General features: G+C 66.0%; 178 protein-coding genes, 14 tRNA genes, 1 pseudogene and 2 riboswitches (1 of these 195 running past the window's edge). Of the genes and pseudogenes, 119 read left to right on the top strand and 74 right to left on the bottom strand.

Going from position 1 to position 230,686, the window contains the following annotated elements:
- The 3 genes from QM470_RS10400 to QM470_RS10410 all read left to right on the top strand — a co-directional run.
- Window positions 1–2,776 carry the 3' portion of a DUF748 domain-containing protein gene (locus QM470_RS10400; protein WP_283339209.1) on the top strand. It extends 1,037 nt beyond the left edge of the window, so 2,776 of the gene's 3,813 nt are visible here — the last part of the coding sequence; its start codon lies off the left edge, out of view; the stop codon is at window positions 2,774–2,776.
- Window positions 2,777–2,916: 140 nt separating this feature from the next.
- Window positions 2,917–5,451: a DUF349 domain-containing protein gene (locus QM470_RS10405; protein WP_283339210.1), complete on the top strand. Its 2,535-nt coding sequence runs from the start codon at window positions 2,917–2,919 to the stop codon at window positions 5,449–5,451.
- A 172-nt stretch (window positions 5,452–5,623) separates the two neighbouring features.
- Complete coding sequence (locus tag QM470_RS10410; RefSeq protein ID WP_283339211.1) at window positions 5,624–5,884, top strand: hypothetical protein; 261 nt, start codon at window positions 5,624–5,626, stop codon at window positions 5,882–5,884.
- Window positions 5,885–6,052: 168 nt separating this feature from the next.
- Here the strand turns inward: QM470_RS10410 and fnr are convergent, their stop codons facing one another.
- Complete coding sequence (gene fnr, locus QM470_RS10415) at window positions 6,053–6,775, bottom strand: fumarate/nitrate reduction transcriptional regulator Fnr (protein ID WP_280014112.1); 723 nt, start codon at window positions 6,773–6,775, stop codon at window positions 6,053–6,055.
- A 207-nt stretch (window positions 6,776–6,982) separates the two neighbouring features.
- Between fnr and hemN the strand changes: the two genes are divergently transcribed.
- From hemN to QM470_RS10435, 4 genes are read left to right on the top strand one after another with little or no spacing between them, the layout of a single operon-like run.
- Window positions 6,983–8,365 (top strand): oxygen-independent coproporphyrinogen III oxidase, encoded by a 1,383-nt coding sequence (gene hemN / locus QM470_RS10420; RefSeq protein ID WP_192335002.1) that lies wholly within the window; start codon window positions 6,983–6,985, stop codon window positions 8,363–8,365.
- Between the two features lie 3 nt (window positions 8,366–8,368).
- On the top strand, window positions 8,369–9,097 hold the full coding sequence (locus QM470_RS10425; RefSeq protein ID WP_283339214.1) for a sulfite exporter TauE/SafE family protein: 729 nt from the start codon (window positions 8,369–8,371) through the stop codon (window positions 9,095–9,097).
- Window positions 9,098–9,143: 46 nt separating this feature from the next.
- A complete protein-coding gene (locus QM470_RS10430; protein ID WP_283339215.1) occupies window positions 9,144–10,586 on the top strand; it encodes a cyclic di-GMP phosphodiesterase in 1,443 nt (480 codons plus the stop codon).
- Window positions 10,583–13,036 (top strand): sensor domain-containing protein, encoded by a 2,454-nt coding sequence (locus QM470_RS10435; protein ID WP_283339217.1) that lies wholly within the window; start codon window positions 10,583–10,585, stop codon window positions 13,034–13,036. Before QM470_RS10430 ends, QM470_RS10435 begins: the two co-directional genes overlap by 4 nt.
- Before the next feature lie 300 nt (window positions 13,037–13,336).
- Here the strand turns inward: QM470_RS10435 and QM470_RS10440 are convergent, their stop codons facing one another.
- Window positions 13,337–13,813 (bottom strand): cell division protein ZapA, encoded by a 477-nt coding sequence (locus tag QM470_RS10440; RefSeq protein ID WP_283339218.1) that lies wholly within the window; start codon window positions 13,811–13,813, stop codon window positions 13,337–13,339.
- Complete coding sequence (locus tag QM470_RS10445) at window positions 13,810–14,025, bottom strand: hypothetical protein (RefSeq protein ID WP_066533865.1); 216 nt, start codon at window positions 14,023–14,025, stop codon at window positions 13,810–13,812. The genes QM470_RS10440 and QM470_RS10445 overlap by 4 nt, the downstream gene beginning before the upstream one ends.
- A 126-nt stretch (window positions 14,026–14,151) precedes the next feature.
- Window positions 14,152–14,392, top strand: a riboswitch (cobalamin riboswitch).
- A gap of 68 nt (window positions 14,393–14,460) precedes the next feature.
- On the opposite strand from QM470_RS10445, the gene QM470_RS10450 reads away from it, so the two are divergent.
- The 14 genes from QM470_RS10450 to cobT all read left to right on the top strand — a co-directional run bounded on the left by QM470_RS10450 (window position 14,461) and on the right by cobT (window position 29,027).
- A complete protein-coding gene (locus QM470_RS10450; RefSeq protein WP_283339219.1) occupies window positions 14,461–16,335 on the top strand; it encodes a TonB-dependent receptor domain-containing protein in 1,875 nt (624 codons plus the stop codon).
- A 25-nt stretch (window positions 16,336–16,360) separates the two neighbouring features.
- A complete protein-coding gene (locus tag QM470_RS10455; protein ID WP_283339220.1) occupies window positions 16,361–17,770 on the top strand; it encodes a cobyrinic acid a,c-diamide synthase CobB in 1,410 nt (469 codons plus the stop codon).
- Window positions 17,771–17,781: 11 nt separating this feature from the next.
- Window positions 17,782–18,384: a bifunctional adenosylcobinamide kinase/adenosylcobinamide-phosphate guanylyltransferase gene (cobU, locus tag QM470_RS10460; protein ID WP_283339221.1), complete on the top strand. Its 603-nt coding sequence runs from the start codon at window positions 17,782–17,784 to the stop codon at window positions 18,382–18,384.
- Between the two features lie 17 nt (window positions 18,385–18,401).
- On the top strand, window positions 18,402–19,382 hold the full coding sequence (locus tag QM470_RS10465) for an ABC transporter substrate-binding protein (protein WP_283339222.1): 981 nt from the start codon (window positions 18,402–18,404) through the stop codon (window positions 19,380–19,382).
- Window positions 19,382–20,431, top strand: coding sequence for a FecCD family ABC transporter permease (locus tag QM470_RS10470; RefSeq protein WP_083520285.1), 1,050 nt, complete (start codon window positions 19,382–19,384; stop codon window positions 20,429–20,431). Before QM470_RS10465 ends, QM470_RS10470 begins: the two co-directional genes overlap by 1 nt.
- Complete coding sequence (locus QM470_RS10475; protein WP_283339223.1) at window positions 20,431–21,216, top strand: ABC transporter ATP-binding protein; 786 nt, start codon at window positions 20,431–20,433, stop codon at window positions 21,214–21,216. Before QM470_RS10470 ends, QM470_RS10475 begins: the two co-directional genes overlap by 1 nt.
- A 59-nt stretch (window positions 21,217–21,275) precedes the next feature.
- Window positions 21,276–21,953: an energy-coupling factor ABC transporter permease gene (locus tag QM470_RS10480; RefSeq protein WP_283339224.1), complete on the top strand. Its 678-nt coding sequence runs from the start codon at window positions 21,276–21,278 to the stop codon at window positions 21,951–21,953.
- A 102-nt stretch (window positions 21,954–22,055) separates the two neighbouring features.
- On the top strand, window positions 22,056–22,625 hold the full coding sequence (cobO, locus tag QM470_RS10485) for a cob(I)yrinic acid a,c-diamide adenosyltransferase (RefSeq protein ID WP_066533857.1): 570 nt from the start codon (window positions 22,056–22,058) through the stop codon (window positions 22,623–22,625).
- Between the two features lie 108 nt (window positions 22,626–22,733).
- On the top strand, window positions 22,734–23,507 hold the full coding sequence (bluB, locus tag QM470_RS10490; RefSeq protein ID WP_283339225.1) for a 5,6-dimethylbenzimidazole synthase: 774 nt from the start codon (window positions 22,734–22,736) through the stop codon (window positions 23,505–23,507).
- Window positions 23,508–23,573: 66 nt separating this feature from the next.
- Window positions 23,574–24,656, top strand: coding sequence for an adenosylcobinamide-phosphate synthase CbiB (gene cbiB / locus QM470_RS10495; protein WP_283339226.1), 1,083 nt, complete (start codon window positions 23,574–23,576; stop codon window positions 24,654–24,656).
- On the top strand, window positions 24,649–25,653 hold the full coding sequence (locus QM470_RS10500; RefSeq protein WP_283339227.1) for an aminotransferase class I/II-fold pyridoxal phosphate-dependent enzyme: 1,005 nt from the start codon (window positions 24,649–24,651) through the stop codon (window positions 25,651–25,653). The genes cbiB and QM470_RS10500 overlap by 8 nt, the downstream gene beginning before the upstream one ends.
- 3 nt (window positions 25,654–25,656) lie before the next feature.
- A complete protein-coding gene (locus QM470_RS10505; protein WP_283339228.1) occupies window positions 25,657–27,147 on the top strand; it encodes a cobyric acid synthase in 1,491 nt (496 codons plus the stop codon).
- A gap of 125 nt (window positions 27,148–27,272) precedes the next feature.
- Complete coding sequence (locus QM470_RS10510; RefSeq protein ID WP_280014086.1) at window positions 27,273–27,716, top strand: hypothetical protein; 444 nt, start codon at window positions 27,273–27,275, stop codon at window positions 27,714–27,716.
- A 231-nt stretch (window positions 27,717–27,947) separates the two neighbouring features.
- On the top strand, window positions 27,948–29,027 hold the full coding sequence (cobT, locus tag QM470_RS10515) for a nicotinate-nucleotide--dimethylbenzimidazole phosphoribosyltransferase (protein ID WP_283339229.1): 1,080 nt from the start codon (window positions 27,948–27,950) through the stop codon (window positions 29,025–29,027).
- 106 nt (window positions 29,028–29,133) lie between these two features.
- Here cobT and QM470_RS10520 read toward each other — a convergent pair whose 3' ends face one another.
- The 4 genes from QM470_RS10520 to QM470_RS10535 all read right to left on the bottom strand — a co-directional run bounded on the left by QM470_RS10520 (window position 29,134) and on the right by QM470_RS10535 (window position 32,758).
- Window positions 29,134–29,925 (bottom strand): DNA/RNA non-specific endonuclease, encoded by a 792-nt coding sequence (locus QM470_RS10520; RefSeq protein ID WP_502846830.1) that lies wholly within the window; start codon window positions 29,923–29,925, stop codon window positions 29,134–29,136.
- A 188-nt stretch (window positions 29,926–30,113) separates the two neighbouring features.
- Window positions 30,114–30,554 (bottom strand): RNA-binding S4 domain-containing protein, encoded by a 441-nt coding sequence (locus QM470_RS10525; RefSeq protein ID WP_280014084.1) that lies wholly within the window; start codon window positions 30,552–30,554, stop codon window positions 30,114–30,116.
- A gap of 46 nt (window positions 30,555–30,600) precedes the next feature.
- The gene (locus tag QM470_RS10530) at window positions 30,601–32,058 is read right to left on the bottom strand and encodes a sensor histidine kinase (protein WP_283339230.1); all 1,458 of its coding nucleotides are present in this window, start codon (window positions 32,056–32,058) and stop codon (window positions 30,601–30,603) included.
- Window positions 32,059–32,062: 4 nt separating this feature from the next.
- A complete protein-coding gene (locus QM470_RS10535; RefSeq protein ID WP_280014082.1) occupies window positions 32,063–32,758 on the bottom strand; it encodes a response regulator transcription factor in 696 nt (231 codons plus the stop codon).
- Window positions 32,759–32,928: 170 nt separating this feature from the next.
- Here QM470_RS10535 and QM470_RS10540 point away from each other — a divergent pair, with 170 nt between their 5' ends.
- The 3 genes from QM470_RS10540 (at window position 32,929) to QM470_RS10550 (ending at window position 36,120) form a co-directional block, all read left to right on the top strand.
- On the top strand, window positions 32,929–33,888 hold the full coding sequence (locus QM470_RS10540) for a Bug family tripartite tricarboxylate transporter substrate binding protein (RefSeq protein WP_066534037.1): 960 nt from the start codon (window positions 32,929–32,931) through the stop codon (window positions 33,886–33,888).
- 139 nt (window positions 33,889–34,027) lie between these two features.
- On the top strand, window positions 34,028–34,597 hold the full coding sequence (locus tag QM470_RS10545) for a tripartite tricarboxylate transporter TctB family protein (RefSeq protein WP_283339231.1): 570 nt from the start codon (window positions 34,028–34,030) through the stop codon (window positions 34,595–34,597).
- Entirely contained in the window at window positions 34,597–36,120 is a 1,524-nt protein-coding gene (locus QM470_RS10550) for a tripartite tricarboxylate transporter permease (RefSeq protein WP_280014080.1), read from the top strand. Before QM470_RS10545 ends, QM470_RS10550 begins: the two co-directional genes overlap by 1 nt.
- A gap of 330 nt (window positions 36,121–36,450) precedes the next feature.
- Here the strand turns inward: QM470_RS10550 and QM470_RS10555 are convergent, their stop codons facing one another.
- The 6 genes from QM470_RS10555 to hemH form a co-directional block, all read right to left on the bottom strand.
- A complete protein-coding gene (locus QM470_RS10555) occupies window positions 36,451–38,118 on the bottom strand; it encodes a methyl-accepting chemotaxis protein (protein ID WP_283339232.1) in 1,668 nt (555 codons plus the stop codon).
- A 495-nt stretch (window positions 38,119–38,613) separates the two neighbouring features.
- The gene (locus tag QM470_RS10560; protein ID WP_172591780.1) at window positions 38,614–38,781 is read right to left on the bottom strand and encodes a hypothetical protein; all 168 of its coding nucleotides are present in this window, start codon (window positions 38,779–38,781) and stop codon (window positions 38,614–38,616) included.
- A 15-nt stretch (window positions 38,782–38,796) separates the two neighbouring features.
- Complete coding sequence (locus tag QM470_RS10565) at window positions 38,797–39,894, bottom strand: YeeE/YedE thiosulfate transporter family protein (protein WP_280014077.1); 1,098 nt, start codon at window positions 39,892–39,894, stop codon at window positions 38,797–38,799.
- A gap of 69 nt (window positions 39,895–39,963) precedes the next feature.
- A complete protein-coding gene (locus tag QM470_RS10570) occupies window positions 39,964–40,908 on the bottom strand; it encodes a sulfurtransferase (RefSeq protein ID WP_283339233.1) in 945 nt (314 codons plus the stop codon).
- 263 nt (window positions 40,909–41,171) lie between these two features.
- Window positions 41,172–42,410 (bottom strand): MFS transporter, encoded by a 1,239-nt coding sequence (locus QM470_RS10575; RefSeq protein ID WP_066533835.1) that lies wholly within the window; start codon window positions 42,408–42,410, stop codon window positions 41,172–41,174.
- Window positions 42,411–42,997: 587 nt separating this feature from the next.
- Complete coding sequence (gene hemH, locus QM470_RS10580; protein WP_283339234.1) at window positions 42,998–44,188, bottom strand: ferrochelatase; 1,191 nt, start codon at window positions 44,186–44,188, stop codon at window positions 42,998–43,000.
- Window positions 44,189–44,392: 204 nt separating this feature from the next.
- Between hemH and QM470_RS10585 the strand changes: the two genes are divergently transcribed.
- The 3 genes from QM470_RS10585 (at window position 44,393) to QM470_RS10595 (ending at window position 46,251) form a co-directional block, all read left to right on the top strand.
- On the top strand, window positions 44,393–45,097 hold the full coding sequence (locus QM470_RS10585; RefSeq protein ID WP_283339235.1) for an HAD family hydrolase: 705 nt from the start codon (window positions 44,393–44,395) through the stop codon (window positions 45,095–45,097).
- Between the two features lie 68 nt (window positions 45,098–45,165).
- On the top strand, window positions 45,166–46,026 hold the full coding sequence (locus tag QM470_RS10590; RefSeq protein ID WP_283339236.1) for a DUF2189 domain-containing protein: 861 nt from the start codon (window positions 45,166–45,168) through the stop codon (window positions 46,024–46,026).
- A 12-nt stretch (window positions 46,027–46,038) separates the two neighbouring features.
- Window positions 46,039–46,251, top strand: coding sequence for a DUF2788 domain-containing protein (locus QM470_RS10595; protein WP_066533829.1), 213 nt, complete (start codon window positions 46,039–46,041; stop codon window positions 46,249–46,251).
- 146 nt (window positions 46,252–46,397) lie between these two features.
- Here the strand turns inward: QM470_RS10595 and QM470_RS10600 are convergent, their stop codons facing one another.
- From QM470_RS10600 to hpnD, 3 genes are all read right to left on the bottom strand, one after another.
- Window positions 46,398–47,408 carry a Bug family tripartite tricarboxylate transporter substrate binding protein gene (locus QM470_RS10600; RefSeq protein WP_283339237.1) on the bottom strand — a complete coding sequence of 337 codons (1,011 nt, stop codon included), beginning with the start codon at window positions 47,406–47,408 and terminating at the stop codon, window positions 46,398–46,400.
- Window positions 47,409–47,547: 139 nt separating this feature from the next.
- Window positions 47,548–48,897 (bottom strand): hydroxysqualene dehydroxylase HpnE, encoded by a 1,350-nt coding sequence (gene hpnE / locus QM470_RS10605; protein WP_283339238.1) that lies wholly within the window; start codon window positions 48,895–48,897, stop codon window positions 47,548–47,550.
- 16 nt (window positions 48,898–48,913) lie between these two features.
- Window positions 48,914–49,753 (bottom strand): presqualene diphosphate synthase HpnD, encoded by an 840-nt coding sequence (gene hpnD, locus QM470_RS10610; protein ID WP_283339239.1) that lies wholly within the window; start codon window positions 49,751–49,753, stop codon window positions 48,914–48,916.
- A 170-nt stretch (window positions 49,754–49,923) separates the two neighbouring features.
- Here hpnD and QM470_RS10615 point away from each other — a divergent pair, with 170 nt between their 5' ends.
- Together QM470_RS10615 and QM470_RS10620 are read left to right on the top strand one after the other, a co-directional pair.
- Window positions 49,924–51,660: a methyl-accepting chemotaxis protein gene (locus QM470_RS10615; RefSeq protein WP_283339240.1), complete on the top strand. Its 1,737-nt coding sequence runs from the start codon at window positions 49,924–49,926 to the stop codon at window positions 51,658–51,660.
- 180 nt (window positions 51,661–51,840) lie between these two features.
- Window positions 51,841–52,071 (top strand): hypothetical protein, encoded by a 231-nt coding sequence (locus tag QM470_RS10620; RefSeq protein WP_066533824.1) that lies wholly within the window; start codon window positions 51,841–51,843, stop codon window positions 52,069–52,071.
- 37 nt (window positions 52,072–52,108) lie between these two features.
- Here the strand turns inward: QM470_RS10620 and QM470_RS10625 are convergent, their stop codons facing one another.
- Both QM470_RS10625 and hpnC read right to left on the bottom strand, forming a co-directional pair.
- Window positions 52,109–53,500, bottom strand: coding sequence for an L-serine ammonia-lyase (locus QM470_RS10625; RefSeq protein WP_283339241.1), 1,392 nt, complete (start codon window positions 53,498–53,500; stop codon window positions 52,109–52,111).
- A 119-nt stretch (window positions 53,501–53,619) separates the two neighbouring features.
- Window positions 53,620–54,483, bottom strand: a complete 864-nt coding sequence (hpnC, locus tag QM470_RS10630; RefSeq protein ID WP_283339242.1) for a squalene synthase HpnC — start codon at window positions 54,481–54,483, stop codon at window positions 53,620–53,622.
- Window positions 54,484–54,565: 82 nt separating this feature from the next.
- Here hpnC and QM470_RS10635 point away from each other — a divergent pair, with 82 nt between their 5' ends.
- From QM470_RS10635 to QM470_RS10705, 15 genes are all read left to right on the top strand, one after another.
- Window positions 54,566–55,765: an efflux RND transporter periplasmic adaptor subunit gene (locus QM470_RS10635; protein WP_283339243.1), complete on the top strand. Its 1,200-nt coding sequence runs from the start codon at window positions 54,566–54,568 to the stop codon at window positions 55,763–55,765.
- A gap of 15 nt (window positions 55,766–55,780) precedes the next feature.
- Entirely contained in the window at window positions 55,781–58,945 is a 3,165-nt protein-coding gene (locus tag QM470_RS10640; protein WP_283339244.1) for an efflux RND transporter permease subunit, read from the top strand.
- A 117-nt stretch (window positions 58,946–59,062) separates the two neighbouring features.
- Window positions 59,063–59,149, top strand: a tRNA-Leu gene (locus QM470_RS10645).
- 533 nt (window positions 59,150–59,682) lie between these two features.
- Window positions 59,683–60,993 carry a trigger factor gene (gene tig, locus QM470_RS10650; protein WP_066533741.1) on the top strand — a complete coding sequence of 437 codons (1,311 nt, stop codon included), beginning with the start codon at window positions 59,683–59,685 and terminating at the stop codon, window positions 60,991–60,993.
- 138 nt (window positions 60,994–61,131) lie between these two features.
- The gene (gene clpP / locus QM470_RS10655) at window positions 61,132–61,740 is read left to right on the top strand and encodes an ATP-dependent Clp endopeptidase proteolytic subunit ClpP (protein ID WP_066533739.1); all 609 of its coding nucleotides are present in this window, start codon (window positions 61,132–61,134) and stop codon (window positions 61,738–61,740) included.
- Window positions 61,741–61,840: 100 nt separating this feature from the next.
- The gene (clpX, locus tag QM470_RS10660) at window positions 61,841–63,103 is read left to right on the top strand and encodes an ATP-dependent Clp protease ATP-binding subunit ClpX (RefSeq protein ID WP_066533738.1); all 1,263 of its coding nucleotides are present in this window, start codon (window positions 61,841–61,843) and stop codon (window positions 63,101–63,103) included.
- A 154-nt stretch (window positions 63,104–63,257) separates the two neighbouring features.
- Window positions 63,258–65,699: an endopeptidase La gene (gene lon, locus QM470_RS10665; protein ID WP_280014031.1), complete on the top strand. Its 2,442-nt coding sequence runs from the start codon at window positions 63,258–63,260 to the stop codon at window positions 65,697–65,699.
- 100 nt (window positions 65,700–65,799) lie between these two features.
- A tRNA-Gly gene (locus QM470_RS10670) sits at window positions 65,800–65,875 on the top strand.
- 58 nt (window positions 65,876–65,933) lie between these two features.
- Window positions 65,934–66,009 (top strand) — tRNA-Gly (locus QM470_RS10675).
- A 56-nt stretch (window positions 66,010–66,065) separates the two neighbouring features.
- Window positions 66,066–66,141: transfer RNA gene (locus QM470_RS10680), tRNA-Gly, on the top strand.
- A gap of 57 nt (window positions 66,142–66,198) precedes the next feature.
- Window positions 66,199–66,274 (top strand) — tRNA-Gly (locus QM470_RS10685).
- Between the two features lie 32 nt (window positions 66,275–66,306).
- A tRNA-Cys gene (locus QM470_RS10690) sits at window positions 66,307–66,380 on the top strand.
- Between the two features lie 8 nt (window positions 66,381–66,388).
- Window positions 66,389–66,464, top strand: a tRNA-Gly gene (locus tag QM470_RS10695).
- A 135-nt stretch (window positions 66,465–66,599) separates the two neighbouring features.
- Window positions 66,600–66,688 (top strand) — tRNA-Leu (locus tag QM470_RS10700).
- 259 nt (window positions 66,689–66,947) lie between these two features.
- The gene (locus tag QM470_RS10705) at window positions 66,948–67,946 is read left to right on the top strand and encodes an aldo/keto reductase (RefSeq protein WP_066533732.1); all 999 of its coding nucleotides are present in this window, start codon (window positions 66,948–66,950) and stop codon (window positions 67,944–67,946) included.
- A 116-nt stretch (window positions 67,947–68,062) separates the two neighbouring features.
- Here the strand turns inward: QM470_RS10705 and QM470_RS10710 are convergent, their stop codons facing one another.
- On the bottom strand, window positions 68,063–68,203 hold the full coding sequence (locus QM470_RS10710; protein ID WP_172591783.1) for a DUF3149 domain-containing protein: 141 nt from the start codon (window positions 68,201–68,203) through the stop codon (window positions 68,063–68,065).
- A 268-nt stretch (window positions 68,204–68,471) separates the two neighbouring features.
- Here QM470_RS10710 and QM470_RS10715 point away from each other — a divergent pair, with 268 nt between their 5' ends.
- Window positions 68,472–68,960 carry a DUF2721 domain-containing protein gene (locus QM470_RS10715; RefSeq protein ID WP_280014029.1) on the top strand — a complete coding sequence of 163 codons (489 nt, stop codon included), beginning with the start codon at window positions 68,472–68,474 and terminating at the stop codon, window positions 68,958–68,960.
- Window positions 68,961–69,086: 126 nt separating this feature from the next.
- Here QM470_RS10715 and QM470_RS10720 read toward each other — a convergent pair whose 3' ends face one another.
- Entirely contained in the window at window positions 69,087–70,004 is a 918-nt protein-coding gene (locus tag QM470_RS10720; RefSeq protein WP_280014028.1) for an HTH-type transcriptional regulator ArgP, read from the bottom strand.
- A 70-nt stretch (window positions 70,005–70,074) separates the two neighbouring features.
- On the opposite strand from QM470_RS10720, the gene QM470_RS10725 reads away from it, so the two are divergent.
- Complete coding sequence (locus tag QM470_RS10725) at window positions 70,075–70,728, top strand: LysE/ArgO family amino acid transporter (RefSeq protein WP_283339245.1); 654 nt, start codon at window positions 70,075–70,077, stop codon at window positions 70,726–70,728.
- Window positions 70,729–70,834: 106 nt separating this feature from the next.
- Here QM470_RS10725 and QM470_RS10730 read toward each other — a convergent pair whose 3' ends face one another.
- Together QM470_RS10730 and QM470_RS10735 are read right to left on the bottom strand one after the other, a co-directional pair.
- Window positions 70,835–71,152, bottom strand: a complete 318-nt coding sequence (locus tag QM470_RS10730; RefSeq protein WP_283339246.1) for a hypothetical protein — start codon at window positions 71,150–71,152, stop codon at window positions 70,835–70,837.
- Window positions 71,153–71,477: 325 nt separating this feature from the next.
- Window positions 71,478–72,263 (bottom strand): MetQ/NlpA family ABC transporter substrate-binding protein, encoded by a 786-nt coding sequence (locus QM470_RS10735; protein ID WP_066533720.1) that lies wholly within the window; start codon window positions 72,261–72,263, stop codon window positions 71,478–71,480.
- A gap of 6 nt (window positions 72,264–72,269) precedes the next feature.
- On the opposite strand from QM470_RS10735, the gene QM470_RS10740 reads away from it, so the two are divergent.
- Window positions 72,270–72,452 (top strand): hypothetical protein, encoded by a 183-nt coding sequence (locus tag QM470_RS10740; protein ID WP_283339247.1) that lies wholly within the window; start codon window positions 72,270–72,272, stop codon window positions 72,450–72,452.
- Window positions 72,442–72,678: a DUF3820 family protein gene (locus QM470_RS10745; protein ID WP_283339248.1), complete on the top strand. Its 237-nt coding sequence runs from the start codon at window positions 72,442–72,444 to the stop codon at window positions 72,676–72,678. The genes QM470_RS10740 and QM470_RS10745 overlap by 11 nt, the downstream gene beginning before the upstream one ends.
- Window positions 72,679–72,827: 149 nt before the next feature.
- On the opposite strand, the gene QM470_RS10750 is transcribed toward QM470_RS10745, so the two are convergent.
- Window positions 72,828–73,316 (bottom strand): ABC transporter substrate-binding protein, encoded by a 489-nt coding sequence (locus QM470_RS10750; protein ID WP_283339249.1) that lies wholly within the window; start codon window positions 73,314–73,316, stop codon window positions 72,828–72,830.
- Between the two features lie 516 nt (window positions 73,317–73,832).
- Between QM470_RS10750 and QM470_RS10755 the strand changes: the two genes are divergently transcribed.
- Both QM470_RS10755 and QM470_RS10760 read left to right on the top strand, forming a co-directional pair.
- Window positions 73,833–74,909 (top strand): BMP family ABC transporter substrate-binding protein, encoded by a 1,077-nt coding sequence (locus QM470_RS10755; protein WP_283339250.1) that lies wholly within the window; start codon window positions 73,833–73,835, stop codon window positions 74,907–74,909.
- A gap of 83 nt (window positions 74,910–74,992) precedes the next feature.
- A complete protein-coding gene (locus tag QM470_RS10760) occupies window positions 74,993–75,706 on the top strand; it encodes a phosphoribosyltransferase (protein WP_283339251.1) in 714 nt (237 codons plus the stop codon).
- 79 nt (window positions 75,707–75,785) lie between these two features.
- Here QM470_RS10760 and serB read toward each other — a convergent pair whose 3' ends face one another.
- The 4 genes from serB to mfd form a co-directional block, all read right to left on the bottom strand.
- On the bottom strand, window positions 75,786–76,499 hold the full coding sequence (gene serB, locus QM470_RS10765) for a phosphoserine phosphatase SerB (RefSeq protein WP_218331560.1): 714 nt from the start codon (window positions 76,497–76,499) through the stop codon (window positions 75,786–75,788).
- Between the two features lie 131 nt (window positions 76,500–76,630).
- Window positions 76,631–77,665, bottom strand: coding sequence for a Bug family tripartite tricarboxylate transporter substrate binding protein (locus QM470_RS10770; RefSeq protein ID WP_283339252.1), 1,035 nt, complete (start codon window positions 77,663–77,665; stop codon window positions 76,631–76,633).
- Between the two features lie 268 nt (window positions 77,666–77,933).
- Window positions 77,934–78,641, bottom strand: coding sequence for a hypothetical protein (locus tag QM470_RS10775; protein WP_283339253.1), 708 nt, complete (start codon window positions 78,639–78,641; stop codon window positions 77,934–77,936).
- A 34-nt stretch (window positions 78,642–78,675) separates the two neighbouring features.
- Window positions 78,676–82,167, bottom strand: a complete 3,492-nt coding sequence (mfd, locus tag QM470_RS10780; RefSeq protein ID WP_283339254.1) for a transcription-repair coupling factor — start codon at window positions 82,165–82,167, stop codon at window positions 78,676–78,678.
- 94 nt (window positions 82,168–82,261) lie between these two features.
- On the opposite strand from mfd, the gene QM470_RS10785 reads away from it, so the two are divergent.
- The gene (locus tag QM470_RS10785) at window positions 82,262–83,080 is read left to right on the top strand and encodes an IspD/TarI family cytidylyltransferase (RefSeq protein WP_066534019.1); all 819 of its coding nucleotides are present in this window, start codon (window positions 82,262–82,264) and stop codon (window positions 83,078–83,080) included.
- A 48-nt stretch (window positions 83,081–83,128) separates the two neighbouring features.
- Entirely contained in the window at window positions 83,129–83,611 is a 483-nt protein-coding gene (gene ispF / locus QM470_RS10790; protein ID WP_066533708.1) for a 2-C-methyl-D-erythritol 2,4-cyclodiphosphate synthase, read from the top strand.
- 93 nt (window positions 83,612–83,704) lie between these two features.
- On the opposite strand, the gene QM470_RS10795 is transcribed toward ispF, so the two are convergent.
- A complete protein-coding gene (locus QM470_RS10795; protein WP_283339255.1) occupies window positions 83,705–85,240 on the bottom strand; it encodes an ATP-binding protein in 1,536 nt (511 codons plus the stop codon).
- 96 nt (window positions 85,241–85,336) lie between these two features.
- Window positions 85,337–86,068 carry an osmolarity response regulator transcription factor OmpR gene (ompR, locus tag QM470_RS10800; RefSeq protein ID WP_066533704.1) on the bottom strand — a complete coding sequence of 244 codons (732 nt, stop codon included), beginning with the start codon at window positions 86,066–86,068 and terminating at the stop codon, window positions 85,337–85,339.
- A gap of 215 nt (window positions 86,069–86,283) precedes the next feature.
- On the opposite strand from ompR, the gene QM470_RS10805 reads away from it, so the two are divergent.
- The gene (locus QM470_RS10805) at window positions 86,284–87,021 is read left to right on the top strand and encodes an SIMPL domain-containing protein (RefSeq protein WP_283339256.1); all 738 of its coding nucleotides are present in this window, start codon (window positions 86,284–86,286) and stop codon (window positions 87,019–87,021) included.
- A 149-nt stretch (window positions 87,022–87,170) separates the two neighbouring features.
- On the opposite strand, the gene QM470_RS10810 is transcribed toward QM470_RS10805, so the two are convergent.
- Window positions 87,171–87,953 carry a 3-hydroxybutyrate dehydrogenase gene (locus QM470_RS10810; RefSeq protein WP_283339257.1) on the bottom strand — a complete coding sequence of 261 codons (783 nt, stop codon included), beginning with the start codon at window positions 87,951–87,953 and terminating at the stop codon, window positions 87,171–87,173.
- Window positions 87,954–88,020: 67 nt separating this feature from the next.
- On the opposite strand from QM470_RS10810, the gene QM470_RS10815 reads away from it, so the two are divergent.
- The 3 genes from QM470_RS10815 to QM470_RS10825 all read left to right on the top strand — a co-directional run bounded on the left by QM470_RS10815 (window position 88,021) and on the right by QM470_RS10825 (window position 91,357).
- Window positions 88,021–88,953: an alpha/beta fold hydrolase gene (locus QM470_RS10815; RefSeq protein WP_283339258.1), complete on the top strand. Its 933-nt coding sequence runs from the start codon at window positions 88,021–88,023 to the stop codon at window positions 88,951–88,953.
- Window positions 88,954–89,068: 115 nt separating this feature from the next.
- Window positions 89,069–91,246 (top strand): RelA/SpoT family protein, encoded by a 2,178-nt coding sequence (locus QM470_RS10820; RefSeq protein ID WP_283339380.1) that lies wholly within the window; start codon window positions 89,069–89,071, stop codon window positions 91,244–91,246.
- A gap of 34 nt (window positions 91,247–91,280) precedes the next feature.
- Window positions 91,281–91,357: transfer RNA gene (locus tag QM470_RS10825), tRNA-Val, on the top strand.
- A 162-nt stretch (window positions 91,358–91,519) separates the two neighbouring features.
- Here the strand turns inward: QM470_RS10825 and QM470_RS10830 are convergent.
- Together QM470_RS10830 and QM470_RS10835 are read right to left on the bottom strand one after the other, a co-directional pair.
- Complete coding sequence (locus QM470_RS10830; protein WP_283339259.1) at window positions 91,520–92,014, bottom strand: GNAT family N-acetyltransferase; 495 nt, start codon at window positions 92,012–92,014, stop codon at window positions 91,520–91,522.
- A 153-nt stretch (window positions 92,015–92,167) separates the two neighbouring features.
- Window positions 92,168–92,896 carry a TetR family transcriptional regulator C-terminal domain-containing protein gene (locus QM470_RS10835; RefSeq protein ID WP_283339260.1) on the bottom strand — a complete coding sequence of 243 codons (729 nt, stop codon included), beginning with the start codon at window positions 92,894–92,896 and terminating at the stop codon, window positions 92,168–92,170.
- Window positions 92,897–93,219: 323 nt separating this feature from the next.
- On the opposite strand from QM470_RS10835, the gene QM470_RS10840 reads away from it, so the two are divergent.
- From QM470_RS10840 to QM470_RS10860, 5 genes are all read left to right on the top strand, one after another.
- Window positions 93,220–94,587, top strand: a complete 1,368-nt coding sequence (locus QM470_RS10840) for an NAD(P)-dependent oxidoreductase (RefSeq protein ID WP_283339261.1) — start codon at window positions 93,220–93,222, stop codon at window positions 94,585–94,587.
- Window positions 94,588–94,621: 34 nt separating this feature from the next.
- Window positions 94,622–95,941 (top strand): NAD-dependent dihydropyrimidine dehydrogenase subunit PreA, encoded by a 1,320-nt coding sequence (gene preA / locus QM470_RS10845; protein WP_283339262.1) that lies wholly within the window; start codon window positions 94,622–94,624, stop codon window positions 95,939–95,941.
- Between the two features lie 138 nt (window positions 95,942–96,079).
- On the top strand, window positions 96,080–97,573 hold the full coding sequence (locus QM470_RS10850) for an NCS1 family nucleobase:cation symporter-1 (protein WP_283339263.1): 1,494 nt from the start codon (window positions 96,080–96,082) through the stop codon (window positions 97,571–97,573).
- A gap of 40 nt (window positions 97,574–97,613) precedes the next feature.
- Complete coding sequence (gene hydA / locus QM470_RS10855) at window positions 97,614–99,074, top strand: dihydropyrimidinase (RefSeq protein WP_283339264.1); 1,461 nt, start codon at window positions 97,614–97,616, stop codon at window positions 99,072–99,074.
- A gap of 26 nt (window positions 99,075–99,100) precedes the next feature.
- Entirely contained in the window at window positions 99,101–100,366 is a 1,266-nt protein-coding gene (locus tag QM470_RS10860) for a Zn-dependent hydrolase (RefSeq protein WP_283339265.1), read from the top strand.
- 170 nt (window positions 100,367–100,536) lie between these two features.
- Here the strand turns inward: QM470_RS10860 and QM470_RS10865 are convergent, their stop codons facing one another.
- The gene (locus tag QM470_RS10865; RefSeq protein ID WP_283339266.1) at window positions 100,537–101,454 is read right to left on the bottom strand and encodes a Dyp-type peroxidase; all 918 of its coding nucleotides are present in this window, start codon (window positions 101,452–101,454) and stop codon (window positions 100,537–100,539) included.
- Window positions 101,455–101,603: 149 nt separating this feature from the next.
- Here QM470_RS10865 and QM470_RS10870 point away from each other — a divergent pair.
- The 4 genes from QM470_RS10870 (at window position 101,604) to rimO (ending at window position 105,948) form a co-directional block, all read left to right on the top strand.
- Window positions 101,604–101,680, top strand: a tRNA-Val gene (locus tag QM470_RS10870).
- A gap of 326 nt (window positions 101,681–102,006) precedes the next feature.
- Window positions 102,007–102,525, top strand: a complete 519-nt coding sequence (gene phaR / locus QM470_RS10875; protein ID WP_218331579.1) for a polyhydroxyalkanoate synthesis repressor PhaR — start codon at window positions 102,007–102,009, stop codon at window positions 102,523–102,525.
- Between the two features lie 343 nt (window positions 102,526–102,868).
- A complete protein-coding gene (locus QM470_RS10880) occupies window positions 102,869–104,350 on the top strand; it encodes a methyl-accepting chemotaxis protein (RefSeq protein ID WP_283339267.1) in 1,482 nt (493 codons plus the stop codon).
- A gap of 197 nt (window positions 104,351–104,547) precedes the next feature.
- A complete protein-coding gene (rimO, locus tag QM470_RS10885) occupies window positions 104,548–105,948 on the top strand; it encodes a 30S ribosomal protein S12 methylthiotransferase RimO (protein WP_283339268.1) in 1,401 nt (466 codons plus the stop codon).
- A 175-nt stretch (window positions 105,949–106,123) separates the two neighbouring features.
- Here the strand turns inward: rimO and efp are convergent, their stop codons facing one another.
- The 3 genes from efp to QM470_RS10900 form a co-directional block, all read right to left on the bottom strand.
- Complete coding sequence (efp, locus tag QM470_RS10890; protein WP_066533580.1) at window positions 106,124–106,678, bottom strand: elongation factor P; 555 nt, start codon at window positions 106,676–106,678, stop codon at window positions 106,124–106,126.
- 161 nt (window positions 106,679–106,839) lie between these two features.
- Complete coding sequence (gene earP, locus QM470_RS10895; RefSeq protein WP_283339269.1) at window positions 106,840–107,991, bottom strand: elongation factor P maturation arginine rhamnosyltransferase EarP; 1,152 nt, start codon at window positions 107,989–107,991, stop codon at window positions 106,840–106,842.
- Window positions 107,992–108,000: 9 nt separating this feature from the next.
- Window positions 108,001–108,906, bottom strand: a complete 906-nt coding sequence (locus tag QM470_RS10900; RefSeq protein WP_283339270.1) for a LysR family transcriptional regulator — start codon at window positions 108,904–108,906, stop codon at window positions 108,001–108,003.
- A gap of 164 nt (window positions 108,907–109,070) precedes the next feature.
- Between QM470_RS10900 and QM470_RS10905 the strand changes: the two genes are divergently transcribed.
- From QM470_RS10905 to QM470_RS10980, 16 genes are all read left to right on the top strand, one after another.
- Entirely contained in the window at window positions 109,071–110,306 is a 1,236-nt protein-coding gene (locus tag QM470_RS10905; RefSeq protein ID WP_280011552.1) for a CaiB/BaiF CoA transferase family protein, read from the top strand.
- The gene (locus tag QM470_RS10910) at window positions 110,303–111,283 is read left to right on the top strand and encodes a hydroxymethylglutaryl-CoA lyase (protein ID WP_283339271.1); all 981 of its coding nucleotides are present in this window, start codon (window positions 110,303–110,305) and stop codon (window positions 111,281–111,283) included. The genes QM470_RS10905 and QM470_RS10910 overlap by 4 nt, the downstream gene beginning before the upstream one ends.
- A 275-nt stretch (window positions 111,284–111,558) precedes the next feature.
- Entirely contained in the window at window positions 111,559–112,494 is a 936-nt protein-coding gene (locus QM470_RS10915; protein ID WP_283339381.1) for a Bug family tripartite tricarboxylate transporter substrate binding protein, read from the top strand.
- A 161-nt stretch (window positions 112,495–112,655) separates the two neighbouring features.
- Window positions 112,656–114,602 carry an excinuclease ABC subunit UvrC gene (gene uvrC / locus QM470_RS10920; RefSeq protein ID WP_283339272.1) on the top strand — a complete coding sequence of 649 codons (1,947 nt, stop codon included), beginning with the start codon at window positions 112,656–112,658 and terminating at the stop codon, window positions 114,600–114,602.
- 176 nt (window positions 114,603–114,778) lie between these two features.
- A complete protein-coding gene (gene pgsA / locus QM470_RS10925) occupies window positions 114,779–115,345 on the top strand; it encodes a CDP-diacylglycerol--glycerol-3-phosphate 3-phosphatidyltransferase (RefSeq protein WP_280011549.1) in 567 nt (188 codons plus the stop codon).
- Window positions 115,346–115,966: 621 nt separating this feature from the next.
- Window positions 115,967–116,239, top strand: coding sequence for an HU family DNA-binding protein (locus tag QM470_RS10930; protein WP_043387285.1), 273 nt, complete (start codon window positions 115,967–115,969; stop codon window positions 116,237–116,239).
- A 16-nt stretch (window positions 116,240–116,255) separates the two neighbouring features.
- A tRNA-Val gene (locus QM470_RS10935) sits at window positions 116,256–116,331 on the top strand.
- A gap of 405 nt (window positions 116,332–116,736) precedes the next feature.
- Entirely contained in the window at window positions 116,737–118,641 is a 1,905-nt protein-coding gene (locus QM470_RS10940) for a peptidylprolyl isomerase (protein WP_283339273.1), read from the top strand.
- A gap of 68 nt (window positions 118,642–118,709) precedes the next feature.
- Window positions 118,710–118,785, top strand: a tRNA-His gene (locus tag QM470_RS10945).
- An 88-nt stretch (window positions 118,786–118,873) separates the two neighbouring features.
- Window positions 118,874–118,949: transfer RNA gene (locus tag QM470_RS10950), tRNA-His, on the top strand.
- 392 nt (window positions 118,950–119,341) lie between these two features.
- A complete protein-coding gene (locus tag QM470_RS10955) occupies window positions 119,342–121,450 on the top strand; it encodes a tetratricopeptide repeat protein (protein WP_283339275.1) in 2,109 nt (702 codons plus the stop codon).
- 8 nt (window positions 121,451–121,458) lie between these two features.
- Window positions 121,459–121,833: a hypothetical protein gene (locus QM470_RS10960; RefSeq protein WP_283339276.1), complete on the top strand. Its 375-nt coding sequence runs from the start codon at window positions 121,459–121,461 to the stop codon at window positions 121,831–121,833.
- Complete coding sequence (locus QM470_RS10965) at window positions 121,830–124,328, top strand: Hsp70 family protein (protein WP_283339277.1); 2,499 nt, start codon at window positions 121,830–121,832, stop codon at window positions 124,326–124,328. The genes QM470_RS10960 and QM470_RS10965 overlap by 4 nt, the downstream gene beginning before the upstream one ends.
- 495 nt (window positions 124,329–124,823) lie before the next feature.
- Window positions 124,824–125,630 carry an MlaE family ABC transporter permease gene (locus tag QM470_RS10970; RefSeq protein ID WP_083520267.1) on the top strand — a complete coding sequence of 269 codons (807 nt, stop codon included), beginning with the start codon at window positions 124,824–124,826 and terminating at the stop codon, window positions 125,628–125,630.
- Entirely contained in the window at window positions 125,630–126,634 is a 1,005-nt protein-coding gene (locus QM470_RS10975) for an MlaD family protein (protein WP_502846831.1), read from the top strand. The genes QM470_RS10970 and QM470_RS10975 overlap by 1 nt, the downstream gene beginning before the upstream one ends.
- Window positions 126,631–127,344: a hypothetical protein gene (locus QM470_RS10980; protein WP_283339278.1), complete on the top strand. Its 714-nt coding sequence runs from the start codon at window positions 126,631–126,633 to the stop codon at window positions 127,342–127,344. Before QM470_RS10975 ends, QM470_RS10980 begins: the two co-directional genes overlap by 4 nt.
- 413 nt (window positions 127,345–127,757) lie before the next feature.
- Here the strand turns inward: QM470_RS10980 and QM470_RS10985 are convergent, their stop codons facing one another.
- Together QM470_RS10985 and QM470_RS10990 are read right to left on the bottom strand one after the other, a co-directional pair.
- Window positions 127,758–127,949 (bottom strand): hypothetical protein, encoded by a 192-nt coding sequence (locus tag QM470_RS10985; protein ID WP_283339279.1) that lies wholly within the window; start codon window positions 127,947–127,949, stop codon window positions 127,758–127,760.
- Window positions 127,950–128,127: 178 nt separating this feature from the next.
- Window positions 128,128–129,207 carry a porin gene (locus QM470_RS10990; protein ID WP_279999967.1) on the bottom strand — a complete coding sequence of 360 codons (1,080 nt, stop codon included), beginning with the start codon at window positions 129,205–129,207 and terminating at the stop codon, window positions 128,128–128,130.
- 374 nt (window positions 129,208–129,581) lie between these two features.
- Between QM470_RS10990 and QM470_RS10995 the strand changes: the two genes are divergently transcribed.
- Window positions 129,582–130,082: a flavodoxin family protein gene (locus tag QM470_RS10995; RefSeq protein WP_283339280.1), complete on the top strand. Its 501-nt coding sequence runs from the start codon at window positions 129,582–129,584 to the stop codon at window positions 130,080–130,082.
- Window positions 130,083–130,234: 152 nt separating this feature from the next.
- A complete protein-coding gene (locus QM470_RS11000; RefSeq protein WP_283339281.1) occupies window positions 130,235–130,855 on the top strand; it encodes a TetR/AcrR family transcriptional regulator in 621 nt (206 codons plus the stop codon).
- A gap of 154 nt (window positions 130,856–131,009) precedes the next feature.
- On the opposite strand, the gene QM470_RS11005 is transcribed toward QM470_RS11000, so the two are convergent.
- Window positions 131,010–132,257, bottom strand: coding sequence for an MFS transporter (locus QM470_RS11005; RefSeq protein ID WP_283339282.1), 1,248 nt, complete (start codon window positions 132,255–132,257; stop codon window positions 131,010–131,012).
- 416 nt (window positions 132,258–132,673) lie between these two features.
- Here QM470_RS11005 and QM470_RS11010 point away from each other — a divergent pair, with 416 nt between their 5' ends.
- The gene (locus tag QM470_RS11010) at window positions 132,674–133,687 is read left to right on the top strand and encodes a flagellin N-terminal helical domain-containing protein (RefSeq protein WP_283339283.1); all 1,014 of its coding nucleotides are present in this window, start codon (window positions 132,674–132,676) and stop codon (window positions 133,685–133,687) included.
- 58 nt (window positions 133,688–133,745) lie between these two features.
- Here QM470_RS11010 and QM470_RS11015 read toward each other — a convergent pair whose 3' ends face one another.
- Window positions 133,746–134,771, bottom strand: a complete 1,026-nt coding sequence (locus QM470_RS11015) for a DMT family transporter (protein WP_283339284.1) — start codon at window positions 134,769–134,771, stop codon at window positions 133,746–133,748.
- Between the two features lie 245 nt (window positions 134,772–135,016).
- Between QM470_RS11015 and QM470_RS11020 the strand changes: the two genes are divergently transcribed.
- Window positions 135,017–135,508, top strand: coding sequence for an Lrp/AsnC family transcriptional regulator (locus QM470_RS11020; protein ID WP_283339285.1), 492 nt, complete (start codon window positions 135,017–135,019; stop codon window positions 135,506–135,508).
- Window positions 135,509–135,652: 144 nt separating this feature from the next.
- Here QM470_RS11020 and QM470_RS11025 read toward each other — a convergent pair whose 3' ends face one another.
- Complete coding sequence (locus QM470_RS11025; protein WP_283339286.1) at window positions 135,653–136,570, bottom strand: MBL fold metallo-hydrolase; 918 nt, start codon at window positions 136,568–136,570, stop codon at window positions 135,653–135,655.
- A gap of 163 nt (window positions 136,571–136,733) precedes the next feature.
- Between QM470_RS11025 and QM470_RS11030 the strand changes: the two genes are divergently transcribed.
- Both QM470_RS11030 and QM470_RS11035 read left to right on the top strand, forming a co-directional pair.
- Complete coding sequence (locus tag QM470_RS11030) at window positions 136,734–137,678, top strand: LysR family transcriptional regulator (protein WP_283339287.1); 945 nt, start codon at window positions 136,734–136,736, stop codon at window positions 137,676–137,678.
- Window positions 137,679–137,971: 293 nt separating this feature from the next.
- Entirely contained in the window at window positions 137,972–138,892 is a 921-nt protein-coding gene (locus QM470_RS11035; RefSeq protein WP_283339288.1) for a DMT family transporter, read from the top strand.
- 445 nt (window positions 138,893–139,337) lie between these two features.
- On the opposite strand, the gene QM470_RS11040 is transcribed toward QM470_RS11035, so the two are convergent.
- The 3 genes from QM470_RS11040 to QM470_RS11050 all read right to left on the bottom strand — a co-directional run bounded on the left by QM470_RS11040 (window position 139,338) and on the right by QM470_RS11050 (window position 142,861).
- Window positions 139,338–140,912, bottom strand: a complete 1,575-nt coding sequence (locus QM470_RS11040; RefSeq protein WP_283339289.1) for a hypothetical protein — start codon at window positions 140,910–140,912, stop codon at window positions 139,338–139,340.
- A gap of 506 nt (window positions 140,913–141,418) precedes the next feature.
- Window positions 141,419–141,808: a DUF1090 domain-containing protein gene (locus QM470_RS11045; RefSeq protein WP_283339290.1), complete on the bottom strand. Its 390-nt coding sequence runs from the start codon at window positions 141,806–141,808 to the stop codon at window positions 141,419–141,421.
- Between the two features lie 93 nt (window positions 141,809–141,901).
- Window positions 141,902–142,861, bottom strand: coding sequence for a LysR family transcriptional regulator (locus QM470_RS11050; RefSeq protein WP_283339291.1), 960 nt, complete (start codon window positions 142,859–142,861; stop codon window positions 141,902–141,904).
- Window positions 142,862–142,986: 125 nt separating this feature from the next.
- Between QM470_RS11050 and QM470_RS11055 the strand changes: the two genes are divergently transcribed.
- The 6 genes from QM470_RS11055 (at window position 142,987) to QM470_RS11080 (ending at window position 149,403) form a co-directional block, all read left to right on the top strand.
- Window positions 142,987–143,838 (top strand): aldo/keto reductase, encoded by an 852-nt coding sequence (locus QM470_RS11055; RefSeq protein WP_283339292.1) that lies wholly within the window; start codon window positions 142,987–142,989, stop codon window positions 143,836–143,838.
- A 9-nt stretch (window positions 143,839–143,847) separates the two neighbouring features.
- On the top strand, window positions 143,848–145,278 hold the full coding sequence (locus QM470_RS11060; protein ID WP_502846832.1) for an MFS transporter: 1,431 nt from the start codon (window positions 143,848–143,850) through the stop codon (window positions 145,276–145,278).
- Window positions 145,275–146,468 (top strand): (R)-mandelonitrile lyase, encoded by a 1,194-nt coding sequence (locus QM470_RS11065; protein ID WP_502846833.1) that lies wholly within the window; start codon window positions 145,275–145,277, stop codon window positions 146,466–146,468. The genes QM470_RS11060 and QM470_RS11065 overlap by 4 nt, the downstream gene beginning before the upstream one ends.
- Window positions 146,469–146,470: 2 nt before the next feature.
- A complete protein-coding gene (locus QM470_RS11070; RefSeq protein ID WP_283339295.1) occupies window positions 146,471–147,547 on the top strand; it encodes an alpha/beta hydrolase in 1,077 nt (358 codons plus the stop codon).
- A gap of 52 nt (window positions 147,548–147,599) precedes the next feature.
- A complete protein-coding gene (locus tag QM470_RS11075; RefSeq protein ID WP_502846834.1) occupies window positions 147,600–148,700 on the top strand; it encodes an alpha/beta hydrolase in 1,101 nt (366 codons plus the stop codon).
- A 76-nt stretch (window positions 148,701–148,776) separates the two neighbouring features.
- Window positions 148,777–149,403, top strand: a complete 627-nt coding sequence (locus QM470_RS11080) for a flavodoxin (protein WP_283339296.1) — start codon at window positions 148,777–148,779, stop codon at window positions 149,401–149,403.
- A 351-nt stretch (window positions 149,404–149,754) separates the two neighbouring features.
- On the opposite strand, the gene QM470_RS11085 is transcribed toward QM470_RS11080, so the two are convergent.
- Window positions 149,755–150,156, bottom strand: a complete 402-nt coding sequence (locus QM470_RS11085) for a DUF1090 domain-containing protein (RefSeq protein WP_283339297.1) — start codon at window positions 150,154–150,156, stop codon at window positions 149,755–149,757.
- A 452-nt stretch (window positions 150,157–150,608) separates the two neighbouring features.
- Here QM470_RS11085 and QM470_RS11090 point away from each other — a divergent pair, with 452 nt between their 5' ends.
- From QM470_RS11090 to QM470_RS11115, 6 genes are all read left to right on the top strand, one after another.
- Window positions 150,609–152,576, top strand: coding sequence for a TonB-dependent receptor plug domain-containing protein (locus QM470_RS11090; RefSeq protein ID WP_283339384.1), 1,968 nt, complete (start codon window positions 150,609–150,611; stop codon window positions 152,574–152,576).
- Window positions 152,577–152,725: 149 nt separating this feature from the next.
- Window positions 152,726–153,496, top strand: a complete 771-nt coding sequence (locus QM470_RS11095; RefSeq protein ID WP_283339298.1) for an ABC transporter substrate-binding protein — start codon at window positions 152,726–152,728, stop codon at window positions 153,494–153,496.
- A 12-nt stretch (window positions 153,497–153,508) separates the two neighbouring features.
- Entirely contained in the window at window positions 153,509–154,219 is a 711-nt protein-coding gene (locus QM470_RS11100; protein WP_283339299.1) for a DUF2478 domain-containing protein, read from the top strand.
- Complete coding sequence (locus tag QM470_RS11105) at window positions 154,216–155,322, top strand: iron ABC transporter substrate-binding protein (protein WP_283339300.1); 1,107 nt, start codon at window positions 154,216–154,218, stop codon at window positions 155,320–155,322. Before QM470_RS11100 ends, QM470_RS11105 begins: the two co-directional genes overlap by 4 nt.
- A 155-nt stretch (window positions 155,323–155,477) precedes the next feature.
- Window positions 155,478–156,512, top strand: a complete 1,035-nt coding sequence (locus QM470_RS11110; protein WP_283339301.1) for a FecCD family ABC transporter permease — start codon at window positions 155,478–155,480, stop codon at window positions 156,510–156,512.
- Window positions 156,513–156,514: 2 nt separating this feature from the next.
- Window positions 156,515–157,348, top strand: coding sequence for an ABC transporter ATP-binding protein (locus QM470_RS11115; RefSeq protein ID WP_283339302.1), 834 nt, complete (start codon window positions 156,515–156,517; stop codon window positions 157,346–157,348).
- A 248-nt stretch (window positions 157,349–157,596) separates the two neighbouring features.
- Here the strand turns inward: QM470_RS11115 and QM470_RS11120 are convergent, their stop codons facing one another.
- The 3 genes from QM470_RS11120 to QM470_RS11130 all read right to left on the bottom strand — a co-directional run bounded on the left by QM470_RS11120 (window position 157,597) and on the right by QM470_RS11130 (window position 159,788).
- The gene (locus QM470_RS11120; protein WP_283339303.1) at window positions 157,597–158,106 is read right to left on the bottom strand and encodes a YbjN domain-containing protein; all 510 of its coding nucleotides are present in this window, start codon (window positions 158,104–158,106) and stop codon (window positions 157,597–157,599) included.
- 46 nt (window positions 158,107–158,152) lie between these two features.
- The gene (locus QM470_RS11125) at window positions 158,153–159,094 is read right to left on the bottom strand and encodes a peptidylprolyl isomerase (RefSeq protein WP_283339304.1); all 942 of its coding nucleotides are present in this window, start codon (window positions 159,092–159,094) and stop codon (window positions 158,153–158,155) included.
- Window positions 159,095–159,533: 439 nt separating this feature from the next.
- Complete coding sequence (locus QM470_RS11130; protein WP_283339305.1) at window positions 159,534–159,788, bottom strand: hypothetical protein; 255 nt, start codon at window positions 159,786–159,788, stop codon at window positions 159,534–159,536.
- Between the two features lie 359 nt (window positions 159,789–160,147).
- On the opposite strand from QM470_RS11130, the pseudogene QM470_RS21480 reads away from it, so the two are divergent.
- A pseudogene (locus QM470_RS21480) lies at window positions 160,148–160,279 on the top strand (ESPR domain-containing protein); the annotation flags it as partial.
- Between the two features lie 156 nt (window positions 160,280–160,435).
- Complete coding sequence (locus tag QM470_RS11135; protein WP_283339306.1) at window positions 160,436–178,255, top strand: autotransporter-associated beta strand repeat-containing protein; 17,820 nt, start codon at window positions 160,436–160,438, stop codon at window positions 178,253–178,255.
- A gap of 96 nt (window positions 178,256–178,351) precedes the next feature.
- Here QM470_RS11135 and QM470_RS11140 read toward each other — a convergent pair whose 3' ends face one another.
- Window positions 178,352–179,839 carry a sensor histidine kinase gene (locus QM470_RS11140; RefSeq protein WP_283339307.1) on the bottom strand — a complete coding sequence of 496 codons (1,488 nt, stop codon included), beginning with the start codon at window positions 179,837–179,839 and terminating at the stop codon, window positions 178,352–178,354.
- The gene (locus QM470_RS11145; RefSeq protein WP_218331620.1) at window positions 179,836–180,552 is read right to left on the bottom strand and encodes a response regulator transcription factor; all 717 of its coding nucleotides are present in this window, start codon (window positions 180,550–180,552) and stop codon (window positions 179,836–179,838) included. Before QM470_RS11145 ends, QM470_RS11140 begins: the two co-directional genes overlap by 4 nt.
- A gap of 209 nt (window positions 180,553–180,761) precedes the next feature.
- Between QM470_RS11145 and msrB the strand changes: the two genes are divergently transcribed.
- The 3 genes from msrB to msrA are packed head-to-tail and all read left to right on the top strand — an operon-like array spanning window position 180,762 to window position 183,880.
- On the top strand, window positions 180,762–181,277 hold the full coding sequence (gene msrB / locus QM470_RS11150) for a peptide-methionine (R)-S-oxide reductase MsrB (RefSeq protein ID WP_192333601.1): 516 nt from the start codon (window positions 180,762–180,764) through the stop codon (window positions 181,275–181,277).
- A gap of 27 nt (window positions 181,278–181,304) precedes the next feature.
- On the top strand, window positions 181,305–183,137 hold the full coding sequence (locus QM470_RS11155; RefSeq protein ID WP_283339308.1) for a cytochrome c biogenesis protein DipZ: 1,833 nt from the start codon (window positions 181,305–181,307) through the stop codon (window positions 183,135–183,137).
- 5 nt (window positions 183,138–183,142) lie between these two features.
- Entirely contained in the window at window positions 183,143–183,880 is a 738-nt protein-coding gene (gene msrA, locus QM470_RS11160) for a peptide-methionine (S)-S-oxide reductase MsrA (protein WP_283339309.1), read from the top strand.
- Between the two features lie 93 nt (window positions 183,881–183,973).
- Here the strand turns inward: msrA and QM470_RS11165 are convergent, their stop codons facing one another.
- The 3 genes from QM470_RS11165 to QM470_RS11175 form a co-directional block, all read right to left on the bottom strand.
- The gene (locus tag QM470_RS11165) at window positions 183,974–184,537 is read right to left on the bottom strand and encodes a fasciclin domain-containing protein (RefSeq protein WP_283339310.1); all 564 of its coding nucleotides are present in this window, start codon (window positions 184,535–184,537) and stop codon (window positions 183,974–183,976) included.
- A 389-nt stretch (window positions 184,538–184,926) separates the two neighbouring features.
- Window positions 184,927–185,424 carry a hypothetical protein gene (locus tag QM470_RS11170; protein WP_283339311.1) on the bottom strand — a complete coding sequence of 166 codons (498 nt, stop codon included), beginning with the start codon at window positions 185,422–185,424 and terminating at the stop codon, window positions 184,927–184,929.
- Window positions 185,425–185,830: 406 nt separating this feature from the next.
- Complete coding sequence (locus QM470_RS11175) at window positions 185,831–186,532, bottom strand: aspartate/glutamate racemase family protein (protein ID WP_283339312.1); 702 nt, start codon at window positions 186,530–186,532, stop codon at window positions 185,831–185,833.
- 290 nt (window positions 186,533–186,822) lie between these two features.
- On the opposite strand from QM470_RS11175, the gene QM470_RS11180 reads away from it, so the two are divergent.
- Window positions 186,823–187,701 (top strand): AraC family transcriptional regulator, encoded by an 879-nt coding sequence (locus QM470_RS11180; protein WP_283339313.1) that lies wholly within the window; start codon window positions 186,823–186,825, stop codon window positions 187,699–187,701.
- 48 nt (window positions 187,702–187,749) lie between these two features.
- A complete protein-coding gene (locus QM470_RS11185; RefSeq protein ID WP_283339314.1) occupies window positions 187,750–188,151 on the top strand; it encodes a cupin domain-containing protein in 402 nt (133 codons plus the stop codon).
- 224 nt (window positions 188,152–188,375) lie between these two features.
- Here the strand turns inward: QM470_RS11185 and QM470_RS11190 are convergent, their stop codons facing one another.
- The 6 genes from QM470_RS11190 to QM470_RS11215 form a co-directional block, all read right to left on the bottom strand.
- Window positions 188,376–190,934 carry a TonB-dependent siderophore receptor gene (locus QM470_RS11190; RefSeq protein ID WP_283339315.1) on the bottom strand — a complete coding sequence of 853 codons (2,559 nt, stop codon included), beginning with the start codon at window positions 190,932–190,934 and terminating at the stop codon, window positions 188,376–188,378.
- A 456-nt stretch (window positions 190,935–191,390) separates the two neighbouring features.
- Window positions 191,391–192,491: a FecR family protein gene (locus QM470_RS11195; RefSeq protein ID WP_283339316.1), complete on the bottom strand. Its 1,101-nt coding sequence runs from the start codon at window positions 192,489–192,491 to the stop codon at window positions 191,391–191,393.
- Window positions 192,488–193,138 (bottom strand): RNA polymerase sigma factor, encoded by a 651-nt coding sequence (locus tag QM470_RS11200; RefSeq protein WP_283339317.1) that lies wholly within the window; start codon window positions 193,136–193,138, stop codon window positions 192,488–192,490. Before QM470_RS11200 ends, QM470_RS11195 begins: the two co-directional genes overlap by 4 nt.
- A 449-nt stretch (window positions 193,139–193,587) precedes the next feature.
- On the bottom strand, window positions 193,588–194,568 hold the full coding sequence (locus QM470_RS11205) for a tripartite tricarboxylate transporter substrate binding protein (protein ID WP_283339318.1): 981 nt from the start codon (window positions 194,566–194,568) through the stop codon (window positions 193,588–193,590).
- Window positions 194,569–194,619: 51 nt separating this feature from the next.
- On the bottom strand, window positions 194,620–196,281 hold the full coding sequence (locus QM470_RS11210) for a hydantoinase B/oxoprolinase family protein (protein ID WP_283339319.1): 1,662 nt from the start codon (window positions 196,279–196,281) through the stop codon (window positions 194,620–194,622).
- Window positions 196,278–198,386 carry a hydantoinase/oxoprolinase family protein gene (locus QM470_RS11215; protein ID WP_283339320.1) on the bottom strand — a complete coding sequence of 703 codons (2,109 nt, stop codon included), beginning with the start codon at window positions 198,384–198,386 and terminating at the stop codon, window positions 196,278–196,280. The genes QM470_RS11210 and QM470_RS11215 overlap by 4 nt, the downstream gene beginning before the upstream one ends.
- Window positions 198,387–199,042: 656 nt before the next feature.
- Between QM470_RS11215 and QM470_RS11220 the strand changes: the two genes are divergently transcribed.
- Window positions 199,043–199,411, top strand: a complete 369-nt coding sequence (locus QM470_RS11220) for a DUF1428 domain-containing protein (protein WP_283339321.1) — start codon at window positions 199,043–199,045, stop codon at window positions 199,409–199,411.
- A 135-nt stretch (window positions 199,412–199,546) separates the two neighbouring features.
- Here QM470_RS11220 and QM470_RS11225 read toward each other — a convergent pair whose 3' ends face one another.
- The 4 genes from QM470_RS11225 to QM470_RS11240 form a co-directional block, all read right to left on the bottom strand.
- Complete coding sequence (locus QM470_RS11225; protein ID WP_283339323.1) at window positions 199,547–202,084, bottom strand: TonB-dependent siderophore receptor; 2,538 nt, start codon at window positions 202,082–202,084, stop codon at window positions 199,547–199,549.
- 147 nt (window positions 202,085–202,231) lie between these two features.
- Window positions 202,232–203,233, bottom strand: coding sequence for a FecR domain-containing protein (locus tag QM470_RS11230; RefSeq protein WP_283339324.1), 1,002 nt, complete (start codon window positions 203,231–203,233; stop codon window positions 202,232–202,234).
- Entirely contained in the window at window positions 203,230–203,754 is a 525-nt protein-coding gene (locus QM470_RS11235) for a sigma-70 family RNA polymerase sigma factor (RefSeq protein WP_283339325.1), read from the bottom strand. The genes QM470_RS11230 and QM470_RS11235 overlap by 4 nt, the downstream gene beginning before the upstream one ends.
- Before the next feature lie 216 nt (window positions 203,755–203,970).
- Complete coding sequence (locus tag QM470_RS11240) at window positions 203,971–204,972, bottom strand: LysR family transcriptional regulator (protein WP_283339326.1); 1,002 nt, start codon at window positions 204,970–204,972, stop codon at window positions 203,971–203,973.
- Between the two features lie 169 nt (window positions 204,973–205,141).
- On the opposite strand from QM470_RS11240, the gene QM470_RS11245 reads away from it, so the two are divergent.
- The gene (locus tag QM470_RS11245; protein WP_283339327.1) at window positions 205,142–205,777 is read left to right on the top strand and encodes a LysE family translocator; all 636 of its coding nucleotides are present in this window, start codon (window positions 205,142–205,144) and stop codon (window positions 205,775–205,777) included.
- A gap of 127 nt (window positions 205,778–205,904) precedes the next feature.
- On the opposite strand, the gene QM470_RS11250 is transcribed toward QM470_RS11245, so the two are convergent.
- The gene (locus QM470_RS11250; protein WP_283339328.1) at window positions 205,905–206,774 is read right to left on the bottom strand and encodes a LysR substrate-binding domain-containing protein; all 870 of its coding nucleotides are present in this window, start codon (window positions 206,772–206,774) and stop codon (window positions 205,905–205,907) included.
- Window positions 206,775–206,865: 91 nt separating this feature from the next.
- Here QM470_RS11250 and QM470_RS11255 point away from each other — a divergent pair, with 91 nt between their 5' ends.
- Complete coding sequence (locus tag QM470_RS11255) at window positions 206,866–207,246, top strand: tautomerase family protein (RefSeq protein WP_283339329.1); 381 nt, start codon at window positions 206,866–206,868, stop codon at window positions 207,244–207,246.
- Window positions 207,247–207,279: 33 nt separating this feature from the next.
- On the opposite strand, the gene QM470_RS11260 is transcribed toward QM470_RS11255, so the two are convergent.
- The gene (locus QM470_RS11260; protein ID WP_283339330.1) at window positions 207,280–208,218 is read right to left on the bottom strand and encodes a LysR substrate-binding domain-containing protein; all 939 of its coding nucleotides are present in this window, start codon (window positions 208,216–208,218) and stop codon (window positions 207,280–207,282) included.
- Between the two features lie 228 nt (window positions 208,219–208,446).
- On the opposite strand from QM470_RS11260, the gene QM470_RS11265 reads away from it, so the two are divergent.
- The gene (locus QM470_RS11265; RefSeq protein WP_283339331.1) at window positions 208,447–209,700 is read left to right on the top strand and encodes an MFS transporter; all 1,254 of its coding nucleotides are present in this window, start codon (window positions 208,447–208,449) and stop codon (window positions 209,698–209,700) included.
- 100 nt (window positions 209,701–209,800) lie between these two features.
- On the opposite strand, the gene arsH is transcribed toward QM470_RS11265, so the two are convergent.
- The 5 genes from arsH to QM470_RS11290 all read right to left on the bottom strand — a co-directional run bounded on the left by arsH (window position 209,801) and on the right by QM470_RS11290 (window position 213,712).
- Window positions 209,801–210,571, bottom strand: a complete 771-nt coding sequence (arsH, locus tag QM470_RS11270) for an arsenical resistance protein ArsH (RefSeq protein ID WP_283339332.1) — start codon at window positions 210,569–210,571, stop codon at window positions 209,801–209,803.
- Between the two features lie 84 nt (window positions 210,572–210,655).
- On the bottom strand, window positions 210,656–211,756 hold the full coding sequence (arsB, locus tag QM470_RS11275; protein ID WP_283339333.1) for an ACR3 family arsenite efflux transporter: 1,101 nt from the start codon (window positions 211,754–211,756) through the stop codon (window positions 210,656–210,658).
- 1 nt (window position 211,757) lies between these two features.
- Complete coding sequence (locus QM470_RS11280; RefSeq protein WP_283339334.1) at window positions 211,758–212,246, bottom strand: arsenate reductase ArsC; 489 nt, start codon at window positions 212,244–212,246, stop codon at window positions 211,758–211,760.
- Between the two features lie 4 nt (window positions 212,247–212,250).
- Complete coding sequence (locus QM470_RS11285) at window positions 212,251–212,604, bottom strand: ArsR/SmtB family transcription factor (RefSeq protein ID WP_283339335.1); 354 nt, start codon at window positions 212,602–212,604, stop codon at window positions 212,251–212,253.
- Between the two features lie 202 nt (window positions 212,605–212,806).
- On the bottom strand, window positions 212,807–213,712 hold the full coding sequence (locus QM470_RS11290) for a DMT family transporter (protein ID WP_283339336.1): 906 nt from the start codon (window positions 213,710–213,712) through the stop codon (window positions 212,807–212,809).
- Between the two features lie 49 nt (window positions 213,713–213,761).
- Here QM470_RS11290 and QM470_RS11295 point away from each other — a divergent pair, with 49 nt between their 5' ends.
- From QM470_RS11295 to QM470_RS11305, 3 genes are all read left to right on the top strand, one after another.
- Window positions 213,762–214,331, top strand: a complete 570-nt coding sequence (locus tag QM470_RS11295) for a helix-turn-helix domain-containing protein (protein ID WP_283339338.1) — start codon at window positions 213,762–213,764, stop codon at window positions 214,329–214,331.
- 41 nt (window positions 214,332–214,372) lie between these two features.
- Entirely contained in the window at window positions 214,373–214,843 is a 471-nt protein-coding gene (locus tag QM470_RS11300) for a GNAT family N-acetyltransferase (RefSeq protein WP_283339339.1), read from the top strand.
- 185 nt (window positions 214,844–215,028) lie between these two features.
- Window positions 215,029–215,304, top strand: coding sequence for a hypothetical protein (locus QM470_RS11305; protein ID WP_283339340.1), 276 nt, complete (start codon window positions 215,029–215,031; stop codon window positions 215,302–215,304).
- A 130-nt stretch (window positions 215,305–215,434) separates the two neighbouring features.
- On the opposite strand, the gene QM470_RS11310 is transcribed toward QM470_RS11305, so the two are convergent.
- Window positions 215,435–215,511, bottom strand: a tRNA-Arg gene (locus tag QM470_RS11310).
- 329 nt (window positions 215,512–215,840) lie between these two features.
- On the opposite strand from QM470_RS11310, the gene QM470_RS11315 reads away from it, so the two are divergent.
- Window positions 215,841–216,200, top strand: coding sequence for a hypothetical protein (locus tag QM470_RS11315; RefSeq protein ID WP_283339341.1), 360 nt, complete (start codon window positions 215,841–215,843; stop codon window positions 216,198–216,200).
- Window positions 216,201–216,215: 15 nt separating this feature from the next.
- Complete coding sequence (locus tag QM470_RS11320; protein ID WP_283339342.1) at window positions 216,216–216,728, top strand: ClbS/DfsB family four-helix bundle protein; 513 nt, start codon at window positions 216,216–216,218, stop codon at window positions 216,726–216,728.
- Window positions 216,729–216,916: 188 nt separating this feature from the next.
- Here the strand turns inward: QM470_RS11320 and QM470_RS11325 are convergent, their stop codons facing one another.
- The 3 genes from QM470_RS11325 to QM470_RS11335 form a co-directional block, all read right to left on the bottom strand.
- Window positions 216,917–218,455, bottom strand: a complete 1,539-nt coding sequence (locus QM470_RS11325) for a GAF domain-containing protein (RefSeq protein WP_283339343.1) — start codon at window positions 218,453–218,455, stop codon at window positions 216,917–216,919.
- Between the two features lie 9 nt (window positions 218,456–218,464).
- Entirely contained in the window at window positions 218,465–222,571 is a 4,107-nt protein-coding gene (locus QM470_RS11330) for a response regulator (protein ID WP_283339344.1), read from the bottom strand.
- A gap of 97 nt (window positions 222,572–222,668) precedes the next feature.
- Window positions 222,669–223,841 carry a response regulator gene (locus QM470_RS11335; protein WP_283339385.1) on the bottom strand — a complete coding sequence of 391 codons (1,173 nt, stop codon included), beginning with the start codon at window positions 223,839–223,841 and terminating at the stop codon, window positions 222,669–222,671.
- Between the two features lie 516 nt (window positions 223,842–224,357).
- On the opposite strand from QM470_RS11335, the gene QM470_RS11340 reads away from it, so the two are divergent.
- From QM470_RS11340 to QM470_RS11355, 4 genes are all read left to right on the top strand, one after another.
- The gene (locus tag QM470_RS11340; RefSeq protein ID WP_283339345.1) at window positions 224,358–224,894 is read left to right on the top strand and encodes a cysteine hydrolase family protein; all 537 of its coding nucleotides are present in this window, start codon (window positions 224,358–224,360) and stop codon (window positions 224,892–224,894) included.
- Window positions 224,895–225,874: 980 nt separating this feature from the next.
- Window positions 225,875–226,037, top strand: a riboswitch (yybP-ykoY riboswitch).
- Window positions 226,038–226,056: 19 nt separating this feature from the next.
- Window positions 226,057–226,626 (top strand): manganese efflux pump MntP, encoded by a 570-nt coding sequence (gene mntP / locus QM470_RS11345; RefSeq protein ID WP_283339346.1) that lies wholly within the window; start codon window positions 226,057–226,059, stop codon window positions 226,624–226,626.
- 650 nt (window positions 226,627–227,276) lie between these two features.
- The gene (gene aspT, locus QM470_RS11350) at window positions 227,277–228,962 is read left to right on the top strand and encodes an aspartate-alanine antiporter (RefSeq protein WP_283339347.1); all 1,686 of its coding nucleotides are present in this window, start codon (window positions 227,277–227,279) and stop codon (window positions 228,960–228,962) included.
- Window positions 228,963–228,990: 28 nt separating this feature from the next.
- Entirely contained in the window at window positions 228,991–230,577 is a 1,587-nt protein-coding gene (locus QM470_RS11355; protein WP_283339348.1) for a bifunctional aspartate transaminase/aspartate 4-decarboxylase, read from the top strand.
- Window positions 230,578–230,686: the final 109 nt, after the last annotated feature.

Below are 230,686 nucleotides of genomic sequence, written 5' to 3' on the forward strand. Positions count from 1 at the left end.
CAGTGCCGCGCCAGCCCCGGCGCAAGCCTCGGCGGCGGTGCCTGCTGCCGACCCTGCCGTGCCGGACGCCTCCACGGCGGCTGCGGCCGCCGCCAGCCAGGGCGCACAGCCGGGCGCCGCCCAGGCGGCTGCCCCCGCAGCGGCTGCCGGCCCCACACCCTGGAAGATTGAAGTGGCGCAGTGGGATGTGCAACAGGGGCAGGTCAGCTGGACCGATGAAACCCTGAAGCCCGCTGCCGAGGTCAAGGTGCGCGATCTGGCCCTGTCCGGCCGCCAGGTCACCTGGCCCATGCAGGGCGACAGCCAGTTTGAAGGCCGTCTGGCGCTGGCTGGATTCGAAGGTGCCTCGCATGCGCGCCTGTCCGGCCACGGCACGCTGGAAGTGGGCCAGGTGGGCGTGGTGCTTGACGGCGTGCCCTTCGAGGTGGGCCGCGCCTATGTGTCGCAGTTCCTGCAGCCCCTGCTGCGCGCCCGCGCCGAAGGTACGGCCGGACTGGCCTGGAACAAGGGTCGCCTGTTCGCCGTGGTGCCGGAGCTGGCGGTGCAGAACCTGAGCCTGGGCGAGGACAAGACACCGCTGGCGGCCTGGAAGCGCCTGGCGGTGGAGAATGCCCGCGTCGACATGACGCAGCGCACGGTGCACACCGAGCTGCTGCAGCTCGATGCTCCCCAGGTCAAGGTCTCGCGTGATCGCAAAGGCCAGTGGATGTATGAATCCTGGCTGCGCAAGGCCCCGGTCAAGGACGCGGCGGTGGCGCCCAAGCCCAAGGCCGGCGGCAGCGCTGCTGCGGCCGAACCGGCGTGGACGGTGCTGGCCGAACAGACCCGCATCCGCGACGGCGTGGTGCTGCTGGAAGATGGCCAGGCGCCGCGTCCCGTGCGCGTAGGCCTGTCCAGCCTGAACCTGGATGTGAAGGGCCTGGACAGCCGCATGGGCAAGGCCCCCATCGACATCAAGCTGAGCACCCAGCTGCTGCCGGTCAACACCCGGGGCCTGCTGCGCCCCAGCAAGACCGACGGCAAGCTGGACTTCACCGGCCAGCTGCACCTGGCGCCGCAGATGGCCGCCGAAGGGCGCGTCCAGGCCCAGCGCCTGCCGCTGCACCTGTTCGAAAGCTATATGGACGGCGTGGTGAACATGCGCATGCTGTCCGCGCTGGCCAGCTTTGACGGCAAGGTGCGCTATGCCGACGCCGGCGGCAGCCCGTCGGTGCAGGTGCAGGGCAATGCCGGTCTGCACGATGTCTATGTGCAGACCGTGCACCGCACAGGCACGGCCGAGAAGACCACCATGGAAGCCGGCGAAGACCTGCTGCGCTGGAAACAGCTACAGCTGACCGGTCTGGCGCTGGACATGCAGCCGCGCAAGCCGCTGTCGGTGCAGGTGCAGAAAACCCTGCTGCGCGACTTCTTCGCCCGCGTGGTGGTGCAGCCCAACGGCCGCCTGAACCTGCAGGATCTGGCCGGCACCCCGGACACCGAGGCCGCCGATGCGTCCGCCGCTGGCGATGCAGACACCAAGACGACGGAGTCCCGGGCGGCGGGCACCACCACGGCCAGCGTGCAGGTGGCACCCGCTGCGGTCGCGCCCGATCCGATGGCGCCGCGCATCGTCGTGGGCCCGGTGGAGCTCAAGGGCGGGACGGTGAAGTTCTCCGACTTCTTCATCAAGCCCAACTACACGGCCGACCTGACCGAGCTGTCCGGCTCGCTCAGCGCCTTCTCCTCGATCGCTCCCGCAGCCGGTCAGCCGCCTTCCATGGCCGATCTGTCGATCCAGGGCGTGGCCCAGTCCACCGCCAGCCTGGACATCTCCGGCAAGCTCAACCCGCTGGTCAAGCCGCTGGCGCTGGACATCACCGGCAAGGTGCGCGATCTGGAGCTGCCGCCGCTGAGCCCCTACTCGGTCAAATATGCCGGCCACGGCATCGAGCGCGGCAAGCTGAGCGTGGACGTGCGCTACGAGGTGCAGCCCAACGGCATGCTGACCGCCAGCAACAAGCTGGTGCTGCACCAGCTGACCTTCGGGGATGCCGTGCAGGGGGCCCCGGCCTCGCTGCCGGTCAAGCTGGCGGTGGCCCTGCTGGCCGACAGCCATGGCGTGATCGACCTGGACCTGCCCATCAGCGGCTCGCTCAACGACCCGCAGTTCCGCCTGGCACCGGTGATCTTCAAGATCATCGGCAACATCATCCGCAAGGCCATCACGGCGCCGTTTGCCTTGCTGGCCGGTGCCTTCGGAGGCGACGAAAAGGGCGGCGGCGATGTGAAGTTCCCGGCCGGCGTGGCCACGCTGGATGCCGAAGCCAAGAGCCAGCTGGAAAAGATTGCCAAGTCGCTCAAGGACCGCCCGGGCCTCAAGCTCACGGTGGCGGGCAGTGCCTCCACCGCGCAGGAAGCCCAGGGCTGGAAAGCCGCCAACCTGGAGGCGCAGATCGCCAAGCAGGGCAAGGGTGATGAGGACGACGCCGCGCTGAGCGACAAGGAGCGCGACAGCCGCCTGAAGTCGATCTATCGCAAGGCGGACATCGAAAAGCCCCGCAACATGGTCGGTCTGTCCAAATCCCTGCCACCCGAGGAGATGCGCAAACTGCTGGTCGATCAGCTGCCGCTGCCGCCCACGGCCATGCAGGAACTGGCCGCGGCCCGTGCCATGGCAGTGCGCAGCTACCTGGGACAGCAGGGTATCGACATGGCCCGTCTGTTCCTGGGAGACTCCAAGGCCGATGGCAAGGAAGCCGGTGCAAAAGCCCAGCTGAGTCTGGCAGTTCAGTAATTCGCTGCAGGCATGGAGCAATAAAGGGGAAAATACGCCCCATGCTCCGCGCATGCCTGTGCACGAGGAGCCATGCCCGCCCTACGGCGGGCATGCCCGTTATCCATAACTCATGTACCAACTTTTTTTGAAGCAGAAAAATGTCTGAAGCCCCAGAAGTGAACCCGACCCCGGCCAAAACCCCCGAGGCCCACCCGCTGGATGCAGTGACTGGCGGTGCTTTTTCTGCAGAAACCTCGGGCGACCGTGCAGCCCGCCTGCGTGACTGGCTGGCCACATCGCCCGCCCACGATGTGCTGCAGGAAGTGTTCAAGGAAATGAATGCCCGCGACAAGGGCGCTGCCCGCGTTGTGCGCGAGCGCCTGGACGAGCTGCGCCGCGCCAAGGACCAGGACGCCATCGCCGTGGAATGGGTGGCCAAGGCCCAGGCCCTGCTGGCCCAGCCGGCGCTGAATCTGGCCGACGCCGCCGCCTGGCAGCGTGACGCCGCCAAGGCCGGCGCACCGTTGTCGCGCGAACCGCTGGCCGGTTTCAAGGCCCAGCTGGCCGAGCGCATCAAGGCCGCCGAAGACCTGCAGCACCGTGTGCAGGTGCAAAAGGAAGCGGCCGTGCTGCTGTCCCAGCGCATCGAAGTGCTGTCCACCAAGTCCTGGAAAGACGCCGCTGCCGTGCAGGAAGCGCTGAGCGCCGACGTGGCCCGCTGGCAGGAACAGGCCCAGGCGCTGACCGAAGACGCTGCCTGGCCCAGCCTGGACGCCCGCCTGGCCCAGCAGCTTACCAGCTCGCGCGACCAGCTGCGTGTGGTGTGGGATGCCTTTGTCTCGGCCCTGGCCGTGACCCAGGCGGCTGCCGACAACGCCGAAGCCGCGCTGCCTCCCGTGCCCGTGTGGGCCGATGAAATCCGCGTGGGCCGTGGTCTGCCGGCCGAGCTGGCCGCCGATGCACCGGCCGCCAAGCCGGCCAAGGGCGATGCCCCGGTCAAGGCTGCTGCCGTCGTGCTGCAGGCTGCCCAGGTGCTGCAGCACCTGGTGGGCACCGAAGAAGACAAGACCGCCGCCATCGCCGGTCTGCGCGCTGCACTGCGCCAGCATGGCCGCGCACTGGATGCCGAAGTGATCCAGCAGATGGATGCGCTGCTGGTGCAGGCCGGCGACGCCCGTGGCTGGAAGCCCCAGGCCGTGGATGCCGAACGGGAAGCCCTGATCGCCAAGGCCAAGGGCCTGGTGGATCGCCCCGAAGGCCAGACCCTGGGTGGCCGCAAGGTCCAGGAAACGCTGCGCCAGCTGCGCGAACAATGGAAGCTGCTGGACCAGGGCGCGGTGCCCAACCACGGTCTGTGGAAGCAGTTCGATGAGGCCTGCAACACCGCCTACAAGCTGGTCGAAGGCTGGCTGGACAAGCTGCGCACCGAATCGGCCCAGCACAAGGCGTCGCGCACCACGCTGATCGAGGAACTCCGTGCCTGGGGACAGTCCGTCAAGGACTCCAAGGACTGGAAGGGCATGGCCCGCAGCCTGCGCCAGTTTTCCGAACGCTGGCGCGAAGGCGGCCATGTGGGCGAGAAGCTGTATGCCGAGCTGCAACAGCAATGGCGCCAGGCCATCAACGAAGCCGAAGCTCCGCTGCAGCAGGCCCAGAAGGACAGCCTGCAGCGCCGCCAGGCCATGATCGAGGAAGCCCAGGCACTGGGCGCAGCCCCGGCGCTGCAGATCGCCGCCATCAAGGCGCTGCAGCAACGCTGGCAGGCCGAAGCCCAGGAAGTGCCGGTGGACCGCCGCCAGGAACAGAAGCTGTGGGATGCGTTCCGCAAGCCGCTGGACGAGGCCTTCAGCCGCAAGCCGGCCGAGCGTGGTGAGCGCGGCAGCCGTGCCGTCAATCTGGAATCGCTCAGCGCCCATGACCGTGCGGTGCTGGAAGCCTCGCAGCAGCTGGAAGCCGCCAACGCCGAAGGCGATGCGCAGAAGATCCGCGCCGCGCTGACCGCGCTGGAAGAAGCCCTGCGTGCCGCCCCTGCGGCCGAAGCCGCCCAGCCAGCTGCCGCGGCGGCACCGGCTGCGCCCGTGGCGACCGACCGCCCGGTGAAGGCCGTGCGTGGCGACGACCGCCCCGGCATGCGCAAGGAAGCCCCGGCTGCGGCGGCTGGTGGCCGCAAGCCCGGCCCCCGCCAGGATCGCGGTGACCGCGGTGACCGTTTCGAGCGCCCGGCCCGTGGCCCGCGCCTGGGCGATGCGGCTTTCCGCGCCCAGCGTGAAGCCCAGGAACACGCCCAGTCTGCGCTGCGCAAGCTGACGGCCCAGGCCCATGGCGAAGCCCTGACCCAGCTGATGGACGCCTGGTCCAAGCGCGATGCGGCCCTGGTGCCGCCCGCGCAGGAACTGGGCAAGCTGAGCAATGCTTCCCGCAACAGCTGGCATGCCGCCGTGGGCGCAGCCGCCAAGGGCGAAGCCGCCGAGTCGCTGCTGCGCCTGGAAATGGCTGCCGACGTGCCCACCCCGGCCGACCAGCTGTCCGCACGCCGTGCACTGCAGCTGCAGCTGCTGACCAACCGCAAGGCCACCGATCCCCGCACCACCTGGGAGCAGGATGTGGCGGCGGTGCTGGCTGCGGAGCGCAGCGACAGCGCGGCCCAGCGCCTGCAAAGCGCACTCAAGGCCTTGCTGCGCGGCAGCAAGTAAGCCGGGCGCCAGCGCAGGGCCTGCGGTACCTGCGCTGCAGCCACAGCAAGCCAGCCTACCGGCTGGCTTTTTTTATGCCTTTTTCAGGGTTTGTGGGGACGCTGCAGGCGGTGACGCGGCAGGCAGAGGCTCGCACAATGGGGCATCTGCCTGCCACAACAAGGAGAGACCCATGCTGTTGCGTCGCTGGATGTGGATTGCCTGGCCTGCCTTTCTGGCCGCCGGGGTGATGGAGATGCTGGTGTTTGCCGTGGTCGACCCGCTGGAAATGCAGTGGCTGTCGGCCTACGGCGAGGTGTCGCGCCTGGGCGTGTGCACGGTGGCCTTCTTCCTGTTCTGGGCCATCATCATGATGGCATCGGCCATGACCAGCCTGCTGGCCCTGTCCCCGCAGGAGCTCAATGCCCAGGAGCGCCGCGTTCCGTCGCTGTGAGCGGCCTCTGTGAAGTGGGGGAGGGAGCGGCCCCCCGCAGGGCTGTGCGGGCAGGCCCGCGCACTGCCGACGTGCAGGAATGCCGTGGTGCGGCAAGGCCGGGCACCATGAAAAAAGCCTCCGGAAGGAGGCGGGGGTGCTGGAGCCGCGCCGCGGTGGCGGCTGCTCTCACTCGCAGGCGTGCTGGCTGTTGACGATGCGCTTGAGGCCTTCGGTGTCCAGGATGCGCACATGGCGCTGCTTCACTTCGACCAGGCCTTCCTCGACAAACTTCGAGAAGGTGCGGCTGACCGTTTCCAGCTTCAGGCCCAGGTAGCTGCCGATCTCTTCACGCGTCATGCGCAGCACCAGCTCGGAAGACGAGAAGCCCCGGGTGTGCAGGCGCTGCACCAGGTTCAGCACAAAGGCGGCCAGGCGCTCTTCGGCACGCATGCTGCCCAGCAGCAGCATCACGCCGTGTTCGCGCACGATCTCGCGGCTCATCACCTTGTGCACATGCGACTGCAGGGCCGTCACTTCGCGCGACAGCTCTTCCAGGCGGTCGAACGGCATGACGCAGACTTCGGCGTCTTCCAGGGCTACGGCATCACAGGTGTGGTGGTCGTGCACGATGCCGTCCAAGCCGATGATCTCGCCCGCCATCTGGAAGCCCGTCACCTGGTCACGGCCGTCTTCCGTGGCCACGCAGGTTTTGAAGAAACCGGTGCGGATGGCATAGAGCGCAGTAAATGCCTCGCCATTGCGGAACAAGGTGCTGCCCCGTTTGATTTTGCGGCGTGTGGCCACAATATCGTCAATACGGTGCAACTGCTGCTCATTCAAGCCTGTGGGCATGCACAGTTCACGCAGATTGCAGTTGGAGCAGGTGACTTTGATAGGGGGTGGTGTCATGGCACTGACGCCTTGGGCTCCCGCTGAACGGGCCATTGGACGTAACGCTGAAAGGTTATCGGGCTGGGAGGCGAGAGAGGGGGTGCTCAGTTGTGCGAATGATGTGAGTCAATTGTCTCAGGTATGGTATTTGAATGTCTTGATATGCATCAAGGCTAATTTCCCCGGGCTGCGGCACAGTGCCGTACAGCACCTAAGGAATATTCAATGACAGCAGTAACGCCGGAGCTTTTGCGTCGGTACGACGTGCCTGGGCCCCGTTATACCTCTTATCCCACCGCTGATCGCTTTATTGAAGCATTTGGTCAGGATGATTATGTGTTGGCGCTGGAACAGCGCAAGCACCATTCTGCGGCCAAGGCGCTTCCCATGTCACTGTATGTGCATGTGCCTTTCTGTGAGGCCCTGTGCTACTACTGCGCGTGCAACAAGATCATCACCAAGCACCATGAACGCGCGCAGACCTATCTGCAGTACCTGGAAAAAGAGGTGGCTCTGCAGGTGGCGCATTGTGGCAAGGGACAGGCGGTCAGCCAGCTGCACCTGGGCGGCGGCTCTCCCACCTTCCTGTCCGATGCCGAGCTGACCCAGCTGATGGATATGCTGCGCGCCAACTTCAGTTTTGAAGCGGTGGGCGAATATTCCATCGAGGTCGATCCCCGCACCGTCACCCGCGAACGCCTGGCCCATCTGGCGCAGCTGGGCTTCAACCGCCTGAGCTTCGGGGTGCAGGATTTCGACCCCGATGTGCAAAAGGCGGTGCACCGCGAGCAGCCGGCCGAGCAGGTCTTCGATCTGGTGCAGGCGGCGCGCGAGCTGGGCTTTCACTCGGTCAATGTGGACCTGATCTATGGCCTGCCCAAGCAGACCGCTGCATCGTTCCAGCGTACCCTGGAGCAGGTGTGCCAGCTGCGGCCGGACCGGATCGCGCTGTATGCCTATGCGCATCTGCCGGAACGCTTCAAGCCCCAGCGCCGCATTGCGCAGGAAGACCTGCCGGAGGCTTCGGACAAGCTGTCCATGCTCTCGGGCTCCATCGATGCCTTCATGCAGGCTGGCTATGTCTATGTGGGCATGGACCACTTCGCACTGCCGGAAGATGCGCTGGCCATTGCCAAGCGGCAAGGACGGCTGCACCGCAACTTCCAGGGCTACAGCACGCAGCCGGACTGCGACCTGATTGCCCTGGGGGTGTCCGCCATCGGCCGCGTGGGTGCCACCTACAGCCAGAACGCCAAGACCCTGGAAGAGTATTACGACTTCCTCGACCAGGGTCGGCTGCCCGTGGTGCGGGGCCTGGCGCTGGGGCGCGACGACCTGGTGCGGCGCGCCGTCATCATGTCGCTGATGTGCCAGGGCGAAGTGCTGTTCGAGCCCATGAGCCAGTCCTGGCTGCTGGACTTCCAGCGCTACTTCGCGGCCGAGCTGGAGATGCTGGCCCAGCAGCAGGAGCAGGGCCTGGTGGTGATCGACGACGACGGCATCAAGGTCACGCCCATGGGCTGGTTCTTTGTGCGCGGCGTGGCCATGACGTTTGACCGGCATTTGCAGGCCGGCAAGAACCGGGCGCGCTTTTCCAGGATCATCTAGCCCATGTGGCTGTCGTTGCTTGGAACCGCTTTCTTCATGGGGCTCGTGGGTGGGCCCCATTGTCTTGCGATGTGCGCCGCACCCTGTGCGGCCATCGTCTCGCCGCTGCGCAGCGGGGGGCGGGTGGTGTCCATCCAGCCTGAAGGGGCTTCGGCGCAGCCGCCAGAGGCGGCCAATGCTGGGCGCTGGCTGGGCTTTCACGCTGGTCGCCTGATGGGCTATGCCGCGCTGGGCGGCGTGGCGGCCTATGCCATGGAGACGGTGGCCTGGTTCTCCGACCGCACCTCCGCCCTGCATCCGCTGTGGGTGCTGCTGCACCTGGCGGCATTGGCGTGGGGCCTGATGCTGCTGCTTCAGGCCCGCCAGCCCCAATGGGTGGAGTCCGGCGGGCGCAAGCTGTGGAGCAAGGTGCAGCACGGTGTGCGCGGGCCGGGGGGAACCTGGGTGGCCGGCAGCCTGTGGGCTTTTCTGCCGTGTGGCCTGCTGTACTCCGCCGTCATGGTGGCGGCCCTGGCTGGCGGCGTGTGGCAGGGCGCTGCATCCATGGTGGCGTTCGGTGTGGGCGGGGGCCTGTGGCTGGCCCTGGGCCCGTGGCTGTGGCAGCGCATCAGCCGCCTGCAGCAGTGGCGCGAAGCCTGGGGGCTGCGCACCGCCGGCGCGCTGCTGGCCGGTGTCTCGCTGTGGGCCCTGTGGATGGACATGGTGCATGTGCCATCACAGTGGTGCCGCTAGGGCTGACATGGAGCGGTAACGCGGCACAATACGCTGTAGCTTTTTAATGCACAGCGGCGCCGCTTGCGCAACCCCTTTATGTAAGTACTTATTTGTCGCATGCAGTCGTCATAATGGGCGGTTTGGATCGACTGGCTTGCTGGCGTGCTGCAGCCCAAACAACGTGACGCACTCCCTTTTAATTGACGTTCGGGACATCTGCATAGGTATGTATGTCCAATTGGACATTGGCTGGTTGCGCCATCCATTTCCAGTGAGCAGCTTTCGAGTGAACAGCCAGGAACAGATTGACGTGCTGCAATCGCTGGGTTTGGACGAGATTCGTTGCATTCCTGCAAAATCTGATCCCAGTGTTTTGACTTTTTTACCTCCACTTACAAATGAAGAGGGGGAGGCGCCCGCAGCTGATGGCACGCCGCCACAGCCGGCACGGCCTGCCACCATCGGCTCGTCGGGGCTGCACATCCCGACGCTGGCGGCACGCGATGTGCCGGCTATGGCGTCGAGCGAAGTGGCCGCACTCAAGACCTGCGACCAGCGCTTTTCTGCCGCCACCCACAGCTACCGCGAAGTCGTGTCACGGCTGGTCAACGACCCGCAGGACGCCATGCGCGCCAGCTCCAGCCTGGTGGCCGGGTATATCGCGGAGCTGCTGGATGCCTCGCAGACGGCCATCCGGCTGCTGTCCGAGAGCGTGGGCGAACAGCAGGGCGCCCACCCCATCAATGTCACCGTGCTTTCGCTGCTACTGGGCAAGTCCCATGGGCTCAATTCGGCGCGGCTGATGGACCTGGGCCTGGCCGCCTTGCTGCACGATGTGGGCAAAAGAGACATCGACCCCCGCTGCACCGAATTGCTGCCCAGCTTCACGCCGGAGCAAAAAGCCGCGTACGAAGACCATGTGGGGGCTTCTGTGGCCTACGGCCAGCGCATGGGCCTGTCGCCCACGGCTCTGACGGCGATTGCGCAGCACCACGAGGCGACGGACGGCACGGGCTTTCCGCTGCACCTGGTGGAGGAAGACCTGTCCATCGAAGGCCAGATCCTGGCGCTGACCAACTGCTACGACAAGCTGTGCAATCCGCTGGCGCATGCGGTGGCCCTGACCCCGCACGAAGCGCTGTCGGACCTGTTCGGCCGCCGCCGCGGCGGCTTCACGCGCGAGCTGGTCGAACTCTTTGTGCGCGTGATGGGGGTCTACCCTCCGGGCTCGGTGGTGCAGCTGAGCGATGAACGGTATGGCCTGGTGGCCTCCGTGCGCAGCGACCAGCCGCTGAAACCTGCGGTGCTGCTCTACAACCCGGACGTGGACCGGGCCAAGGCCGAGCCTGTGGAGCTGTCGGAGCTGCGCGGCGTGGTCATCAAGCGCAGCCTGCGCCCTGCGCAGCTGCCGCGCGAGGTGTTGGACTATCTGTCGCCGCGCCAGCGCGTGTGCTACTTCTTCGAGCGCGCCGTGCCGCTGATGTCTGCCGTGGGAGGGGAAGCATGAACCAGTCCACCCATTTGCAGGCATGGTGCCAGGCGTTTGAGTGGATGACGGAGGCGGTGTGGTTGGTGGACCCCCACAGCCTGACCGTGGCGTATTCCAATTCGGCGGCGCAGCGTCTGGTGGGCCTGACGGGCTCGCGCCTGCAAGGCTGCCACGTGCGCGATCTGGCGGCGGCGCCGCAGGACATGTACCGCTGGAACGATGCCGCGGAAGTCAGCTGGGGGCAGGTCACCCACACCCAGGTACTGCATGCCAGCGGCCGGGCCATCCCGGTAGAGCAGCGCATCCGTGAAGTCGAAGACCCCGAGGGCGGGAACTGGCTGCTGTGGACCTTGCTGGACCGCAGCGAGCAGGAACACAACGAGCGCGAGCTGGAGAGCCTGCTGGCCGAGCTGCGCGCCACCCTGGACTCGGCCGCCGATGGCGTGCTGGTGTGCTCGGCCGATGGTGCGATCCGCGCCTTCAACCAGAAGCTGGCCGATATCTGGGTCATGCCGGCTGCGCTGCTGCTGCAGCGCAATGATGCGGCCATCATGGCCTGGATGCGGGACCAGGTGCTGTCGCCTGCACAGTACGACCAGCAACTGCAGGCGCTGGGCCAGGACCCCCTGGTGCACACCGCCGATATCCTGAATCTGGCGGACCGGCGCGTGGTGGAACGCCGCTCGGTTCCGCTGCTGCGCCACGGCATGGCTGTGGGGCGCATTTTTTCGTTCCGCGACATCTCCAGGGAGATGGAAGTCCAAAGCGGCCTGCGGGTGGCCGCGCAGGTGTTCGAGAGCAGCCTGGACGCCATCTTCATTGCCGATGCGCAGGGTGCCGTCCTCCAGACCAACCCGGCCTGCGACGGCATGCTGGGTGCCCCCCTGTCCCCCGGTGCGCAGGCCAGTGCGCTGTTTGCGCAGACCGAGCCGGAATGGCTGGACGCGGTGGCGCAGGCGTGGAAAGAGGTCGGCCACTGGGAAGGTAACCGCCAGCTGCAGCGCGTGGACGGCAGCCTGTGTGCCGTGCGCCTGTCCTGGGTGGTCTCGCGCGACGAGCGCGGGCAGGTGCAGCAAAGTGTGGGCTTCATCCGGGACCTGACCCAGCAGCAGGCGGCGCAGCAGAAGATCGAACAACTGGCCTTCAGCGATGCGCTGACCGGCCTGCCCAACCGCCTGATGCTCGGCCAGCATGTGGAGCAGGCCATCACCCAGGATACGCAGGCCGAGTTCGCCATCCTGTTCCTGGACCTGGACCGCTTCAAGATCATCAACGACTCCCTGGGTCACCAGTTCGGCGACCGGGTGCTGCAGCTGGTGGCGCAGCGCCTGCAGTCCTGTCTGCGGCCGCTGGATGTGCTGTGCCGCCTGGGTGGAGACGAATTCGTCCTTTACCTGCATGCGTGCCAGAAGCAGCATTCCGAGCGGATTGCCCGGCGCATCCAGGATGCAATGCGCGAGCCGTTCGTGCTGGACGGTCTGGGCTTTTCGGTGCAATGCAGCATTGGCATGGCCCAGTACCCTGAGCACGGGCGCACGCTCAACGAACTGATCAAGCAGGCCGACACCGCCATGTACCGGGTCAAGGCCAGTGGCAAGGGTAGCTTCGGCTTCTACGAGCCGGCCATGTCCAACGGGCTGCTGGGCCGGGTGCAGATGGAGCACGCGCTGCGGCAGGCGCTGGACCGTGATGCCCTGCGCGTGGTCTACCAGCCCCAGGTCGAAATGCACACCGGTAGCATCGTCGGTTGCGAGGCGCTGCTGCGCTGGACGGATGCACGCCTGGGCGTGGTCTCGCCCGGGGTGTTCATTCCGCTGGCCGAGGAGTCCGGCTACATCGTCAAGCTCGGCGCCTGGGTGCTGGAGCAGGCGGTCAAGGAAGCAGTGCGCTGGGTCAAGCAGGGCCTGGGCGTGAAGGTGTCGGTCAACGTCTCTTCGCTGGAGCTGCACCAGCCCGACTATGCGGCGCGCGTGGCCTCGCTGCTCAGTGCCTATGGCCTGCCGGCATGCTGGCTGGAGCTGGAACTCACCGAGTCTGCCCTGCTGCAGAAGGAGCCGGTCATCGTGCACTGCATCGAACAGCTCGCGGACCTGGGTGTGCAGCTGGTGATCGACGACTTCGGTACCGGTTATTCCAACCTGGCCTACCTCAAGCGCATGCCAATTTCCAAGCTCAAGGTCGACCAGTCCTTTGTGCGTGGTCTGCCGCAGGACATGAGCGACAAGGCCATTGTGGAGGCGGTCATCGGCCTGGGCCGCGCGCTCGATGTGGAGATCGTCGCCGAGGGCGTGGAAACCGCCGCGCAGCGTGAAACGCTGATGCGCATGGGCTGCGGCTTCTACCAGGGATTTCTGTGTGCCCCGGGGGTCGAGGCGGCTACCTTCCAGGCCATGCTGCGCGCCCAGGCGGCAGGCCTGGAAGCAGGAAGTCTGGGGGGCGGAGTGCCGGGAGAAGACCGGCCGGTGTAGCGGCCTTGGCCGCCGGGATGAGGGTGGGGGGTGTCTGCAAAAACCACCGCGCCGTCATCCTGAACCGGGGGTTCAGGTGGGCGAGGGCAACCAGACGTTGGGTTCGTCTAACGCGAGACGATCACGCTTGCCTGGCAATGTACCAAGCCCGTGCTCAGGGAGCATTGGTTCAAGGCAATATAAAGCACGGCAGATTTGCAGACGCCTTTATTTTAGCGCGTGCCCGGCGGCTTGTGGTGGACCGGATGGAGAAAAGGGGGATTTGCGCGGCAGCAGCTTTTCGGCGCTGCCGCAAGGCCTCTACAGCAGCTTGCTGTCGACTTCCAGCGCCGCTTCCAGGCGTTCGATCAGCGCCTGAGCCTGCTGCAGCTCGTGCTCGCGCAGCACCAGCAGCTCATGCAGCTGCGCGGCCAGTACCTGGGCTTCTTCCTGTGCCTGCTGCGCTTGCTGCAGGGTGTCGTCCCGCGGTGTGTCTTCCAGCGGAGCAGCGGGCAGTGCGTCGGCTGCAGGGGCCGCGGGTGCCAAGCCGTTTTCCAGCGTCAGCTCCAGCTCTTGCTCCAGTTCCTGCACGCGGGTGTACAGCGATGCACTCTCGAACGCCAGATTGACGGCGGCCAGCACCCCCACGCGTTCGCGGGCGCGCACCTTGCCGGTGTTGCGGATGCGTTCCATGTCCGCATCCACCCGCTGCACGGCGGCCAGCAGCATGTCTTCCTGGCCCTCGGGGCAGGTCAACACATAGTCTTGCTGGAGGATGCGCGCTTCGATCTGGCTCATGGTGCCTCTTGGTTGGCGGGCAGGCGCTCAATCAGTGCGTCCACCCGTGCACGTGCCGCCTGCAGGCGCGAGCGCAGGGAATCGCGCTCCTGTGTGAGCGCGGCCACCTGCTCGGCCAGCAGGGCATTGGTGCGCTGAAGCTCGGCGTGGCGCAGCAGCAGGCGATCAACACGCTCTGCCAGCGGCTCGATCATGGAAGGCTGCGAGGTCATGGACATAGAGGGTAGCAATTGTAGGCGTGCCTAAATGTAAGCAGGTGAAATAAGGCCGAATCAGCCTGCATATGACGCTGGAAAACACCGGTGCACAGCAGTTTTTCTACGAACGGCACGACTGAAACTAAAATCGCGGCTGTTGGTGCTCGCAGCGCGGTTCACGCGCAGCAGTTCAACGGGAAGCAGGACGGCCTCGTTTTTTTCAGAACCCGCCCAGCCTGCGCTGCCCCCGCAACGGTGAGTCCCTGGTGCATGCCATGCACCCCCGCCATCTGATACCGCCACTGGATGCCTTGAACAAGCGTCTGGGAAGGCGATGGTGTGGAGGACCAGCCCGGATACCGGCCAACACTGGTGTGCCCGCTCGAGCGGGCATGGTTTTGCCCATCACTGGCGGGGAGGCTGGTACGGGCGACTAGGTGTTTTTTTCTCATGTTTTCGAATGTTTTGAAGGCCGGTGCCGTGGCGCCCGCCTTGCCGTGGTCTGCCGTGTCGGCAGCCATGTTGTGCGCGGTGGCGGCCGCTGCCCAGGCCCAGGAGAGCCCCTCTGCACGCGCCACGCTGGAGGAGACCGTGGTGTCCGCCACGCGCAGCGAGCAGCGCCTGTCGGACGTGATTGCGGACATGACGGTCATCGACCGCGACCAGCTGGACCAGCAGGCCGGCCGGTCGCTGGAAGACGTGATGGCCAAGCTGCCCGGCGTGCAGATCACCCGCAACGGCGGCCCCGGCACCGAAACCGGTCTCTACCTGCGCGGCGCCAGCAAGCAGCACACGGCGGTCTATATCGACGGCATCCGTGTCGATGTGCAGAACGGCTCCGGCGGTGCGCAGTGGGAATCCCTGCCGGTGGACCTGATCGAGCGCATCGAAGTGCTGCGCGGCCCGGCAGGTGCGGTCTATGGCTCGGACGCGCTGGCGGGCGTGGTGCAGGTGTTCACCAAGCGCGGAACCGCCGGCGTGCAGCCCTTTGTGGGCCTGGGGGCCGGCGAGTACGGCAGCCGCAAGGCCGAGGCTGGCATCAGCGGCGCCCAGGGCATGGTGGATTACGCGCTGGGCCTGTCCTATGCCGAAAGCCATGGCTTCGACTCCAAGAACCGCGGTGTGCACAACGAAGACCGCGATGGCTACACACGCAAATCGGCCAACGCCCGCGTGGGGCTGCAACTGAACGCCGACCAGCGCCTGGAGCTGACGGCCCTGACCAGCCGCACCAATGCCGGGTATGACGCCAGCAAATCGGTCAAGGACGACCGCGGCCTGCGCGCGCTGGATGCCTATGGCCTGAGCTGGACCGCCCAGTGGACGGAGCGCTTTCGCACGCGCCTGTCCGTCAGCGAATCCACCAACCGCTACGAGACCTCGGGCACCAGCACCTACGAAGCCGAAACCCGGCTGCGCACCATGCTGCTGCAGAACGAGTGGCTGCTGGGCCCGGGCACCTTGAGCCTGGCGCTGGAGCGGCGCGAAGACACGCTGGAAAACACCGGCCTGAAAAATACCAGCCACAGGGACCGCGACCAGACCGGCGTGGCCATCGGCTACGGCGCCAAGTTCGGTACCCACAGCGTGCAGCTGAATGCCCGCAGCGACGAGGACAGCGACTTCGGCCGCAAGAACACCGGCGGCATCGGCTACGCCTGGGCATTTGCGCCCCAGTTGCGCGCCACCGCCTCCACCTCGACCGGCTTTCGCGTGCCCAGCCTGTACCAGCGCTTTTCGGACTATGGCGATCCGGCCCTGGCACCCGAAGAAAGCCTGAACAAGGAAATCGGTCTGCGCTGGGCCGACCAGGGCAACCACCTGGGGGTGACGCTGTACCGCAACAAGCTGCAGAACCTGGTGTCCTATGAAAAAGGCCTGGGCAGCTGCGGCAAGACGTCCTGCTATGTGAACGTGGAGCGTGCGCAGCTGCAGGGCATCACCCTGACCGGTGCCTACCGCACCGGCCGGCTCAAGTGGTATGGCTCCGTGGATTTCCAGAACCCCACGAACGAGGCCACCGGCAAGCTGCTGGAGCGCCGCTCGCGCCGCTTTGCCACCCTGGGGGTGGATGCCGCCGTGCACGGGTGGACACTGGGCGGGGAAATGCAGGCGGCCAGCCGCCGCTACAACGCCAAGGACGAGCAGGTCATGAGCCTGGGTGGCTACACCCTGTTCAACCTGTCGGCCTCCACGCAGGTGGCCAGGGACCTGACCCTGACCGCACGCATCGACAACCTGATGGACCGGGCCTATACCTTGGCCCAGGATTACGCCACGCCGGGCCGCACCTTCTGGGTGGGCCTGAAATGGCTGCCCCGTTGACCGCCGGGGCCGCCGGAAAGCATGCATGTTGACTGATACTTCCGCCCAAGCTGCGCGCCGCTGCGTGGCCGTGTTGGTGGCGGCCCCGGCATCGGGCCAGGGCAAGACCACCGTGACCGCCGCGCTGGCGCGCTGGCACACCCGCCAGGGGCGCACGGTGCGCGTGTTCAAGTGCGGCCCGGATTTTCTGGACCCCTACTGGCACCAACTGGCCAGCGGTGCACCGGTGCACAACCTGGACGGCTGGATGGTGGGCATGGACGAGGTCCGGGCCCGCCTGCATGCCGCCGCCGGTGAGGCCGATGTCATCCTGATCGAAGGGGTGATGGGCCTGTTTGACGGCAGCCCGACTGCCGCCGATCTGGCCCAGCAACTGGGCGTGCCCGTGCTGCTGGTGGTGGATGCGGGCGCGATGGCCGGCTCGTTTGGCGCCCTGGTGCTGGGCATGCGGCAGTACCAGCCGGAGGTGCCGTGGGCCGGGGTGCTGGCCAACCGCGTGGCCACCGGCATGCATGCGCAGATGCTGCAGACCAGCCTGCGTGAACCCGATCTGTGGCTGGGCGCGCTGGCGCGCATCGGCCAGGGCAGGGATGCACAGCTGCTGCCGGAGCGCCACCTGGGCCTGGTGGCCGCGCACGAGCTGCCCGATGCCATGGCACGGCTGAACGCCGCCGCCGACCAGCTGGCCGACACCCCGCTGGGCCAGATGGACTGGGCCGCCTGGCAGCGCTGGAGCGTGGAATTCCCCGCAGCAGCAGCGGCCCAACCGCCGGCCGGACAGCAGGCGCTGCAGCCCTGGCTGCAGGGGCGCACGGTGGCCGTGGCCAGCGATGCGGCCTTCAGCTTCATCTACCCGGCCAACCTGGACTGCCTGCAGGCCATAGGGGCCAATCTGGCATTTTTCTCGCCCCTGGCTGGCGAAGGCCTGCCGCCCTGCGATGCCCTGTGGCTGCCCGGCGGCTATCCGGAACTGCATGCCGGCAAGCTGGCGGCCAACACCGGGCTACAGGCCGATTTGCGTGCCCACGTGGCGGCGGGCAAGGCGGTGTGGGCCGAGTGCGGCGGCATGCTGGCCCTGGGCCAGCAGATCACCGATGCGCAAGGCCAGTCCCAGCCGCTGTGGGACATCCTGCCGGGCACGGCGCAGATGCAGACCCGGCTCGCCGGTCTGGGCATGCAGCAATGCCAGCTGCAAGGCAGCGTGCTGCGCGGCCACACCTTCCACTACTCGCGCTTTGACTGCAGTGCGCCGGAGGTCGGGCGTACCAGCCGTGCACGCCAGCCGGTGGAGCCCGGCAAGGGCGAGGCGGTCTACCGCCAGGGCAGCGTGCACGCCAGCTACTTCCACGCCTGGTTCCCTTCGCACCCGCGTGCGGTGGCCGCCTTGCTGGGGGCCGAGCCGGTGTGCTGGGGCGGGCCGGCAGAGCTTTCATAATCCACGCCACCATGAGCGATTCCCTTTCTTCCCCCGTGGCCTGGCAGGAACTCATCCTGGGCGGCCAGAAAAGCGGCAAGACCCGCCGTGCAGAACAGGCTGCGCGTGACTGGCTGGATGCCGCCCCCGGGCGCAGCGCCACCTACCTGGCCACCGGCCAGGCCTGGGACGACGAGATGCGCGCCCGCATTGCCCGCCACCAGGTGGACCGGGCTGCGCGCGTGCCGGGCATGCAGACGGTGGAAGCGCCGCTGCAGCTGGCCCAGGCCCTGCAGGCCCACAGCAACCCCCAAACGCTGGTGGTGGTGGACTGCCTGACCATGTGGCTGACCAACTGGATGATGCCGATGGAGGCCGCCGCTTCCTCCACGTTCTCCACGTCCGCGGAGCCATCGCCGGACTGGGGCGCACAGCGCAGCCGGTTGCTGCAGGTGCTGGTGCACTGCCCCGGCCCGGTGGTGCTGGTGGGCAACGAAATCGGTCTGGGCGTGATCCCCATGGGGCGCGAGGTGCGCGCCTTTGTCGATGCGCTCGGGGTGTTGAACCAGGACGTGGCCGCCGCATGCAGCCGTGTGACCTTGATGGCAGCGGGTTTGCCGCTGCAGCTGAAATGACCGGGATGGCTTCTTCCATGGCACTGCCGCGTACTGTGGCCCAGGGGCTGCGTCACCGTGCTGCGGCCATCGCCTGCCTGGTCCTGTGGGCGGCGCTGCCGTCCATGCCCGTGCAGGCCGCCGCCGTGCCGCCGCCGCTGGCGGAAAGTGCGCGCCTGGCGCCACAGCCCATCACCGACGACCGGGGCAAGACCGTGCAGCTGGCCAAGCCGCCGCAGCGCATCGTCAGCCTGCTGCCCTCGCTGACCGAAAGCACCTGCGCGCTGGGCCTGTGCGACCGGCTGGTGGGCGTGGACCGCTACTCGGACTGGCCGGCCGCGGTGCAGAAGCTGCCCGTGGTGGGCGGCGGGCTGGACCCCAGCGTGGAATCCATTGTCGCCCTCAAGCCCGACCTGGTGCTGCTGTCCAATGCTTCCAAGGTGGCAGAGCGTCTGGAGTCGCTGGGCATCAAGGTCGCCGCGCTGGAAGTGAAATCGCAGGCCGGCGTGCACAAGGTGCTGGACAAGCTCGGCCGGCTGCTGGGCGTGCCCCAGGCCCAGGGGGCCGACCGGGTCTGGCGCGAACTGCAGACCGGCGTGGCCGATATCGCCCGGCAGATGCCGGACAGCGCCAAGCAGGTGCGTGTGTACTTTGAGGTGAGCCGCGGCCCGTATGCGGCAGGACCCCAGTCCTTCATCGGTGAAACGCTGACCCAGCTGGGCGTGCGCAATGTCGTGCCGGCCGATCTGGGGCCGTTCCCGCGCCTGAGCCCCGAATTCCTGCTGCGCGCCCAGCCCGATGTGATCATGCTGGGCAACCGCAGCATGCAGGTGGCCACCAGCTACCCCGGCTGGAACAGCCTCAAGGCCGTGCGCGGCAACCAGGTGTGCACGTTCAGCGAACAGGAATCCAATGTCATCGTGCGCCCCGGCCCGCGCATGGCCGAAGCGGCGCAGCTGATTGTGCGCTGCCTGATCGACAAGGCGCCCAAAGCGCCGCCCTCGGGGGTGAACCGCTGATGGTGCAGCCTCTGCCGTCTTCTTCCGCGCACCGGCACGCCCATGCCCCGGGCCAGCGCCGCAGCACCGTGCTGGCCCTGGTGCTGCTGGCGCTGACCGTCGTCCTGCTGATGGGGGGCGCCAGCGTGGGCAGCACCGGCTGGGAAAGCGTGCTGCGCATGCGGGACGACCCCGTGTCGTGGCAGATCGTGGTGGACATCCGCCTGCCGCGCTCCCTGGGGGCGTGGCTGGCCGGCGCATTGCTGGGCCTGGCCGGCGCGGTGGCGCAAGGGCTGTTCCGCAATCCGCTGGCCGACCCCTACCTGTTGGGCAGCGCCTCCGGTGCTTCGCTGGGCAGCGCCGTGGGTCTGGTGCTGATGGGCTCGTCGGTGACCAGCCTGAACCTGCTGTACCGCCTGGGCATGACCGGCATGGCCTTTGTCGGCGCCGCCTGCGCCGTGGCGCTGACCGTGGTGCTGGCGCGCAATGTGCAGAACACGCTGCGCCTGCTGCTGGCCGGCGTGATCGTGGGCGTGGTGCTGGGCGCCGTGCGCGATCTGCTGGAGCTGCGCCACCCCGACATCCTGCAGGCCATGCAGGCCTTCACCCTGGGGACCTCCGCCTTTGTGGGCTGGGAGGGCTGTGTGCTGATGGCCGCGGTGCTGCTGGTGTGCGGCCTGGCCACCTGGGCCTGCGCCCGCGTGCTGGATGGGTTGACCCTGGGCGAGGCCACGGCCGCCAGCCTGGGCCTGCCGCTGGCGCAGCTGCGCTATGGCCTGGTCGCCGTGCTGGCCCTGGCCACCGGGACCTCGGTGGCCCAGACCGGTCTGATTGCCTTTGTGGGCCTGGCGGCCCCGCACCTGGTGCGCAGCCTGGTGCGCGTGGGCCATGGCCGCAGCACCTTGCTGGCCGCCGCCATGGGGGGCGTGCTGCTGCTGGCGGCCGACATCCTGGCGCGCTGGCTGGTGGCGCCGCAGGAGCTGCCCGTGGGCGTGCTCACCGCGGCCCTGGGCGGCAGCTATCTGCTGTGGCGCATGCACCGCAGCACGCGGGCAGGGGGGGCAATGTGATGCCGTTCCAGTCGCCGAACCTGGCCCTCAGTGCGCACCGGATCCACGCCAGCGTGCACGCCCAACCCATTCTGCGGGACCTGTCCGTGGACTTCACCCAGGGGCGCTGGACCAGCATCGTCGGCCCCAACGGCGCCGGCAAGTCCAGCCTGCTGAAGGTGCTCAGCGGCCTGTGGCCCGCGCACAGCCTGCAGGGCCAGGTGGCGCTGCAGGGCCGGCCGCTGCACAGCTGGCCGCGCCGGCAGCGCGCCCAGACCCTGGCCTGGCTGGGCCAGGGCGAGGTGGTCACCGAAGACCTGACCGTGCTGGACGTGGCCCTGCTGGGCCGCCTGCCGCACCAGTCCTGGCTGGCCGCGCCCAACAGCGCGGACCACGCGATCGTGGAGCGCTGCCTGCGCCAGACCCAGGCCTGGGAATGGCGCCACCGTCCGGTGGCCGAACTCTCGGGCGGCGAGCGCCAGCGGGTGCTGCTGGCCCGGGCCATGGCCGTGCAGGCCAGCGTGCTGCTGATGGATGAGCCGCTGGCCAATCTGGACCCGCCGCACCAGACCGACTGGATGCACGCCGTGCGCGCCCTGGTGGCGCAGGGCACCACGGTGGTCAGCGTGCTGCACGAGCTGTCGTTTGCCTTGCTGGCCGATGAAATGGTGGTGATGGAGGCAGGGCAGGTGGTGCACCACGGCGCCTGCCAGGCCCCCGAGACCCACGCGGCACTGGAAGCCGTGTTCGACCACCGCATCCGCATCTGCCAGGTGGAAGACCTGTGGATGGCGCTGCCGCGCTGATGGACGCACCGATTTTTTAACCTGCATTGCCCGCAATGCCCCTTGGAAGGAGACCTGCCATGCATATCGAACCGGGACTGGTGGATGGAAGCAAGATACTGCTGAGTTACGTCACGGGCACGGCCGCGCTGGCCTACACCGCCAAACTGGCATGGGACATGCTGCGGCACAACGGCCCGTCGGCGCTGCTGCTGCGCTCGGCCGTGGCCGCTGCGCTGGTGTTCGCCTTCTTCGAGGTGTTTCCGCACCACCCCGTGGGCGTGTCGGAGGTGCACCTGATTCTGGGCACCACCTTGCTGCTGATCTTCGGCGTCGCACCGGCGGCGATCGGGCTGGCCGCCGGCCTGCTGGTGCAGAGCCTGTTCTTTGCGCCCCAGGATCTGCCGCAGTACGGCATGAACGTGACCACCTTGCTGGTGCCGCTGTTCGCCACGGCCGCGCTGGCGCGCCGGGTGATCCCCGCCGACATGGCCTATGTGGATCTGAGTTACGCCCAGACCTTCAAGCTGTCGGTGGCCTACCAGGGCGGCATCGTGCTGTGGGTGGGCTTCTGGGCCATCTATGGCCAGGGCGCCGGCGCCGCCAATCTGGCGGACATCGGCCGCTTTGGCGGCGCCTATATGACGGTGGTGCTGCTGGAGCCCCTGATCGACCTGGGCGTGCTGGCCATCGCCAAGGCCTGGCAGCGCTTGCAGGGCAGCGCCCTGGTGGAGCGCCGCATGTACCAGGCTGCCTGACTCGGCTGACCGGCCCGCTGGTGCCGGCTGCCTGCTCGTGGGCCACCGCGGTGGCCCCCTTTTTTTGGAATCTCCCGGACCTTGAAGGTCCACTCTCGCCTTATGCAAATCGAAACACCTCCTTCCGAAAAGCCTTACGAAAAGCCCGAGGGCGAACGCCGCGGCCTGGTCATCGTCAACACCGGTGACGGCAAGGGCAAAAGCACGGCCGCCTTCGGCCTGGCCTTCCGCGCCACCGGCCGCGGCAAGGCCGTCAAGGTCTACCAGTTCATGAAGGTGCCGACCGCCCGCTTTGGCGAACACCGCCTGGCCGACCGCGTGGACCTGCCCGTGGTGGGCCTGGGAGACGGCTTCAGCTGGAAGAGCAAGGACCTGGAGCAATCGGGCCAGCTGGCGCGCGATGGCTGGGAAAAGGCCAAGGCCGACATCCTCTCGGGCGAGTTCTTCCTCGTGGTGCTGGACGAAATCACCTACCCGCTGATCTACGGCTGGTTGCCGCTGGAAGATGTGCTGGAGACCCTGCGCAACCGCCCCAAGGACGTGCATGTCTGCCTGACCGGCCGCCGCTGCCCCCAGGAAATCATCGACCTCGCCGACACCGTGACCGAGATGAAGCTGATCAAGCACGCCTTCCAGGCGGGCGTGCCGGCACAGCGCGGCATCGAGGACTGAACGCCGCCAGCGGCGCAGCGCACGGCCGCAGTGCAGCATTTTTCGTGCTGCCCGGGTCATGCACCGCTGCCGCTGGAAGTCCCTGCGCCAAAGGCCCACAATCCCCCTATGTCTGACGCACCCACCACCCCCACCATTGCGGCCACTCCGTTCACCGAGGCCGAGCGTGCCGCCGTCTACCGCGCCATCTATGAGCGCCGGGACATGCGCCACTTTGCCGGCGGCACGGTGGCCGAAGACGTGCTGCTGCGCCTGCTGCGTGCCGCGCACCATGCGCCCAGCGTGGGCTTCATGCAGCCGTGGCGCTTTCTGCGCGTGCGCAGCCCGGCGCTGCGCCAGGGCATCCATGCGCTGGTGGAACAGGAACGTCTGCGCACCGCCCAGGCCCTGGGCGTGCGCGAAGAAGACTTCATGAAACTGAAGGTGCAGGGCGTGCTGGATGCGGCCGAGGTGCTGGTCGTGGCCATGCCGCCGGGCCGCGAGGCGCACATCTTCGGCCGCCGCACCTTGCCGGAGATGGACATTGCCAGCACCGCCTGCGCCATCCAGAACATGTGGCTGGCCGCGCGGGCCGAAGGCCTGGGCCTGGGCTGGGTGTCGATCTTCGACCCCCAGGAACTGGCCCGGCTGCTGCAGATGCCCGAAGGCGCCCACCCGCTGGGCGTGCTGTGCCTGGGGCCGGTGGATGCCTATTACGCCGAGCCCATGCTGCAGCAGGAAAAGTGGGCCTGCCGCGCACCGCTGGAAGACATGCTGATGGACGACCTGTGGGATGCCTCGCGCCCACCGCCGGTGGCGGCCACGCCGCCAGCGCCTGCACCGTCGGGCGCCGCACCATCGGGTGCCACCTCCAAGGCCGCGCCCGACGGCGCCCAGCCCTGAGCTGGGATGTCTGTTTTTTTGTTGTGCCCCGGCCCTGGCGGGCGGGGGCGGGTGATCTGTGACTGAATGACTGCGATACCGCTGATCGAGCTGCTGGCCACGGCCGTGAGCCCACTGGCCTGGCTGTGGAAGCTGTGCACCGCCAGCGGCGGTGCGCCCCAGCTGTGGGCCCAGGACCTGATGGGCGCCGCCCTGGCCGTGCTGGTGGCCCTGGCGCTGGACCGGCTGTGGGGCGAGCCGCCCGTGTGGCTGCACCCCGTGGTCTGGATGGGCCGCCTGCTGGGCGCCACCGGCCGGCGGATCGCGCCCCGCGCGCCGGTGTCCCGGGGCGGGGTGCGGTTTGCCGCCGGCATGCTGGCCTGGTGTGCGCAGGCCGCCCTGGTGGGCTCGGTCTATGCCGTGCTGCAGCTGTTGCTGCCGCCCCAGCCCTGGTGGCTGGCGGGCGCGCTGGCCGGCGTGCTGCTCAAGCCGCTGCTGTCCTGGCGCATGCTCAAGGACGAGGTGCTGGCGGTGGAAGCCGCCCTGCAGCAGTCCCTGCCGGCAGGGCGCGAACGCCTGACCTGGCTGGTGAGCCGCGATACCGCGCAGCTGGACGCCGCCACCGTGCGCGAAAGCGTCATCGAAACCTTGGCCGAAAACCTGAACGATTCGGTGATCGCCCCGTTGTTCTGGTTTCTGGTGGCGGGCCTGCCGGGGGCGGCCATCTACCGCTTTGCCAACACGGCCGACGCCATGTGGGGCTACCCCGGCTGGCGTGGCACGGGCGACCAGCGCCGCCACTGGCAATGGGCGGGCAAGTGGGCGGCGCGCGTGGACGATGTGCTGAACTGGATTCCGGCACGCATCACCGCCGCCTGGCTGGCGCTGCTGGCTGGTGGCGTGTCATGGACCGCCCTGCGCCGCGATGCGGCGGTGACGCCGTCGCCCAACGGTGGCTGGCCCATGGGGTGCATGGCACAGGCCCTGGGCGTGCACCTGTCCAAGCCAGGGGTCTACCAGCTCAACCCGGCGGGCAGGGCGCCGCAGGCCCAGGATGTGCAGCGTGCCGTGGCTCTGGCCTCCCGGGTGGTGACCCTGCAGGTGGGAATGGCGCTGGCAGCGCTGGCCTGCCTGGGCTTCTGGCTGTGGAGGGCAGCTTTCCATGGCTAATTTTTCCCACGGCGGCACCGATGCGCTGGGCGTGCCCGCCCATGATTTTTCCACCAACCGCAACGCCTGCGGGCCTTGCCCCGCGGCAGTGGCGGCACTGCAGTCCGCGCATGTGGCGCAGTACCCCGATCCGCTCTACACCGATCTGCGCGCGCAGCTGGCCGCCTTCCATGGCGTGGCGCTGGCGCGCGTGCTGGTGGGCGGCAGCAGCAGCGAACTGATCCACCGCTTCACTCAGCACGCCGTGCGCAGCGGAGCACGCCGTGCAACGCTGCCCCCGCACCACTACGGCGACTACCTGCAGGCCGCACAGGTCTGGGGGCTGGCGGCGCAATCCCGCTCCGTCCCCGGGCCGCAGGGTCTGCACTGGGCCTGCGAGCCCTCCAGCCCGCTGGGGGTGCTGGACGAGGTCTGGCCCGACTGGGCGCAGCCGCCGGCCAGCGGCTCCACATGGCGCATGCTGGACTGTGCCTACCGCCCGCTGTGGCTGGAAGGCACCGCGCCGCAGCGCGATCTGGACACCGTCTGGCAGCTGTGGACGCCGAACAAGGCGCTGGGCATGACCGGCGTGCGCGCGGCCTATGCGATAGCGCCGCTGCATGCGGCGGCGCAGGAGCTGGAAGCCCTGCGCCTGCTGGCCCCGTCGTGGGTCGTAGGCGCGCACGGGGTGGCCATGCTGCAGGCCTGGGTGACCCCGCCGGTACAGCAATGGCTGGCGCGGAGCCTGGAGACGCTGCGTGCCTGGAAAGCGCAGCAGCTGGCGCTGTGCGAACAGCTGGGCTGGCAGGTGATCCCGGGCCACCAGGCCAATTACCTGGTCGCGCGCCTGCCGCTGCCGCCGCAGGACCTGGCGCGCAGCCTCGCGGCCTTGCGGACCCACGGCGTCAAGCTGCGCGACTGTGCCAGCTTCGGGCTGCCCGGCCATGTGCGCCTGGGCGTGCTGCCGCCGGCATCACAGGCTGCGCTGGCGCAGGCCTGGAACCTTCTGGAGAGCTAGAACATGACCGCCTCGATTCAACTGCCGCGCCCCGTGCCCGGCCAGCGCCCGGCGCTGTGCGTGATGGTGCTGGGCACCAGCAGCGGCGCCGGCAAGAGCTGGGTGGCCACGGCGCTGTGCGCCTGGTACCGCGCACAGGGCTACCGGGTGGCGCCCTTCAAGGCGCAGAACATGAGCAACAACGCGCGCGTGGTGGCCACGCCCGACGGCAAGTGGGGCGAGATCGGCACGGCGCAGTACCTGCAGGCCCTGGCGGCCGGCGTGGTGCCCGATGTGCGCATGAACCCGCTGCTGCTCAAGCCCGAGGCCGATACCCGCAGCCAGGTGGTGCTGCTGGGGCAGGTGGACGAGGCCCTTTCCCAGCTGCCCTGGCGCGGCCGCAGCCTGCGGGTCTGGCCACAGATTGCGCAGGCGCTGGATGCGCTGCGCGCCGAAAACGATGTGGTGGTGATCGAAGGCGCGGGCTCGCCCGCCGAGATCAATCTGCACAGCAGCGATGTGGTGAACATGCGCGTGGCCCGGCACTGCGGTGCGCACTGCCTGCTGGTGTCGGACATCGACCGGGGCGGCGCGTTTGCCCACCTCTACGGCACCTGGGCGCTGTTGCCTGCAGACGAGCAGGCCCTGATCCAGGGCTTTGTGCTCAACAAATTCCGCGGCGATGCCGCCTTGCTGGCGCCGGCGCCGCAGATGCTGCAGGAGAGGACGGGCGTGCCCACCGTGGCCTGCATTCCCATGCAGTTCCAGCACGGTCTGCCGGAAGAGGATGGCGTGTTCGACGACCGCGGCAGCGCGGGTGCCGGCCAGGCCGTCCACACCACCATCGCCATCGTCGCTTATCCGCGCATCAGCAACCTGGACGAATTCCAACCCCTGCTGCAGGTGCCCGGCGTGCGCGTGGTCTGGGCACGCACACCGGCGCAGCTGGCCGGGGCCGACTGGGTCATCCTGCCTGGCAGCAAGGCCACGGCAGCAGACCTGGCCTGGATGCGCAGCCAGGGGCTGGATGCCGCCGTGGTGGCGCATGCCGCTGCGGGCAAGCGGGTGCTGGGCATCTGCGGCGGCCTGCAGATGCTGGGCGAGGCCCTGATCGATCTGCACGGCGTGGACGGCAATGCGGCCGGCCTGGGCCTGTTGCCGGTGACCACCTTGTTCGCACAGGAGAAAACGGTGCAGCGCACCGAGGTGCGACTGCCGGCATTGCCCGCTCCCTGGCAGGCCCTGGAAGGCATGGCGGCATCGGTCTATGAGATCCACCATGGACGGACGGCACCGCACACCGCCATGCAGGCGGCCGGACAGACGGTGGTCGAAGCCGTGCCCGGCCTGCTGTGGCACAGCCCGGACGGCGTCGTCCTGGGCTGCTACTGGCACGGCCTGTTCGAGAACCAGTCCGTGCTGCAGGCGCTGTGGGGCACGGCCGCACCGTCGCTGGAAACCGTGTTTGCGCGCATGGCCGACGGGGTGGGGCGCTGGTTCCAGACGGTGGAATGAGCGGCAGCGGCCTGCCGCACTGTAGGCGGTGGCCTGCATGCGTTGACGGGCTGGGCCGATAAGCCGTCCGGGAAAACACCAGCAAGCTTTGACTCTTGTGTTCCCACCCTGGAAAGGAGTTGCTGATGACACGCACCTGGATTCGTCCCGTCCAACTGGGCCTGAGCGCGCTGGCGCTGAGCATGGCTGGCTGGGCCGGCGCACAAACCGCCGCCCCGGCCGATGCCCCGCCACCGCCGGCGATGATGAAAAAGGCCCCTGACAAACCGCCCATGGGCAAGCACCACCGTCCGCACCACCGCGGCGACAAGGCGCAGCACCCCGGTGACCGCGACCCTGCCACCCGCGAAGCGGGCGCAGCACGCGAAGAGGCCCGCCGCGGCAAGCTGGACACCAGGACACCGGAAGACCAGCTCCAGCGCAATGCCCTGGCGCGTTGCGAAGTGTTCAAGACCGATCTGGACCGCCAGGCCTGCGTGGGCCGTGTGCGCAGCGGTCAGGTCAGCGGCTCGGTGCAAGATGGTGGCACCATCACCGAGTACACCCAGCAGGTCCCTGTGCCTCAGTAAGCCACGGCAGCCCCATGGGGCTGAAACGGGCGCTGGCGTGAGCCCGCCGCCCGGTCCGGCCCCTGCGCCTGCAGCCTGTATAGGCCCCCGATCTCTTCCGCCCGCGCGGAAGAGATTTTTTTATGGTCTTGTGCCATGGCAAAGCCGCCGGTGCGGGCGCAGGAGGATACTTGGGCGCTTCTTTTGTGAGCGTGGCACGCAGCCCGTGCCCCGCGTAGGAACCGCTTCGCCATGTACGACTTTCTGCCCGCCATCCCCTCCATCCAGGACGACACCTTCACCCAGCATGTGCAGCAGTTGCTGGACCACAAGACCAAGCCCGTGGGCTCGCTGGGCGTGCTGGAGCGCCTGGCGCTGCGCGTGGCGACCATCCTGGGCCAGGACCAGCCGGTGCTGCAGGACCCGCAGATGGTGATCTTCGCGGCCGACCACGGTCTGGCCGCGCGGGGCGTCTCGGCCTATCCCACTGATGTCACCTGGCAGATGGTGGAGAACTTTCTGGCCGGAGGGGCGGCGGTGAGCGTGCTCTCGCGCACCAACGGCATCCATCTGAACATCGTGGACTGCGGCGTGGCGCGCGACATTGCCCGCCGCGAACAGGATCCGGAAGACAAGCTGCCCAAGCCCGGCGAGCCCCGCCTGTGGCGCCGCAAGGTGGCCTATGGCACGCAGGACAGCTCGGTCGGTCCGGCCATGACCGATGCCGAATGCCGCCTGGCCATCCAGAACGGCATGGCGCTGGTCAAAAAGCTCCCGGGCAATGCGCTGCTGCTGGGCGAAATGGGCATCGGCAACACCTCCTGCGCATCGCTGCTGCTGGCGCGGCTGGCCAATATCGATGTGGCCAGCGTCAGCGGCATGGGCACCGGCCTGGACGCCGAAGGCGTGCGCCGCAAGGTGGAAGTACTGCGCGCCGTGCTGGACCTGCACGCCGGGGTGACCGAGCCGCTGGCCGTGCTGGCGGCCATGGGCGGGCTGGAAGTGGCCACCATGGTCGGGGCGGTGCTGCAGGCCGCGGCCGAACGCCGCGTGATCCTGGTGGACGGTTTCATTACGTCAGCCGCCGTGCTGGTGGCCAGTCGGCTGTGCCCGGCGGTGCTGGAGCGCTGCGTGTATGCCCACCGCTCGGGCGAGCGCGGCCACACGCTGATGCTGCTGGAGCTGGGGGCCGAGCCCCTGCTGGACTGGCATATGCGCCTGGGCGAAGGCTCGGGTGCGGCCACGGCCTGGCCGCTGCTGGTGGCCGCCTGTGCCGTGCTGCGCGAGATGGCCAGTTTCAGCACGGCCGGGGTGTCCGTCAAAAGTGCCTGAGAAGCGCCTGAAAAGCGCCAGGCCGAAGCCCGCAGCGTAAGGCGCGCTGTGGTGCTGCGCGCCATCCCTCACCCTCCGCTCGGCCCTGGGCGGAGGAAGGGGCGGTTCAGCGGACCTGGATGCCGGGCAGGAATTCAATGCCGGTGCGGCGCACCAGTTCCTGGTAGCTGATGGGGCGGGTCACCGTGGCGTGGTCGGCATTGGCCTGCCAGTGGGCCCAGGCGCGGTGGGTCTGGGCGTCATACACCAGCTTGAACAGGTGGGACGGCACGCGCACATGGTTGGCGCCCACCGAGTGTTCCTCACCCTGGTAGACCGGTCCAGTGATGATGAACACATCGCCCTGGGCGCGGCGGGCATAGCGGCGCGTGTCCTGCTCGATGCGTGCCCAGGGACCGCCGTTCTGCTCGATGGACTGGGGCACCATATTGGCCAGCGAAAAGCTCTGCGCCATAGCCTGGGGCGTGGGCATGTCGCCGGCCGGCGCCATGTGGCCGCGGGAGTAGCCGGAGCGCTTGTAGTCCTCCAGCTCGGCGCGTTCGGCGCGGGGCAGGCGGGCATCGGCATAGAAGCGGTTGCTGCGCTTTTCGTCAGCGTCTTCCACCAGGGCACGGTTCAGGCGCTGGGCCACGAACATCGGCGTCTTGGTGCTGCCGTTGTGCAGCACCGCAAAGGCGTCATAGCACAGGGCACGCAGGCGCGGCAGGGGCTGCACGGCCGGCGGCGTGCCGTTGGCAAAGAAGCTGGGACATTCGGCAAAGTCACCGCTGATGGCTGCTGCCGTGGCGGGCAGCAGCGGGGTCTTGGCCTGCAGCAGGGAAGAAGGGAGGGCCGCGGCCAGCAGGGCGGCGGCGGCGATGGCGCGCACCCGGCGCGCCCACAGCATAGCGAATTTCACGGAATACCTGGGGCACCAGGCCCCTTGTCACAAGCGAAGAGAGAGCGCCGATTGGAACACCAATCGCTTTCTCCTTCCGGGGCACAGGAATTGCCGCCAGAGCCTGCCGGTTCGGTGCAGACAGCTATGCAAAGCTGAGCAGATCAGGCCCTGCCGAGACCTCGTCCGGAGCGGGGCAGGTCAGCGCATCAGCGCTTCAGATCGTCCACGGAGGCGCTCCAGCGCTCGCCCCAGCTGCTGCGCACCTGGTCGATGCTGCGGCGGTCGCGCTTGGTGGGCCTGCCGTCGTGCCGCCCGGCAATGGCGTCGGCCGGCTCCGGGGCCAGGCGGCGCTGTTCGGCCAGCTGCTGGCGCTGGACCAGGCTGTCGGCGGTTTCCTCATACAGCTGCTGGGCGACGGGGGCTGGGCCGCGCATGCCGCTCAGGCCCCGTACCACCACGGTGCGTGGCACCTGGCCCTGGCGCAGGGCAATGGTGTCCCCCACCCGCACTTCGCGCGCCGGCTTGGCATGGGCGCCGTTCAGGCTCACCCGGCCCTTGCCGATTTCTTCCACGGCCAGGCTGCGGGTCTTGTAAAACCGTGCACACCACAGCCATTTGTCCAATCGCATCGAAAGCAGTTCGCTCATAGCCCTTATTTTGCCTGGGTGGAGGGCGCGTTGGTGCTGCAGTGCATCAGCGTCCGGCCGACGGGTGCAGCGGCAGCTGCGCCATGGCATCCATGCCGACCACGTCCCCCCGCATGGGGTGCAGGCGGTTGACCAGGCGCAGCTCGCCGTGCAGCGCCAGCACGATTTCGCGGCAGATGGCCAGGCCCAGGCCGGAGCCGCTGTGCCGGTCGCCCGCGGCAAAGGGCTGGAACAGCCGGCGTTCCAGCTCGGGGCTGATGCCGGGGCCGCTGTCGGCAATGCACAGCAGCGCATCGGTGGCGCTGTGGGTGAGCCGCACCTGCAGCGGCGTGCCCGGCGGCGCGTGGCGGATGGCGTTGTGCAGCAGGTTGCGGGTGAGCTCGCGCAGCATCCACTCCGGGGCGGCCACCTGCACCGGCTGGTCGGCCTGCAGCTCGAAGTCCAGGCCCTTGTCGGCCACCAGCGGGGCCAGGTCCAGCGCCACATCGCGCACGATCTGCTCCCAGGGCTGGGGCGTGGGCGCTTCGGCCTGCTGGCGCAGCTGTTCCACCTTGGCCAGGGCCAGCATCTGGTTGGCCAGACGGGTGGCGCGGTCCACCGTGGCTTCGATTTCGGCCAGCGCCTGCTCCGGCGGCATGTCGCCGCGCCGGGCGGACTGCACCTGGGTCTTGAGCACGGCCAGCGGTGTGCGCAGCTGGTGGGAGGCATCGCGCACAAAACGCTTCTGGTGGGCCAGCAGTGGGCGCAGCCGGTCCATGACCTGGTTGGTGGCGTTCAGCAGCGGCTGCAGCTCGCGCGGCACGGCGGACGGCTGCAAGGGGCTGAGGTCGCCCTGCGGGCGCTGCTCGATGGCGTCGCTGATGCGGCGCACCGGCCGGGTGACGCGCTGCACCACCACCAGCACGGTCAGCACCACCAGCGCCACCAGCAGGGCCTGGCGCCACAGCGTGTCGCGCAGCAGGTGCAGCGCCAGTGTCTGGCGCAGCTGCAGGGTTTCGGCCACCTGGATCACCGCCATGCTGCGCCCGGTGGCGCTGGCCACGGGCTGCAGCAGCACGGCCACGCGCACCGGCTCGCCGCGAAAGGAGGCATCGTAGAAATCCACCAGCGCGCTGTAGGGCGGGCGCGCCGGGATGCGGCCCCGCCACATGGGCAGATCGGGGAAGCCGGAGACCAGGGCGCCGTCCAGGCTGGAGACGCGGTAGTACATGCGGCTCTGGTTGTCGGCCTCGAAAATCTCCAGCGCCGAATAGGGCACGGTGGCGCGCAACTGGGCCTGCTGGTCGTAGCCATGCACGTCCAGCTGTTCGCTGATGCTCTTGGCCGAGGCCAGCAGCGTGCGGTCGTAGGCCGTGTGCAGGGTTTGCAGCGATTCGCGGTACAGGCTGTAGGTGTTGAAACCGATGAAGGCCAGCACCGGCACCAGAATGCCCACCAGCAACTGGCGGCGCAGCGACCAGGTGGTGCTGGTGCGGGCGATGGAGGAGGAAGCGGGCAGGGGCATGGGATCAGGCTGCAGGCGCAGCCGCCACTTTCAGCAGATAGCCCAGGCCGCGCAGCGTGACCAGGTCCACACCGGTGCCAGCCAGCTTCTTGCGCAGGCGGTAGACCACCACCTCGATGGCCTCGTACTGCACCTCGGCAGCGCCGGGAAACACCAGGTCATACAGGCGCTCCTTGGCCACGGCCTGGCCGGGTCTGGCCAGCAGCGCGTGCATCAGCGCGCGTTCGCGCCGCGTGAACTCCAGCGGCTCGCCCAGGTGGTAGATGGCCCCGCTGTCGCGCTCATAGCGCATCAGCCCCAGCTGCACCACCTGGCTGTCGCCTCCATCGGCCGCCGCCGGGGCGCTGCGGCGCAGCAGTGCGCGCAGCCGGGCTTCCAGTTCGTCCAGATCGAAGGGCTTGGCCAGGTAGTCGTCGGCGCCGGCGTTCAGTCCCAGCACCCGGTCGCCCACGGTGCCCCGGGCGGTGAGCACCAGCACGGGCGTGCGCAGTCCCTGCCGGCGCGCCTGGGCCAGCACATCCAGGCCGTCCATGCCGGGCAGGCTCAGGTCCAGCACCACGGCGTCGGGTGGCTGGGCCGTCCACTGCGCCAGGGCCTGCAGGCCGTCGCCCACCCAGTGCACCTGCATGCCGCGCCGCGCCAGGGCGCGCTGCAAGGTGGTGTGCATGGCGGGATCGTCTTCGACCAGGAGAATGTGCATGGCGCAGGAACATAGCACCGCGCAGACGGGCTGGCAGGGTGGCGGTGCTGGGGTTTTCACTGAGGCGGGCGGACAGCGGTTTGACAGGCTGGCGGCGCATGATGCAATGCAGCGCCCCCTGCGTGCATGCGGTCAGCGGGGCGATTCACACCAACAAAGGAGACACAGACATGCGACGCGACACCTTCCTCAAGTCCATGATGGCACTGGCCGCCGCAGGCGCCCTGCCACTGTCGGCCCAGGCCGCCACCGCCATGAAGATGATGCTGCCGGCCAACCCCGGCGGCGGCTGGGACACCACCGGCCGTGCCGTGGGCAAGGCCCTGATCGATGCCGGCGTGGCCTCCACCGTCACCTACGACAACAAGGGCGGTGCCGCCGGCGCCATCGGTCTGGCCCAGTTCGTCAACGGCAGCAAGGGCGATGCCAACGCGCTGATGGTGATGGGTGCGGTGATGCTGGGCGGCATCATCACCGGCAAGCCGCCGGTGAACCTGTCCCAGGCCACGCCGCTGGCCCGCCTGACCAGCGAATACAACGTGTTCGTGCTGCCCGCCAATTCGCCGTTCAAGAGCATGGCCGAAGTGGTGGCGCAGCTCAAGAAGGACCCCGGCTCCATCAAGTGGGGCGGCGGTTCGCGCGGCTCCACCGAGCACATTGCCGCCGCCATGATCGCCCGTGCCGTGGGCGTGGACCCGGCCAAGATCAACTACGTGGCCTTCCGTGGGGGCGGCGAGGCGATTTCGGCCATCCTGGGCGGCAATGTGACCATCGGCGGCAGCGGCTACAGCGAGTTTGCCGAGTACATCACCACCGGCAAGATGAAGCCGGTGGGCGTCACCTCCGACGAACGCCTCAAGGGCATCGACGTGCCCACGCTCAAGGAGCAGGGCATTGACGTGTCCATCGGCAACTGGCGCGGCATCTACGGCGCGCCCGGCATCAGCAAGGCGCAGCGTGACGAGCTGATCGCCAAGCTGGACAAGGCCCTGAAGAGCAAGAGCTGGGCCGAGTCCATGGAAAAGAACGGCTGGACCCCGGCCTGGCTGGCGGGCGACGCCTTTGCCGCCTTTGTGGACAAGGAATTCGCCAGCCTGCGCGACACCATGACCCGCTCCGGCATGGTCTGACCGGTGAAACCGTCCGGCAGACCCTGCCGGACCTTTGGCCGGGCGCGGTGACACGCAGCGTGTCCCGCGCAGGCCTGCCTGGCGCGGCCGCCCGTTGCGGTCCGCCATGGCGCACTCCTGTGCAAGGAGGGAATCTCTCATGAACCAAACCAATCCTGCGGACGGCGCGATCCCGTCCGCCGAACCGCCGAGCGAAGGCGGAGCCATCCCTTCCGCAGCCTGGCAGGCGCGGGTCGGCGGCGCCGTGGTGCTGCTGGCCATCGGCATGGGCTGGGGCGCCAGCCATGTGCCCGGTGATGCCGGCTATGGCGGTGTCGGCCCGGGCTTCATTCCCTGGGTCTGCGCCGTGGTGCTGGCCATATGCGGCCTGTGGCTGATCTGGGAAGCCAGGACCGGCGGCTACCGCAATGCGGCCGACCCGGGCGGGCAGGCCAAGGCCGACCTCGGTGCCTTTGTCTGGGTGTCCGCCGGCATGCTGTTGAATGCCGGGCTGATCGAGCACCTGGGCTTCATCCTCAGTTGCACGCTGTGCTATGTGCTGGCCGTGCAAGGTCTGCGCCGTGCGGCCAAGCAGGCCCACACCCTGTCGGGCCAGGGTCTGCTCAAGGACCTGCTGGTGGGCCTGGCGATTGCTGCGCCGGTGTTCTGGGCCTTTACGCAATTCCTGGCCATCAACCTGCCAGGACTGACGGAAACAGGGTGGCTGTGATGGAACTTTTCAATGCACTGATGTCGGGCTTTGCCACGGCTGTCACTCCCATCAATCTGCTGTGGGCCCTGCTGGGCTGCGCCCTGGGCACGGCCGTGGGCGTGCTGCCCGGTATCGGCCCGGCGGTGGCTGTGGCCATGCTGCTGCCCATCACCGGCAAGGTGGAGATCACGGCTTCGATGATCTTCTTCTCCGGCATCTACTACGGCGCCATGTACGGCGGCTCCACCACCTCCATTTTGCTGAACACGCCGGGCGAGACCGCCAGCATGGTCACGGCCATGGAAGGCAACAAGATGGCCAAGAGCGGTCGCGCCGGCGCGGCGCTCGCCACGGCGGCCATCGGCTCCTTTGTGGCCGGCACGATCGCCACTGTGGTGGTGACCCTGTTCGCCCCGGCCGTGGCCGACTTTGCGGTCAAGCTGGGCCCGCCCGAGTACTTCATGCTGATGGTGCTGGCCTTCACCACTGTGAGCGCCGTGCTGGGCCAGAGCAGTCTGCGCGGCATGACCGCCCTGTTCCTGGGGCTGGCGCTGGGCTGCGTGGGCATGGACCAGATCTCGGGCGCCGCACGCTACACGGCCGGCCGCATGGAGCTGCTGGACGGCATCGACATCGTGCTGGTGGCCGTGGGCCTGTTTGCCGTGGCCGAAGTGCTGTACGCCGCCCTGTATGAAGGCAAGGTGGAGGACTCGCAGAACAAGCTGACGCGGGTGCACATGTCGGCGCGCGACTGGAAGCGTTCCTGGCCCGCCTGGATCCGCGGCACCATCATCGGCACGCCCTTCGGCTGCGTGCCGGCCGGTGGCACCGAGATCCCCACGTTCCTGAGCTATGCGATGGAAAAGAAGCTGGCCAAGGGCGAGAACAAGGACGAGTTCGGCAAGCAGGGCGCCATCGAAGGCGTGGCCGGTCCCGAAGCCGCCAACAACGCCACGGTGACCGCCGCGCTGATCCCGCTGCTGACCCTGGGCATTCCCACCAGCAACACCACGGCGGTGCTGCTGGGCGCGTTCCAGAACTACGGCATCAACCCCGGCCCGCAGCTGTTCACCAGTTCGGCCGCGCTGGTGTGGGCACTGATTGCCTCGCTGTACATCGGCAACATCATGCTGCTGGTGCTGAACCTGCCCATGGTGGGGATCTGGGTCAAGCTGTTGCGCGTGCCGCGTCCGCAGCTGTACGCCGGCATTCTGATCTTTGCCACCGTGGGTGCCTACGGCATGCGCCAGAGCACGTTCGACCTGTTCCTGCTCTACGGCATCGGCATGCTGGGTGTGCTGATGCGCCGCTTCGACTTCCCCACCGCCCCGGTGGTGGTCGGCATGATCCTGGGCCCGCTGGCCGAAGCGCAGATGCGCAACGCCGTGGCCATTGGCGAAGGCAGTTTCAGCATCTTCCTGCAGCGCCCCATGTCGCTGACGCTGATCGTCATCGTGCTGATGGTGCTGATCCTGCCGCGTGCGCTCAAGCACTGGGCCGAACGGCGCATGGCCCACCATGCCGCCACCCCCACGGTCTAGAGGCACGGCAGTCCACCAAAAGGGAGCGCATGGCGCTCCCTTTTTTCATGTCTGGATAGGTGGGGCATAAGCCACCGCGCCAGGTACCCTGGCTGAGAACCTGGTCCTGACCGTGTGTGCTGTGTCGTGGCACAGCGCACCTGATGGGAAGGGTGCCAATGCCAGTGCCAGTGCCAGTGCCAGTGCCAGTGCAGAGAGTAGGACTGCTGGACTGAAACCGGGCACCCGCGCCACCACGGCGTCATTCATTGCACACGGCCCAATAAAAAAGGGAGCGCATGGCGCTCCCTTTTTTGGGGGTCTGCGCTGGCCATTGCCAGCGCGCGGGGTTCAGGCTTCGGCCGTGGCTGCTTCCTGGCGCGGCAAGGCGCGTGGGGCGGCGGGTGCCAGGGCGGCCGGAGCCAGTGCCGGGGCCTGCAGGGCCGAGCCCGGCAACTCCACGGCCGGGGCAGAACTCTGGCTCTGGTCCAGCGTGAACGTGGCCACCACATCGGTCAGTTGGTGGGCCTGCTGGTTCAGGCTGGAGGCAGCAGCGGCGCTTTCTTCCACCAGTGCGGCATTCTGCTGCGTCACCTGGTCCAGCTGGTTCACGGCATCGCTGACCTGGCTGATGCCACGCGCCTGTTCCTGGCTGGCGCTGTTGATCTCGTTGATCAGCGCCGAGACCTGCTGCACCTGTTCCACGATGTCCTGGATGGTGCCGCCGGCGCTGTCCACCAGACGGGCTCCGCTGCCGACCTGGTCCACGCTTTGCTGGATCAGGGCCTTGATCTCCTTGGCGGCTTCGGCGCTGCGGCCGGCCAGGGAGCGCACTTCGCCGGCCACCACCGCAAAGCCGCGGCCTTGCTCACCGGCGCGGGCCGCTTCCACGGCCGCGTTCAATGCCAGGATGTTGGTCTGGAAGGCGATGCCATCGATCACGCCGATGATGTCGGCAATCTTGCTGGAGCTGGCCGAGATGCTCTGCATGGTGCGGGTGACCTGCTGCATGGCATCGCCGCCCTGGCGGGCCGTGTCGGCGGCGCGCACCGCCAGGTGGGAAGCCTGGGCGGCGGCATCGGTGTTGTGGCGCACGGTGGCGGTGAGCTGCTCCATGGACGCTGCCGTCTGCTGCAGGTTGCTGGCCTGGGTCTCGGTGCGTTGCGACAGATCGTTGTTGCCCATGGTGATCTGCGAGGCGCCAGTGGCAATCGATTCGCTGCCCGCACGGATGCGGCCCACCACCTGGGAGAGGTTGCTGTTCATGGTGCGCAGCGCAGACAGCAGGCGGCCCACTTCGTCGTTGCCCTGGTGGCTGATGCGGGCCGTCAGATCGCCCCGGGCCACGGTTTCCGCCACCTGCACCGCCTCGTTCAGCGGCTCGATGATGGCGCGGATCAGGCGGCGTCCGGTCCACAGAGCCAGTGCGATCGCAGCCAGCAGCACGGCGGCGCTGACGGCCAGCAGACGCTGGTAGTCGGTGTTGGCGTGTTCGTAGGCGGCCTGGGCTTCGGTGGTCTGGATGTCGATCAGCTCGTCAAACGCCTTGGCAAGCGGGGTGACGGTGGGGAACAGCCGGTATTCGATGAAGGCACTCATGCGCTCCATATCGTAGTTGGTCAGGATGGAGTCCAGCTCCTTGAGGCGCGGCTGGGCGGCTTCCTTCAGGCCCTCGATGCGCTGGATCAGCTCTTTCTCGCTGTCCAGCAAGTCCGTGGCCAGGTAGGCGGCCCACATGGCTTCCGTGCGCTGGCGCTGCTCGGCCAGCATCTGCTGGCCATGTTCGGGCAGGATCTGCTGCACATAGACCTTGGTGGCTACTTCGATCAGTTTGACCGAGTAGCTGTCTGCCGACACCTTGAGCTGCTGCATGGGCAGCACGCGGTCGTTGTAGATGGTGGACAGGCGCTGGTTGGCCACCTGCAACTGCCACATCAACGCCAGGGCAGAGGTCGCAACCAGAACCAGAAGCGAGATCACCAGACGCCACAGGCGGGCGCGGATGCTGACTTGTTTCATTCGGAATTCCTGAGGGGGGAGAGGGCGGGAACGGCTGGCCGGTGCGTGGCGGCGGGTGCTGGCTGGCAAATCTGTCCAGTCCGTTCGTCAATAGAGCCGGCAAATTCTGTCAGTCAATTCACGAAATGAAACATTTGATCTGTCCCTTGAAAAACACCCCGTGATAGGGAATTCATATGGGATGGCTTGGAATTCCTCGTGGTGTCGTGAATCAATGCTCCTATTTTTGTAGTTTGCGGGCGCTATGTATTTGTCAGGATGTTGTCAGTATTGGGGCGAGTTTGCGCGAATCGGCGCTGTTGGGTGCTGATCGGTGCGAATCCTTGCGCCTCGCTGCGCCTCGCTGCGCCTCGCTGCGCCTCGCTGCGCCTCGCTGCGCCTCGCTGCGCTTGCATCCTCTCGGCGCATAGGGTGTGCGGCACCGGCATAAAAAAACCGCCCACCTCGCAGCCGAGGGGGCGGTGTGTGCCGGCACGCCCGCAGCGGGGCGCGTCTTCAGTCCGGCATGGAGCAGTGGCCGCCTTGCACGGCCTGGCCGGAACCGGCTGCGATCAGCGGCGCTTCGAAGCGCAGGTCCACGGGCTTGGAATGCTGGTAGTCCCAGGCGATGAAGCCCAGCAGGACCACCCAGAAAGCGGTGCGCAGAATGGTTTTTTGCGTCATGGAGCAGTCCCTTGCTTAGAAGCCGAAGCGGCGGCGGATGCGCAGCCCGAAGATGGTGCCGGCAAACGCCAGCGGCACCCAGATCCAGCCGTGGATGGAGCCGGTGGAAATGCCGGAGAACATGGCGCCCACATTGCAGCCAAAGGCCAGGCGCGAGCTATAGCCCAGCACCAGGCCGGCGGTCAGGGCCACGGCCCACTGCGTGCCGGTCAGCGGCTTGGCAGATGCCGGCTTGCCCGCGCTGACCCACAGTGCGCCGGCCAGAATGCCGATGTTGGTGATGCTGGTCACATCCAGCAGCACCGTTTCCTGCAGGCGCGCGGCATTGCCGGGCTGGCTCCAGAACCAGTTGTGCGCCAGGTCCACCGCGCCCGTGGCGTTGGCCACCTTGGCCGCCCACAGGCCGAAGCCGTAGACCACACCCCAGGGCTGGCCGGCGATCAGCAGGTTGGCCGTGGCCAGCAGGGCCAGCAGCACGGCGCCCACCACCCACTTGCGCACAAACAGCGGCTTGGGCGCAATGCCTGCTTGCAAGTTGCTGCGCTTGCAGTACAGGCTCACACCGGCTGCCACCAGGGCCAGACCGGCCAGTGTGGCGGCCAGGGCCGAACCCCAGCCCCAGACCGTGACCAGGCCCACGGGCGCGGCGCGGCCCAGGTCCAGCCACCAGCCCAGGTGCAGGCTGCCCAGAAAGCTGCCAATGGCAAACAGCGGCAGGATGGCCGTGTTCATGGGAATGCCCATGCCGGCCTTGTACAGCGTGCCGCTGCCGCAGCCGTCGGCAATCTGCATGCACAGGCCGAACACAAAAGCGCCCACCAGCAGGCTGATGCTGGGCGGGCCCAGGGCGGCGGTCAGCTCCGGAAAATGGCCCAGCAGCGGCATGGCCATGGCGGCGGCCAGGGCCAGCAGCAGCAGCTGGCCGAAGACCCCGGAAGGGTCCTTGTCTTCGATCAGCATGCGCCAGCCGGTGGTGAAACCGAAGCGCTTGCCGGCCAGCACGGCGCCCAGGCCGATGCCCACGGCAAACAGTGCGGCCTGGCGCAGGGACACGGTCCACAGCAGCCAGCCAAGGAAGAGGGCCATCAGAACGGCCAGGGGGAGTCGTTTCATAGAGTGTGGTTCTGGGAATCGGCAGTGCAGGGGCTGAAGCCACGTCGGGCTTCAGCGGGAAGTACGGGCTCAGTTCAGCTTTTTCTGCCACCACTGCTGGGTGGCGCGCAGCAGCTGCTCGCCACGGCCGGGCATGTTCTGCATCGGAGGCATGTCGGGCGACTGCGTCCAGTCCACCATCGATCCGGCGTACAGCTTCACATTCGGCAGGCCGGCCACTTCGCTCAGGCCGAACCAGTCGGTGGCTGCCCAGTGGCCGGTGTTGCAGAAGGCCACGGCGTCCTGGCCTTCAGTATGCTGGATGTGGGCAGCCACTTGCTTGGCCTTAGCCGTCTCCACAAAGGTGGAGGAACCGGGCACGAACCACTGGTTGAAGTCCAGCTGCACGGCGCCGGGGAGGGTGCCGGCCAGCTTGGCAGCGGGCGCCTGGGTCTTGCCCTGGTAGAAGGCATCGGGGCGCGAATCCACCAGCACGGCGTTGCTCAGCTTCACATGCTGCTGCACATCATCGCGCGTGGCCAGCCAGCGCGCATCGAAAGTGGGTGCATACGTGCTGGGGGCGACCTGCACGGCCGTGGTCGACGTGGGCAGCTTGGCTGCATCCCAGGCCTGCATGCCGCCGTTGACGATGGACAGCTCGGTCAGACCCAGCGACTTCAGCGTCCAGTACACCCGAGCCATGGCGCCGAAGTCGGTGGCGTCCTTGCCGGTGGACACCACCACGGCATGGGTCTGGGGCGTCAGGCCCAGCGACTGCACCAGCGCCACCAGCTTGGCCTGTTCGGGCAGCTCGCCCGGGTTGCTGGCCGGGCCGCGCCATTTGCCGTAGGGGGCGTTCACTGCGCCCGGAATGTGTGCGGCGTCAAAGCCCTTGGGCTCGCGGATGTCGATCACGCGCACTTGCGGGTCTTTCAGCAGGGGCTGCAGCGCAGCCGGTGTCAGCAGGGGCTGGGCGGCCAGACTCCAGCCGGTGCTGCCCAGGGACAGGGCCAGGGCGATCAGTTTGTGGTTCATGGCATCCGCCGCAGCGCGCGCAGGCAGCTGCGGATGGGAGTGGAAAGAGGCAGATATTGTCCGATCCCTGGGCCCAGGCTTCAACGCACCCTGTGTTTGATGCAGATGCAGCCAGGGCCATTGCGCAGGATCAGGCGGGCGGCGGGAGTGGGCACTTGCGGTGCAGGCGCCCCGGGCCGCGTGGTGCAACGGTGCGGCAACCTTCCCCTGTGGCATGGCCGGGCAGGGGGAGGGGCGCTGCAGCGTCCCAGTGCCTCAGCGGGTCATTGCAGGGCCTGGCCCTTGAGCTCGGGGATCAGCCACACCGTGGCCACCATGTCGATCACATACAGCGCCGCCAGCAGCGCAATCGCCACCTGGAAGCCGTAGCCCATGGCCAACGCGCCCACCACCACGGGACCGAAACCGCCCACGGCACGGCCGATGTTGAACAGCACATTCTGCGCGGTGGCGCGGGCTTCCGTGGGATAGGCCTCGCTCATCACCGCGCCATAGCCGCCCATCATGCCGTTGACGAACAGGCCCAGCACGGCGCCGGCCCACAGCATGGCCGTGGGGTCGGACAGCTGGGCGTACAGCACCACCATGACGACGGAGCCCAGCTGGAAGAGCAGGAAGCTGGGTTTGCGGCCGATGCGGTCGGCCAGCTGCCCGAAGACCCAGATGCCGACCATCATCCCGACGATGGTGACGGCCGTCCACATGGCGGACTTGGTCAGGCTGAAGCCCAGCTGCTTGGACAGAAAGCTGGGCATCCAGATCATGATGCCGTAGTAGCCGAAGTTCTGGACCGAAGTGAGCACGATCACACCCAGGCTGGTCTTGGTGGTGGCCCTGTCCTTGACCAGGAGCTTGAAGGCGGCAAACCGCTGGCCCTTGGCGGGAGCGGGCTTGCGCACAAAGGCCTCGGGCTCGTGCAGCTTGTTGCGGATCACCCAGGCCACGATGGCCGGAATCACCCCCACCAGGAACATGCCGCGCCAGCCGATCACCGGCAGCAGCAGCGGGGTCAGCAGGGCCGCGGCCAGCACGCCCACCTGCCAGCCCAGGGCCACATACGACGAGACGCGCGCACGGTGGCGTGCCGGCCAGGCTTCGGCGGCCAATGCCATGCCGATGCCGAATTCGCCGCCCAGGCCGATGCCGGCGATGGTGCGGTAGATCAGCAGGTCCCAGTAGCCCTGGGCCAGGGCGCACAGGCCGGTGAACACGGCGAACAGCATGATGGTCCAGGTCAGCACGCGGATGCGGCCGTAGCGGTCGGACAGCGCGCCAAAGAAGATGCCGCCGGCCACGGCGCCGATCAGCGTCCAGGTGACCAGCGAGCCGGCCTGACCGGGCGTCAGCTGCAGATCGGCCGAGATGGCGCTGAGCATGAAGCCCAGGATCAGCAGATCGAAGCCGTCCATGGCATAGCCGACGGCGGAGCCGGCCAGGGCCTTCCAGCTGTAGCCGTTGATTTCGGTGGGCTGGCCGGTGCCAGCAGGGGAGACTGCGTTCATGGGGTGTCGTTGTCCTTGTGTTGTGGCATGAATGCGTTTCCACCGCCCGCCGCAGCTGCCCGCGCGCAGCAAAGCCGCGGCAGGCGCCAATGGACAGGTGGGGAAAGGGCGTGGTGCAGGGGGCGGCGCATGCGCGGCCCTCACAAAAAGCAGCTGCTCCCGGGCACGGCCGGGCAGGTTCACAGGGGCGGGTTGGTGGGGAACAGGCCACGCAGCGGCGGCGGCCTGCGCGCTGCGGCGCAGAACAGTGCTCGCACAGGTACCGCCCTGGTCCTGTGCCGGCAGCCCATGGCCGGCTTGCGTGCACAGGGGGCACGGACCAGGCGATGGCTGCGGGCGCGATTCTGGCAGGCCCGTCGCAGCCCTGCAGGCGGCGCAGGCGGCACCGCTACGCCGCAGGAGGACATGCCACCCCGGTGCTGCGCGCGGCGCCATTCCGTGGCAGTGCGCATTCGCAAGGCGGGAAAGCGGTGGTGGGCGGCCTTGCGGGCACCCAACAAAACAGCCCTTGTCCGGTGGGCAAGGGCTGTGGCTGGGGGCGCGGCAGGGCGGTCGGGTGGTACGGGGCGGGCTGCCCCGGGATCGCATCAGCCCTCGGTGGAAGGCTGGGCCGACGACGGTGCCGCCGGCGCGGTGGGCGCAGTGGGCGTCGCCTGTGCGGTCTCGGTGGCAGCGCTGTGCTCGGCCGCAGGGGCAGCGGCCGGTGCAGGCGCCGCCGCGGGCTCCTGCACGGGGGCCGTGTAGGGCTGCACCGGCCAGCCGGCGGTGTGGCGCAGCGTGAGCGTGCGCAGCGCGTCGATCCAGTGCGGCGTGTCGTTCAGGCAGGGAATGAAGTGGAACTGCTTGCCGCCGGCCTGCAGGTAGGCATGGCGCGCTTCCTGGCCGATTTCTTCCAGCGTCTCGAGGCAGTCGCTGGTGAAGCCGGGGCAGATCACGTCCACGCCCTGGATGCCGGCCTGGGCCAGCGCCACCAGCGATGGCTCGGTATAGGGCTCCAGCCACTTGGCCTTGCCGAAGCGGGACTGGAAGGTCACGGTGAAGCGTTCCTGCGGCAGCCCCAGGCACTCGGCCAGCAGGCGGGCGGTTTCCAGGCACTCGGACTGGTAGGGGTCACCCAGGTCACGGGTGCGCTCGGGCACGCCGTGGAAGCTCATCACCAGGTGGCGGCCCATGCCGTGGGCCTGCCAGTGCTGCACCACGCGCTGGGCCAGGGCCTGGATATAGCCCGGGTCGTTGTGGTAGCGGTGCACAAAGCGCAGCTCGGGAATATGGCGCTGGGTCTTGGCCCAGTCGTACACCGCGTCGCAGACGCTGGCCGTCGTGGTGCCGGAGTACTGCGGGTACAGCGGCAGAATCAGGATGCGCGTGGCGCCCTGGGCCTTGAGGGCATCGAGCTGCTTGGCAATGGACGGCTTGCCATAGCGCATGGCAAAGCCCACCAGCACGTCGTAGCCGGCGCCCTGCATCCACTCCTGCAGGATCTCGGCCTGGCGGCGCGTCCAGTGCAGCAGGGGCGAGCCCAGCTCCGCATCCCAGACGGTGGCGTACTTGGCGGCCGATTCCTTGGGGCGCTTGCGCAGAATGACCCCGTGCAGGATCAGCTTCCAGACCGGCTTGGGAATTTCCACCACGCGGTCGTCGGACAGAAATTCAGCCAGATAGCGTTGCACCGCCGAGGGGGTCGGGGCGTCGGGGGTGCCGAGGTTGCACAGCAGCACGGCCAGACGTTCGGGCTGTCCTGCGGGCAAGGTGGGTTCAGGTGCAAAGCGTGAGGGCATGGCCCCGATTGTGGCAAATCCTGAGGGCCTGTCGGACAAGCTTGTCCATGCAGCCGGGCAGGAGGCCGGGTCTTGTGACATATGCTGACACATCAGCACGCCTGGAAGCCTCCTGGAACCCTTCTGAACACCGCTCCGGCGCCCCGCAGGGGCGGCCGTTGGCACCCGCACACCGGCCGCGTGGCTGCAGTATGCTCAGTAGCTATGCTGGACTCTCGACACATTCGCGCCGTCACCCTGGATCTGGACGACACCCTGTGGCCCGTGTGGCCGGCCATTGCCCGCGCCGAAGCCGTGCTGCTGGAATGGTTGGCCACGCATGCGCCGCGCACGGCCGCCATGCTGGGCACCACCGAGGCGGTGCGTGCCATCCGCCTGCAGGTGGAGCGCGAACGCCCCGACCTGCGCCACGACCTCAGCGGTCTGCGCCGCGAATCCATCCGCCAGGCGCTGGGCCAGGCCGGCGAAGACACTGCGCTGGCGGAGCCGGCCTTCGATCTGTTCTTTGCCCACCGCCAGAAGGTGGACCTGTACGACGACGCGCTGCCGGCACTGGAATTCCTGTCCGCACGCTGGCCGGTGATTGCCGTGTCCAACGGCAACGCCAATGTGCACACCATCGGCCTGGGCCGGTATTTCCAGGCCAGCCTGAATGTGGGCAGCACCGGCTTTGCCAAGCCGGACGTGCGCATGTTCCATGCGGCGGCGCAGGCGGCGGGCGTGGCGCCCGAGCAGGTGCTGCACGTGGGCGACGACGCCCACCTGGACGCCGTGGGCGCCCTGGGTGCGGGTATGCACGCGGTCTGGCTCAATCGCAAGGGCGTAGACTGGCCTGCACAGGGGCCGGCCCCCCACGCCACGGTGGACAGCCTGCACAGCTTGTGCCGCTTGCTGGAACAGGGCAGCTAACACCCGTTCCTCGCCGTGCGTGGGTCCGGGCGGCCTCTGTGGTGTGCCACTCCACAGGAACAATGCCTATGCCCGGTATCCTGACACCCACTGCCACCGTGGACCTGCCCACGGTGCGCTCCATCAGCATGCTCACCCCGCTGGAATGGCTGGCGCTGGGCTGGAAAGACATCTGTCGCGCGCCCTGGCTCAGCCTGGCACATGGCGTTTTCTTGACTTTGGTCGGGTTGGCCATTTTGGCGCTGGGGCACAATCGCTTCTGGTTGATGGCCGGGGCGCTGTCCGGTTTCCTGATCGTGGGGCCGGTGGTCGCCACCAGCCTGTATGCCATCAGCCGTGCGCTGGAGCGCGGGGAAACCGTGTCCTGGCAGACGGTGCGCAGCACCTGGTCGCGCTGGCAAAGCGGGCGGGGCAGCCAGGCCGGAGGCTACTGGTGCCTGGTGCGTTTCGGCCTGCTGCTGGCGCTGGCGGCCACGGGCTGGGTGGTGGTGTCGGCTTCGCTGATCACGGTGCTCTCGCCGGTGCGCATTGCCACGCCGATGGACTTTCTGCAGCAGGTGGTGCTGGCGCCCGACGGTCGCTTGTTCACCCTGTGGCTGGGCCTGGGCAGCGTGCTGGCGGCGCCGATCTTCGCGTCCAGCGTGGTGGCCATGCCGCTGCTGCTGGACCGGCGCATCGGCGTGTTCCAGGCGGTGCTGACCAGCTGGCTGGTGGTGGTGGAAAACCCGGTCGCCATGGCGTGGTGGGCGGGTCTGATTTTGTTGTTTACCCTGTTGGGGCTGGGATCGCTGCTGATCGGACTGGTGCTGGTCATGCCGATGCTGGGACATGCCAGCTGGCATGCCTACCGCGCTCTGGTGGACGCCTCCGCGTTTGAAGCACGCGGGCCGTCAGCCGCCGAGGAGGAGGGCCGCAGCAGGGGTTTGTAGAAGAAGAACGTTGTGATCTTTGGCTATACGGAAGAGCAGCTGGCGCATTTTTTCCTCACCTACGGGGTGGGGGCCTTCATCGCCTTCATGGTGTTCATCATCTGGAAACTGGCGCGCGACTCCAAGGCGGGCAAGTTCGGCACGTTTGTGATCTTTCTGGGCCTGGGCGTGGGCTTTGTCGGCTACCTGGCCAAGATCGTCATCCAGTGGTGGATGGAACGCTGACGCTGAAACGGCCGCCTCCGCAGCTGGCCGTACTTCCCGTGCATGCCCCGCCCGGTGCCGGGCGCCTCTGATTCATCGGTCTCCCTGCATGGCGCCCTCACCCCCTGCTTCTGCCGGGATGGGAGAGCGCCAGCACTGTCTCCGTGTCAGTCCGGCTTGACCTGGGCGCGCAGCAGCACCTGTTTCCAGCGGGCCTGCTCGGTGGCGATGAAGCGGGCAAACTCGGCGGGGGAGCCGCCAATCGGATCGGCGGCATCGCCCTGCAGGCGTTTCAGCGCATCGGGCGCCTGCACGGCCTTTTTGCATTCGGCGGCCAGCCGTTCCACATGGCCGGCCTGCAGGTTGGCCGGTGCCAGCATGCCGTACCACTGCGTCATCTCGAAACCGGGAAAGCCTTGTTCGGCCACGGTGGGCACATCGGGCAGCTGGGCCAGGCGCTTGGTCGAGCCGGTGGCAATGCAGCGCACCTTGCCGCTCTTGATGAAGGGCAGCAGGGCCGACGCACCCACCGACGCCGCATCCAGCCGGCCGGACAGCAGGTCGGTCATCATCGGGCCGGTGCCCTTGTAGGGCACATGCAGCATGAACAGATTGGCGGTCATCTTCAGGTATTCGAACGCCAGATGGCCGGCGCTGCCGTTGCCGGCCGAGCCATAGCTGAACTTGCCCGGGTTGGCGCGCACATAGGCCACGAACTCCTTCAGGTTCTTGGCCGGCACATCCGGGTGCACCACATACAGGCTGGGCACCTTGGCCAGCAGGCTGACGGGCTGGAAATCCTTGTTCGGGTCGTAGGGCAGCTTGGGGAAGATGTAGGGGTTCACCGCCAGCGTGCCGATGTGGCCCAGCACCACGGTGTGCTGGTCATCGGCGCGGGCCACTTCCTGCATGGCAATGTTGCCGGCGGCGCCGGGCTTGTTTTCCACATACACGCTCTGGCCCAGGCTCTTGCTCAGCTCGGCCGCGGTGGAGCGGGCCACGATTTCCGAGCTGCCGCCCGGCGCAAACGGCACCACGAAGCGGATGGACTTGGTCGGCCAGTTGGCCTGGGCATGCAGGCCGGGCAAGGTGGCGGCCAGACCCAGGGCGCTGCCGCTTTGCAGCAGCTGGCGGCGGGTGAGGGACGGGGTGGCGGGCAAGGTGGGCAGCAAGGCCATGGGGGCAGTCTCCAGCAAAGCGCCGCATCCGGGCGCACACCAGCGATCTTGGCGCGGAAAGCTGTCAATCCGCTGTGCCGGCAGATCGGGAGATACCCGGTGCTGCAGTGCACCGGCCGCCGCCGAGCCGCTCCGCCGTTCAGAAAGCCTGCGCCACTTCCAATCCGCTGCGCACCGCACCTTCCAGCGTGGCGGGGTAGGGGCCTTCCACGTAGTCGCCGCAGGCCCACAGGCGCGGCGCGACATGGGCCGCAGGGCGCTGCACATCGGGCGTGCAGGCAAAGGTGGCGCGTTTTTCCACCACGGTGCGCAGCGCTTCCAGGTCCGGCAGACCCAGCTGCTGGCGTGCTTGCGCCAGGGTCTGGGCCTGTAGCGTGGTGCGGTCCAGCGGCAGTGCATCGCTGGCACTGATGACCAGGGCCATCAGCCCGGCCGGCCCGCCCAGTTGCCCCCGGTCGAAGGCGAACTGTGCCGGAGCATCGGGCCCGCTGCGCAGCGCCACCATGGGCGCCGGCAGGCCGCTGCCGGCCGGGCACTGGGCATAGACCGTGGCAATGGCGGTGTGCGGCAGGGCGTCGGCCAGGCCGGCCCAGTGCTCGCAGGCGCTGCGGGTGTCGTGCAGGGCGGAGGCACCGGTCAGCGCCAGGCGGGCGGCTTCGGCGCTGGTGGTGGCCAGCAGCACGCCGTCAAACGCCTCCCCGTCCACCTGCCAGCCGCTTTGGGCGTCGTGCCCCCGGGGCTGCAGGCTGTGCACGCGCTGGCCCAGGTGCAAGGTGGCGCCGTGCGCTTCCAGCCACCGGGCGGCGGTGGTGGGGAACAGCGTGCCCAGGTCGGTGCGCGCCAGCAGCAGGTTGGAGCCGCCCCGGCCGGCAAACAGGCTGTCGTGCAGCACGCGCAGAAACACCACCCCGCTGGCCTGCGCCGCCGGCAGGTTCAGCGCCGAAATGCACAGCGGATCGATGAAGTCCTGCAGCAGCCGCTGGGGCAGGCCCTGGCACAGGTCGGCCACGGTGGCATGGGCGTTGCATCGGAAATGGCTGCGCTTCCAGTGCGCAGCGCGTGCCAGCAGGGCGTATTTGTCGCGCCAGGACCAGCCTCGGGCGCGGGCAATGCCCAGGGCCGCGTCCCAGGGCGGAGGCAGATCGGGCAGTTGCAGTCCGTGGCCATGGGCATCGCGCAGGTCCAGCGGTAGGCGCAGCAGGGCCTGCTCCACATCGACCTCCACGGTGCGCATCAGCGCCAGGCTGTCGGTGTAGGCCCCAATCAGGATGTGCTGGCCGTTGTCCACGGTCAGCGGCCGGCCTTGCAGGTCCTGGACCACCAGGGCGCGGGCCCGGCCGCCCCAGTGACGGGCGGTCTCCCACAGGCTCACCTGGTGTCCGCGCTGCACCAGGGATACGGCGGCGGCCATGCCGGCCCAGCCACCGCCGACCACGGCGATACGCCGGGGCGCCGTGTGCAGGGAAAGGGGGGCGGGCGCAGCGGCCACGGGTGCGGCCACCGGCTTACATGCGGCCCAGGGCCTGCATCTTCCAGGCCAGCCACAGCTTGCGCAGCGGTGTCAGCGCAATGCGCTGGTGCAGCACCTGGAAGTTGTCCGCCTCGATCTCGCGCAGCAGCGTACGGTAGATGCTGGCCATCATCAGGCCGGGCTTCTGCGCACGGCGGTCGGCATCGGGCAGCAGCGCAAAGGCTTCGTCGTACAGCTGGTGGGCGCGGGCCGCCTGAAAGCGCATCAGCGCGGTGAAGCGGTCGGAATACTCGCGTTTGGTGATCTCGTGCGCCTTCACATCGAACTGCTGCAGCTCGCTGATGGGCAGGTAGATGCGGCCGCGCAGCGCGTCCTCGCCCACGTCACGGATGATGTTGGTCAGCTGGAAGGCCAGGCCCAGCTTGTGCGCGTACTGGGTGGTGGCGTCGCTGGTCTGGCCGAAGATGCGTGCGGCGACCTCGCCCACGATGCCGGCCACCAGATGGCAGTAGCGCTGCAGGCCGGGGTAGTCCAGGTAGCGGGTCTGCTCCAGATCCATCTCGCAGCCTTCGATCACGGCCAGCAGGTGGCGTGGCTCGATGCCGAACTCCTGGACATGCGGCATCAGCGCCTGCATGGTGGGGTGGCTGGGCTGGCTGGCAAAGGCCTGGGCCACTTCCTTGCGCCACCAGGCGAGCTTGGTCGCAGCGACACCGGCATCGTGCACCTCGTCCACCACATCGTCCACCTCGCGGCAAAAGCCATAGAACGCCGTGATGGCGGCGCGGCGCGGCGCCGGCAGAAACATGAAGGCGTAGTAGAAGCTGCTTCCCGAGGAAGCGGCTTTTTGCTGGACGTACTGTTCCGGTGTCATAGGGGCGGCATTGTCCCATGCCCGGATGGCATTGCCGTTGGGCGGCCAAAGCTTTCGTCGCTTGATGTGCATCAAGCGGGCTGCAGATGCTGTGTGCAGGCCCTAGGGAAAGCGCGGCAGACCTCCTAGGATGCCCTGATAGCAACAAGTTGATACAGGGAACGATCCGCATGTGGAGCTTCAATGCATTGAAGTTGACCCAACGCTACACCTTGGTGTTTGTGGCTTATTGGGTTTCATTGATTGCCGTGATTGGCATGAGTTGGTTTGGATTGCTGTCCGCGCGCGACAGCCTGCGCAATCTGCACGACCAGTCGCTGCAGCGCATCTTGCTGGCCGATGCCATGACCGAAAGCGCGCTGCAAAGCCGTGCGCAGCTGCTGCTGGCCTACCAGCATGCACCCGACAGTCCGCTGGCCGCCCTGCACGACCACCCGGTGAGCGCCCACCTGGACACTGTGCGCGAAAGCCTGGAGCGCGGCGCCACGGTGCAAAAGGAGTTGCGTGCGCTGACCGATGACCCCCAGGACCTGGCCATGCTGGACGAGGTGGTGAAGGTTGACCAGGAATGGTCCGCCCACCTGAACGACTATGTGCGCAGCATGGGTGCGGGGGATTTCTCGCCCGATCTGATGGCCCGCTTCCTGGCCACCGGCCGCGAGCAGGGCGAAATGCTGGTGGGCCTGGTCGGCGCCTTCAAGGGCCTGCAGGTGAGCAAGGCCGACATCGCCTACCAGGAGGCCGAGCAGCACTACCACCTGGGCATTCTGGTGTTCATCGCCGCCATCGTGCTGGGGGGCGTGCCGGCCACGCTGCTGTCGATCTCGCTGCTGCGCCGCATGCGCCAGGGCTTCCAGCAGGCCCAGGCTTCGGCACAGTCCATCGCCAAGGGGGATCTGTCGCAGCAGGTGTGTGCCAGCGGCAAGGATGAAATCTCCGACCTGCTGGGCCACATGGAAGACATGCGCGCCCACCTGCACCAGATCATTGCCCAGGTACGGACCGGGGCCGACGCCATTGCCGGCGCCTCCACCCAGGTGGCGGCCGGTACCCAGGACCTGTCCAGCCGCACCGAGCAGCAGGCCGCCTCGCTGGAGCAGACGGCGGCGGCCACCGAACAGCTGTCCAGCACCGTGCAGCACAACGCCGACAGCGCCGTGCGCGCCAGCGAACTGGCCTCCACTGCCACCGACGTGGCCCAGCGCGGCGGCGCCATGGTGGGCCAGGTGGTACAGACCATGGAAGACATCAACACCTCCTCGCGCAAGATCGAGGACATCATTGCCGTGATCGACGGCATCGCCTTCCAGACCAATATCCTGGCGCTGAACGCCGCGGTGGAAGCCGCCCGTGCGGGCGAGCAGGGCCGGGGCTTTGCGGTGGTGGCCGGCGAAGTGCGGTCGCTGGCCGGGCGCAGCGCCGAAGCGGCCAAGGAAGTGAAGGCGCTGATCACCGCCTCGGTGGACCGGGTGCGTGTGGGCAGCGAGCAGGTGCACCGCACCGGCGCCACCATGCAGGACATCGTCAGCGGCATCCAGCGCGTGGCCGACATCGTGGGCGAGATCGCCGAAGCCAGCCGCGAACAGTCGCGCGGGCTGGAACAGATCAACCTGGCCGTGGCCAATCTGGACGATGTGACACAGCAGAACGCGGCCCTGGTCGAAGAGACTTCGGCCGCGTCCTCCTCGCTGCAGGAGCAGGCGCGCCAACTGGCCGGCATGGCCGCCAAGTTCGTGCTGCAAGGCGGCACGGCAGGCTATGCACGCCCAGCGGCAGATACCGCCGGCCCGCGCGGCCCGGCCAGTCTGGGCGGTGGTGGCGGCGGCCAGCCGGTGGCAGCTCCGCGCAGCCAGCCCCAGCCGCGGGCCGCGGTGCCGTCCTCTGCCAAGGCCCCAGCCCTGGTGTAAGGGCTATCGCAGCTTTGCTCCAGCCCCGCCCTGTGCGGGGCTTTTTTTGCGGCTTTCGGCGCTCAGGCAGTGCCGGTCGTACAAAAAAAGAAGCCCCAGCGCCCCGCAAAGCCTGCAGGGCAGGGACAATCCGCGCTTTCTTTGCAGGGGCCGCAGTCGACGGCCAACACTATGGCAAATATGGCACGCAACAAAAACGAATGGGCCAACAAGGTGCTGATGCTGGTGCGCTCCGGCAACACGGACGCCGCGGTGGCGCAGATCAAGGTGGCGCCCACGGTGGGCGATGTCACCCGGCTGCAGGCCCTGCTGGAGCAGCTGCCGTCCACACCGGCCTTGCGGCAGTTGCAGCAGTTCGTGGAAGAAGAGCGCGCCATGCTGGCCGCGCCACGCCTGCACCGCGCACCCTGAACGGACGGGCCTGGCCCGGCCCGTCTTCAGTCCCGCTTCAGCACTCGACCACGTTGACGGCCAGGCCGCCGCGTGACGTTTCCTTGTACTTGGTCTTCATGTCGGCGCCGGTCTGCACCATGGTGCGAATCACCTGGTCCAGCGACACAAAGTGCGTGCCATTGCCCAGCAGCGCAATGCGTGCGGCGTTGATGGCTTTCACGGCGCCCATGGCATTGCGCTCGATGCAGGGAATCTGCACCTGGCCGCCCACCGGGTCGCAGGTCATGCCCAGGTTGTGCTCCATGCCGATCTCGGCCGCGTTTTCCACCTGGGCCGGCGTGCCGCCCAGCACCGTGGCCAGGCCGGCCGCGGCCATGGAGCAGGCCACACCCACTTCCCCCTGGCAGCCCACTTCGGCGCCGGACAGCGAGGCGTTGAGCTTGTAGATGGCGCCGATGGCACCGGCCGCCAGCAGAAAGCGGCGCACCCCAGCCGCATCGGCCCCGGGGATGAAGCGCTGGTAGTAGCGCAGCACGGCCGGTATCACGCCGGCTGCACCGTTGGTGGGGGCGGTCACCACGCGGCCGCCGGCCGCGTTTTCTTCATTGACGGCCATGGCATACAGATTGACCCAGTCCATGGCGGCCAGCGGATCCGGCGGCCGCTCGCCCGCCTGGGTCTTGAGGTGGACCATCAGCGCGCCGGCGCGCCGGGGCAGGCGCAGCGGGCCGGGCAGCAGGCCGCTGGTGGCGCAGCCGCGCACGATGGCGCCGTCCATCACCTGCCAGATGCGGTCCAGCCCCTCGGTCACGGCAGACGCTTCGCGCTGGGCGCATTCATTGGCCCAGGCCAGCGCATCGATGGACAGACCGTGCGCCTGGCAGAGGCTGAGCAGCTGGCTGGCAGTGCGGTAGGTGTAGGGCACGGCGGCGTCGGGCTGCGCCAGCGGCGGGCCGGGCGGGGTGCCCACGCGCAGGCCGGCTTCGTCTTCCACAAAGCCGCCGCCCACCGAGTAGTAGGTGGCTTCGTGCAGCAAGACACCGGCCGCATCGTGCGCGGCCAGGCGCATGGCATTCGGGTGGCGCGGCAGGCTTTTGCGGCGCAGCAGCATCTGGCGCTGGGTGGTGAAGCGCGTGGGGTGCGATCCCAGCAGCGGCAGCTGGCCGCTGGCGTGGACCTGGTGCAGCAACTGCTGGGCGGCTTCGGGGGGCACGTTGTCGGGGCTGTGGCCGGCCAGACCCAGCAGCACAGCGGTGTCGGTGGCGTGGCCGATGCCGGTGGCCGCCAGCGAACCGAACAGCTCCACCGTCACGCCGGCGGTCTGCTGCAACTGGCCGCGGGCGGGCAGCGCCTGGACAAAGTGCTGGGCCGCCACCATGGGCCCCACGGTGTGGGAACTGGACGGGCCGATGCCGATCTTGAACAGGTCGAACACGCTGACATGCATAACGAAAAAAACTCCTTGTCCCGGCATGGTACGCATGGCCGGGCGCAGGCGTGGGCCCGGCCGCGCCAGGGGGAGGGATGTGCGGGGGCTTTGGGCCCGGTGCGGGTGCGCAGCCGGGCTTACATCGCCAGCGCCCGCCACAGCATGCGCGGCAGGTCGGCCTTGCCCACGGTGGGGCGCTGCAGCAGGCTGTCACCCTGCAGGGCGTCCACCTTGTCCAGGATGCGCAGCCCGCCTTGCACCACCAGGCGCAGCTCCCAGCCGATGCGCCCCGGCAGGCGGTGGACCAGCGGCACACCGGACACCATCAGCTGGCGGGCCCAGGCAGCGCAGTCCATGACCAGCGCGCGGCTGGCGGCTGTGGTGTGCGGCTGCAGCAATTCGGTGCGGGCCACGCCCCAGCGCGCCAGGTCGGCGTCGGTGAGGTAGTGGCGCCCGCGCGGCAGGTCCACGCTCAGGTCCTGCCAGAAGTTGATCAGTTGCAGCGCGCTGCAGATGGCATCGCTTTGCTGCAGGCTGGGCGCATCGTCCACGCCATACAGGTGCAGCAGCAGCCGGCCCACGGGGTTGGCCGAACGGCGGCAGTAGTCCAGCAACTGGTCGCGGTCGGCATAGGTGGCGGCGCGGGCCGTCACATCCACATCCTGCACAAAGGCGCTGAGCAGATCGTCCATCAGCGCCACGGGCAGACCGTGCTGCGCGGTGGCATGGCGCAGCGGGTCGAATATTGCCGCCCAGCGCGGGTCGGGTGTGCCGCCGGCGGCCATGGCGTGCAGTTCCTGGCGGTAGGCCGTCAGATCGGCCAGGCGCTGGGCCGGGCTGGCATCGCCCTCATCGGCCAGGTCATCGGCGGTGCGTGCAAAGCCGTACAGCGCGGCGATCGGCGGGCGCAGCGCAGGCGGGCACAGGATGGAGGCGACCGGAAAATTCTCGTAATGCTTGACCGGTGCGGCCGAGGTGGGAGCGGGTGGGGAGGTAGGCACTTGGCCATTGTCGCCTGCCACCAGTTAATATGCCGGGTAATTAATAACCGGTTAGTCAGTAATTTTTCGGGTGGGAAATCCCATGAAGTCTTCTGCTGTGGTTCGCATGCCTGTGTCCGGCGTGCTGGTGGGTGTGGTGGCGGCGCTGTCGCTGATGGGCTGTTCGCCCAAGCCGGCGGCCGAGGAGCCGGTCCGTGCGGTCAAACTGGTCACCGTGGGCAGCTCGCAGGCCACTGCGGTGCTGGAATATTCCGGTGAGGTGCGCGCTCGTATCGAATCGCGCCTGGGCTTCCGTGTGGCCGGCAAGCTGGTGCAGCGCCAGGTGGATGTGGGCCAGCATGTGCAGCCCGGCCAGGTGCTGGCCCAGCTGGACGGCAACGACTACGCCCTGGCCGCGCAGGCCGCCCAGGCCCAGGTGGCGGCCGCCACCACGCAGCGTGATCTGGCCGCGGCCGACTTTGCCCGCTACCAGGCGCTGAAGGACAAGAACTTCATCAGCGGCGCCGAGCTGGACCGCCGCTCCGCCACGCTGAAATCCGCCCAGGCCCAGCTGGACCAGGCCAAGGCCAACGCCAGCTCCCAATCCAACCAGAGCGGCTACACCCGCCTGCTGGCCGATGTGGCCGGCATCGTCACGGCCGTGGACGCCGAGCCCGGCCAGGTGGTGTCCGCCGGCACCCCGGTGGTGCGCATCGCCCAGGACGGCGAGCGCGATGTGGTGTTTGCCGTGCCCGAAGACAAGCGCAGCCTGGTGCGCATCGGTCAGGCCGTGCAGGTGCGCCCCTGGGCGGATGGTGAAGCCCTGCTGCAAGGCAAGGTGCGGGAGGTGGCGGCCAGTGCCGACCCGGTGACGCGCACTTACACCGTGAAGGTGGCGCTGGCCGGAGGCAATGTGCCGCCGCTGGGTGCCACCGTGCATGTGCTGCCCGAAGGCATGGGCCCCGCCGGGCTGGACGTGATCAAGCTGCCCACGGCCGCGGTGCGCGAGCTGGGCGGGCAGTCGGCCGTGTGGGTCTACGACCCGCAGACCAAGGCGGTGACCAGCCGCAAGGTGACCGTGGCCACGGCCGACGGCAACGACGCCGTGATTGCCGAAGGCCTGACACCCGGCATGCAGGTGGTGGCCGCCGGCGTGCATGTGCTCAATGAAGGCCAGCAGGTGACGGTCTACCAGGACAAATACGCGCCCAAGCCGGCGGCAGAGCAGCCGGCCACCCCGGCTACAGCGGCCCCGGCGGCCACACCAGCCAAGGCAGACGGCAAGCCGGCTGCAGCGCAATAAGGGCGGGGACCGACCATGGCACGCCAAGAACCGAAAGCCGGCTTCAACCTCTCGCGCTGGGCGCTGGAGCACATTCCGCTCACGCGCTACCTGCTGATCGTCATCCTGCTGCTGGGGGGAATCGCCTACTTCCAGCTGGGGCAGGACGAGGATCCCCCCTTCACCTTCCGCGCCATGGTGATCCGCACCTACTGGCCCGGCGCCACGGCCCAGCAGGTGGCCGAGCAGGTGACCGACAAGATCGAGCGCACGCTGCAGGAAGTGCCGTACGCCGACAAGATCCGCAGCTATTCCAAGCCGGGAGAGTCGCAGGTCATCTTCCAGGTCAAGGACAACTCCCGCCCCGCCGATGTGCCCCAGCTCTGGTACACGGTGCGCAAGAAGATCGGCGACATGAAATACACCTTGCCGCAGGGCGTGCAAGGGCCGTTCTTCAATGACGAGTTCGGCGATGTGTATGGCGTGATCTATGCACTGCAGGGCGATGGCTTCAGTTATGCCGAGCTCAAGACCGTGGCCGACGACGTGCGCCAGCAGCTGCTGCGCGTGGGGGATGTGGCCAAGGTGGAACTGTTTGGCGTGCAGGACGAAAAGCTGTTTGTGCAGCTGTCGCAGCAGCGCCTGGCCCAGCTGGGGCTGGACATGAATCAGGTGCTCAACCAGCTCAGCCAGCAGAACGCGGTGGAAGGCACGGGCGTGCTGCAGACGCCCAGCGAGCAAATCCAGGTGCGCGTGGGCGGCCAGTTCACGGCGCTGGAGGACTTGCGCGCCATGCCCATCCGCGGCGCCTCCGGCGCGCAGCTGCGCCTGGGCGACATCGCCGAAATCACGCGCGGCTATGTGGACCCGCCCAGCACCAAGGTGCGCTTTCAGGGGCAGGAGACCATCGCACTGGGCATTTCCATGGCCAAGGGCGGGGACATCATCCGCCTGGGCAAGAACCTGCACGCGGCGGTCGAACGCCTGGGCACCGCGCTGCCGGCAGGCATGCAGCTGGTGAATGTGCAGGACCAGCCCAAGGCCGTGGCCGATTCGGTGAACGAATTCATCAAGGTGCTGATCGAGGCCGTGGTGGTGGTGCTGGCCGTGAGCTTTGTCAGCCTGGGCCTGCACAAGCGCGCCCAGGCCACCGTGTGGTGGAAGCGCTGGTACATCGACCCGCGCCCCGGCCTGGTGGTGGGGGTGACGATTCCGCTGGTGTTGGCCGCCACCTTCCTGGCCATGTGGTATTGGGGCGTGGGGCTGCACAAGATCTCGCTGGGCTCGCTGATCATTGCCCTGGGCCTGCTGGTGGACGACGCCATCATTGCGGTGGAGATGATGGTGCGCAAGATGGAGGAGGGCTACGACAAGCTGCGCTCGGCCACCTTTGCCTATGAAATCACCGCCAAGCCCATGCTGACCGGCACCTTGATCACGGCGGCCGGCTTTCTGCCCATCGGCATGGCCAAGTCCATGACGGGGGAATACACCTTCGCCATCTTTGCCGTGACGGTGGTGGCGCTGGTGCTCAGCTGGTTCGCATCGGTCTACTTCGTGCCCTATCTGGGCACGCTGTTCCTGAAGGAGCCCAAGCACGAAGACCACCCGGGCATCACCGCCGACCCGCACGAGGTGTTCGACAGCCCGTTCTACAACCGTTTCCGCAAGGCGGTGTACTGGTGCGTGGAATACCGCTGGCTGACCATCGGCGCCACGGCCCTGGTGTTTGCGCTGGGCATCGTTGGCATGACCAGGGTGCAGCAGCAGTTCTTCCCGGACTCCAACCGCCCGGAAATCCTGGTGGACGCCTGGTTCCCCGAAGGCACGGCCTATGCCGCCAACGAGGCCGTGGTCAAGCGCATGGAGCAGCGCTTCATGCAGCTGCAAGGGGTGGAAAGCGTCACCGTCTGGGTGGGCTCGGGCGTGCCGCGCTTTTACCTGCCGCTGGACCAGGTGTTCCCGCAGACCAACGTCTCGCAGTTCATCGTGCTGGCCAAGGACCTGAAACTGCGCGACCGACTGATGCAGGAATTTCCGGCGCTGCTGGCCCAGGAATTCCCCGAGGCGCGCGGCCGCGTCAAGCTGCTGCCCAGCGGGCCGCCCGTGCCGTATCCGGTGCAGTTCCGCGTGATCGGCACCGACCCGGTCCAGCTGCGCCACTACGCCGATGCGGTCAAGGACGTCATGCACGCCAACGCCGACATGCGGGGCGTGAACGACAACTGGAACGAATCCGTGAAGGTGATGCGCCTGGAAGTGGACCAGGACAAGGCGCGCGCACTGGGCGTGAGCAGCCAGTCGATTGCCCAGGCCGCCAAGATCTGGTTCAGCGGCTCCACCGTGGGCCAGTACCGCGAAGGCGACAAGCTGATCGACATCCTGCTGCGCGTGCCGGAACACGAGCGCGACGCGATTTCCGATGTGGCCAACGCCTACCTCCCCACGGCCAGCGGCAAATCCATTCCGCTGACCCAGATCGCCAAGCCCGCCATGGCCTGGGAGCCGGGCGTGCTGTGGCGGGAAGGGCGCAACTACGCCATCACCGTGCAGGGCGATGTGCGTGAAGGCCTGCAGGGTGCCACCGTGACCAACGCCTTGCTGCCCGAGCTGCGCAAGCTGGAAGCGCAGTGGCACGGCCAGGGCGCGCTGGACTACCGCATCGAAGTAGCCGGCGCGGTGGAGGAAAGCTCCAAGGGCTCGTCCTCGATCGCGGCCGGCGTGCCGGTGATGCTGTTCCTCACCTTCACGCTGCTGATGCTGCAGTTGCACAGCTTCAGCCGCGCCATGCTGGTCTTTCTGACCGGCCCGCTGGGAATTGCCGGCGTGGCCGCCGCGCTGCTGCTGCTGAACCGGCCCTTCGGCTTTGTGGCGCTGCTGGGCGTGATTGCACTGATGGGCATGATCCAGCGCAACTCGGTGATCCTGATCGACCAGATCGAGCTGGACCGCGCCCGGGGCGTGCCTGCCTGGGATGCCATCGTGGAAGCGGCGGTGCGCCGCCTGCGCCCCATCGTGCTGACGGCGGCGGCCGCCGTGCTGGCCATGATTCCGCTGTCGCGCAGCGTGTTCTGGGGGCCTATGGCCGTGGCCATCATGGGCGGTCTGGTGGTGGCCACGGTGCTGACCCTGCTGGCGCTGCCCGCCATGTACGCGGCCTGGTTCCGCGTGCGTAAGCCCGAGGTGGAACACGGTGCATAAATTTGGCGCAGGGAAGGCCAAAAAATGCATGGTGGCTTGCGATTCCACGCTAAAATCCAGGGTTGACCCCTAACGCAAAGCCGGTAGCTTTCTGCCGGCTTTGTAGTTGGAGAGACCGCGCGGGTGGCGAAATTGGTAGACGCACCAGGTTTAGGTCCTGACGGTGGCAACACCGTGCCGGTTCGAGTCCGGCTCCGCGCACCACGAACACATCGCCTGATCCAGGCGAAGCCTTGAAAGCCTGTCCCCCTTGGGGGCAGGCTTTTTTCTTGCCTGTGCGTCTGGGGCGGACGCTGTTGGGTGGGGCGCAGCAGGGCCGGCGCCCCTCCGGTCCCCCGTAACAGACCGTGGAATGGGCAGCCTGTGGCGGTGGTGTCAGGCCACCTGACCCTGCTGCCGGCACGGCCGGGTAAACCGCGCTTTGCACTTTTTTACCGGCCTTGCAGGGCAGCCCGGGCGCTGCGCCGCACTGAGGACAAGCCCTGATAAGCGGGTGGTACGGGGCGGGGACAGGGTTCGCCCGTTCCCGGCTGGATATAATGTTGGATTGAATGCGCGACCGTCAGCGCCGATTCGCCCCGCGCGAGCCGGCGTGAACACCAGCTAAGTATTTGAATTTTCTGGTGTGCCGAGTCCGGCTTTGCGCACCATTCTTCATGTGAGACTTTGCGGAATACGGTGCAGGCTGTACTGCAGCCGGCACGGTCCACATCTTTCCCCGAGATTTAGGAACAACCATGGCCGTTACTGTTGAAACCCTTGAGAAGCTCGAGCGCAAGATCACGCTGAGCGTGCCGCTCGCCGCAATCCAGTCCGAAGTCGAGACCCGTCTGAAGAAGGTTGCTCGCACCGTGAAGATGGACGGTTTCCGTCCTGGCAAGGTGCCCATGAACGTGGTGGCCCAGCGTTATGGCTACTCCGTGCAGTACGAAGTGCTGAACGACAAGGTCGGCGAAGCTTTCGCCAAGGCCGTCGATGAAGCCGGTCTGCGCGTGGCCGGCCAGCCCCGCATTTCCGAGAAGGAAGGCGCTGCCGAAGGCGAAGCCCAGTTCGACGCCATCTTCGAAGTGTTCCCCGAAGTGAAGCTGGGCGACCTGGCTGCTGCTTCCGTGGACAAGCTGACCGCTGAAGTGGACGACGTCGCCATCGACAAGACCGTGGACATCCTGCGCAAGCAACGCCGCACCTTCGCCCAGCGTCCCGCTGCCGAAGCCGCTGTGGACGGTGACCGCGTGACCGTGGACTTCGAAGGCAAGATCGACGGCGAAACCTTTGCCGGCGGCAAGGCCGAAGACTTCCAGTTCCTGGTCGGCGAAGGCCAGATGCTCAAGGAATTCGAAGACGCCGTGCGCGGCATGAAGGCTGGCGAGTCCAAGACTTTCCCCCTGGCTTTCCCTGAGGACTACCACGGCAAGGACGTGGCCGGCAAGACCGCCGACTTCCTGGTGACCGTCAAGAAGATTGAAGCCGCCAACCTGCCCGAAGTGAACGAAACCTTCGTGAAGTCCCTGGGCATTGCCGACGGCACCGTCGAAGGCCTGCGCGCCGACATCAAGAAGAACCTGGAACGCGAAGTGAAGTTCCGCGTGCTGGCTCGCAACAAGCAAGCCGCCATGGACGCTCTGGTCTCTGTGGCCGAGCTGGAACTGCCCAAGGCTTCCGTGCAGGCCGAAGTCGGCCGTCTGCTGCAAGGCGCCCGCGCCGAACTGCAACAACGCGGCATCAAGGACGCTGAAAAGGCGGAAATCCCTGAAGACGTGTTCCTGCCCCAAGCCGAGCGCCGCGTGCGCCTGGGTCTGGTGGTGGCCGAGCTGGTCAAGTCCAACAAGCTGGAAGCCACGCCCGAGCAACTGAAGGCCCACGTGGACGAGCTGGCTGCTTCCTACGAGAAGCCCGAAGACGTCGTGCGCTGGTACTTCGGCGACCGTCAACGTCTGGCCGAAGTGGAAGCCGTCGTGATCGAGAATAATGTGACCGAGTTCGTGCTGAGCAAGGCCAAGGTGAGCGACAAGGCTGTGTCGTTCGAAGAGCTGATGGGTCAGGCCTGAGCGGTCTTGACCTGACGGAGGGCGGGCCACAGGTGCAACGCCCCCATTAGGCTTTACACACCGGGGCTTGTGCTTTGCGGCACAAGCCCCATTTCATTTCTTGGCTAGGCTACATTGCTGAAATTGACAGGAGAACCTATGAGCGCATTGGATATTCAGGGTCTGGGCATGGTCCCCATGGTGATCGAACAGTCTGGCCGCGGTGAGCGGTCGTACGACATCTATTCGCGCCTGCTGAAGGAGCGCGTGATTTTCTTGGTGGGCCCGGTCAACGACCAGACGGCCAACCTGGTGGTGGCGCAGCTGCTGTTCCTGGAAAGCGAGAACCCTGACAAGGACATCTCCTTCTACATCAACTCGCCCGGCGGCTCGGTCAGCGCCGGCATGGCCATCTTCGACACGATGAACTTCATCAAGCCCGATGTGTCCACGCTGTGCACCGGCATGGCAGCCAGCATGGGTGCTTTCCTGCTGGCGGCAGGGGCTAAGGGTAAGCGTTATGCTTTGCCCAACTCCAAGGTCATGATCCACCAGCCGCTGGGCGGCATGCAGGGTCAGGCGACGGAGATCGAGATCCACGCTCGTGAGATCCTCAAGACCCGCGAACAGCTGAACAACATCCTGGCCGAGCGCACCGGCCAGCCGCTGGAAAAGATCCAGCGCGACACCGAACGCGACTATTTCCTGAGCGCTGCCGAAGCCAAGGACTATGGTCTGGTGGACCAGGTGATTGAAAAACGCGCCTGAACCGGCGAAAAACGGGTAACGGCGCTATCCCCCACGGGGAGCGCCGTTTTTCCTGTTGGTATCATCCTTTTTCCCATATTTGTAACAAGGCACTGCCCCCATGGCCGAGAAAAAAGGCACTTCCAGCGAGAAAAACCTCTACTGCACCTTCTGCGGCAAAAGCCAGCACGAGGTGAAGAAGCTGATTGCTGGGCCGTCCGTCTTCATCTGCGACGAGTGCATCGACCTGTGCAACGAAATCATCCGTGATGAGTTGCCGGGCAATACCGCCCGCGAGGCGCGCGGTGATCTGCCCACGCCGGCAGAAATCAAGGCCAACCTGGACAACTACGTGATTGGCCAGGAGCAGGCCAAGCGCACACTGGCCGTGGCGGTCTACAACCACTACAAGCGCCTGCGCCACAAGGACAAGGCGGGCAAGGATGAGGTGGAGCTGTCCAAGAGCAATATCTTGCTGGTCGGCCCCACAGGCTCGGGCAAGACGCTGCTGGCCCAGACCCTGGCGCGCCAGCTGGACGTGCCCTTCGTCATGGCCGATGCCACCACGCTGACCGAAGCCGGCTACGTGGGCGAGGACGTGGAAAACATCGTCCAGAAGCTGCTGCAAAGCTGCAACTACGAAATCGAGCGTGCCCAGCGCGGCATCGTCTACATCGACGAAATCGACAAGATCTCGCGCAAGTCCGACAACCCCAGCATCACGCGCGACGTGTCGGGTGAGGGCGTGCAGCAGGCGCTGCTGAAGCTGATCGAAGGCACCATGGCCAGCGTCCCCCCGCAGGGTGGTCGCAAGCATCCGAACCAGGACTTCCTGCAGATCGACACGACCAACATCCTGTTCATCTGCGGTGGTGCATTTGCCGGCCTGGAAAAGGTCATCGAAAACCGCACCGAAGCATCGGGCATCGGCTTTGGCGCCGCGGTCAAGAGCAAGAAGCAGCGTTCGCTGTCCGAAGTGTTCCAGGAGATCGAGCCCGAGGATCTGATCAAGTTCGGCCTGATCCCCGAACTGGTGGGCCGCATGCCCGTGATGACCGCTCTGGCCGAGCTGAGCGAAGACGCGCTGGTGGAAATCCTGACCGAGCCCAAGAACGCCCTGGTCAAGCAGTACAGCAAGCTGCTGGGCATGGAAGGCGTGGAGCTGGAAATCCGTCCTGGCGCACTCAAGGCCATCGCCCGCAAGGCGCTGGTGCGCAAGACCGGCGCCCGTGGTCTGCGTTCCATCCTTGAACAGGCGCTGATCGGCACCATGTTCGAATTGCCGAACATGGACAACGTCGCCAAGGTGGTGGTGGAAGAAGCCACCATCGACGACGGCAAGGCGCCTTTGCTGGTGTACCGCGAAGCCGCCAAGACCGCCTGAGCGGGCGACATGCCTGACGGCAGGGGCTGTGCGCACCAGGGGCGCCGGCCCGTCTGCAATTGCTGCACAAGCCGTGCAGCCTGGGGCACACTGGTGGTGCCCGTGTAGCTGATATCTGCCGCAGGTGCTGCCTGCGGTATTACTGAGGAATCCCATGTCAGGAACAACTCCCGAGACCGATACACCGCTCGACCTGCCGCTGCTGCCGCTGCGGGACGTCGTGGTGTTTCCCCACATGGTCATTCCCTTGTTTGTGGGCCGCGCCAAGAGCATCAAGGCGCTGGAACTCGCCATGGAAGGCGACCGCCGCATCATGCTGGTGGCACAGAAGGCCGCATCCAAGGACGAACCGTCGGTGGACGACATGTTCGAGGTGGGCTGCGTGTCCACCATCCTGCAGATGCTCAAGCTGCCCGACGGCACCGTGAAGGTGCTGGTGGAAGGCCAGCAGCGTGCGCTGGTGGTCGAAGTGACCGACCACGACACGCACTTCACCAGCAAGCCCCGCCTGCTGGATGTGCAGGACGACGCTGTCCAGTCCAGCGAAGTGGAGGCCCTGCGCCGCGCGGTGACCCAGCAGTTCGACCAGTACGTCAAGCTCAACAAGAAGATCCCTTCGGAGATCCTGAGCTCGATCTCCGGCATCGACTCGCCGGGCCGTCTGGCCGACACCATTGCCGCGCACCTGCCGCTGAAGCTGGAGAACAAGCAGCAGGTGCTGAACCTGTCAGACGTGAAAGAGCGTCTGGAAAACCTGTTCGAACAGCTCGAGCGTGAAGTCGACATCCTGAATGTGGACAAGCGCATCCGCGGCCGCGTCAAGCGCCAGATGGAGAAGAACCAGCGCGACTTCTACCTGAACGAACAGGTCAAGGCCATCCAGAAGGAACTGGGCGAGGGCGAAGACGGCGCCGACCTGGAAGAGGTCGAAAAGAAGATCAAGCTGGCCAAGATGCCGGTGGCTGCGCGCAAGAAGGCCGAAGCCGAGCTGAAGAAGCTCAAGCTGATGTCCCCCATGTCGGCGGAAGCCACCGTGGTGCGCAACTACATCGACGTGCTGACCGGTCTGCCCTGGAGCAAGAAGACCAAGATCAAGCACGACCTGGCCAACGCCGAGGAAGTGCTGAACGCCGACCATTTCGGTCTGGAAAAGGTCAAGGACCGCATCGTGGAATACCTCGCGGTGCAGCAGCGCGTGGACAAGGTCAAGGCACCCATCCTGTGCCTGGTCGGCCCCCCTGGCGTGGGCAAGACCTCGCTGGGCCAGTCGATCGCCAAGGCCACGGGCCGCAAGTACGTGCGCATGGCCCTGGGCGGCATGCGTGACGAAGCCGAGATCCGCGGCCACCGCCGCACCTACATCGGCGCCATGCCGGGCAAGGTGCTGCAGAGCCTGGAGAAGGTGGGTACGCGCAATCCGCTGTTCCTGCTGGACGAGATCGACAAGCTGGGCATGGACTTCCGTGGCGACCCTTCCAGCGCGCTGCTGGAAGTGCTGGACCCCGAACAGAACCACACCTTCGGCGACCACTACGTCGAGGTCGACTTCGACCTGTCGGACGTGATGTTCGTGGCCACCTCCAACTCGATGAACATCCCTTCGGCCCTGCTGGACCGCATGGAAGTGATCCGCCTGTCGGGTTACACCGAGGACGAGAAGACCAATATCGCCATCCGCTATCTGCTGCCCAAGCAGCTGACCAACAACGGCGTGCGCGAAGGCGAGCTGAAGGTGGAAGAGTCCGCGGTGCGCGACATCGTGCGCTACTACACCCGTGAAGCCGGCGTGCGCTCGCTGGAGCGCGAGCTGTCCAAGATCTGCCGCAAGGTGGTCAAGGGCATCCAGCTCAAGAAGCTCGAACCCATGGTGGTGGTCACTGCCGACAACCTGCCGGACTACCTGGGCGTGCGCAAGTACACCTATGGCCGTGCCGAGCAGCAGAACCAGGTGGGCCAGGTCGTGGGCCTGGCATGGACCGAAGTGGGCGGCGATCTGCTGACCATCGAGGCCGTGGTGATGCCCGGCAAGGGCAACATCCTGCGCACCGGTTCGCTGGGCGACGTGATGAAGGAATCGGTCGAAGCCGCACGCACCGTGGTGCGCAGCCGCGCCAGACTGCTGGGCATCAAGGACGAGCTGTTTGAAAAGCGCGACGTCCACGTGCACGTGCCCGACGGCGCCACGCCCAAGGACGGCCCCAGCGCGGGTGCGGCCATGACTACGGCCTTTGTCTCGGCGCTGACCGGCATTCCCGTGCGCAGCGACGTGGCCATGACCGGTGAAATCACCCTGCGTGGTGAAGTCACGGCGATTGGCGGTCTGAAGGAAAAACTGCTGGCGGCCCTGCGTGGCGGCATCAAGACAGCGCTGATTCCCGAAGAGAACGTCAAGGACCTGCAGGAGATCCCGGACAACGTCAAGAGCGGCCTGGAAATCATCCCCGTCAAGTGGATCGACCAGGTGCTGAAGGTGGCGCTGGAGCGCATGCCCGAGCCCCTGACGGACGAAGAAGTGGCAGCAGCCGCGGCGGCTGCCGCAGCAGCGGCCGACAAGGCCGAAAAGGCGGCAGATCCTTCGGGCGCGGTGAAGCATTGAGTTTTTTGGCCGCATTTGAAAAAAGCGGCCAAAAAATTACGCTACAATTCATCCCATCGCAGCGTTGCTTCGTTATAGAATGCAAGGCTTCGGCGGAAACGCGGGAATAGCTCAGTTGGTAGAGCGATACCTTGCCAAGGTATAGGTCGACGGTTCGAACCCGTTTTCCCGCTCCAGGTTTTCAGAACCTGTAGCAATACAGGTTCGCATCGGAAGGCGATAAGTCTTCCGAATGCGGGAATAGCTCAGTTGGTAGAGCGATACCTTGCCAAGGTATAGGTCGACGGTTCGAACCCGTTTTCCCGCTCCAGGTTTCAGAACCTGTAGCAATACAGGTTCGCATCGGAAGGCGCAAGTCTTCCGAATGCGGGAATAGCTCAGTTGGTAGAGCGATACCTTGCCAAGGTATAGGTCGACGGTTCGAACCCGTTTTCCCGCTCCAGGTTTTCAGAACCTGTAGCAATACAGGTTCGCATCGGAAGGCGCAAGTCTTCTGAATGCGGGAATAGCTCAGTTGGTAGAGCGATACCTTGCCAAGGTATAGGTCGACGGTTCGAACCCGTTTTCCCGCTCCAGGTTGGACAAGGGTGTGCAAACATCCTGCGATGGCGCGATAGCAAAGCGGTTATGCCCCGGATTGCAAATCCGGTTAGACCAGTTCGACTCTGGTTCGCGCCTCCAAAAAATTTGCGGGAATAGCTCAGTTGGTAGAGCGATACCTTGCCAAGGTATAGGTCGACGGTTCGAACCCGTTTTCCCGCTCCAGGTCTTTGAAAAAGGGAAGCTCAGGCTTCCCTTTTTTCTATCTGCCCCAGACTTGGCAGAAGGGCAACAGCCGGTGCATGCTGCGGTATGCTTGGCCGCTGTCTGAAACAGACACACGACAGCCTGGCTGGCGTGGCCCCGATGGTGAAATTGGTAGACACATCGGACTTAAAATCCGCCGCCTTTAATCGGGCGTACCGGTTCGATTCCGGTTCGGGGCACCACCAAAACAAGAACCTGCCATGCGCATGCATGGCAGGTTTTTTTTGTGCCTGCATGGGACGGGCTCAGGCTCAGGCAGGGGCAGGGGCAGGGGCAGGGGCAGGGGCAGGGGCACGCCGCAGCCCTGGAGCTGCTTGAGGGTGCTCCACTGCACGTTCCCACTGTCTACGGAGGGGAGGGTGGCATGCTTGTCCCCTCCGGGGCATGACACCGCCTACGGCATGCGTCATAGTGCGGCTTTTGCACACAACAGGCCACGCCATGCACTACCGTCGACTGGGAAAAAGCAATCTGCAAGTCTCTAACCTGTGCCTGGGCGCCATGATGTTCGGCGACCAGACCGGGGCGCAGGAGGCCGGCGAGATCGTCGCCCATGCCAAGGCGGCCGGCGTCAACTTCATCGACACCGCCGATGTCTACACCAAGGGCGCCAGCGAACGCATGCTGGCACCGCTGCTGGCCGGTCAGCGCCATGACTGGGTGCTGGCCAGCAAGCTGGGCAACAAGATGGGCGATGCGCCCAACCAGGGCCACTACTCGCGCAAATGGATGGTGCAGGAGGTCGAGTCCAGCCTGCAGCGCCTGCAGACCGACCACCTGGACATCCTCTACCTGCACCGCGACTACAACGGCATGGACCTGGAAGAGCCGCTGCGCGCGCTGGACGACCTAGTGCGTGCCGGCAAGCTGCGCTACTGGGGGGTGTCCAACTTCCGCGCCTGGCGCATCGGCGAGCTGGTGCATGGCGCACGCAGCCTGAACATGGCCGGCCCGGTGGTCTGCCAGCCGTACTACAACCTGCTCAACCGCATGCCCGAGGTCGAGATCCTGCCCGCCTGCGAATTCCATGGCCTGGGCGTGGTGCCCTACAGCCCGGTGGCGCGCGGCGTGCTGACCGGCAAATACCTGCCCGGTCAGGCCCCCGATGCCGGCAGCCGTGCCGGCCGCGGTGACAAGCGCATCACGGAGACAGAGTTCCGCACCGAATCGCTGGAGATCGCCCAGCGCCTGAAGGCCCATGCTGAGTCGCGTGGCGTCACCTTGGCGCAATGGGCCACCGCCTGGGTGCTGCGCCACCGCGCGGTGAGCGCGGTGATTGCCGGCCCGCGCACGCTGGCCCAGTGGACGGACTATCTGCCGGCCGTCGATCTGGACATCAGCGCCGAAGAAGAACGCATGGTGGACGATCTGGTGCCGGCTGGCCACCCGTCCACGCCGGGCTATACCGACCCGGCCTACCCGCTGATGCCCCGCCGCTGAAGGCCGGGCGGCACGATGGGGATGGGGGAGGGCGCAGCAGCGCCTTGCCCCTCCCAAAAAATAAGCCCGCGCAGGGCGGGCTCAAGGTGCAACAACGCGGAAGTCCAGCTTGCTTGTTATTTGGATTTCGGTGCGTCCAGCTTGATCTTGTTCAGAAACAGCATGGTGAAGTACACCGCCATGATGAGCACAATGAAAATCACGGAAATGCTCATCAGGCCGTAGTCGGTGGAGAACAGGTCAATCAGCATCTTCATGGAAAAAAGCCTTTCTACATCAATGGGATGGCAGGACTATCGCCTGCGCTGCCGTCCTGCGGTTTGTGCCATGTCAAAGGCCCGGGGTGGCACATTTGTGCCAGCGCAAACCGCGCGCGGAGCGGCCATCCGCCGGTGCCGGACGGGCCTGCGCCGCCCGCATGCCGGCATTGCGCACGGCAAAAGCTGAGATTGCGGTCGCGCAGGGCACCGGACAGGGTGGACAGCCCTCACAATGTCGCTGTTCCCATCTTTTGAATGCTTTCCCATGAGCGTAGTGATTGACGTCGCCACCGCCACCCACAGCGTGCAGCTGGCCGTGGCCCCCGTGTTCCTGCTGACGGCGGTGGCCGGCATGATCGGCGCCGTGGCCGGGCGGCTGGCGCGCATCATCGACCGTGCCCGCGTGGTGGAAGACCGGGTGCGTGCCAGCCAGGATGCGCTGTTCATCCAGCGCGGCCTGACCGAGCTGCAGTACCTGCGCCGGCGCGGGCGCATCTCTAACGTCAGCATCGGCTTGCTGACGCTGTGCGGCTTTCTGATCGGCCTGACCATCATCTTCCTGTTCATGGGCCAGGCCTGGGGCGTGGAAGAGCAGCTGTTTGCCGTGATCAGCTTCTTACTGGGCATCGGCACCTTCCTGGCCGCGCTGGCCGGCTTCATGTGGGAGACGGTGCTGGCCACCCAGCTGCTGGACTTCCATGTGCTGGAAATGAAGCGCGATGTGGCCGAGCAGATCCCGCCGGAAAAGTCCTGAAAATCCTTGAAAGGCGCTGACAAGCCCTGAGCAGCACGGACGGGACGCAGTGCGCGTTGCACCGCAGGCCGCCCACAGCTTGACCACGGGCGGCCTACAGACCCGACCACAGGCCGCTATCGCGGCCTATTCGCCCGCCGCTGGCAGCGGGTCCAGCCAGTTGCGTGCGGCGGCAATCACGCACTGGGTCAGCCGCTCCAGCCCGGCCTGGGCGTTGCGGGCATGGGCCCAGTACAGGTCCACCACCATGTCGGTGTCGGGGCGCAGTTCCACCAGCGTGCCGGCATCCAGATAGCGCTGGATCAGCACCGTGGGGTGCATGCCCCAGCCCACGCTGGCTTCGCAGGCGCGCACAAAGGCATGGGCTGACGGCAGCCAGTGGCGCGGTGGGGCCGTGCGTGAGGCCAGGCCCTGCTGCTGCAGCCATTTGTCCTGCATGCCGTCCTTGCGGTCATAGGTCAGCACCGGGGCGATGGCCATGGCCTCCTTGCTCACGCCGTCGGCAAAGTAGCGCGCCACGAATTCGGGGCTGGCGGCCGCCACATAGCGCATGCGGCCCAGCGGCCAGGTGTTGCAGCCGGTGATGTGGCTGGACGAGGCGGTGACCGCCGCCATCACATCGCCTTCCTTGATGCGTTTGGCCGTGTGGTCCTGGTCGTCGATGCTGATGTCCAGCAGCTCGTTGCCGGTGCTGGTGAAGCCGGACATCGCATCGATGAACCAGCTGTTGAGCGAATCGGCATTCACCGCCAGCTTCAGTGTGGGGCGGGCCACCTGGCCTTCGGGCACCAGTTCGGGGTTGTGGCGGCGCAGCTCGTTTTCCAGCAGCGCCACCTGTTCCACATGCAGCACCAGGCGGCGGCCGGCATCGGTGCCGGTGCAGGGCTGGCCGCGCAGCACCAGCACCTGGCCCACGCGCTCTTCGAGCTGCTTGACGCGCTGCGAAATCGCGGAGGGAGTGACATGCAGTTTGCGCGCCGCGCGGTCAAAGCTGCCTTCACGCAGCACGGCGGCCAGGGCTTCGAGTCCAGCGTAGTCGAGCATTTAGAAAAATTGAAGATCGTTCAGATAGTTTAATTTTACTAATTTAAGTACGCCTTGGACAATCAGGGACATGGCGCACAGCACTCTCTACACCCCTTTTCTGGCTGCATGGCTGGCAGGCTTTACGGTCTGCCTGTCCCTCATCGTCTCCATCGGCGCACAAAACCTCTATGTGCTGCGCCAGGCGGTGCACAGCCAGCATGTGCGCGCCTGCGTGGCCTGGTGCGTGGCCAGCGACGCGCTGCTGATCGGTCTGGGCGTGGCCGGCATGGCCCGCCTGCTGGCTGAACGTCCGGACTGGGCCTACTGGCTGGGCCTGGGCGGTGTGCTGTTCATGCTGGCCTATGGCCTGTTTGCCCTGTGGCGCATGGTCTTTGCCCAGCACAGCGTGCAGCCGGGCGAAGGAGAAGGCGGGCGCAGCCTGTGGCGCGTGGTGGGCACGCTGGCCGTGATCACCTTGTTCAACCCCCATGTCTATCTGGATACGGTGCTGCTGGTGGGCTCCATCGGCGCGCGCCAGGAAGGCGACCTGAAATGGGTGTTCGTGGCCGGCGCGGCCAGTGCCAGTGCGCTGTGGTTTGCCGGCCTGTCGGCCGCAGGCCGACGCCTGAAGCACTGGTTTGCCCAGCCGCTGGCCTGGCGTATCCTGGACGGCCTGACCGGCGCCATGATGCTGTCGCTGGCCTGGTGGGTGTGGCAGGGGCTGGACCGCAGCCTGGCGTGAGCTAGGCATAAGCCCGGCACGCGCTTGGTGTGCACCCCGCAAAAAAAGGCGCACCAGCATCGCTGGAGCGCCTTTTCTGTGGGTGGGAAGGCCGCGCCGGCGGGGATCAGTCCAGCCGGGCCAGTACTTCCAGCAGGCCCCATTGGTTGGCCATGATCTGGTAGAAGGCCTCCTGGCCGGTCTTGCCGCTCTTGCCCTGGATGTAGACCAGATAGCCGGACGACTTGGGCTGGGAGGTCGGGAAGATCTTGTCGTAGCCGAACTTCTCGGCAATGTCGCCGCGGAAGTTGATGTGGTGCTTGCCCAGATCGTCGCCATGCCGTTTGGCAAACACCTCCAGGGTCTTGGGGTGGGTGACTTCGTTCTGGCCATCCTTGATGGCTTTGTCCAGGGAGGGGGTGGCGGGAGCTTCAGCTTGGCTCATGAACGTGCAGGTGCTGGTTGAAAAATGCCGGTGGCACAGGTGCGCAACCGGGTCATGCGCACAGAAAGCAGCATCATGCCCGCAGATGCCGGCAGGCGAAACCCGAATTTCCGCCTACTGACCACGGGCTTGATCTGCACCAAAGCTGTGCCGTATCCCGCATTACAGCGGGCTTTGCGGCCCCGCGCCATGGGGCGCGCCGCCCACGTGGGCTGGGGGCGACAGCCGGTGGCAGCCCATTGCCATACGCTATGTAAACGTGTAGATACATAAAAAAGGCGCCGACCAGCGGCGCCTTGCAAGCGGTTCAGCGGGGCCGCTGCGTTCAGAATGCGGGCACCACGGCACCCTTGTACTTGTCCTGGATGAACTTCTTCACTTCCGGCGAGTGCAGGGCCTTGATCAGCTTGGCGATGTTGGGATCGTTGGCGCGGTCCGCACGGGCGGCCACGATGTTGGTGTAGGGCGAATCCGCACCTTCGATGAACAGCGCATCCTTGGTGGGGTTGAGCTTGGCTTCGATGGCGTAGTTGGTGTTGATCAGGGCCAGGTCCACATCGGCCAGGGCACGGGGCAGCAGAGGTGCTTCCAGTTCCTTGAACTTCAGCTTCTTGGGGTTCTTGACCACGTCCAGCGCGGTGGAGGTCAGGCTCTTGGGGTCCTTGAGCTCGATCAGGCCTTGCTTGGCCAGCAGCAGCAGGGCGCGGCCGCCGTTGGAAGGATCGTTGGGAATGGCCACGGTGGCGCCGTTCTTCAGGTCCTTGATGTTCTTGATCTTGGTGGAATAGGCACCGAAGGGCTCAACGTGGATCTTGCCGTTGGGCACCTGCACCAGCGAGCTCTTGCGGTCCTTGTTGTAGCTGTCCAGGTAGGGCTGGTGCTGGAAGAAGTTGGCGTCCAGCTGCTTGTCTTCCACGGCGGCATTGGGCTGCACGTAGTCGCTGAACTCCTTGACCTCCAGGTCCAGGCCCTGGGCCTTGAGCTGGGGCTTCACGAAATTCAGGATCTCGGCGTGGGGCACGGCGGTGGCGGCAACCTTGAGCACGTCAGCAGCATGGGCGGACAGGGCCAGAGCGGCAATGGCCACGGCGGTAAGCGTCTTCTTCAGCATGGTGGTGTGAATTCCTTGGCAAAGGTGAAAATCAGCAGAGGTTTCCAGCGTCTGGGCCCTGGGCATGCGACGTTGGCTGAAGGCAAGTTTAGTGCAGCCCTGGAGCGGCTGGACAGCAGAATTTCAATTTCGGTTATAAAAAACGTGGTTTTTATGCAAATTAAGAAAAAGGCCTGTTATGCAGCCTGAAGACCTGCAGGCACTGGTGCAGCTGCGCATGCCTTTTGGCAAGCACAAGGACATGTTGCTGGCCGATCTGCCCGGCAACTACCTGGCCTGGTTTGCACGCGAAGGCTTTCCTGCCGGGCGCCTGGGCCAGTTGCTGGCGCTGATGCACGAGCTGGACCACAACAACCTGCGCGGCCTGCTCGATCCGCTGCGCACGGCGTCGCGCGCATCGGCACGCCGCGTGTGACCGAGTGACTCTGCTACCCCGCCGCCCGGGGCGGCACCACATCGCCCAGCGCAGCCCACCATGCACAACGCCCCGCAGCGTGAGCCAACGGGGCGTTGTGTCCGGCCCTTTCAGCCTGCACGGCTGAAGGGCGGCTTGCGCGCAGTGCTTTACTTGGCGGCGGCGTGGGCCGCGGCAGCCTTGGCCTTGGCTTCGTCCAGCTGCTTTTGCAGGGCAGCGGCTTCGGCATCGGCGGCCTTGGCGTCGGCAGCAGCCTTGGCCTTGGCTTCGGCATCCTTGTCGGCCGACGGGCCGCTCATGGCACCGGCGATGGCGCTACCGGCCATGGTGCCTGCCACGGCGCCCACGGCGGCGCCTGCCATGGTGCCCATCATGCCGGAGCCGGCGCGGGCCGGTGCGGCAGCCGCAGCGGGTGTTGCGGCGGTGGCGGCCGCAGGCGTGGCGGCTGCCGGGGTGGCAGGCTTGGCCGCAGCCGTGGGGGCGGCGGGTGTGGCGGGCTTGGCGGGGGCCGAGCCGATGGAGGCGGGACGCACGGTCTTACCACCGCCCATGCGCTTGGCCTGGGCCAGCGAAGGCACGGTCAGCGATGCGATTGCCAGGGCAATCACGGAGGCAGTGGCACGGTACGAAGTCTTCACAGAAAGTATCCAATCATGGTTGTCATACAGGGCGGACAGGCCCGCCAGGCCGCAACGCCATGGCGGCGCCGACCTGGTATGTATGTAGGGGTGGAGGAGGAGATTCCAAGCGATCCTCCGTGCAGCCGTTGGCAACGAACGGGGGAGGACGCCAGGGCAGCCGCTGGTTGTGTGACGTTATGGGGCTGCAGCAGCTATTGTAGGAACTCTTGAAGGCCCTGCGGCGCCCCACCGGGGTGAATGCAGGGATAAACCGGGGGCGTGCCGTGCAAGGCACGGGAAGACAGGTGGCGCTGCGCTTGCCGCAGCAGAGAACAAGAACACGTTGGAAGGCCTGCAGTAAGTGTGCTGAATGCTCTCGAAAAAAGAGCGTTTGGTCGAATGCAGAGGCTGCCGGACCCGCCAATGTCCGTGGCACGCAAGTTGCAAGTGCAGGGGGTGCCCGGCATGGCGCGCAGGATGCGCCACGGCCGCCGGGTTCCGGTTCATTTCCCCTTTCCGAAGAACAACACTGCCATGCGCTCTCCCCGCCATCTCCTCCCCCCCCTGGCTGTTGCCCTGGGCTGCGCCACCGCCCTGGCCACGGCCCATGCGGCCGATCCGATGAAGGTCGGCTTCCTCTACATCGGCCCCGCCAGCGGCGCAGGTTGGTCCTATGCCCACGAACTGGCGCGCCAGGAGGTGCAGAAAAAGTTCGGCAACAAGATCGAAACCATCTTTGTCGAGAACGTGGCCGAGAACGACGCCGAGCGTGTGACCCGTGACCTGGCTGCCCAGGGCGCCAAGGTCATCTTTGGCGGCGCTTTCGGTTTCATGAACGGCATGGAACGCGTGTCCCGCGACTTTCCCAAGGTGGCTTTCGAACACGCCACGGGCTACAAGACCGGCCCGAATCTGGGCATCTACGACATCCGCACCTACGAAGGTGCCTGCCTGAACGGCACGATTGCCGGCCACCTGTCCAAGACCCAGACCATCGGGGTGGTCGCACCGCATCCGATTCCGGAGATCGTGCGCAACATCAATGCCTTCACCCTGTGCGCCCAGGAGGTGAACCCCAAGATCCAGACCCGCATCCTGTGGGTCAACACCTGGTACGACCCGCCCAAGGAAGCCGAAGCCGCCAAGACCCTGCTGAACCAGGGCGTGGACGTGCTGATGCAGAACACCGACTCGGCGGCCCCCCTGCAGGTGGCCAAGGAAGCCGGCAAGGTGGGCTTTGGTTGGGACACCGATATGGCCCAGTGGGGCGGCGATGCCCAGATGGCCGCCGCCCGCCTGGACTGGAGCATCTACTACAGCAAGGTCGTGGCCGATGTGATGGCCGGAACCTGGAAGCCCGGCAACGTCTGGATCGGCATGAAGGACGGCGCCATCCACTACGACCACTTCAGCAAGAACCTGCCCGCCAAGGTGCGCGCTGCGGTGGAGCAGCGCGGCAAGGACATTGTCTCGGGCAAGCGCCCGGTGTTCCACGGTCCGCTGCGCGACCAGGCGGGCAAGGAACGCAGCAAGGCCGGCGACATGCCCGATGCCGACAAGCTGAAGATGAACTTTCTGGTGCAGGGCGTGATCGGCGCCATGCCGCAGTAAGCCGGGTGGCACCGCCGATCGCCCGGGAACGCTGCGGCCTCTCGGGCGGCGGTGCACCGCCACGGATGATGATGAACATGAGTATGTCGAACACAGACCTGTTGACCCCCTATACCGCCCGCTGGTACACCGCCGCCCAGGCGAGCGCACTGCCGCCGGCGGGCCCCACTTTTTCCAGCACCTACACCGTGGCGCTGCAAGGCGGCAGCGCCCTGGAGCTGCCGCTGCGCGTGCTGCCCGGCGGCGACAAGGCGATTGCGCTGCTGATGAGCAACCAGACCCCGTTCGCGGTGGAAGACGCGCTGGCCCCGCTGGTGACCGCCGCCGCTGCCAGCCTGCAGCCCGAGGTGATTGCCGCCGTGCCCACCATGGGCCTGGACTACGCCCGCCTGGTGGCGCGCGGCCTGGGGCTGGCTGACTATGTGGCCCTGGGCCACTCGCGCAAGTTCTGGTACGACGAGGCGCTGAGCGAAGCCGCCACCTCGTCCACCAGCACGCAGGGCAAGCGTGTCTACCTGGACCCGGCCCTGGTGGCGCGGGTGCGCGGCAAGCGCGTGGTGCTGGTGGACGATGTCATCAACACCGGCATCAGTGCGCTGTCGGCCGTGCGCCTGCTGGAGCGCGCCGGCGCCGAGGTGGTGGGCCTGACCGTGCTGCTGAGCGAAGGCCATGCCTGGCGTGCGGTGGTGGGCGAACTGGGTGCGGGCTGGGACCAGCGCGTGCGCGCGGTGGGTCACATCCCCATGTTCGAGGCGGCAGGCGACGGGCGCTGGCAGCCGATGGCCGACACGCTGTAAGCGCTCGTTCCGAGTCGTTCGGGCTGGTCCTGGGTTGGCGCAGAGGCCGTGCGCGCCGTGGTGCGCGCAGCAGGGCTGCTTACTGCAGCACTTCCAGCAGGCGGTCCAGACCGCCCTGGTTGATGCAGACCTTGGCTTCCGCGCGCACGCGGGGCTTGGCGTGGTAGGCCACGGACAGACCGGCCGCCTGCATCATCGGAATGTCGTTGCTGCCATCGCCCACGGCGATGCACTGGGCGGCGTCGATGCCCAGCAGGCTGGCCACTTCCAGCAGCGTGCGGCGCTTTTCGGCGCCGTCGCAGATATCGCCCCAGGGCTGGTCCACCAGGCCGCCGGTCAACACGCCGTTGTCCATCTCCAGCACATTGGCGCGCACAAAGTCGATCTGCAGCAGATCGCGCACATGCTCGGCAAAGTAGGTGAAACCGCCGGAGACCAGCAGCACCTTCAGGCCGGCATTCTGGGCGGCCTTGACCAGGGTGTGCGCACCGGGCGACAGCTGCAGGCGCTCGGCCAGCACGCGGGCCATGTCGGCCTGGGTGACCCCGGCGAGCTTGCCCACGCGCTGGCGCAGGCTGTCCTTGAAGTCGGTGATCTCGCCGCGCATCGTGGCTTCGGTGATGGCGGCCACCTCGGCCTTCTTGCCCGTGGCGTCGGCGATCTCGTCGATGCACTCGATGGTGATCAGCGTGGAATCCATGTCGAACGCGATCAGCTTGTAGGCGCTGAGCTTCTGGGGGGCGGTGATGTTCTGGATCGTCAGGCCGGGGGCAAATTCGGTGGCAACGCTCATGGCAGCTCAAGTCGAGGGGGTAGAAGGAGGAGCAGGCCGCGCCGGGCGCGGCTGCGCAGGCCGCATTATCCCCGTACGCCGGGGAATCTGCGGTGTCACGGCGTATCCGGCGCTGCCATGGCGGGCCGCGCTCACTGTGGCACCAGGCCAGCGGCCTTCACCAGCTCGGCATGCAGCAGGATGTCCTGGTGGACGGTCTGCTTCAGCTGCTCCGGTGTGCCGGGCGCCACTTCCATGCCGCTGTCCCCCAGCTTGGCCACCACCTCGCCCTGCAGCACCTTGTGCACGGCGCGGTTGAGCTGGGCAATCACCGGCTGCGGTGTCCTGGCCGGGGCAAACAGGCCCACCCAGGCCGACAGGTTCAGGTTGGCAAAGCCGCTCTCGGCCATGGTGGGCGTGCCGGCCAGCATCTTGCTGCGTTGCGGGCTCATCAGCCCCAGGGCGTGCAGCTTGCCGGACTGGATGTGGGGCAGGGCCTCGGGTAGCACCGCAAACAGCATGTCCACATTGCCGGCCAGCGTGTCGTTGATCGCCGGTGCGCCGCCCTTGTAGGGCACGTGCAGCATGTCGGCATGGGTGCGGGTGCTGAACATCAGCGCCGCCAGATGCTGGGGGCTGCCGTCGCCCGAGCTGGCATAGGTCAGCTTGCCGGGTGCGGCCTTGGCAGCCGCCACCACGGCAGCGACGCTGGGAAACTTCTGCCTGTCCTTGACCACCAGCACCATGGGCTGGTTGACCAGCTGGGCCACCGGGGCGAAGTCGGCCTCCGGGTCATAGGGCAGGGATTTGAAGATGCTCTTGTTGGTGGTCAGAAACGAGGCCGGCGAGACCATCAGCTGGTAGCCGTCGGCCGGCGCGCGCGCTACCTGGGGCGTGCCGATCTGGCCAGAGGCCCCGGGCTTGTTCTCGACGATGAACGGCTGGCCCAGCTCGGCCGCCAGTTTCTGGCCGACCACGCGGGCAATCATGTCCGCGCTGCCGCCGGCGGGCAGGGCCACCATCACCTTGACGGGGCGTTCGGGGTAGCTGCCCTGGGCCAGGGCGGCGGGGTTGGCGGCGCTCCACACGGCGGCGCCAAAGGCCAGCAGACAGAGCAGGCGCGGGGCATGAACCAGGGAACGTTCCAGGGAATGGCGCGGAAGATGGCGGAGGTGCGGTGCGGACATGAAACCCCTTGCTCGGATGGACGCTGCACAGGCCGGGGCCTGCACAGCGGTGGACTGGCGGTGGAATGGCGTCACGGCGGAATCGCATGGGCCGTTGCCTGCTGCAGCCAAGCAATTTCAATGCCGTGCCCTTGGCTGCGAAAGAGGGGAAAGCCCGAGAGGGGGCCAGCGGAAAGAGGCCGGCCACCGGCTGCGCACCGCGCCGGAGCAGGGGAGGATGCACGGTTGGTTCAACGACCGCGTGCATGGCGGGCGCCGGCAGGCCGGCTCAGGTGGAGCTGTCGTGCTTCTCTGCCACCTGCTCGTAGAGGTACAGGCGGTCCGACCAGGTGGCCAGCCAGTCCGGGCGGTAGGCCACGCAGACCGAGCAGATCATGCCGGTGACCACGGCATCGCCCCAGGCCATCAGCCAGTGGGCGATGTGGGACAGATCCTCGTTGACCCCCGGCAGCGGCTGGCCGGTGGCGCTGGCCAGCACGCTGGCCGCAAACAGGCTGAAGACGGTGCCCATGAAGCAGCGCCCGAACAGGTAGACAAACACCTTGGTGCCCAGCCACTGGCGCAGCAACACGCCCCAGAGCATGCCCAGCGTGGCCGGCAGCATGCCGTGCCAGACGATGAGGCGCAGCGCCTCATGCCCGGCCAGCCCGGGCGACAGCAGGCAGGCGATCACCCCCACCAGGGCCAGCGTGGGCATGGCCAGCGGCCAGCCCAGGGCCAGCACCACCAGGCAGGCGCCGGACCACTGCAACTGCAGCGGCATCTTGTGCAGCGTGGGCATGGCCCACAGCCAGGGCAGGATCACCAGGGTGGCCAGCAGCGGCGTCCACAGCGGCGAGGCGATGCGCGGCACGTCCTGGGGCGTGGCATAGCGCCCCGGCAGCGTACGGTCGACCAGCAGGCGCCAGGGGCGCATGGACAGCGCCACCCCCAGTGCCACCAGGGCAAAGGCCGCTTCCAGCAGGGCTTGCAGCATGGGGGACTACCTCCTGCGAGCAGTATGACCAGCTTCAGGCCGTGGCGGGTGTTTCCGCGCGCAACGGTTGTCCCAGACTTTTCAGCACATCGCGCACCATCTGGGCGCGGGCCTTGGGGTCTTCCAGCGCGCGTTCGATGCGCAGCTTGTCGTTGCCCGCCAGCTTGATGTGCTTGTTCTTCTGGATCAGGTGGATGATCTGCATCGGATCGATGGGCGGGTTCGGCTTGAAGGTGATGCTGATCACGCCCGGCGCGGCATCGACCTTGAGCACGCCATAGGGCTCGGAGAGCACGCGCAGGCGGTGGGTGTCGATCAGCGTCTGGGCCTGGGGCGGCAGCTTGCCGAAGCGGTCCACGATCTCTTCCAGCAGGTTGTCGATCTGGTCGCTGGTCCTGGCCGTGGCCAGCTTCTTGTAGAACGACAGGCGCAGGTGCACATCGCCGCAGTAGTCATTGGGCAGCAGCGCCGGGGCGTGCAGATTGATGTCGGTGGAGGCCGACAGCGGCGACAGCAGATCGGGCTCCTTGCCATTCTTCAGGCTGCGCACGGCTTCGGCCAGCATCTCGTTGTAGAGCTGGAAGCCGATCTCCATCATGTTGCCGCTCTGGTTCTCGCCCAGCACCTCGCCGGCGCCGCGGATTTCCAGATCGTGCATCGCCAGGTAGAAGCCGCTGCCCAGCTCCTCCATCTGCTGGATGGCGTCCAGCCGCTGCTCGGCCTGCTTGGTCAGGCTCTCGATGTCCGGCACCATCAGATAGGCATAGGCCTGGTGGTGGCTGCGGCCCACGCGCCCGCGCAGCTGGTGCAGCTGGGCCAGGCCGAACTTGTCGGCGCGGCTGATGACGATGGTGTTGGCCGTGGGCACGTCGATGCCGGTCTCGATGATGGTCGAGCACAACAGGATGTTGAAACGCTGGGCCACGAAGTCGCGCATCACGCGCTCCAGTTCGCGTTCGGGCATCTGGCCGTGGGCCACGGCAATGCGCGCCTCGGGCAGGATTTCCTCCAGCTTCTGGCGGCGGTTCTCGATGGTCTCCACCTCGTTGTGCAGAAAATACACCTGGCCGCCGCGCTTGAGCTCGCGCAGCACGGCCTCGCGGATCACGCCGTTGCTCTCGGAGCGCACAAAGGTCTTGATGGCCAGCCGGCGTTGCGGGGCGGTGGCAATCACCGACAGGTCGCGCAGCCCTTCCAGCGCCATGCCCATGGTGCGCGGAATGGGGGTGGCGGTCAGGGTCAGCACATCCACCTCGGCGCGCAAGGCCTTCATGGCCTCCTTGTGGCGCACGCCGAAGCGGTGCTCCTCGTCGATGATCAGTAGGCCCAGGTTCTGGAACTTGGTCTTCTCGGACAGCAGCTTGTGCGTGCCCACCACAATGTCCACGGAACCGTCCTCGATGCCCTTGAGCGCGGCATTGATCTCCTTGGTGGAACGGAAGCGGCTCATCTCCGCCACCTTCACCGGCCATTTGGAGAAGCGGTCCACCAGCGTCTGGTAGTGCTGCTCGGCCAGCAGCGTGGTGGGGGCCAGAAAGGCCACCTGCTTGCCGCCCATGGCGGCCACAAAGGCCGCGCGCAGGGCGACCTCGGTCTTGCCGAAACCCACATCGCCGCAGACCAGGCGGTCCATGGGCTGGGGGCTGATCATGTCGTGCACCACGGCGTGGATGGCGGCCTTCTGGTCGGCCGTCTCCTCAAAGCCGAAGTCCTGGGCGAACTGCTCGTAATCCTGGGCGCTGTAGCGGAAGGCGTGGCCCTGGCGCGCGGCGCGGCGGGCGTAGATGTTCAGCAACTCGGCCGCAGCGTCGCGCACCTGCTCGGCGGCCTTGCGCTTGGCCTTTTCCCACTGGCCGCTGCCCAGGCTGTGCAGCGGTGCGGATTCGGGTGTCACGCCGGTGTAGCGGCTGATCTGGTGCAACTGGCTGACGGGCACGTACAGCACTGCATCCTTGGCGTATTCCAGGTGCAGAAACTCCTGCAGCGCAGGCGATCCATCGGGGTTCTTCTGGCCCACGTCCATGTTGACCAGTCCGTGGTAGCGGCCGATGCCGTGCTGGGCATGGACCACCGGGTCGCCCACCTTCAGCTCGGACAGGTCCTTGATCAGCGCATCGACATCGCTGACCTGTTCCTGCTTCTTGCGCCGCCGCGTGCCGCCGCTGGTCTCGAACAGCTCGGTCTCGGTGACGAAGTCGATGCCTTCCTCCGTCCAGGCAAAGCCCTGGGCCAGGTTGGAAGTGGCAATGCCCAGCCGCTCGCCGTCATCGGCCTGGAACTCGGCCAGCGAATCGAAGGCCGGCGGGTTGACGTTGGAGGCCCGCAGAAAGTCCAGCAGGCTTTCGCGCCGGCCGTCGCTTTCGGCCAGCACCAGCACGCGGCGTGCCGCGTGGGCGATATGGGCCTGCAGCCGGGCCAGTGGCTCCTCGGCGCCGCGCACCACGGCCAGCGGCGGCAGCTGCTGGAACAGGGCGCTGTCGGCCACATCCTCCACCCCCGGGCGCAAGGCCAGCTGCGGGTAGGGCTTGGCGCTGGTGTAGAACTGGTCGGCCGTCAGGAACAGGGTTTCGGGCGGCAGGGCCGGGCGCTCGGGGTCGCCCTGCACCAGGCGGAAACGCTCCTTGGTGTCGGTCCAGAAACGCTGGAACGCCGGCTCCAGATCGCCGTGCAGCACCAGCGTGGCGTCGTCGCCCAGGTAGTCGAAGACGGTGGCCGTGGCGTCAAAGAACAGCGGCAGGTAGTACTCGATGCCCGCCGTCGCCACGCCATTGCCCATGTCCTTGTAGACGCGGCTGCGCGTGGGGTCGCCCTCCAGCAGCTCGCGCCAGCGGGAGCGGAACTTGGCGCGTGCATCCTCGTCCATGGGGAACTCGCGGCCGGGCAGCAGGCGCACCTCGGGCACGGGGTAGAGGCTGCGCTGGCTGTCGGGGTCGAAGGTGCGGATGGAGTCGATCTCGTTGTCGAACAGATCCACCCGGTAGGGCACGGGTGAGCCCATGGGAAACAGATCGATCAGGCCGCCGCGCACCGCATATTCGCCGTGGCTCACCACCTGGGAGACATGCTGGTAGCCGGCCAGCGTCAGCTGGGCCTTGAGCTTGGCTTCGTCCAGCTTCTGGCCCTGCTTGAAATGGAAGGTGTAGCCCGCCAGAAACGACGGGGGTGCCAGCCGGTACAGGGCGGTGGTGGCCGGCACCAGCACCACGTCGGCGCCGGTCTCGTGTTCGCGGCTGCGGATGCGCCACAGCGTGGCCAGGCGCTCGCTGATCAGGTCCTGGTGCGGCGAAAACGTGTCGTAGGGCAGGGTTTCCCAGTCCGGAAACAGGGCGCAGCGCAGCTCGGGGGCAAAGAACGCCAGCTCGTCGATCAGCCGCTGGGCGTCGCCCGCATCGGCCGTGACGATGGCCGTGATGCGGCCCGCCGCCCGCTCGCGCTGCGCCAGACGCGACAGCAGCAGCGCATCGGCGCTGCCCGTGGGGCGGGGGAGGGTGAAACGGTGACCGGAGCGGAGGGTGGGCAGCTGCATGGGAGAGGTGGTGGCGGTACGGTGGCCCCATGGGCGTGGCCTTTTGCCGCCAGGATGTCTGCGAAGGGGAAATCCCGATTCTAGAATGCCTGCCATGACCGACCTGCTTGCTCCTTCCCCAGTCCCCCATCCGCCCCAGGGCCGTTTCTGGGGGCTGGTGCCCTGCGCAGGGGTGGGACTGCGGGCGATTGCGCCGGGCAGCCCCACGCCGGAGCTGCCCAAACAGTACCAGCTGGTGGCCGGCCAGCCCATGGTCCTGCACACCCTGGCCGCGTTTGCCGGCACGGCCGGGCTGGCGGGCACCCTGGTGGCGGTGGCGGCCGGCGACCAGTTCCTGGCCGACCACCCGGTGACCGGCTGCTTTGTCGTGCCCTGCGGCGGCCCCAACCGGGCCGATACCGTGCGGGGCGGCCTGAAGGCGCTGCTGGCGCAGGGCGCGGCCCAGCATGACTGGGTGCTGGTGCACGATGCGGCGCGCTGCCTGATCACGCCGCAGCAGATCCGCAACCTGATCGATGCCTGCGTGGACGATGCCGTGGGCGGCCTGCTGGCCCACAAGCTGCCCGATACGCTCAAGACCGCCGTCACCGGCCCGACCGGCGTGCGCGTGGCGGCCACGGTGGACCGCAGCGACAAGTGGCTGGCGCAGACGCCGCAGATGTTCCGCATCGGTCCGCTGCTGGATGCGATCTCGCGCGCCGGAGCGGCCGTGACCGACGAGGCCAGCGCCATGGAAGCCATGGGCCTGCGCCCCAAGCTGGTGCCCGGCGGGGCGCAGAATTTCAAGGTCACCTACCCGGACGACTTTGCGCTGGCCGCCGCCGTGCTGTCGCAGCGCGGCCGGGCCACCACGGCGGAGCGCTTCCAGGGGCGCCGCAACCCGCCGTCCGCCAGCGGCAACCCGTTTTTCTGATGTCAACCCTATGGGCAGGTCGCACCTGAAGCGCCTGCGGAGCAAGCTATGAATTTTCGTATTGGAGAAGGCTGGGACACCCATGCCCTGGTGCCGGGCCGCAAGCTCATCATCGGCGGGGTGGAGATTCCCCACGTCACCGGTCTGCTGGGTCACTCGGACGCCGATGTGCTGCTGCACGCCATCACCGACGCCCTGCTGGGCGGTGCCTCGCTGGGCGATATCGGCCGGCATTTCCCGGACACCGACCCCGAGTTCCGGGGTGCCAACTCGGTGGTGCTGCTGACCGAGGCCGCCCGCCGCGTGCGGGAAAAAGGCTGGGAGATCGGCAATGTGGACAGCACCGTCGTGGCCCAGGCCCCCAAGCTGGCGCCGCACATTCCCGCCATGCGCGAGCGCATTGCCCAGGCCTTGGGGGTGACGCTGGACCAGGTGAACGTCAAGGCCAAGACGGCCGAAAAGCTGGGCCCGGTGGGCCAGCTGCAGTCCATGGAGGCACGGGCCGCGGCGCTGCTGTTCCGCAAGGACTGAGCACCAGCCCCGGCCGGCCCTGCAGGCCTGGCCACCCCATAAAAAAAGCCGGCGGATGCCGGCTTTTTGCATGCAGGGGCGCAGGGCGCTGCGTCAATCGTCGCCCAGGTCTTCCGCTTCGTCCAGGCGGTCGGTGCTGCGGCGGCGCGGCGGCAACTGGCGCTTGACCTGCGGGCGCTGCAGGCGCTGGGGCGTGTCGTTGTCGGCACCGCTGGCTGCGCGCTGCAGCTGCACATGCGCCGCCAGACCGCCACCGGGCGCATTGGTCAGCGACAGCACGCCGCCCATGCGCTGCACCGTCTTGTCCACGATCGACAGGCCAAGGCCGGCGCCTGCGGCGGCGGTGCGGGCCGTGTCACCCCGGAAGAAAGGCTGGATCAGGCTGGCCAGCTGTTCGGGCGGCACACCCGCGCCATGGTCGCGCAGCCGCACCACCACCCAGGCTTCGCGCTGCTTGACGCTGATGTCCACATGCGTGGTCTCGGTGTCCGGCGTCTTGCCGTAGCGGCGGGCGTTTTCCAGCAGGTTGGAGATCACGCGCGCCAGCTCGATCTCGTCGGCCATCACATACACATCTTCCGGCACCGACATGCTGATCTGCAGCTCGCGGTGGTCCTGCACCGCGTAGACGCAGGACGACACCACCGCATGCAGATTGACCGTGGCCAGCGCCACATGGTCGGGGCGGGCGTAGTCCAGGAACTTGTCGATGGTGGCATCCAGCTGCACGATGTCGGCCACCATATGGCCCCGGGCCACATCGTCGTTGACGCTCATCTCGGTTTCCAGGCGCAGGCGGGCCAGCGGGGTGCGCAGGTCGTGCGAGATGCCGGCCAGCATCACGGCGCGCTCCTGCTCCAGCTTGGCCAGTTTCTGCGCCATGCGGTTGAAACCGATGTTCACCTCGCGGATTTCGCTGGTCACGGCCTGCTCGTCGAGCTGGCTGGCCTCGAAGTCGCCATCGCGCACGCGGTTGGCCGCGTCGCTCAGCTGCTTGAGCGGCTGGTTGATCAGGCGGGCAATCACGGCGGCCCCGGCCAGCGACAGAATGCCGGCGGTGATCAGCCACACCAGCCAGGTGCGGCCGCCAGCGGGGCTGAAGCGCGAGCGGTCCATCAGCAGCCAGTTGCGGTCGCCGTTGATGGAAAATCCCACCCACAGACCCTGCTCGCCGTTGACGCTGCGCGCCACGATGGTGCCCGGGCCCAGGCGCTGCGTCAGCTCTTCCGTCAGGCGCTGGCCCAGCGGCGTATGGTCCATTTCCTCGAACTTGTCGCCCGGCTCGCGCGGCAGGATGCGCACGCCTTCCTGGTCGGCCATGGTCTTGATCAGCGAGACGCGGTTGATCGCATCCGAGTGCACCAGGGCGGCGCGGCTCAGGTTGACCAGCGAGGCGATCTGCTGGGCCGTGTGCAAGGTGCGCGGCTCGAACTCGAAGGCACGCAGCGTCTGCAGCCAAGCCAGGATGCTGCCCACCAGCAGCAGGGCCAGCAGGAAGAAGGTGCGCCAGAACAGGTTCAGGCCCATGCGCGAACGCGCATGCGCCGCACGGGGGCGGCGTTGTGGTTCCGGTTCGTCGGCCACGGCAGAGTCGGAAGAGGAAAGTGGGCTGGCGGTAAAAGCGCGCATGGTCAGAAGACTTCCATTGAACCGCAGCGCAGCACACCACCATCGGTCGGATGGTGGCGAGCAGGCGGTGTCAGGGGAAGCGCTATCTTACGGTGCTTAATTCGCACCATCTGGTACGAAGACGTAACCAACGCCCCAGACTGTTTGAATGTAGCGCGGAGCGGCGGCATCTTCTTCGATCAGCTTGCGCAGGCGCGAGACCTGCACGTCCAGACTGCGGTCAAACGGCTCGAACTCGCGGCCGCGGGCCAGCAGGGCCAGCTTTTCACGGGACAGCGGCTGGCGCGGATGGCGCACCAGGGCCTTGAGCATGGCGAACTCGCCGGTGGTCAGCGCCAGTTCTTCGCCATTCTTTTGCAGCACGCGGGTGCCCAGGTCGAAGGTGAAGGGGCCGAAGGTGACCACTTCGTTTTCGCCCGACGGCGCGCCCGGAGCTTCCACCGGGGGACGGCGGCGCAGCACGGCGTGGATGCGGGCCAGCAGTTCACGCGGGTTGAACGGCTTGCCCAGGTAATCGTCAGCACCGACTTCCAGACCGACGATGCGGTCCACGTCTTCGCCCTTGGCGGTCAGCATGATGATGGGGGTGCGGTCGTTGGCCGAGCGCAGGCGGCGGCAGATGGACAGTCCATCCTCGCCGGGCATCATCAGGTCCAGCACGATCAGATCCACGGTTTCGCGCAGCAAGATGCGGTTCAATGCCTTGCCGTCTTCGGCAATCATGATCTCAAAGCCTTCTTGCGTCAGGTATCGGCGGAGCAGATCGCGGATGCGGGCGTCGTCGTCCACCACCAGGATCTTGTCGGTACGGTTGTTCGTAGAGGCCATGGATATCCCTAGTCCAATTTGTAACAGAGCCAATTTTGACCATCTTGGCGGCGGAAAAACCGGATTACCCCGGTACTTTGACCAAGTGTTACAAGTGTTGCCCTGCGGAGCAAGTGTTGATTGACGTAGTGCAGTCCCCTCCGCCAGGCGGTGGTAAGGTCGCTTGTTCCCGACGATTTCGTCTTCATCCCATTGACCTGTCAAGGAGGAATGCTATGCCTTTTATCCCCCGCCACACCCAGGCCCTGGCGGCTGCCGCCATCGTATGGGGTGCTGCGGCCACCGCCGCACAGGCCCAGACCGCCGTAATGGCCCCACCGCAGAACGTAGTACAGCTGACGGCCGCCGGCAGCGTGGAGGTGGCGCAGGACCTGCTGGTGCTGACCCTGTCCGCCACGGAAGAGGGCAGCAATGCCGCCGCCGTGCAAAAACGCCTGCAGCAGGTGGTGGATGCGGCACTGGCCACGGTGCGCCCCCAGGCGCAGCCAGGCGGCATGGAAGTGCGCACCAGCGGCTTCAACGTTTTCCCGCGCACCACCAGCAAGGACGGCAAGATCGCGGGCTGGCAGGGGCGTGCGCAGCTGGTGCTGCAGGGCAAGGACTTCGACCGCATCACCAGCACCGCCGCCAAGGTGCAGGGCATGCAGGTAGGCCAGGTGGCCTTCGGCCTGTCCAAGGAAGGGCGCGCCAAGGTCGAGGGCGAGGCGCAGCAGCAGGCCATCGACCAGTTCAAGGCCAAGGCGGCCAGCCTGGCCAAGGCCTTCGGCTTTGCCAGCTACACCTTGCGTGAGGTGTCGGTCAACAGCAATGAAGTCGGCATGCGTCCCTATATGGCAGGGGCCATGATGAAGTCCTCCATGGCGGCGGATGGCGCGGAAAGCGCCCCGCTGGCGGTGGAGGCCGGCAAGACCCAGGTCGAAGTGCAGGTCTCGGGCGCGGTGCAGCTGCAATAACCCAGGCGCCCCTTGGGGCGGTGCCGGGCACCCGGCATGCCGAGCTTCGGCCAAGCAAAAAGCCCCGGGCAGCTGCCAGGGGCTTTTTTGTGGGGGCAGGGCGTGGTAACCGTTTCGGCTTTCCGCCCCGCCGCAGCGGGGGGGGGGGCTTACTGGGCCGCCCAGCCGCCGTCCATGTTCCAGGCCACGCCGCGCACATTGTTGGCCGCGGCCGAGCAGAAGAACACCGCCAGCTCGCCCAGCTCGGCCGGGGTGGTGAACTGCAGCGACGGCTCTTTCTCGCCCAGCAGCTGCCGCGTGGCCTCTTCGTTGGAGATGCCCTGGGCAGCCGCCTTGGCGTCCACCTGCTTTTGCACCAGCGGGGTCAGCACCCAGCCGGGGCAGATGGCGTTGCAGGTCACGCCGCTGGTGGCGTTTTCCAGGGCCGTGACCTTGGTCAGGCCGACGATGCCGTGCTTGGCCGCCACATAGGCCGACTTCTGGGCCGAGCCCACCAGGCCGTGCACCGAGGCCACATTGATGATGCGGCCCCAGTTGGCCTGCTGCATGGCCGGCAGCGCCAGGCGCGTGGTGTGAAAGGCGCTGGTCAGGTTGATGGCGATGATGGCGTCCCACTTGTCCACCGGGAAATCCTGCACCGCCGCCACATGCTGGATGCCGGCGTTGTTGACCAGGATGTCCACCCGGCCGAATGTCGAGGCGGCAAACGCCATCATGGTTTCGATGTCGGCGGCCTTGCTCATGTCGGCGCCGTGGTGGGCCGCCCGTACGCCATGGGCCTTGCCGGCTTCGCGCACCGCGGCCAGCGGGCCTTCGGTGTCGCCGAAACCGTTGAGCACCACGTTCGCACCCTGCTGCGCCAGGGCTTGCGCAATGCCTAAACCGATGCCACTGGTGGAACCCGTCACCAGTGCCGTCTTGCCTTTGAGCATAGAGGTCTCCGAATCCATTACGATGGTCAAAAGCCCATTATGGGCTGCGCCTGGAAAGTTGCTCTGCATGATTGAACCTACGCTGAACTACGTAACCTGTCCCGGTCCTGCAGTCCGCACGGCGGACGCACCAGAGCGCAGCGAACACCGCATGGCCTACTGGGAGTGGAACGCCACCGGCAACCCCGTCCACCCCCATGTCATCGTCTGCGTCCACGGCCTCACGCGCCAGGGGCGGGACTTCGATGTGCTGGCACGCGCGCTGGCGCCGCATGCGCGGGTCATCTGCCCGGATGTGGCCGGACGCGGGCGCAGCGAATGGCTGGCCGACCCCCTGCATTACGCCGTGCCGCAGTACGCGCTGGACATGCTGATGCTGCTGCAGCACCTGCAGGCGCAGGCCCCGCTGCAGACCCTGGACTGGATAGGCACCAGCATGGGCGGGCTGATCGGCATGGCGCTGGCCGGCCAGGCCCAGCTGCCGCTGCCGGTGCCCATCCGACGCCTGGTGCTCAACGACGTGGGGCCCACGCTGGAATGGGCGGCGCTGCAGCGCATCGGCAGCTATGTGGGCCAGCCGGTGCGCTTTGCCAGCGTGGAGGAGGCTGCGGCCACGCTGCGCGTCATCTCGGCCGGGTTCGGCCCGCACACCGATGCCGAATGGCGGGCCCTGACCGAGCCCATGCTGACCCCCTTGCCCGACGGCGGCCTGGGCCTGCATTACGACCCGGCAATCGGCGTGGCACTGCGCGGCATGACGCGGGAAGAAGCCGAGCAGGGCCAGACCCTGATGTGGCAGCTCTACGACCAGATCACGGCACAGACTTTGCTTTTGCGGGGGGAACAGTCCGATTTGCTGACGGCCGCCACCGCCCAGGCCATGCAGGAGCGTGGACCACGGGCACAATGTGTGGTGCTTGCAAATGTGGGGCACGCCCCCACATTGGTCTCAGCCGACCAAGTGGCGGTCGTGCGAGACTTTGTATTGGCCCAGGAATGACGCAAGAACAACAACCAAACAGCCAGGCCGGCAGGGGAGTGCGGCCATGAGAAGTGTGACGTCTTTGCCCCCCACCACGGTGGAGGCCGGTGCGCCAACCCATGGCACGGTACCCATGACGCCGGCACTGATCGCCGCCACTTCGGAGGCCATGCCCGACCAGGCCAATGCGCTGGTGCGCGCCCGCTCGTTTGCGGAGCCGCTGCTGTCCGGCGAAACCATGACCACCGGCGAGAACACGCTGGCCCACGCCGATGCGGTGGCCGCCATCCTCTACGGCATCGGTGGCTCGGAAACCATGCAGGCGGCCGTGTATCTGGTCTACGCCAGCATGCACCTGAACAAGCCGCTGGAGGTGCTGACCAAGGCCTTCGGCGCCAACTTCGCCACCCTGGCGGTGGAAACCACCAAGCTGATGCATGTGCAGCAGCAGGCGCGCGATGCGGAAAGCAACAGCCAGCGCGTGGACGATCCGGCCACCCAGGCGGAGACCGTGCGCAAGATGCTGCTGGGCTTCTCCCGCGATGTGCGCGTGGTGCTGCTGCGCCTGGCATCGCGCCTGCAGACGCTGCGCTACTACGCCGCCAGCAAGCGCCCGGTGTCGCCCACGCTGGCTCGCGAGGCGCTGCATGTGTTTGCGCCGCTGGCCAACCGCCTGGGGATCTGGCAGCTCAAGTGGGAGCTGGAAGACCTGTCCTTCCGCTTTCTGGAGCCGGAAACCTACCGCCAGATTGCCAAGAACCTGGACGAAAAGCGGGCCGAGCGCGAGATCTACATGGAGCAGCTGCGCTCGCGGCTCGAATCCGAGCTGCGTGCCTACAGCATCAGCGCCACCGTGCAGGGGCGGCCCAAGCACATCTACAGCATCGTCAAGAAGATGCGCGGCAAGTCGCTGGACTTTGCCCAGGTGTTCGACATCCGTGCGCTGCGCGTGGTGGTGCCCAACGTCAAGGACTGCTACACCGCACTGTCCTGGGTGCACGAGCACTTCACGCCCATCGAGTCGGAGTTCGACGACTACATCGCCAAGCCCAAGCCCAATGGCTACCAGTCGCTGCACACCGTGGTGCGGGACGAGCAGGGCAAGGCCATCGAGATCCAGATCCGCACCCAGGCCATGCACGACCATGCCGAACACGGCGTGGCCGCGCACTGGGCGTACAAGGAAGCGGGCACCAAGGGCTATGCCGGGGTGTCGGCCACCAGCGAGTACGACGCCAAGATCGCCGTGCTGCGCCAGCTGCTGGCCTGGGGCAAGGACCTGTCCGAAGGCCCGGAACACCGCAACCTGTTCGACGACCGCATCTATGTGCTGACGCCGGATGCAGCCGTGATCGAGCTGCCGCAGAACGCCACGCCGGTGGACTTTGCCTACGCCGTGCACACCAACCTGGGCCACCGCTGCCGCGGCGCGCGGGTGGACGGTGCCATGGTGCCGCTGAACACGCCGCTGCAAAGCGGCCAGACGGTGGAAATCACCACCGTCAAGGAAGGCCGGCCGTCGCGTGACTGGCTCAACTCCGAGCTGGGCTATCTGACCAGCAACCGTGCCAAGGCCAAGGTGCGTGCCTGGTTCAATGCCCAGGCCATGCACGAGACCATGACCCGGGGCCGCGAGGCCGTGGAAAAGCTGCTGCAGCGCGAAGGCAAGACCGCCATCAAGCTGGACGAGCTCGCGGTGCAGCTGGGCTTCAAGTCGGCTGAGGCCATGTTCGAAGTGGTGGGCAAGGACGAGTACTCCCTGCGCAACATCGAAGCCGTGCTGCGCCCGCCGCCTGAACCGGTGGCCGCCGAAGAGGACATCCAGCAGCTGGTGCGCAAACCCCGTGGCGAAGCCCAGAAGGGCGGCGTGCTGGTGGTGGGCATCGATTCGCTGATGACCCAGCTGGCCAAGTGCTGCCGTCCGGCGCCGCCCGACGATATCCGCGGCTTTGTCACGCGCGGCAAGGGTGTCAGCGTGCACCGCTCGGACTGCAGCAACTTCCGCGAGATGGCCGCGCGCTATGAAGAGCGGGTGATCGACGTGGCCTGGGGTTTGCCCAAGGCGGCCGCGACGGCGGCGGTCTACCCGGTGGACGTGGCGGTGGAAGCCGCCGACCGCCAGGGCCTGCTGCGCGACATCTCCGACGTGTTCGCCCGTGAAAAGACCAATGTGATCGGCGTGCAGACCCAGTCCGTCAAGGGCGTGGCCTGGATGACGTTCACCGTGGAAGTCTCGGATTCCGGTCGCCTGAACAAGGTGCTGGGCATTGTTTCCGGGGTGGCCGGCGTGCGTTCGGCGCGAAGGCGCTGAAAACCATGCTAGAATCGCTTTCTCGAACAAACACAGGCGCGTAGCTCAGCTGGTTAGAGCACCACCTTGACATGGTGGGGGTCGTTGGTTCGAGTCCAATCGCGCCTACCAACTAACCATTGGTACCAAGCCTTCTAGATCCACGGTCTAGAAGGCTTTTTCTTTTTCCGGGTGCAATGGCGAGTGGCGACTTGCTGGTTGCTGCGCTTCAGGCGCCGTGCAGGCGCCATAGGTGCGATATCAGCGATACGCAGCGATACACCGCACAGGAGGCTATAGGGCGTCTGTGGGCGAGCGCACGGCCCGAAGATCCAGCCCCAGGTAGCGCGTGCCCGGCACGGGGTTGAAACTCACCGGCGGCGCGTCCTCGAAACCCAGCGACGCATACAGCTGCTGCGCGGCCTGGAACTCCGGCAGCACATCCAGGCAGATGCGGGTGTAGCCCCTGTGCCGCGCAACGTCCAGGATGCCTTCCACCAGACGGCGCCCCAGGTTTTCGCCGCGCACCGTGGGGCGCACGTAGACGCGCTTCATTTCGCAGACTTGTGCATCCACCTGCCGCAGGGCCGCGCAGCCCACGGGCTGGCCGTCTTTCCAGGCCAGCAGCACACAACCCTGTGGGGCGGCGTATTTGCCGGGCAGGGCGGCGAACTCGGCCTCGAAATCCTGGAAGTCCAGGCTCACCGTGGGGCTGGCCACGTATTCCCGGAAGATGCGGACCACGGCGTCCAGATCGTCGGGAAAGCGGGCGGGGCGGATATCGGTCATGGGCAGCAATCGGGTCCGGGCCCTGGTGCAGGGCGCCGTGCAGGAGCAATCAGAGCGCACAAGCATAGGGCAAGACGCCGGGGCCAGCGCCCATGCTGCGCCGCCTTGCGCCCTGGTCTGCGCCACCTGTACTGCCTGCCGCCAGCAGGGTGCCTAGCGCGCTGGTGCTGGCGCCAGCAGCGGGGCTTCGGCCGGGCCGTCCGGTTGCAGGCCGCGCACCACCAGGCGGTAGATCAGCTCGGCCGCCGTGTCGTAGTCCTGGGCCGTCAGCGCATCCTGGCCCAGCAGCAGCGCAAACTGCGCCTGCTGGTCGGCATAGGCCTGGGTCACGGACCAGAGAATGAACATCAGGTGGGTGAAATCCACGCGAGCAATCTTGCCCTGTGCCACCCAGCGCTCGAAGGCCTGGGTGTCGGCCGCCAGCGCGGGGCCGACCCGGCTCAAGATGGCATCGCCAAAACGGGGCGCTCCGGCCATCACCTCGCGGGTGAAGACCTTGGAGCCATGGGGCCGCTCGCGCGAGGACTGCAGCTTGGCGCGGATATAGGTGCGCAGGGCCTGGGCCGGGTCATCGCCGCGCAGCAGATCGGACATGCCGGCCAGCCACTGCGTCAGCACATCGCCCAGCACGCGCAGGTACAGCTCCTCCTTGCTGGCGAAGTAGTACAGCAGGTTGTGGCGGCTGATGCCGGCGTCCTGGGCCATCAGGTCCAGCGACGCGCCTTCGAAACCGTATTGCGCAAAGTGCAGCTCCGCCATCTGCAGGATGTGCTGCTCCTTGCGCAGCCGCGCGGCGGTGGGCTTGCGGGTGGCCGAGCGGGCCTGGGAGACGGGACTATTAATGGGGCTGTTCACGGAGCTGTTGTCAGAAAAAGTCGCCATTGCGCCTGCGGTAAGTAGAGATAAGTTGCGCCATTGTGGTGCGATTGTCTGGCATCTTTCTTGCTCACGACTTTCTGGGTGATTTTACTGATTGGTAAATTTTTTCACCCGCGTACATTGAACTCCACCCCAGTGCGCCCGGCAAGAGGCGCCACATTGCACCTACGAGGACCACGATGAAACCTCCGAAGACTGTGTTGTTGGATTCGGGGCGGCGCAGGCGATACGCCTGTGTCCCCCCTTGCGTTGTTCGATATGGCCTGGCATCGCCCTGCGAGCCCGGGTTCCCTTCACGCCCTCAATCCTGAATTTGGAGGTTCACCATGGACAGCCCCGCTAGCCGCGCCTGCGGCATTGCCGCCGGCCGACTGAATCTGGCCGAGTACGCGGCCAATTTCTCCGACGCCCACCCCCCGCTGAACCGCCCCCAGGCCCTGATCGAGGCCGAGCGCTGCTACTACTGCTACGACGCGCCGTGCACCACGGCCTGTCCCACCAGCATCGATGTACCGGCCTTCATCGCCCGCATCGCTCAGGACAATGTGCGCGGTGCCGCCCGGGAGATCCTGACCGCCAACCCGCTGGGCGGCATGTGCTCCCGCGTGTGCCCCACCGAGCAGCTGTGCGAAGAAGCCTGCGTGCGCAACACCAATGAAGACAAGCCGGTCGAAATCGGTGCGCTGCAGCGCTATGCCACCGATGCCTTCATGGCCGCGGGCGGCGCGCCGCTATTCCAGCGCGCTGCTGCCACCGGCAAGAAGGTGGCCGTGGTCGGGGCTGGCCCGGCCGGCCTGACCTGCGCCCACCAGCTGGCGTTGCAAGGCCACGACGTGGTGCTGCTCGATGCCCGGCCCAAGCTCGGCGGGCTCAACGAATACGGCCTGGCCAGCTACAAGACCCCCAACGACTTTGCGCAGAAGGAAATCGACTGGCTGCTGTCGGTGGGCGGCATCACCCCGCACAACAACCAGCGGCTGGGGCGTGACTTCACCCTGGATTCGCTGCTGGCCAGCTACGACGCCGTGTTCCTGGGCATGGGCCTGGGCGGTGTGAACGCGCTGGGCATTGCCGAACCCCAGGCCGAAGGCCTGCGCAACGCGGTGGACTTCATTGCCGACATCCGCCAGGCCAGCGACAAGGCCACGGTGCCGGTGGGCCGGCGCGTGGTGGTCATCGGCGGCGGCATGACGGCGGTGGACGCCGCCGTGCAGGCCCGGCTGCTGGGCGCTGAAGAAGTCACCATGTTCTACCGCCGGGGCAAGGACGCGCTGTCCGCCTCCGGGGTGGAACAGGAATGGGCGCAGACCCATGGCGTCAACCTGCGGCTGTGGGCCGCGCCCCAGCAGGTGCTGGTGCAGGACGGCAAGGTGACGGGCATCCGCATGGCCTACACCCGGCTGCAGGACGGCAAGCTGCAGGTAGGCCACGAGGTGTTCGACGTGCCCGCCGACATGGTGCTCAAGGCCATCGGCCAGACCTATGTCAGCACCCATGCCGGCAGCGCGATCGCGCTGCGCGACGGCCGCATCGACACCGATGCCGAAGGCCAGACCAGCGTGCCCCGCGTGTGGGCCGGTGGCGACTGCCGTGCCGGCGGTCAGGATCTGACGGTGGAAGCCGTGGAGCACGGCAAAGTGGCCGCGCGTGCCATGCACCAGGCGCTGACCAGCGCCGTGGGTGCCGGGGTGTAAGCGGCAGTGCCCGCGCTTTTCAAGGAGCATGGATATGGCAGACATCAGCACCCGCTTTCTGGGCATTGCAAGCCCCAACCCGTTCTGGCTGGCATCGGCCCCGCCCACGGACAAGGAGATCAACGTCACCCGCGCCTTCGAAGCCGGCTGGGGCGGCGTGGTGTGGAAGACGCTGGGTGAAGACCCGCATGTGGTCAACGTCAACGGACCGCGTTACTCCACCCTGCTGGCGCAGGACCGGCGCGTGATGGGGCTCAACAACATCGAGCTGATCACCGACCGGCCGCTGCGCACCAATCTGGAGGAGATGACGCGCGTGAAGAGAGCCTGGCCGGACCGCGCGCTGATCGCCTCGCTGATGGTGCCCTGCGAGGAAGAAAGCTGGAAACGCATCCTGCCCATGGTGGAAGACACCGGGGCCGACGGGCTGGAGCTGAACTTCGGCTGCCCCCACGGCATGAGCGAGCGCGGCATGGGCGCCGCCGTGGGCCAGGTGCCGGAATACATCCAGATGGTGACGGCCTGGTGCAAGCACTACAGCAAGCTGCCGGTGATCGTGAAGCTCACGCCCAACATCACCGATGTGCGCTATCCCGCGCGGGCGGCCAAGGCGGGCGGGGCGGATGCCGTCTCGCTGATCAACACCATCAACTCGCTGATGGGCGTGAACCTGGACACCCTGGTGATGCACCCCAGCACCGACGGCCAGGGTTCGCACGGCGGCTACTGCGGTCCGGCCGTCAAGCCCATCGCCCAGAACATGGTGGCCGAGATCGCACGCGATCCGCAGACGGCAGGCCTGCCCATCTCGGGCATCGGCGGCATCACCACCTGGAAGGATGCGGCCGAATACATCGCGCTGGGCTGCGGCAATGTGCAGGTGTGCACGGCGGCCATGGTCTACGGCTTCAAGATCGTGCAGGACATGTGCGACGGCCTGTCCAACTACATGGACCAGCACGGCTTTGCGCGCATCGAAGACTTCCAGGGCCGGGCCGTGCCCACGGTCAAGGACTGGAAGGACCTGAACCTCAACCACATCGACAAGGCCGTCATCAACCAGGACAGTTGCATCCAGTGCGGGCGCTGCCACGTGGTGTGCGAAGACACCTCGCACCAGGCCATCACCTTCGAAAAAGAGGGCGGCGTGCGCAAGTTCGAGGTGAACGAGGCCGAGTGCGTGGGCTGCAATCTGTGCGTCTCCATCTGTCCGGTGCCGGAGTGCATTTCCATGCGCAGCCTGCAGCCGGGCGAAGTGGATCTGCGCACCGGAAAGACGGTCACCGGGGAATACGCCAACTGGACAACGCATCCCAACAACCCGATGCGCCAGGTCGTGACGGCAGTGGGCTAGGGGGAGAAACGCCGGTTGTCTGGCGCACCGGTGCAAGCCGGCGCAACCTGGCATGAAATGCGCTTGGCGGAAATGGTCAGAACCTGGATTTGCAATGGATTGGTGATTTCTCCCCTTACCTTTGGAAGGAGCTACGCAATGTCAAATGCCCCCCATTCCGGTGATGCCACAGGCAGCCTGTGGAACCACGATCTCGCACCCACGCTCCCCAGCCAGCGAACGTGGACCTGGTACCACTTCGCAGCGCTGTGGATCGGCATGGTGATGTGCATCCCCGCATACACCCTGGCCGCCAGCCTGATCACCAACGGCATGTCGTGGTCGCAGGCGGTGACCACGGTGTTTCTGGGCAATCTGATCGTGCTGGTGCCCATGCTGCTCATCGGCCATGCCGGTGCCAAGTACGGCATTCCGTTCGCGGTGCTGGCGCGAGCCTCCTTCGGGACCCACGGCGCCAAGTTGCCGGCCCTGCTGCGTGCCCTGGTGGCCTGCGGCTGGTACGGCATCCAGACCTGGTTTGGCGGCATGATGATCTACACCCTGCTGGGCGTGCTGCTGGGCCATCCGCTGGAAGGCGCCAAGATCGCCGGCCTGGGCATCAATGTGGGGCAACTGGTGTGCTTCCTGGTGTTCTGGGGAATCCAGTTCTACTTTGTGGTGCACGGCATTGAATCCATCCGCAAGCTGGAAACCTGGACGGCGCCGCTGAAGATCGTGATCTGCTTTGTGCTGCTGGGCTGGGTCTACCAGAAGGCCGGCGGCTTCGGCCCCATCATGGAGCAGCCTTCGCAGTACGCACCCGGCGGTCCCAAGGCAGGGCAGTTCATGTCGGCCTTCTGGCCTTCGCTGACAGCCATGGTGGGCTTCTGGGCCACGCTGGCGCTGAACATTCCGGACTTCACCCGTTTTGCCAAATCGCAGAAGGACCAGGTGGTGGGCCAGGCCATCGGTCTGCCGGTGCCCATGGGCCTGCTGGCCATGCTGGCGGTGGTGGTCACCTCGGGCACGGTGGTGATCTACGGCAAGGCCCTGTGGGACCCGGTGGATGTGGCCAGCCGCATGACCGGGGCTGCGGTGCTGATTGCGCTGATCGTGCTGCTGATCGACACCGTGAGTGTCAATCTGGCCGCCAACCTGGTGGGACCTGCCTATGACTTTTCGGCCCTGGCGCCCAAGAAGGTCAGCTACCGCGTCGGTGGCTACATGACCGTGGCCATCGCCATCGTGATGATGCCCTGGAAGATTCTGGAGTCGACCGAGGGCTACATCTTCACCTGGCTGATCGGCTACTCGGCACTGCTGGGGCCGATTGCGGGCATCCTGATGACGGACTATTTCCTGATCCGCAAAAAGCACCTGGTGGTGGAAGACCTGTACAAGGAAGACGGGGTGTACCGCTATTCCAACGGCTGGAACTGGGTAGCTGTGGCGGCTTTCGCCATGGGGGTGGCCCCCAATCTGCCTGGCTTCCTGCATGCGGCGTTTCCGGCGGCCTTCCCTGATGTGGGAGCCTTCTTCAAGCACGCCTATGACTACGCATGGTTCATCGGCCTGCTGATTGCGGGCGTGGTGTACCGCATCGGCATGGCCAGCCATGTGACGAAGAGCGCGCCGGCACTCAGCAAGGCCTGAGACCGTCCGCAGCCAGACCAACCAAAGGAGACAGAGCGTTATGGGTGAATCACACAAATCGGTGCTGGTGCGTGGCGGCACGGTGGTGAACGCAGACCGGCAGGAAAAAGCCGATGTACTGTGCGTGGACGGCGTGATTGCGGCGGTGGGGGCCGATGCCGCCGCACTGGCGCCGGCGGGGGCGGAGGTGATCGATGCGTCGGGCCAGTTCGTGATGCCCGGCGGCATCGACCCGCACACCCACATGCAGCTGCCCTTCATGGGCACGGTCACCGCCGATGACTTCTACACCGGCACGGCAGCGGCGCTGGCCGGGGGCACCACGAGCATCATCGATTTCGTGATTCCCGATCCGCAGGAGCCGCTGCTGGATGCCTACCGGAAATGGCGCGGCTGGGCCGAGAAATCGGCCGCCGACTATTCCTTCCACGTCGCCGTCACCTGGTGGAGCGAGCAGGTCCACGCCGACATGGGCACCCTGGTGCGGGAGGAGGGCATCAACAGCTTCAAGCACTTCATGGCCTACAAGAACGCCATCATGTGCGACGACGAAACCCTGGTGAACAGCTTCAAGCGCGCGCTGGAGCTGGGCGCCATGCCCACGGTGCATGCCGAAAACGGCGAGCTGGTCTACCTGCTGCAGCAGGAAGTGGCGCGCATGGGCATCACCGGGCCCGAAGGCCATCCGCTGGCGCGTCCGCCCATGGTGGAGGCCGAAGCCGCCAACCGCGCCATCGCCATTGCCGGCGTGCTGGGCGTGCCCATCTATGTGGTGCACGTCAGCTGCATGGAGGCGGCGCAGGCCATTGCCGCGGCACGTGCCCGCGGCCAGCGCGTGTACGGCGAGGTGCTGGCCGGCCACCTGGTGATCGACGAAAGCGTTTACCGCGACCCGGATTTCGCCAAGGCGGCGGCCCATGTGATGAGCCCGCCCTTCCGCGCCAAGGGCCACCAGGAAGCACTGTGGCAAGGCCTGCAGTCGGGCCAGCTGCACACCACGGCCACGGACCACTGCACCTTCTGCGCAGCGCAGAAGGCCATGGGCAAGGACAACTTCGCCAAGATCCCCAACGGCACGGGCGGCGTGGAAGAGCGCCTGGCCGTGATCTGGGATGCGGGCGTGAACACCGGGCGGCTGACGCCCAGCGAGTTCGTGGCCATCACCTCGGCCAACACCGCCAAGCTGTTCAACATCTACCCGCGCAAGGGGCTGGTGGGGGTGGGGGCGGACGCCGATCTGGTGGTGTGGGACCCCCAGGCCAGCCACACGCTGTCCGTCAAGACCCAGCATTCCAAGGGCGACTACAACATCTTCGAAGGGCGCACCGTGCAGGGCATGCCCAGCCACACCATCAGCCAGGGCGTGCTGGCCTATGCCCAGGGCGATCTGCGCGCCGTGCAAGGCAAGGGCCGCTACATCAAGCGCCCGGCCTTCGGTCCCAATTTCGATGCGGTGCAGCGCCGCGCCGCCACCCTGCAACCCACGCCCGTGCTGCGCTGAACGCCGGCGGGACAAGGAGAACCACCATGGACACCCCAGTGATGCAGAAGCAAGACATCGCGCAGCTGCGCGTCAACGGCCCCCGGCTGTGGGACGCGCTGATGGAGCTGGCGCAGATCGGTGCCACGCCCAAGGGCGGCGTGTGCCGGCTGACCCTGACCGACCTGGACAAGCAGGGCCGCGACCTGGTGACCCGCTGGGCGCGCGAGGCCGGCATGACGGTGACCATTGACAAGATCGGCAACGGCTTCATGCGCCGGCCCGGGCGCAACAACAGCCTGCCGCCCATCATGACCGGCAGCCACATCGACACCCAGCCCACGGGCGGCAAGTTTGACGGCAACTACGGCGTGCTGGCGGGCCTGGAGGTGGTGCGCACCCTCAACGACCACGGCATCGAAACCGAGGCCCCCATCGAAGTGGCCTTCTGGACCAACGAGGAAGGCTCGCGCTTTGTCCCGGTGATGATGGGCTCGGGCGTGTTCGCCAAGGCCTTCACGCTGGAGCACGCCTATGCCGCCACCGACACCGAAGGCAAGACCGTCGGCGGCGAGCTGGAGCGCATCGGCTATGTGGGCAGCCAGGAGCCGGGCGACCACCCCATTGGCGCCTATTTCGAAGCGCACATCGAACAGGGCCCGGTGCTGGAAGACAACGCCAAGACCATCGGCGTGGTCACCGGGGTGCTGGGCATCCGCTGGTACGACTGCGTGGTCACCGGCATGGAAGCCCATGCCGGCCCCACGCCCATGGCCTTGCGCAAGGATGCCCTGCAGGTGGCCGCGCAGCTGATGCAGGAAGTGGTGGCCTGTGCCCACCGCCATCCGCCGCATGGCCGTGGCACGGTGGGCATGGTGCAGGTGCACCCCAACAGCCGCAATGTGATCCCGGGCCAGGTCAAGTTCAGCATCGACCTGCGCAATGCCAGCGACGCCGATTGCGACGCCATGGATGCCGACATCCGCGCCGTGGCCGCGCGCATCAGCCAGGCCACCGGCCTGCCCATCGAGATCACCCTGGTCTCCAACTACCCGGCCCAGCCCTTCCATGCGGACTGCGTGGACGCGGTGGCGCGTGCCGCCAAGGCCCTGGGCTATTCGCACATGCCGGCGGTGTCGGGTGCGGGCCACGATGCGGTCTACATGGCCCGGCTGGCCCCGGCGGGCATGGTCTTCATCCCGTGCAAGGACGGCATCAGCCACAACGAGATCGAAGACGCCACGCCGGCCGACATCACCGCCGGCTGCAATGTGCTGATGCACGCCATGCTGGAGCGCGCCAAGGTGGTCTGAGCGCGCCCGCACAAGACCGCGCAAGGCGGCGCGTTCCCGCCATCTCCGGCACCATGCAAAAGGGCTTCCTGCGGGAAGCCCTTGGTGTTGTCAGCGCGCTGTGCGGGATGCCGTGGCACCATGCGTTGGCGCCGCGCGCTGGTGTGGTGTGCTGGCGTTATGTGGCGGTGTTATGCGCCCAGCAGGCGCAGATCGATCTGGCCCTGGTGCACCGGCGGGCACCAGTAGTAGCTGCCGCTCAGCGGCTGCGAGAAGCAGAACAGGGCATCGCTCACCCCGTCCTCCAGGCCCAGCATGCGGCGCCACTGGGCCTCGAAGGCGTCCAGCGAATGGCCGAAGGCAGCAAACATCAGGCCCATGCGGTCCTGGCCCTGGGCGCTGGTGCTCCACCAGGGCATGGAGCGGCGCACCACAAACGCCTCGGGCGTGAAGCTTTCCTGGGCGGTGCGCTTGGTGTGGGCGGAGGCGGGCGCATCGTCCAGCTCCTCGTTGTCGCTCAGGCGGCGGCCCATGGCGTTGTCGCGTGCGTCCGGTGCCAGGGCGTGGAAGGCGGGCATGTTGTGCTCCCACTGCTGCAGTGCCAGAAAGCTGGAACCATGCAGCCCCATGGTGGCGCAGCGCAGGCAGCCAGCGGCTTCGGCCTCGGCATCCACCGGGTTTTCCGTGCCGTCCTCATAGCCGGTCAGATCGCGGCCGTAGCCATTGGGGCCATGGCCGTGGCGGAACGCGTCCACGATGTGCTCCACGGCCAGCGCCGGCGCCAGCAGCTGGGCCAGGCGGCGCGTGCGCAGCAGCAGCTCGCCGCGCTCTTCACCGCGCAGCCACAGGCACAGCGCCGATGCGGTGCTGACCGACTGCGCCGGCGCCACGCCCTGCAGCACCGGGAAATCGCGCAGGCCGGGGATATCGGCATCCAGCGCCTGGGCCAGGCGGGTGCCGATGGCGACCACCGTGCGCGCGCCATCGGCGTGGCTGCGCAGCTGTGCCAGCGCGGTGCGCAGGGTCGGGGCATCGCCTTGCAGCGAGAAAAAGACATAGCGGCCCACAACGGGCAGCGGGGCCAGGACACCGGGTTGGGTAAATTGCATGGTTCAGAAAGCGTGGGGCAAGCGGTCATTGTCGCCCCAGGCCCGGCGGCGCAGCGGGCTGTGCACGAATGCTGCAGCAGCCTGCAGAAAATCTGCGGCATTTTCCCAAAGTGCCCATTTCAGCCTGCTATACTTGCAGCTTCAACGACAGGCGCGTAGCTCAGCTGGTTAGAGCACCACCTTGACATGGTGGGGGTCGTTGGTTCGAGTCCAATCGCGCCTACCAAATTCAAAAGCCTTTCATCGCAAGATGAAAGGCTTTTTTGTTGCCTGTGCGCCGGCAAAGCGCAGGCAGGTGGCGGGCAGTCATGGTGACTGCCCTCAAAAGCAGGAGCGGTGGCAAGGCATGCAGCAACAGTTTGGGCGCTGTCGGTCTATATGCCCAGACGGCAAGCGCATGGGCTGCTATCACGAAAAGAGCATTCTGTGCTGCTATGTCCAGGGATCAGGGTTGGCCCTGCGCAGCCGGAGGCGCTGGCGTCCTTAGAATCGGTAGCTGCAAATACACACAGACCGACACAGGCAGCGGGCCCGGGCCCGGAGGAGTCCCAGATGACCACCACAGAAAACAGCACCAACCCGTCCGCATCCAAGCAGCGCGTCATCAAGAAGTACCCGAACCGCCGCTTGTATGACACCGACACCTCGTCCTATATCACGCTGGCCGAAGTGCGTCAGCTGGTGATCGAGCGCGAACCCGTGGTGGTGCGTGACGCCAAGTCGGGTGAGGATCTGACCCGCTCCATCCTGCTGCAGATCATTCTGGAAGAAGAGGCCGGTGGCGCGCCCATGTTCAGCGAAGCCATGCTGGCCAACATCATCCGCTTCTACGGCCATGCAATGCAGGGCTATATGGGCAGCTACATCGAGAAGAACGTGCAGATGTTCACCGACTTCCAGAACAAGATGTCCGAACAGTCCGGCGTGGGCGGTACCGATGCCTGGGCCAAGATGATGCAGATGCCCAACCCCATGATGCCGGCGGGCTACACCGAGCAAATGCAGAAGATGCAGGAGCAGATGCAAAAGCAGACCGAGCAGATGATGTCCATGTTCGGCCTCAAGCGCTGATCGGCGCAGTGATCCGGCCGGCCTCGGGCGGGGCGCGGGCCTGACACAGACCGGCCACAGAACGAGCATGCGTGCTCCCACACGGCGGACCTTCGGGTCCGTTTTGCATGGGCGTCGATAGCCTGGCTCTGCCTCTTTGAGGTATCTATTAGTCGCGCGATAGGCGATTTTCGCGGGCTGTGCAAGCGCAGGGGCACATACGCCCAGGCAGGGATTGGGCAAGCGCCAGGCTGGCGGATGGTTCTGTCCGTATTCATACAATTTGACACGAACCCCGGGAGGTGCTGGCAGCGGGCCGGTGCGCGGGTGAACGCAGGTCGGCGCCTTCGGGCGCCGTTGTCATATGTACGGTGTTGAAATTCGGGAGCAGGCCCGCGGCGGTTCTGCAGGGATACAGGCGCGCAGCCAGGCGGAAGTGCCGCTGGATGCGCAGGCGGTCGGCCGGCAGGCGGATCTGTTGCTGCTGCTGCTGACCCTGGTGTCGGCCGCCGTGGCCGTGGTCATCGGTGCGGTGATGAGCACGGCGGTGCTGCCCGCTGTGGCCGGGGGCGCAGTGGCGGCGCTGGCGCTGGCCTCGTACGCCCTGGCCCGTGGTTCGCAGTGGACGCGCTTTGTGCTGCCGCTGCTGCTGAGCGCCACCGTGGCGCTGCACATCCAGGTCTCGCTGGGCATGATCGAATTCCACTTCGGCGTCTTCGTCACGCTGGCGCTGGTCATGGTCTACCGCGACTGGCGCGTGGTGCTGGCCTGTGCGGCCTTCTTTGCCGTGCACCATGTGCTGTTCGACCGCCTGCAGGCCTGGGGCCTGGGCATGTACTGCCTGACGGAAGCCAGCTTCCCGCGCGTGCTGCTGCATGCCGCCTATGTGGTGCTGCAGACCGGGGTGGAAATCTTCATCGTCTACCGCATGAACCAGGCGTTCTCGCAGGGGCGGGAACTCAACGCCCTGGTGCAGCAGGTGGACCAGCCCCGGGCCATGGTGCTGGATGTGGCGGCTGCGCCCGTGGTCACGGCCGTGGCCCAGCGCCTGCAGCAGATGTTCATGCGCGTGCATGACACGGTGGACAGCGTCAAGCAGACGGCAGCGGCCCTGCAGTCGGCGAGCGCCCGCATTGCGGCGGGCAGCCAGGAGCTGTCGGCCCGCACCGAACAGGCCCGCCACAGCGTGGAGGAAACCGCCACCGCCGCCCACGAAATCCGCCAGACCGTGGGCAGCACGGCGCAGATCGCCCAGCATGCCCACGGCCTGGTGGGGCAGGCCGCGCAGGACGCCCGCCAGGGCGGCAGCATGGTGGACCAGCTGGTGCAGAACATGCAGACCGTGCAGTGCGGCTCGGACGAGATCGCCAGCATCGTGGGCGTGGTGGACAGCCTGGCCTTCCAGACCAATCTGCTGGCGCTGAATGCCGCCGTGGAAGCCGCCCGGGCCGGCGAGCAGGGGCGCGGCTTTGCCGTGGTGGCCGAGGAGGTACGCCGCCTGGCACTGCGCAGCGGCGAAGCGGCCAAGGACATCCGCCGCCAGATCGACCGCTCCGTGCAGGCCGTGGCCCATGGCGCGGCCTTGAGCGGCCAGGTGCAGTCTGTGATGCAGGGCTTTGAAAGCCGCATCGGCGAAGTTGCCGAACGCATGCAGGACATCGCCCAGGCGGCGGTGCAGCAGCACGAAGGCATTGCCCAGATCAGCGACGCCATCGGCCAGCTGGAGCAGGCCACCGCGCAGAATGCCGAGCTGGCCGAGCAGTCCCTGGCCACGGCGCAGATGCTGCAGGCCCACACCCAGCAGATGGAACAGCGCGCCGCCCTGTTTGTGACGCGCGCGGGCTGAAACCGGCTGCCCTTTGGTCGGGCGCTGGGCAGAGGGCGGCCAGGGACAGATCAGAGGGCCGGGGCCGCCAGGATGCCCCGCTTTGCACATGCCGTGGGGCGAGTAGATAGAATGCCCGGTTCGATTTTGTCTGGCAGGGCCGGAAAGTGCCTGCAAGCTTCTTGCGGCGGACGGAATCCTCCCCACACGGAAACACCATGACAAGCGAAGCAAACACCCCTGTAGCCAGCGCCCCCAAAGTGGGCTTTGTGTCGCTGGGCTGCCCCAAGGCCCTGACCGACTCCGAGCTGATCCTCACCCAGCTCAGCGCCGAGGGCTACCAGACCTCCAAGACCTTCGAAGGCGCGGATCTGGTCATCGTCAACACCTGCGGCTTCATCGACGATGCCGTCAAGGAAAGCCTGGACACCATCGGTGAAGCCCTGGCCGCCAATGGCAAGGTGATCGTCACCGGTTGCCTGGGCGCCAAGGCCGGCAAAGAGGGCGGCGCCACCATGGTGGCAGAAATCCACCCCAGCGTGCTGGCCGTGACCGGCCCCCACGCCACCCAGGAGGTGATGGATGCGGTGCACACCCACCTGCCCAAGCCCCACGATCCGTTTGTCGATCTGGTGCCCGGCAGCTTCGGCGATGCCGGCATCAAGCTCACGCCCAAGCACTACGCCTACCTGAAGATTTCCGAAGGCTGCAACCACCGCTGCACCTTCTGCATCATCCCCAGCATGCGCGGGGACCTGGTGTCGCGTCCGATCGGCGATGTGCTCAAGGAAGCCAAGGCGCTGTTCGAAGGCGGCGTCAAGGAACTGCTGGTCATCAGCCAGGACACCTCGGCCTACGGCGTGGACGTGAAGTACCGCACCGGTTTCTGGGACGGCAAGCCGGTCAAGACCCGCATGCTGGAGCTGACCGAAGAGCTGGGCAAGCTGGCCGCGCAGCACGGTGCCTGGGTGCGCCTGCACTATGTCTACCCCTATCCCACGGTGGACAACATCCTGCCGCTGATGGCCGAAGGCAAGATCCTGCCGTATCTGGATGTGCCGCTGCAGCACAGCCACCCCGATGTGCTCAAGCGCATGAAGCGCCCCGCATCGGGCGAGAAGAACCTGGACCGCATCCGCGAATGGCGCGCCATCTGCCCCGAGCTGGTCATCCGCAGCACCTTCATCGCCGGTTTCCCCGGCGAGACCGAAGAAGAGTTCGAACACCTGCTGGACTTCATCCGTGAAGCCGAAATCGACCGCGCTGGCTGCTTTGCCTACAGCCCGGTCGAAGGCGCCACCGCCAACGAACTGCCCGGCATGCTGCCCGAGTCCGTGCGCGAAGCACGCCGCGCCCGCTTCATGGAAGTGGCCGAGGAAGTGTCCGCCAAGCGCCTGCAGCGCCGCGTGGGCCAGGTCATGAAGGTGGTCGTGGACAAGGCCGTGAGCCTGGGAAAGAAGGGCGGCGTGGGCCGCATCTATGCCGATGCGCCCGAAATCGACGGCGTGGTCCACATCCAGCCGCCCGAAAAGGCCAGCAAGACCTACAAGGTGGGCGACATGATCAGCGTGCGCATCCTGGGCGCGCAAGGCCACGATCTGGTCGGTATCCCGGTCTGACAACGGTCTGAGGGCGGTCTGAGAATGCCCGGAAGGCAGGCGGCGCACAGGCGCTGCCGCCCTCCAGTCCTCCAGTTCTGCCTCCCATCGCACTGCGCCCAGCGCAGCGCACAAAAAAAGGCTTCCCGAGGGAAGCCTTTTTGCATGGAGCGCAGCCACCGGGGCTGCGGCGCCATTACACGCGCTTGCGGTATTCGCCGGTGCGGGTGTCGATTTCGATCTTGTCTTCCTGGGCCACGAACAGGGGCACAGCCACTTCGAAACCGGTAGCGATCTTGGCGGGCTTGAGCACCTTGCCGGACGTGTCACCCTTCACAGCGGGTTCGGTCCAGGTGATTTCGCGCACGATGGTGGTGGGCAGTTCGACCGAGATGGCCTTGCCGTCATAGAACACCACTTCGGCGGTCATGCCGTCTTCCAGGTAGTTCAGGGCGTCGGCCATGTTTTCGGCTTCCACTTCGTACTGGTTGAACTCTTCGTCCATCCACACGTACATCGGGTCAGCGAAGTAGGAGTAGGTGCAATCCTTCTTGTCCAGGATCACGTTGTCGATCTTGTCGTCGGCCTTGAACACGTTTTCTGTGCCGAAGTTGCCGATCAGGCTCTTGAGCTTCATGCGCACGGTGGCAGCGCCACGGCCGCCACGGGCGTATTCGGTCTTCAGAACGATCATGGGGTTCTTGTCGAACATGATCACGTTGCCGGCGCGGATTTCTTGAGCGATTTTCATAGCTGATTGCGGGAGGTTGAGCCGCTCTACGCGGCAGGCGAGGGCGTCAGTGGCGCTGCAATGGCGTTCGATGACGAGGGCCTGCCGCATGTTCCGCGGCGGGAGCCTCAGGGCCACAGCCTGTTCAAAAAAGGCGGGCCCAAGAAGGCAAAACGTCGATTTTAACTTTTTTCGGCCACAAACTGCAGCAGCTGTGCGATCAAGTCGGTTTGGGCATGCAATTTTTGACGCGCCGCAAGCGTGCAGGCCTGCCATTCCCGCAGCAAACCGTGGCTGAGCCGGGGCAGGGAATCGGCCGGCGCCAGCCCGTTCCAGGCGTGGTGAAAAGACCGCAATGCCGCCGGGGCCTGCAGCCAGTCCAGAAATGCGTCCAGCTTGGCATGGTGGGCGTTGTCGTCCTGGGGGTAGATGTGCCACACCAGCGGCTGGCCCGCCCACAGCGCACGCACCAGCGAATCCTCGCCGCGCACCAGGTTCAGGTCGCAGGCCCACAGCATTTCGTCGAACTGCGGCTGGGGGCAGGTGTCCAGTGCGTGCACGTCCAGGCGTTCCAGGCGCGGATCGGCCTGTCGGGCGGCGGCCACCGCTGCCGCGGCGCGGCCGGGCGTGGTCAGCAGCCGGGGCTGCCAGCCGGCCTGTGCAGACGCGGGCTGCTCCAGCAATTGCTCCAGCAGCTGGGGCAGGGCCGGCGGCTCATAGCAGAACAGGCTGATGGCGCAGTCATCGTGCTGCAGGCCGTGGGCGGCACGCCAGGCGCTGCGGCCCTGGGCAGCGAAGGCCGCCTGGCGCGCCGCCAGGTCGTGCTCGGCAATCAACCCGCCGGTGTCGGGCGTGAAGCCGGGGTAGAAGAACCAGCGCGTCAGCCCGCTGGCCGGCCCGCTCATCAGGCGCGAAGGCAGGCGGTGGCAGCGCGCCACATAGTCTTCGGCGGACAGGTATTCCAGGTTGATCCACACCGGCGGTCGGTCGGCCGCCGACTGGGCGGCCAGGGCCTGCAGAAACGGTGCGGGAATTTCGCAGCCAAAGGCTTCCACCACCACCTCGCCCACGCGCGCAGGCACATCGGCGGCGGTGGCGGGCCAGGGGTGTACGGTAAGGCCCGCCGGGTGCGGCAGCGGTGCCATCCATTGCAGGGCGCTGGCATCGTCCATCCACAGCCGCACGGTCTGGCCGCGCGCCACCAGCTCCGACGCGGCGCGCCAGCACACGCCCACATCGCCGAAGTTGTCGATCACCTGGCAGAACAGGTCCCAGGTGCGCGGCGCTGCGGCGGCCGGGGCGGCAGAGGAGGGGAGCGGAAGAAAGTCGGGCATGCAGGAACTTCAGTCGGCGGCGGGCTGGCACAGGTGCTCGGCCATCAGCTGGGTGACGGGGGACAGGGTTTCGGTGGCGCGCACGCACAGCATCAGCTCGCGTTCGGCCCAGGGCTCTTGCAGCGCAATGCAGTGCAGCGGCAGCGTGCCCAGGTAGAGGCGGGCGCTGCCTTCGGGCAGGATGCCGATGCCTAGGCCGGAAGCCACCATCAGGCACAGGGCGTCATAGCCGGTCACCTTCATGCGCAGGCGCGGCTGCAGGCCCTGGTCGGCGGCCGCGCGCGTGACCAGGTGGTTGAGCGCGCTGCCGGCATGCATGCCCACCCAGTCGTACTGCACCAGCTCGGCCAGGCGCACGCTGCGCCGTCGCACCAGGGCATGGCCGTGGGGCACGACCACGGCCAGCCGGTCGCGCCGGTAGGGGCGCAGCTGGATTTTCTCGCCATAGCTGCCGTTGTTGAGCAGGCCGATATCGGCCTCGTTGTCGGCCACGGCACGGGCAATGTCGGTGCTCACGCGCTCCTGCAGGCGCACATCCACCTGCGGGTGCTGGGCCAGAAAGCGCTGCAGCTGCGCTGGCAGGAACTGGGTGATGACCGAGATGTTGGCCACCACGCGCACATGGCCGCGCAGGCCGCTGCCGTGGTCGCGGCCGTAGTCCTTGATCTGCGTGGCAATGCCGTCCAGCTCGTTGAGCACGCTGCGCGCCATGTGCAGCAGCGCATAGGCGGCGGCGGTGGGCTGGCTGCCGCGGTTGCTGCGGGTGAAAAGCTCCACCTGCAGCTGGGCTTCCAGTTCGGCCAGGCGGCGGCTGGCGGCAGACGGCGCAATGTGCTCGCGCGCGGCGGCGCGGGCGATGGCGCTTTCTTCCATGACGGCCACAAACAGGCGCAGGGTGACGGGGTCGAGCTTCATACAGTGCAACAAGAGGGGGTGTCATTATCCCGTCACCCGGTCCGGCTATGCCGAAATGCGATGGCAGCTTCGCATTTCAGCGTTTTGCACACCGCGCGACCGGCGGCAAGATGCCCGCACAAAGGCCCGGAGACCATGGGCCTGGGATATGGAGACAAGACGCGATGTCCACAACGCAATGGATACGGGACCCCGCCACCCAGACTGCCACGCCGCGCGCGCTGCAGGGGGTGAAGGTGGTCGAGATGGGGCAGCTGATTGCCGGCCCTTTCTGCGGCAAGACGCTGGGTGAATTTGGTGCCGATGTGGTGAAGATCGAGGCGCCCGGCGCCGGCGATCCGCTGCGCAACTGGCGCCTGATCCAGGACGGCACCTCTGTCTGGTGGCAGGTGCAGTCGCGCAACAAGCGCTCCATCGCGCTGGATCTGCGTCAGCAGGAAGCGCAGGACCTGGCGCGCAAGCTGATTGCCGAGGCCGATGTGCTGGTGGAGAACTTCCGCCCCGGCACGCTGGAAGGCTGGGGCATGTCGCCCGAGGCGCTGCACGCCCTCAACCCCGGGTTGGTGATCCTGCGCATCTCCGGCTACGGCCAGACCGGACCGTACCGCGATCTGCCGGGGTTTGGCGTGATCGGTGAAGCCATGGGCGGCCTGCGCCACCTGACGGCCGAGCCCGGCCGCGTGCCGGTGCGCGTGGGCGTGTCCATCGGCGACACCCTGGCGGCCCTGCATGGCGTGATCGGCGTGATGATGGCCCTCTACCACCGCAAGGTGAATGGCGGCCCGGGCCAGGTCATCGACGTGGCGCTGCACGAAGCCGTGTTCAACGTGATGGAAAGCCTGCTGCCCGAATACAGCGCCTTCGGTGCCGTGCGCGAAGCCGCCGGCAGCGCGCTGCCGGGCATCGCCCCGTCCAATGCCTACCCCTGCCAGGACGGCTGGGTGCTGGTGGCGGGCAATGGTGACTCCATCTTCAAGCGCCTGATGGGCGTGATCGGCCGCCAGGACCTGGCCGATGCGCCTGACCTGGCCGACAACGCCGGCCGCGTGGCGCGGGTGGCCGAGATCGACGGCGTGATCGGCCACTGGACCCGGCAGCAGACCGTGCAGCAGGTGATGGACCAGTTGGGCGCCGCACGCGTGCCGGCCGGCAAGGTCTACACCGCCAAGGACATTGCCGAGGACCCGCACTACCGTGCCCGCGAGATGATCCTGACCCAGCACACCCGCGACGGCCATGCGGTGGAAGTGCCCGGCATCGTGCCCAAGCTCAGCGCCACGCCCGGCACCGTGCGCAGCAGCGCCCCCCATGTGGGCGACGACACCGATGCCGTGCTGGCCGAAGTCGGCCTGACGGCCGACCAGATTGCGCAGCTGCGCGCCAAGGGAGTCATCCAATGAACAGCCAGAACCTGTGGCAGGGTGCGGGTCGCCGCATCTACATGAATGAAGTCGGCACGCGCGACGGTCTGCAGATGGAGCAGGCCTTCGTGCCCACCGAAGACAAGATTGCGCTGGTGAATGCGCTGTCGGCGGCGGGGCTGTCCAAGATCGAGGTCACGGCCTTTGTCTCGCCCACGGCCATTCCGGCGCTGCGCGACGGCGAGGTGGTGATGCGCGAAATCGCCCGCCGCCCCGGCACGGTCTACACCGCGCTGGTGCCCAATGTGCGCGGCGCCGAACGCGCCATCGACGCGCACACCGACGAGCTGAACCTGGTGATGTCGGTCAGCGAAACGCACAACCTCTGCAATCTGCGCATGCAGCGCAGCCAGTCCTTCGCCGCGCTGGAGCAGGTGATTGCCACGGCGCAGCAGGCCCGCGTGCCGGTGAATGTGTCGCTGTCCTGCTGCTTCGGCTGCCCCATGGAAGGCGATGTGCCGCAGGCCGAGGTGCTGGCCTGGGTGCAGCGCTTTGCCGACCTGGGCGTGCAGGGCGTGACCCTGTGCGACACCACGGGCATGGCCTACCCCAGCCAGGTGCATGCCCTGGTGGCCGCGTGCAAGGCGCTGTGGCCGCAGCTGGGCCTGACCCTGCACTTCCACAACACGCGCGGCATGGCGCTGGCGAATGTGCTGGCCTCCATCGATGCGGGCGCGGACCGGTTCGATGCCTCCATCGGCGGCCTGGGCGGCTGCCCGTATGCCCCCGGTGCTTCCGGCAACGCCTGCACCGAAGAGATCGTGCATGCGCTGGCGCTGATGGGCTATGACACCGGCGTGGACCTGGAGCTGGTGGTGGCGGCGGCGCGTGCGCTGCCGGCGCTGATCGGCCACGACACGCCCAGCCAGATCGCCAAGGCGGGCTGCCGCCTGGATCTGCACCAGCCGCCGGCCGACTTTGCCGCACTGCGCGAGCGCGCCCTGGCGCGGGCCTGATCCGATGCGATCCGCGATCCATTGATGGGCTGACAGCACGCCCGGTTCCATGCGGGGGCATGGAGCAGGGACGCACTGTCCGCCTTCCACCAAGAAGCTGCAGCCACCCGGCCAGCAGCCACTGCACCGGCAGGTGCCCAGGGAGAAAGATCCCTGGCGCCCTGCACCGATAACAAGCCTGAATGGCACACCCCAAGGAGATTTGTATGCCTTCCATTTCGCTGTCCCCACGTTGCACCCGCCGCCGCCTGCAGGGCGCGGCACTGGCTGCGGCCATGGCGCTGGCCCTGCCGGCCGCCGGCTGGGCCCAGGGCAACTACCCCAACAAGCCCATCACCTTCATCGTGCCGGCTGCGGCCGGTGGCACCACCGACCTGTCGGGCCGCATGGTGGCCCAGGCCCTGGCGCCGGTGATCGGCCAGAGCGTGATCGTGGAAAACAAGGGCGGCGGCAACGGCAACCTTGCGGCTGCTCAGGTCAAGCGCGCACCGGCCGATGGCTACACCCTGCTGATGCAGTACTCGGGCTACCACGTGATCTCGCCCCACCTGAGCAAGAGCCAGACCTGGCAGCAGAACGACTTTGTGCCCGTGGCCAACCTGGTGTCGGCGCCGCAGATCATCGTGGTGCGCGGCGACCTGCCGGTCAAGGATATGAAGGAACTGGTGGCCTATGCCAAGGCCCATGCCGGCAAGCTGAACTACGCCTCCTCGGGCAATGGCTCGCTGCAGCACGTGACCGGCGCCATGCTGGAACAGCAGGCCGGCATCCACATGGTGCACGTACCGTACAAGGGCACCGGCCCGGCGCTGCAGGACCTGCTGGGCGGCCAGGTGGACCTGACCTTCGGCACCGCGCCGCCGTTCATGCCCCACATCCAGAGCGGCAAGCTCAAGGTGCTGGCCGTCACCGGCAAGGAACGCCTGCCTAGCCTGCCGAACGTGCCCACCACGGCCGAAATGGGCTACCCCGGCGTGAACGCCACCTCCTGGTTCGCGCTGTTTGCCCCGGCTGGCACGCCCCAGGCCGTGATCGACAAGCTGGCCGCCGACGTGAAGACCGTGGTGCAGGACCCGGCGTTCAAGAAGAAGGCCGAAGAGCAGGGCGCCACGGCCGACTACATGGCGCCGAAGACGCTGGGCACCATGGTGGCCGGCGATCTGAAGAACTGGGCCGGCGTGGTCAAGTCCGCCAATATCCAGGCGGAATAAGCCGCCGGACCCGTAGATCCCACCCGGCCACACCCCCAAGGCCGAACACAGGCCGGGGCAGCGCATGCCAGGCGCTGCCCCGGCTTTTTTTAGGGGTGCGCCCGCATGCCCATGGCCTGCGGGCGCGGCAGCGCGGCGCGCGCCAACGCACAATACGGGCCATGGCTTCTGATGTGCATTCCGCCGAACTCCTGGCCCAGGTGGCCGCCTTGCCCGCGCTGCCGGGCGTCTACCGCTATTTCGATGCGGCGGACACCCTGCTCTATGTGGGCAAGGCCCGCAACCTCAAGCGCCGCGTGGGCAGCTACTTCCAGAAAGACCATGGCGGCACGCGCATCGGCCACATGGTCAGCAAGATCGTGCGGCTGGACACCACGGTGGTGCGCTCCGAAGCCGAGGCGCTGCTGCTGGAAAACAACCTCATCAAGACGCAGCACCCCAAGTACAACATCCTGTTCCGGGACGACAAGAGCTACCCCTATCTGAAGATCACCGGCGTGGCTGGCAAGGACGGCAAGGCGGGCGAGTCCGCCGGCCAGATGTTCCCGCGCATGGCCTACTACCGCGGCAGCGTGGACAAGCGCCACCGCTACTTCGGCCCGTACCCCAGTGCCTGGGCGGTCAAGGAAACCATCCAGCTGCTGCAGAAGGTGTTCCGCCTGCGCACCTGCGAAGACACGGTGTTTGCCAACCGATCGCGCCCCTGTCTGCTCTACCAGATCAAACGCTGCACCGGGCCGTGCGTGGACCTGATCTCGCCCGAAGCCTATGCGCTGGACGTGCGTAATGCCGAAGCCATGCTACGCGGCGAAACCGATTCCCTGCTCAAAAGCATGGAGCGGCGCATGATGGAACATTCCGACAAGCTCGAATTCGAGCTGGCCGCCGAGGTGCGCAACCAGCTTTCGGCGCTGTCCACCGTGCTGCACCAGCAGGCCATCGAAACCGCCGACGACCGGGATGTAGACATTCTGGCCGTTAAGGTGCAGGGCGGCCGCGCCTGCGTGAACCTGGCCATGGTACGCGGCGGCCGCCACCTGGGCGACCGCGCCTACTTCCCCAGTCAGCTGGACGATGCCATGGGGGTCTACGCCACCGAAGATGAGGCCGAGCAGACCCAGGCCGTGGAAGTGCGGGTGCTGGAGGCCTTTGTGGCGCAGCACTACATCGACGTGCCTGTGCCGCCGGTGCTGCTGGTCAGCGAGGCCATGGACCCGCAGCTGACCCAGGCGCTGTCGGAGCAGGCCGGCTACAAGGTCGGCAGCCAGCACCAGCCGCGCGGCCAGCGCCGCATCTGGCTGGAGATGGCGCAGCAGAACGCGGCCATCCAGCTGGCACGGCTGCTGTCCGAAGAAGGCTCGCAGCAGGCCCGCACCCGTGCCCTGGCCGAGGCCCTGGACCTGCCGCAGGAGGGGCTGGAAAACCTGCTCATCGAATGCTTCGACATCTCGCACACGGCCGGGGAGAGCACCCAGGCCTCGTGCGTGGTGTTCCACCACCACAAGATGCAGGGCAGCGAATACCGGCGCTTCAACATCAACGGCATCACCCCTGGCGACGACTATGCCGCCATGCGCCAGGTGCTGACCCGCCGCTACAAGCCGGTCGCCCAGGCCCTGGCCGAAGCCGGTGGCGCCGAACTGCCGGCCGGCGCACCGCGCCTGCCGGACCTGGTGCTGGTGGACGGCGGCAAAGGCCAGGTCAGCATGGCGCGCGAGGTGTTCACCGAGCTGGGCCTGGATCTGGCGCGCATCGTGGGGGTGGAGAAGGGCGAGGGCCGCAAGGTGGGCCTGGAAGAGCTGGTGTTTGCCGATGGCCGGCCCAAGGTCTACCTGGGCCACGACTCCGCCGCGCTGATGCTGGTGGCACAGATCCGTGACGAGGCCCATCGCTTTGCCATCACCGGCATGCGCGCGGCCCGTGCCAAGGTGCGCACCGGCAGCAGCAGCCTGGAAGAGATTCCCGGCGTGGGCCCCAAGAAGCGTGCGCGCCTGCTGCAGCGCTTTGGCGGTGTGCGCGGCGTGACCGACGCCAGCGTGGAAGACCTGATGACGGTGGAGGGCATCTCCGCCGCGCTGGCCGAGGATATTTACCGCGCCCTGCACTGAAGCGGCGTGGCGGCGGGTGCAAACACATCGGTTCACACCGGTTCGCGCCGTGCCAGGCTTCGTTTGTGGTGGTTTCGGCGCGTGAACCGGGCCTGCAGCGGCCCGGCAGTGGACGCTGCAGGCCCATGCGCAAGGGCTACCGGTGAAAGCCACGGTGGCGTGCCACAATCGCCCCCATGTTTTTCACCATCCCCACTGTGATGACCTGGACGCGCATCGTCGCGATCCCGCTGATCGTCGGAGTGTTCTACGCCCCTTTTGATCCCGCCACGCGCAACCTGATTGCGGCGGTGATGTTCATTGTTTTTGCGGCCACCGACTGGCTGGATGGCTTTCTGGCCCGCCGGCTCAACCAGACATCGTCCTTTGGGGCCTTTCTGGACCCGGTGGCAGACAAATTCCTGGTCTGCGCCTCGCTGCTGGTGCTGGTGCACCTGCAGCGGGCCGATGTGTTTGTGGCGCTGATCATCATCGGCCGCGAAATCGCCATCTCCGCGCTGCGCGAATGGATGGCCCATATCGGTGCAGGCAAGAGCGTGGCCGTGCACATGATTGGCAAGGTCAAGACCATGGTGCAGATGGTGGCCATTCCCTTTCTGCTGTACGACGGCAAGGTCGCCGGCGTGGACACCGGCTACTGGGGGCACTGGCTGATCTGGCTGGCCGCCGTGCTGACCGTGTGGTCCATGGTGTACTACCTGCAAAAAGCCATTCCCGAAATCCGCGCCCGCGTGGACAAATAAGCCGCTGCATCGCCTGGGCAACCCAGGCGCGTGCGAACAGCTATTGACGCAATAGCAATCCCGGGGCGTGCAGGTGGTTGCTTCACCCCGTCATCTCAGGCCGTCACCGCATGCGGCGTCCACTTGCCTCGGTCCCGCAAGGCCGTTCTGTGCAGCTGCCTACCGGTGCTGCACCGCGCCCGCGCCCTGTACAGACGGCAGCGCCAGCGTCGCTGATGCGCCACGCTCCCGCGGCGCACCCCATCCCCAAGGCCCACAGGCATGCACCAAACCGCGACTTTCCGGGGCGTCGGCAGGCTCCAATGTGGTGCGGTTTGTGCAGCGCGGCGTCTGCGCTGCAGGCGAAAAAACGGCGGAAACGCCCACCGGCAGGGGCTGTGTTTGCACAAATCCTTGCTGCACGCGGGGTCTGCCGGTTTGTCAATGCGGAAAGTCACGCGTCACCCTTTTGCGCAAAAAACCGAGGCACTTGCGAAAAAGCGCGAAAAATTGCGTCTAGAATCTGCCCCAACGCGGTACTGCCAGTCAGGTTACTCTGTGCTGCGCTGGTGTAGCAAAGCATGCGTCACACGAGTGGCCCGCTTTCACGACGTTTAAACCCATTTTCTCGAGAGGCATCTTGTGAATAAGACAGAACTGATTGAGCACATCGCTAACAACGCCGACATTTCCAAGGCAGCTGCTGCACGCGCTCTGGAATCGACCATCGATGCGGTCAAGAAGACCCTGAAGAAGGGCGGCACAGTCTCTCTGGTGGGCTTCGGCACCTTTGCCGTCGGCAAGCGCGCTGCACGTACCGGCCGCAACCCCCGCACTGGCGACACCATCAAGATCAAGGCTGCCAAGGTGCCTAAGTTCCGTCCGGGCAAGGCCCTGAAGGATGCGCTGAACTGATACAAGGTTTTCGGTTGGGTCCTTAGCTCAGTTGGTAGAGCGGCTCCTTTACACGGAGTAGGTCGGCGGTTCGAGACCGTCAGGACCCACCACAAAAATCCTGGAAGGACTTGGAGTGATCCAAGTCCTTTTTCTTTGTCTGTACCTTGGGTAGTGCAGGCGTTGCGGTGCGTGGCAGCGTTGGACCAGTGTTGGACAGCACCTGCGCAGCGTGGCTGCAGGGCGCCGGCTGGCAAGCCGCAGCGCTGCGGAAGGTACTGCCGCGCGGTGCCCGCAGGTCTGCCCGTAGTGGCATCCATGCGCCGCTGTTGGGGGAGTCGAAAACCCTCAAGTAGAATAGCCCGGCTCACCTGCTTGCAGCCTTGCTGGCTGCGGGCACTGCGTGCGACGGTGATTCCCTTTCGCCACCGGTTCATGCCGAACCGGTTGGCAGGCCAAGGCGGACCCTGCGGTTCGCCTTTTTTCTTGCATCTGCAGCAGCTTCAGAAAGTTTGACTATGCTCGAATCCATCCGCAAGAACTCCAAGATCGTGATGATCTTGCTGTTCCTGCTGATCATTCCCTCGTTCATTTTTGTCGGTATCGATCGCAGCTATTTCACGGAGTCGAGTCCGACCGTGGCCCGCGTGGACGGCAATGACATCAAGCAGTCCGACTGGGACAACGCGCACCGCGTGGAAAGCGACCGCATGCGTGCGGAGATGCCGAACCTGGACCCCAAGCTGCTCGACTCGCCCGAAGCCAAGTACGCCACGCTGGAGCGCATGGTGCGCGACCGCGTGCTGACCGCTGCCGCACAGAAGATGCACCTGACCACCAGCGACGCCCAGCTGGTACGCACCCTGCAGGGCATTCCCGCCATTGCCTCGCTGCGCAAGCCCGATGGCACGCTGGACGCCGACGGCTACCGCGCCCTGGTGGCCTCGCAAGGCATGACGCCCGAAGGCTTTGAAGCCAATCTGCGCCGCAACCTGGCCCTGAACCAGGTGCTGGGCAGCCTGCAGGAAACCTCCCTGACCACGCCCGCCACCACCGACGCCGCGATGAACGCCGTGCTGCAGCGCCGCGAAATCCAGGTCGCCTTGTTCAATGCAGAGCAGTACAAGGCCGCACTGCAGCCTTCGGCCGACGAGATCAAGGCCTACTACGACGCCCACCAGGCCCAGTTCCGCAAGGCCGAGCAGGCCGACATCGAATACGTGGTGCTGGACCTGAACACGGTCAAGCAAGGCATCCAGCTGAACGAAGACGATCTGCGCACCTACTACAAGGAAAACGCGCCACGCCTGGCCGGTGTCCAGGAAGAGCGCCGCGCCAGCCACATCCTGATCAACGCCCCGCAATCCGCCAGCGCTGAAGAGCGCGCCAAGGCCAAGGCCAAGGCCGAGGCGCTGCTGGCCGAAGTGCGTGCCAAGCCCGAGACCTTTGCCGAAGTGGCCAAGAAGGAATCGCAGGATCCCGGTTCGGCCGCCAACGGTGGTGACCTGGGCTTCTTCGGCCGCGGCGCCATGGTGGCTCCGTTCGAACAGGTGGCATTCAGCCTGCCCAAGGGTGGCATCAGCGATGTGGTGGCGACCGATTTCGGTTTCCACATCATCCAGGTGACCGACACCAAGCAGCCGCCCGTGCCCAGCTACGAGCAGATGCGTCCCAAGATCGTGGAAGAGCTGCAGCAGCAACAAGCCCAGCGCAAGTACGCGGAAGTGGCGGACAGCTTCTCCAACCTGGTCTACGAACAGGCCGACAGCCTGCAGCCCACGGCCGACAAGCTGGGCCTGAAGGTGGTCAAGGCCACCGGCGTGCAGCGCACGCCCAAGCAGGGCGCCGAAGGCCCTCTGGCCAGCGCCCGCTTCCTGGAAGCCCTGTTCACGCCCGAATCGCTGGACTCCAAGCGCAACACCGAAGCCGTGGAATTCGGCACCAGCCAGATGGTGGCCGGCCGCATCACCCGCTACGAACCTGCGCACACCGAGCCCCTGACTGCCGTGGAAGCCGACGTCAAGCGCCTGTGGGTGGCCGACAAGGCTGCCGAGATGGCCAAGAAGGCCGGCGAAGACAAGCTGGCCGAATGGAAGGCCGATGCCGCCAAGGCGCAAGGTCTGGCCGCTGCCCAGGTGATCTCCCGCAACGACCCCAAGGGCCTGCCGCGTGAAGTGGTGGACGCCGCCCTGGTGGCCCCTGTCAAGGACGGCGCAGCCGCCTGGACCGGCGTGACCCTGGGCAAGAACGGCTATGCCGTGGTCAAGGTCAACAAGGTGCTGGCGCCCGAGGCGCGCGATGCCGAGTTCGAACGCCAGGCTGCCCAGCAGTACGTGCAGCTGTGGTCTTCCGCCGAAGGTGCTGCCTACTACGAGACGCTGAAGAACCGCTTCAAGGTGCAGATCAAGGTCCCTCGCCCTTGAGAAATGGAAAAGATTTCAGAATCTCTCCGGGGGCTCTGAAAAGCGCGATACAATAGCAATCTCTTCCGGTGGCTGTAGCTCAGTTGGTAGAGTCCAGGATTGTGATTCCTGTTGTCGTGGGTTCGAGCCCCATCAGCCACCCCAAAATTTCTTCTTCTTCCCCGCGCGGTCTGCCTGCAGGCCGCTCTGGAAAGAAAACCCCAAGAAGCATCTTCTTGGCAAACCTCTTCCGGTGGCTGTAGCTCAGTTGGTAGAGTCCAGGATTGTGATTCCTGTTGTCGTGGGTTCGAGCCCCATCAGCCACCCCAAATAGAAAAAGCCTCTTGATCCGTCAAGGGGCTTTTTTGTTTTTGCCTCTCCCGTTCGCAAGCCATGCTGCACATGCGCTGAGCACGCGAGGGCGTTCCGGTGGGTCGGTGGCACGCCTGCCTGTTGGAGCTGATTGGATACTGCGAAGTGGTGTGCAGGCTCCACAGAAGTGCATCGTTTAAATCCCAGCCAGGCCATGCGCAGACGAACGGTTGCCGCACGGGCACTTCTGCAGAACCAACACATCTCTGCCTGCCCTTGGCTATTGTGGTTGACCAAGGGCATATCCTGGGCTGCCGATCCCCAATGCAGATGGGCATAAAGCCGTGTAGCCAGTTCGCTGAACTGGCGATAGAGTTGCATTTGCATACAAAGATCACGGGAGGAAGGCATGGATTCCCAGGGGGAAAGCGGTTACTTGGAGCAGGCCAAAGAGCTTCACGGTGCGGGGCGATTTGAGGAAGCGGCAGCAGCGGCGCACACCGCCACGTCGCTGGACCCGCAAAATGCAGACGCCTGGTGGCTGTTGGGGTTGGCGTTGCGGGACAGGGATGGCCATGGGAGTGGAATCAACGCATTTCAGCGGGTCACCGAGTTAGAGCCGAACTTCTCTGGCGGCTGGTTCGAACTGGGCAGTGCCTACCATGCCAGTCAGCGACGCGAAGAAGCGATCACGTCTTATGAGCAGGCGCTTGCCATCGATCCGGAGCACCTTCCGGCCATGCAGCTGCTGGCTCTCGCACTCAAGGGGGTAGATGCCGAGGGTGTACCGGCACGCCGGCTTGCACTGCTGCGTATGGTCGATGAGAAGAACGCACTCGACGCTGACGACCTGTTTGAGTTCGCGTTGCTATTGAGTGAGCAGGGTGCGTACGCCGAGGCGCTCGGTGTGTACCAGCGCTATACGGACGCGGCCGGGCAACACGCGTCGGTGGCCTACTTCAATCAGGCGCTCTGCTACCAGCTATTGGACCGTGATCTCGACGCATGGGATGCCTTGCACACAGCGCAGCGAAATGGTTACCAGGGCGAGCGCCTGGAGAGGAGGCTCGCCGATGTTCGGGGCAATCTGCAGCGCTTGCGCCTGCAGGTGGTTGACGGCCCTGAGATGCTTGCGCAGGAGGACTGGTTTCAGCACTATGTCAATCCGTTCACGCTGCTGGATGTCCGACCGGAGGATGTCTCCGACAACCCGAAGGCACTCCAGAAAGCCAGGCAGGCACTGTTGCACGAAATCGAACTGGAAGAAGGCAGGGTATCGTGGCTGCCGGGCCTCTTCATCGACAAGTCCGCCGCACTGGTGCTGCTGGCTGAACTGGATACGACCGAGGGGTTCGTGGCGCACAGCGCTGTCTACAACAGCCCAGGGCTCAACGATTTCCTGAGCAAGGGAAGTTTGGCGCACTTTCTGGTGGCTGAGGATGAGAGCAGCGAAGCGGTCCTGCCTTATGAAATCAGTGAAAAAACGTTGGCCATCATCGGGCCGAAGTTTGCGCTGCAGTTTGACAAGGTGCTCTCGCAGGCCATCGAGCAGAGGAACCTGCCAGCGCTGCGGTGCTTGCTGAACGGACGGCGCTGGGTCTTGCCTTCTCAGCAGGAGGCCTGCTGGACCAGTTCCAAGCGCGTCGTCATGCGCCTGTGCGAGCCGCTGTGTGAGCTCGCAAAGTCCGACATCTTGGTCGGTCTGCCCGAGACCCAGGCAGTTTTCCGCGAGGACAAGTTCGGCGAGCTGCTGGCTTTGCTGCCGGTGGAGTTCCATGAAGCGCACACCACGGTCAGCACTGTCCTGCGCGATATCCTGCGTGCCTATTACCCACGCGAGATGGATATGAAGGCCGCACAGGCCATCCTGGAGCTGGGTCGGGCATGCGCCTATAAGCTGCCCTCGCTGACCCATCAATTCGAACAGGACGCGCAGACGATCCAGGAAGAGCTGGACAAGGAAGCGCACCTCCACCTCAATGACAAGAGCATCTCCATCACCAGGGCCGGCGTCGTTTTCGGCGATCAGCATCTGGCCCCCAAGGACATAGTGGGGGTGCGCTGGGGGATGACGCTCCTCAGCGAGCGGCCGCGGACCATCCAGCACAACGTCGGTTTCGAGGCTCGCAGGGGGCCGAACCTGGAAGTCAAATGGGTGTCGTCTGTGGACCTGGACGCCCAGCGCGATTTCTGGTGCAAGCTGGCGGATGCCACCATGGCCTTCATCCTGCCGGATGTACAGGCGGATTTCACCGATCGGCTGGAGCGACGGGAACCCACCAAGGTGGGTCCGCTGATGGTCACCAAGGAGGGAGTGGAACTCACGACCAAAGGCTGGTTTTCCGAAAAGCGGCGGTTGGTCGAATGGCCGCAACTGAAGGGCACACTCTCGGACGGTGCGCTGATCCTTCAGGATGCCCTCAATCCCAAGACCATGGGGGTGCTTCCCATGAACAGCACCTACAACGCGCCGCTGTTGTTCCTGATCACCGAAAAAAACGGAAACGCAAATCCATGACTTCACCCATGCAAATCAGCGTCCCCCGGTTCCTCTTGCAGACGCTGAACCATCTCTATGACATGGAGCGCAAGCTGGCGCTTCATGGAGATGCCGCCGGCGTGCTGCGCAACATTGAGCGCATCAAGGATTCGATCTCCGAGGAGAAGCTGTTTTTTGAAGACCCGATGGGCCAGATGTTCAATGAAACCCGCGTCGACCTGGAGGCATCCATCGCTGGAGAGGGCGCCGAGAATCTGTATGTCACCGAGGTCATCAAACCCATCATTCGCTTCGGAGACCTGCACTACTCCAAGGTCATCCAGAGGGGGATCGTCGTCGTGAGGGCGCGAGCCGGTCTCGACCAGAAGGAGCAAGACCAGCAGGCGGGAGAGCAGCAGTGAGCAATACCATCAATTTCGGCATCGACCTTGGCACATCCAACTCGCTGATTGCCAAGTTCGATCGCGGGGACGTCCAGGTCTTCAAGAATCCCAGCGGCTTCAAGGAGTCGCTGCCTTCCATCGTGGGCTTTCGCAATGACCGCATCCTCGTCGGTGAGCAGGCGCGGGCCTATCTGCTGCGGGACTCCCGCAGTGTCGTGAGCCGCTTCAAGCGCAAGATGGGGACATCCGAGAGCTTCAGCATCCAGTCCCTGGATGCCATCCGGACTCCGGTGGACCTGTCGGCCCTCGTGCTCAAGGAGCTGAAATCCTTTGTGCAAACCGGTGAAGAGATCGACTCGGCCGTCATCACCATTCCGGCATCGTTCGACACGCTGCAGAGCAACGCCACCAGGCAGGCCGGCCTGGATGCCGGCTTCAAGAACGTCGTGCTGCTGCAGGAGCCTATCGCTGCCAGCCTGGCCTACGCCAACAAGGAGCGCAATGTCGATCTGAGGAACAGCCAGTGGCTGGTCTATGACCTGGGCGGCGGCACATTCGACGCGGCGCTGGTGAAGATTGTCGAAGGCGAGTTGACCGTGATGGACCACGAGGGCGACAACTATCTCGGCGGCACCGATTTCGACGCACTGCTGATCGAGAAGTTGGTCGTGCCGGAGCTGGAGCGCCGCGGAAAGTTCGAGGACTTGCTGGGCTCGCTCAAGAGCCAGAGCGGCTCGCGCAACGCCCTGTGGTATGCGCTGCTGTCGAAGGCGGAAGAGGCGAAGGTGGAGCTGTCAGCCAAGATGTCGACGGAAATCGACCTGGGCACTCTGACGGTCGAGGATGACGAAGGCGTCGCGGTGGACGCCATCCTCACCATTGCACGTAGCGACTTTGAGGCGGTGATCCAGGACGCCATCGAAGGCAGCATTGAGATGGTGAAGCGTATCCTGGCCCGCAACTCGCTTGAGCCCGCGGATCTCAAGTTCATCCTGATGGTAGGTGGCTCGACCTACATCCCCTTTGTGCGCAAGCGCATACAGGAGGTGATGGGCATTCCGGTAAACACCAGCGTGGACCCAACCAACGCGGTGGTGGTCGGTGCGGCATATTTTGCGGGCACCAAGGAAAATGGCGTGGCCCGGGAAGGTGCGTCCCAGCGCAGCGATTCGCCGGTGCGGGTGCGCATGGTCTACAACAAGACCACCCAGGAAACCGAGGAGCCTTTCATGGCCAAGGTCGAGGGCCCTGTCGAGGGGATGCACTATCGCATCGTCCGCGACGATGGAGCATACGACAGTGGCCTGAAGACACTCATGGGGCGCATCAGCGAAGACCTTCCGCTGCGTGCCGGTGCGTACAACATCTTCACCTTCAAGGTGTTTGATGCCAATGGAGTGGCGCTGCCGCTGGACTTTGACATCATCCAGATCGCCCAGGGCCGATACAGCGTCGTGGGGCAGATGCTGCCTGAGGACATCTGTCTGGTGCTGGACGACACGACCGCACAGGACACCAGGCTCAAGTCGCTGTTCAACAAGAACGTCGTGCTGCCGGCGCAGACCAAGCTGACCCAGGAGGTCGGTAGAACCATTGTGCAGGGCTCCAGCGACGAGATCCGCATCCTGGTCGTCGAGGGACCTTCGAACCGGCACTCGTCGACCAACAAGCCTTTGGGGATGCTGCTCATCTCTGGCAAGCAAATTGCACGGGACCTCATCAAGGGCACCGAGGTCGACCTGAAGATCGCCATGTCTGAATCGCGCGATTTGACCGTCAGTGCCTACCTCCATGGCACGGACCAGGAGTTCTCGCAGGTCTTCGCACCCAAGACCCGGCATGTCTCCACGGCCATTCTGGCGACCGAGACGCTGCTGCTGGAGACAAAGCTGCAAACCGAAATCGAGGATGCCCAGAAGAACGGCCTGCGTGACGTGGCCACCGGCTTGGAGAAGACCTTGGCGACGGTCCAGAGCCTCATGGGCGAGGTGGCTGGACTCCAGGAAGACGACGTCACCGACAAGAAGTACCAGCTGGAAGACCGCAAGCGGGAGGCCGCTCGGGCGATGTACGACTTGACATCAGGCAAACGGCTTGAGCAGGCACGCTTGTCTTATCAGAATGCGAAGTCCGAGTGTGCCAAGCTCGTGCGGGAGTCCGGGAACGAGCGTGAGCGCAGTATGCTCAAGGATGTGCTGGCTCGGGAGCAGACCTTTATCAAGTCATCGGCGCCGGAACGTATCCAGGCCGAGGCAGAGCAGTTGCTCGGTATCTCCCTCTCCGTCTTGTCTCGGTCACCGCAGTACCTGCGCCGCATGTTCGAGCACCTGAACGAACAAAGTGCCACCATGAGCGACCCCACGCAAGCGACACGGTTGCTGGACGCCGGCAGGCGTGCGATGCAGGCGGATCAATGGGAGGACGTGCGAACGGTCTGCGGCCATTTGTGGGACCTGTTGCCTGCCGAGCGGCAGACCCAGGGCGAGATGCGCATGTTCACGGGCCTGGTTTGATCGGACGACTTGGGTGTGCCGGTGCATGCCGTGGTAAGCGCACAGCCTGTGCATCGCCGCGCGTTGATGACCGCACGGATCACCGCCATCGGCTCCAGTATCCACCGGAGGGCGGTCATTTCTGGGCGCTGAGCGTTCTCCCATCCTCCATGCCAGATACAAACGCGCCAGTGCGTTACCGCAGCGCGCCTGGAGCCAGCGGCCAGTCGCAGGGCTGGACCAGGCCATCGCGAGCCTGGGCAGGGCAGACCGGTGCGGGCAGCGCTCCGCTGGCACAGCGCACAGAAAAAGGCCCCGATGGGATGAGCACCGGGGCCGCGTGCACCGCCTAGACTTGGCGCGAACACGAATTACCTCTTATTTCGGCACACGGCGCCGTTTCTTGAGTACTTTGTGACGGTGTTGACAGGGTGCAGGGCGTGGCCTGCGCCCCAGCACTGGGGGACGGCATCCTGTCTGGCTGGCACCCGCACACAACTTCCCTATGATGGGCGCATGCAGCATCACCTGAGCACAGGCCGACTGGGTTTGAACGCGTGGCGGGCCGCACTGCGCACGGTGCGGGCCTGGGGGCGCATTTTCTATCTGGGTGCGGCCAGCGGGGTGCTGCTGCTCTCGCCGTCTTCCTACGGCCGTACGGGCCGGCAGCTGCTGCTGCGGCAGGTCTATGCCGACACGGTGCCCATTCTGCTGGGCTTCACCGTGCTGGCGGCGCTGATCTGCCTGGTCATCACGCGCATTGTGGTGGTCACGGCGGCCAGCTACGGCCTGTCGCGCTACGCGCTGGAAATGGTGATCCGGGTGCTGGTGCTGGAGCTGATTCCGCTGACCGCCGCGCTGTTCGTGGCCATGCGCTGCTCCATTCCCAACGGCACGGCACTGGCCCTGCTGCGCGAGAACGGGCATCTGCAGGCGCTGCAGCGCGCCGGGCGCGATCCGCTGCGGGAAGAGGTGCTGCCGCGGGTGCTCTCTAGCATCTATGCCAGCCTCACCTTGGCAGCGCTGTCCTGTGCGGTGGCCACCGTCACTGCCTATCTGGCGGTCTACGGTTTCAACACCGCTGGCCTGCCGATCTTCACGCGGCTGTTCGGCCAGGTGTTCACCCCCCCGGTCACCGTGCTGTTTGTGCTCAAGACTTTCTTTTTCAGCCTAGCGATTGCCCTGATCCCCATGGCCTCGGGCCTGTATGAGCAGACGGCGCAGCGCGCCGGCCAGCCGGGGCAGGAGCTTTCGGGCCTCGCGCGCATGTTTGCCGTGCTGCTGGTGATTGAAATGGCCTCGCTGATGGGCAACTACTACTGATGCAACCTATTCCGCCTCCTTCTAGCCCGACGCCAGACCAGCCGTCTGCCGGCCCCGCGACCCCGCCGCTGCGTCCCGTGGCCCATCTGGAGCGCAAGGCCGCCGCCTTGCTGCTGCTGACCTGCGCGCTGGTGCTGGGGGCGCTGGTCTACCTGATGTATGCCCGGGGCGTGTTCGAGCCCACGCAGTCGCTGGTGCTGACGGCCGATGACTCCGAAGGCGTGGTGGTGGGCATGGACATGACTTTCTCGGGCTTTCCCATAGGCCGGGTCCACCGGATCGAACTGGCCAACGACGGCATGGTGCGCATCCTGATCGATGTGCAGAGCAAGGATGCGCACTGGCTGCGCGAGAGCAGTGTGTTCACCCTGGTCAAAGGCATTGTGGGCGGCACCACCATCAAGGCCTACAGCGGCATCCTGACCGATCCGCCGCTGCCGCCCGGGGCCGAGCGTCCGGTGCTGCGCGGCGATGCCACGGCCGAGATCCCGCAGATCATGGCCAGTGCCAAGGAGCTGCTCGCCAATCTGTCGCAGATGACGGCTTCCGATTCCTCGCTGGGCCAGTCGCTGGAGCATATCCAGAGCCTGTCCGACAAGATGCAGGGCCCGAACGGGGTGCTGGGCGCCGTCATGGGCAACGAGGCCGATGCCCGGCGCGTGGGCCAGGTGCTGGAGCGGGCCGAACAGGTGCTGGCACGCATGGACCGCATGGTGCAGCGGGCCGACCGGCAGGTGTTCGATGCCGATGGTGTGATGCCCCAGGTCAAGGTGACGGTGCTGGAGCTCAACGGCCTGCTGGCCGATGCGCGCCAAAGCCTGAAGAAGATGGATGCCGTGCTGGTGGAAGCCCAGGGCATCGGCAGCAATGTGAACAGCGCCACCCAGGACCTGGGCGCGCTGCGCACCGAAGTGGAGGCCAATCTGCGCAAGATCGAAACCATGATGACCGACCTGCAGCGCAAATGGCCGTTTGCCCGCCAACCCGAGTTGCAACTGCCATGAGCACCGCCATCAGTCTCCTCCGCCGTGCACCGCAGCGGGTGTTGTGCACCGGCCTGCTCGCCCTCTGTGCGGCCCTGGCCGCCTGCAGCACCAAGCCGGTGCCGGAATGGTCGCTGAACGCCAGTGACGCCGCCCGCCGCGCCATGCAGGCCCAGCTGGAAGGCGCCAGCAGGGTGGCTGATCTGGAATGGTCCAAGGCCCGCAGCGAAGCCGCCCAGACCGGTCAGCCCGCGCTGATGGCCCGCCTGGCGCTGATGCGCTGTGCCCTGCAGGTGGCCAGCCTGGACTGGGACGACTGCAGCGGCTACACACCGTATGCGCAGGACGCTGCACCGGCGGAGCAGGCCTACCACCGCTATCTGTACGGTGCGCTGCAAAGCGGCGATGTGGCACTGCTGCCCGCCCAGCACCGGGGCGTGGCCGCCACGCTGGCGCAGGGGGAGGCCGTCACCGCAGCCCAGATGCAGGCCGTGCCGGATGCCACGGCGCGCCTGGTGGCCAGCGGTGCGGCGCTGCGTGCCGGGCGCACCACCGTGGAAGCGCTCTGGCCGGTGGTCGATGCCACGGCCACGCCGCAAGGCTGGCGCCGCCCGCTGATGGCCTGGATGGAGCTGGAACGCCGCCGGCTGGAGTCGGTCGGTGCCAGCTCCGCCGCCCAGACCCTGGCGCGGCGGCTGGATGTGCTGCAGGACAAGCCGACCAGGCCCTGAGATGCGGCCTAGGGCGGCAAAGCGCTTGCGTGCACCAGCAAGTCGCTCGCGCGCCGTATGTGCCAGTGGAGGGGGTGAAGCAGAAAGCCCAGGCAGGGCGCGCGTACTCGTCGGCCTTGGGGGAAGATGGATCTGAGAGGTCCGGGTAGGCATGGCACCGTGCCATTTCCGGTGCCGGTCTGCGCTCAGGCGCTGAAAAAACTTTGCAGTGCGACCGCCTCACCGCCCCACGGCAGTGCAACAGCGCAACAGTGCGCGCGTGCTTGGTCCAAGGTTCCTGCCAGGGCGGAATGCACAAGATGGCACGGCGCAAGCCGTGGTGCGCCTGTGCACCGCTTGGTGCCGGTACAAGGCGGCGGGAGCAGGGTCAGGGATGCGTCCCTGTGCGGGTGGTGCAGCAGCGCACACCCGGATCACGGTGGCAGCAGCGTCGCCGGGTCTTTCACGTTCAATGCGTCGGCCGACTGGGCCACCACATCCACCCACAGCAGCGAGGCTGCGGCGCCCAGAGCCAGGGCGGCCACCAGGATGAACAGCAGCACAGGATGGCGGCCACGGCCGCGGTCGGGTTTGCGGTGCAAAGGGGGAGCGTTGGGGGTATGCATGTCACACCTCACGGGTGATGGCTAGGCCTCTTATTGCAACATGCACGCCGCCTGTCGTCTGTCAGACAATCGCCTGACGGTCTTGTAGGCCCCCAAAGCACACCGCCCTGCAGGGCAGGGCGGCGGCAGAGGCAAGGGCCGGGCGCTGCGGCGCAGCACCAGGCCCGGCTTCACAGGCTCAGAAGCGGTGGCGCATGCCCACGGCGAAGCTGGTGCCGGAATCGGAGCCGGTCAGCTTGTCGTGCATCAGCGCAGCGTACAGGTCGGTGCGCTTGGACAGGAAGTGGTCATAACCCAGCGTGGTGGTGGTGCGCTTGCCGTCGAAGACCAGCACGCCGGTGGTGGCGTTGCGCGCTTCGATCTTGGTCTGGGCGATGGCGGCCTTGAAGGTGCCGGCCTTGGTCACTGGCACATCCAGGCCCAGGGTGGCGGTCTTGCCTTCGTAGCTGGTGTTGTCCTTGGTTTCGGACTGGCCGTAGGTACCGTAGACCTTCACGACCTTGAAGTCATAGGAGCCACCCAGCATCCAGTTGGCCTTGGCACCGCCATCGGTGTAGAGCAGGGCGCCGGTGGGGTTCTTCACCTGGGCGCGTTCGTAGAAGCCGGTCAGCATCAGGCCGTCGTTGCGGTAGGTGGCGTTGGCACCCACGTTCTTCTTGCTGTTGGCAGTGGCCACTTCACCAAACTGGTATTGCAGATTGAAGCTCAGGCCACCGAAGCTGGGCGAGGAGTAGACAATCTGGTTGCTCCAGCCGGTGTCGGAAGCGGTGGTGTTGTAGGTCTTGAGGGCAGCGTCGGTATAGCCCGTCCACATATTGCCGTGCAGGATCAGCGGCGACACGGTGAAGGAATCACCGAACGGGTTGGCGAACACGCTGGGCAGGAAGTTGGGGGCCGAGGAACGGCCCAGCTTCACGGCACCGAAGCTGCCGCTCAGCGACACATTGGCGTCGCGGGCAAAGAAGGATTCGCCAAATGCCAGGTCGTAACGGCCGGGAGAACCGGTGTCGCCGCGGAAGAAGGCGCCCAGCATGAAGCCGGCCTTCAGGCCATTGCCCAGATCTTCCGTGCCATTCATGCCCCACCAGGAGGTGGACAGGCCGCCGGAGCCGACCTGGCTCACGCGGTCGGCGCCCGCCAGTTGCATGGAGCCGGCGTACATATCGACCAGGCCGGTCAGTTGCACAGACGATTGTGCGAAGGCGGTGGAGCACAGGCAGGCTGCAGCCAGGCAGGCGGACAGTCGGGTCAGTTTCATGGGGCAAGTCCCTCAGTTGGTTGTGATGCCTGCCTCTATGCAAACCACGTGCCACCTTGCGTCGTGCCATCTTGGTGCAGTGCACGGCCCCCTGCCGCAGTGCGGCTGCAAAGCAGGTGGGCATATGGGAGGGGATGTGGATGGTCAAGGGGGCGGCGCGGGATCGACGCACCGGATGCAGGGCCGCATGCCGTGCGGGCTGCGGGGTTGCGCACCGCCGGGCAGCGTGCTGCAGCCCCGTAAAGGTGCGCGCGTTCCCTGTCACGGCACCCCCACCACGCACCCGCTTCCTTGTCTGGCGTGCACCGGATTGCGCACAGGGTGTACGCCGCCTCGCACCGCCGCTGCGCCTGCAACGGCGTATGCTGGCAGCCATGTCTACGCCCAAGACCCTGCTCATCGTCTACCACTCGCTCACGGGTGGCACCCTCCAGATGGTGGAGGCGGCACGCGACGGTGCCCAAGACGGCGGCGAGGTGGTGGTGTGCCTGCTGCACGCCACCGCCGCCGGCCCGCAGGACCTGCTGGATGCGGACGGCTACCTGTTTGCCACGCCCGAAAACCTGGCCGCCATCAGCGGGCTGATGAAGGATTTTTTCGACCGTAGTTATTACGGGGTGCTGGACCGCATCCAGGGCCGGCCCTATGCCAGTCTGGTCTGCGCCGGCAGTGACGGCAGCAACGCCGCGCGGCAGATGGCGCGCATCGCCACCGGCTGGCGGCTCAAGGCCGTGGCCGAACCGCTCATTGTCTGCACCCATGCACAGACGCCGGAAGCCATCCTGGCACCCAAGCAGATCGCGGCAGACGATCTGGCCGCCTGCCGCGCGCTGGGCGAAGCGCTGGCCACCGGGCTGGCGCTGGGGGTGTTCTGAACACCAGGTCGTATGCCCGGATAACGGCCGGGCACATGCCCACAAAACCATAGCGTAGGCCGCAATCCGCGCCAGCGGTGGCGGTCTTCGGGTGCTGCAGTACCATGGCACCACCTGTTTCCCCACCGCGGCCTGCCGCGCAACGCCCCTGCATGCCCGCCACCGACACCCGCCAGCAAGCCATTGACGCCGCCTACCACGTGATTGCCGAGTGGGGCGTGCAGGGCGCCACCTACCGCCGCATTGCGGCGCAGGCCCAGCTGTCGCCGGGCACGCTGACCTACCACTTCCCCACCATCGACGATCTGCTGCTGGCTGCCTTTCGCCAGTTCACCGACCACATCAGCGACGGTTTCCACACCCGCATGCGGGCAGCACACAACGCCACCGAAGCCTGCGAGGCCGTGGTGGACCTGATCTGCGGTGAGGTCTGGCCCACCACGGCGCACCTGCTGCTGTCGTTCGAGCTCTACGCGATGGCCGCGCGCAGCGCCGACTACCGCGCCGTGATGCACCGCTGGATGGCGCAGAGCCAGTCCGCGCTGCGGCTGCAGTTCCAGGCCGAAACGGCCCGGCTGCTGGATGCCTGCATCGAAGGCATGACCATCCACAACGTGCTGGGCGCCCAGCCCTTGCCGCGCGCGCTGATCCAGGCACACATCACCGCCATGGCGCTGCCGGGCTATTGTGGGGACCAGGCCGCAGGCGCAGAGCACAGGGACGGTACCAGTGCCGACGCTGCAGACCCCGACAGCACAGCCCCGCCGCATTGACCGCTGACCGTTGCACGGCACCCCGGCGGGGGCTGCCTGCAGCGGCCCCAACCGGGAGGGATGGACACCCTGGCGCGCGCCAGCCATGCCAATCACGCCAGCCACGCCCTGTCACGCGGCCTCACGTTACCCACGAGCCCACACCACCAGCGGGTTACGCCGTCTGCTGCGCGGCCCCACCGGTGGCCGTGCGGCGCTCCGCCCAGGCCTGCAGCACCATGGCCAGCACGGCAGCCACCAGCGCCATGGCCAGCACCGGCAGCATGCCCAGGCGCAGGCCCCAGTGTTCGCCCAGAAAGCCCAGCATTGGCGGGCCGACCAGAAATGCCACATAGCCCAGGCTGGCCACGGCGCCCACGCGGCGCGCGCTGTCGGCGGCAGGGCCTTCGCCGGCTGCTGACAAGGCCAGCGGAAAGCCCAGTGCCGCGCCCAGGCCCCAGAACAGCACCGATGCCGCGCCCAGCCAGGGCAGCGGGGAAAAAATGGCCAGCGCCACACCCAGGGCGGCGGCCAGTGCGCTGGCCTGCATCAGCCGCACGCGGGCAAAGTGCTGCAGCAGGCGGTGGCCGGAAAAACGACCCACCACCATGCCCAGCGTGAACAGCAGGTAGATCACCGTGCCCTGGGCTTCGGCAAAGCCATGGCCGTCCACCATCAGCAGCGGCAGCCAGTCGTTGGCCGCGCCTTCGGCCAGTGCCATGCCCAGAATGAACAGGCCGATCAGCAGCACGCGCCGCTCGCGCAGCGCGCCCAGCACAGGGCCCGGTGCTGGTTCGGGCTCGGCCCTGCTATCGGCCTTGGCAGGCGCGGGGGCCGCGCTGTGGTTGTGGATATGCCGCACCAGCGGCAGCACGCCCAGCAGGGCCAGTGCCGCCACGCCCAGCCAGTGGAGCAGCAGCGGAGCCTGCAGATAGGCCATCAGCATGCCCAGGGCCGCGCCCAGCAGCGTGCCCAGGCTGAAGCAGCCGTGCAAGGTGGTCATCAGCGTGCGCTGGTACAGGCGTTCCAGCGCCGCGCATTCCACGTTCATCGCAATGTCCGACCAGCCGATGCCCAGGCCAAAGCACAGAAAGCCGGCAAACGCACACCACAGGCTGGCCAGGGCAGCGCCTGCCGCCATCAGCGCCAGGCCGCCCAGTACCAGGCAGGTGCCGAGCAGAATGGTGCGCCGTGCCTGCAGCCGCGCCGTGACGGCGTTGGCGCTGAGGATGCCCAGCATCGAGCCCACGGAAAAGCCGAACAGCACCAGCCCCATCTGCTCGGTGCTGGCTTCCAGGGCATCGCGCAGCGCCGGGGTGCGCGTGACCCAGGTCGAGGTGGCAATGCCAATCAGTACAAAGACGCCATACAGGGCGCCGCTCAGTCGGCGCACCGGGGGCAGCGCCGCAGCCGTTTCAGCCATGGGATTCACTTCCATTGTTGATGTTCGTACGTTCGTACGATAGGTGCGCATCGTACGTGTGTACGACGAGTCCGGTGGCCCGATACTGGCAATGCCCGTGGACGGATGCCGGGCATTGCGCAAAGCCCGCATGGACCGGTGTGCGGGTGTATGTGCAGGCCTGGCGGGGCGGTTTGGGGGCGCTGTGGCGCAGGACCTGGTGCGGCCGGTGGGCGTGTGCCCGCTGGTCGCCGAGCAGGCCACTGCTCCCGGTGGGCCGGATTGGAGGCAGGGGCCGAGCCGGCCGTGCGCGGCATGATGGTTCCAAATCGAGACCAAAGGTGCGACGCGTCCCGTCCGGCGCCATGGGGGTTGCGGTGCACCACCTCCGGCGGTTGTCCGCGGCGACCGGTTTTCTTGTCTTCAGGAGCGTGCCAATGTCCATCAACCCGCCTGCGCCCGCAGGCCGCTTTGTACTGCCGCCAGCAGCCAGCGGGCCGGGGGCGGATGCGCCCCATCACCGGCGGCTGCCGCTGCACGGCTTCATGGCCGCGGTGTACCGCAGCCAGGACGCCCGCGCGCTGGTCCACACGGCCGAGCAGTCCATGGCCCGGGTCCAGGCCCATCTGGCCCGCATGCATGCGCTGGCCGTGGAGGCCAGCAACAGCGACGTGGCCGGGCCCGCACGTGCCCGGGCCCAGCAGGAGATCAATCTGCGCGTGGCGGACATCGACCGCATTGCCCGCACCACGGTGGTGGCCGGGCACAGCCTGCTCGACGGGGCCCTGCACCGCCAGGAGGGACTGCTGGACGCCCTGGCCGGGCAGGCGGGTGGCGCTGCGCTGGCCTGCCTGCCCAATCTGCGGGCGCAGAGCCTGTCGGCCCTGCGCTATGCCGTGCAGTCCTGGGGGCTGGATGCCGCTGTGGCGGCACCCTTGCCTGCGGCGTCGGGGCTGACCCTGGCCGTGGGCGACCAGCCACCGGTGGCGCTGGAGACCTTGCCTGCTGCCGCATCAGGGGGCGAGCGGCTGGCCCAGCTGTGTCGGGCCATCAACGACCAGACGGCCAGAACCGGGGTGGCCGCCTTTGTGCTGCCGGAGCGCAGACGCAGCGGTGTGGAGGGTGCGTTGCAGCTGCAGCTGCTGTCATGCCGGGTGAACGCCGACGGATGGGCGCAGCGCGTGTCGCTGGGCGGGGTGGTGCAGGCCATGGGCCGCCCCCTGCTGCACGCACAAAGGCAGGACCACAGCGCCGGACCCGCACCGGGCTGGGTGGTGCACATGGCCTGCGGGCTGCACAGCATCAGCCTGGACGACCCCGCCCGTGCTTGGGTGGGCCAGCTGCAGCTGGAGCAGGCCGCCGCCCAGCTGCGCTGCGCGCGGGCACGCTTTGCTGCCGGCAGCCTGCTGGGGCGCCTGGGGGCCGGCGCGTCCGGCGAGCGCCAGGCTTAAGGGGAGAAGATGGGTGAGGAGAAGAGGGGCACGGCCTTGCTGCCGAAGCCGCCTCGGCTTAACGCGGTGTGGCCTTGCCTGCCGGTGTGCCGGCAGGCGCCACCGCGCGGCGCGCGCCCAGGCTGACCACGGCAATGCCGCCCACAATCCCCAGACCGCCCAGCACCAGCGACAGGCTCAGGCTTTCACCCAGAAACCAGGTGGATGCCAGCAGCCCGATCAGCGGCACGCCCAGCATGGCGGTGGACATGCGCGTGGCCGACAAATGCATGCTGGCCGCGTTCACCGCGCAAAAGCAGAATGCCGTGGCCACCGGGCCCACATACAGCACGATCTCCCACAGCGCCCAGCTGCCGTCGCCGGTGAACGGGCCTTCCACCGCATAGGCCAGTGCCAGCAGAGGCACGGTGGCCAGCAGCATCTGCCAGGGAGCCAGCTGGTAGGCGCTGGAGTCGCCCTTGTAATAGCGCAGGTGCAGGATGGTCATGCCCCACAGGAAGGAAGCGCCCATCAGCATCAGATTGGCCTGCACGCCGGCGCTGTCGCTCCAGTCCATGGCCAGTGGGTTGAACAGCACCACCAGGCCCAGCAGGCCCAGCAGTAGGCCGGTGGTCTGCAGGCGCGACAGGCGCTCGCCGAAGACCAGCACGGCAATCGGTGTGACCCACAGCGGCGTGGTGTAGGCCAGCACGGCCGAGCGGCCGGCGGGCACCTGCGTCATGGCGATGGCGCCCAGCACGGTGAACGCCATCATCTGCAGCAGGCCGATGCTGGCCAGCAGCGGCCAGTCACGCCGGGTGGGCAGCTTGAGCGTGCCGCCGGCAATCTGGATGGCGAACAGGCACAGCCCGCCGGTGGCAAAGCGCAGCGCCGAGAACCAGATGGGCGTCACATGGTTCAGCCCGGCCTTCATCACCGGCCAGTTGCAGCCCCAGATGGCGATGGCCGCCAGCAGCGTGAGCAGGCCGGCATGGCTTTTCCAGGCAGTGGGCAGCGCGAAGTGCCGCGCGGCAGGCAGATGGGAGGCGGCGGAGAGCGTGGCAGACGGGGTGCCGGAAGCAAGACCAGAAGGACGGGACGACATGCAGCGGACGCAAAAGACGGAAGCGGAAAACCGGAGTCCGGTGTGCGTGGGGCGGTGGTCTCCCCGGTCTGCCGCACGACGCAGCAGCGCCGCAGGGCAGGAGGGAACGCGGTGCACCACACACCACGGGAAAACCCGGAATTCTGCGCACATAGGCCCAGATTTTGTTTCTGCATTCACTGCAGAATGTGGTGCAAGCAGGTGAATAATTCTGGTCTTTGCCGGAACCTGAGAATTTTTATCCCATGAAGAAGCTGGACCGCATCGACATCGGCATCCTCAACGCGCTGCAGGCCGATGCGCGCACCACCAATGCCGAGCTGGCCAAGGCCGTACACCTGTCGCCCACGCCCTGCTACAACCGGGTCAAGGCCATGGAAGAGATGGGCCTGATCCGCCAGCAGGTCACCTTGCTGGACCCGGACCTGCTGGGCCTGCACCTGAACGTGTTCATCCACGTCACGCTGGAGCGCCAGGTGCAGGGTGCGTTGCAGCACTTTGAAGCCACCATCGCCGAGCGGCCCGAGGTGATGGAGTGCTATCTGATGACGGGCGATGCCGACTACCTGCTGCGCGTGCTGGTGCCGGACATCAAGGCGCTGGAGGTCTTCATCCTCAACCTGACCACCACGCCCGGCGTGGCCAATATCCGCTCCAGCTTTGCCCTCAAGCAGGTGCGCTACAAGACGGCACTGCCGCTGCCCGAAGGTGGGCTGGTGGTTGGGCGGGAGACGTGAGCAGCGGAACACGTCGCGCGCGCAGCGGCGGGCTGGACGGCTGAACCTCGGCAGCGCGGCCGTAGCAGCCGCGCCGTCCTTGCCGCCATGGCCGTCATGGCCGCTGCGATGGCCGCGTTTCGGCCTGCATCAACCCGTTCTGCATCACCCCCACTGCATTTCGCCCTTGGCCACCTTGGCCCCCAGTTCCAGCGACATGGGCGAGCCTGCCTGCGGGTACAACCGGGTCATGGCGGCAATCAGCGCCTTGCTGTCTGCGGCCTTGGCGGCTTCGCGCTCGAAGTGGCGCAAATAGTCGCGGGTGTAGGCCAGCGCTGCGGCGCCCAGCGGTGCGCCGGCGGCCATGTGGCCCGGCACCACCACGGCAGGCTGGCGCTCGAGCGTGCGGTCCAGCGTGTGGGCCCAGGCGCTGCGGGCGCCCGGGGTTGGGGTGTCGGCCGTCCACACATGCAGACCAGAGAACACCATCACCCCACCGAAAATGGCCTGCAGCGACGGCACCCACAGATAGCGGCGGTTGGCCAGGCCTTCGGCCGGCACGATCTCGATGCGCTGGCCTTCCAGGGTCAGCGCCGGGCCGTCAAACACTTCGGGCATCACCACATCGGCCAGCTTCTGCGGGCCGTTGTCCTTGAGCTGCGGGCCCCAGGTGGCGAGCTTCTTCTCCACATTGCCGCGGATGGCGCGCAAGGTGTCGGAGGCTGCCAGCACCTTGGCCTGCGGAAATGCCGCACGCACGGGTGCCAGGCTGAAGTAGTAGTCCGGATCGCTCTGGCTGATGTAGATGGTGGTCAGCCGCTTGCCGGTGGCGCGGATGGCATCGGCCAGCGCCCGTCCGTCCGACAGGGTGAAGCCGCCATCGATAAGCACGGCGTCGCGTGCCCCTGTCAGCAGCACCGGGGCGCGGGAAAAGCCCTGTTCATTGGCCGGAAAGTGCTGCCAGCGCAGCGGTGCGCCGGATGCACGGGGTGCGGCGGCCCAGGCGGCTGCGCCGGTGGCGGCCCAGGCGGTGGCCATGCCGGCCAGGCCGGCGGTGCGAACAAAGTGGCGGCGTGTGCTCATCTTCAACTCCTTGGTGGTAGGGCGTGGGTGCGGCAGCGCGGGCAAGGTCTGCCACCGGGTGTACCGGGGAGCGCTGCGTCTGCAACCCATGCGGGGTGGTGCAATGCCTGCATGGTAGGTAGACTGCATTGATTGAAAAATACACACGAAGCAAACACTTTGTATGTCTGAAGCAAACAATCAAACCATGCCCGGCGGCTGGAACCACCTCAAGCGCCTGGCCTACTTCGCGGCCGTGGTGGAAACCGGCTCCTTCACCGCGGCCGCCGAACGCCTGGGCATCACCAAGGCCGTGGTCAGCCAGCAGGTGGCCCGGCTGGAGCGCGAATTCCACAGCAGCCTGCTGGTGCGCAGCACCCGCAAGGTACAGCCCACGGCCGCCGGCCAGGCCTTCTACCAGCGCTGTGCCGCCATCCTGGCCGATGCAGAAAACGCTTTCAGCGAACTGGCCGACTCGGCGGTCGAGATTGCCGGTCCCCTGCGGCTGACCGCCCCGTTTGACTACGGCATCAGCGTGGTGGTGCCAGCCCTGGCCACGTTTGCTGCACGCTACCCGCAGTGCCAGGTGGATGCCCGTTTCAGCGACCAGACCCATGACCTCATGGCCGGCGATGTGGAGCTGGCCATCCGCGTCGGCTGGCTCACCGATCTGCAGCTGCAGGCGCGGCAGATCGGCAGCTTTCGCCAACTGCTGGTCGCCGCACCGCAGTGGCAGCCACAGCTGACCCGCCTGACCGGCCCGCAGGATCTGGCCGCGTTGCCCTTTGTGGCCAACACCGCCTTGCGCGAACCGGGGCGCTGGCAGTTCACCAGTGCGCAGGCTGCACCATCGGCTGCGCCCCAGACCGTGCAGTGGCAGCCCGTCATGCGGCTGGATGCCACGCTGGCCGTGCGCGCCGCCGTGCTGGCCGGCGCCGGCCTGTCGGTGCTGCCGGACTACGCCATTGCCGACGATGTGGCGGCGGGCCGCCTGGTCCAGGTGCTGCCCGGCTGGACCTTGCCCCAGGGCGGCATCCACGCGGTGTTTCCGCCCGCGCGCTTTCGCCCGGCCAAGGTGCGTGCGCTCGTGGAGTGCCTGGTGGCGCAGCAAAACGGCACGCTTTCCTGACCCGCTGACCCGCTGACCCGCTGACCCGCTGACCCGCTGACCCGCTGACCCGCTGACCCGCTGACCCGCTGACCCGCTGACCCGCTGACCCGCTGGCGCGTTGGCAGTGGGTCGCATAGGCATACGCACGCGGCAGCGGTCGGGCAGGGCGCTACGACCCGGCCGGCATTGATGTCAGAGCCGTGCTCAGGCCTGCAGCACGCACCTGCCAGCAGGTCGCGGGCCATGGGCCCATGGCCTGTGATCCATGCTTACATGGTGCATAGTGCGGCGCCATGGAAATGCAAAGTGGTATGCGAGAGAACAAGCAAGCGGTATTCGGCCCCCATCTGCGCCTGTTGGGCATGGCGGTTTTGTGGGGGGCTTCATGGCCGGCGGGCCGGGTGATTGCGCAGAACATGCCGCCGCTGGCGGGTGCCTGCCTGCGCTTTGTGCTGGCAGCGCTGGTGTTGCTGCCGTGGATGTACTACGCCGGCGGCTTTGCCCAACTGCGGCAATGGAGCGCGCAACGCTGGCTGGGCATGGTCGCAGCCGGTGCCACCGGCGTGTTCGGCTATGCCGCCTTTTTCCTGTCCGGTCTGCAGTACCTGCCGGCCGGCAAGGCGGCGCTGGTGATCACGCTCAACCCGGTGGTCACTTTGCTGTTGGCGGTCTGGATCTTCAAGGAACGGCTGAACCGCACCATTGCACTGGGCATGCTGCTGGCGGCCGCAGGTGCGGTGGTGGTCATCTCGCACGGGCGGCCACAGGACATCCTGCACGGCAGCGTGGGCCTGGGGGAACTGCTGATTCTGGGCTGCGTGGCCTGCTGGGTGGCCTACACGCTGCTGGGTCGGGTGATGCTGACCGGGGTGGACGCGCTGACCACCACCGCCGTCACCAGCACCATCGGTGCGGTACTGCTGCTGGTGGCCAGCCTGGTAGTAGAAGGCCCGGCCGGCCTGCAGGCTGCCGTGCACAGCAATGGCACCGCCTGGGGCGCGTTGCTGTTCCTGTCCTGGGGCGCCACGGCCCTGGCCTATGCCTGGTATTTCGACGGCGTCAAAGCCCTGGGCGCCGGCGCAGCCTCCGGCTACATCACCCTGGTGCCGGTGATCGGTGTGGTCATTTCCGCGCTGCTGCTGGGCGAATCCGTCGATGCTTCGATGCTGCTGGGCGGTGCTATGGCGGTAGCGGGAACGGCGGTGATGAACTGGGGGCGCCGGTCGGCTTGAGGCTGCAAGCGGTAAGGGTGTGCAGGCGCACGCACCCTGGTGCTTCCCCACGCTACCGCTGTGTGTCTGTCGCAGACCTTCGCGCAACACTGCTGGCCGAAAGATTCCGCATGTGCCCCCCAGCCAGTGGGGGAGGGGCATAAGCGGTTCCTCCTTTGGTTCCTACTTCTTGACGACGATGCGCCAACAGCTCTCTTGCGTCGCGCCGCCTTGCTCCTTCGCGCAATCCGAACGGCGGTCCAACCGGGTCCCGACATGGGTGTAGCCGGAGCTCGGGTTTTGCGGGATGAAGTGACTTATTCCATTGAGCTTTGAGTACTAGGTATGCAAGGCTTCATTGAGCCCCAAATATCCTTCGAAATCCATTCGATCCAGCTGGAAAAGAGCGAGGATCACCCTTTTCTATACGACCCAAGCAGAAGAAGGCTCTATTGGTGTCAACTGGTCAGCGGTTCGGAAAGAACTTCACGCCGACAAGACGAGGTAGAACATCGTCAGATTTTGTCGGAAATACGCCGTCAAAGTCGAATTCCATCCGGAGTGGTTTAGTGCCTTCAGTAAGATCAGGATAGAAGCAATATCCTCGAAAACTGGACGTTTTAGTGCCGGTTACACCAAAGCAGTTTTCATCCGCGATTGCTCCGTCCTTGAGCGCTCGATCCCTGTTTTGTGTGAGCTTGGCATTTTGGAAAAATTCTTGAGCTTCCGCCACATTCATATCTATGGCCTTACCAGCCTCCAAAGTTATCCCACCCAGTGTTATGGGGTACTTTATGGACACTAGCGAAACGTTATCGCCCACAAGCGAGTCCCATTCATTGCCGGCCGGCTTGGGTAAGATAGCTGGCAAAGACTTCCAGATAGTTGCTCGCAGCACGTTGACCCGTTCTGTACGCTGATTATTGTGCTGAACCTTGAGATCGGATGTTGATGCGAGGGAGAGGGGGGGCTTAGGAAGCGCGCGTGTCTCATCAGTGCAAGGATCGCTTTCGGCCCTAAACGCTTCCTTGTTGTTCCACTCCGAACGATAGAGATAGCTGTACAAGATCGATGCTCGGTCGACATCGTTTAAGCCTTGTGCTACCAGATCTGTCGCCACGGCGCTGCAGAAGCTGGCAAATCCTGCAGCCGTATTTTTGTTCAACTCGTTTTTATTCGCTTGGACAAGACTGTCCACGCGCTTGTCGGAAATCGACTTACCTTGAATCTCAGAAGAAAGACTTGGCATACGTTTAGGATCACCGCCAGGGGCGATGACGGAGCCCATGGGTACAACCTTTACTTCAACCAAGTTAGTGCCGTTGATGGCGACCAGAAATGAGCCTACTTTTGTTACATCGAGAATCTGTGATTGTTCCGGCATTTGCTCGTTCACACTGAATGCTTTCTCAAATGCTGAATCTACTTTTTTTGTTTTTGTTGAAAGGTCCGTCGTATTTTTAAGTGACTTGACGAGGATGTTTCCTCCCGCGTAGAGGCTGCCTAACTCCACCAATGCTGGCACAAGCGTCTGGAATAAGTGCGATTCGGCCGTTATCTTATGACCGGTAATGAACTGTATCTGGACCGTATCTGACGAACGGAACCAAGGCGAAATTACTGGGTCACCGTAGACTTTTGTACCCGATTCTCCCTGATGGCTTAGGACAAGCGGACGTGTGCCTAGGTCTTGGTCGCCAATCTTCAACTTAGCGACTAAGGCGATGGCTTCATCCGATTTCCACAAATACGATCCTATGGCACGCGTTAGGCGATCAATGTGTGAGGGCTTTGCGATGATAGTGGGCTGTGTATCGACGGGTACAACGACCAGTCGAAAATAGGCTTGATCGACCTTGTCAGGTGCTTCTCGCAAGTAAACAGGAGGGTAGGTAACTTGAATGCCGTGCGGCTGATTGACAGGGATTGCTCCTGAATTTTGAGCGGTATTGTCCATCCCGGGTTGCGTTGTGGGCGCACATGAAACCAAAGTGAATGTCGCAACGATCAAACCAACCAACTTGGAAAGCGTCTTACTCATTTCTCACCCCCAGATTTTTATTTACTAGCAAGTTCTAATGTCGCAAGTGCTTACAAAATGTAATAACTTGGGCAAGTGAGGTCAATACGTGTATTCGAAACGTCATGCCGTTGGTCTTGTTGCCAACGACAATGTGTGCGGCCACGATGTTCTAGGTGGGACGGGTCAAGTCAAACCGCACTGGGGAGAAATCGGCCAAGCGCATCTGCGTTGATCTGCAAAAGTTGCATATCAGTTGGTGGAATTGAGGATGCTGGTCAAGCTTGGTTTGAGTTTCCGAAACGCTTGTCAATCGTTGGAAATGGCATTGTTCTAGGAGGTCCGTGCTGCCTTGGACTGGCTGTTGGGTGATGCGCGCGTTTTGGACAGTGGGCGCTCAAAGACCAGCAATGGAAGTTGCTGAACCATGAATGACACCCATCAGCCTCAACCAGTCTGTTAAGCGATTACGTTGACTGGCCGCTTATGACCAGCCATTCTCCGCAAGCAGTGTCGCTGGCCGAGCCCTACTGCATGCACCGCCCCATCGCGTCTTGGCGCAGCTTTTCTAGTTCGGCCCTTTCCTTGGCCAGCTTGGCTTCACGGTCTGCGATCTTGCTGGGTTTGCCTTTTTCCTGTGCCTCGTCCAGCTCGCGCTGGCGCTCTTGCACCTTGCGCTCCTGCGCGGCAATCTTGGCGGCATGCTCCTGCGTAAGTTTGGCGTCGCTGCAATGGTCCTGGTTTTCGCGCAGCGCCTTTTTCAGGCCCCACACACGGTTGGACTTGCCCTTGCCCTTGGCATGCTCGATATCGCGTGCAATCTCTGCCCGCTTGCTTTCGCACATGGCATGCACCGGCGGTGCCGGCTGCGCCAGAACGGCGTGGCAGGCCAGGGCGGACATGGCAATGGCGGTCAAGGTGGCGAAGGTGTGGATGGGCCTCGCCTCACTGAATAGATCTACCCATGGTTCCGCCATCGCATGCTGCGACCCGAGCGCACAGACAGCGACTCAAGCGCGGCTTGATCTCCCGACTTTGCCTCGAAGCTCCTCCTGGCTGAGTACGTATTCCGGGCTGTCCCCCAGGCGTTGAACCGCCAGATCAATGAAGGCGCGAGCGCGCACGGGCTGGGATGACCGGCTCCCGAAATAGACGAAATAGCTGGCGTAGTCCGGCATGTGGTCCACCAGGATCGGAACCAGCGCTCCGGAACGGATAAATGGGGCGGCGGTGACGCCGGCGAGCTGGCCCAGCACCTTCCCGGTCAGGACCGCTTGCAGTTCAAACAGCTCATCGTTGCTGCAGATGGTGGGGACGACAGGCTGGTCGGCGGCCTGGCCGTCGATCTTCACGCGCCACGGCAGCACTTTGCCGGTGCTCGGATGCCGATAGGCACTGCAGCGGTGCGCCGACAGGTCCGCCAGTGACTCGGGCACACCGTGTTTTGCGAAGTACGCAGGCGCGCCGCAGATGGGCAGCTGGACAGGAAACAGCCGCCGTGCAATCACCCCCTCATGGGGTGACGGGCCGAGGCGAAAGCCTACGTCCACACGGTCCTCCACCCAGTTGCCGATGCGATCGTCCAGCAAGACGTCGGGCTGAATCCCTGGGTGCATATCGCAGAACTCGTCGACCAGGCGCCACAGAATCGGTTGGAACGTGGTGCGCGGCCCCGTGATGCGCAGGGGGCCCGCAAATTCATCCCTTGCCGACCTGGCGGACTGCAGCGCCCGCTGCATTCCGGTCACGGCCGGCTGCACGTCTTCGAACAGGCGCTGCCCCGCATCGGTCAGCGACATCACGCGCGTCGTCCGATGGAACAGGCGCACATCGAGATGGCTCTCCAGTTGTGCCAATGCCTTGCTCGCCGCCTGGGGACTGATACCCAGGTCTGCCGCTGCCTTGCGCAGGCTGCCAAGCTCTGCCGCCTTGATAAAGGTTGTGATGGATCGAAGCTCGTTGATCGCCATGCATGGCCTCCTGACGGCTTTGATTGTCATTGAATTGATGCCAATTCAACAACCTTAATGCATCTATTCGGATGTCAGTTGCTTGCCTACAGTGGGTTCCATCGAACTTCCACAAGGTGCAGCGCATGCAACATGTCATCCTGAACAACGGTCTTCACATGCCCATCGTCGGGTATGGCGTCTTCCAGATCGCCGATGCCAATGAGTGCCAGCGCAGCGTCGTTGATGCCATTGCAACCGGCTACCGGCTGATCGACACCGCGGCGTCCTACATGAACGAAGCAGCGGTCGGCCAGGGCCTGCGCTCCAGTGGCGTACCGCGCGATCAGCTCTTCGTCACCAGCAAGCTCTGGGTCCAGGAAACCGGCTACGAGCGCACGCAGCAGGCCATCGACAAATCCCTGCGCCGGCTGCAGCTCGACTACCTCGATCTGTACCTGATTCACCAGCCCTTCGGTGACGTCCACGGTTCGTGGCGCGCGATGGAGGACGCCTACCGTGCCGGCAAGCTGCGTGCCATTGGCGTCAGCAACTTCCATCCGGATCGCCTGATGGACATCCAGGCGTTCAACGAGATTGCGCCGGCGGTCAACCAGATCGAGGTCAACCCGTTCCAGCAGCAACTGGAAAGCATCCCCTTCATGCAGGGAATCGGTGTGCAGGCCGAGGCCTGGGCACCGTTTGCAGAAGGCCGTAACGGCCTCTTCCAGAACGAAGTGCTGCTCGGCATCGCAACGCGCCATGGCAAGTCGGTCGGCCAGGTGGTCCTTCGCTGGCTGGTGCAGCGAGGCATCGTGGCCCTGGCCAAGACCGTCCGCAAGGAACGCATGGCGGAAAACCTCGACATCTTCGACTTCGGGCTCGACGACACGGAGATGGCGCGCATTGCGGCGCTGGACACGAACACCAGCAGCTTTGTCTCGCACCGTGACCCGGACATCGTGAAGTGGATGTCCGAACGGAAACTGGATATCTGAGTGACCGCCATGCACACCCGGTTCACGCCAGCGCAGACGCGCAATGCAAGCGCCGTGCTGGCCATCATCGTGGCCAGCTATCTGATGATCGTGGTGGACATCTCCATCGTCATCACGGGACTGCCACGCATCCAGGCCAGTCTGGGCTTCAGCTCTGCGCAGTTGTCCTGGGTGACCAACGCCTACACCCTGGCTTTCGGTGGCTTGCTGCTCCTGAGCGCCCGGGCAGGGGATGTGCTGGGGCGCAGGCGGATGTTCATCCTCGGCCTTTCCCTGTTCACGCTGGCCTCGGTGTCGATTGGGTTTGCACCTTCGGCAGCCTGGTTGCTGACCTCCCGCGCCATCCAGGGCGCAGGCGCCGCAGTGCTGGCGCCGTCTACGCTGGCGCTGCTGTCCACCCACTTTGCCGAAGGTCCGGACCGGACCCGCGCGCTCTCCCTGTATGCCGCAGCGGCTGGAGTCGGCGCGACCCTGGGGCTGGTGCTGGGCGGTCTGTTCGCTGACCTGGTCTCCTGGCGCGCGGGGTTCTTCATCAATCTGCCCATCGGCCTGCTTCTCGTCATCGCTGCGCACCGCCATATCGGTGAAACGCCGCGGCATGCGGGCCGGTTCGATCTGGGTGGTGCCTTCAGCTCCACCGTGGGAATGACAGCGGTGGTCTACGGGCTGGTGCGAGCGGCCGACGCAGGCTGGCACGACGGTCTGTCCCAAGCCAGCCTGGCCGCAGGGATGCTGATGATCGCCGCCTTCGTCCTCATCGAACGAAAGGTGCGCCAGCCCATTCTGCCGCTGCGCCTGCTGGCCAGCCGGGAGCGCGCAGGCGCTTACGTGGCGCGCATGCTGTTTCTGGGCGGTGCGGTCGGCTTCTGGTTCTTCTCTACCCAGTTTCTGCAGGGCGTTCTCCACCTGCGGCCCCTGCAGGCGGGCCTGGCCTTTCTGCCCGTCACATTGCCCAACTTTGCTTCGGCCATGGCCTTTCCCAGACTGGCGCGTCGATTCGGCAGCGAACGTCTGTTGCTTATCGGGCTGCTGCTGGGTGTGTTGGGGCTCGCATGGCTGGGTCGGGCGGATGCCACCGCAACGTATTGGCGTGATGTCGCATGGCCGATGGTACTGATCGGTCTGGGCCAAGGCCTGCTGCTGGCTCCGCTGACGGCTGCCGGCGTCGCAGGAGTCGATCCCAAGGACGCCGGTGCTGCGTCCGGCCTGGTCAACGTCGCGCACCAGCTCGGCGGTGCTCTGGGGCTGGGACTGCTGGTGCTGGTCTTTGCCAGCGCCGCCCCTTCAGATGCCGATGGTGCCTCGGCCCTCGCACACCGTATTTCCGCGGTCATGGACGTCGGCGCGCTGCTGCTGGGGCTGGCACTGCTGGTCTCCTGGTTTTGCATTGCCCTGCCGCATCGCCATCGCAACGCCCAGCACAAGGAGGTGCTCCAGTGAAATCGTTTCTTTGTCTGGCATTGGGCTGGGCCACAGCCGCTGCGGCCCAGTCACCGGAGCTGGGGCAGTCCCAGCTCCAGTCCGTTGTGGCGGTGCGTTCTGCCGCATCCCAGCAGGCCATTCCAGGATCGGCGGATACGTTCACTGGAGCCGTAAGCATCAGCACCCCTTTTCAGGCATTGCCTCCTGGGACGGCGGGTGGCGCTACGGTGGCCTTCTCGCCCGGGGCTCGCACGGCCTGGCATACGCACCCCTTCGGTCAGACGCTGATCGTCACCGATGGCCTGGGACTGGTGCAGCAGCAAGGGCAGCCGGCACAGCCCATCCGGCCAGGCGATGTCGTGACCATTCCACCGCTTGTGCGCCATTGGCACGGCGCCGCACCAGCGCATGCGATGCGCCATATCGCGATTGCCGAAAAGGAGAACGGCTCTGCAGTGACCTGGCTGGAAAAGGTCTCCGAACCAGACTATCTGGCTGCCGCAGCCAGCGCCGGGCTGCCGGCGACATACAGCCCGAAGCTGCAGGCCGCCCAACCATTGGCCTCCGAGACACTGACCGACAGGCAGCGTGCCATCCCGTTGATCGCGGCCTTCATGGCCGGCAGCGACATGCCCGGCCTGAACGTGGCACTCAACCAAGGGCTCGACGCCGGGCTCACTGTGTCCGAGGCCAAGGAAATCCTGGTGCAGCTCTACGCGTATGCCGGCTTTCCAAAGAGCCTCAATGCACTGGGTGAGCTGCTTGCCGTAGTGGAGCGTCGCCAGCAGCGCGGAATCGCCGATGCACCCGGCCGGGAGCCAAGCCAGTCCGTGGCCATCGGAAACGACCTGATCGCTGCAGGCCAGGCGAACCAGACCAAGCTCTCCGGAGGCCCCGTCCAGGGACCGGTCTTCGAGTTCGCTCCGGTCATCAACCAGTTTCTCCAGGCGCACCTGTTTGGCGACATCTTCGGGCGCGACAACCTCGACTGGCAAAGCCGTGAGTTGGCGACCGTCGGGGCGTTGGCCGCCACGCCGGGGGTGGAAGCGCAGCTGCGTTCGCACATGCGGGCAAGCCGGCGGGTGGGGCTGACTGGTGCACAACTGCGGCAAGTGGTGCACTCCTTGTCCGAACGCGTTGCCCCGGAGGCCGCAGCCCGTGCCGGCGCGGCGTTGGACCAGGCCCTCGCTGCCGTACCGAAAGGGTGAGTATGAACATCACCAATGTCCTCTCGATTGCTGCAACGGCCATGTCGGCGTTGCTGGTCGGCTGCGCTTCGCCAGCCACCCCCGCATCCGCGTCCCTGGTGATACAGGCCCAGGGCAGTTTTGCTGCGGGTGGCGTGGTCAAGACAACACCCGGAAGCTACGACAACAACCGCCCGACTGCCGCCGGGCAGAGCTTGCACGGCGACCATCTCTACGCCTTCTACCAAATCCCGCGACATCCCCGTCCCTTGCCCATCGTGATGCTGCACGGCGCATTCCAATCGGCGCGCAGCTGGGAGACGACGTCGGACGGTCGGGAGGGCTTCCAGACCCTGTTCCTTCGCCGGGGTTTCCCGGTCTACCTGGTGGACCAGCCGCGCCGGGGCAGGGCGGGCAACAGCACCGTCGCCACAGCGATGGAACCGACGCCCAACGATCAACTGTTCTTTGACCAGTTCCGGATCGGAAAGTGGCCCCGCTATTTCGACAACGTGCAGTTCGACCGCCAGCCGGACACGCTGGATCAATTCCTGCGCTCGGTCACCCCGAATACCGGGCCGTATGACGCGGGCGTGATCTCGGATGCCATGGCGGCGCTCCTGGCGAAGACGGGACCGGCCATCCTGTTCACGCATTCTCAAGGCGGCGGGGTGGGCTGGTTGGCGGCCATCAAGAGCCCGAACGTGCAAGCCATCGTTGCGTTCGAGCCCGGAAGCGGTTTCATCTTCCCGCCGGGCGATCTGCCTGCTGCCATGCCCAGCGCGGCCGGCACGCTGAGCCCGGAGACCGTGTCCGCGGAAGACTTTCAGAAGCTCACCCGCATTCCCATCGTCATCTACTACGGCGACAACTTTCCGACCGAGCCCACCCTCGAGCGTGGCCAGGACAACTGGCGCGTACGTCTGGCCATGGCCCGCCTCTGGGTCGATGCCGTCAACAGGCACGGCGGCGATGCGCGGCTTGTGCACCTGCCAGAGATCGGTATCCAGGGGAACACCCATTTCGCCATGTCCGACCTGAACAACGTCCAGATCGCTGGCCTGGTGTCCACCTTCCTCCGCCAGAAAAAGCTGGATTGAGCCTGCCTGGCCGCACTGAACCTGCCCACCCCTTAGAAAGATCGGAGTCCACATGATCCATGAAGCCGTTGGCCTGAAGCGCCGTGAGTTCCTCGGAACCTCCGCACTCGCCATTTCCGCCGCAACCCTGGGAGTTTCAGCCATGACCCTTGCGACATCTGCCGCCGCCGCCGACTACAAGAAGAACCCTTTCACACTGGTGTACGGGGATGCCATCACGGCCAACGAGCCGGGCAAGGTCCATATCCATCCGGTGAAGTACCCGCTTCACGGCGTGGAGATCGTCGCGAATGTCTACACACCGGCGAACTTCGACCCCGCAAAGAGATACCCTGCGGTGGTCATCGCCCACCCCAACGGTGGCGTGAAAGAGCAAACCGCAGGGTTGTATGCACAGCGCTTGGCCGAACAGGGCTACGTGACGATTGCTGCGGATGCCGCTTACCAGGGAGGAAGCGGCGGGCTGCCGCGCTCCGTGGACACGCCCGCGAACCGGATTGAGGACATCCACGGCATGGCGGATTTCATCGCCACCTACGCCGGGGTTGATGCGCAGCGCATTGGCCTGCTTGGCATCTGCGGTGGGGGAGGCTATTCCCTGGCGGCAGCAAAGACCGACAAACGCTTCAAGTCCGTGGCAACACTGAGCATGTTCAACTCCGGGCGTGTCCGTCGCAATGGCTTTGCCGATTCGCAGCTCGCCACGGTCCAGCAGCGTCTGAAGCAGGCCTCGGACGCTCGGGCTCAGCAGGCGGCCGGCGGCAAGATTCTGTACTCCGGCGACGCCGACATGACGGATGCGCAAATCGCCGCGCTGCCGTTCGAGATGTACCGGCAAGGCTACGAGTACTACTGGCGCACCCACGCACACCCAGGCTCGACATTCAAATACACGACAAGCAGCCTGCTGGACCTGATGCGCTGGGATGCCACGGACCAGATCGAGTTGATTGAACAACCACTGCTGATGATTGCTGGAAGCAAGGCCGACAGCCTTTACATGACCGAGGCGGCATTTGCCAAGGCGACCGGTGCCAGGAACAAGGAGTTGTTCATCGTTGACGGTGCCACGCACATCGAGACGTACTGGGTGCCCAGGTATGTGGAAGCCGTGGTGGCCAAGTTGACGCCGTTCTACAGCAAGCATCTGTGAACCCAGTCCACGCTGGTGAAGCCTCACTTCACTACGCCACGGGCCGCGCGCACCACTCTTCATTCAGGACGAGCCCATGTCATCGAGCACAGACTCCGTGCGCCGGTCCGTGATGGCTGCCATGGCAGCGCTGCCGCTCGCAGGTGGCGCTGCTTCTACGGCGCCGCAGGCTCCCAGGAAGCGGCAACCATCGACCACCCTGGTGGCCTATTTCTCGCGGTCCGGCAATACCCGGGTGGTCGCAGGCCTGATCCACCGGGCGCTGGGGGCGGACCTGTTCGAGATGCTGCCCGCCCGGCCGTACCCTGACGACTATCTGGCCACGGTGGAGCAAGCACGGCAGGAGCGTGACAGCGGCCGCGAGCGCGCTCTGGCCAGCAAGGTGTCGGACATCGCACGCCATGAGACGGTCTTCCTGGGATTCCCCATCTGGGGCGAGACGGTGCCCCCTGTGGTGCGCACATTTCTGTCTGCACACGATCTCTCGGGCAAGGTATTGGTCCCCTTCATCACGCATGGGGGCTATGGGCTCGGCAACAGCCGCGCGGTGCTGGCCCGCGCCGCACCGAAGTCGCGGCTCCAGCAAGGGTTCTCAATGGAAGCGGATCAGGAGCGCGCCACGATGAACCAGGTCAACGCGTGGCTGCAGTCGGCCGAGAGGGGCGCTTGGCCAGGCGTTGACCATCAGCCAATCAGGCGGTGAACTGGGGCCGAGTCGGCTCAGCAAGGGAATAGGGCGCCGGGCCGGTCCATGGGCAGTCGATGTGAGCGACCCTTGCGCTCGCATGTCCGTGCACGCTTCGATTCAACCACGCCAGTCTTTTGGACAGTCCTGCCTGCGTTGGCTGCGAATCCCGCCTGGGTGGTAGGGCACGGCATTTCGAGTTGATCGCAATCAACAGACTGCAGACATCAGCCATGGCAGCGCCGATGTCGGCAGGGGCCCGCCTGCTTGCCTGCCATCTTTCACAGGCATCGCAGCCGCGGCCATGCCAAGCCTTGGCATGGTCGGTTGCATGGCAAAGTCCTCCCATGCCGTAAAGGCCCCTCCCACTCAGTGCGCCCCTTGGCGCAGCCTTTCCAGTTCGGCCCTTTCCTTGGCCAGCTTGGCTTCACGGTCTGCGATCTTGCTGGGTTTGCCTTTTTCCCGTGCCTCGTCCAGCTCGCGCTGGCGCTCCTGCACCTTGCGTTCCTGCGCGGCAATCTTGGCGGCATGTTCCTGCGCAAGTTTGGCGTCGCTGCAATGCTCCTGGTTTTCGCGCAGCGCTTTTTCCAGGCCGCGCACACGGTGGGACTGGCCCTTGGCCTTGGCATGCTCGATATCGCGTGCAATCTCTGCCCGCTTGCTTTCGCATGTGGCATGCACCGGTGATGCCGGTGGTGCTGGTTGCGCCAGAACGGCTTGGGAGGCCAGGGCGGACATTGCAATGGCAATCAATGTGGCAGAAGTGCGCATGGGCCGTATCTCCAGAAGTTGATCTGCCCATGATGCCGCAATAGCGGGCAGCGTTGCCAGCTATTGCCGCATGCCCGCTGCGGCGCTCCGCGGAGCGCACGCCTGTGCATGCCCCACACCGGCCAGGCGAGCGTCGCCACATTCTGGTGATCTGGATACAGACCAGGGAAGTGCGGAGCGGCACGAATGCGGTAAAGCGCTTTGCCTGCGATGTGTTGATTTACATCAATGGCGGTGTATTTTTCGTGTAAAAGCGTTATTCCATTTGTGAATAGCGAACGATAGAATCCCCGCTCTTTTTGCTCTCCAAAAAGCACTGCGGCTGCGAAAGGTGCAGCCCGGGTGCCAGAACATTGATGCCACACCGCAACCCACAGCCTTCCCGTTCTTCTCCCCACTTTGTCCGCACATCGCCCTGGCTTTGGGCCGCTTTGGCGATCACTCCCTTCGGGATGGCGGTGGCCCAGACGGTGCCAGGCGCCGATACGGGGGCTGAAACCAAGGCCGGCCAGCAGGTGTTCACTTTGGGCACTGTGGAAGTCAGCGGCAGCCGCCAGGCCGACACGGGTCTGGGCGATGTGCAGCGCATCGGCAGTGCAGAGATGGAACAGGCCAATGCCGACACCGTGGCGGATGCGGTGCGCCTGCTGCCCGGGGTCAGCCTGACGCGCAACAACCGCAATGAGGAAATGCTGTCTCTGCGTGGCTTCGATTCCCGCCAGGTGCCCGTCTATGTGGACGGCATTCCCCTGTATGTGCCCTACGACGGCTATGTGGACTTCGGCCGTTTCACCACCTTCGATCTGTCGGAGATCACCGTGGCCAAGTCGGGCGCTTCTTTGCTGTACGGCCCCAACACCCTGGGCGGCGCAGTCAATCTGGTCACGCGCAAGCCGGTCAAGGCCTTCGAAGGCGATGCACGCCTGGGCATGGGCACCGGCCAGTCCCGCAAGGCGGCGGTCAATCTGGGCGGCAACCAGGGCACCTGGTACTACCAGGTCGGTGCGTCCTATCTGGATGCCGAGACCTTTGCGCTGCCCAAAGGTTTCAAGGACTACAAGAAGGTGCCCACCGATACCGGTGACTACCGCGAAAATGCCTACCGCACGGACAAGCGGCTGTCGTTCAAGCTGGGCTTCACCCCCAACGCCACCGATGAATACGCCCTGGGCTATGTGCGCCAGGAAGGCGAGAAAGGCAACCCGGTCTATACCGGAACGTCGACACAAAAGAGCGCAGTGCGCAACTGGCGCTGGCCGTACTGGGACAAGGACAGCATTTACTTCCTCAGCACCACACGCCTGGGCAGTGACAACGTGGTCAAGACCCGCCTCTACCATGACACGTACGAGAACGGTCTGGACATCTACAAGGACGCGTCCTATACCCAGCACGACCCCACCAGCAGCTACAAGGATGTGAGCAAGGGCGCCAGCGTGGAATGGGCCAACTACAGCCTGAAAAACCACGAGCTGCGGTTTGCCGCGCATTACAAGCAGGACGAGCACACGGATGCGGCGTCCGGCAAGGACCCGCAGAAGCACTACCGCGATGTGACCACCTCGCTGGTGGCAGAAGACACCATCACGCTGGGTGAGCGCTGGCGCCTGAATGTGGGTGTCAGCCACGACAAGCGCGACGCCAAGGAGGTCTACCTCTGGCCCACAGGCTCCACCAGTGCCACGAACGCACTGGCCAAGCTCAGCTATGCCCTCACGCCCCAGGGCGACGAGGTCTATGTGATCGCATCGCACAAGACGCGCTTTCCCACCATCAAGGATCGCTATTCGGCCCGCATGGGCACCGCCCTGGCCAATCCGGACCTGAAGGCCGAAGCCGCCAACCATCTGGAGCTGGGCTGGAACGGCACGCCGTGGCAAGGCGGCAAGGGCCAGGCCGCCGTGTTCTACAGCCGTGTGCGTGACCAGATCCAGACCATGGTGGTGGATTCCACCGCCTGCGGCGGAACCACCTGCAACCAGGCACAGAACGTGGGGCGCACGCGGAATCTGGGGCTGGAACTCTCGCTGGTGCAAAAGCTCTCTGCCGCCTGGAGCGCCCACGCCAGCTACACCTACCTGGACCGTACCAATCTCAGCGACCGCAGCATCACCCTGACCGACACCCCGCGCCAGCGCGTGTATGCCGGCCTGCAATGGAACCCGACGGCGCAATGGCAGCTGCGTGCCGAAGTCGAGGCCGAGCAGGGCCGCCAGGTGCCGCTGTCGGCCAGCGGGCAGTCGCAGGTCTACCAGATGGCCGGCTATGGCGTGGCCCATCTGCGCGCCCGTTATCTGCCGCGCCCCGACACCACGGTGGACTTTGGCGTGGCCAATCTGGGGGACAAGTGGTACCAGCTGTCTGACGGCCTGCCCATGCCTGGTCGCAGCCTGTATGTGAACGTGGGCTACCGCTTCTGATGGCCATGGCCCCGGGATGCAGCCGCCGCACAGTGCTGACGCGTTTGGCAGCGCCTGTGTGGGCCGGGGCTGCTGCTGCCGGTGGGGTCTCCGCATGGGCCATGCCGGCGCAGGCGTCCGAACAGCCGCAAGCGCAGGAACAGCCCGCTGTGCAGGTAGCAGCCGTGGGCGGCCTGGTGCTGTGCGGCATCTGGCCGCATGTGGCCGATGCGGCCAGCCGCGCACTGGGCCTGCCGGTGCAGACCGTCACGGCCGCGCCCAAGGAGGGTGTGGTGCCCGCATTTGCGCGCGGCGATGCGCAACTGCTGCTGATCCACGCCAGCGACGAAGCCATGTCGCTGGAAGCCAGCGGTCTGGCTGCAGCTGCCCGGGTGTGGGGCTGGAACCAGCATGTGATTGCCGGGCCTGCGCAGGACCCGGCGGGTGTGCGCCAGGCCCTCAATGGGCAGGATGCCCTGCGGCGCATTGCCGATACCCGCTCTCCCTTCATTGCGCTGCGCGATCCCGGCAGCTATACCGTGGTGCAGCGTCTGTGGCGGCAGGCAGGCATTCGGCCGGATGCCCGCTGGCTGCGTGCCGACACCAGCCCGCGCCCGCAGGCGGTGCTGCAGCTGGCCGCCGAGCTGCAGGCCTATGCCGTGGTGGGGCATATCCCGCTGCACTTTGGCAAGATGGGCGCACCCGGTGTGGAACTGTTGCTGCAGGGCGACCCGCAGATGCGCCGGCCTTATGTGGTGTTGACACCGGGGCCGCGCCATCCGGCCACTGCACCGCAGCGCGCAGCTGCACAGCAGCTGGCAGACTACCTGCTGTCTGTTGCAGGACAGCAGGCGCTGGCGCAGGCCAACCACGCGGCCCAGGGGCCCTGGGTTTTTGCCCGCGACAGCACGCCCGTATGGACGGCTGCCGATGAACGTTGATTCTTTGTTGCCATGACCATTGCCGACACTCCCTCCGCCGATGCGCGCTCTGCCCATGCCATGCTGCCTCTGGCCGCGCTGGTGCATCCCGATGACCAGCTGGACATGGAGGCCCTGCTGGAAGCCACGGCCCGCAGCCTGCAGCAACGCGGCTGGCGGGTAGGGGGGCTGGTGCACCGCATGGACCAGTACCCCAACGGCAACAAGCGCATGCAGCTGCTGGATCTGCGCTCGGCGCAGCAGTTCGAGCTGACGCAGGACCTGGGCGCGGCCTCGCAGGCCTGCAGCCTCAATCCCCAGGCACTGGCACAGGCCAGCCGCGTGTTGCGGCAGTGCCTGGCCGATGCCGTGGATCTGGTGGTCATCAACCGCTTTGGCCAGGTGGAGGCCGCAGGCCGCGGCTTTGCCAACGAATTTGCAGCCTTTGTGGACGCAGGCATCCCCGTACTCACGGCGGTGGCGGCTCGCCACACGGTCGACTGGCAGCGGTTCACCGGTGGCATGCACGCCAGCCTGCCAGCGGATGCAGCGCAATTGCTGGAGTGGTGTCTGCAGCAACTGCCGCAGGCCCCTGCTACTCCGGGTGCACCGGGTGCAGCCGCCGCAGTTGCAGAAGCGGGCGAAGCATTCCCATCCGCCGCGCTTGGCGCAGCGGCCATACCAGCACAATATTCCGTGCCGACTGCACGCCCTGCCGCGGCCCTGCAGGAGCATGCACCATGAATGCACCCCACAACCCGGCGCGCAGGCGCTGGCTGGGCGGCATGGGGGCCTGCGGGGCTTCGGCCCTGTTGGCACCTCTGACACCGTTGGCATCTTTCCCGCTGTGGAGTCCTGCCCATGCGGCGGCACCCACCAGCACGATTGCCGCACGCTTTGGTGCCATGCCCGCGCCGGACCGTGTGCGCCGGGTGTTTGCGGCAGGCCCGCCGTCCGGCGTGCTGGTGGCGGCACTGGCACCGCAGCTGCTGCTGGGCTGGCCCATGCAGCTCGGTGATACCGCACGCTCCTATCTGGGGCCGGCACTGCAGGCACTGCCCCACCTGGGTCGCCTGTCCGGCCGGGGAAGCACCATGCCGCTGGAAGCGCTGCTGGCGCTGCAACCCGATCTGGTGCTGGATGCGGGCACGGCAGATGCCACCTATGTCTCCTCCACCGAACGGCTGGCACGCCAGACCGGGCTGCCCTGCGTGCTGGTGAACGGCACCCTGCCCGACCATGCACGGCAGCTGCGCGAGGTTGCGGCCCTGCTGGGGGTGGCGGCGCGTGGCGAAACCCTGGCGCAGTACGCCGACAGCGTGATCCAGCTGGCCCGGCGCATCACCGACAGTCTGGCCTCTGCCGACCGGCCGCGCGTGTACATGGGGCGCAGCACCAACGGTCTGGAAACCGGCCTGGCCGGTTCCATCAATGTGGAAGTGGTGGACTTTGCCGGCGGCCACAATGTCGCGGCCGATGCCGGGCGAGGTGGTCTGACGCGGGTGTCCATGGAACAGATACTGGCCTGGGATCCGCAGGTGATCGTCACCCAGGAAGCGGACTTTGCCGAGCGGGTGCTTCGGGACCCGCTGTGGCGCGGCGTCAGCGCCGTGCGCAGCGGCCGTGTCCACTGCGCCCCGGTGTTGCCCTTTGGCTGGCTGGACGGCCCGCCCAGCGTGAACCGTCTGATCGGCGTGCGCTGGCTGCTGGAAAAGCTGCACCCGCAGCACCCCGCACTGCGGGGCTTGCCACCGCTGGCACAGGCGGTGCAACAGTTCTATGCGCTGTTCTATGGCGCCAGCCTGCGTTCTGAACAGCTGCAAAGCCTTCTGGCTTCAGCGCGTTGAGTGGTGGCCATGGAGACCGAATTGCTGCTCAACGGCCTTGGCCTGCATGGTCTGCGCGGCCTGCGCAGCGTGCTTCGGGCGCTGACGCCACGCAGGCCAGGGAACCCTGTGTGCCCCAGCGCTGGCAGCGCTGCGGTCCGCCGAAAAGGCCGTCCATGCAGCGCGTGATGGCGCGGCTGGGCTGCATAGGCGGCTGGGGACTGGGGTTGGCGCTGCTGATCCTGGTATTGCTGTGGGCGCTGGGCGTCGGGCAGTTCCCGCTGACGCCCGCGCAGGTGTGGCAGTCGCTGTACGCCAAAGTCGGGGGCAGCGCATCACCCTTGCCGGGCAATGCCGAAACCGTGCTGTGGAACATCCGCATGCCGCGCATTGCCGCCGGTGTGGCTGTGGGGGCCGTGCTGGCGGCGGCAGGCGCTGCCTACCAGGGCATGTTCCGCAATCCGCTGGTGTCGCCGGACATTCTGGGTGTGTCTGCCGGTGCCGGGCTGGGCGCCGTGGTGGGCATTTTCTGGGGCTTCTCCATGGCGGTGGTGCAACTGCTGGCCTTTGCCGGCGGACTGGCTGCCGTGGCGGTGGTGGTGCTCATCAGCACCAGCGTACGCAGGCATGACCCGGTGCTGGTGCTGGTACTGGCGGGCATTGCCCTGGGGGCGCTGCTGGGGGCGGGCATTGCACTGATCAAGACGCTGGCCGATCCCAACACCCAGCTGCCCTCCATCACCTTCTGGCTCATGGGTGGCATGAGTGCGGTCACCTTGCAGGATGTGGGGGCCACCGTGCCCGTCATGCTGCTGGCGCTGGTGCCCATGGCGCTGCTGCGCTGGCGTATCAATCTGCTGGGCCTGCCCGATGAGGAAGCGCTGTCGCTGGGCGTGTCGGTGCGCACCCTGCGCCTGCTGCTGGTGGCCAGCGCCACGCTGGGTACCGCAGCCGCAGTGTCGCTGGCGGGCATCATCGGCTGGGTCGGCCTGGTGGTGCCGCATGTTGCGCGCCTGCTGGTGGGGCCCAATTTTGTGCGGCTGCTGCCCGCTTCGGTGCTGCTGGGCGCCGGCTTTGTCGTGGCGGCCGACACCCTGGCCCGCAGCGTGGCGCGCATCGAGCTGCCGCTGGGCATTCTGACCTCGCTGGTCGGTGCGCCGTTCTTTCTGTACCTGCTGGCCCGCACCGGCCGCCAGGGGGGAGGGCAGTGAACATGGCCGATGCCGCAACTTCTACATCTTCCGCACCTTCCGCACCTTCCACTCCTTCCCCGGTGCTGCAACTGCGGCAGCTGTGCATCGGCCATGGCCGTCGCACCGTGGGCCAGGCGCTCGATCTGGAGATCGCCGCTGGCGAAGTGCTGTGCCTGCTGGGCCCCAACGGCTGCGGCAAGACCACGCTGTTTCGCACCGTGCTGGGACTGCTGCCGCCCTTGGGCGGACAGGTCCTGGTGCAGGGCCAGCCGGTGCACGCCTGGCCACGGGCCGAGTTTGCGCGCCAGGTGGGCTACGTGCCCCAGGCACAGGCGGGGGCCTTTCCATTTGCCGTGCTGGACATGGTGCTGATGGGCCGTGCCGCACGCCTGCCCGCTCTGGCCCAACCGGGATCGCGCGACCGCAGCGTGGCCCTGCAATGCCTGGAGCAGCTGGGCATGGCACACCTGGCACAGCGCAGCTTCACGGAGCTGAGCGGGGGCGAGCGCCAACTGGTGCTGATTGCCCGTGCGCTGGCGCAGGAGCCCGCGCTGCTGGTGATGGATGAGCCGACCGCCAGCCTGGATTTTGGCAACCAGATCCGGGTGCTGGAGCGGATCGCAACGCTGCGCGAACACGGCATGGCCGTGTTGATGTCGACCCACCAGCCCGAACACGCGCTGCGCGCCGGAGACCGTGTGGCGCTGCTGGGAGAAGGCAGGCTCATTGCCTGCGGTGCACCGGGCGCTATCGCCACACCCGCAGCCCTGGCCCGGCTGTACGGCGTCAGCGAAGCGGCCATTGCTGCCCATTTTGCGATGGGCATCGGGCAGCGGCAGCAGGCCACGCTCTGAAGGGACTGCTGCACCTGTCGGTGCCGTGCGGGCACGAAATCTTGATGCGGCAGGCGCAGTCTCTGTGGTGGGTACTGCCGTGTTGCTGCTGCGTTGCGCAACATCGGCAGCCCTTGTCGTGCAGGGCCTGGATCCGCAGGCTCCGCAGGGATAGATAGACGCTATCGCCGCCACCCATGGCGGGCATGAGCCTATCCCCGCTCAGAGGGCGCCGAGCACGCCATGCCGCTCACCTGGGCGGCGCCGGCTCACGCTTCCGCCGTCGCCTCTTGCTGTGTGCTTTGGGCGGGTTGCTGTGCACCCGCCTGGGCGGCGTAAGTGCGCACATGCTGGAAGAACTGGCCCATCATCTGGCTCCACAGCTGCACCATCATGGCCAGATGCTGCGGGGCGATGCCGCCTGCGGCCAGAATGTCCATCTCCAGCACCACAAAGTCGCCATGCTGGGAAGCGCGCACAAAGCGCTTGGTGCGATGCCACTCACCCAGCAATCCCTCGGGCAATGTGCCGCCTTGCACCCGCAGCGGGCAGCTCAAGGTCAGGTCTACATATTCGCCTTCGCGCAGCGCATTGCCCCACATCACCTGGAAGCCGATGCCCTGGCTGGCGCTGTGCAGGCGCACCACGCCGTTGTCGTTGACGGCAGTGACCGCGCAGCCCGATGCCTTGATGGCCTCTGCCACCTGGTCGGCGTTCATCGAGAACAGCAGTTCTCCAGTGGGGAGTGTGGTCGCTGGGGTGGATTTGTTGGTGCTCACAGTCGGCTCCTTGTCGGTGAAGGGAATGGTGGCGTTTCAGTGGCGGTCAGTTGACTTTTTGCAGCGCGGCATCCAGCGCAGCCTTGTCGATGCTCACGCTGGAAGAGGGCGCCAGCTTGCTGAGATGGGCGTTGATGAGTTCCTGCTGGCGCTGCTCGCGCAAGGCTGCCTGCAGCATGGGCTTGGCTTCTTCCAGGGTGGCCGGGCGCGCAGTTTGGCTGGACAGCAGCTTGAGCACGTGGAAGCCGGCGGTGGAGCGCACGGGATCGCTGATCTGGTTGGGCTGCATCGTGGCCACCACTTCGCGGGTCTCCGGCAGCAGCTGCGCCAGTGGCAGATTGCCGACTTCACCGCCCTGGGCCGCGCTGGCCGCATCTTGCGAGTGGGCTTTGGCCAACGCTGCAAAGTCACCGGTGCGCGCTTGCACGGCCAGCTCGGCGGCCCTGGTGCGTACGGCAGCAATGGCGGCGGCATCCGCATCGGGCGTCACGGGCAGAAAGATCTGCGCTACCCGGTAGGTCGCCGCCATGTTGAGCTGGGGCTTGGCGCGTTCGTAGGCGGCGCTGATCTCGGCATCGCTGGGGAAACCCGCAGGCAGCTTCACGATCGACTCCAGGTAGCTGCTGCTCACGACACGGGCCGTCACGTCCTTGACGGCCGCATCAATGCGTGCCCGCACCTCCGGGCGTTCTGCCCATTTCTTTTGCTGGGCCTCTTGCAGCACGGCCTCGCCGGCCAGGCGTTGGCGCAGCCAGTTCTCCAACCCCTCTCGGTTGCTCTTGACCTTGGCGCGCTCGCTCTCGGGCATGGCACGCAAGAGCTGCTGGACTTCGGCAGAAGAAATATGGATGGCGCCCAGCGTGGCCACGGCAGGCTCGGACGACTTTGCCGCCGGTGTGGCCGCCTGCACCAGAGTGCCGCTGCCCATCAACACGGCCAGTGCCAAACCCAATGTGCTGAATCCGTTGCGGCGGGTCAGAGATGTCATGAGTTTCCTTTCATTTGGAGTATGTGCACGCTGTGCCCGGCAGGCAGCCCAATCATCCAGGCACATACCGGGTGATTGCGGCGCCATGCAAGCACCGGTTGTGCCGACACGAAGTATTTGGATATTTCTCTGCAGGCCAAATCGAGGGGGCGAACCGTCTCTTATTGCCTCACGTTGACAACACACGATGCGATGGTGCACAGATGGATGCAACTTGTAAATTGCATCTTACAGGTAATCGCTGGCGCGATGCCCGGCCACTTGGCACCCGGAACATCCGGGTGCGCTGCGTCGGGAGGTGCATAAAGCTGCCGGCTAAGAGCCGCGAACACAGCCCTTGATACGTCGTTGCTTCGCCTTGTCGTACTTTGGTACTGTCAGCGGCTTCGTGCCTCGTCTTAAACGCAAACCTGCGGTTTACTGAGGCGTGTTAGCGGCTCTAAGTGGTCGTTTCTTTCTCAGCACAGTCTGGTGCATTCTGAATCGATGGGTCGATGGTCGGTTGATCCAGTCGCTTGCTGTCGTTATTCCGCATACGCATTCCGTTTGCGACCCACGGCGATTTCACATGCAGTTGCTGCAGATGAAACCGCGCGGTTCTGCGGTAGGTCCGCAGGGTGCTCGGGATGCCGCGGCGATGCTCACGAAACAGCACGCCTGTCGCAGTGATTAATGTGCGCTGCAGCATCTCCATGGCCGGGCACTTCACAGAAATCGCCGGCCCATAGCGCATCGGTACCGTTCATCGATTGCCGCCTATTTCGGCCCCGTTTCCGGCCAGTTTGCCTAGACAAAATGATTCTGGTCTCTATGCTTTTGTTTCAACGTCATTGATTCCGTGCCATCCAGTTTGTGCTGCAACGCAGTACAGAGCAGCAGGTGGACCTGCTCATCCATCGTTCTTGCAGTTTCTTCGTGTGATTTTCCCCAAGTGAGCCATCCGTTCGGTTGAACGGTTGCCAGTCACAGCAGGTCCGCCATCGATCCATAGGTCAGAAAGCGCTGCAGGCCCTCTGCAGCGCTTTGCCAATCTGAATCGGGAGGAGACAAAAGATGAATCACACTTATCGCACGATCTGGAATGCGGCTTTGGACAGTTGGGTGGCGGCTCCAGAGATTGCGCGCAGCGGTGGTTCGTCAGGAAGAGGCAATGCCTCCGGCGCGCAACGCCGTCTGCCACGCTTGCGGCGTTGTGTGCAGGCCGTTGCACTGGCGTGGGGGGGCGTGGCCTTTCTGCCAGCAGCGCAGGCCGCCTGTACGGCGTTTGGTGATGGCGCCACTGTGACCTGCACAGGCAGCGGGCTGCTTGCGGTGGTTGGCATCGAATCGTCGGCCAACAATATGACCGTCACTGTTGGCGCAGGTGCGGAAGTCAAACCTGTTCTCCTCACGCCGTATGCGGTGAACCTGACAGGCGTCAACACCACGTTCATCAACAACGGGACGGTGGACCCGTCCCTGCTCCTGGGGCTGGGCTTGTTGACCTCGGGGGTGCAACTCGGCAGCGGCACCAATGGCTCGCTGGTCGTCAACAACGCAGGAACGCTCAAGGGCACATCCACCCTTGCCTTGGGTTTGCCGCTGGCAAATTTGACCGGTCTGGCCCTGGATGTGTCTAACGGCGCAGGCGGAACCAATGTCATCACCAACAGCGGAATCATCGGGTCTACCGCACTTCTCGGCGTATCGATTGCGCAAGCCGATATCCCGGTGATCTCCGTGCGTGGTGGCAGCCCGACCACCTTCACCAACAACGCCACAGGCAGCATTACCGGGCGTATCGCGTTCCAGGGGTCGTCACTGGGCAATACGTTCATCAATGCCGGCACCCTGACCGGCAGCCTGCACATGGGCAACAGCACGGCGGCCAATACCTTCACGGCAGTCACCAGTTCCCAGGTGTTGAAGAGCACGGGCGTGGGCTCCGTGCTGTCGGTCACGCTCTTCCCGCAGCTCTCCTTCGCCGCCACGGGCACCGTCGATGGCGGTACGGGCGCAGCCAACAACCTGGTCCTGCAGAACGCCGCCAGCGGTACCGGCTCCGGCACCACGGGTGCCGGTACTATCTCCAACGGCACGTATATCAACTTCAGCAATCTGACCGTCAACAGCGGCACCTGGACTCTTTCGGGGCCGGTGCTGACCGGTACCACCACCACCACGCTGAACGGCGGCATCCTGTCATTCGACAACGCCCTGGGCATGGGCACCGGGCAGATCACCAGCAATGGCGGGACCCTGCAGGCAGGCGCAACAAGCCTGGCCTTGAGCAATGCGGTCAACCTTGGCGCCGGTGGGCTGGTCGTGAGCGGTGCCAATCCCCTGACCCTGAGCGGCACCATCACCGGCAGTGGCGGCCTGACCAAGTCCGGTGCCGGCAACCTGATCCTGAGCGGCAACAACAGCTACCAGGGTGGCACCAACCTCACCACGGGCACGCTGGTGGTTGGCAGCAGCACTGCGCTGGGTGCGGCAACGAGCATCCTCAACGCAGCAGCCGGCACCACGCTGGATACCAATACAGCAGGTCTGAGCGTCAGCAACGCCATCAGCGTGGCCGGCAACCTCAATCTGACCGGCAGCAATGCGCTGACCCTGGGTGGAAACATCACCGGCGGCGGTGGCCTGACCAAGGCCGGAGCCAGCAGCCTGACCCTGAGCGGCAACAACGCCTACACGGGCAATACCAACCTCAATGCCGGCACTCTGGTGGTTGGCAGCAACACCGCGCTGGGTGCGGCAGCGAGCATCCTCAATGCCGCAGCCGGCACCACCCTGGATGCCTCTGCGGCGGTGACCCTGGGCAACGCCGTCACCCTGGGCGGCAACCTGACCATTGGTGGCAGCAACAACCTGGGCCTCAGCGGTGTGGTCAGCGGCGCTGGCAGCCTCACCAAGGCCGGAGCCAGCAGCCTGACCCTCAGCGGTGCCAACAACTACAGCGGCGGCACCCAGCTCAATGCCGGCCGGCTGGTGCTCGGCAATAACGCAGCGCTGGGGACCGGCGTGTTGACTGCAGCGGCCAATACCACGCTGGACGCCAGCACCGCCGTCAGCATCGCCAACAACGTGAACGTCAGCGGTGCGGTCAACATTGGCGGTACCTTCGACCTCACCTTGTCGGGGGGCGTCACCGGCGCTGGCGGTCTGGTCAAGAACGGTGCTGCCACCCTGACCCTCAACGGTGCCAACAACTACACGGGTGGCACCACGCTGAACAGCGGTACCCTGACCCTCGCGAACGCCGGGGCGCTGAGCAGCGGTGCTCTCACGGTCGGCGGAGCCGCCAGCCTGGTGGGCACCAGCGCGATGACCTTGGGCAATGCCATCCATCTCAACACGGGTGGCGTGCTGACCACCCCCGTCAGCGGCAGCCTGGGTCTCACGGGCACCATCGACGGACTCGGCAGCCTGACCAAGTCCGGTGCGGGGACCCTGTCGCTGAATGGGAACAACAGCTACAGCGGCGGCACCGTGCTGAGCGCTGGCACCCTGAGCCTGGGCCATGCCAACGCATTGGGCACCGGTATGCTAAGCACGGTGGGCGGCACCACGCTGGATACCACCGTCGCCAGTCTGAACGTCGGCAATGCCCTCAATGTCAGCGGCACCCTGAACCTGGCTGGCAGCAATGCCCTGACCCTGGGCGGCATCATCAGTGGCAGCGGCGGCCTGGCCAAGAACGGCACCACCGACCTGACCCTCAGCGGCGCCAACACCTACCAGAGCGGCACCTTGCTCAATGCCGGTCGCCTGGTGCTGGGTAATGCCGGCGCGCTGGGAACCGGAACCTTGAGCACGGCCAACGGCACCACGCTGGATACCACTGCGGTTTTTACGGTCGGCAACGCCCTCAGCCTTACCGGTAACCTGAACCTGGCGGGCAGCAATGCGCTGACCCTGGGCGGCAACATCACCGGCAGTGGCGGCCTGACCAAGGCCGGAGCCAGCAGCCTGACCCTGAGTGGCAACAACGCCTACCTGGGCAATACCAACCTCACTGCCGGCACCCTGGTGGTCGGCAGCAACACCGCGCTGGGTGTGGGGGGGAGCCTCAATGCTGCTGCGGGCACCATCCTGGATGCCAATGCCGCAGTGACGCTGGGCAACGCTGTCAACCTGGCTGGAAACGTCAGTATCGGTGGCAGTGCCAACCTCGGCCTCAGCGGCGTGGTGAGCGGCTCCGGAGGCTTGATCAAGAATGGCAGTGCAGACTTGGCCCTCAGCGGTGCCAACAACTACAGCGGCGGCACCCAGCTCAACGCCGGCCGGCTGGTGCTTGGCAGTAGCGGAGCGCTGGGATCCGGCGCGCTGACGGCAGCAGCCGGCAGCACCCTGGATGCCAGCACCGCGGTCAGCATCACCAACAATGTGACCGTCAACGGTGCGGTAAACATTGGCGGCGCTGCAGACCTGACTTTGTCGGGCGTGGTCTCCGGCATCGGGGGGAGCCTAGTCAAGAACGGCACAGCCAACCTCACCCTCAGCGGTGCCAACAGCTACACGGGCGGCACCACCCTGAACAACGGTACCCTGACCCTCGCGAACGCGGGGGCGCTGAGCAGCGGTGCTCTCACGGTCGGCGGAGCCGCCAGCTTGGTGGGCACCAGCGCGATGACCTTGGCCAATGCCATCCACCTCAACACGGGGGGCGTGCTGACCACCCCCGTCAGCGGCAGCCTGGGCCTCACCGGCACCATCGACGGACTCGGCAGCCTGGCCAAGTTCGGTGCGGGTACCCTGTCGCTGAATGGGAACAACAGCTACAGCGGCGGCACCATGCTGAGCGCTGGAACCCTGAGCCTCGGCCATGCCAACGGATTGGGAACCGGTACGCTAAGCACGGCGGGCGGCACCACGCTGGATACCACCGTCGCCAGTCTGAACGTCGGCAACGCCTTCAGCCTCACCGGTAACCTGAACCTGGCTGGCAGCAATGCCCTGACCCTGAGCGGCATCATCAGTGGCAGCGGCGGCCTGACCAAGGCCGGGGCCAGCAGCCTGACCCTGAATGGCAACAACGGCTACCTGGGCAATACCAACCTCACTGCCGGCAGCCTGGTGGTCGGCAGTAACACTGCACTAGGTCTGGGCACCCTCAATACCGTAGCAGGCACCACCCTGGATGCCAGTACCGCGGTGACGCTGGGCAACACCATCAGTCTGGCTGGCAACCTCGATATCGGCGGCAGCGCCAATCTCGGTCTCTCTGGCGTGATCAGTGGCACGGGCGGCCTGACCAAGGCCGGGGCCAGCAGCCTGACCCTGAACGGCAACAACGCCTATCTGGGCAACACCAATCTCAATGCCGGCACCCTGGTGGTCGGCAGCAACACCGCCCTGGGTCTGGGCACCCTCAACGCCGCAACGGGTACCACCTTGGACGCCGCCACGGCGGTGAGCCTGAACAATGCCATCAGCCTGGCCGGCAACCTTGGTATCGGCGGCAGTGCCAACCTCACCCTCAATGGCGTGGTCAGCGGTGTGGGCAGCCTGACCAAGAACGGGGCCGCAACCCTGACCCTCAGCGGCGCCAACACATACGGCGGCGGCACCACGCTCAGCGCAGGAACCCTGCAGGTGGGCAATGCCCTGGCCCTGGGCAGCGGCACACTGACCACCGTGGCAGGCACCACTCTGGACGCCACCACAGCGGTGAGTCTGGGCAACGCCGTCAGCCTGGGTAGTGGAGGCAACCTGGCCATCGGCGGCAGCAGCAATCTGGGGTTGACCGGCATCATCAGCGGTAGCGGCGGCCTGACCAAGAACGGCGCCGCCGACCTGACGCTCAGCGGAGTCAACAACTACCTGGGTGGCACCTTGCTCAACGCCGGTCGCCTGGTGCTGGGCAATGCCAGTGCGCTGGGGACGGGAATCCTGAGCACGGCCAACGGCACCACGCTGGATACCAGCACCGCAGGCCTGAGCGTTGGCAACGCCCTCAGCCTCACCGGTACCCTGAATCTGGCCGGCAGCAATGCCCTGACCCTGGGCGGCGTCATCAGCGGCAGCGGCGGCCTGACCAAGGCCGGAGCCAGCAGCCTGACCCTGAGTGGCAACAACGCCTACCTGGGCAATACCAACCTCAATGCCGGCACCCTGGTGGTCGGCAGCAACACCGCACTGGGTCTGGGCGCCCTCAGTACCGCAGCAGGCACCACCCTGGATGCCAGCACCGCGGTGACGCTGGGCAACGCGGTCAGTTTGGCCGGCAACCTCGGTATTGGCGGCAGCGCCAACCTGGGCCTTGCCGGCGTGGTCAGTGGCACGGGCAGCCTGACCAAGAACGGTACCGCCACCCTGGCCCTCAGCGGTGCCAACACCTACGGCGGTGGCACCACACTCAACGCAGGCACTCTGCAGGTGGGCAATGTCCTGGCCCTGGGCAGCGGCACACTGACCACCGTGGCCGGCACCACCCTGGACGCCACCACAGCGGTGAGTCTGGGCAACGCCGTCAGCCTGGGTAGTGGAGGCAACCTGGCCATCGGCGGCAGCAACAACCTGGGGCTGACCGGCATCATCAGTGGCAGCGGTGGCCTGACCAAGAACGGCACCGCCGACCTGACGCTCAGCGGCGCCAACAACTACCTGGGCGGCACCTTGCTCAACGCCGGTCGTTTGGTGCTGGGCTCCGCCACCGCGCTGGGGACCGGCACACTGAGCACAGCCAACGGCACCACACTGGATACCAGCGCTGCAGGTCTCAATGTCGGCAACGCCATCAGCGTGACCGGCACCCTGAACTTGGCCGGCAGCAATGCCCTGATCCTGGGCGGCGTCATCAGCGGCAGCGGCGGCCTGACCAAGGCCGGAGCCAGCAGCCTGACCCTGAACGGCAACAACGGCTACCTGGGCAATACCAATCTCAATGCCGGCACCCTGGTGGTCGGCTGCAACACTGCGCTGGGTCTGGGCACCCTCAGTACCGCAGCAGGCACCACCCTGGACGCCAGCACCGCTGTGGCGCTGAGCAACCTGGTCAACCTGGGTGGCAGCACCACCGTGGGCGGTAGTGCCAACCTCAGTCTCAATGGTGTGGTCAGCGGTGCGGGCAGCCTGACCAAGAATGGCACGGCCACCCTGGCCCTCAACGGTGCCAACAATTACACCGGCGGCACCGTGCTCAATACCGGCACCCTGGTGGTGGGCAATGCGCTGGCTTTGGGCAGTGGCGCCCTGAGCGTCAATGGCGCGGCCACGCTGGACAGCAGTGCGGCGCTCAACCTCGGCAACCAGATCCATCTGAACGCCGGACTGACCCTCGGCGGCAGCAACAACCTGGGCCTGACCGGCACCATCGACGGCAGCGGTGGTCTGACCAAGAACGGCACCGCCGACCTGTTGCTCAGCGGCGCCAACAGCTACCTGGGCGGCACCATGCTCAACGCCGGTCGCCTGGTGCTGGGCAATGCTTCCGCGCTGGGGCAGGGCGCTCTGACGGCGGCAGCCGGTACCACTCTGGACGCCAGCTCGGCGCTGGCGGTGGGCAACGCCGTCACCCTCAACGGTGCGGTCACGGTGGGAGGGTCTTCCGACCTGACCTTGTCGGGCGTGGTCAGCGGCACGGGCAGTCTGGTCAAGAACGGCGCCGCCAACCTGACGCTCAGTGGCGCCAACACCTTCCAGGGCGGTACCACGCTGAACAGCGGCACCCTGACCGTGGGCAACGGCCTGGCCCTGGGCACGGGTGACCTGACGGTCGCCGGCGCCGCCAACCTTGCCAGCGCCGGTGCCCAGGCACTGGCCAATGCCATCCACCTGAACGCCGGCCTGACCCTGCCGGGCAGCGCCAACCTCACCCTCAACGGTGTGATCGACGGCAGCGCCGGGCTGACCAAGTCCGGCACCGGTAGCCTGATCCTGAACGCGGCCAATACCTATGCGGGCGGCACCACCCTGGCCAGCGGCAACCTGGTGCTGGGTTCGAACACGGCCCTGGGCAGCGCAGCCCTGACCGTCACCGGTGGCGCGCTGGATGCCAACAAGACACTCAGCGTGGGCAATGCCATCACCCTGGCCGGCAACCTGAATGTGCTGGGCAGCAATGACCTGACGCTGACCGGCAGCATCAACGGCAGCGGTGGCCTGACCAAGTCCGGCGGCACCACCCTGACCCTGTCCGGCGCCAACAGCTACCAGGGCAACACCAACCTCGATGCGGGCATCCTCAAGCTGGGCAGCAGCACCGCCCTGGGCCTGGGCACCCTGAACACTGCGGCAGGCACCACTCTGGACGCCATCACCGCCGTGGCCATCAACAACCTGGTCAATCTGGGGGGCACCACCACCATTGGCGGCAGCGCCGACCTGGGGCTCAATGGCGTGGTCAGCGGCACCGGCGGCCTGGTCAAGCAGGGCGGGGCAACGCTTAGCCTGAATGCGGCCAACACCTACCAGGGCGACACCACCCTGCTGGGCGGCACCCTGTCGCTGGGCAACAGCCTGTCGTTGGGCAGCGGTGCACTGAACGTCAATGGCGCCGCCACCGTGGCCAGCAGCGCGGTGATCAACCTCGCCAACCAGATCAATCTGAATGCGGCCCTGACCGTCGGTGGCAGCGTCGATCAGACCCTGAGCGGCGTCATCGGCGGCAGCGGCAGCCTGATCAAGACCGGTTCGGGCAACCTGACGCTGACCGGCGCCAACACCTACGCCGGTGGCACCACCCTGGCCGCCGGGACCCTGACCCTGGGCAATGCCTCCGCACTGGGCAGTGGCTTGCTGCGACTCAATGTCAGCGGTGCGGCCAACCTGGACACCACCTCGGCCTTCGCCCTCAGCAACGCCATCACCCTGGGGGCCAACCTGACCCTGGTGGGCCACAGCGACCTGGCGCTCAACGGCGTCATCGATGGCGCAGCCGGCCTGGTCAAGGCCGGTGCCGGCAACCTGACGTTGAATGGCGTCAACACCTACCTGGGCGGCACCAGCCTGGCGGCCGGGACCCTGACCCTGGGCAACGCCGGGGCCCTGGGTGCTGGCACCCTCAACGTCACGGGGACAGCGGTACTGGACAACAGCGTGCCGCTCACCCTGGGCAACGCCATTGCCCTGGGTGCCGACCTGACCGTGGCCGGCAGCAACAACCTCGGCCTTGGCGGCACCATCAGCGGCACCGGCGGCCTGGTCAAGACGGGCCTGGCCGATCTGACGCTGAGCGGCAACAACAGCTTCAGCGGTGCGCTGAACATCCTCAGCGGCAGCGTGACCACCGTGGGCACAGCGGCCCTTGGCAACACGCCGCTGGTGAATGTCGGCGCCGGCGCCAGCCTCAATCTGGGCGCCAGCAGCAGCGTCGGCAGCCTGGGCGGCAGCGGTGGCATCCACCTCGGCAGTGGTGCCAACCTCAGCGTCGGCACGGGCAATCTCAGCGGGGTGTTCAGCGGTGCAGTGGCAGGCGATGCGGGCCTGATCAAGCTGGGCAGCGGCAGCCTGGAGCTGGCCGGGATCAATGTCTACACCGGCAGCACCCAGGTCAATGGCGGTGTGCTGAATGTCAGCGGATCGCTGGCCAGCCCGGTGGTGCAGGTCAACAGCGGCGCCACCTTGACCGGCAGCGGCCAGGTCGCCGGTGCGGTCAGTGTGGCCGACGGCGGCCACCTGGCAGTCAACAGCGGCGCCAACCTGGGCCTTGGCTCGCTGGTGCTGAGCAGCAATTCCAACCTCGATCTGGGCCTGGGCTCGCCCGCCACCGGCGGCAACGCGCTGGTCACCGTGGGCGGCAACCTGACCCTGGACGGCAAGCTCAACGTCAGCGACATCGGCGGCTTCGGCGCCGGTATCTACCGGGTGATCGATTACACCGGCGTGCTCACCGACAACGGCCTGGTCATCGGCACCCTGCCCAGCGGCGTGCTGCCCGGCGACCTGGAAGTGCAGGTCGCCATCTCCAACCAGGTCAATCTGCTGGTGGGTGGCGCCAATGGCAGCGTGCTGTTCTGGGATGGCAGCCAGCAGACCAGCGATGGCGCGATCCAGGGCGGAATCGGGACCTGGAATGCACTGAACACCAATTGGACCACCGTCAACGGCACCGGCAACCGCGACTGGAGTAGCTACTTCGCGGTGTTCCAAGGCGCGGCGGGCACCGTCACGGTCGATGGCCCCCAGACCGTCACCGGCATGCAGTTCGTCACCGACGGCTATGTGCTGAACAGCGGTACGGCCGGCGTGCTGAACCTGGTCAACAGCGACAGCGGCAGCACCACCTTCCGTGTTGACCCAGGCGCGACCGCCACCCTCAACCTCGGGCTGACCGGCACCGGCCTGCTGAACAAGGCCGACAGCGGCGCCCTGGTGCTCAACGGCAACAACAGCTACAGCGGCGGCACCAGCCTCAGCGGCGGCACCCTGGTGGTGGGCAGCGATACCGCGCTGGGCAGCGGCACCGTGACTGCGGCCAACAACACCGTCCTCGATAGCAACACCGCCGTCAGCCTGGGCAACAGCGTGAACCTGCAGGGCGTGCTGAACATCGCCGGCAACAGCCCGCTGACTCTTGACGGTGCCATCAACGGCGTTGGCAGCCTGGTCAAGAATGGCAGCGGGCTTCTCACCTTGAATGCTGTCAACACCTACCAGGGCGGCACCACCTTGAATGCGGGCGGCCTGGTGCTGGGCAACGCCCTGTCGCTGGGCAGCGGCACCCTGCATGTGGCGGGCGCCGGCACCCTGGACAGCAGCACCGCGCTGACCCTGGGCAACCAGATTGATCTGGGCGCAACCCTGACCCTGCCCGGCAGCAACAACCTCACCCTCAACGGCGGCATCAGTGGCATCGGAGCGCTGGTCAAAAACGGCGCCAGCACCCTGACACTGAACGGTGTCAACGCCTATGCCGGCGGCACCACCCTGGCCGCTGGCGGGTTGGTCATTGGCAACGGTGGCGCCCTGGGCAGCGGCGCCCTGAATGTCACCGGCGCATCCAGCCTCGGCAGTACCAGCCCACTGGCATTGGCCAACGCCATCCACCTCGGCGCCAACCTGAGCTTGCCGGGCAATGCCAACCTGACCCTCAACGGCACCATCGACGGCGCCGCGGGCCTGAGCAAGACCGGCAGCGGCACCCTGGTGTTGAACAACGCCAACACCTACCAAGGGGGTACGAATCTGGCAGCCGGCACCCTGGTGGTCGGCAGCAACACGGCGCTGGGATCCGGCCTGTTGACCGCTGCGGCCGGCACTACGCTGGACAGCAACACCGCCGTGACTCTGGGCAACAACGTCAATCTGCAAGCTGGTCTGGGTGGCCTGCTCATCGGTGGCAGCAACAACCTGACCCTGACCGGCCAGGTCAACGGTGTGGGGGGGCTGATCAAGAATGGTGCCGGGGTGCTGACGCTTACGGGCAGCAACGCCTACATCGGCGATACCTCACTCAACGCCGGCACCCTGGTGCTGGGCAGCAACTCCGCGTTGGGCCTGGGCGCCCTGAACGCCGCTGGCGGCACCACGCTGGACACCCTCAGTGCCACCACCTTGGCCAATGCCATCAACCTGGCTGGCAACCTCAACCTCACCGGCAGCAACGACCTGATCCTCAACGGCCTGGTCAACGGCACTGGCGGTCTGACCAAGAATGGCAGCAGCAACCTGACCCTCAACGGCGCCAACGGATACCTGGGGAACACCAACCTCAATGGCGGCACCTTGACCTTGGGCAACAGCCTGGCCCTGGGCCTGGGCGCGCTGAATGTGGGTGCTGCGTCCACCCTGGCCGGCAGCACCGGCTTGATCCTGGCCAATGCGGTCAACCTGGGGGCCCAGCTGACTGTCAACGGCGGCAACGACGTCACCCTGGGTGGTCTGGTTGGCGGCAGCGGCAGCCTGCTCAAGACCGGCGGCGGCACGCTGACCCTCACCGCTGCCAATACCTACCTGGGCGGCACCACCCTGGCTGCCGGCACCCTGGTGCTGGGCAACGCCACCGCACTGGGCAGTGGGGCGCTGAACGTCACCGGAGCGTCCAGTCTGGACAGCAGCACTGCCATCACCACTGCCAACAACGTCACCCTGGGGGCCAACCTGATCGTGCTCGGCACCCAGAACCTCGGTCTGAACGGCGTGGTCAGCGGCAGCGGCGGTTTGACCAAGAACGGTAGCGGCACCCTGACCCTCAACGGCAACAACACCTACCTGGGTGGTACCCAATTGAACGCCGGCACGTTGGCCATCGGTTCGGCCACCGCGCTGGGCAGTGGCAAGCTGACCGCCGCCGCCGGCACGCTGGACAACACCACGGCGCTGACCCTGAACAACGCCCTGACCGTGACCGGTAACCTGACCCTGGCCGGTGCACAGGATCTGGTGCTGCACGGCAACATCGACGGTACCGGCAGCCTGACCAAGAACGGCACGGCCACCCTGACCCTGAGCGGCGCCAACAGCTACAGCGGCGGCACGGCCCTCAACGCCGGGACCCTGGTCCTGGCCAGTACCGGTGCACTGGGCAGCGGCGACCTCACCGCTGGCAACAACACCACGCTCGACAGCAGCCTTGCCCTGACCCTGGGCAACAACCTGCACCTGCTTGGTGGGTTGACGCTGGCGGGCAGCTCCAACCTGACCCTGGCCGGCACCATCGACGGCGCAGGACCATTGACCAAGAACGGCAGCACTGTGCTGACCCTCAGCGGCACCAACTCCTATACCGGCGGTACCGTGCTGAACGCCGGCACCCTGGTCGCCGGGCAGAGCGGCGCGCTGGGCTCCGGCGCATTGCAGGTCAATGGTGCTTCCACCCTCAACAGCGGCAACAGTGGCGTGGTGCTGGGCAATGGCATCGTCCTCGGTGCCAACCTCAGCGTCAACGGCGCCAACAACCTGGGCCTGAGCGGCGTGATCAGCGACGCAGTTTTGGGCACAGGTCAACTGCTCAAGTCCGGCAACGGTACGCTGACCCTGAGCGGCAACAACACCTGGTCCGGTGGTACGGCACTGAGCGGCGGCACCTTGGTGATCAGCAACGACAACGCCCTGGGGTCTGGTGCCCTGACCGCCAGCGGCAACGCGGTCCTGCGCAGTGCCGCTGTGAACCTGAGCATCGGCAATGACATCGCGGTCAACGGCAACCTGACCGTGGACACCGTTAATGCGTTGGCGTACGCCGGGCAACTGAGCGGCAGCGGCAACCTGATCAAGGCCGGTGGCGACGAGCTGATTTTGTCGGGTAACAGCAGCTTCAGCGGAACCTGGGATATCCAGGTTGGCAGCGTCACCTCATCGAATGGCACAGCCCTGGGCACACCGGTGGCCGTGAACCTCGGCGACAACACCACCTTGAACATCGATGCCAGCACCAGCATTGGCGGACTGACCGGTACTGGTACCAGTACCACCAACATTGGAACCGGCAGCATTCTGTCAGTGGGCAGCAGCAATACCGACAGCCTGTTTGCTGGCGCATTCAGCGGCAATGGTTCGCTGACCAAGGTTGGCAGCGGTGTGCTGGAGCTGAGCGGAACCAGCAGCATTGCAGGCATCACCCTGGTCAACGCTGGCACGCTGAAGGTCAACGGCACTTTCAACAGCGGCGGGGTAACCGTCAACAACAATGCAACCCTGACCGGGACTGGCACCGTTGGAGGCATTGCCTCCACCACCATCAACTCCGGCGGTCATCTGGCTGGCACCAGCGGCAGTACGCTGACCTTTGCCAGCAATCTGGTACTGGCACCGGGGGCTCAGGTGGATGTGGCCCTGGGCTCGCCGGTCACCGGCAATACGCCGCTGTTCCTGGTCAACGGCAACCTGACCCTCGGCGGTACCCTCAACATCACCGATGCGGGTGGTTTCGGTAACGGGGTGTACCGCCTGTTCGAGCAGGGTTCGCTGCTCGGCGGCTCCATTGTTTTGAGCAGCAGCCTGCCGGGAGGAGTGGCCGCTGGTGAGTTGCAGATTCAAACCTCGTCCAACCAGGTCAATCTGGTGGTGAACTCGCCCAATCAGGTCATACAGTTCTGGGATGGCAGCCAGATGGTTCCAAACGGCACCATCGAAGGTGGCAGCGGTACGTGGAATTCCTCCAGCACCAACTGGACCAACCTCAATGGCATTACGAACGGTGTATGGGAGGACAAGTTCGCGGTGTTCCAGGGCGCCCAGGGGGTGGTCACCGTCGACGCGTCGGATAGCCCCAACGGCATGATGACAGTTGATGGTCTGCAGTTCATGACCAACGGCTATGTGCTGACCGGCGATGCGCTGAATGCGGTCAACCGCAATGGCGGCACCTTTGCCGTGCGGGTCGACCCGGGCGTGACCGCCACCTTGAACCTGGATGTCAACGGCACCGGCACCCTGAACAAGCTGGACACCGGCACCCTGGTGCTGAACGGCGACAACGGCTACACCGGGGGCACCATCCTGGGTGGGGGCACCATCGTGCTGGGCAGCGACAGTGCCCTGGGCACCGGCAGCCTGACCACCGCCGCCGGCACCACGCTGGACAACAACAAGGCCGTGGCCCTTGCCAACAACATCGATTTGACCGGTACCCTGAACCTGCCCGGCAGCGACGCGCTGACCCTGAACGGCGTGGTCAGCGGCAGTGGCGGTCTGGCGAAAAATGGTGCTGGCATGCTGACCTTGAATGGTGCCAACACCTTTGGCGGCGCGCTGGCCCTGAATGCCGGCACCCTGGTGCTGGGCAACGACACGGCGCTGGGCCTGGGCGCGCTCAACGCAGCCAATGGCACGCAACTGGACAGCAGTGCAGCCATTGCCGTGGCCAACAGCGTCAACCTGGCGGGCAGCCTGACCCTGCTCGGCAGCAATGACCTGACCTTCAACGGCCCGGTCAATGGGGCCGGCAGCCTGATCAAGCAAGGCAACAACACCCTGGCCCTGAACGGCGTCAATGGTTTCACTGGTGGCCTGGATCTGCAGGGCGGCACGCTGCGGCTGGGCAACAGCAGCGCGCTGGGCAGCGGCACGCTCACCGTCAGCGGCCCATCGTCGCTGGACACCAGCAGCGCGCTGTCCTTGAACAACAACCTGCAACTGTCTTCGACACTGAATCTGGACGGCAACTACGACCTGGCCCTCAACGGCGTGATCGGTGGCACGGGGGGCCTGGTCCAGAACGGTACTGCGCGCCTGTCGCTGATGAACGCCAACACCTTCGGCGGTGGTGTCGTTCTCCACAGCGGCAATCTGACGCTGGGCGATGCTGGCGCACTGGGTACCGGTGCCCTGAGTGTCACTGGCTCCTCGCAGCTGGACGTGACCAGCGCCATGGCGCTGGCCAACAATATCGATGTCAGCGGCGTGCTGTCCGTCGTTGGCAACAACGGCCTGACCCTGTCCGGCATCCTGAGCGGCGCTGGCACCCTCAACAAGAACGGCTTGGCGGACCTGACCCTCAGCGGCAACAACAGCTTCACGGGCATCTTCAACATCTTCTCCGGGACCCTGTCGACTGTGGGCAGCACTGCGCTGGGGAATCCGTCGCAGATCAATCTGAGCAGTGGCGCCACCCTCAACCTGGGGGGCAGCATCACCCTGGCCCAACTGGTGGGCAGCGGCGATGTGGAAATTGACACAGGCACCACCCTGAGCGTGGGCGGTGGCAATTTTGCCGGTGCGCTGGGCGGCACAGGGGATCTGGTCAAGATCGGAACCGGCACCCTGACCCTGGCTGGTTCCAGCACCCACAGCGGCACAACCACCGTCAGTGGTGGCAGCCTGGTAGTCAATGGCCAGCTCACCAGCAGCACGGTCACCGTGGGCAATGGTGCTAGCCTGGGCGGCAGCGGAGACATCACCGGGGCCGTGACCGTGAACAACGGAGGAACGCTGGTGCTGACCGGGGGCAATACCCTCAACGTCGGGTCGCTGTTGCTGGATACGGGCTCCACCATCAACGCAGCCCTGGGCGTGGCGCTGCCAGGCCAGCCTTCGCTGGTCAGCGTGGCCGGGAACCTGACCTTGGGCGGCCAGCTCAACGTGACCGATGCAGGAGGCTTCGGGGCAGGGGTGTACCGCCTGTTTGACTATGGCGGCACCTTGACCGACACCGGTCTGGTAATCAACTCGTTGCCCAGCAGCGTGCCGCTGAGCGATGCACAGCTGCAGACCGCCATCAACCACCAGGTCAACCTGGTGGTGGGCGGCGCCAGCAACGTGCTGTTCTGGGATGGTGGGCAGATCGTCGGGAATGGCAGCATCGAAGGCGGCTATGGCGTCTGGGATGTCTCCAACACCAACTGGACCAATGCCGCGGGCAGCGCGAACCAGGCCTGGAATGACACCTTCGCGGTCTTCCAGGGTGCTGCGGGTACGGTCACCGTCAATGGCGCGCAGACCATCACCGGCATGCAGTTTGTCAGCGATGGCTATGTGCTCAGCGGCGGTGTCAGCGGTGAACTGCTGACGGCCGGCACCACCAATGTACGGGTCGACAGCGGCAGCACCGCAACCCTGAACGTCGCCATCAACGGCACGGGCGCGCTGACCAAGCTGGACACCGGCACCCTGGTACTCAACGGCGCCAATGGCTATACCGGTGGCACGGCACTGAACGGCGGCACGCTGGTGGTCGGCAATGATGCAGCGCTGGGCACCGGCACGCTGACGGCAGCCAATGGCACCACGCTGGACGCCAACTTGCTGGGCGGCAGCACGGAGGTGAGCCTGTCCAATGCGGTGACGCTCAACGGCGCCTTGAAGGTCGGGGGCAGCCACGACCTGGTGCTGGACGGAACCATCAGCGGCAGCGGCAGCCTGGTGAAGAACGGCAGTGCCACGCTGACGCTGAATGGCAACAACGTCTACCAGGGCGGGGTGGCACTGAATGCCGGCACGCTGCTGCTGGGCTCGGCCACGGCGCTGGGCAGCGGCACGCTGACCGCAGCGCAGGGGGCTACGCTGGACAATCTCAGCGACATGAGCCTGGGCAACGCTGTGATGCTGACCGGGGCGCTGACCGTGGCGGGCTCGCATGCGCTGACCCTGAACGGCGATGTGACGGGCCCCGGCGGCTTGACCAAGCAGGGTGCCGCCACACTGACCCTAAGCGGCAACAACAGCTACGCCGGGGAAACCTCGCTGCAAGCCGGTGGGCTGATCCTGGGCAGCAGCACGGCGCTGGGCAGCGGTGTGCTGCGGGCGGCCGCAGGCACCACGCTGGACACCAGCACCAATCTGGCGGTCTCCAATGCCGTGGTGCTGGACGGCATGCTGCAGGTGGCAGGCTCGTACGACCTGGCGCTGAACGGCAGCATTGGCGGCCCCGGCGGGCTGACCAAGGAGGGCACGGGCACCCTGACATTGGGCGGCAGCAACAGCTACAGCGGCGGCACCACCATCAACGCGGGCCAGGTGACGGCCTCTGCCGGCGCGCTGGGCACTGGCACCATCGTCAACAACGCCGCACTGACCTTGGTGCAAAACACCGATGCAACACTGGCGCCAGCCATCATCGGCAGCGGAAGCCTGGAAAAGACCGGTACCGCCACGCTGACCCTGGGTGGTGACAGCAGTGCCTTCTCGGGGACAACCACGGTGCGCAGCGGGACCCTGGCGCTGGACGCCACGGCCAAGCTGGGCGGTACGCTGACGGTGGCGCAAGGGGCCACCTTGGCAGGCAGCGGCAGCGTGGGTGCGCCGGGGACGGTGACCACGGTGCAAAGCGGCGGTACCATCGCCCCCGGTGGTGCGTCCAACGCCAGCGGCACGCTGACCATCGGCGGCGATCTGGTGCTGCAGCAGGGCTCTACCTACCAGGTGCAGGCCACGGCGGGCAGCACGGCCAGCACCAGCCTGCAGGTGGCCGGCAGCGCCACGCTGGGCGGGAGTGTGGTGGACCTGGGTGCACAGCCGGCATTCGAGGTGGGCAAGACCTACACCATCCTGAGCGCCGGCCAACTGAACGGCAGTTTCGGTAATGTCTCGTCCAACTTCGCCTTTGTGGCGCCCACGTTGCAGTACAGCGCCACCGATGTGAACCTGCTCATGCAACGCAAGACCAACAGCGACGGCTCGGTGATCGGGTTTGCCGACCTGGCCACCACGCGCAACCAGGCCGCAGTCGCCAACGGGGTGGAAAGCCTGGGGGCCGGCAACGCGCTGTACAGCTTTGTGGAGCGCTTGCCCAACGGTGCGCCACCCCAGGTGTTCAACAGCCTGTCGGGTGAAAGCCATGCCTCCATCCAGGCCAGCATGGGGGTGGGCGCCCGGATGTTCGGCGCATCCACCATGCAACGGCTGCACGACAACCTCAGCGCCAGCCCGCGTTCGGGTGCGTCCTCCTCCGGCCAGTGTGACCGGCAGCGGCCTGTGTCGGCAGAAGCATCGGCATCCGGGTCGGCATGGTCTTGCATGCCCACCCACCCGGCCTGGGCCGAAGTGGTGGGCCAATGGCAGACCTTCTCCGGCAACAGCGACGCCGCAGGGCTGAAGCAGGACATCGGCGGGGTGTTTGCCGGGGCCGATACCGAAGTGGGCAGCAACGGCTGGCGCCTGGGGGCGGCCGTGGGTTACACCCGTGCCAATGCCAAGGTATCGCACCGCAGCTCCAAAGCCACCACGGACAACTACAGCCTGGCGGTATACGGCGGCAAGAGCTATGAAATGGATAACGGCCGGCTGAATGTGATGGGCGGGCTGTCCTATACCTGGCATGACATCGATTCCGAACGCCAGGTGGCCGCGCTGGGCCAGACCCTCAAGTCCGACTACAGCGGCAGCACCACCCAGCTGTTTGCCGAAGTCGGCTATGCCCTGGGTGAATACGGCGAGGTGGGGATAGAGCCCTTTGCCGGCATCAACCTGGGCCACCAGCGCACGCGCGGCTTCCAGGAAACCGGGGGCTTTGCCGCGCTGCACGGCCAGCGCAGCAGCGAAAACCTCAGCAGCAGCATCCTGGGTATCCGCCTGCACAGCGGCTTTGCCTGGGGCGGCAGCGAAGGGCGTTTGCGTGCCACGCTGGGCTGGCGCCATGCATTTGGCGACGTGAGCAACCAGACCACCATGTCCTTTGCCGGCGGCCAGAACTTCACCGTGACCGGCGTGCCGCTGGCGCGCAACACGGCCGTGATGGCCCTGGAGGCCGAGATGGCGCTGAACCGCAGCACCTCGCTGGTGCTGGGCTACAAGGGGGAATTCGGCAGCGGCAACCGCGACCACTCCGCCCAGGTGCGTGTGCGCTGGTCGTTCTGAGCGGCAGGCCCACGTCCCCGCAAAAAGCCCCTGCAGCCGTGGCCGCAGGGGCTTTTTTCAGGGCGATGGCTCCGACCCAGCCCGGTTCAGCCCGGGCTAGGCCGCCGCAGACCGGGGCAGCGAGAACCTGAACGTGGCGCCTGTGCCTGCATCGCCCTTGTCATCGTCCCCGTCCCCTTCGATCAACTGGATGGTCTGGCCATGCAGTTCCAGCATCTTGTGCACGATGCGCAGTCCCAGGCCGCCGTCACGGCGTGCACCGCCCACCGTGAAAGGCCGGCGAAACAGACCCTCCCGCAGCTCAGGCGGGATGCCCGGGCCTGAGTCACGCACCGTCACTTCGCACGCGTCACCGGCCACTGCGATGCTGACCGTGATCGAACCGCCTTCCGGCGTATAGCGCAGGGCGTTGTCCAGCAGATTGCTCAGCACCCGTTCGATCATGCCCAGATCGGCGCTGACCGGGGGAAGCTGCGGCGGGAAATGCGCGTGCAGGGTGACATGGCGCGCCTGCGCGCGCAGCTCGAACTTCTGGAACACGTCCTGCACCAGATCCACCAGCGAGAACGACTCCAGCGCGGGCTGCACAAAGCCGTATTCCAGCCGCGCCAGCTCGAACAGGCTCTGGGACAAGGCGCCCACCTGTCGGCTTTGCTCCAGCGCAATGCCCAGATAGCGTCTGCGTTCCAGCGGCGTCAGCGTGGCATCCTTCAGCAGCAGGGTTTCCAGATAGCCATGCAGCGACGACAGCGGCGTGCGCAGATCATGCGACACGTTTGCAATCAGCTCCCGGCGCTCCTGGTCCTGCCGCGTCAGCGCGGTCCACTGTTCGCCAATACGCTGCACCATCTGCCGGTAGGCGGCGTCCAGCACGGCAATCTCGTCGCGGCTGTTGGCGCTGGCATCGGGCGGAAGCACCGGCAGGGCAGGGGGCGCGCCGTGGATATCGAACTGGCGAACCGATTCGGTCAGGCGCCGCAAAGGACGGGTGATCAGAGTGAAGGCCACCAGGCCCGCGGCCAGGCACAGCAGGCCCACCATCCCGATCGACAGCAGGGCCGTCTTCAGCACCGCATCCGCAGACCCCTGGGCTGCCAGCAGGTCGTGTGCCTCGCCCAGCAGCACCACATAGATGTAGCCGACCTGCCGGCCGTTCACGCTCAGCGGGGCGGCGCTGAACACCTTGCGGCCATCGGCGCTTCGGGGGTCGTCGCCCAGGATGGGCAGCATCCGGCCTTCGAGAAAACGCTGCAGCGGCGCCAGATCCACGCGGTCGCGGCGCAGCCGGCCGTCAGGCGCGGCATGGCCGGCAATGCGCCCGTCCGGCTCCAGCAGGTAGACCTCCACACTGGGGTTCAGCATCATCAACTGGTTGAACAGGTCGCGCACCGCATTGGGCATCAGGCCGTTGGCGTCGGTAAGCTGTGCATTGCGGGCAATGCTTTCGGCCACATCGCGGGACAGCGCCTGCACCACCTCCAGCTCGTGCATGCGGTTGGAACGCACCTGCAGCCAGGCCGAGGTACCGCTGCACAGCAGCAGCAGGGCGGCGAACACGATCGCCAGGCGTTGCGTCAGCTTCATTGTCCGCCCCCGGCTTGCGCAAACTTGTACCCACGGCCCCAGACCGTGAGGATGCGCACAGGCTGCGCCGGATCGGCCTCCACCTTGGCGCGCAGCCGGTTGATGTGGGTGTTGACCGTGTGCTCATAGCCCTCGTGCTGGTAGCCCCACACGGCATTGAGCAGGTCCATGCGCGAAAACACCTTGCCGGGCTGGCGGGCAAAAAAGTACAGCAGATCGAACTCGCGCGGTGTCAGATCCAGGCGGTCGCCATGCAGCCGCGCATCACGGGTCACCGGGTCCATCGCCAGGCCGTCGATCAGCAGGCTGCCGGACTCCATGCGCGCACTCTGCGCCAGCGCTTCCACCCGGCGCAGCAGGGCTTTCACCCGCGCCACCAGCTCCAGCACGGAAAACGGCTTGGCCAGGTAGTCGTCGGCGCCGATTTCCAGCCCCAGGATGCGGTGCACCTCGCTGGAGCGGGCGCTGATGATGATGATCGGCGTGTACCGCGTCATGGCCCGTGCCTGGCGGCAAATCTCCAGCCCATCAACGCCGGGCAGCATCAGGTCCAGCACCAGCGCATCCCAGCCGCCGCGTTGCAGCTGCGCCAGCCCGTCATCGCCGCGCGCGCAGTGCACCACTTCCAGCCCCTCGTCCCGCAGGTGGAGCGCCAGCAGATCGGCGATGTGGGCGTCGTCCTCAACCAGCAGGATGCGGCGGGTGGTGGTCATGGCTGTGTGTTCCGGGACAGGCTGGAAGGCTCCATGGCAATGCGGCCGGTGCCTGCCTGTCCATGTGTGGGTCTGTTGGTTGGCCTGTTGGTCCGCCTATTGTCCGCAATACCGGGGCCGGGAGTTATCACGAATCTTTTAACTTTGCGTGAGGACTTCGCGAGGACGGCTTCGTAATCTGGACACATCGCATCCAGAAAGTCCATGCCATGACCACCACCCGACGCCACCTGCTGCTGGGCACTGTCGCCTCCGTTGCCTCTGCCTCCGCCGCCTTGCTGTCCGCCAGCCTGTTTCCCCGCCGTGCCACGGCTGCGGGTGCGGCGGAAATCTTTGAAGTCAACTACACCGATGCGCAGTGGCGGGAGCGGCTCAGTCCCCAGCAGTACGCGGTGCTGCGCCGCGAGGGCACGGAGCGCCCAGGCAGCAGCCCGCTCAACAAGGAACATCGCCCCGGCACCTTTGCCTGCGCCGGCTGTGCGCTGCCCCTGTTCGCCTCCACCACCAAGTTCGAAAGCGGCACCGGCTGGCCCAGCTTCTGGAAGCCCCTGGACAACGCCGTGGCCACGCGCCAGGACCGGAGCTACGGCACCGTGCGCACCGAAGTGCACTGCCGGCGCTGCGGGGGGCATCTGGGCCATGTCTTTGATGACGGCCCACCGCCCACAGGCCTGCGCTACTGCATGAACGGCGTGTCACTCACCTTCACGCCCAAAGCGGCCTGAGCCGCCGGCCGCCCCAAGGAGCACGCCATGCTACTCATCGTTCTTGCCTACCTCGGCGGGGTGCTGACCATCCTCAGCCCCTGCATCCTGCCCGTACTGCCGTTTGTGTTTTCCCGCGCCAGCCAGCCCTTCATGCGAAGCGGCCTGCCGTTGCTGGCGGGCATGGCACTCACCTTTGCGGTGGTCGCCTCGCTGGCCGCCGTCGGCGGTGGCTGGGTGGTGGCCGCCAACCAGCTGGGGCGCGGGTTGGCCCTGGTGCTCATGGCCGCCTTTGCGCTGGCCCTGCTGTGGCCCGGTCTTTCCGAGCGGCTGACCCGGCCGCTCGTGGCCATGGGGTCTCGCCTGTCGGACACGGCACAGACCGATGGGTCGCCCCGCATCGGCTCCTCCGTCCTGCTGGGCGTGGCCACGGGGTTGCTGTGGGCCCCCTGTGCCGGCCCCATCCTGGGCTTGATCCTGACAGGTGCAGCGCTGGAAGGCGCCAACGCCACCTCCACACTGCTGCTGCTGGCCTATGCCGCTGGCGCCGCCACCTCCATGGCAGTCGCCCTGTTGCTGGGCGGCAAGGTGTTTGCCGCGCTCAAGCGCTCGCTGGGTTTCGGCGAATGGGTGCGCCGCGGCCTGGGCGCCGCCATGCTGGCCGGCGTGGCCGCCATCGCCTTGGGCCTGGATACGGGCGTGCTGGCGCAGTTGTCGACCGCCTCCACCGGCGGCATCGAGCAAAAACTCGTCGATCGCCTGAAGAAACCGCAGGAGGGCGAAGCCATGGCCATGCGCGGCAACTCCACCATGATGATGCAGGGGCCTGCCATGGCGCCTGCAGACAACGGGGCCATGATGGCCGCCGGCGGCGCCATGCGCAGGGCAGGAGCGGTCGGCGTAGCGCCGGCACTGCCGGACGAAGGACTGGCGCCGTCGCTGGACGGGGCCACGCAATGGCTCAACTCCGCCCCGTTGACCGCCCAGGACCTGCGCGGCAAGGTCGTGCTGGTCGATTTCTGGACCTATTCCTGCATCAACTGCCTGCGCACCTTGCCCTATGTGAAGGCCTGGGCCGAGAAGTACCGCGACCAGGGCCTGGTGGTGGTCGGGGTGCATGCGCCCGAATTCGCCTTCGAGCGTGACATCGGCAATGTCACCAAGGCCATGAAGGACCTGGGCATTACCTACCCGGTCGCCGTGGACAACAAGTATGCGATCTGGCGCGCCTTCCAGAACCAGTACTGGCCGGCGCATTACTTCATTGATGCCACAGGCCGCATCCGCCACCACCACTTCGGCGAAGGCGGCTACGCGGAATCGGAACGCGTGATCCAGCAGCTCCTGCAGGAAGCCGGGTCTGCGCAGACCGCCATGGGCCTGACGGAGGTGGACGCCACGGGGGTGCAACTGGCCGCCAATACCGACGCTATCCGCTCGCCGGAAACCTATCTGGGTTACGAACGTGCCGAACACTTTGCCTCCACCCCACCAGCCGTGCACGACCAGGCCACGCTCTATGCCGGCCCCATACGCCCTGCCTTGAACGCCTGGGGCCTGGAGGGCCGGTGGTTGGTGGGCCCGGAAAGCGCCACGCTGTCGGCAGCGTCCGGCGGCATCGTCTACCGCTTCCAGGCGCGTGACCTGCACCTGGTGCTGGGCCCGGGGGCCGACGGAAAGCCGGTGCGCTTCAAGGTCCGTATCGACGGCAAGCCGCCGGGCGACGCGCACGGCATGGATGTCGCGGCCGACGGCAGCGGCACCGTGACTTCGCAGCGGTTGTACCAATTGGTGCGGCAGCCGGGCGACATTGCCGAACGCACCTTCAGCATCGAGTTTCTGGACCCGGGCGTCTCTGCCTACGCCTTTACCTTTGGATGACCGACATGAAAACGCTTACCCCATCCCTCCTGGTGCCCAGCCGGCGCGCCATGCTCCAAGCCCTGTCTGCCGGCCTCGTGCTGGTGGGCGGCGGCCTGCTCTGGCAGCGCACGGCGCTTTCCGCGGAAGAGGCGGTCCGCATCCCTGCACCGGCGCAGGATCTCGCGCCGGGCGGCACGGCGCCGCAGCGCGCAATCTTCGCCGGCGGCTGCTTCTGGGGTGTGCAGGGTGTCTTCCAGCACGTCAAGGGCGTGCAGCGTGCCGTATCCGGCTACAGCGGCGGCAGCGCATCCACGGCGTCCTACGAGCAGGTCGGCCGGGGCAACACCGGCCATGCGGAATCCGTGGAAGTCACGTTCGACCCGGCCCAGGTGAGCTACGGCACACTGCTGCAGATCTTTTTTTCCGTGGCCCATGACCCGACCCAGCTCAACCGCCAAGGGCCCGACACCGGCACGCAGTACCGCTCTGCCATCTTTGCGACCAGCCCCGCGCAGACCCAGGTGGCGCAGGCGTACATCGCCCAATTGGATGCGGCGCGCGTGTACCGCAAACCCATCGTGACCCGCCTGGAAGACAAGCCCAGCTTCTACCCGGCCGAGGTCTACCACCAGGACTTCATGACCGAGAACCCGCGCCATCCTTACATCGCCATCAACGACCTGCCCAAGGTGGAAAACCTCCGGCGCCTGTTCCCGGACAGCTACCGCAAGGAGCCTGTCCTGGTAAAGAAGGCGCGCTAGTGATCACCTGATGCGTTTGTGACGCTGCTGCAAGGGCAGACCTTCCGCCCATTGCAGCAGCGTCACTTTGGCGTTATTCGGCTTTGTCCGGCCTTATTTGGGCAGGAGTACCTTGTCGATGACGTGAATCACCCCATTGGACTGGTAAACGTTCGGTATGGTCACCGTGGCCGTGCCGCCTTTTTCGTCGGTGAGCGTGATCTTCGAGCCCTTGGCCTTGGCCACCAGCGTGCCGCCGCTGACGGTCTTGATGCTGGCCATGCCCTTGCCGTCCTTGATCATCTTGCCCAGGGCTGCGGCATCCCATTTGCCTGCGACCACGTGGTAGGTCAGTACCGTTGTCAGCATCCCCTTGTTTTCGGGCTTCAGCAAGGTGTCCACCGTGCCTGCAGGCAGGGCGTCAAATGCGGCATTGGTGGGGGCGAACACCGTGAACGGACCGGACCCCTTCAATGTCTCCACCAGCCCCGCCGCCTTCACGGCCGCGACCAGCGTGGTGTGGTCCTTGGAATTGACGGCGTTGTCGATGATGTCCTTGGACGGCAGCATGGGGGCACCGCCGACCATGACATCCGCCATGGCCGCCACCGAGGTGGCGGACACCACGAGTGCCAGACCGAAAGATGCCAGTGTGCGTGTGCTGTGAATCGATGTCATGGAAAGCTCCTGGGAAGGTGGAACAAACGCCGCGACGCTGCGGCTGATTTGAATACGCTGCCCAGGCATGAATGGATTCAGGAATTTCAACGCATCCTGTTTTTTTTGGCTGTTGATTTGCATCCGGTTGTGTGTTCCGAACGCCGCAAGATCGTAGGCCGCGAACGTGGGCCATGGAGAGAGGGCCGCAGGTGCTGGGGCTGGGCTTGTCTTGGTGGGTATCTGCTTTTGCAACCGCCTGCAGCGTGGCTGCATGCATTCCAATGCGTGCAGCAGATGGCAGGTAGCAGCCGTTGGTGGTGGTGGCGATGGACCCAAATCGGTCTATCCAAGTTGAGAAAGAATTTCGGACTGGTGATCGCTGATGCTGCGTGTGCCGTCTATCGACCTCACGAGAAAATGGGGATCCTGATCTGCGATTGCATGAAGGAGCTGTCAGGATGCATCCGAGGAAAGTTGAGTGGATCAATCGCTTTGCGGAGCCGCTTGCTGACTGATTTCTGCGAAGCATGTATCTGCACAGATGCTGTATTGAACAGTCGCTGTACGCACTGTGATATCTCAGCGCTTTTCGCTTTCGGACATCTGATATACAGCGAAACTAGGTCAAGCTGATCCGTAATTTCCGAGTATGTATCCAGTGCCACGACCGTGGAGTCGGTGTCATCAAGCTTGAACACATAGAGGTCGCCGTGGCCAGCACGATTATCGTTTTCAAAGTATTTGATCGCGATAGGCAATAGATCGATATCTGCCGCTAAAGCATCAAACAACGCTTTGAGTTCGGGGTGTTGGTCCACTGGGAGTGCATCGTCGTCCGACCATGTCACAAGGTCTGTCATTGATACGCATATTTCGAATTCAGTTGCAGGGATTACGACGTTCATGATGCTCAACATGAAATGGTGCCATTAGTCTTAGCTAGCCTCGCATGAGACCACACCCTGTGATTAGGCAGTTCCAATGGCCCGCTCATAACCGGAAGCAGTCCGTCACAAACCTCTGTTGCTGTACAGGTCTCCCGCATTAGGGGTACAGCGAAAATGGTTGCGCCAGTTGGGGTGAACTGCCCGCTGGACGTTGGCGGAAAGGCAACGACACATACGCATGTGGAATGGATTTCCCAGTATGTAGTTCACCAGCCTGCAGCTGGACCGCTCTCTGCATTAAGCCAGCAATCATGAACGCGCTCAGAATCACCCGCCCAGCCTGAGCGTCGGAGCAAATGCCCGCTTTAGCCGCTGATCATTCCTGGCAAACCATGCCCTTTTGCACCCAACATTGAAGCCGGAATCAGGACGCATCCGGCAAACCCCACTCGGCCGCAGCGGCCGCATGGATCGCAGTGGTGTCGAACAGCGGCACGCTCGCATCCTGCGGGCCCACCAGCAGCGAAATCTCCGTGCAGCCCAGGATGATCCCTTGGGCTCCACGCTCGACAAGGCGCTGCATCACGTCGCGGTAGGCCTGGCGCGAAGCGTCTTCCACGCGGCCCAGGCAGAGCTCTTCGTAGATCACGCGATGCACCAGATCACGGTCTTCCTGATCGGGCACAAGCACTTCGATGCCATGCTTCTCCGCAAGGCGGCCACGATAGAAATCTTGCTCCATCGTGAAGCGTGTGCCGAGCAAACCGATGCGGGACAGGCCGGCTTGGTGGATCTCCGCTGCGGTCGGGTCTGCGATGTGCAAGAGCGGAATCGCCACTGCGGCCTCGATGGCCGGCGCCACCTTGTGCATGGTGTTGGTGCACAACACGATGACATCCGCACCGGCACGCTCCAGCGCCTGCGCCGCGTTGGCGAGCAGGGCGCCCGCCGCTTCCCAGTCCCCCCGGTGTTGCAGGCGCTCGATCTCGGCGAAATCCACGCTGTACAGCACCACCTTCGCTGAGTGCAGCCCGCCCAGCCGCGCCTTCACTGCTTCATTGATGTGGCGGTAGTAGGGAATGGTGGATTCCCAGCTCATGCCGCCAAGTAGACCGATAGTTTTCATGGGAGTCGGGATCGATAACACGTATAGCGTCGATATGGCGTCGCATGGTGTCACGGCGCCAGTCGAAGAATGCTTGTCTGGATGCTATCACCGCTGCACGGAGCGGCCGGAGTCGGAAACGCCGGAAACGGCCCGCTGCGGCGGCTGGTGGCCAAGCACTCCATGTCGCAAGCGTCCCAGAAAGCAGCGACTGGATGGTGCGGCCTTCACACCGGGTATCGGCTTGTGCGGTGCATGGCCACGGCGCACTGTCGGCCAGGTGCAGACCTTCGCAACGAATCTTTCGACCCATGTTAGAAAGCACAATGACGAAAGTGATGCAACTGGATCAAAAAAGCTGGCTCCATCGCAGTGATGCGATGCAGGGGATGGAGCGCATTGAGGCTTTTTTCCAGGGCAACGCCTACGGCATGCACCGACACGACACCTATGCCATAGGCTGCACGATGGCAGGAGTGCAAGCCTTCCAATACCGGGGCGCCCACAGACAGAGCCTGCCAGGCCACACCATGGTGCTGCATCCCGACGAGGCGCATGACGGCCAAGCGGGAACGGATGACGGATTCCACTACCGCATGGTCTATGTGGCTCCTGCACTGATTCAGGAGGTGCTCGGAGGCCACGCGCTTCCCTACATTCAAGGCGGCATCACGCAATCCCCGCGTCTTGAGAGTGCCACCAGAGCCTTGTTGGAGAGGCCACTTGGGGCAAGCAATTCCATGGAAGAAACCGATGCCGTCGTGGAGCTTGCGCTTGCGCTCCATGCCGAAGCGGGCGGCACCAGTGGAACGAACGGGCTGCCTGCCAGAGATTTCCACAGCACCAAACTGGCCCATGATTTTTTGTGTGACGCCTGGCAAGACTCCATTTCCATGGAGGATCTGAGCGCCGTCACCGGGCGGGATCGCTGGAGTCTGTCCCGCGATTTCCGCACGTTCTATGGCACCAGTCCGTCGCGGTTTGCGATCTTGCGCAAGCTGGATGTGGCACGGCAACGCATGCTCTGCGGGGATTCGCTCGCCGATGCGGCAGCATCCACCGGGTTTGCGGACCAGGCCCACATGACACGCCATTTCACCCAGACCTTTGGCATCCCGCCTGGCCGTTGGTTACGGATGATGCGCTCCCACATAGCTACGCCTTCTGGCGCACAAACGTTCAAGATCTGACGGCTTGCTTTGCCTACGCTGGGGCCTTTGATAGATCAAGGACCAGCCATGGCTGCAAGCATTTCTTCCCCTGCCCAGGACCGTGGGCAGCAAGTGCCCATTAACTTATTGCACAAGATCGGTCTGATCCAAGACCATTGGCAGCCGCGTGTGGTGGCTGAAATGAACGACTACCAGTTCAAGGTCGTGAAAATCGCCGGGGACTTCATCTGGCATGCGCACAGCGATACCGACGAGGCATTCATTGTGCTGGAAGGCGTGCTGCGAATCGACTTCCGAGACCACAGCATCGAGCTGCAAGCCGGTGAAATGGCGGTGGTCCCCAGAGGGGTGGAACACAAGACGTTTGCGGCAACGGAAGCCAAACTGCTGATGATCGAACCCGCAGGGGTTCCCAACACCGGGGACAGCGATTCGGAGCGAAGGGCTCCCAATGACGTGTGGATCTAGGGCCAGGCCCACTGGCAATGGGCCGTGGCATGGCGAGTGAACAGCTCGGCGGATACGGTTCGGCCGATACGGTTGGGCCCATATGGGCGGTAAGACCACGGCGCATGTGCGCCTGGATTGTCCCGCGTGCGCTTCCCCGCCAGCAGCGCACCAAAGCCAAGCCCGGCGCGCATGCGCGCACGCGGGGGGCCCCAGCTTCATCGAACCAGGGGCCCGGAGCGTGCTCAGAATCGCCCGCGCAGCGTCAGCATCCAGTTGCGGGGCTCACCATAGTAGTTGCCCAAGGTCGACGTGCCCACGGTGCGGTAGTACCACTTGTCCAACAGATTGTTCATGTTGAGCGAGAGCTGCCAGGTCGGGTTGATGCGGTACTCCACCAGCGCATTCCATACCGCGTAGCCGCCTTGTGTGTAGGCGAAGGGGGTAGAGGGGCCCGTCCAGTTCTGCGCCGTCTCGTTCCATGTCGCGGCCGTGCCCTTGACGTACTGCTTGCTGTTGATCGTGGCGCCTGCGCCGATCTTCCAGGCCGATGCGTCGCCGGGCAGCTGCCAAGTTCCAAAGAACTTCAGCGAGTGCTTGGGCGTGATGGTGCTGAACACCGCGTTCTCGGTCTTGTTGCGGTTGCTGTTGTAGGTATAGCCGGCGTACAGGTTCACGCCCCGCGCCACCTCGCCGTTGATCTCCATGTCCAGGCCCTGGCTCACCACCTTGCCGGAGTTGACGTAGCAGCATGCACCGGCGAACAAGGTTTCGCTGGCCGGGTAGCGGGTGTCCTGGATGGCACGGTCCTTCTGGACCACACGGTACAGCGCGAAGGACGTGTTGAGCTTGCCATCAAGCAGCTCCCCCTTCACACCCACTTCGCTGTTGCTCCCGTGCATGGGGTCCAGCCCGGTGCCCGGCGCGGGCCCCGACTTGTAGTAGGCCTGCGGGTTGAAGATCTCCGCGTAGCTGGCATACGCTGACCACTGCGGATTCAGATCGTAGATCACGCCGCCAAAGGGCACGATCTGCGTAGGCTCCTTGTACTGCGTGGCGCTGGCAATGCGCCATGTATCGGTCATCTGCCAGCTGCTGTTCAGGTAGGTGCCGTAGATCTGGTTGAACTTGTACTTGTTCGCACGTGCACCGACGACCACCTTGGTGTTGTCTGCAACTTCCAGCCGCAGCGTTCCGTAGACACCATACTGCTTGGTGTCATTGGGCTCATAGCTGCGAAACAATTGGCCACGGGCCAGGTTTCCGGGCACATACGGCGTCGAGCCAATGTTGAAGAGGTCGGCGACCTGCCCCGTTGCGCGCTCCACCACAAAGCTTTGCCACTTGCTGCTGATGTCTTGCATGTCGGCGCCCACCAGCAACTCGTGCGTGCGCCCCAGCAGATCGAAGGCGCCGCTGAGGTTGACGTCCACCATCTTCTGCTTGTTCGCGCTGTGCTGGTCCGAACCGACCCAGCGCGATCCCGCCATGGTGGAGGGATTCACGGCCCCTGACACATAGCCGCCATTGACGTCCCGGTCCTCCTGGGTGATGGTGGCGTTGGCGCGCAATGTCCAGCGTGGCGCCAGCCGCCAGCTCAGCTTGGCAAAAAGCTCGGTGGACGTGGTGTCCTCGTACGCCCACGGCGCGGTCAACGCGGTATTGCGCGGCAAGCGCAGGTCGCTGCCGTTGCTGTACCGCGGAAAGCCCTGGGGCGTGCCGTTTTCCTTGATGTGCTGGTAGCGGCCGCCCACGGCCAGCACCGCATCGGGACCCAGGTCGGCCTCCAGCACGCCATAGAACGTGGGTTTCTTTGTGGAGCGCAGATCGGTGAAGTATTTGCGATCCTCATAGGCCACCACGGCACGGCCCCTGAGCTTTCCGTCGAATGCCAGAGGGCCGGACGCATCGAATTCCGTGCGGTAGTTGTTCCAGCGTCCCACACTGCTGGTGAATTTGAATTGCGGCGTGGAGGTCGGCATCTTCCGCACAAGGTTGACCGAGCCACCCGGATTGCCCGTTCCATTGAGCAGGCCCGCCGCACCGCGCAGCACTTCGACCCGGTCGAATTCCGTCATGTCATACGAGATGAAGGTGTAGTTGCTGCTCGAGGTGGACATGGGCGCACCGCCATCGATCTGCACGCTGTCGATGGCAAAGCCGCGGGAATAGATGTCGGTCAGGCGGTGGCCGGTGTCCTGCACCGTCAGGCCCACGATCTGTTCGGCCGCCTTGCCCAGATCGGTGATGTTCTGGTCGTCCAGCCGCTGCTTGGTCAGCACCGACACTGACTGCGGCAGCTCTCGCATCGCCTGGGCCGTCTTGCCGATGGTGATGCCGTCGCTGGTGTAGGAGCCAGTCCCCTCGGTTTCGCCCAGACGCCGGGCCTCCACCCGCACTTCCCGCAGCGTGGATCCCTGCTCCTCGTGCGTTGCCAGTGCTTCCTTGATGGTGAACAGGCCGGGACCGCTTTGCTTGGCAGCCATGCCCGAGCCTGCCAGCAGGCGCTTGAGCGCCTCGTCCGGGCTATAGCTGCCCTCCAGCGCGGGAGCTTTCAGATGCGCCAGCTTGTCTTCGTCAAACAGCAACTGCTGCTTGGCCTGGGCAGCGAAGGCACGCAGGGCGCTGGGCAGTGGCTGGGCGGGGATATGGAAGGCCACACGCCCCTGTGCCTGTACCTGCGTCTGCTGCTGTGCCTGTGCCACCGCCGGCATGGCCATGGTCGCCAGCGCGCCGGCCACCAGGACGGCCAGCGTGCAGGCTGGTGCGTGGCACGCTGCGCTCCCACGGTGCCCGCCGGACATGGCCCATACATTGCCCGCCAAAGCGCCCCTCAATTTTTTTGCTCGCATTTGAATTCCTGTTTGATCGTCGATGCGCGCAGGCACCGGCCTGCGCGTGCGGCGCGCGCCATGCGGGCAAGATCACAGGGCAGCCAGGGGCCAGGCCAGCGCATCGCGCACCGGGTGCGGGTGGCAGGCCTTTCGGGCGTTCACAAAAAGGGGTGTGAACACGCCGGTGCGGCAGCTTTCGTCAGCCAACTGTGTCTTGCGCGCATGGAGCTGCGCACGCGGGGTGACCGTTGGCTGGATCGGCGAAAGGCGTGGGCCTTCGGCATGCTGGCTGGCAGTCGAGAGACGCGATCCATTCGCGCCCCTACAGGTAAAGAACGCATGCACGGGCCAAGCTCAGAACCCGAAATACGATTCAATTTGTATCTAAATGTATATTTGTGTTTACCCATACCGCGGCGCGGCCACTCAGTGGCGGGCAATGCGCCAGCCGCCGTCGGCCGTTGGTTGTACGCGCAGTGGCAGCAGTTCGGGCAGCGCCTGTAGGAAGAACTGCGGGCTGGCCGTGGACAACACCCCCGAGACCGGCATCCGTGCCAGCTCCGGGCTGGCCAGCGCGACAGGCTGGCCCAGGTAGCGCGAGAGTTCCTGGGCCACATCGCCCAGCGGCGTCTGCTGGAACTGGACCTGCCCCGTGCGCCAGTCACCCACGGTGGCGGCAGCGGCGCGCAGGCTGCTGGTCTTGCCCGTGGCAGGGTCGATGGTCAGACCGCTGCCCGGGCCCATCTGCAGCACCTGGCCCGGGTGTGCATGGCGCTCGGGCCGCACTTCGACCTTGCCTTCCAGCACCTTCACGACGGTTTGCGGCGGCGCGGCGCGCACATTGAAAGCCGTGCCCACCACCTTGACCTGGCTGGCGCCACTGTCCACGGTGAAAGGGCGGCCGGTGTCGGCGGCCACCTGGAAAAAGGCTTCACCCCTGTCGAGCAGGATTTCGCGGCGGCCCGGGTAGTAGTGCACCTGCAGGCTGCTGTCGATGTTCAGCGTGACGTGGGAGCCGTCGGGAAGTTCGACGGCCCGGGTTTCGCCGTGGCCCGTGGCCACGTCCAGCATGAAGCTGGGCGTGTTGTTCCAGTGGTGCCAGCCGTAGCCGCCGCCCGCCAGCAGCAGCACGCAGGCGCAGACGGCTGCCGACGCCCAGTTGCGGCGGCCCCAGGCGGGGGAGTGCAGGCCGGCTGCGCCTGACGCCGCGGATGTGCCGGGCCGCGAGGCAGGAGGCCGCGCAGGCGCCGCTGCCGTGGCCGTGCGGTTGCGGCCCGCCATGCGCCAGGACGGATGCTGCGCCAGCGGAATCTGGTGCAGGTCGTGGCCGATGAGGGACATGCCCTCGTAGGTCTCGCGGTGCAGGGGCGCTGCGGCCAGCCAGGCCTCCAGGTCGCGCTCGTCGGCACCGGTCCAGCCGGGCTCGCTGCGGCGCATCAGCCATTCGGCAGCTGTTTCGTGCATGTCGACCAATGCCTGGGGCGACATGCCTTCGGGCAGGGGGGCGGGGCGCGGGGCGTCGGTCATGGGATGTCCTTGCGCTCGGCGGCGCCTTCGTCGCTGGAGTCCTGGGTCATGCGCAGGCGCTGCATCTGCTCCACGCTGCCGTACTTCACGCGCAGATGGCAATAGGCCATGGCCCGCTGAAGGTGCTTGGCGACCATGCGCGGGCTGATGCCCATGGCAGCTGCCACCTCGTCGTGGCTCAGACCGTCGATGCGGTTGAGCAAAAAGGCCTGGCGCTGGCGCTCGGGCAGCTCGGCCACGGCCTCGTTGAGGCGGGCGATGCGCTGGCGGTGCGCGGCGATTTCCAGTGGGGACAGCGCATCGTCGGCGTGCAGTGACGCCAGCTCCTCGCTGGTGGTCTCCATCGATACGGTGTCGAGGGCGCCCTCGCGTCCGCTCTTGCGCCAGCCGTCGGTGGCGACACTGCGCGCGACGGTGCTGAGGTAGGGCTTTTCTTCCTCCGGCGCCAGGGTCTTGCCTGCAACGGCCATGCGGACAAACACCTCCTGGGCAGCGTCTTCGGCCTGTGCCCGGTCGCGGCTGCGCCCCTGGAGCAGCCGCACCAGCGGATTGCGCCAGCGCCGGTACAGGGACGTCAGCGGTTCTTCATGGCCCGGAGGCTGGGGCGCCTGCGCATTCTGTGCGGCGGATTGCGGGTCGAGCTTCATGGCCTGACCGGTGTGTACGGCATGGCCAGGATGGCCGCCTCTGCACATGGCAGGGCGGTCACGATGCCAGCGGAGAAAAACGAAAAGATAGCCACGATGCACGCAGATAAGCCCCGATCCGAAGTGGCAGCGCCCCCTGCGTCGATGACCACGAGGGTCTGGGGCGGACTTGGCTATGCGCGGATGTCGATTGGCTGAATGAAACCTGTCCAATTCTAGTGCCGCAAGACAGTGCGTGCGATAACGCGGCCCCACCGTGCTTGCCCAGCCGTGCACTGCGGTCAATCCTCCGATGCATCGCTGCTTCAGGTGGTGTCGGCAACGCTGGTAGCCATCGCCTTTGTGGGCAGGCAACTTGCCGTCTGCGTGAGAACGGCTGAACGCCTCCCAGCAAAAAAGCCGTGGCACACAAGATGCCCCGGCTTTTTTTGGGGGGGAGGCTGGCAGCGTCAGGGTTGCACGATGCTGCGGTTCTTTTCGACCACGCTCTTCCAGCGTGCAATGTCCTGGTCAATGAACTTCTGGAAGGCCGCCGGCGTGCCGGGGGCCAGTGTGATGCCGCTGCGGGTGGTCAGAGCGTCCACCACGCTGGGGTCTTTCAGCACTTCGTTGATGGCGGCATTGACTTTCTGCACCACGTCGGTGGGCGTGTGGCTGGGAGCGACCACGCCGTAGTACACGCCCAGGTCGTACGCGGAGTAACCGGCTTCGGCAAAGGTGGGCACGCCGGGGGCCTGCTGGGAGCGTTGGGGGCCGCTGATGGCCAGGGAGCGCACTTTGTCCGAGCCCACATCCCCCAGCAAGGGGTTGATCAGCACGTCGATCTGGCCACCGATCAGCGCCGCCAGTGCATCGGAGCCACCCTTGTAAGGGATGTGCGTCATCTGGATGCCGGCGATGTGGTTGAACAGTTCGGTGGCCATGTGGGGGGTGCCGCCGACGCCGGAGGAGCCGAAGTTCAACGCGCCGGGGTGGGCCTTGGCGTAGCCCACCACGTCATTCAGTGTTTGAAAACCGCGCTGGGTGCTGACTTTCATGATCACCGGGCCGACGCCGACGTAGGCCACGGCTCGCAGATCCTTCTGCACGTCGAATTTCAGGTTGGGGTAGACCGCGGGGGCAATGGCAATGCTGTTGGCCACGACCAGCAGGGTGTAGCCATCCGCTGGCGCGCGTGCCACCAGGCCGGCGGCGACGTTGCCGCCCGCGCCGGGCTTGTTGTCGATCAGCACCGGCTGGCCCAGCTTGTCCGACAGCTTGTTGCCGACGGCGCGGGCCACCATGTCAATGCTGCTGCCGGCAGAGAAGCCCACCACCAGCGTGATCGGTTTTTGGGGGTAGGCGGCGGCCAGTGCCGGGTGCGCGGTGGCGAGCAATGCCAGGGAGGCCAGGCTCCAGCGAGCCAGCGAGCGTTTGGTCAGGGAAATCATGGAACGACTTTCAAGGAATGAGGGAGGAGCCGGGTGCGCCGAGATGCGCCTTCAGTGCGCAGACGCAGCGGTAGAGGGAAGGGCGGTGGTGCTGACATATCCCAGCAGGCGGTCGCGGGCGATGGCATCCGCGCTGCGGGCCGCGGCAGGGCCGTAGCCCCCACCACCGGGTGTGCGCAGCGTGACCACGTCACCGGGCTGCAGCACTTGCGGGGTGCGGGAGTTGATGGGCTGGCCATTGATCCAGACCGCGCCCGGGGCGCCGTCGTCGCCTCCGCCCAGTCCGGGAGCCGCCACCTTGAGGCGTTCGGTCAGGAACACCACATTCAACGGGCCCTCGTGCTGGTTGACGAACTGGATTTCCTCGCCCAGGCCACCGCGCCATTGGCCGGTGCCGCCCGAGTCGGGAATCAAGGCCTTGCGCAGAAAGCGCAGCGGGGCATCGCGCTCGGCCACTTCGATCGGGGTGGGCGAGATATTGCTGGGCCAGGACATCACCGAGGCGCCGTCCTTGCCGTGCGTGGCACCCATGCCGCCGTTGTAGAACAGCACGTTGGCAAAGGATTTGCCGTTGGCACGGCGGCCCGTCAGGTTGGTGATCCACACTGGCGATCCGACACCGGCCATCACGCGTTCGGGCAGCAGCGGGAACAGCGCACCGAAGATGGTGGTGGGCACATAGTGCCCGGTGCAGGAGCGGCCACCGACCGGGGCGGGCGAGAGCGGGTTGAGCAAAGAGCCTTCCGGGGCGACGGTGTGAATCGGCCGGAACAAGCCCTGGTTGTTGGCCAGATCGGGCAACAGCAGGCTCTTGATGGCATAGGCCGTCATGGCGTGGGTATAGGCCAGCACGCAATTGACGGCGCGGGGCTGCTGGGGGGAGCTGCCGGTGAAGTCGCAGGTGAGCGTGCCATCGGCAATGCGCACCGTGACTTCGAAGCGGAAGCGCTCGTCAAAGCCGTCGGTGTCCATGCCGTAGCGGTATTCGCCATCCGGCAGGGCGCGAATGGCGGCGCGCATGGCCTGCTCGCTGCGGCTGAACAAGGCCTCGGCCAGGTCGTCGACACCGGTCAGCCGGTATTCGTGCAGCAGGTCACTGACACGGCGGGCAATCAGTTCGGTGGCGCTGGCGTGGCACCAGATGTCGCCCACGGTCTGCTCGGGTGTGCGCACATTGGTACGCAGCAGGCTCAGCAAGGTGGCATCGGCCCGGCCTTCCCGCAGGAAGTGCATGGGTGGAATATGGAAGCCTTCTTCGAACAGTTCGCGGGCATCGACCGACCGGATCTTGCCGCCGATGTCGGGCACATGCCCGGCGGTGGCGGCGAAACCGACCAGCTGCGATGCGTGGAAGATGGGCTTGACCAGGCACACGTCATTCAGGTGGCCGGTGCCGATCCAGGGGTTGTTGGTGATGTAGATATCACCGTCGCGCATGGCCTGCGTGCCGATGGCGCCGATGATGGCGCGCACGGTGTTGCCCAGGGTGCCGATGAAGGAAGGAATGGCGCCGGCATTCTCGGCAATGGTCTGGCCCTGCGAGTCGGTCATGACGACGGCAAAGTCATTCGCCTCGGACGACAGGGTGGAGAACGAGGTGCGCACAATCAGCTTGGCGGCCTCGTTCACGGCGGAACGTACGCGGGTCCAGAACACCTCCAGAAAGATGGCGTTGTCGGCGGTGTTGTCGCGGGTGGGGCGGGTGGTGCTCATTGCGCAGTCTCCACAGTGATGACCAGGTTGGCGTGGGCCGTCATGGCGATGCGACCCAGCGGGCCCACGACGACGGTGGTGCTGGGCTCTTCCACCAGCAAGGGGCCCGCCATGGCAAAGCCCGGGCGCAGTTGTGCACGCCGGAAGATGGGCGTGGACACGTAATCGCGCACTTCATGGAAATACACCTCGCGGTGCGCCACCGGCTCGGGGGTGCTGTGGCTTGCGGGCAGTGGCGCGGCGTGGAAGGGCTCCACCGGTGGCGCTTCGCCGGTGATGCGCAGATTGACCAGCTCCACCGGCACATCGGGCGGGACGCGGCCGAATTTGCGCTGGTATTCGCTGCGGAATGCCTGGTCCAGCTGGGCGCGCCATGCGGCTTCTCCGGCGCTGTCCGCAAAGTGGTAGGGCCCGCTGGGCAGATCGACCGTGAGGTTGAAGCCCTGGCCGACAAAGCGGCCATCGGCCCGGCGCTGCAGCTGGATGGGGCCAAAGCCCTGCTCCAGCGCGTGCAGAGGGGGCAGGGCCTGGGTTTCCAGGGCCGTGAACTGGGTTTCCAGCTCCCGCAGATCGTCGGTGGCAGGCTTGAAGCTGATGGTGCGCGAGCGATCGGACCGTGCCGTGGCGACCAGCAAGCCAAAGGCCGAGGCCACGCCTGCTTCGGGCGGCGCAATGATCGTGGAGATGCCAATCTTGCGTGCCACATAGTAGGCATGCAGCGGCCCGCCACCGCCCGTGGCGACCAGCACGAACTTGCGCGGGTCCTGCCCGCGCTCCGACACATGCACGCGGGCCGCGGCGGCCATGTTTTCCGCCACGATGTCGTGCACCCCCCAGGCCGTGGCGACGGCGCTGTGCTGCAGTTGCTGGCCCAGTGCCGCAAATCCGGCCGCAGACTGCTGGCGGTCCATGGCCAATGTGCCCCCTGCGAAGAAATCGGGGTTGAGGTAGCCCAGCAGCAAGTTGGCATCGGTCACCGTGGGGGCATCGCCGCCCAGGCCATAGCACATGGGGCCGGGTTCGGACCCTGCGCTGCGAGGGCCCACCTTGAGCAGGCCCAAGGCATCCTGGTGCGCAATGCTGCCGCCGCCAGCGCCAATCTCGATCAAGTCGACCGTGGTGATGTGAATGGGCAGGCCACTGCCTTCGGCAAACCGTTGGCGGCGGGCCGCTTCGAAGCCAAAGCTGATGGAGGGCTGGCCCTGGGTGACCAGGCACAGCTTGGCGGTCGTGCCCCCCATGTCGAAGGCCAGCAGATCCCGGTGGCTTTCCAGCAAGCTGTGGTGCACGGCAGAAACGGCGCCCGCTGCCGGGCCGGATTCCAGCAGGGCAATCGGCAACTCGCGGGCATCGTCGATGCGTGCCAAGCCTCCGTTGGACAGCATCATCAGCACGCCGCGCGGCAGACCGATGGTGGCCAGCTCGTCGGCCAGCTTGTCCAGGTAGGCGCGTGCCATGGGCTTGATGTAGGCATTGGCCAAGGTGGTGGTGGTGCGCTCGTACTCGCGAATCACCGGTGCCGTCTGGCTGGAGAGCGTGAGCGTCAGCTGGGGGTGGCGGGCCTGAATGGCGGCCTGCAATGCCAGCTCATGCTGCGGCGAGGCATAGGCGTGCAGCAGGCAAATGGCCAGCGACTCGACCCCGGCGTCAACCAGCGTGTCCACCGCAGCCAAGGCCTGCGGAATGTCCAGTGGCTCGATTTCCTGTCCCTGGGCATTCAGCCGTCCTGCCACTTCGGCCCGCAGATGGCGTGGCGCCAAAGGCTGTGCGCGCTCGATCTGCAGGTCGTACAGGTCGTACTTGCGTTCATTGCCCATCTCGGCAATGTCGGCAAACCCCTGGGTGGTCAGCAAACCGGTGCAGGCACCGCGGCGCTCAATGAGTGCATTCGTGAAAAGCGTGGTGGCATGGACCACCAGTTCGACGCTGTCAGCAGGGATGCCATGGTTGCGCATCAACTGTTGTATGCCTTCGATGACGCCCATGGAGGGGTCGCCGTGCGTCGTGAGCACCTTGAAACTGCGCTGTGTTCCTGTGGCGTGTTGCAAGGCCACCAGATCGGTGAACGTGCCTCCGATGTCTATACCAACGGACCATTTCGACATGACTGTTATTCCTTGTTTTTCGGTGCCTGCGCGGTGGCCATCGGGGCGGTGTGGCGCGCAGAGACACGTTTAAGGCGTCATTCAATCGGTGTTGATATAGCGTTCGGAAATAAGAAAATGTTGGTCACTGTTTTGTAAGGGTAATCCCGCAATTAGCCGTGATGAGCCGTAATGGCACCGTGCGGTTCGCTGCGACTGCCCGTGGTTTCACGCCTTCCCACGCCTGCCAACCCGCGGTGGGCTGGGCCTTGTGAGCCGTGCGTAGAGCCGCTCTGGGTCCTTCGCGCTTTGTGACAAGCTGACTGGCCGCAGGTCAGGCTTCGGGCTGGATGCAGTCGGTCACAAACCTTTGCCCCCGCGCAGGTCTGCAGCACTACCATGGCATTCCACAACACCACGTTTTCCGGGTGACCTGCGGGGTGGGCACCGGGGCCAGCCAGCGCGCATACGCATGGCAGCGCTCAGCCACTCCAGGCACGCGCAGCTTGCCGTGTGCCGCAGACAACGTGGCAAGGCCATGCCCGGCGCGGATGGCGGATGGCCGGGCTTTCGCACCCAAGGGATCAGCGCTGCAGGCACCGCAGCGGCCGGCCCGGTGGGTATTCCGTAGCGGTGCTGCGCCAGCACCGACCGATTGAACCAGCAGGAGTGCATACATGTCCTATATCGATGGTTTCGTGATCGCTGTGCCCACCGCCAACAAGGAAAAATTCATCGCCCATGCGCGCACCTTGGACCCCATCTTTCTGGAGCTGGGCGCTCTGCGGGTGATCGAGGCGTGGGGCGACGATGTGCCCGACGGCAAGCTCACCGACTTCCGGCGCGCAGTGCAGGCCACGCCCGACGAGACGGTGGCTTTTTCGTGGGTTGAATGGCCGGACAAGGCCACGCGCGACGCCGGCATGAAAAAAATGATGGAAGACCCGCGCATGGACCCGTCCGCCCCCGGCAACCCGCCTATGCCTTTTGACGGCAAACGCATGATCTTCGGGGGCTTTGAACCGGTGGTCGAAGTGAAGGCCTGAAGTGGGCGGGGCAGGGCGCTAGCGCCTGCTCCGCAACGCCCGGGCCCGCGCCTGGGCCTGCTCCGCCACGGTCAGAGCACCCACACCGCGCCGGCGTGGGCGCGGCCGTGGGCATTCACCACACACCGTCAGGTGTCACCACTGGTAGGCCAGCTTGGCGACCGCCGTGCGTCCTTCCCCCATATTGCAGGCCAGGGCAAAGAAGCACGATGCCACGTAGTAGCGATTGGTCAGGTTGCGCACATTCAGGCTGGCAGTCCAGCCTTTCCAGCGCGGATCGGCCTGGGCCAGGTCATAGCGCAGCGACAGGTCCCACAGGGTGTAGGCGGGCACTTTGAACGTGTTCAGCGCATCGCCCCACGCGCTGCCCGTGTAGCGGGCACCCAGGCCGACGCCCAGGCCCTGGAGCACGCCGTCATCGAAACGGTGGTCCACCCACAGCGAAGCCATGTGTGCCGGGGCCTTGAACAGACCCTTGCCTTGCACCGTGTAGCCGCTGGACGATGCGTTGTCCTTGGTCACGACGATGTCGTTGTAGCTGTACGCGGCGGCCACACGCATCTGGCGTGTCAGCTGCAGCACGCCTTCCAGCTCGATGCCACGGGAGCGCGTTTCCCCCGTCTGCACGTTGTAGCGCTCATCGTCCGGGTCGATGGTGCTCACGTTCTGGCGGCGCAGGTCAAATGCCGCCAGCGTCACAAAGCTGTCCTGTCCTGGAGGCTGGTATTTGATGCCCACTTCCACCTGCTTGCCCGTTTCCGGGTCGAACGAGGTGTTTCCCCGCGCGGGAGACGTGGCTCCCGTCACCGGCGTGAAGGATTCCGAATACCCCACATACGGGGCCAGGCCGTTGTCAAAGACATAGTTCAGGCCGGCGCGTCCGGTGGTGGCCGACCAGCTGCGGTTGGTGGTGAATTCGCCGGTCCAGCGGTCCTGCACTTCGGTATCCACTTTGTCATGGCGGCCACCCAGCGTCAGCACCCAGCCGCCCAGCTTGATCTGGTCCTGCAGGTACACGCCCGTCTGCGTGGTGCGGGTGGAGGCATTGACCCAGGAGGTGTAGGCCGAGGTGTCCACCGCCGCGCCATAGTGGGGCGCAAACACGTTGTCCAGCACGGGGCCCACGCCCCATTTCTCGTTGCGGATCGTATGGCTGCGGCTGTAGTCCAGGCCCACCAGCAACTGGTGTTCGGCCGCGCCGGTCTTGACACGGCCCAGCAGGTGGTTGTCCAGCGCCACCACATCCCCGTAGGCATGGCGCAGCTGGTAGTTGCGCAGCAACTGCGTGCCGTTCACCAGACCGCTGGCGCGTGCCAGATAGTTCTCGTGGTTGTCGAAATCACCGTAGCGGAAGTTCTGGCGCACGCTCCAGTCGTCGTTGAACTCGTGGCGGAATTCATAGGCCAGCGATTTCTGCTCCTGGGTTTCCCGGTCAAAGCCCGGCTCGCCCAGGAACCGGTCCATGGGCATGCGGCCGTACGGGCTGCTGCCGTTGACGGCCGCCCAGGGCACGTTGGTGCTCGCCAGTGCCCAGTTCTTCTGGTAGACAGCGCGCACATCCAGGCTGGTGCGCGCATCGGGTTGCCAGCGGATGGTGGGCGCCAGGTACACGCGGTCGTCCTTTTGGTGGTCGATGACCGCATCCGCCTTGCGGCCCAGCGCCACCATGCGGTAGAGCAAGGTCTTGTCTTCGTTCACAGGGCCGCTGACATCGGCAGCCAGCTGCATGCGGCGGTCCGTGCCGGGCGACAGCTCGATCTGCCCGCGCTGGTAATCGGTGGGCTGCTTGGACACCAGGTTCACAATGCCCCCGGGGTTGGACTGGCCGTACAGCCCGGACGTCGGCCCCTTGAACACCTCCACACGCTCCACGCCATAGGGCTCTTCGGCCATCATGCCGAAGAAGCCCAGCGGCCGGTAGCGCAGGCCGTCCACGTAGAAATCGGCGGACTGGAACCCCCGGATGTAGACATTGGTCGCCGCATTCTGCGCACCGCCGCTGTCGGGCCGCACATTGGCCAGATACCGCATGCTTTCGCCCAGATGCTGCACGCCCTGGTCATCCATCCGCTCGCGCGTGACCACCGAGATCGACTGCGGCGTTTCCACCAGCAGTGCATCCGTCTTGGTGCCGGTCGAAGCGCGCCGCGCCACATAGCCGCCGGCGGGGCCCCAGGCGGATTCGCGCTCGGCCTGCGCCGTCACCCGCACCTCGCCCATAGTCGTGCCCTGGCCGGCTGCGGCACCCGGAGCCACCACCGGCAGCGCACGCAGCACATAGCTGCCCGGGCCGGCCGCCTGGGCCTGCAGGTTGGAGCCGGCCAGCAGGCGCACCAGCGCGTCGTCCACGGCGTAGCGGCCGTTCAGGCCGGGCGTGTTCCGGTTCTGCACCAAGGCCGGGGGCGCACTGATGCTGATGCCAGCATCGGCGGCAAACACCGTCAGGGCCGCGCCCAGCGGACCCGCCGGGACCTGGAAATTCCGGGCCGTATCGGTAGCCTGTGCGGCCGGCTGGGCCAGAACGCCCAGCGGTGCCATGGCGCCCGCTGCCAGCGCCAGGGTGATGAGCAGGGCATGGGCGGTGGCGGTGTGACGCAGGTCACGCGAATGAAAGGATGCGGGGCGGGCCGTGTGGGGCGTATGGGCCACGCAGGAAGAGGGCAGGGAGACCATGGTGTTCCTTGGGGAAAGTGCGATGGAAAAGTGCAGTGCAAAAAAGCGCTCCATCGAACAGGACACACCGGTCGTGCAAAAGGGGCCAAACAGGGGGCAAACCGGTGCCGGGCCGGGGACACACCACGCCCCCACGGCCCCCAAAAATCAATTGGCAGGCAGCACGGTGACCCAGTAGCGGGTGCGGTAGATCACCTGCACCGGCAGCAGGTGCACCAGGTTCTGCAGCACGGCATCGGTGTCGGCCAGCTGGAAAGCTCCGGTCAGCCGCAGGCTGGCCACGGCCGGGTCGCAGCGCAGCAGGCCATGGCGGTAGCGGCCCAGCTCGGCCACAAAGTCGCCCAGCCGCACATCGTCCACGGCCAGCACGCCCCGGGCCCACTGGCCGGCGCTGCTGTCGGCCGGCTGCGCGGGCGCCACCTGGTGGCGGTCGAACGCGGTCTGCTCGCCCGCCTGCAGGCGCAGCGCCGTGGCGGCGTCCCGCGGCTGCACTTCCACTGCCCCTTGCAGCACGGCCACTTGGCTGCGGTCGCCCTCGGTGCTCACGCTGAAGCGCGTGCCGATGGCGCGCACCCGGCCCTGGGGCGTCCACACCACCAGGGGGCGGGGCACAGGATTCGGGTCGGGAGCGGTTTCCAGAAACACCGCTCCGGAGCGCAGGTGGATGCTGCGCTGGTGGCCGTCAAATTCGATCTGCACCACCGTGGCCGTGTCCAGCGTCATGCGGCTGCCATCGGCCAGCGTCCAGCTGCGCCATTCGCCGGTGGCCGTGGCGTGGCTGGCCGTCCAGCGCTGCCAGGGCTCGGTGCGCCAGGCCAGCCAGCCCGCAGGCGCGGCCACCATCAGCACGGCCAGGGCGCGGACGGCATCGCGGCGCGCCACGCGCTGGGGCCGGCGCAGGCTGCTGCCCAGTGCGGACGGCACGCCGGCGGCGCGCTGGCTCACGGCCAGGGCACGTTGCCAGGCCTGTTCATGGGCGGGGGCCTGGGCACGCCAGGCGGCGCAGGCCTGGTGGTCGGCGGCCGTGGCATCACCGTCTTGCAGCTGCACAAACCATTCGGCAGCCTGCAGGGCGACTTCGCGTGACAGCGGGGGCGGTGCGGCAGTGGAAACGGAAGCCGACGCAGCGGATGCGGTGCTGCGGTTCATGGCGCCAGCAAAATGCATTCGGCCATGGCCTGGGCCATATAGCGCTTGACGGAGCGCAGGCCCATGCCCAGCTCCTCGGCAATGGCCGCATAGGTCAGTCCCTCCACCTGGGACAGCACAAACACGGAACGCACCTTGGGCGGCAGGCTGTCCAGCATGGCATCCAGCTCCTGCAGGCTCTGCAGAATGACCAGCTGCTGCTCGGGCGACGGCGCCTGGGCCTCGGGCAGGGCGGCCAGGGCCTCCAGATAGGCCTGCTCCAGCGACTGGCGGCGCAGGTGGTTGATCAGCAGCCGCCGTGCCACCGTGGCCAGGTAGGCGCGCGGTTCACGCAGCGGCGCAGTCTGCAGGTCGGCCTGGCCCGCAGGCGTGGCCAGCAGGCGCACAAAAGTGTCCTGCGCCAGATCGGCCGCTTCCCAGGCATTGCCCAGACGCCGGCGCAGCCAGCCCTGCAGCCAACCCTGGTGCGCGGTGTACAGGGCGGTGACTTCGGGGTGGGCGGCGGTGGGCATGGCAGACATGGCGCAAGTGCAGGCAGGAGGGGGTGTCGGCAAAGGGCGTCATTATGAGATCAATTCTCATTTGCAAGAAGCCCTTGCGGTCTCCCGTGGCGAACCGGCCACTGCGCTGCTGGCACTGCGCCGTCTGTAGATCGCCTACAAGCAACCCATGGCACTTGACAGCGCGCCGCTCCGCTTCATTCCGCTTTACTCCGCCTTGTCTCGCCTTATTCCGGCTCATTCCGTTTCACGCAGCGTGCGCCGCTCCACGCCCAGATCCCCCAGGCGCGGCACGCGTGCTTTCAGCCAGCGTCCCAGCGCCCGGATGGCGCTGTCGTGGGCGCTGCCCCGCGGCCAGACCAGGTGGTAGCCGTCGCCGGTGGGCACGGCCGTGGGCACGGCGGCCACCAACTGGCCGCTGCGCAGGGCGTCTGCGGACAGGGCCAGGTCGGCCATGCTGACGCCGTGGCCCTGGATGGCGGCGGCCATGCCTTGTTCCAGCGTGTCAAACACCAGGGCCGTGGGGCTGTCCGGCTCCCGGGGCAGACCCAGGCCGACGCACCAGCGGCGCCAGTCGCGCCGGTCGGGGGAGGGGTGGATGACCACGGTGTGCGGCAGTTGTTGCAGCAGCCGTGCGGCCTGTGCAGCCAATGCTGCGGGATCGGGAACATCGGGCGCTCCCGGTGCATGGGCGATGGGGGGCAGACCCAGTTGCGCCGCCACGGCCGGGCTGCACACCGGCAGCAGCCATTCATCCACCAGCTTTAGGCTGTGCCACTGCGGGTGCGGGCGAAAGTGGCCCAGCAGCACCGCGCAGTCATAGGGCTCGCTGGCAAAGTCCACATGGTCCACATCCATCCACTGGCTGTGCAGCAGCACCCGTTCCTGCGGCAGTGCGGGGCGGTGGGCCTGCAGCGTCGCCAGCAGCCAGCGGGTGGTGAGCGAGGTCGGGGCCTTCAGCCGCAGGCCGTCGCTGCGCTGCTGCATGCGGGCGCAGGCGCGTTCGATGGTGCGAAAACCCGCGCTCAACTCCTGCGCCAGCAGCTGGCCTTCGGCCGTCAGGGCCACGCGTGGGCCGTGGCGGGTGAACAGCGGGCGCTGCAGCTGCGCCTCCAGCGTGCGGATATGGCGGCTGATGGCGCTGGGTGTGAGGTGCAGCTCCTCCCCCGCACGGGTGAAGGACGCAGTGCGTGCGGCAGCCTCAAAGGCGCGCAGGGCATACAGCGGGGGCAGGGACATGGTGCGGGGCCCGCCCCACCGCAAGCGGTCTGCCGGGCGGGCATTGTGCGTAAAACTCACAGTGTAGATGCGTTATTTGCGTTTTGCGCGCACGCCGGCTCCCGCCAGAATCCGGCCCCGTTTCGGTCCCTTTGGGTCCTTTCTCCTGCCACTGCCTCTGTCCGCTCCCATGCCCACTGCCCTGTTGCTGTCCTATGTGCTGTCCATCGTGCTGCTGATTGTCACCCCCGGCCCGGTCGTGGCCTACATCACCCAGGTGGCGCTGCAGCAGGGCCGGGGCATGGCCTGGCGTACGGCCCTGGGCACCAGCTGCGGGGCGCTGGTGCTGATGGCGCTGGCAGCGCTGGTGGTGGGCGGGGTGCTGGTGCTGCATCCGCAGGCCCTGGCCTGGCTGGGGCTGGCGGGCAGCGGCTTTCTGATGGTGCTGGCAGTCGGCGGCCTGCGTGCCTGGGGCGCCGCAGGGCGGCACAGCACATCGGCTGCAGGGGCTCCCACCGGGCGCCAGGGCGGCTGGCGGCGCGGCTTTGGCGTGGCCGTGGCCAACCCCAAGGACATTCTGTTCTTTGCTGCGCTGTTCCCGCAGTTCCTGCATGCCGCCACCAACCCGCTGGCACGGCTGGGCCTGCTGGCCGCCATCTGGCTGGGGCTGGACCTGCTGATCCTGGCCGGCTACATCGCTGCCGCCCAGCACCCGCGCGTGCAGCGCCACCAGCGGGTGCTGACACTGTGGTCCCTGCTGGCGCTGCTGGCCATGGCGCTGCTGGCGGCCGTCTGGTCGCTGCAGGCGCTGTGGCCGCAAGGGTGATGATGCTGGACGGCGGTGCGCGGTGCCCGTGGGCGCTGCGGTCTTTTCCTCTGCGCACCCTGGCTGCCGTGGTGCAGTCTCGCCCCTGCTGTCCTCCGGCGCATCTCGGCTGGGTGGTGGACTCGGCTTACGGGCGGATCGCGCTGCGGTAGGCCGCCGCCAATTCGTCCAGTGCGGCGCAGGCCCGTGCATCGCGGGTGTGGCTATGCAGCAGGACCGGGAGGCGGGGCAGGGCCGGCAGGCCCAGCCGGACTCCCACGTCGACGGCCCCCAGGGGCAGCATGCGCGGCGCCAGGGCGGCAATGCCCAGGCCGGCCATCACGGCCTGGCTGACGGTGGCCACCCCGCCACCCACAAATACTTCGGCCCAGGGCAGGGCGGCGGCATCCAGCAGCTTGCTGGCCATCTGGCGTACGCCACAGGGCTCGGCCAGGGTCACGATGGGCAGGGGCTCGCCCGCGCGCGGCTGCCAGTGCGGGGCCGCCAGCCAGCCAAACGGCTCTTCGGTCAGCACTTCGCCGTCGGTGCGCCCGCTGTGCAGGCGCACCAGGGCGGCATCCAGTTCGCGCCGGTCATAGCGTTGCAGCAGCTCGCCGGAGGAGCCTATGCGCAGCACGATCAGCAGATCGGGGTGCCGGGCGTTCAGGCGGGCGGCCAGCGCCGGCAGCTCGGGCCCGGCCACATGGTCGCTGATGCCGATGACCAGGCGCTGGCGCGCGCCGGTGAAGGCGCTCAGGGCATGGTGGTGGGCCTCCAGCAGCGCACGCGCATGCGCCACAAAAGCCGTGCCCTGGGGTGACAGCTCCACATAGCGGGGCGTGCGTTCCAGCAGGCGGCAGCCCAGCCGGTCTTCCAGGCGCTTGAGCTTCAGGCTCACGGCGGCCTGCGTGGTCTGCAGCGTTTCGGCGGCGCGGGTGAAGCTGCCCAGCTCCGCCACCTGCAGAAAAGTGGCCACGGCATCCAGGTCCAGAGGGCGTTGCACAGGCTGTTTTGTCATTTCAAAAGTTTATCAATGAAATTCCTTTTGATAAATATTTGAAATGCCTAGCATGCAGACATCTTTCATTCTTCACTTGCGGAGGTGTTCCATGCCCCTGACCCATATCACCCTGCGTGCCGGCAAGCCCGAGGCCTACCGGCAGGCCATCTTCGACAGCCTGCACCAGGCCATGCACGCCACATTCAATGTGCCTGAGGACAACCACTTCGCCACCATGGCGGAATGCGAGGCCTCCCACTTCCGCTACAACGCCTCCTACCTGGGCGTGGCCCGCAGCGACGATCTGGTGATCATCCAGATCACCGCCAACAACACCCGCAGCGAGGCGCAGAAGAAAGCGCTGTACCGCCAGATCGTGGAGGGCCTGGGCCGCAGCCCCGGTGTTCGCCCGGAGGATGTGTTCATCAGCCTGATCGAGGTGGAGCGCGCCAACTGGTCGCTGGGCCATGGCGAGGCGCAGTACGCCTGAATGTGCCTAAATACGCTTGACCCGGCGCCGGGGCTAGACCCATGGCCTGGACTCCGGCTGCAATCCCATGTCCGCCCCGGCCTCCCGCTCCTGCGCAGCCGTTTCCAGCAGCCACTCGCGCAGGGCGGCGGCGGCCGGGCGCAGCGGCGTGTGGCGCGGGGACACCAGGTAATAGCCCTTGTCCACGGCCATGCGCAGGCCCAGCGGCTCGCACAGCACGCCGTCGCGCAGCTCCTGCTGGACCAGCAGCGGGCTGCTCAGCACCACGCCCTGGTGGTGGCGGGCGGCCTCGATGGCCAGCATCGACTGGTCAAAGTGCAGGCTGGGCAGCTGCGCAATCTGCGCATCGCCCAGGCTGCTGAAGCGCCGCAGCCAGTCGCGCCAGTAGGGCAGCAGCGTGGTGTGCAGCAAGGTGGCGCGGGCCAGATCGTCCGGCTGGTGCAGGCCCAGGCGCTGGGCGTAGCCGGGCGCGCAGTACAGATGGGCGCTGTCGGCGTACAGCAGCTCGGCCTGCAGGCCCGGGGCCTGGCCGCCGAAGTGGCGCACCGCCAGGTCCACGCGGTCGCGCTCGAAATCCACCATGTCGGTGGTGGCGCTCAGGTGCAGCGAGATGTCCGGGCGCCGCTGCAGAAACGCCGCCATGCGCGGCGCAAACCATTTGGCGGCCAGCGTGGGCGGCATGGACAGCCACACCTGGTGCGCATCCAGCTGCCGCAGCTGGTCGCTGGCCTGCTGGATGCGCGCCAGTGCCGGCTGGACGGCGGCCCAGTAGGTCTGGGCCTCGGGCGTGGGCTGGATCTGGCGGATGCTGCGCACAAACAGCGGCTGTCCCAGCCATTCCTCCAGCTTCTGGATTTGCTGGCCCACGGCGCCGGGTGTGACATGCAGCTCCGCCGCTGCCATGGTGAAGCTGTGGTGTTTCATCACCGCATCGAAAACCGCCAGAGACTTGAGAGGGAGAGGGGTGTGCATGGTGCAGAAATTCTATTTCATGCTGGTTTTTAAATCGTTTGTCGCGTAGGCGCGGAGATTTGACAATTTCGCCATCGTGGATCGCCTGTGGGCGTGAGGAGTTGGTATGTCGGAGTGTGAGCACATGGTGGAACAAGCAGCGGTGCCAGAAGCGGGGCAAGGAATAGGGTTAGTCATGGGCCGATGGACAGGACGCGTGATGGCGCGCAGCCTGCAACGGGGGCACGCATGAAGGCCCGGGGCGCTTGGGGCCTGGTGCTGGTCGCCGCCGCCATCCTGATGGTGACCATGGGTGCGCGGCAGTCGCTGGGGCTGTTCATGTCGCCGCTCAACTCGGCCACCGGCCTGGGCATTGCCAAGATCAGCCTGGCCATGGCCATCGGCCAGCTGGTGTGGGGGGCGGTGCAGCCGGTGTTTGGCGCCGTGGCCGACCGCTGGGGCCCTGGCCGGGTGATCGTGATCGGGGCTGCGCTGCTGGCGGCCGGCTGCGCGCTGACCACCCAGGTCACCAGCGAATGGGGGTTGATCGTGGCCGTGGGCCTGCTGAGCGCCGCCGGCGCCGGGGCGGGCAGTTTCTCCATCCTGATCGGCGCGACGGCGCAGCGCATTCCGGCCAACCGCCGCTCGGTGGCGGGCGGGGTGATCAACGCCGGCGGCAGCATGGGCCAGTTCATTTTTGCACCGCTGAACCAGGCGGTGATGACGGCATTTGGCTGGGTGTCTGCCATGTGGATGATGGCCGTGCTGGCGCTGTCCACCGCGCCCATGGCCTGGTGGCTGCGCGGCACGCCGCGTGCGGCCGCTGCGGCAACCCCGCAAGCCCCTTCCGCCACAGTAGCCCCGGCTGCTGCGGCAGCGCCCGCCGGCACCACGCTGCGCGAGCAGCTGCGCCAGGCGCTGCGCAACAAGAGCTACTGGTGCCTGCACGCCGGGTTCTTCACCTGCGGCTTCCACATTGCCTTTCTGGTGACGCACATGCCGGGTGAAGTCGATCTGTGCGGCCTCAGCGCCAACGTGGCGTCCACCTCGCTGGCCATCATAGGCCTGGCGAACGTGGCGGGCAGCCTGGTCGTCGGCGCCCTGGGCGAGCGCGTGCGCATGAAGATGATCCTGTTCTGGATGTACCTCTCGCGCGTGGTGGCCATCCTGCTGTACCTGGCGGCGCCCAAGGAGCCGGCCACCTTCTACATCTTTGCGCTGGCGCTGGGGGCCACCTGGCTGGCCACCGTGCCTCCCACGGCGGGGCTGACGGCCAAGCTCTTCGGCACCCGCTACCTGGCCACGCTGTTCGGCCTGACCTTGCTGAGCCACCAGGTGGGCGGATTTCTGGGAGCGTGGCTGGGCGGCATCGCCATCACCACCACCGGCAGCTACGAATGGATGTGGTGGGCCGATGCGGTGCTGGCCCTGCTGGCAGCGCTGGTGAACCTGCCGATCCGCGAAGCCCGCCTGCCGGCGCGCACGGCAGCGGCTGCCGCCTGACCGGCCTGCCACACCACGGCGGCTGCCGCGCAGAGTTTGCAGCAGCAGCCACCGTGGTCCTGGCCGGGGACCACGGCAGGCACACGGCACATGGCCCACCTCACATGCTGGCCAGCGTCTGGGCGTGCTGGCGGGCCAGTGCCTCCTTGCGTTCGCTGTAGCGGTCCACCAGATACGGGGCGGCAGCGCGTGTCAGCAAGGTGAACTTGACCAGCTCCTCCATCACGTCCACCACCCGGTCGTAATAGGGCGATGGCTTCATGCGGCCTGCCTCGGTGAATTCGTCATAGGCCTTGGCGACCGAGCTTTGGTTGGGAATGGTCAACAGGCGCATCCAGCGGCCCAGCACCCGCAGCTGGTTGACCGCGTTGAAAGACTGGGAGCCGCCGCTGACCTGCATCACCGCCAGGGTCTTGCCCTGCGTGGGGCGCACCGCCCCTTCGGACAGTGGAATCCAGTCGATCTGCGACTTCATGATGCCGGTCATCGCGCCATGGCGCTCGGGTGATGTCCAGACCATGCCTTCGCTCCACAGCACCAGCTCGCGCAGGGCCTGCACCTTGGGGTGGTCGGTCGGCGCGGCGTCGGGCTGGGGCAGGCCTGCGGGGTTGAAGATGCGCACCTCGGCGCCCATGCCCTGCAGCAGGCGTGCCGCTTCCAGGGTCAGCAGCTTGCTGTACGAGCGCTCGCGCAGCGAGCCATACAGCATCAGGATGCGCGGTGCGTGCGTGGACGGTTGCACCGCGTGCAGCGCCTGCTGTGTGGGAATGCGGAAACTGCCCGGGTCGAGCTGGGGGCAGAGCACGGCGGCAGAGGACACGGTGTTGGAGGTGGTGTCGGAGGGCGTATCGGGAATGGCGGTGGTGGACATGCGGTGGTGCTCAAGGATCAGGTGACAGTCAGGCGGACAGGGGGGGACAGGGGCTGGGTGAAAGACGCCAGCGCGGGTACTGGCTCAGGCGGCCCCGCTTTCGTACCAGCGGCGGCTGCGGTTCACCACCGCCACCACGGCCAGCATGGCGGGCACTTCAATCAGCACGCCGACCACGGTGGCCAGCGCGGCGCCCGAGTGCAGGCCGAACAGGGCAATCGCCGTGGCCACCGCCAGTTCAAAGAAATTGCTGGCGCCAATCAGTGCCGAAGGCCCGGCCACGCAGTGCGCCACCCCCAGCCGCCGGTTCAGCCCGTAGGCCAAAGCGGCGGTGAAGACCACCTGGATCAGAATGGGCACGGCCAGCAGTGCAATCACCACGGGCTGGGCCAGGATGGACTGGCCCTGAAAGGCAAACAGCAGCACCAGCGTCAGCAGCAGCGCAGCCATGGACAGCGGCCCCATGACTGCCGTGGCACGCTGGAAAGCGGCCTCACCCTGCTGGAGCAGGTGGCGGCGCAGCGCCTGCGCCAGGGCCACCGGCACCAGGATGTAGAGCACCACCGAGGCCAGCAGCGTGTCCCACGGCACGGTGATGGACGACATGCCCAGCAGCAGCGCCACAATGGGCGCAAAGGCCACCAGCATGATGGCGTCGTTCAGCGCCACCTGCGACAGCGTGAAATACGGGTCGCCCTTGCACAGCTGGCTCCAGACAAAGACCATGGCCGTGCAGGGTGCGGCGGCCAGCAGAATCAGGCCGGCCACATAGCTGTCGATCTGCGCCGCATCCAGCCAGGGTGCAAACAGCTGGCGCACAAACAGCCACGCCAGCAGCGCCATCGAAAACGGCTTGACCGCCCAGTTGATAAACAGCGTCACCCCCATGCCGCGGGCATGCGTCTTCACCTGCGCCAGCGCGGCAAAGTCAATCTTGACCAGCATGGGAATCACCATCACCCAGATCAGCGCCCCCACAGGCAGGTTGACCTGGGCCACCTCCATGCGGGCCACCGCGGCGGTCAGCCCCGGCAGCGCATGGCCCAGCGCCACGCCGGCGGCGATGCACAGCAGCACCCACAAAGTCAGATAGCGCTCGAACACCCCCAGGGCCGGGCGGGCCGCTGCACGCGGGGCTGAGGCGGCTGTGGCGGAGGTCTCGGTGGCGGGCATCGGGGCGGTCATCTCAGTTCGCTCCGATGCGTGCCACCAGGGGCTGCAGTGCGGCGGTGTCCAGTTGGGAAAACGGCAGCTGCACCAGCTGCAGCATGCGGTAGGCCAGGGCCTGGCGTGTCAGCTCAAACCGCTGGGCCTGCTGCTCGGGCGGGGCGGCGGAAGGGTCGGGGTAGCTCCAGTGCGCACGCACGGGGGCGCCGGGCCAGATCGGGCAGGGCTGGGCCGCCGCGCTGTCGCACACCGTGATGACCACGCGCATCTGCGGCGCACCGGGCTGGGAAAACGCATCCATGTGCTTGCTGGACAGGGTGGACACATCGACCCCCGCCGCGCGCAGCGCCGCCAGGGCCTGCGGATGCACCCGGCCGCTGGGCGCGGCGCCCGCGCTGTGGGCCTGGGCGTCTATGCCCAGCTGCCGGGCCCAGTGGTTGAACATGGCCTCGGCCAGCACGCTGCGGGCGGAATTGTGGGTGCACAGCACCAGGATGTGGGTGGTCATGGGCTCAGCCGCAAGCAGAGGGGGCGGCGGCGCCGTCGCCGGGGCAGCAACTGCCCACGGACTGGCCGCAGTCGGCGCCGGCGCAGCAGTTTTCGGTCAGGTAGCCCATCACCGCATCCATCTGCGCATAGGCCGCGCGGTAGATCAGGTTGCGGCTGCTGCGCTCCTGCGTCACCAGACCGGCGCGCACCAGTTCCTTCAGGTGAAAGGACAGGGCTGTGCCGGCCACGTCCAGCTGCTCGGCCAGCACGGAAGGCGTCAGCCCGCCTGCACCGGCCACCACCAGCGCACGGAACACGCGCAGCCGGACCGCATGGGCCAGCGCGGCCAGGGATTGGATGACTTGGTCTTCATTCATATTTCAATAATAGTTGAATTATTGAAATGAAGCAAAGGCCAGTACCAAAGCAAGCGGTGGCGGTGTGGGAGGGTGTAGGGTCTGGCCCGGAGCAGGGTCAGACCGCCCTTTGGGGTCCTGGTGGCGCAGCACCACCCCGCATCGCGGGCACTGCGTGCACAGCGCCGGGGTGTCTGGGCACAGGCTTCGTGGCCAGCCGCGTTTACCGCCGCCCTAGCACGCTGGCAAACGCCGCCGACAGGATCAGCACGCCGCCTACCACCAGCCCTGCATGTACTGCGGCGCCGCCCCACCATACGGCGGTGACCGCCGCAAACACCACTTCACACGGCATGACCACGGCGGTCACTCTGGCCGTGAGCCGTGCCGCCCCGTACTGAAGGCACAGGTTGGAGGCGAGAAAAGCCACCGCGAGGCCCGCCACCAGCACCAGCCAGGGGCCGGATAGCGACGGAAGGCGCACTTCCATCGCTGCCGCAACCGTGCCGGAAGAAAAGACTATCGCCGCAGTGCCCGCAACCAGTGCACCGCCAAGGAACATTGCAATGGCGCGGCCTTCGCTGGGCAATGCGGCCCCGCGCCTCAGCATCACCGTATTCAGCGCGAATGCAAATCCGGAAAGTGTCGCCAGCACATCCGCAAGCACCGGCTGGGTGGGGCTGCCTGGACTGGTGTCGGTGCTGGCGCCGGGCTGCATCAGAACAAAGGCGGCACCGATGACCGTCAGCACCGCACGCAGCACCGCTGGTGCCGTCATGCGCTCCTGCAGCAGCAGTCTGGCCAGCGGCAGTGACCACAGCGGCATGAGATAGAAAAGAAGCACGACCCGTACCACATCGCCTATCCCGACCGCCCAGTTGAATGCCGCGTTCGTGAAGCCCGAGGCCATCAATATCCACCACAGTGCAGGCGTTCGCGCCAGCAAGCGCACCGCGCTGGGGCGCCAGACACCGACCACGACCGCCACGACCAGGTAGATGACTGCAGTGGCCCACAGCGGGTGCATCCCCATGCTCTGCAGCTGCTTCAGCGGCCACCATGAGACCCCCCAGACCACACAGTTCAAGAGCAGGGCCAGAACCGGAGCGACGGTTGAGTTTGAAAACATGACAATCAGAAAATTCCACTAAAGTAGATTTTCTACTATAGTAGATGGCATGGCAACCCACACCTCCCCTGAGCACCTGATACCCCGCCGTGTCCGCGAAGAGCGCAACCGGCGGGGGCTGACCCTCGACCAGCTGGCCGGGATGGCGGATGTCAGCCGCGCCATGATTTCCAAGATCGAGCGGGGGCAGAGCACCCCCACGGCCGTGCTGCTGTCCAAAATTGCCGATGCGATGGGGCTGAGCCTTTCCGCTCTGATGAGCGAGCCGCGCACCCCCACCACTGCCGTGCGCAGGATGCAGGAGCAGCCACACTGGGTGGATCCGGAGACGGGCTACATCCGCCGGCTGGTCTCGCCGCCAGGGGATGACAGCGCCACGGAAGTCGTGGCGGTGGAGCTGCCCGCGCACAAGACCGTGACCTTCGCGGCCACCGAAAGCCTGCATTCAGACGACCAGGTGTTGCTGCTTGCGGGCCGGCTGAATCTGCACTGTGCAGAAGTGCTCTACGAGCTGCAGCCCGGTGATTGCGCCAGGGTGTCCACCACCCAGGAACAAACGTTTGAAAACCCGGCGGATGCGACTGCACGCTACCTGGTGATCAAGAGCCACTACCGGTGATGGGCACAGCTACCCTCCCAAAAAATGAGGAAAGAAGAGAGATGGATCTGAAGTTCAAATGGAACCGCATGGAGTCGTTCTCTGCGCTGGAGATGTACAACATCATCCAGGCACGCGAAGCCGTGTTCGTGGTGGAGCAGGCCTGTGCGTACCAGGAAGCGGATGGCGCAGACAGCCAGTCCTGGCATCTGTCCGTCCTGTTGGACGGCGAGCTGGCAGCCTATGCGCGTGTCGTCGATCCCGGCGTCAAATACCGCGAGCCGTCCATTGGCCGTGTCATGGCGGTGGCGCAATACCGCAAGCTGCAGATTGGCCGGGCGCTGGTCGCAGAAGCCATTGCGTTTGCCGAGGCCAAGTTCCCTGGAACAGGCATCCGCATCGGGGCCCAGGCCCATCTCCACAAGTTCTATGGCTCGCTGGGGTTCCAGCCGGTGGGGGATATCTATGACGAGGATGGCATTCCCCACATCGAGATGCTCAAGCCGCCCGTTGCTGTGGTTCAGAACGGATGACACAGCACTGACGATACAAACTGACGGCGGGGAGTGCGGGCGCATCACCCCGTTCTGCGACCTGGTCGGCGACCTGACGTATCCCGGTGCGGTGGTGCAGTCCATCGCCTAGTGCGCTGCACTACCGGTCTGAAGCTGTGCTCCGTTCCCTAAGGGGTGCTGCGTCTGCGTTTAGACTTGCCGCCATGTCAGCCCTCTACAACCACATGGTCGCCGCGCTCCGGGAGCACTGGACCGCCCACAGCCAACAGTATCCCCAGCGCTTTGAGCTGACCGACGCCGCGCTGCGCGAACTCAACGACACCCGCAAGCTGGTCAACGACACCATGAACTACGTGCTGCGCCCCGGCTGGGAAACAGTGTTCCTGGGCGTGCCGGTGCAGGGCGGCGGTGCGGTGAATGCGCTGGTGGCGGCCGATGGCAGCCTGCACCCGCTGGTGGAGCACGCGCCCGCCGCATAAAGCGCTGTCACGGCCGCCGGCAGCGGCTGCAGCCAGAGCCTGCTGCATTCCGGATGCCGGTCCGTACGCTGTACGCAGGACCCGGACATGAAAAAATCCGCACCGGCGAACCGGTACGGCTTGGCAGCGGTGGTGCGGCGTACTGGAATCGAACCAGTGACCCACAGCTTAGAAGGCTGTTGCTCTATCCAACTGAGCTAACGCCACACGCTTGGTTAACTGTCTGAAATGCCCTCTTGGAGAGGGCCATCACGGTGGGCGGCGCGCAGCGCGCAGCGCGCCGTATTCCCCAACCCGTGCTTTCAGGGTAGCCGCTGATTATGCCAGCGATTGGGCGTGCGGGACTTTGAGGCGCTACGCGCTCTTTCTCGATCTCCACTGCCTTCCCATCTTGCCGAAATGGTGGCCATCACGCCGGCCCACCTTGCGGCATGAGCTGCCTGAGATGGGGCGCCAGGCTGCACGGTGCCTGCAGCGGTGGTCGTGGTGTGCATGGGATTTTCCGGCTGTTTGTGAGCGCCTGTTACATTGCGCGCATGAGCAGCAAAGCAATTCCAAAGTCCCGCCAGAACGCCACGGGGCTGACAGGCTATCTCGCAGGCAATTACCCGCTGCGCACCGTGTTCTGGGGCTTTGGCCTGGGCGGCGGCGCCGTGTGCATTCTGGCCATGTACGCACTGGCCACTAACTTACCCGCTATGCAGGCAACGGCCTGGCAGTTCGGTCTACTCTATGCCTGCGGCTGGTGGCGGGCCACATGGAAGTCCGCCGGCCAGTACGCCGGGCCGCCAGAGTGGCAGCGTAGCGCCAAGGCAGCCGTCGTGGTTACCGCTGTGCTGGTCATGGGCGTGGCCGTGTATGCCAGCCGCCTGAACCGCATTCCCTTCAGCAGCTAAGCGCAGGGGGCATGGGTGGGCGTTCCACAGAACAAGCAGGAACTGCTGGAGGCCATCCAGACCACGCATGCCAAACTGTGGGCGGATCTGTGCACCATCCCCGATGCGCGCGCCCATGAAGCCTCCATGGAAGGCCATGCCAAAGACACATTGATGAGTCCGGCGCATCTGGTGGCCTACCTGGTCGGCTGGAGCCTGCTGGTGCTCAAGTGGTGCGACCGCAAGGCCCAAGGGGAGCCCGTCGATTTTCCGGAGACGGGCTACCACTGGAACGAGTTGGGGCTGCTGGCGCAGAAGTTCTACGCCGACCACGCGCACCAGGACTACCGCGTGCTGCTGCAGCAGTTCGCCCAGGTGCACGCGCGCATCCTGGCGCTGGTGGAAGCCAGTAGCGAGGCGCAGCTGTACGGCGCGCCCTGGTATGGGAAATATCCCCTGGGGCGCATGATCCAGTTCAACACCTCATCCCCCAACGCCAATGCGCGGACTCGCATCCGTAAGTGGAAGAAGCTGCACCAGTTGGCTTGAGGGTGTTCGCTGGCATGCGCCAGATCTTGCCATCTTGTGTATCCATCGCCGGGATGACAGAAGGTGCCTGAATCATGGAGCGACCTGCCATCTGCAGATGGCCGCGTTCAGCCAAGAACAGACCGCAGGCATTCGAAGGGGAATGTTGGCTTATTGCTGTTGCTGTGCCCACCGGGCATGGCGCTGGCTCAGCAGCATGCTTCACGGTGCGAGTCGGTGTGCGGTGGTGCGGAGGCAGTCTCTTTCTGCAGCCGGTGGATGCCGGTCGCCACGATCGGTTCCAGCGCAGCCAGCAGCTCCCGGTGTGCAGGGGTCAAAGGCTGGGTGCTGGCCATTTCGATAACGGCAACCACCTGGCCGGCATGCCGTATCGGCACTAGCAGAAGAGACGCTGGTGCGCAGTGACCAAGGCCTGAGCGGATACGCAGGTACTGCGGACCCGGGGCCTCCACCAGCACGGCTTCGGCGGTGCTGGCACAGCGGGCCATCAGCCCGGTGGTCATCGGAAAATCGGCAAGTGCCTGGGAGGGCGTGGCGGCCGTGCCTGCATAGTGCGCCAGGGCCTGAAAGCGCTGATCGCTTCCAACCACCACGGCTATGAGGCTCTGGCCCAGCGGCAGATGGCGTGCCAGTTCCCAGAGGGTGACCTGGCCGAAGGCTTCCAGCGAATTCACCAGCTGCAACCCCCGCAGCAGATCGGACACTGCCTTGCCGCGTGCGACTTCGTCGTGCATCTGCTGCTGGCTTTCGCGCAGCGCCTGTACGGTCAGACGGTGCCGGGCCACCTCGCGGTGAAGCCGCCGGGCCCAGAAGGCCATGGCAAGCAGCAACCCCGCCAGCGCCGAACCCGCAGGAATCCCCCAGGTCACGAACAGATCGCGCCACCGGTGGTCGGTGTCGAAGGAGGCTGAGTACATCTGGTACTCCATCAGCGACACGCCATACTTGTTGCGCCAGGAGATATCCAGTCCCGACCCGACGCGGCGGCTCTGGCTGAAGAAGGCGCTCAGTGCCTGCTCCAGATCCGGGGTATTCGGGGAAATGCCCCAGCCAACCTGTGTGAGTTCCCCCACTGGAAACAGCAGATCGAGGTTGTCCAGATCGTCACGGACCCATTTGAAGGCCGATTCGGCGGCGATGACAGTGAAGTCGGCACGGCGCTGTGCCACTGCTTGCATGGCCTGTGCGGTCGCCATTGGGTGGATAGTGATGGGCGTATTTTTGTTGGTGGCGTTGTAGGTGCGCAGCCATCCTTCATACGCCGTGCCGGCCTGCACGGCCGCCGTGCGCCCGGCCAGGTCTTCCGGGCTGCGCAAGATGGAGCGCGCGTCTGGCCGCGCCACCACCACGTTGCGGGTCGAGAAATACGGCACCAGCACCATTTTCTGTTCGCGCCACGGGGTGATGTGCAGGTCGTTGGGGTACAGGTCGCAGCGGCCCGAGGCCAGCGGTGCGGCTTCGTAACGCGCATCGCGCTGGACCACGCCTTGGGCGTTGACGAACTGCGCATCCCAGGTGGGCAGGTTTTCCACCCTGGCGGGCACCCCCAGGTAGCGGGCAAATTCCTGGGCGTTGGTGCGGTAGAAGTCCGCGCTGGATCCGGCCACGCACACGCGCAGCTCCCCCGTGTTGCGAATCTCTGCCAGCGTCCGGCCATGGGTAGACCCCGCTCCAGCCAGGGCTGCAGCGGCCACCAGGGGGAGGAGGGGGCGCAGGAGCGTCTGCATGGCGTGCGCCTACAGGGCTTGAGCCTGGGCCCGGTCCAGGGCTGCCAGGGCCGCCGTGAAGTCGACCCGGTCAATCGCGCGCGCCACCGGGGTCAGTTGCGCCGCCAGCGGATCGGCTTCCGCGGCCAGGCGCTGCGTCAGCGCTTGCAGCAGGTCGACGGCTTCGGCATCGCTGTCCTGCAGAAGTTGACGCAAGCCCTGCAGCATCGTCGCCGTGGCGGCGGAGCGTGTATGCGGGGGCTGCACGGCGGACACCGTTGCCTGTGCAATACCCTGCGGGCGTGGCAACTGCTCCAGGGCCGTAATCAGGGGCTGCAGCAGCGCCTCCACCTGGCCCAGCAGAGGCAGCACACCGGTCCTGGAAGGAGTGGTCTGGCATGCCGCTTCCAGCCCCGCAGCCGCAGTGGCCAGGGCCTGGGCGCCAATGGTTCCAGACGCCCCTTTGAGCGTATGGGCCAGGCGCGTCGCCAGCGGGGCATCGCCTGCCTGCACGGCGGCCGTGAAGGCGGCCGCAAAACCTGCCTGCTCATGGGCGTAGAGGCCCAGCAGGCGGCGGTAGAGGCGGGCGTCCTGCTGCACGATGTGCAGACCTGCTGCCAGATCCACCCCGGGAAGTTTGGGCAGCTCTGACAGTTCCGAGCGTTTCGGCACAGCCGGCAATGACGGCGCTCCAGCCAGGGGCGGAGGGGGCGCCCCGCCTGGGGTCCCCGGTGGCGGGCCTGCACCAGCCTCCGGGCCGGTAAGCGGGCGGCCGATCCAGCGGGCCAGGCAGGCAAACATCTCGCCCACCCGCAGGGGCTTGGGGATGTGGTCCACCATGCCGGCCTCGATCACCTTTTCCCGGTCCCCCGCCATGGCATTGGCCGTCATGGCAATGATGGGCAGGGCATCCAACCGTGGCTGGGCGCGGATCTTCTGTGTGGCGACAAAGCCGTCCATCACGGGCATCTGGCAGTCCATCAGCACCGCATCGAAGCGTGGATCCTGTGCCAGGCAGTCCAAGGCCTCCTGGCCATTGCAGGCCACCACCACGTCGATGCCTGCATTGCGCAGCAGCTCCTGCGCTAGTTCCTGGTTCAGCTCGTTGTCCTCCACCAGCAGCACCCGGGTCCCCTGCAACTGCTGCAAATGCTCTTTTTGCCCCTGCTCCCTGGTTGCGGCGCGGGACTGCACCAGTTGGCCTTTGCCCAGCGCCTCTCCCACGGCTTCCAGCAAGGTGGATGGTGTGACGGGCTTGGTGAGCACGGCATTGACATGGGCTCCCCGGGTCTGCAGTGCCGTCATGGCCTCTTCACGCCCGAAGGCCGTCACCATGATGACGGCAGGTGCGTCCCCTCCGTGAGAAGACTGCATTCGTGCCACGGCTTCGGCGCCGTCCATCCGGGGCATGCGCCAATCCATCAGCACCAGGTCATAGGCAAGCTGCCGCTCGTTGGCCTGCCGGACTAGCGACAGGCATTCATCGCCGTCCCGGGCCACGTCCACCTCCAGGCCGAAGTTCCGGGCCATGGTCGAGAGGATCTCCCGCGCGGCAGCGTTGTCGTCCACCACGAGGATGCGCAGTCCCAGCAGCTCCTGCGAGTCGAACATGCGCTGAGGCATCGGGTCGGGCTGCAGGCCGAAACGGGCGTGGAAGTGGAAGGTGGAGCCGTGCCCCAGCGCGCTCTCCACCCAGATGCGGCCCTGCATAAGCTCCACCAAGGTGCGTGATATCGCCAGCCCCAGGCCGGTCCCGCCATAGCGACGGGTAGTGGAGCTGTCCGCTTGGCTGAAGGACTGGAACAGCCGCGTGCACTGCTCTTGCGTCATGCCGATGCCCGAATCCTGCACCCAGAAGTGCAATTCCACCTCCTCCGGCGTTTGGGCCACCATTTCCGTTCCCAGGATGACTTCGCCGTGCTCGGCGAACTTGACCGCATTGCTGCACAGATTGACCAGCACCTGCCCCAGCCGCAGCGGGTCGCCCACCAGGGTGGCGGGCAAGCCGGACGACGTATTGAACAGCAACTCCAGACCCTGGTCCTCGGCCTTGATGCCGATGAGGTTGGCCACATGGTCCAGCACGTCCGCCAGCTTGAAGTCGACCTTCTCCATGGACAGCTTGCCGGCCTCGATCTTGGAGAAATCCAGGATGTCGTTGATGATGCCCAGCAGGTTTTCCGCCGAGTGATTGACCTTCTCGATGTAATTGCGCTGTTTGGCATTCAGCGTGGTCTGCAAGGTCAGGTGCGACATGCCGATGATGGCATTCATGGGCGTGCGGATTTCGTGGCTCATATTGGCCAGAAACTCGCTCTTGGCGCGGGTGGCTTCCTCGGCCAGTTCGCGGGCGTGACGCACCTCGTCCTCGGCGCGGTGGCGCTGCGCCACATCGCGCACCGATGCGCACACGCATTCGCCCCGGCCGCCCACATCGGGCAGGCGGGAAATCCCCACCTCGATGGGGATTTCCGTCCCGTCCTTGCGCAGGCCGTACACACGGATACCGTCAGCGCCCATCAGGTGGGAGCCGCCTTCCTGGGCAAAGGTATCCCGCTGTGCGGCATACCCATCCCGCGCATAGAAGGGGATCAGCGTTGCGATGGGCATGCCGATCAGCTCCTCCTCCACATAACCGAACATCGTTCCCACCAGGGGGTTGGCCAAAGAGATGCAGCCCTCCGGATCCAGGACCAGCATCCCATCGGGCGAGGATTCGATGATGCTGTGGTACCAGGTCTCGGTGGCCTTGATCGCGTCCTTCTGCCGTGCCAGCTCGTCGGCCTGCCGCTCCAGCGTCCGGGCCTGGGCCTGGGTTTCCTGTAGCAACTGGTGGGTGGCCAGATTGCGCTCCATGATCTCCAGATTGGCCGCAAGCGACGGCATCAGGGCATCCAGCAGCGCCTGGCGGCCGGGGGGGCTGGGCTCCAGGCTGGCGATCTCCAGAACGCCCAGCAGTTCATCCCCCCGCATGACGGGCAGCACGTTGATGGAGCGCGGCGCTGCCTCCCCCAGTGCAGAGCCCACGCGCACATAGTCTGCTGGGGGATTGGTCAGCACAATGGGGCTGCGCTCCACGGCGCATTGCCCCACCAGCCCTTGGCCCAGCGGAATGTACGACTCCTGGGACTGGACCTCACACTGCGCAAAGCCCCCCAGCAGGCGCAACCGGCGATCCGCCTTTTCGTAGAGATACAGCACCCCATGTCCCACACCCAGCAAAGGCGCAGTCAAGGTGAAGAAACGCTGCGCCAGTTCGGCAAAGGTGTGGGTGGCCTGCAGCTCCGCTGAAATCGAGGCGGTATGCGCCTTCACCCAGCGCTGTACCTCCAGCTCGCGCGCAAAGCCCTGCAGCACCGCCACCGCACGTGCCAGTGCACCCACGTCGTTCTGGTAGGCGGTGTGTGGCACTTCCTGCTCCAGGTCGCCGGCGGCGATACGCTCCACCGCCGTGCGCAATTCCACCGCAGAAACGCGGATGGAACGGACGATGAGCCAGGCGAGCAGCACGCTGGACAAGCCGCCCAGCGCCAGCAGGACCATGCCGCGCAGCCGGGTTTCATCGGCCAGAACCTGCACCGCCTTGAGGGTGGCGCGGGCACTCTGCTCCTTGGAAGTAGCGATGGCTTCCATGGTCTGGCCCACGGTGTCGCCCATCGTTCTGAACTCCCGGCTGGAAATGCGCAGCCGGGCCTCGTTCAGGCGGCCCTGGCGGGCCAGCTCCAGCATGTGCTCCAGGGCCTGGCGGTAGGCGGCATAGTTCTGCTCGAATGCCGCCAGTCTGCGCCGGTTGTCCTCCTGGCCGATGCGTTTGCGCAGCTCCGCCACTTCACGGTTGATGTCCGCATGCGCCTTGTCCAGTTGTCGCATGGCATTGGCGTGGTCCGTTTCATCGTTGGTCAGCAGCGCATCGCGCAGCGAGCGCTCCATGTCGGCATAGAAGAACTGCACGGCCCGCGCATCGGAGATGCCTTGCAGCTCGTTCTCGTACATGTCCTCGATCTGGTGGCTCACCTTTCCCACCGTGTACAGCCCGAGCATGCTGATCATGGCGGCCATCAGAAGCACCACCGCAAAGGCAGTGGCCAGCTTGGCCGTCAACGAAGAGCGGTGGTAGTGCTGAACCAGTCCGGTCATGGAATAAGCGCCTCTTCTCACGAGCAGTGCAGGGATCCGCTATCGGGGCCGCTCGCCCTGGCGGGGCTGGGGGCAATGGGGGAAAGGCACTCGAAAGCTAGGCGATGGAGCCGATGTCGCCTTTGGCGAGCTCCACGCTGCGTTGCTTTTCCAGCATGTCGGCATGGCTGTCGGCATAGGTCCGCGAAATCTCCTGGAACCGGTCCAGCACACCCAGGAAGGCGTCGAACACATCCGGGTCGAAGTGCATGCCGCGCCCCTCGCGCATGATGTCCACCGCTTTGCCGTGTGGCATGCCTTCCTTGTACACACGGCGGCTGATCAGCGCGTCATAGACGTCTGCCACCGCCATGATGCGGGCCGAGACGGGAATGGCATCGCCGGAGAGGCCCTGCGGGTAGCCGCTGCCGTCCCACTTCTCATGGTGGCCATAGGCGATCTCCTTGGCGTATTTCAGGAAGTCCACCGCCATGCCCAGTTGGTCTTCTGCATGCTGTATTGAATCCCGGCCCAAGGTGGTGTGGGTCTTCATGACCTCGAACTCCTGTGGCTCGAAGCGGCCCGGCTTCAGCAGGATCCGGTCGGGAATGCCGATCTTGCCGATGTCATGCAAGGGCGCGGACTTGAACAGCATGTCGATCACATTGCCATCAAGGTGTAGACGGAAGCGCGGGTGGTCTTTCAGCGCTGTGGCCAGCACCTTCACATAGTGCTGGGTCCGGCGGATATGGTTGCCGGTCTCGTTGTCACGGGTTTCCGCCAGCGAGGCCATTGCCAGGATGGTGACATCCTGGATGGCCGCCAGTTCGCGGGTGCGCCTGTGCACCTCGAAGTCGAGAAACTCATTCTGGTTCCGCAGGATGTCCGCCCCGATCTTGGCCTGCAACTGCGATGCCACGCGTGCCAGCAGAATGGGCGGATTGATGGGCTTGCTGATGAAGTCGGCCGCGCCGACCTCCAGTCCGGTGGTTTCATCGGCCGTGCTGGTCATGGCCGTCAAAAAAATGATGGGGATATGCCGGGTTCTGGACGACTCCTTGAGCCTGCGGCAGACCTCGTAGCCCGACATCCCGGACATCATCACGTCCAGCAGTACCAAGTCAGGAAGTGTTTCCTGGGCAATGATTTCCAAGGCCTTCTCGCCGGAACTGGCGAGCTTCAACTGGTATTTGGCCTTGAGCAGGCCCGACAGAAGCCACAGGTTGTCCGGTGAATCGTCCACCGCCAGAATCTGCGGGCGAAACGGCCTCTCTGTGGTTCCTGCAAGCATCAGATCTCCCTGGTAACGGGTGTCGAGACTCTCTTTTTCAGAATATCTACCATTGCTTACAGCTTGGCAACTTTTTCCCGACAGGGGCCCGTCCAGGTTGCGCTGGAACACCGTTGTGTCCCTCTCGCATGCACTGGGCGCAGTGCACCGGGCCATCAGCCTTGCTGGCACCCGGGAGGGCGGTCATGCCTCCCGATGATCGGCAGAGCCCGGCTTCCGATATCCCTTGGTACTGGCGCCGTGCCGAGGAGGCCTGCGCTGGCGTCGTCGCGGGGAGTCGTGGGAGTTGCCACAGCGGCGTCGCTATGGATGCTGCAGCGCAAAAACTTGCTACAGTGGGGTTCCATGGTTCGCTGCACACTCACCACCACTACCTCCACTACCTCCACGACCGCTGATTGCGGACCGTGTGAAGTGCCGTGAGCGATCGGTCGATCCACTTCCCAGGCCCGCCAGCAATGGACAGGGCTTTTTTTATGCCCTTGCGCCGCTGGCACCACGCAAGGAAATGCATACATGTTTGCCCTGTTAGTCCTCGATGTCCAAGTCGGGCTGGTCCACGGTCCCGAATCCATGTGGCGCTGCACCGAGATGCTGGAGACCATCAACACGCTGATGGCCCAGGCGCGGCGCGCCGGAGCCCCCATTTTTCTGGCACGGCACATCGGTCCCGTGGGCACGCCCATCGGCCCTGGCAGCCCGTTGACCGAACTGGCGCCGGAGTTGCAGCTGGACGGTAGTGAAGTGGTGTTTGAAAAGCACCGCCCCAGCGCTTTTGCAGGGACCGGTCTGCTGGACAAGTTCCACGCTGCTGGCGTGAGCGGCGTGGTCATCACCGGAATGAAAACCCAGTATTGCGTGGACACCACTTGCCGGGCTGCGCGCGATCTGGGCCTGGAGGCCGTGCTCATTGCCGATGCGCACACCTGCGCAGACAGCCCTCAGCTGCGTGCCGAGCAGATCGTGGCACACCACAACGCCACGCTGGCTGGAGCGTTCTGCTCGGTGGTGCCTGCACATGCCTGGAGTTTCCCGGTGCCGGCCCAGGCTTAGCGCACTGCCGCGCCGGCATGCTGAGGCCTGACCCATGCCACCGCCGGCCCTGCGCTCGGAGCTGGTGCGCAGGTATCCGAATGCCGGTGCGGTGTGTGGCGTGCGTTTAGCGCAAAGGGGTATCTGTTCTCATGCGATGGCGCCGGTGCATCGCTTCCATGTGCGCGGAGACCGTCGGGTGCGATCGCGTGTTGTGCTCCCTGTGGTTGGTGGCTGCCCCTGTTTGGCAACGGATGCCGAAGAAAAAAGCCGGTGCCTTGCGGCGTGCGTGGGAACTGAAGAGAGGGAGGGAGGAGACGCTCCCAGGCCCGGCAAAAAGGTAAAGCCTGTGAACGGTAGGACCTGGACTGGAATCAGTGCACCGCCATGCAGCGGTACAGGCGCTGCACGGTTCTCACGCTGATGGCGGATGCCCTGGGAAATCGCCGCATGGCATCTTCAAGGGCCGCGCAGGTGCTGGGGAACAGGGCGGTGTAGTACGCCCCTTCGACTTTGATAATGCACCGCCTCATTGATGACTCCTTGAACGTGATCTGCTGTCTACCGTTTATCGGCTAGTTTGTATCAAACTGAAACAGAATTGTGTAAAGACAGCGTCGGTCAGCGGTTGCTCTCGCTGCAGAGGCCACCTACAGGGTGACAGCGGAATGAAAAAGTCGCTGTCTTCTGGCGCGTCCGCCATGCCCGGCAGCGCAGCAGGGAGCAATGCACCGGGTCCGGCGTGGAACGATGGGCCGTTGCCATGCCACCCCGGGCCATGCATGGGCAGTGCCTTGCCTTGCGTGGCAAGGCTGTTGCAGGTGTAGGTGTGCCGGTGGCTGCAGCCAGGCTGCGCGCGCTATCCATGGCATGAAAACTTCCGGAGGACCCCGGAAGTGCGAGCGATGCGCTGCAAGTGCAATGCAACGCATTCCAGCTGTGAAATAAGGCCTTTGGCGCCATTCGCGAAAAGCGGACACGGCGCGTTTAGACTGCGGGTTCCCTTGGGGAGTAGCCTGCTTCCGCCCTGGAAGCGTCTGCGTCAACACACTCGGCATCTTCATGCTGTGGCGCAGACATCCGTTCTTCGGTTGGCGAGACCATCGGCATGTCACCACGACGCAGGTCGGGCAGTGGAGGCATGCCGTTGTGCTCAGGCCCGACCGTATTCTCAGAACCCCAGATGAACGCTGCTTCCGTCACCCTTTTGGCGCTCGCCATGTCCACGGATGCCTTTGCTGCCGCCATTGGCAAAGGATCCGCCCTTGTGAAACCCCGTTGGTCAGAGGCTGTGCGCACCGGCCTGATCTTTGGTGTCATCGAGGCCATCACTCCGCTGGTCGGCTGGGCGCTGGGCTATGCCGCTGCCGACTACGTCAAATCCTGGGACCACTGGATCGCCTTTGTCCTGCTGCTGGTGCTGGGCCTGCGCATGGTGGTGGGAGCGTTCCAGCACGCCGATGCACCGGAGATGAGCAAGCCCGCACGGCACGGGTTCTGGCTGCTGGTGGCCACCGGTTTTGCCACCAGCATCGATGCCATGGCGGTGGGCGTCGGCCTGGCGTTCCTGGATGTGAACATCACCGTGGTGGCGCTGAGCATCGGGTTTGCCACTTTCGCCATGGTGACGCTGGGCGTCATGGTGGGGCGCCTGCTGGGTCACATCACGGGCCGGTGGGCAGAGGCCGTGGGCGGCCTGGTGCTGATCGCCATTGGTTCGCTGATTCTGTACGAGCATCTGTCCGTCGCCTGAGAACGGCACCATATCCACGGCCAGTGCTGCACCGCCATCCATTGCAGCGCTGGTTCCGTGGATGTGTGAATGTGCCCCATTTTTCGACTGTGCCTGACCGCCACAAAGCTTCTGATGGGCATGCGCAGGGTGGGCCGTAAATAGGCCAAAGAGATATTTATGGGCGCCCATAAAAAATCCCGCTGCCGGCGGGATTTTTTATGAAGAAAAAGTTGCCGACAGCCAATGCGGCATGGTTTCTTGCCGTGCATAGGGGCTTGCGTTTTTATAGCAGGTCCATATTGGGGGCAGCCGAATTGCGTGATTTTTTCAGCGTGGCAGAACGCGCATGGGCCGCACTTTTGCGGCGTCCCAATATGCCGCCGTCACGGATATGGGTGCCATCGCCTTTCCCATTTTTTTCTGTCCTGTCAACCGTCTGCTGCCACCCATCCACATATGGGTATCAGGGCATGTTTTTTGTGCCGAAGTGTTTCAAAAACAGAGGTGTTCCACGCGAATTTTTGTCGGAGAAAAGGAGGACTCTGCGTCTGAAACCAGCGGATGCCATGCACCAATTTATCCGGCAGCGCCACCAAATCCTCGCTTTTGAGTGGTCATCTTTTATTGCGAATGTTCTGATAAAAGTTACGCACGAAGAAGGAGGTCTCATGCAGTACGTTTCCGGTATCTTCAAGCATTCTCCCGAGATAGCGCTCTTCCTTTCCCTGGCCTTGGGGTATTGGATCGGTAAATTCCAGTTCGGTAAATTCCAGCTCGGCGGAGTGGCCGGATCGCTGCTTGCAGCGGTCGCCATCAGCCAGGTGGGCGTGACCATCGACAACGGCGTCAAGTCGATTCTGTTCGCGCTCTTCATCTACGCCGTGGGTTTTGAAAGCGGCCCCCAATTCTTCCGTTCCCTGGGACGCCAGACCATCCGCGAGATCGTCATGGCGGCCGTGCTGGCGCTCAGTGGGCTGGTCACGGTGGTGGTGCTGGCGCGCATGTTCGAGCTGGACAAGGGCCTGGCGGCAGGCATTGCCGCTGGCGGACTGACGCAATCGGCCATCATCGGCACGGCCAGCTCTGCCATCGACAAACTGGGGCTGGCCGCAGACGAGTCGCAGCGCCTGCAGGCCAATGTGGCCATCGGCTACGCGGTGACCTATATCTTCGGCTCGTTCGGCGCCATCATTGTCTGCGTCAACATCCTGCCGTGGTTCATGCGCCGCAGCATCCGCGATGACGCCATCAAGGCCGAGGCCGAAGCCCTGAAGGGCGCACGGGTCTACGGCCACGGCGAGACGCCCGCACTGCCCGACATCGTGGGCCGCGTGTACCGCGTGCAGGTGGGGGCCGGCAAGACCGTTGCGGCGCTGGAGCACAGCGTCAGCGGCGGGCCGATCACGGTCGAGCGGGTCCAGCGCGACGGCAAGCCCATTGGCGTCAGCCCGGAGCTGGTGCTCCAGGACGATGACCTGCTGCTCATCGTCGGCCGCCGCAGCGGCGTGGTCGGGCTTGAAGCGCTGATCGGACCAGAAACGCTGTCCGAGCCCGGCATGGAGCTGGTGGTCACCACGCGCGACATACAGATTGGCGGCAAGGAGTTCGTGGGCCAGACCGTGCGCGCCATCATCACGCTCAGCACCGATCTGCGGCACGGCATCTACGTGCTGGGGGCATCGCGCGGCGGGGTGAAGCTGGACCTCAAGGACGACACGGTCATCGAAGCCGGCGACGTGGTCACCGTCCACGGCGTGCAGGAAGACCTGCAGCGCCTGGCAGGTCGCGTCGGGCCGGCCATCATTCCCAGCGACAAGACGGACTTTGTGTTCCACGGCCTGGGCCTGGTCGTCGGCCTGTTGATCGGCCTGTTCGTGGTGCGCATCGGCGCGATTCCACTGACCCTGGGCGCGGGCGGCGGTGCACTGCTGTCCGGCCTGGCCTTTGGCTGGTACCGCAGCCGCCACATGAACATGGGCAATATGCCCAGCAGTGCCTCCACGCTGTTGCGCGACCTGGGCCTGGCCGGCTTTGTCGCGGTGGTGGGCCTGCAGTCGGGCCAGGAAGCCGTGCACACGATTGCGCAGAGCGGCCTGTCCATCTTCCTGATTGGTGTGGTCGTGACGATTCTTCCGATGATCCTCACGATGCTGGTCGGCCGCTACGTGCTGCGCTATGACAACGTGGCGATCTTTGCGGGCGCGCTGTCCGGATCACGCAGCGCCAACCCTGCATTCGGTGAGGTGCTGGACAAGGCCGGAAATTCGATTCCGACCACCCCGTTTGCCGTCACCTATGCGCTTGCGAATGTGTTCCTGACGCTGTTGGGCCCTTTGGTCGTGGCCTTTGCCTGACTTCAACTTTGAAACGGAGTAGATTGAGATGACTGATTACAGCCAATTCACCAAGCTGAGCCCTTTCGAACTCAAGGATGAGTTGATCAAGCTGGCCTCCGGCCGACCCGCCAAGGACATGCTGAACGCCGGCCGCGGCAACCCCAACTTCCTTGCCACCGTGCCGCGCCGGGCCTTCTTCCGCCTGGGGCTGTTCGCGGCCACGGAATCGGAGCTGTCCTTTTCCTATATGCACGGCGGCATCGGCGGGCTGCCGCAGATCGAAGGCATCGAAGGCCGTTTCGAGCGCTTTCTCAGTGAATTCCAGGACCAGGAAGGCGTGGCCTTTCTGCGCCGCGCGCTGAGCTATGTGCGGGACCAGCTGGGGCTGTCCGCCTCGGAATTCCTGCACGAAATGGTGGAAGGGGTGCTGGGCTGCAACTACCCCGTGCCGCCGCGCATGCTGCGCGTCAGCGAGCAGATCGTGCGCCAGTATGTGATGCAGGAGATGGTGGGCGGCCGCGTGTCGGCAAAGAAGGTGGACATCTTCGCCACCGAAGGCGGCACCGCCGCCATGACCTACATCTTCGATTCGCTCAAGCAGAACAAGCTGGTGAGCAAGGGCGACAAGGTGGCCATCGGCATGCCGGTGTTCACCCCCTACATCGAGATTCCGGAGCTGGAAACCTACGGGCTGGAAGCCGTGGCAATCAACGCCGATCCGGAGGCCGGCTGGCAGTATCCGGACTCCGAGCTGGACAAGCTCAAGGACCCGGCGATCAAGATCTTTTTCTGTATCAATCCCTCCAACCCGCCATCCGTGAAGCTCAACGACCACGGCCTGGAAAAGATTGCCCAGATCGTCAAGAACGACCGGCCCGATCTGATGATCCTGACGGACGATGTCTACGGTACCTTCGCTGACGACTTCCGTTCGTTGTTCTCGGTGTGCCCGATGAACACCATCCTGGTGTATTCGTTCTCCAAGTACTTCGGCGCCACGGGCTGGCGGCTGGGCACCATCGCCCTGCACCAGAACAATGTGATCGACCAGAAGCTGGCGGCCCTGTCTGCGGCCGACAAGACCTCGCTCGAACACCGGTACGCGTCCATCACCACCGATGTGCCCGGGCTGAAGTTCATCGACCGTCTGGTGGCCGACAGCCGCACCGTGGCACTCAACCACACGGCCGGGCTGTCCACGCCCCAGCAGGTGCAGATGGTGCTGTTCTCGCTGTTCGCACTGATGGACGAGAGCAACCATTACAAGGCGGCGCTCAAAGGCGTCATCCGCCGGCGCCAGGGCGCGATGTACGCCGAGCTGGGCATCGAGGTCCCCGACGACGAGAACTCGGTGGACTACTACACCCTGCTGGATCTGGAGAAGATCTCCGAGCAGCTCTACGGCGCCGAGTTTGCGGCCTGGGTGAAGGGCAGCTTTGCGGCCAACGAGCTGCTGTTCCGCATCGCCGATGAAACCGGCATCGTGCTGCTGCCGGGCCGGGGCTTCGGCACCCCGCACCCCTCGGGCCGCGCCTCGCTGGCCAACCTCAACGAGTTCGAATATGCGCGCATCGGCCGGGCCCTGCGCAGCATGGCCGACGAGTACTACGCAGCCTGGAAGAAGAAAAAATGACGGCACCCCGGGCCGCTGCGCACCACCATGCGTGGCGGCTCGGACGGTCGGCTGTCAGGTTGAATGGGGCGGTATAGGTCGGAGTAGATCGGTATAGGCCAGCCGCCCC

Origin of the sequence: Comamonas sp. 17RB (assembly GCF_030056555.1) — a bacterium.
GTDB lineage: Bacteria > Pseudomonadota > Gammaproteobacteria > Burkholderiales > Burkholderiaceae_C > Comamonas > Comamonas terrigena.

Bases quoted from the DNA above. Each gene is read 5' to 3' on its own strand.
- QM470_RS11185 (WP_283339314.1), top strand. From the start codon at position 187,750: ATGGCTGCAAGCATTTCTTCCCCTGCCCAGGACCGTGGGCAGCAAGTG.
- arsH (WP_283339332.1), bottom strand. From the start codon at position 210,571: ATGTCCACCACCGCCATTCCCGATACGCCCTCCGACACCACCTCCAAC.
- hemN (WP_192335002.1), top strand. From the start codon at position 6,983: ATGACAGCAGTAACGCCGGAGCTTTTGCGTCGGTACGACGTGCCTGGG.
- phaR (WP_218331579.1), top strand. From the start codon at position 102,007: ATGACCACCACAGAAAACAGCACCAACCCGTCCGCATCCAAGCAGCGC.
- QM470_RS10545 (WP_283339231.1), top strand. From the start codon at position 34,028: ATGAACCAAACCAATCCTGCGGACGGCGCGATCCCGTCCGCCGAACCG.
- QM470_RS11115 (WP_283339302.1), top strand. From the start codon at position 156,515: ATGGCCGATGCCGCAACTTCTACATCTTCCGCACCTTCCGCACCTTCC.
- QM470_RS11080 (WP_283339296.1), top strand. From the start codon at position 148,777: ATGTCATCGAGCACAGACTCCGTGCGCCGGTCCGTGATGGCTGCCATG.
- pgsA (WP_280011549.1), top strand. From the start codon at position 114,779: ATGTTTTTCACCATCCCCACTGTGATGACCTGGACGCGCATCGTCGCG.
- QM470_RS10730 (WP_283339246.1), bottom strand. From the start codon at position 71,152: ATGAGCCAAGCTGAAGCTCCCGCCACCCCCTCCCTGGACAAAGCCATC.
- QM470_RS10540 (WP_066534037.1), top strand. From the start codon at position 32,929: ATGCGACGCGACACCTTCCTCAAGTCCATGATGGCACTGGCCGCCGCA.
- QM470_RS11035 (WP_283339288.1), top strand. From the start codon at position 137,972: ATGCGAGAGAACAAGCAAGCGGTATTCGGCCCCCATCTGCGCCTGTTG.
- QM470_RS11140 (WP_283339307.1), bottom strand. From the start codon at position 179,839: ATGAAGCTGACGCAACGCCTGGCGATCGTGTTCGCCGCCCTGCTGCTG.
- QM470_RS10720 (WP_280014028.1), bottom strand. From the start codon at position 70,004: ATGCTCGACTACGCTGGACTCGAAGCCCTGGCCGCCGTGCTGCGTGAA.
- QM470_RS11040 (WP_283339289.1), bottom strand. From the start codon at position 140,912: ATGAGTAAGACGCTTTCCAAGTTGGTTGGTTTGATCGTTGCGACATTC.
- QM470_RS11075 (WP_502846834.1), top strand. From the start codon at position 147,600: ATGATCCATGAAGCCGTTGGCCTGAAGCGCCGTGAGTTCCTCGGAACC.
- QM470_RS11020 (WP_283339285.1), top strand. From the start codon at position 135,017: ATGAAGAAGCTGGACCGCATCGACATCGGCATCCTCAACGCGCTGCAG.
- QM470_RS11305 (WP_283339340.1), top strand. From the start codon at position 215,029: ATGTCAGCCCTCTACAACCACATGGTCGCCGCGCTCCGGGAGCACTGG.
- QM470_RS11130 (WP_283339305.1), bottom strand. From the start codon at position 159,788: ATGGAGATGCTGCAGCGCACATTAATCACTGCGACAGGCGTGCTGTTT.
- QM470_RS10955 (WP_283339275.1), top strand. From the start codon at position 119,342: ATGGATTCCCAGGGGGAAAGCGGTTACTTGGAGCAGGCCAAAGAGCTT.
- QM470_RS10450 (WP_283339219.1), top strand. From the start codon at position 14,461: ATGTTTTCGAATGTTTTGAAGGCCGGTGCCGTGGCGCCCGCCTTGCCG.
- cobO (WP_066533857.1), top strand. From the start codon at position 22,056: ATGCAAATCGAAACACCTCCTTCCGAAAAGCCTTACGAAAAGCCCGAG.
- QM470_RS11210 (WP_283339319.1), bottom strand. From the start codon at position 196,281: ATGAGCACCACCCGCCCCACCCGCGACAACACCGCCGACAACGCCATC.
- QM470_RS10465 (WP_283339222.1), top strand. From the start codon at position 18,402: ATGGCACTGCCGCGTACTGTGGCCCAGGGGCTGCGTCACCGTGCTGCG.
- QM470_RS10570 (WP_283339233.1), bottom strand. From the start codon at position 40,908: ATGAACCACAAACTGATCGCCCTGGCCCTGTCCCTGGGCAGCACCGGC.
- aspT (WP_283339347.1), top strand. From the start codon at position 227,277: ATGCAGTACGTTTCCGGTATCTTCAAGCATTCTCCCGAGATAGCGCTC.
- QM470_RS11180 (WP_283339313.1), top strand. From the start codon at position 186,823: ATGTTAGAAAGCACAATGACGAAAGTGATGCAACTGGATCAAAAAAGC.
- QM470_RS11325 (WP_283339343.1), bottom strand. From the start codon at position 218,455: ATGCAGACGCTCCTGCGCCCCCTCCTCCCCCTGGTGGCCGCTGCAGCC.
- QM470_RS10830 (WP_283339259.1), bottom strand. From the start codon at position 92,014: ATGACCGATATCCGCCCCGCCCGCTTTCCCGACGATCTGGACGCCGTG.
- hpnD (WP_283339239.1), bottom strand. From the start codon at position 49,753: ATGACACCGGAACAGTACGTCCAGCAAAAAGCCGCTTCCTCGGGAAGC.
- QM470_RS11200 (WP_283339317.1), bottom strand. From the start codon at position 193,138: ATGAAGCTCGACCCGCAATCCGCCGCACAGAATGCGCAGGCGCCCCAG.
- QM470_RS10900 (WP_283339270.1), bottom strand. From the start codon at position 108,906: ATGAAGCTCGACCCCGTCACCCTGCGCCTGTTTGTGGCCGTCATGGAA.
- cobU (WP_283339221.1), top strand. From the start codon at position 17,782: ATGAGCGATTCCCTTTCTTCCCCCGTGGCCTGGCAGGAACTCATCCTG.
- QM470_RS11220 (WP_283339321.1), top strand. From the start codon at position 199,043: ATGTCCTATATCGATGGTTTCGTGATCGCTGTGCCCACCGCCAACAAG.
- QM470_RS10815 (WP_283339258.1), top strand. From the start codon at position 88,021: ATGATTGAACCTACGCTGAACTACGTAACCTGTCCCGGTCCTGCAGTC.
- QM470_RS10435 (WP_283339217.1), top strand. From the start codon at position 10,583: ATGAACCAGTCCACCCATTTGCAGGCATGGTGCCAGGCGTTTGAGTGG.
- QM470_RS11195 (WP_283339316.1), bottom strand. From the start codon at position 192,491: ATGACCGACGCCCCGCGCCCCGCCCCCCTGCCCGAAGGCATGTCGCCC.
- QM470_RS10405 (WP_283339210.1), top strand. From the start codon at position 2,917: ATGTCTGAAGCCCCAGAAGTGAACCCGACCCCGGCCAAAACCCCCGAG.
- QM470_RS11055 (WP_283339292.1), top strand. From the start codon at position 142,987: ATGCAACATGTCATCCTGAACAACGGTCTTCACATGCCCATCGTCGGG.
- QM470_RS11290 (WP_283339336.1), bottom strand. From the start codon at position 213,712: ATGTTTTCAAACTCAACCGTCGCTCCGGTTCTGGCCCTGCTCTTGAAC.
- QM470_RS11250 (WP_283339328.1), bottom strand. From the start codon at position 206,774: ATGACAAAACAGCCTGTGCAACGCCCTCTGGACCTGGATGCCGTGGCC.
- QM470_RS11090 (WP_283339384.1), top strand. From the start codon at position 150,609: ATGGCGGTGGCCCAGACGGTGCCAGGCGCCGATACGGGGGCTGAAACC.
- QM470_RS10860 (WP_283339265.1), top strand. From the start codon at position 99,101: ATGGACACCCCAGTGATGCAGAAGCAAGACATCGCGCAGCTGCGCGTC.
- QM470_RS10940 (WP_283339273.1), top strand. From the start codon at position 116,737: ATGCTCGAATCCATCCGCAAGAACTCCAAGATCGTGATGATCTTGCTG.
- QM470_RS10745 (WP_283339248.1), top strand. From the start codon at position 72,442: ATGCAGCCTGAAGACCTGCAGGCACTGGTGCAGCTGCGCATGCCTTTT.
- QM470_RS11000 (WP_283339281.1), top strand. From the start codon at position 130,235: ATGCCCGCCACCGACACCCGCCAGCAAGCCATTGACGCCGCCTACCAC.
- QM470_RS11255 (WP_283339329.1), top strand. From the start codon at position 206,866: ATGCCCCTGACCCATATCACCCTGCGTGCCGGCAAGCCCGAGGCCTAC.
- QM470_RS10590 (WP_283339236.1), top strand. From the start codon at position 45,166: ATGCCCGGTATCCTGACACCCACTGCCACCGTGGACCTGCCCACGGTG.
- ispF (WP_066533708.1), top strand. From the start codon at position 83,129: ATGAATTTTCGTATTGGAGAAGGCTGGGACACCCATGCCCTGGTGCCG.
- rimO (WP_283339268.1), top strand. From the start codon at position 104,548: ATGACAAGCGAAGCAAACACCCCTGTAGCCAGCGCCCCCAAAGTGGGC.
- QM470_RS11125 (WP_283339304.1), bottom strand. From the start codon at position 159,094: ATGACATCTCTGACCCGCCGCAACGGATTCAGCACATTGGGTTTGGCA.
- serB (WP_218331560.1), bottom strand. From the start codon at position 76,499: ATGAGCGTTGCCACCGAATTTGCCCCCGGCCTGACGATCCAGAACATC.
- QM470_RS11010 (WP_283339283.1), top strand. From the start codon at position 132,674: ATGTCCATCAACCCGCCTGCGCCCGCAGGCCGCTTTGTACTGCCGCCA.
- QM470_RS10775 (WP_283339253.1), bottom strand. From the start codon at position 78,641: ATGCTGCAAGCCCTGCTGGAAGCGGCCTTTGCCCTGGTGGCACTGGGG.
- QM470_RS11110 (WP_283339301.1), top strand. From the start codon at position 155,478: ATGCAGCGCGTGATGGCGCGGCTGGGCTGCATAGGCGGCTGGGGACTG.
- QM470_RS10990 (WP_279999967.1), bottom strand. From the start codon at position 129,207: ATGAAACTGACCCGACTGTCCGCCTGCCTGGCTGCAGCCTGCCTGTGC.
- QM470_RS11315 (WP_283339341.1), top strand. From the start codon at position 215,841: ATGAGCAGCAAAGCAATTCCAAAGTCCCGCCAGAACGCCACGGGGCTG.
- QM470_RS10430 (WP_283339215.1), top strand. From the start codon at position 9,144: ATGCACAGCGGCGCCGCTTGCGCAACCCCTTTATGTAAGTACTTATTT.
- QM470_RS11100 (WP_283339299.1), top strand. From the start codon at position 153,509: ATGACCATTGCCGACACTCCCTCCGCCGATGCGCGCTCTGCCCATGCC.
- mntP (WP_283339346.1), top strand. From the start codon at position 226,057: ATGAACGCTGCTTCCGTCACCCTTTTGGCGCTCGCCATGTCCACGGAT.
- QM470_RS10635 (WP_283339243.1), top strand. From the start codon at position 54,566: ATGAAGTCTTCTGCTGTGGTTCGCATGCCTGTGTCCGGCGTGCTGGTG.
- QM470_RS10535 (WP_280014082.1), bottom strand. From the start codon at position 32,758: ATGCACATTCTCCTGGTCGAAGACGATCCCGCCATGCACACCACCTTG.
- QM470_RS10425 (WP_283339214.1), top strand. From the start codon at position 8,369: ATGTGGCTGTCGTTGCTTGGAACCGCTTTCTTCATGGGGCTCGTGGGT.
- QM470_RS11085 (WP_283339297.1), bottom strand. From the start codon at position 150,156: ATGCGCACTTCTGCCACATTGATTGCCATTGCAATGTCCGCCCTGGCC.
- QM470_RS11005 (WP_283339282.1), bottom strand. From the start codon at position 132,257: ATGGCTGAAACGGCTGCGGCGCTGCCCCCGGTGCGCCGACTGAGCGGC.
- hemH (WP_283339234.1), bottom strand. From the start codon at position 44,188: ATGCCCTCACGCTTTGCACCTGAACCCACCTTGCCCGCAGGACAGCCC.
- QM470_RS10455 (WP_283339220.1), top strand. From the start codon at position 16,361: ATGTTGACTGATACTTCCGCCCAAGCTGCGCGCCGCTGCGTGGCCGTG.
- QM470_RS10770 (WP_283339252.1), bottom strand. From the start codon at position 77,665: ATGTCCGCACCGCACCTCCGCCATCTTCCGCGCCATTCCCTGGAACGT.
- QM470_RS10480 (WP_283339224.1), top strand. From the start codon at position 21,276: ATGCATATCGAACCGGGACTGGTGGATGGAAGCAAGATACTGCTGAGT.
- QM470_RS10625 (WP_283339241.1), bottom strand. From the start codon at position 53,500: ATGCATGTCAGCGTGTTCGACCTGTTCAAGATCGGCATCGGCCCGTCC.
- QM470_RS10470 (WP_083520285.1), top strand. From the start codon at position 19,382: ATGGTGCAGCCTCTGCCGTCTTCTTCCGCGCACCGGCACGCCCATGCC.
- QM470_RS10805 (WP_283339256.1), top strand. From the start codon at position 86,284: ATGCCTTTTATCCCCCGCCACACCCAGGCCCTGGCGGCTGCCGCCATC.
- QM470_RS10910 (WP_283339271.1), top strand. From the start codon at position 110,303: ATGAACAGCCAGAACCTGTGGCAGGGTGCGGGTCGCCGCATCTACATG.
- QM470_RS11060 (WP_502846832.1), top strand. From the start codon at position 143,848: ATGCACACCCGGTTCACGCCAGCGCAGACGCGCAATGCAAGCGCCGTG.
- QM470_RS11260 (WP_283339330.1), bottom strand. From the start codon at position 208,218: ATGCACACCCCTCTCCCTCTCAAGTCTCTGGCGGTTTTCGATGCGGTG.
- QM470_RS10530 (WP_283339230.1), bottom strand. From the start codon at position 32,058: ATGCCCCTGCCCGCTTCCTCCTCCATCGCCCGCACCAGCACCACCTGG.
- QM470_RS11165 (WP_283339310.1), bottom strand. From the start codon at position 184,537: ATGACATCGATTCACAGCACACGCACACTGGCATCTTTCGGTCTGGCA.
- QM470_RS10440 (WP_283339218.1), bottom strand. From the start codon at position 13,813: ATGAGCCAGATCGAAGCGCGCATCCTCCAGCAAGACTATGTGTTGACC.
- tig (WP_066533741.1), top strand. From the start codon at position 59,683: ATGGCCGTTACTGTTGAAACCCTTGAGAAGCTCGAGCGCAAGATCACG.
- QM470_RS10755 (WP_283339250.1), top strand. From the start codon at position 73,833: ATGCGCTCTCCCCGCCATCTCCTCCCCCCCCTGGCTGTTGCCCTGGGC.
- QM470_RS11300 (WP_283339339.1), top strand. From the start codon at position 214,373: ATGGATCTGAAGTTCAAATGGAACCGCATGGAGTCGTTCTCTGCGCTG.
- arsB (WP_283339333.1), bottom strand. From the start codon at position 211,756: ATGACCGCCCCGATGCCCGCCACCGAGACCTCCGCCACAGCCGCCTCA.
- QM470_RS10960 (WP_283339276.1), top strand. From the start codon at position 121,459: ATGCAAATCAGCGTCCCCCGGTTCCTCTTGCAGACGCTGAACCATCTC.
- QM470_RS10850 (WP_283339263.1), top strand. From the start codon at position 96,080: ATGTCAAATGCCCCCCATTCCGGTGATGCCACAGGCAGCCTGTGGAAC.
- ompR (WP_066533704.1), bottom strand. From the start codon at position 86,068: ATGGCCTCTACGAACAACCGTACCGACAAGATCCTGGTGGTGGACGAC.
- QM470_RS10525 (WP_280014084.1), bottom strand. From the start codon at position 30,554: ATGAGCGAACTGCTTTCGATGCGATTGGACAAATGGCTGTGGTGTGCA.
- QM470_RS10410 (WP_283339211.1), top strand. From the start codon at position 5,624: ATGCTGTTGCGTCGCTGGATGTGGATTGCCTGGCCTGCCTTTCTGGCC.
- QM470_RS10980 (WP_283339278.1), top strand. From the start codon at position 126,631: ATGAGCACCGCCATCAGTCTCCTCCGCCGTGCACCGCAGCGGGTGTTG.
- QM470_RS11280 (WP_283339334.1), bottom strand. From the start codon at position 212,246: ATGACCACCCACATCCTGGTGCTGTGCACCCACAATTCCGCCCGCAGC.
- QM470_RS10785 (WP_066534019.1), top strand. From the start codon at position 82,262: ATGACCGACCTGCTTGCTCCTTCCCCAGTCCCCCATCCGCCCCAGGGC.
- QM470_RS10500 (WP_283339227.1), top strand. From the start codon at position 24,649: ATGGCTAATTTTTCCCACGGCGGCACCGATGCGCTGGGCGTGCCCGCC.
- QM470_RS10565 (WP_280014077.1), bottom strand. From the start codon at position 39,894: ATGAAACGACTCCCCCTGGCCGTTCTGATGGCCCTCTTCCTTGGCTGG.
- QM470_RS11340 (WP_283339345.1), top strand. From the start codon at position 224,358: ATGTTTGCCCTGTTAGTCCTCGATGTCCAAGTCGGGCTGGTCCACGGT.
- QM470_RS11175 (WP_283339312.1), bottom strand. From the start codon at position 186,532: ATGAAAACTATCGGTCTACTTGGCGGCATGAGCTGGGAATCCACCATT.
- QM470_RS10735 (WP_066533720.1), bottom strand. From the start codon at position 72,263: ATGCTGAAGAAGACGCTTACCGCCGTGGCCATTGCCGCTCTGGCCCTG.
- QM470_RS10835 (WP_283339260.1), bottom strand. From the start codon at position 92,896: ATGGCGACTTTTTCTGACAACAGCTCCGTGAACAGCCCCATTAATAGT.
- QM470_RS10725 (WP_283339245.1), top strand. From the start codon at position 70,075: ATGGCGCACAGCACTCTCTACACCCCTTTTCTGGCTGCATGGCTGGCA.
- QM470_RS11295 (WP_283339338.1), top strand. From the start codon at position 213,762: ATGGCAACCCACACCTCCCCTGAGCACCTGATACCCCGCCGTGTCCGC.
- hydA (WP_283339264.1), top strand. From the start codon at position 97,614: ATGGGTGAATCACACAAATCGGTGCTGGTGCGTGGCGGCACGGTGGTG.
- QM470_RS10575 (WP_066533835.1), bottom strand. From the start codon at position 42,410: ATGAACGCAGTCTCCCCTGCTGGCACCGGCCAGCCCACCGAAATCAAC.
- QM470_RS10640 (WP_283339244.1), top strand. From the start codon at position 55,781: ATGGCACGCCAAGAACCGAAAGCCGGCTTCAACCTCTCGCGCTGGGCG.
- QM470_RS10810 (WP_283339257.1), bottom strand. From the start codon at position 87,953: ATGCTCAAAGGCAAGACGGCACTGGTGACGGGTTCCACCAGTGGCATC.
- QM470_RS11205 (WP_283339318.1), bottom strand. From the start codon at position 194,568: ATGATTTCCCTGACCAAACGCTCGCTGGCTCGCTGGAGCCTGGCCTCC.
- clpP (WP_066533739.1), top strand. From the start codon at position 61,132: ATGAGCGCATTGGATATTCAGGGTCTGGGCATGGTCCCCATGGTGATC.
- QM470_RS11015 (WP_283339284.1), bottom strand. From the start codon at position 134,771: ATGTCGTCCCGTCCTTCTGGTCTTGCTTCCGGCACCCCGTCTGCCACG.
- clpX (WP_066533738.1), top strand. From the start codon at position 61,841: ATGGCCGAGAAAAAAGGCACTTCCAGCGAGAAAAACCTCTACTGCACC.
- QM470_RS11145 (WP_218331620.1), bottom strand. From the start codon at position 180,552: ATGACCACCACCCGCCGCATCCTGCTGGTTGAGGACGACGCCCACATC.
- QM470_RS10985 (WP_283339279.1), bottom strand. From the start codon at position 127,949: ATGCATACCCCCAACGCTCCCCCTTTGCACCGCAAACCCGACCGCGGC.
- QM470_RS11050 (WP_283339291.1), bottom strand. From the start codon at position 142,861: ATGGCGATCAACGAGCTTCGATCCATCACAACCTTTATCAAGGCGGCA.
- QM470_RS11330 (WP_283339344.1), bottom strand. From the start codon at position 222,571: ATGACCGGACTGGTTCAGCACTACCACCGCTCTTCGTTGACGGCCAAG.
- QM470_RS11235 (WP_283339325.1), bottom strand. From the start codon at position 203,754: ATGTCTGCCATGCCCACCGCCGCCCACCCCGAAGTCACCGCCCTGTAC.
- QM470_RS11170 (WP_283339311.1), bottom strand. From the start codon at position 185,424: ATGAACGTCGTAATCCCTGCAACTGAATTCGAAATATGCGTATCAATG.
- QM470_RS10475 (WP_283339223.1), top strand. From the start codon at position 20,431: ATGCCGTTCCAGTCGCCGAACCTGGCCCTCAGTGCGCACCGGATCCAC.
- QM470_RS11155 (WP_283339308.1), top strand. From the start codon at position 181,305: ATGCTACTCATCGTTCTTGCCTACCTCGGCGGGGTGCTGACCATCCTC.
- QM470_RS10970 (WP_083520267.1), top strand. From the start codon at position 124,824: ATGCAGCATCACCTGAGCACAGGCCGACTGGGTTTGAACGCGTGGCGG.
- lon (WP_280014031.1), top strand. From the start codon at position 63,258: ATGTCAGGAACAACTCCCGAGACCGATACACCGCTCGACCTGCCGCTG.
- QM470_RS11265 (WP_283339331.1), top strand. From the start codon at position 208,447: ATGAAGGCCCGGGGCGCTTGGGGCCTGGTGCTGGTCGCCGCCGCCATC.
- QM470_RS10710 (WP_172591783.1), bottom strand. From the start codon at position 68,203: ATGAAGATGCTGATTGACCTGTTCTCCACCGACTACGGCCTGATGAGC.
- QM470_RS10715 (WP_280014029.1), top strand. From the start codon at position 68,472: ATGAGCGTAGTGATTGACGTCGCCACCGCCACCCACAGCGTGCAGCTG.
- QM470_RS10905 (WP_280011552.1), top strand. From the start codon at position 109,071: ATGTCCACAACGCAATGGATACGGGACCCCGCCACCCAGACTGCCACG.
- QM470_RS10510 (WP_280014086.1), top strand. From the start codon at position 27,273: ATGACACGCACCTGGATTCGTCCCGTCCAACTGGGCCTGAGCGCGCTG.
- QM470_RS11355 (WP_283339348.1), top strand. From the start codon at position 228,991: ATGACTGATTACAGCCAATTCACCAAGCTGAGCCCTTTCGAACTCAAG.
- QM470_RS10585 (WP_283339235.1), top strand. From the start codon at position 44,393: ATGCTGGACTCTCGACACATTCGCGCCGTCACCCTGGATCTGGACGAC.
- QM470_RS11285 (WP_283339335.1), bottom strand. From the start codon at position 212,604: ATGAATGAAGACCAAGTCATCCAATCCCTGGCCGCGCTGGCCCATGCG.
- QM470_RS10880 (WP_283339267.1), top strand. From the start codon at position 102,869: ATGTACGGTGTTGAAATTCGGGAGCAGGCCCGCGGCGGTTCTGCAGGG.
- QM470_RS11240 (WP_283339326.1), bottom strand. From the start codon at position 204,972: ATGTCCCTGCCCCCGCTGTATGCCCTGCGCGCCTTTGAGGCTGCCGCA.
- QM470_RS10975 (WP_502846831.1), top strand. From the start codon at position 125,630: ATGCAACCTATTCCGCCTCCTTCTAGCCCGACGCCAGACCAGCCGTCT.
- uvrC (WP_283339272.1), top strand. From the start codon at position 112,656: ATGGCTTCTGATGTGCATTCCGCCGAACTCCTGGCCCAGGTGGCCGCC.
- QM470_RS10820 (WP_283339380.1), top strand. From the start codon at position 89,069: ATGACGCCGGCACTGATCGCCGCCACTTCGGAGGCCATGCCCGACCAG.
- efp (WP_066533580.1), bottom strand. From the start codon at position 106,678: ATGAAAATCGCTCAAGAAATCCGCGCCGGCAACGTGATCATGTTCGAC.
- QM470_RS10600 (WP_283339237.1), bottom strand. From the start codon at position 47,408: ATGGCCTTGCTGCCCACCTTGCCCGCCACCCCGTCCCTCACCCGCCGC.
- QM470_RS11230 (WP_283339324.1), bottom strand. From the start codon at position 203,233: ATGAACCGCAGCACCGCATCCGCTGCGTCGGCTTCCGTTTCCACTGCC.
- QM470_RS11335 (WP_283339385.1), bottom strand. From the start codon at position 223,841: ATGCTTGCAGGAACCACAGAGAGGCCGTTTCGCCCGCAGATTCTGGCG.
- mfd (WP_283339254.1), bottom strand. From the start codon at position 82,167: ATGCAGCTGCCCACCCTCCGCTCCGGTCACCGTTTCACCCTCCCCCGC.
- msrB (WP_192333601.1), top strand. From the start codon at position 180,762: ATGACCACCACCCGACGCCACCTGCTGCTGGGCACTGTCGCCTCCGTT.
- QM470_RS10795 (WP_283339255.1), bottom strand. From the start codon at position 85,240: ATGCGCGCTTTTACCGCCAGCCCACTTTCCTCTTCCGACTCTGCCGTG.
- QM470_RS10550 (WP_280014080.1), top strand. From the start codon at position 34,597: ATGGAACTTTTCAATGCACTGATGTCGGGCTTTGCCACGGCTGTCACT.
- QM470_RS11070 (WP_283339295.1), top strand. From the start codon at position 146,471: ATGAACATCACCAATGTCCTCTCGATTGCTGCAACGGCCATGTCGGCG.
- QM470_RS10995 (WP_283339280.1), top strand. From the start codon at position 129,582: ATGTCTACGCCCAAGACCCTGCTCATCGTCTACCACTCGCTCACGGGT.
- fnr (WP_280014112.1), bottom strand. From the start codon at position 6,775: ATGACACCACCCCCTATCAAAGTCACCTGCTCCAACTGCAATCTGCGT.
- QM470_RS11245 (WP_283339327.1), top strand. From the start codon at position 205,142: ATGCCCACTGCCCTGTTGCTGTCCTATGTGCTGTCCATCGTGCTGCTG.
- QM470_RS10555 (WP_283339232.1), bottom strand. From the start codon at position 38,118: ATGAAACAAGTCAGCATCCGCGCCCGCCTGTGGCGTCTGGTGATCTCG.
- QM470_RS10865 (WP_283339266.1), bottom strand. From the start codon at position 101,454: ATGCAATTTACCCAACCCGGTGTCCTGGCCCCGCTGCCCGTTGTGGGC.
- QM470_RS11225 (WP_283339323.1), bottom strand. From the start codon at position 202,084: ATGGTCTCCCTGCCCTCTTCCTGCGTGGCCCATACGCCCCACACGGCC.
- earP (WP_283339269.1), bottom strand. From the start codon at position 107,991: ATGCCCGACTTTCTTCCGCTCCCCTCCTCTGCCGCCCCGGCCGCCGCA.
- msrA (WP_283339309.1), top strand. From the start codon at position 183,143: ATGAAAACGCTTACCCCATCCCTCCTGGTGCCCAGCCGGCGCGCCATG.
- QM470_RS11190 (WP_283339315.1), bottom strand. From the start codon at position 190,934: ATGTCCGGCGGGCACCGTGGGAGCGCAGCGTGCCACGCACCAGCCTGC.
- QM470_RS10560 (WP_172591780.1), bottom strand. From the start codon at position 38,781: ATGACGCAAAAAACCATTCTGCGCACCGCTTTCTGGGTGGTCCTGCTG.
- preA (WP_283339262.1), top strand. From the start codon at position 94,622: ATGGCAGACATCAGCACCCGCTTTCTGGGCATTGCAAGCCCCAACCCG.
- bluB (WP_283339225.1), top strand. From the start codon at position 22,734: ATGTCTGACGCACCCACCACCCCCACCATTGCGGCCACTCCGTTCACC.
- QM470_RS10620 (WP_066533824.1), top strand. From the start codon at position 51,841: ATGGCACGCAACAAAAACGAATGGGCCAACAAGGTGCTGATGCTGGTG.
- QM470_RS10615 (WP_283339240.1), top strand. From the start codon at position 49,924: ATGTGGAGCTTCAATGCATTGAAGTTGACCCAACGCTACACCTTGGTG.
- cobT (WP_283339229.1), top strand. From the start codon at position 27,948: ATGTACGACTTTCTGCCCGCCATCCCCTCCATCCAGGACGACACCTTC.
- QM470_RS11215 (WP_283339320.1), bottom strand. From the start codon at position 198,386: ATGTCGAAATGGTCCGTTGGTATAGACATCGGAGGCACGTTCACCGAT.
- QM470_RS10505 (WP_283339228.1), top strand. From the start codon at position 25,657: ATGACCGCCTCGATTCAACTGCCGCGCCCCGTGCCCGGCCAGCGCCCG.
- QM470_RS10915 (WP_283339381.1), top strand. From the start codon at position 111,559: ATGGCGCTGGCCCTGCCGGCCGCCGGCTGGGCCCAGGGCAACTACCCC.
- QM470_RS10705 (WP_066533732.1), top strand. From the start codon at position 66,948: ATGCACTACCGTCGACTGGGAAAAAGCAATCTGCAAGTCTCTAACCTG.
- QM470_RS10760 (WP_283339251.1), top strand. From the start codon at position 74,993: ATGTCGAACACAGACCTGTTGACCCCCTATACCGCCCGCTGGTACACC.
- QM470_RS10445 (WP_066533865.1), bottom strand. From the start codon at position 14,025: ATGACCTCGCAGCCTTCCATGATCGAGCCGCTGGCAGAGCGTGTTGAT.
- cbiB (WP_283339226.1), top strand. From the start codon at position 23,574: ATGACTGCGATACCGCTGATCGAGCTGCTGGCCACGGCCGTGAGCCCA.
- QM470_RS10840 (WP_283339261.1), top strand. From the start codon at position 93,220: ATGGACAGCCCCGCTAGCCGCGCCTGCGGCATTGCCGCCGGCCGACTG.
- QM470_RS11135 (WP_283339306.1), top strand. From the start codon at position 160,436: ATGACCGTCACTGTTGGCGCAGGTGCGGAAGTCAAACCTGTTCTCCTC.
- QM470_RS11030 (WP_283339287.1), top strand. From the start codon at position 136,734: ATGTCTGAAGCAAACAATCAAACCATGCCCGGCGGCTGGAACCACCTC.
- QM470_RS11105 (WP_283339300.1), top strand. From the start codon at position 154,216: ATGAATGCACCCCACAACCCGGCGCGCAGGCGCTGGCTGGGCGGCATG.
- QM470_RS11025 (WP_283339286.1), bottom strand. From the start codon at position 136,570: ATGAGCACACGCCGCCACTTTGTTCGCACCGCCGGCCTGGCCGGCATG.